The sequence below is a fragment of the Burkholderia sp. AU33423 genome, assembly GCF_002223135.1.
In the GTDB taxonomy this organism is placed as follows: Bacteria; Pseudomonadota; Gammaproteobacteria; order Burkholderiales; family Burkholderiaceae; genus Burkholderia; species Burkholderia lata_D.
In genome coordinates, this window is record NZ_NKFH01000010.1 from 170,686 (window position 1) to 401,371 (window position 230,686).

Here is a 230,686-nt window from a genome sequence, read left to right on the forward strand (position 1 = left end):
CGATCTTCGCGCTGATGGGGCTGATGTGTGCGTTTGCCGGCCTGGTGAACACGGCGCGGCTGGCGGCGGGGTCGCCGTCCGCCGGCACGATGGGCGAACTCGATGCGATCGCCGCGTGCTTCATCGGCGGCACGTCGATGCGCGGCGGGTCGGGCACCGTCTACGGCGCGCTGATCGGTGCGCTCGTAATGGCGAGCCTCGACAACGGCATGTCGATGCTGGACGTCGACGCGTACTGGCAGATGATCGTCAAGGGCGCGGTGCTGGTGCTGGCGGTGTGGATCGACGTGGTGTCGCGGTCCAATCGGCGGTGAGGCGGGGCTCGGCCTGGGCAATCCGCGCGACCGGCGCATCATGGCGGATGCGCTGCGCGCGCTGCTGCGGGAGCGCGCCGAAGCGCTCGCGTTCGCGATGCGGATGGCGGACGAACGCGATCGACCGAGGCCCGATTCGACCTAGAACGAATAGGCCAGCGAAGCAAACAGGCTGCGCGGCGCACCCGGCGTGACCCACAGGCTGTTGTACGAGCTGACGTAGGTGGTGCGGTTGAACAGGTTGTTCAGCACGACCGACGCACGCAGGTGCTTGTTGACCTGAACGTAGCCGTTGAGCTGGACGGTCGCGTAGGCCGGCAGTTCGAACCCGTCCTGCGTGTTGGCCGTGTTGCCGGCGCGGCGCCCGACATAGATCACGCCGGCGCCGGCACCGGCCTTGTCCGCGAACGGAAGGGTCGTCTCGTACATCAGCAGCGCGCTGCCGCTCAGCCGCGGTACGTCGACGAGGCGTGAGCCGGGCGCCAGCACGGTATCGCGCGTGACCTCGGCGTCGACGTACGCGAAGTTCGCGATGCCGCGCAGGCCGTGACCGAGGTCGCCGCTCCATTCGAATTCGACACCGCGGCTGCGCACTTCGCCGGCCGCGCGCGAGAAGCCGGCATTCGCGGGATCGGCGGTGAGCACGTTGCGCTTGGTCACGTAGAACGCCGAGACGGTCGTGAGCGAGCGCGCGCCCGCCCATTTCGCGCCGGCTTCGTAGCCGTGGCCCTTTTCGGGATCGAACGCGTTGCCGCCGACGTCGGCGCCGTTGTTCGGCCGGAACGAGTACGCGGTGTTCGCATACAGCGACCACGCGGGGCTCATTTCATACACGACACCGATACGCGGGCTCACCGCGGTCTGCAACTGGCTCGTCGTCACACCCTTCAGGCGGTTGTCGATCGACTGGTGGAAGCGATCCCAGCGCAGCCCGGCCAGGATTTTCCAGTGCGGCCCGAACGCGAGCGTGTCCTGCGCGTAGACGCCTTGACCGTCGTCGCGTTCGAGCAGGTTGGTCGCGGTGCGCGGCGTCGGCGCGGGCTGGCCGTAGACCGGATCGAAGATGTCGATCGCATAGGGCGCCGCGGCGCTCGGCGTGGAGCGCGTGACGAACTGGTCGTAGTTGAAGCGATACGCATCGACGCCCATCACGAGCGTATGGCCGATGCCGCCCGTGCGGAACGTGCCGGTCGTCTCGAGGCGGCCTTGCAGGTCGTTCGAGTGAAACGCGACTTGCCGGTAGCGGCGCCACATCGTGCGGCCGTCCGGCTGCAATGCGAATGCCTCGGACGAGCGCCCCGACAGGTCGGTGTTGCGTTGCGCGACGCCCGCGTTGATCGACCAGGCTGAATCGATGCGATGTTCGAGCGTGAACTGGTGGCCCGTGTTGCGTACGTCGTAGTCGCCGTCGCGCGGCTCGCCGAGGAAGCGCGACGCGGGGATCACGCCAAGCTGCCCGTTGACCGCCAGCACGCCGCGATCGAGCGGCGCGCGCTGACGGGCGCTCTCGAACTCGTAATGGAGCGTCGTGTCCGCGCCGATGTCCCACGTGAACGACGGCGAGAACAGGTAGCGTTTGCTCGATACCGTGTCGCGGAAGCTGCCGTTGTTCTCGTTCATCGCGACGAAGCGGTACGCGAGCGATTTCGTGACGGGGCCGGTCGAATCGAGTGTCTGACGCAACGCGCCGTAGCTGCCGGCCGACACGCCGATGGTGTTCGCGCGTGCGAACTGCGGCTGCTTCGTCGTATAGCTGATGATCCCGCCCGGATCGCCGCGGCCATACAGCGCGGACGCCGGCCCCTTGAGCACTTCCATGCGCTCGAGGTTGACGGTGTCGCGCGGCACGCTCATCCCGCGATTCCACGAAAAGCCGTTGACCAGGTAGTCGGTGCCGGACGTGCTGCCGTCGCCGGCGAAGCCGCGCACCGCGTAGTTGTCCCACAGGCCGCCGAAGTTGTTCTGGCGCGACACGCCCGCGACCCAGTCGTAAAGATCGTCGCCGCGCGTGGCGGCCACGGTCTGGATCAGCTTCGTATCGACACTGCTGACCGCGAACGGAATGTCCATCACGTCCGCCTCGCTGCGCGTCGCGCTCGTCGAATCGCGCGTGCGAAACGGCGCCGTCGCGCGTTGCGCGGACACCTCGATCGCAGGCAGCGCCGTTTCCTGTGCGTCCGCTGCACCCATGCCGGCCGTGCCGACGACGATGGCCATCGGTGCGGCCGCCCAGTTCCTCCTGCTCATACCTGTCCCTTTTTGTCTCGTTCGCGTTCGGGCACGGCGGGCGGCCTTGCGCCGACATCGGTGTTCCAAACAGTACATTCGCGCGGCAATTTAATGCAAATGAGAGGCATTTGCAATCGTAATTTTGAGATGGGCCCGACAGCCCGTCGGTCGTCCGGTTCGGCGCGGTCGCCATTTGCGATTGCGAGTAGTACGGGCCGACGATCCGCACCTTCGAATGGGTCTCGATGTACTGGCCGCGGCGATCAACTGTCGGAACCGGAGAAGGGCTTGCTCGGCGAGGCGCTGCGGTTGCTCGCCGAGACGCGCGCGTGCGCTGGAATTCCGTGTCGAGGTGAACCGGCGCCACGCCGGATGTCCACGACTTCAACCGGCCGACGATCATCGAGCTGCAGCGACGCTTCGGCACGCGGTCTTGCCCGTCGGGCGAAGCCGGCACGGCGGCGCCCGCCCGTTTCGTGTGAGCGGGGGCCCACGCGAAGGCGCCCCCGAGCGGCCTCGCTGCCAGGATCGATGCCCGGCGCCGGTTACGCCGCCGACAGCGTGACCGACACACCCGTCGCGGTATAAACGGGCGTTGCCTTGAACCCGTCGACCGTCACCGTCGCGAACTTCGCGGCCGCCGCCGCGCCGTCGATCAGCGCGATGGTGTCGCCGGCCTTCGGCGCGTAGCCGTTCACGAATTTCACGTGCAGCGTGCCGCCCGTGACGGTGAGCGGGCCGCCCACGCGCAGGCGTCCGCCGCCGTTGCCGTCGATGTCGAGTTCGAGCGTCGTGTTGTCGAGCTGCGTATAGCGGGTCGCGATCGTCACCGGTGCATTGGCCGCGATCTTCACGCCGCCGCCCGAGCCGACGTACACGTCGCCCTTGCCGAACGCCATTGTCGACGCGGCCGCCAGCGTGCCGCCGCTCACCTGCGTGCCGCCCGTGTAGCTGTTGTTGCCCGCCAGCGTCAGCGTGCCGCTGCCTTGCAACGTCAGCTTGCCGGCGCCCGCGACGTCGTTGCGCCACAGGTCGGCCGCATTGAGCCCGCCCTGCGACGCATCCATCGACACGACCACGTTGCCGTTGAACGCGCCGTAGCCGTCGGCGGCCGCGAACAGGTTCAGGCGCCCCCAGCCTTCCGCATCGTCCATGACCGGATAGCCGGACGGCAGTTCGGTCGTCTTCAGCACGACGCGCCGCTGCTCGGCGCTCAGGTACGGGAAGCGCGTCTGCAGCAGGATCTCCGCGCCCTTCGGCACGACGGGCGGCGCGTCCGTCGATTCGATCGCGCCGAAGCCGAACGTCATGCGGCGCAGGAATGCGGCCTTGTTCGTCGCGTAGTCGGCGAACCGGTCGGTCGTCGCCGTACCGGAGTGCGCGAAGGCGGAGAACGTCGTGGCGCTCGTCCCCGTCAGTTGCTGCAGCGCCTGGTGGGCTTGCGTGTAGGCGGCCTGCGCGTCATTGGCGTACGCGGTCAGGTTCGCCGCGCTGACGGCCAGCGCGAGCATGCGGCCGCCGATCACGTCGAGCGGCGAGTGCATGCCGGCGAGGATCCGGTTCTCGCCGAGCTCGAGGCCGCGGCTGATCATTTCCTGGAAGCGCTCCGGCACGAGCCACGCCATCGTCGTCGCATCGCGCACCGCCTCGGCCGTGTGGCCGCTGATGAAGCCGCCGTCGGTCGCGGGCGTCGTGCTTTCCGCCGGCACGAGCGTCGGCGCGACGACCACGCTCGTGCTCCAGCGGTACGGGCGCGCATATTTGAAGAAGCGCTTCGACGGTTCGGTCGACGCGTTGTTGCCCATTTCGTTGAGCAGGTCGACAACCTTCCCGAAGCTGGCGTTGCCGCTGCTGCTGCCGACGCCGACGTTGTTGCCCGAGTCGTTGTACAGCACCGTCGTCGCGTCGGACGGAATGCTGGTGATGCTGGTCGTCTGCTGGGCCGCGGTGCGCCACGCGGCGGTGAGCGGGCCCATGCCGTCGGTCACGCTGTAAGCCTTGCCGCGCCGGTCGTCGTAGTACGCGGCATCGGCCTGCTGCGGCGTGCGGGCGGTCGTCGCGTTGATCACGTACTGCACGTTGGCCGACAGCACCGCATCGTTCAGGATCGTGCCGCACGATACGCCGCTGTTCGGCAGCCCGGAGCAGGTCGACGGCGAGATGGCCGGGAACGCGCCGAACGCCTGCGCGCTCACGCCTGCGTCGACCAGCATCGTCGCCGGTTGCCAGAGATCGAGGTAGCGGCCCAACATGCGCACCGCGGCGTTGGTCGACAGCGTCGCATAGCGCGCGTCGCCGCGCTGGTTGGTCGCGATGTTGTCGACGAACGCGGGCACGCTCGGGAGCGGTGCGCTGTCGACGAAGCCGGGGTCGGCGGGCGGCGCGGGAACGGCCGCGGCCAGGGTGCTGGTCGACGCGACATCATCGCCGCCGCCGCACGCTGCCAGCACGATCGCACTCGACAAGGCTGCGACGTGCAGCGGGAAACGGCTTCGTGACGCAAACATGCAAGACTCCATCCTGATGGTCGAAGATGGCGAATTGTGGTGATGGATCGTTACGCGGCCGTTACGGATTTGTTTCGCGCCGGATTCAATGCGAGCGAATTCCCACTATCTGGTTAATTTCGGGTGCTGAGCATGTCGGGCGCCGGATTCGATGCGTCCGTCGAGGGCACGCGCGCGGCGGGAGGCTAGGCGCCGGCCGCCCGCGTGTCGAGCCGGAACAGCGATACCGCCTCGGCAAGCCGGCCTCCCTGTTCTTCGAGCGACCTCGATGCGGCGGCTGCCTGTTCGACGAGCGCCGCGTTCTGCTGGGTGACTTCATCCATTTGCGTAATGGCCAGGTTCACCTGCTCGATGCCGCGGCTCTGCTCATTCGACGCGGCGGCGATCTCGCCCATGATGTCGGTCACGCGCGCGATCGCGTGCGTGACCTGGGTCATCGTCTCGCCCGCGTTGTTCGCGATTTGCGAGCCGTCCTGGATTTTCCGGACCGATTGCGAGATCAGCTCGCGAATTTCCTTCGCGGCGCTCGACGAGCGCTGCGCAAGACTTCGGACTTCGCTGGCCACCACGGCAAAGCCGCGGCCCTGTTCGCCGGCGCGGGCGGCCTCCACGGCCGCGTTGAGCGCGAGGATGTTGGTCTGGAATGCGATCCCTTCGATGATCGCGGTGATCTCGGCGATTTTGGCGGAGCCGGCGCTGATGTCCGTCATCGTGTCGACCATCAGGCCGACTGCCGTGCTGCCGCGCTGGGCGACCTCCGATGCGTTGTTGGCCAGCCCGCTCGCCTGCTGCGCATTGTCGGCGTTCAGGCGCACGGTGGAGGTCAGCTGTTCCATGCTCGATGCGGTCTCCTGCAGCGATGCGGCTTGCTGTTCCGTGCGGGAGGAGAGGTCCTGGTTGCCGGACGCGATTTCGCCGGCGCCTGTCGCGACGTTGCCGGATGCGGTCCGGACTTCCGAGATCAGGCGGGTCAGGTTCGCCTGCATGTCCCGCATGGAAGCCAGTACGCTGCCGGCCGGCGCGGCACCGGTCGAGGATTCCATGCCGAGATCGCCGGCGGCGATACGGCGCGCGATGTCGCTGAGCGCGGCAGGCTCCGTGCCGAGCGAGCGCAGCAGGCCGCGAGTGATGAAGACGCCCAGGATTGCGGCGGCGGCTGCCGCCGCGATACACATGACGATCAGCATCAGTCGTTGTGAGGCATAGCGGTCGGCCGATTCCGTCACGAGTTGCGCGCCCAGCGTGCGGGCGTACGTCGCATAGGCGTCGGTGGCGGCGACGAGCCTGGCCAGCAGCGGCCGACACTGTTCGTTGATCATTGTGATGGCCTGATCGCGCCGGTTGTTCGCCGCCGCATCGACGATGGCGCGCGCCACCGGGCCGTACTGCGCTTCGACCACGCCGATTTGCCGGACCAGTTCGCGGGCCTTGTCGGAGGCGCCGCTTCCCTCGCGGACCGCATTCGTCAGTTCGCCGAGCAGCGCGCCGACCTCGCGGTCGGCCTGCAGCGCCGCGTCCTTTTCGAGGTCCGCGTCGCGCGGTGCGGTCGCGAGCACCTGGTTGCGGGCGGCGATCGCACGCCGGTCGACCGCGACGCGAACCTTGTCCGCCAGGAGTGCACGGGCGTTGGTGCCGTTGACGTAATTCTCGAATGCCGCGTTCGCATTGCCGAGCGATACGATGCCGAGAATGGAGACGAGCAGGACCATGCAAGTCAGGAGGCTGAAAGCCAGGGTCAGCTTCGTGCGAACCGTTATTCGTTGATTATTCATGTGAGCCGTCCAGTTTCATTGATTCAAATAGCTTTCCTTATTATCGGATTGGTACATGAACAATTTAGGACCGTTGTCCGAAGCAATCGTTTGCGTACGCTCTGCTGCCGAAAAAAATGCAGACCCGACCCGTGGCGGGTCAAGCCAGGCGAGCGATTGGCTCGGTTTCCGCGCAACACACCCGGTTGCGGCCTTCGCGCTTCGCACGATAAAGCGCCATGTCCGCCTGATGCGACAGCGCATGCACGGACGGGGGGCGCGCGCGATGACCGGTCGCGCAGCCGATGCTGACGGTGAAGGCCGGAACGGTTTCCGCGAACCCGTCGAGCCGGTTGCGTTCGACTTCGCGGCGAATCGCCTCCGCGACCTGCGCGGCACCGCTTTCGTCCGTATCCGGCAGCACCGCGACGAACTCCTCGCCGCCGTAGCGTGCGGCGAGATCGCCGCGCCGTCGCGTGTGGGTGCGGATGCATTCGGCGAGAAAGCGCAGTGCCGTGTCGCCTTCCGCATGCCCGTGCCGGTCGTTGTACTGCTTGAAGTGGTCGGCATCGATGAACAGGATCGACAGGCTGCCGTTGCTGCCCCGCTGCAGCCGTTCCCATTCGTCGGCCAGCGCGATATCGAGGGCGCGGCGGTTGCACAGTCCCGTCAGCGGATCGGTTCGCGTGAGATCCATGAGCAGCGTCTGCTTGCGCAGGTTGTCGCGTAGCGCAAACGCAAGCAGCCAGACCACCGCGCAGAAGAATGCGCTGATCACGAAGGCGGACACCCCCACCGTCCACGACAGGCGCGTGATGCTCGCCAGCACGTCGCCCTCGGCCGGCGCGACGACGGCGATCAGCGGCGTGCCCGGCACCCGCTGGTACGTATACAGCCGCATGACGCCGTCGATGGTCGAACGAGCGGGGTAGAAGCCCGATTCACTGTGCACCATCCGGTCGAACGCTTTCGAGCGACGCAGGTGGTTCATCTGGTTGTCGTTCAACGACGGATTTCGCGCGAGGATCGCGCCGTCCGCGCGCAGGATCGCGCTGACCCCGTTCGGCCCGACATCGAGACCGGACAGGACCTGCTCGAAATAGGCGATGTCGATGGCGACCACCGCGATGCCGTTGAACGTATGATCCGGCCGTTCGATGCGCCGCGACAGCGCGATGGATTCCTTGCCGCCGCGCGAGCGCGCGCGATAGGCCTCGGACACGTAGAGGCCGACGTTGTCGGCGTCGCGATGGACCTTGAAGTAGTCGCGATCGCTGAAATCCCAATGATGGGTCGTGCCGCAGCATCCGTCGATCATCTGGCCGTGCCGGTCGGTCACGCCCATGCCGGTCACGTATTGCGCGGCGGTGCGCTCGAACAGCAGGTCGTGCCGCAGCCCGGCATCCATCCGCCGCACCGCGGGCTTGCCGAGATCGGACGCGAGTGCGACCAGCGCGTTGTTCGACGTTTCGACGGTGCGCGCGATCTGGCTCACCAGGACGGCTGCGACGTTGCGCGACGTCTCGTGAGCGTGTTCGATCACTTCGTTGCGCCCGACCCACAGTGTCGCCGCGCTGATCCCGAGCGCCGCCAGCGACATCAACGTGCCCAATGCCCCGACGACAAGATGGTTGCGTCCGGCCCAGTCGGCAATTTTCTCGATCGAGGTGAATGCGGGCATGCTCGTGCTCGTATGGGAAGCCGGCTGCAACGGCGCCGACGCGGGTCAAATCCGGGTTAACGGCACGGTTAACGGAAAATCGAGTGCGCCAGTGGACGCGTGCGATCGCGCATGGAAGCGCAAACGTGTGCGAGTTCGTCCGGCCGGTCCTGCAAAGTCATGCATCGGGCGCGCGCCGCCGCCCGGAACGATGTGCGGCGACACGCGCCGCCGGCACGTCGATTGATAACCCATCGACATCAATCCTTCCAAAAATTGCACTTATCGTTTGCCCGGCGACGAGCGAACATGCCGGAAAACGACAATCGATCCACCTCCCGCGTATTTCCGGATTTTCAGGAGACACCCCGATGCACCCCTCGTCCAGCCTTCCGAACGAACGTTCGAAGGCCGCTGCAGTTTTCCGCGTCACCGCCGGGAATTTTCTCGAGCAGTTCGACTTCTTCCTGTTCGGCTTCTACGCCACGCAGATCGCCAACGTTTTCTTTCCCGCGCAAAGCGAGTTCGCGTCGCTGATGATGACCTTCGCCGTGTTCGGCGCCGGCTTCCTGATGCGGCCGCTGGGCGCCATCGTGCTGGGCGCGTACATCGACGACGTCGGCCGCCGCAAGGGCCTGATCGTCACGCTGTCCATCATGGCGAGCGGCACCATCCTGATCGCGTTCGTGCCGGGCTACGCGACCATCGGCCTGCTGGCGCCCGCGCTCGTGCTGCTCGGGCGGCTGCTGCAGGGCTTCTCCGCCGGCGCGGAACTGGGCGGCGTATCGGTCTATCTCGCCGAGCTGGCGACGCCCGGCCGCAAGGGGTTCTTCACGAGCTGGCAATCCGCCAGCCAGCAGGTGGCGATCGTCGTCGCGGCGGCCCTGGGCTTTGCACTGAATCAATGGCTGAGCGCGTCGGCCATCGCCGCATGGGGATGGCGCGCGCCGTTCTTCGTCGGCTGCATGATCGTGCCGTTCATCTTCATGCTGCGCCGCAACCTGGAGGAAACCCAGGAATTCAAGGCGCGCAAGCATCGTCCGGGCATGAAGGAAGTGTTCGGTACGCTGGTGCAGAACTGGGGCGTCGTCGTGGCCGGCATGATGCTGGTCGCGATGACCACCACGAGCTTCTATCTGATCACGGTCTACGCACCGACCTTCGGCAAGACGGTGCTGCACCTGAGCACCGCCGACAGCCTGCTCGTGACGCTCTGCGTCGGCGTGTCGAACTTCGTGTGGCTGCCGATCGGCGGCGCGCTGTCCGACAGGATCGGCCGCCGGCCGCTGCTGGTTGGCATGACGGTGCTCACCGTCGTGACCGCCTACCCGGCGCTGTCGTTGCTTGCTCACGCGCCGTCGTTCGTCAACATGCTGCTCGTCCTCCTGTGGCTCTCGTTCATGTACGGGATCTATAACGGTGCGATGGTCGTGGCGCTCACCGAGGTGATGCCGGTGCAGGTGCGCGTCGCAGGCTTCTCGCTCGCGTACAGCCTCGCGACGGCCGTGTTCGGCGGCTTCACGCCGGCGATCTCGACCGCGCTCATCCACATGACGGGCGACAAGGCCGCACCGGGCTACTGGATGAGCTTTGCCGCCGTGTGCGCGCTGCTTGCGACGTTCGCGCTCTATCGTCGCCGCACGGCGACGCTGACGCCTGCGCATTGATGCCAGGTCCATCCGGAAGGCCGACCAACACACACGATTCTGCACGACAACAATCACGATCATGAGAAATCTGTTCCCGAAATTTTGCGCGGCCGCGCTCGTCCTTGCCACGGCAGTCGCTGCCAACGTGCAGGCCGCCGAACTGCACGTGATGAGCTCGGGCGGCTTCACCGCCGCCTACAAGCTGCTCGGCCCCCGGTTTGCTTCCACGACGGGCAATACGCTCGATACCGCGCTCGGCCCGTCGATGGGCAAGTCGCCTGAGGCGATTCCAAACCGGCTCGCGCGCGGCGAGCCCGCCGACGCGGTCATCATGGTCGGCTATGCGCTGGACGACCTGATCAAGCAGGGCAAGGTCATCCCCGGATCGCGGGTCGAACTGGCCGACTCGCGCATCGGCGTGGTCGTGCGCGACGGCTCGGCAAAACCCGACATCGGTTCCCCCGAAGGCCTCAAGCAGGCGCTGCTGCACGCGAAGTCGATCGCCTACTCGGACAGCGCGAGCGGCGTGTATATCGAACGCGAGCTGTTCAGGAAGCTCGGCATCGAAGACCAGGTGAAGTCGAAGGCGAAGATGATTCCGCGGATTCCGGTGGCATCGGTCGTCGCGAACGGCGACTACGAAATCGGCTTCCAGCAGGTGAGCGAGCTGCTGCCGGTCAAGGGGGCGACCTTCGTCGGCAAGATTCCCGAATCGCTGCAGTCGGTCACGCGCTTCGCGGCGGGCATCCCCGTCGGCGCGCAGCATCCGGCGGAAGCGAAGGCGCTGCTCGACTATCTTGCGTCGCCCGACGTGCAGGCCGACGTGAAATCGACCGGGCTGGATTCCGTCCCCGCTCATTGAGCCTGATCGACGGGAAGGTTTGCGTCATACCGCCTTCCCGTCACCGTCGGCATCGGCGGCGGCACGGTCTGCATCGACCCCGTTCGGGGATGCCGGCCCCCCTGCAGCGAGCCGCTGCGCAAGACGCGCACGATCGCACGCCCCTTCCCACATCGACACGAAGATCACCGCGCACGCATTGCTGATCACGCTCGTCAGCGCACGCGCCTCGGACATGAAGCGATCGATGCCGACCAGCAGTGCCACGCCGGCGACGGGCAGGTCGGGTATGACGACGAGCGTGGCGACCAGCGCAACCAGCCCGCTACCGGAAACACCGGCCGCGCCCTTGGACGTGAGCAGCATGACGGCGAGCATCAAGGCGATCTGCGACGCGGAAAGGGGCACGTCGCATGCCTGTGCGATGAACAAGGCAGCGAGCGTCAGATAGATCGCGGTGCCGTCCAGGTTGAACGAATAGCCCGCCGGCAGCACGAGCCCCACGACGCCCTTGTCGCACCCCAGCGATTCCAGCTTGACGATCAGGCGTGGCAGAACGGGCTCCGACGAGGACGTCGCGAGAACGATGAGCAACTCTTCGCGCAGGTAGCGCAACAGCCGCCACAGCGCGAAGCCGTGCAGGCGCGCGAGCGGTGCGAGCACGAGCGCGACGAACAGCGCGCATGCCGCATAGAAGGACACCACCAGCTTCGCGAGCGAGCCGACCGAACCGATCCCGAAGCGGCCCACCGTGAAGGCCATCGCGCCGAACGCGCCGAGCGGTGCGAGCCGCATGATCATCGCGAGCACGCGAAAGACAACCTGGGCGACACCGTCGATCAGCGCAAGCACGGGCTGGCCGGCCTGACGGTGCGCATTCAGCGAGAAGCCGAACAGCAGCGACAGCAGCAGCACCGGCAACACCTCGCCTTGCTCGAACGCGCCGAGCATCGTATCGGGGATCACGCTCAGCCCGAATGCCACGAGCCCGCTTGGTTGCGCTTCCTTCGCGTACTGCGCGAGGATGCTCGAATCGAGATGGTGCACGTCGATGTGCAGGCCGGCGCCGGGGCGCAGCACGAATGCGGTGGCGAGCCCGATCGCGAGTGCAACGGCGGTCAGCAGATAGAAGAGCGCCAGCGACCGAACGATCGTGCGGCCGATGGCCTTCCCGTTCGCGAGTGACGTGATGCCCGAGACGATCGTGCAAAAGACGATCGGCGCGATGGTCATTCGCACGAGGCCGACGAACGCGTCGCTGAGGGGCTTGAGCATCGCGCCTGCGGCCGGCCATACATGACCGACGGTCACGCCGAGCATCATCGCGAGCAGGACCTGCACGTAGAGCGATTTGAGCAGCCTGGCCAACCTCACGGGACGGTCTTCCTTCGTGTCTCTTGTGTCGTTGTCACGCCGATGCATCGCTGCTTGCGATGCCGTCGCGCTTCGCGTCGACGATCATCCGGTGAAACGCTTCGGCGGCCGGCGTGAGCGGTCGCCCGCGCCGCTTGACGATGCCCACGCGTCGTTTGACGACCGGCTCGACGAGCGGCACGCTCGTGAGAATGGGATGGTCGTGCCCGGGCATCGCCATCGAGGGCACCGCGGCGACGCCGAGCCCCGCCTCGATCAATCCGAGCAGGGTCGTCACGTGGCGCGCTTCACACACGCTCGGCCCGCGCGGCGCCACGGCGGCGAGCGCCTGGTCGAGCAACAGGCGGTTCCCGGAAGTCTTGTCCACCGACACGTAATCGTGCTCGTACAGTTCGTTCCAGGTGACGCGTTTCTTGCGCGCGAGCGGATGGTCGCGGCGGCACGCAGCGACGAACCGCTCCTGGAGCAGCATCTTGAACTCGATCTCGGATTCCTGGCTGCCCATGAAGCTCACGCCGAAATCGGCTTCGCCGCTGATGACGGTGCCCAGCACCTCGTTCGCGCTCGCGTCCAGCAGCTTGACCCGGATGCGCGGAAAGCGCTGATGATAGCGCGCGATGATGGCCGGCAGAAAGTAGTAGGCCACCGACGGCACGCACGCGATGGTCACATGGCCCAGGCGGCTCGACGACACGTCGCGAATGCCGAGCAGGGCCGCGTCGAGATCGTCGAGCAACTGTTCGGCGCTCTGCGCGAACACGCGGCCGACCGTGGTGAGCGCCACGCGCCGCGTGGTGCGCTCGAAGAGGCGCACGCCGAGTGCTTCCTCGAGCTTGTCGATCCGGCGACTCAACGCGGGCTGCGAAATGCTGACCGCTTCCGCGGCCTTTCGGAAGCTGCCCGTTTCCACGACCGCGCGAAACGCCTGCAAGTCGTTCAAGTCGAAGTTGATCCCCACGGGCGCGTCTCCGCATCTCAGATGGGGCGTATTTTGCATGATTTCGCCGGTCCGACCGTATCGGTGCGGCACGCATCCGCGCAACGCGTGACCGCAACCGCGTGCGTGAGGGGGCGGTCTTGCCGTCGATCCGCTGCTCGTCGATGCCGATGGGGCGTCGAGGCCCGGGCCTTACGGCGCAAGCAGGCCGCGTGCGGCCAGATTGGCATACAGCGCGCGCACGCCGAAGGTCCACGGCGCGATCTCGGTGCACAGCCGCACGGTGTTGACGAGTGCGCCGAGTGCGGGCGTGGAAATGGTGACGCGGTCGCCCAGGTGATGCGTGAATCCGCCGCCCGGCGCGTCGCGGTCTTGGATCGGCGAGAACATCGTGCCGAGGAACAGCATGAAGCCGTCCGGATACTGGTGATGCGCGCCGCAGGTCTGCGCGACGAGGTCGGCCGGGTCGCGGCTGATCTCGCGCATGTGGCTGATGCCGTCGAGGACGAAGCCGTCGTCCGCGCCTTCGACGCGCAGCGACACGCTGGCCTGCCGTACGTCGTCCAGCGTGAAACCGTCGTCGAACAGCCGCACGAACGGGCCGATCGCGCACGAGCCGTTGTTGTCCTTGCATTTGCCGAGCAGCAGCGCCGAGCGGCCTTCGATGTCGCGCAAGTTGACGTCGTTGCCGAGCGTGGCGCCCACCGGCCTGCCGTCGCTACCGACCGCCAGCACGATCTCCGGTTCCGGGTTGTTCCACACCGACACGGGCAGCAGGCCCACGTCTGCCCCGAAGCCCACGGCGGACATCGGCTGCGACTTCGAGAACACCTCGGCGTCCGGGCCGATTCCGACCTCCATGTATTGCGACCACGCGCCGCGGCGTTCGAGTTCCGCCTTCAGGCGCATCGCGGCTTCCGAACCGGGAACGAGCTTCGACAGGTCGGTGCCGAGGGTCGCGGCCAGCGTTTCGCGCACGTCCCTCGCCTTGGCGGGGTCGCCGCCGGCCTGTTCTTCGATGACGCGTTCGATGAGGCTGACGGCGAAGGTCACGCCGCAGGCCTTGATGGCCTGCACGTCGCATGGTGCGAGCAGGTGCGTGGCGCCGGGCGCGCCATCCAGCGCCGCCTGCAGCAACGGCTCGACGCTGCCGAGCGATTCACCCGGGGCGGTGCGGGCGACAGCGACGGCGTCGGGCCGGTCGAACAGGTCCGCGGTGGTCGCCACGGTACGCGTGATGTCGAACACTTCTCCGCAGCGCACGGCGACGACGCTCGGGCCCGAACGGGCCCCATCGTGGCGCCAGACACGGCCGATCAACAGGGCCCGTGCCAGGTCGTGCGGCAGGCAGTCGGAAACGGAAAGAGTACGCATGGTCGGCTCGGCAAGGGGTGTGGGCGGATGGGTCAGTGCGAATGGCGCGGGTTGCCGCGCTGCTCGATCACCTTCAGGTACAGCGTGGCCGGTTCGAGGCAGCCGCCGGTGGACAACTGGCCCACCAACTGCCGGTAGAGTGCCTGCCAGGGCGTTTGCGCCTGCGGCACGTTGAAGCTTGCCGTCTCGCGGCGGCGTGCGAGTTCGTCGTCATCGACGAGCACGTCGACGCTGCGGCGATTCAGGTCCACGCGAATGCGGTCGTTCGTGCGCAGCAGCGCGAGGCCGCCGCCGACCGCGGCCTCCGGCGACACGTTCAGGATCGACGGGCTGGCCGACGTGCCGCTCTGGCGCCCGTCGCCCAGGCACGGCAGCGACGTCACGCCGCGCTTCACCAGATCGGCAGGCGGCGCCATGTTGACGACTTCGGAGCTGCCCGGATAGCCGACCGTGCCGCAGCCGCGGATCACCAGGATGCAACGCTCGTCGATACCGAGCCCGGGGTCGTTGATGCGGGCGTGGTAGTCCTCCGGGCCGTCGAAGACGATGGCGCGGGCCTCGAACGTGTTCTCCGCGCCCGGCTCGGCAAGGTAGGTCCGGCGGAATGCCTCGCCGACCACCGACATCTTCATGATCGCGCTGTCGAAGAAGTTGCCCGACAGCACCATGAAGCCGGCGCCATGCTTGAGCGGTGCGTCGGGCGTGTGGATCACATCGTGGTCGGCGTCCTGCGCCGTGTCGGCGATCTCGCCGATCGCGCGGCCGGATACGGTGAGGCAGTCGCGCCGCAGCAGGCCGGCCGCATCGAGCTGGCGCAGCACCGCGGGCACACCGCCGGCGCGGTGGAAGCTCTCCCCGAGGTATTCGCCTGCCGGCATGCAGTTGACCAGCAGCGGCACGGATTCACCGAGGCGCTGCCAGTCGTCCAGGCTCAGTTCGACGCCCATGTGGCGCGCAATGGCGATCAGGTGCGGCGGGCAGTTGGTCGATGCGCCGAGCGCGGAGGCGACGACGATGGCATTCTCGAACGCCGCGCGGGTCATGATCCTCGACGGCCGCAGGTCTTCCCGAACGAGTTCGACAGCGCGCTTGCCGGTGGCGTAGGCCATCTGGCCGCGCTCGCGATAGGCGGCGGGAATGCTCGCACACCCCGGCAGCGACATGCCCAGCGCCTCGGCCAGGCTGTTCATCGACAGCGCCGTGCCCATGGTGTTGCAATGGCCGATCGACGGCGACGATGCCGTGGTCAGCTTCATGAAGCCTTCGTAGTCGATCTCGCCGGCCGCCAGCAGGTTGCGGGCATGCCAGATCACGGTGCCCGAGCCGACGCGCTTGCCCTCGTGCCAGCCGTCGAGCATCGGTCCGCCCGACAGCACGATGGCGGGCATGTCCACGGTGGCGGCCGCCATCAGGCAGGCGGGGGTGGTCTTGTCGCAACCGGTCGTCAGGACCACGCCATCCAGCGGGAAGCCATGCAGCACTTCCACCAGCCCGAGGTAGGCCAGGTTGCGGTCGAGCGCGGCGGTGGGCCGGCGGCTTTGTTCGGCCAGCGGATGGACGGGGAATTCCATCGGAATGCCGCCCGCGTCGCGAATGCCCGCCTTGGTCCGCTCGGCCAGTTCGATGTGGTGGCGGTTGCATGGCGCCAGGTCGCTGCCCGTCTGGGCGATGCCGATGACGGGGCGGCCCGATTGCAGTTCATCGCGCGTCAACCCGTAGTTCATGAAACGCTCGACATAAAGCGCGGTCATGTCCGCGTGCGCGGGGTCGTCGAACCACTCCTGGCTGCGCAGACGGCGCGGGGTCTGTGACATGGCGGGCTGTCTCCGAAGGGGCCTCGTTCATTCTTGCGTGCCGGATTGGTACCGGTAACATCGAGCGGATGTTAGCACGGGGTTTTTGCGTGGCGGAACAGAATTTTGTGTGCGGGTGGCGCAGGGGAGGGAGAAAGCGCTGCGCGCGATGCACCGGTTTCGATCCCGTCGAACGGCGCCGTATCGACGCGCATCGGCCGTCAACCCGGCCCTTCCGTCATGCGACGGCGGGGCGGCGTGAGGGCAGGGGGGCAGTTCGCGCGCGCCTCGAGGGCACGCCGGTTCTCGCCGGGCGCGACCGGCCGGCGCGGGCTCGTCACGCGCTTTCCCGCGCGACGATCGTGTAGTCGATACGGATGCTGTGCGAATCGACCGGCTCGCCGCCGTCGCGCGCCTGCAGCGCGGCCAGCAGCGCCTCGCCCGTGCGCAGGCCGATGCCGTATGCGTCGACCGACACGGTCGTGATGGCAGGGTGGCAGCACGTCGCCACTTCGAAGTTGCCGAAGCCGGCCACCGCGATGTCCGCGGGCACGGACAGCCCGCGCCGGTGGCATTCCATGATCGCGCCGAATGCCGACATGTCGCTGACGCACATCACGGCATCGGTGTCCGGCCACTGCGCGAGCAGGGCCGCCATCGCGGGCCCGCCGTGGCTCATGGTGATCGGCGATTCGCCGAGGCGCACGACGCGCGGCTCGCCCAACCGCAGCGCCTTGATTTCCGCCTGGTATCCCTTGAGCCGGTCCAGGCCACGGCGATCCAGTTCGCTGGCGCCGCCGAGAAAGCCGATGCGGCGGTAACCGCGCTCGGCCAGGTGCCGCACCATCGCACGTGCGGCGCGCACGTTCGAGAAGCCCACGGCGGTGTCGATGGGATGCGTGGGCAGGTCCCACATCTCGACCACGGGAATGGCCGAGCGCGCCAGCACCTTGCGGGTCGCATCGGTGTGTTGCGCACCGGTCAGCGCGACGCAGCGCGGCTGGTGACGCAGCATCGAACGGACCAGGCGTTCTTCGCGTTCCAGGTCGTAATCGGTGTCGCCGAGCAACAGTTGCAGGCCATGCGGTTCGAGCGCATCGGTCAGGCCGCGCACGGTGTCGGAGAAGTTGGAGCTCGACAGCGACGGCACCAGCACCGCGACGAATTCCGAGCGCCCCGACGACAACGCACCGGCGGCCGCGTCGGCCACGTAGCCGAGCTGGTCGATGGCCTGGCAGACGCGTGCGCGCGTTTCTGGTGCCACGCTGTGGCCGGCAAGCACGCGCGACACGGTCATCTTCGATACGCCGGCGAGGCGCGCTACGTCGGACATGCGGGGCGGTCCGGCAGGCCGGACGGCGGTGGGGCTGGGCATCGGATCGCGATCGGGAAAAACCTGGAAAGGCTACATCATACCGGTGCGGCGTACGGGGCAGGCCGCCCGCGGCGCGCCCGTCGCAGCGCTGTCCGCACTAGGGAAACCACGCGTTCGGCGACGCTTGAACACGCCTGTCGCGACATGCTACCGTGCTGCTTGTTACCGGTATCAGCATGCCCGTTTCTCCCGTCGCCCCATTGGCGCTTTTTTTGGTCGTGGAATGTTATCGGTAACATCGATGCGTCAGAGAACCCGCCGGTACGAAGAAGACCTACACAATCAGGAGACAGACCGATGCCGTCCATCACGCAGACCGCTGCCGCGCCGGCCGCGGCCGACTCATCCGAAGACGCGCTCTATCGCAAGGTCATGCGGCGCATCCTGCCGTTGCTGCTGCTCTGCTACGTCGTGGCCTACCTGGACCGCGTCAACGTCGGCTTCGCGAAGCTGCAGATGCTCGACGAGCTGAGCTTGAGCGACAGCGTCTATGCGCTCGGCGCCAGCGTCTTCTTCTGGGGCTATTTCCTGTTCGAGATGCCCAGCAACCTGCTGCTGCATCGTTACGGCGCGCGCTTCTGGATCGCGCGGATCATGATCACGTGGGGCATCGTCTCGTCGTCGATGGCGTTCATCGTGCCGCTCGCGCAGTTCTTCCACGTGCAGACGACCACCATGTTCTACACGCTGCGCTTCCTGCTGGGCCTGTGCGAAGCCGGCTTTTTCCCGGGCGTGATCCTGTACATGAACTACTGGTTTCCGGCGCGCCGCCAGAGTGTGGCCATGTCGGGATTCCTGGTGGCGATCCCGCTGAGCCTCACACTCGGCAGCGTGGTGTCCGGCTGGCTGATGGAGCAGACGCACGGCCTGTCGGGCATGAGCGGCTGGCAATGGATGCTGCTGCTCGAAGGGCTGCCGTCGATCGTGGTGGCGTTCATCGTGCTGGCCTGCCTGGGCGACGGACCGAAGTCGGCGAAGTGGCTGTCCGCGGACGAAAAGGCCGTCCTGTCGCGCAATCTCGAATCCGAGGCGACGCACAAGTCGCACAGTATCGGCGCCGCGCTGCGCAGCCCGCGTGTCTGGCTGCTCACCTTCATCCTGCTCACCTTCAATACCGGCTTCTACGGGCTGGCGTTCTGGCTGCCGTCGATCATTCGCGCGTCGGGCGTGCACAGCCCGCTGCATATCGGTGTGCTGACGGCCATTCCATACCTGACGGCCATCTTCGCGATGGTGTGGAACGCGTCGCACTCGCGCAAGACCGGTGAACGCCGCCTGCACGCGGCGATTCCCGCGCTGATCGGTGGCGTCTTCCTGATCCTGAGCGCGGCGTTCGCGCACAACGTGGCGCTGTCGATCGTATTCCTGACCGTCGCTACCTGCGGCATTCTCGCGTTGATGCCGATCTACTGGACTTTTCCGGGGCAGATCCTGTCCGGCACGGCTGCGGCCGCCGGCATTGCGCTGATCAATTCGGTGGGCAACCTGTCCGGTTTCACGGGCTCGATGATCACCGGCATGGCCAAGGAAATGACCGGCAACATCAACAACGGCACCTATGCGCTGGGCGCCTGCCTGCTGGTCAGCTGCGTGCTGATCGCATTGATTCCGCGCGACGTGCTGCAGCCGCCGGCCGGCCGGTGAGGGCTTCGCAGTCCGTTGCACCGCGGGGATTGCGCATCGCGCCGACCCCGCAGCGGACGCGACGGGTAACACTTGGGCGGATCGAAACGTCCGCCGCCATCCCGCCGCTGCGAGACAGTCGACCACGTGGGCGAGTGCATCCCGGGCCGGATCGAACCGATCGATTCCCGTGTCGACGCGTGCATTCCGGCCGGGGACACGGCGGGCCGCCCGCGCGGACGGCAACACCCGCTCAGTCGAGCCCGCCCTGGCACAGATACTTGATCGACAGGTAATCGTCGAGGCCATAGCGTGAACCTTCGCGGCCGTAGCCCGATTCCTTCACGCCGCCGAACGGCGCGGCCTCGCTCGCAAGCGCGCCTTCGTTGATCCCGACGATGCCCGTTTCGAGCCGTGCCGACACGCGTGCGATGCGCCGCACGTCCTGCGTGTAGAAATACGCGGCGAGCCCGAACGGCGTGTCGTTCGCGGCGTCGACGGCTTCGTCCTCGGTATCGAAGCGAAACAGCGCCGCGATCGGGCCGAAGGTTTCCTCGCAGTTCAATTGCATGTCGGCGGTGGCGTCGGCGAGCACCGTCGGCGCGTAATAGTTCGCGCCGAGCTCCGTCAGGCGCTTGCCGCCCGTCAGCACACGCGCGCCGCGTTCAACGGCATCGCCGACGTGACGCGCGATCTTGTCGACCGCACGCGCGTTGATCATCGGGCCGATCTGCGCGGCCGGGTCGGTCGCCGGCGCGACCTTCAACGCGGCGACGCGCGCGGCGAGCTTCTGCGCGAACGCATCGTAAACGCCGGCCTGCACGTACACGCGGTTCGGCGATACACACGTCTGCCCGCCGTTGCGGAACTTCGCGGCCATCAGCCCGTCGACCGCGGCATCGAGCTCGGCGTCGTCGAACACGATGAACGGCGCATTGCCGCCCAACTCCAGCGACAGCTTCTTCAGCGTCGCGGCCGAATCGCGCGCGAGCAGCTTGCCGACGGCCGTCGAGCCGGTGAACGTGATCTTGCGCACGCGGCCGTCGGCGAGCCAGTCGGCCGCGGCTTCGACGCCGCGTTCGCGCGACGCGGTAATCAGGTTCAGCACGCCGGCCGGCACGCCGGCTTCCTGCGCGAGAAACGCGAGCGCGAGCGCGGTCAGCGGCGTGTCCTCCGCCGGCTTCGCGACCACCGTGCAGCCGGCCGCGAGCGCGGGCGCGATCTTGCGCGCGATCATCGCGAGCGGGAAATTCCACGGCGTGATCGCGGCGACGACGCCGATCGGCTCCTTCACCGCGCTGAGCCGCTTGCCGCGCTGCTGCTGCGGAATCAGGTCGCCGTACGTGCGCGTCGCTTCCTCGGCGAACCACAGCACGTACGACGCACCGTACGCGACTTCGCCGCGCGCTTCGGCGAGCGGCTTGCCCTGTTCGCGCGACATCAGCTTCGCGAGATCGTCGGTGTGCGCGACGATCGCCGCATGCCATGCACGCAGGATCGCGGCGCGTTCGCGCGCGGGCGTCGCACGCCACGCGGGCAGCGCGCGGGCTGCCGCGTCGGTCGCCGCGCGTGCGTCGGCGGCGCTGCTGTCGGGTGCGTGGGCAACGGTCTCGAGCGTGGCCGGATCGGTGACGGCGAAGCGGCGGCCGTCGAGCGCATCGCGCCAGGCGCCGTCGATCAGGTTGGCGGTGCGAACGAGTTCGGTTCGGGACAGCGTAAGCGGCATGACAGGTCCTTGAATGAAGCGGTTCGGTGACGCTGGCGGCCCGGCGCGGGCGTGACGCCCCCCGCGCGGACAGCGGGCTGCCGCGTGACGGGGTGACGCACGCCGGGTGTCAGTGACGCTCGCCGAACAGCGATTCGAGCGGGTAGTGCCGTTTGACGAACGGCGACTTGATGATCACGTAACTGAAATACTTCTCGATGCCGATGTTCTGCTCGAGCAGCCCTTCGACGATCGTCTGGTAATGGCTCACGCTGCGCGTGATGAACTTCAGCAGATAGTCGTAGCCGCCGCTCGCGAGGTGGCATTCGACGATCTCGTCGACGTTGCGGATCGCCGCGACGAAGCGGTCGAAATCCTCGCGCCGGTGGTCGGCCAGCGTGACTTCGGTGAACACGACCTGCACGTCGCCGAGTTTCTCGAGCTGGATGTGCGCGCCGTAGCCGCCGATGTAGCCGGCCTTCTCGAGCCGCTTCACGCGGATCAGGCATGGACTGGGCGACAGCCCGACCGCATCGGCCAGCTCGACGTTGGTCATGCGGCCGCGCTTCTGCAACTGGGAGAGGATGCGCAGGTCGATGCGATCCAGCTTGCTGTCCGTCATGTTCACGTGCGTCGGGAATCGGAAAAATGGAATGTCCGGTTACTTTAGAGTCGAACGATGACGGCCACAAGCCCGGCTTTCCCTTGGCCGGTCAGGCCGGCTGCGCGTGCGCGGCGTCGAGCGCGCGCTGCACGCCCGCGTCGGCCAGCACGTCGTCGAGCGTCTTGCGCACGCGTTCGAACAGCAGGTCGAACTCGCCCGCGGTGAAGCTCAGCGCCGGCGCGAAGCCGAGCACGCCGTCGCCGAACGCGCGGAACACCACGCCGTTCGCGTACGCGGCGGCCGCGATCTTGTCCGGCACGTTCAGCGCCGGGTCGAAGCGCGTCTTGTGCGCCTTGTCGGCCACCAGTTCGAGCGCGCCGAGCAGGCCGACCGAGCGCGCGTCGCCGACGAGCGGATGCGCGCGCAGCGCATCGAGCCCCGCGGCGAAGCGCGGCGCCAGCGCCTGGCCGTTCGCGAGCAGCCCGCCTTCGTGATAGAGCTTCAGCACCTCGAGGCCGATCGCCGCGCTGACCGGATGCGCGGAATACGTATGGCCGTGGCCGACCACCGGCGAATCGGCGCGGTCGCCCGCGATCCCTTCGTAGATTTCGTCGGACATCAGCACCGCGCCCATCGGCGCATAGCCGGCCGTCAGGCCCTTCGCGACGGTCATCAGGTCCGGATCGACCTGTTCGGCCTCGCAGGCGAACAGCGGGCCCGTGCGGCCGAAGCCGGTGATCACCTCGTCGGCGACGAACAGGATGCCGAGGCGCCGGCACGCGTCGCGCATCGCCTTCAGCCAGCCGGCCGGCGGCACGATCACGCCGCCCGAGCCTTGCACCGGCTCGCAGAAGAACGCGGCGACGTTGTCCGCGCCGAGTTCGGCGACCTTCGCTTCGAGCGCGGCGACCGACGCGGCGATCAGCGCCTGCGGATCGTCGCCGAGCGGATGGCGGTACGGGTAGGGCGACGGAATATGGTGCTGGTCCGCGCGCGGCAGGTCGAAATGGCGGTGGAACGCGGGCAGCGCGGTGAGCCCGGCGCCGATCGACGACGAGCCGTGATAGCCGCGCTCCAGCGCGATCATCTGCTTTTTCGACGGGCGGCCGGTCGCGTTGAAATAGTGCGTGATGAAACGGATCGCGGAATCGACCGCGTCCGAGCCGCCGAGCGTGAAGTACACACGGTTCAGCGACGGCGGCGCGAGCGCGGCGAGCCGTTCGGCGAGTTCGATCGCCGGCTGCGAGCCGAAATGGAAATAACCGGTCGCGTAGGGCAGCTTCGCCAACTGGTCGGCGGCGGCCTTCACGATGCTCTCGCGGCCGTAGCCGACGTTCACGCACCACAGGCCCGAGAACGCGTCGAGCAGCGTGTGGCCCGCGGCGTCGCGCAGGAACACGCCGTCCGCGGATTCGAGCACGGTGACGCCGCGCGCTTCGTGCGCACGGTAATTGACGACGGGGTGGATCAGGTGTTGACGATCGGCTTCGATCAGCGCGGCTTGGTTCATGGGAAGGCGGGACTCTCGTCAGGTGTCAGCGGTGAGTTCATGCTAACGGGCGAGAAATCCGGATGCGTCTTCAATTTGCGGCCCGAAACGTATGCGCGCGGCGTTTGTGCGGGGCGCTTCGGCATTTTCTGCTGCGCGCCCGGCGGGCCGGGCGCGCGTCAGGTCAGTAGCCGCGCGCGCGATCGACGACGCCGATCATCGGCTGGCCCGCGCGATGGCGCGCGAGGTTCGCGAGCACCGCGTCGACCGCGGTGTCGGGCCGCGTCGCGCTGGCGATATGCGGCGTGAGGCGAATACGCGGATGGATCCAGAACGGATGGCCGGCCGGCAGCGGTTCGGGGTCCGTCACGTCGAGGATCGCGCTGTCGAGCCGGCCGCTCGCGAGCGCGGCGAGCAGCGCGGCTTCATCGAGCTGCGGGCCGCGCCCGACCTGCACCAGCGACGCGCCGGCCGGTAGCGCATCGAACACGCGTGCGCCGAGCAGCCCGCGCGTGCTGTCGGTGAGCGGCAGCAGGCAGATCAGGATGTCGGTGCGGGCGAGGAACGCGTCGAGCGCCGCATCGCCCGCGTAGCACTCGACGCCGTCGAGCGAGCGCGGCGTGCGGCTCCAGCCGGCGCACGGGAAGCCGAAGCGCCGCAGCGTATCGAGCACGGCCTGGCCGAGCGTGCCGAGCCCGAGTACGCCGACGCGCCGCGATGCCGCCGCCCGTACGGGTTTCTCGTGCCATACCTGGTCGCGCTGCTGGGCCGCATAGTCGAACAGGTCGCGATGGATCGTCAGCACGGCCTGCGTCACGTATTCGACCATCCCTTCGACGATGCCCGGCTCGATCATCCGCACGACCGGAAGGTGCGCGGGCACGCGCGACAGGTCGAACTGGTCGATGCCGGCGCCGACGGAGAACACGACTTCGAGATTCGGCAACAGCGCGACCGGATCGTCCGGCGGCTGCCATGCGGCGAGATAGCGAACGGCCGCGGCGTCGCCGAGGTCCGGCCAGATCCGGAACGGCAGATCGGGCGCCTGTTGCGCGAAGCGCGCCGCCCACTGCGCGCCGCGCACCGGGTCGGCCTTGTAGAGAAAGCTCATCGTGTGTCCCGTTCAGCCGAGCGCCTGGCTCACGATCGCGAATGCGCGCAGCGCCGGGTCGCGCGCGGGCGTCGCACCGCGCGCCATCGTGACGACGGTATCGACGCGCGGCAGCCCGAGCCCGTCCAGCCAGTCGGACAGCCCGCTGTCGCTCGGCAGGTCGACCCGCACGAACATCCCTTCGTTCAACGCGAGCCAGTGGCTGATGAGCGCCTGCGCGCGCAGCGCATCCGGCGCGATCACCGGGCCGATCACGTGGCCGGGGCCGAAGCGGCGGAACAGCGCGAAGCCGAGCAGTTCGCCGTCGCGATCGAGCGCGATGCCGTTCGCGACGTCGAGCAGCGCGTCGGTCACCGCGCCGCGTTCGTAGCCGGCCGCGCGCGATGCGAGCGCGGCGAGGCGCGGCCCGTCGTTGGTGCCGAGCGGGCGCAGGCGCTCGCCGGGCGGCAGCGAGATCAGCGGTGGCCGGAACGCCGCGCCCTGATGCTGGTTGATCGTATCGATCGGCTCGAAGCCGAACGCCGCGTACAGCGGCTCGCGTCCCGGCATCGCATGCAGAAAGACGGTTCGTGTGCCGAAGCCGTCGAGCGCGCGGGCGAGCAGCTCGCGCTCGATGCCGCCGCCCGCGCGCTCGGGCGACACGATCACCATGCCGAGCGCCGCGTGCGATTCGCCGAGACGCCAGCCCAGCGCGGTCCCCACGACGCCGGTCTCGTCTTCGGCCACGATGCCGCCGCCGAGCTGGAGCACGAAGCGCCAGTCTTCGAGCCGGTGCGGCCACTTGACCGCCTCCGACAGCCGATGGGCGGCGGGCAGGTCGGTTTCGGCGAACGGGCGATAGATGAGCGTGCGGGAAGGGTTGAGGTCGGACACGCCGGACTCCGGATGGGTGGAAATGACGCATTCACTCTGCCAGCGCGGGTGCGGCGCGGATAGGACGATTCGCCTGTTTTCCGGCGGTGACGGGCGCGCCCGCGAGATCGATGCAAACCCGTTCGATCGACGCGGACGAACGCGCTGATCGTGCCGGCGCGGCCGGTCAATCCCGCCACTCGTGCTGTGGAAACGCCACTACGATTAATGCACGGCGGCGCTGCCGCCTGCCGGAGGGCCGCACCGGCAGGCGAGCCCGCTGCGGCAGCACGGCACCCACCGGCCGGCCCTGCCCCGCCGCGCCCGATCGCACCGCAGATCGTGCTGCATGTGCCGGGCAACTTGCGGCGATTGTGCGTTTTGAGCGGCGCCGAACGATGCGCGAACGACTTTTTGCCCTGATTCAATTTCGTTAAACCCAGCCCATCCCCCGGCCCTGCCGGGGCTTCACACCGACAGGACCTGACCATGATCCAGTTTGAACCGAAGTACATCACCTTCGACTGCTACGGCACGCTGACCCATTTCCGGATGGCCGAGACGGCGCGCGAAATCTATGCGGATCGGTTGTCGCCGGCCACGATGGAGGCCTTCGTGCGCGCGTTCGCCGCCTATCGGCTCGACGAGGTGCTCGGCGCGTGGAAGCCGTACCGTGACGTCGTCGTCAACGCGGTCCGTCGCACCTGCGCGCGGCTCGGCGTGAAGTTCGACGAAGCCGAGGCCGAGCTGTTCTATCACGCGGTGCCGACGTGGGGCCCGCACCCGGACGTGCCAGCCGGGCTGTCGCGGCTGGCGTCGAAGTACAAGCTGGTGATCCTGTCGAACGCGATGGACGACCAGATCATGAGCAACGTCGACAAGCTCGGCGCGCCGTTCCACGCGGTGTTCACCGCGCAGCAGGCGCAATCGTACAAGCCGCGGATGCAGGGCTTCGAATACATGTTCGACAAGCTCGGCTGCAAGCCGGAGGACGTGCTGCACGTGTCGTCGAGCCTGCGCTACGACCTGATGACGGCCGAGGATCTCGGGATCAAGCACAAGGCGTTCGTGAACCGCGGCCACGAGCCGGGCACGCCGTTCTACAACTATTACGAAGTGTCGGGCATCGACCAACTGGCGACGCAGCTTGGCCTGTAAGTCGCCTGCGCCGGCCGATTCATCGATCGGCGCGACGGGACGGGACTCGACCGCGATGCCGTCCGAGCCCGTCGCGTCCCGTCGCGTCCCGTCGCGCGTTCGATCAGCGTACGAAGCGAGGGTAATTACCGATATCGAGTCGTTCAAGGCGGGGCCGCCCGGGCCGATATATGTACCGAACGGTTAATATTTCGAGGCCCCCGCATGAAGTTGTCCACCAAACTGCTGATGCTCGTCGCCGCGGCGCTGCTCGGCGTCGTCCTGCTCGCCGCGTTGTCGCTGCACACGCTGCGCGACGCGCTGATCGACAGCCGCCGCGAAGAGATCGTCATTCTGCTGACCAAGGCCGAGCATCTGGTCGATTCGTATCGCGCGATGCAGACCAGCGGCACGCTCACGCAGGAGCAGGCGCAGCAGCAGGCCAAGGCCGCGCTGGCGGCGCTCAACGCGAATTCGAAGAGCTACTTCTGGGTCACGACGTCCGACGGCGTCAACCTCGTCCACCCGAACGCGAAATTCATCGGTACGCGCGCGAAAGGCAACCGCACGACCAGCGGCCTGACCGACAGCGAGGCGTACCGCGCGGGCATGGCGCAGTCGCATTTCGCGCTCGTCGACGTGCTGATCAAGCGCAGCCCCGACGCGGACCTGGAGCCGAAGCTGCAGGGCGTGGTCGCGATTCCGGACTGGGACTGGTGGATCGGCACGGGATTCTTCTACGACGACATCAATGCCGCCTTTACCCGGCTCGCGATGGTGCTCGGCGCCGTCGCGCTCGTCATCGCCGTGGCGCTCGCGGCCATCGCATGGGGCGTGCTGCGCAGTGTCAGGCGCACGCTGGGCGGCGAGCCCGCGCATGCGACGCAGATCGCCGCCCGCATCGCCGCCGGCGAACTGGACGTGCAGTTCGATACGGCGCACGCGGCGCCCGGCAGCCTGCTCGTCGCGCTGGGCGACATGAAGGCGCGGCTGACCGACACCATCGCCGAGATCCAGACCACGACCCACTCGATCGCCACCGGCACCGGCGAGATCGCGCAAGGCAACCTGGATCTGTCGCAGCGCACGGAGCAGCAGGCCGCGTCGCTGCAGGAAACGGCCGCGAGCATGGAGCAGATCACGTCCACGGTCAAACAGAACGCCGACAACGCGCGCCAGGCGAATGCGCTCGTGGCCCAGGCGAAGGGTGCGACCGAACTCGGCGGCGCCGCCGTGCAGGCGGTCGTCGAAACGATGCGGCAGATTTCGGACGGATCGGTGCGGATCGCCGACATTACCGTCGTCATCGAAAGCATCGCGTTCCAGACCAACATTCTCGCGCTCAACGCCGCGGTGGAAGCCGCGCGGGCCGGCGAGGAGGGGCGCGGGTTCGCCGTCGTCGCGTCGGAAGTCCGCTCGCTCGCGCAACGCAGCGCCGCGGCCGCGAAGGACATCAAGGGATTGATCGACGCGTCGGTCGAGCGGGCCGGCAGCGGCAGCCGGCTCGTCGAGACGGCCGGCGCGCGCATGACGGAGATCGTCCGGTCGATCGACCGGGTGGCCGACATCATGGGCGAGATTTCGGCGGCATCGGCCGAGCAAAGCACCGGCATCGAACAGATCGGGCTGGCGGTCGCGCAAATGGACGAAGTCACCCAGCAGAACGCCGCACTCGTCGAGCAGGCGGCTGCGGCCGCCTCGTCGCTGGACGAGCAGGCGGCGCGCCTGCGGGCCGCCGTATCGGTATTCCGGCTCGCCGCGTGACGGCTTCGCGCCGGCCGCAGGCGGCTGGCGCGTCCTCCTGCCTTCGGTGCGCCGCGCCGGCACACGCCCGGCGTGCGCGCCGACATGCCGGTGAGGGACTCCCAGCCCATCGATTTCCTGCCGCGATAGCGCGGGTAGGGGCGTCGGTGTTGGCTGCGCGACTTCGCATATTGCTCGCACGTCGCGTTGATCGGGCCGCGTCGCCGACTGGCGGCGCGGTTCCTGACGGCTGTACGGGCCCGGTTTCGGGGCAGTCCCGTCATTCTCCCGTCTTCCCTCAAAGCCGTTCCGATCGAGCGGCATTCTTCTGAACTTTCCTGCGCGACGTGCCGTCGCGATCCCCACCGCTGAAGCTCGTGCATGCGGCGATCTGCCGCAACCTGCCGCTCGTTTCGGCCGTCGTCGGCATGCGCGCACGCATTCGACACAAACGTGCGGTTTGCGTGAGCCAAACGCGCGCCGGATGCCGAACGGGCAATTTTGTCGGCGCAATCTGCGGCGGCTGCGGCCTTACGATTTCCTGCATCGACACGGGTTCGGCAGCCGCCGCGACACGCCGCCGGGCACACGGCGACTCGGATGCGCACGCAGCAATTCATGCTGCGCGGGCGGCTCAAAACGGTCGATTCGTATCGTGCGGGCCGCCCGAATCGCGACAAACCGCATTTTGGCGATGCTTAAATGAATTGCATGACGACGTTGCGACCGCCACCAGCACGCGGGCGCGGCGGGATTCGAGAACCACGCTGGACCCAAGACCCCACTTTCCACAGTCAGGAGCAGTTCGGATGAGCGACGATATCGACAATGGCGGCAAGGGCGGCTTCACGCGCCGCGACATGATGAAGGTCATGGCGGCGAGCGGCATGATGGCCGCCGGCGCCGGCGGACTGCTGATGACCCCCGGCTCTGCCTTCGCCGCGCCCGCGCCGAAGCGCGGCGGCAAGATCCGGGTCGCGAACGAAGCCGGCTCGACGGCCGATACGCTCGACCCGGCCAAGGGCTCGACGGGCGCGGACTACACGCGCTTCTTCATGTTCTACAGCGGCCTCACGCAGCTCGATGCGAGCCTGACGCCGCAGATGAACCTCGCCGAGTCGCTGCAGACGACCGATGCGAAGACGTGGATCATCAAGCTGCGCAAGGGCGTCACGTTCCACGACGGCAAGCCGGTCGGCCCGGCCGACGTGGTGTTTTCGCTGATGCGCCACAAGAATCCGGCCACCGCGTCGAAGGTCAAGACGCTTGCCGAACAGTTCACGGATGCGAAGGCGACCGGCCCAGACGAAGTCACGTTGACGCTCGCCAGCGCGAACGCCGATCTGCCGGTGATCCTCGCGACGCCGCAGCTCGTGATCGTCAAGGACGGTACGACCGACTTCTCGACGGGCATCGGCTGCGGCCCGTACAAGCTGAAGTCGTTCAAGCCGGGCGTGTCGACCGTCGGCGTGCGCAACGACAGCTACTTCAAGCCGGGCAAGCCGTATCTCGACGAGATCGAGCTGATCGGCATCAGCGACAGCGCCGCGCGCCTGAACGCGCTGCTGTCGGGCGACGTGCACCTGATCAACGCGATCGATCCGCGCTCGACGCAGCGGGTCTCGTCGACGCCGGGCTACGCGCTGAAGGAAACCAAGTCGGGCCTCTATACCGACCTGATCATGCGCAGCGACAACCCGATCGTCGCGAACCCCGATTTCGTCGAAGGGATGAAGTACCTGTTCGATCGCGAGCAGCTCCGCACGGCGGTGTTCCGCGGCTACTCGGTGATCGGCAACGACCAGCCGATTCCGCCGGGGCATCGCTACTTCAACGCGTCGCTGCCGCAGCGGGCGCACGATCCGGACAAGGCGAAGTTCCTGCTGCAGAAGGCCGGCGCGCTGGGCGCGTCACTGCCGCCGATCTATGCGACGTCCGACGCGAACGGGTCGATCGAAATGGCCGTGCTGCTGCAGCAGGCCGGCCAGAAGATCGGGCTGAACCTGCAGGTCAACCGCGCGTCGCCCGACGGCTACTGGTCGAACCACTGGATGAAGCACCCGCTGACCTTCGGCAACATCAACCCGCGCTCGAGCGCCGACGTGCTGTTCACGCAGTTCTTCAAGTCGGATGCGCCGTGGAACGAGTCGGGCTGGAAGAACGCGAAGTTCGACCAGTTGCTGCTCGCCGCGCGCTCGGAAACCGACGACGCGAAGCGCAAGCAGATGTACGGCGACATGCAGGTGATCGTCGCGCAGCAGGGCCGGGTCGGCATTCCGGCGTTCATCAGCTTCCTCGACGGCTACGACAAGCGGCTCGCGGGCCTCGGCTCGATCCCCACCGGGCCGATGATGGGCTTCACGTTCGCCGAGAACGTGTGGTGGAACGCATGACGTTGTGGCTGGCCGCCGTCGCGCGGCCGGTGCGGACCACCGCGCCGGCCACGCGCGGTTTTTTCTGGAGTGCCGCACCATGAACCGAATTCTCATCGGGCTGATCGGCCGGCGTATCGCGGTCACCGCGCTGACGCTGCTGATCGTGTCCGCGATCATCTTCACGATCACGAACCTGCTGCCGGGCGACGCCGCGCAGGCCGCGCTCGGCCAGTCGGCGACGCCGGAGACGGTCGCCGCGCTGCGCCAGCAGTTCGGCCTCGACATGCCGGCGCACGTGCGTTACGTGCACTGGCTCACCGGCCTGTTGCACGGCGATTTCGGCCGGTCGCTATCCGGCGACATGCCGGTGTCGGAGCTGATCGGCGGGCGCCTGCCGAAGTCGCTCACGCTGGCGGCGATCACGACCGCCGTGTCGGTGCCGATCGCGCTGTTGCTCGGGATCCTCGCGGCGGTCAAGCGCGAGTCGGTGATCGACCGCGTGATCAGCCTCGGCACGCTGTCGCTCGTCGCGACGCCGGAATTCCTGATCGCGACGGTCGCCGTGCTCGTGTTCGCGGTGAAGCTGCGCTGGCTGTCCGCGCTGTCGTACAGCGGCCCGATCGAAAGCCTGCACGATTTCCTGCGTGCGTACGCGATGCCGGTGCTGACGCTGTGCGCGGTCGTGATCGCGCAGATGGCACGCATGACGCGCGCCGCGGTGATCGAGCAATTGAGCGCGTCGTACGTCGAGATGGCCACGTTGAAGGGCGCGAGCCCCGCACGCGTCGTGCTGCGCCATGCGCTGCCGAACGCGATCGGCCCGATCGCCAATGCGATCGCGCTGAGCCTGTCGTATCTGCTCGGCGGCGTGATCGTCGTCGAGACGATCTTCAACTATCCGGGCCTCGCGAGCCTGATGGTCGACGCCGTCAGCAACCGCGATTTCCCGTTGGTCCAGGCGTGCACGCTGATCTTCTGCGTCGCTTACCTGACGCTCGTGCTGTTCGCCGACCTGTGCTCGATCGTGTCGAACCCGCGACTGCGCACCTGAGTGTTTCGTCTTTCTTCCGAGATGTCGCCCATGCAACCGATCGAACCCGTACAACGCAGCAGCGCGCTGCCGCCCTCCGGCGATCCGCCCCTGGGGCGGGGCAGCGTGCCGCCTGCCGCGCCTGCACCCGACCAGCCGCGCAAGCGCCGCGCCGCGCGCATCGCCTTGACGACCGGCGGCCGCGTCGGCGCGTCGATGGTCGGCCTGATGCTGTTCGTCGCCGTGTTTGGGCCGCTGATCGCGCCGCATGACGTCGGCGCGATCGTCACGCCCGACGTGTTCGCGTCGTTCAGCGCGAAGCTGCCGTTCGGCTCCGACTTCCTCGGCCGCGACATGCTGAGCCGGATTCTGTACGGCACGCGGCTGACCGTGCTGCTCGCGCTGGCCGCGGTGCTGCTCGCCGCGGTGACCGGCACGACGCTAGGGCTCCTCGCGACCGTGTCGGGCCGCGCGGTCGACGAGACGATGAGCCGGCTGCTCGACGCGCTCACGTCGATTCCGTCGAAGATGTTCGCGCTGATGCTCGTCGCCGCGTTCGGCTCGTCGCTGCCGCTGCTGGTGCTCACCGCCGCGATCAGCTACATGCCCGGCTCGTACCGGATCGCGCGCGCGCTGGCCGTCAACATCAGCACGCTCGAATTCGTGCAGGTGGCCAAGGCGCGCGGCGAAAGCGCGCTGTACATCGCGTGCGTCGAAATGCTGCCGAACATGATCCACCCGATGCTGGCGGACACCGGGCTGCGCTTCACGTTCGTCGTGCTGCTGCTGAGCGGCCTGAGCTTTCTCGGGCTCGGCGTGCAGCCGCCGTATGCGGACCTCGGCTCGCTCGTGCGCGAGAACATCGCGAGCCTCGGCGACGGCTCGGCCGTCGCGATCATGCCCGCGGTCGCGATCGCGATCCTGACGGTGGGCGTCAACCTGATGATCGACGGCTTGCCGCATCGCGGCCGCCGCAAGGGCGCGGCCGGCGCCGCCGGAGGACACTGATGCGACACGAATCGAACCCGCTCGTCGAGGTGCGCGGGCTGCGCGTGGTCGGCGGCCGGCCGGGCGGCGAGGAAACGACGATCGTCCACGGCGTCGACTTCGAGATCGGGCGCGGCGAGGTGCTCGCGCTGATCGGCGAATCGGGCTCCGGCAAGACGACGATCGCGTTGTCGCTGATGGGCCATGCGCGCGCCGGATGCCGGATCGCCGGCGGCTCGGTGAAGCTCGACGGCACCGACGTGTGCACGCTTTCCGCGGAGGCGCTGACCGCGCTGCGCGGCCGCAAGGTCGCGTATATCGCGCAGAGCGCGGCCGCCGCGTTCAACCCGTCGCGCACGATTCTCGACCAGGTGATCGAGAGCGCGCTGATCCACAAGACGATGACGAAGCGCGACGCGCAGGCGAAGGCGATCGAGCTGTTTCGCGCGCTCGCGCTGCCGGAGCCGGAGACGATCGGCAAGCGCTATCCGCACCAGGTGTCGGGCGGTCAACTGCAGCGGCTGATGGCCGCGATGGCGCTGATCACCGATCCGGAGCTGGTGATCCTCGACGAGCCGACCACCGCGCTCGACGTGACCACGCAGATCGACGTGCTGCAGGCGTTCAAGAACGTGATCCGGCGCTACGGGATGAGTGCGGTGTACGTGTCGCACGACCTGGCCGTGGTCGCGCAGATGGCCGACCGGATCGTCGTGCTGAGCGACGGCGTGATCCGCGAGGCGGGCGACACCGAACAGATCCTGCATGCGCCGACGCATCCATACACGCAGAGCCTGATCGCGGCGGTCACGCCGAACGATGCCGAACGCGACGCGCCGGCGCAGGCACAGGAGCCGGCCGCGCCGGCGCCGCTGCTCGACGTGCGCGGCGCGATCGCCGGTTACGGCGGCCGTACCGCGAAGGGCTGGCCCGCGAAGGTGATCCTGCATGAAGTCGACCTGCGCATCGGGCGCGGGCAGACGGTCGGCGTGATCGGTGAATCGGGTTCCGGCAAGACGACGCTCGCGAAGGTGATCGCGGGCCTCGTGCCGGCGACCGGCGGCGCGATCCTGCTCGACGGCGAGCCGCTCGCGCGCGATATCGCCAAACGGACGAAGGAGCAGCACCGCCGCGTGCAGATCGTGTTCCAGAACGCCGATACCGCGCTCAACCCGGTGCATACCGTCGAGCGCACGCTCGCGCGGCCGCTCGCGTTCTACCACGGGATCAAGGGCGCGCGTGCACGCCAGCGCGTCGCGGAGCTGCTCGAACTCGTGCGGCTGCCGCCGGCGGTCGCGTCGCGGCGTACCGGCGAGCTGTCGGGCGGGCAGAAGCAGCGCGTGAATCTCGCGCGTGCGCTCGCGGCCGAGCCCGACCTGATCCTGTGCGACGAGGTCACGTCGGCGCTCGACACCGTGGTCGGCGCCGCGATCATCGAGCTGCTGCGCGACCTGCAGGCGAAGCTCGGCGTGTCGTACGTGTTCATCACGCACGACATCGCGAAGGTGCGCGCGATCAGCGACGACATCGTCGTGCTGTATGCGGGCCGCCGCGTGGAGACGGGCAGCCGCGACGCGCTGTGCGCGCCGCCTTATCACCCGTATTCGCATCTGCTGGTGTCGTCCGCGCCGGAGTTGCGCGCGGGCTGGCTCGACGATGCGGCCGAGCGTTGCCACCGGCCGCTGGTGCCGATCGGCGAGCGCGAGAACGAGGCCGAGCTGTGTCCGTTCCTGTCGCGCTGCGCGATGCGCGTGGACGGCGTGTGCAACCGGACGGCCCCGTCGCTGCGCACGCTCGGCAACGGCGCGCAGGTGCTGTGCCATCGCAGCGAGGAGGATCTCGCGCGCTTCCAGGCGGAGCCGATTCCCGCGGGTGTCACGCCGGTGCAGCTGTAGTGCGTGGCGCGCGAACCGTTCATCGCGCGGTGCGGTAAACAGGCCGCCGCATAGTCTGCTGCGGCGGTCGCGCAAAACGGCAATTTGTACGCGTGCCGCGCGCGAATACGCGGCAACTGCGGTTTTTGACGGTGATTAAATGATTCTCATTGAACGGTCGCCGATCGTCGTTGCCGGCATGCACAAGAAGGACCCAATGAAACTGGAATCGTACTGGCTGGATACCCGTCCCGCGTTTCACGCCGGAAGCGAAGGGCCGGTCGAAGGGCGCGCGGACGTGGTCGTGATCGGCGGCGGTTTCACCGGCTTGTCGGCGGCGCTCGCGCTCGCGCAGCGCGGCGTCTCGGTGGTCGTGCTCGAAGCCGCGCAGGTCGCCGGCGAAGCGTCCGGCCGCAACGGCGGCCAGTGCAATACGGGCGTCGCGCAGGACTACGCGTCGCTGGCCGCGCGCATCGGCGCCGCGCAGGCGAAACAGTTTTATCGCGCGTACGAAAGCGCGGTGAAGAGCGTCGAGACGATCGTGACCGAACAGGCGATCGACTGCGATTTCCGGCGCGCCGGCAAGCTGAAGCTCGCCGCGAAGCCGCAGCATTTCGCGGGGCTCGAAAAGACCTTCAACGCGTTGCGGCGCGACGTCGATCCCGACATCGAGCTGATCGAGCCGTCGAAAATCCGCGATGAAATCGCATCCGACGGCTTTTACGGTGGGCTCCTGCAGCACAACGGTGCGCAGATGCACATGGGCAAGTTCGGCGTCGGCCTCGCGCAAGCGGCCGTGCGGGCCGGCGCACGTGTGTACGAGCACGCGGCCGTCACACAGCTCGACAAGCTCGACGGCGAGCGCCACCGGATCACCAGTGCCCGCGGCACGATCGTCGCCGACCGCGTGCTGGTCGCGACCGGCGCATCGCAGCACGGGCCGTTCGCGTGGTTCCGGCGACGCATCGCGCCGGTCGGCAGCTTCATCGTCGTGACCGAGCCGCTGCCCGACGCGCAGTTGAACCGGCTGTTTCCGCATCGCCGCGCATACGTGACGTCGCGCCAGATCGGCAACTACTTCCGCGTGACGCCCGACAACCGGCTGCTGTTCGGCGGCCGTGCGCGCTTCGCGATGTCGAGCCCACGCTCCGACGCGAAGAGCGGCGACGTCCTGCGTGCCGGCATGGCCGGCTACTTCCCGGAACTGGCCGGCGTGCGGCTCGACTACTGCTGGGGCGGCCTCGTCGACATCACCGCCGACCGGCTGCCGCGCGCGGGCCAGCACGACGGCCTCTATTACTCGATGGGCTACAGCGGCCACGGCGTGCAGATGTCGGTGCACATGGGCCGCGTGATGGCCGACGTGCTGTATGGCGCGGCCGCGTCGAACCCGTGGCGCGAGCTCGAATGGCCGGCGATACCGGGCCATTTCGGGCACGCGTGGTTCTTGCCGCTCGTCGGCGCGTATTACCGGATGCAGGATTTCCTGCATTGAAGCGAGCGCCGGGAGAAATCGACATGACAGTGCAATTCGTTGGCTCGCCGCGTGTCGCGCGGCCGGTCTCGCCGGCGATCGGCGACGTGCTGCGCACGATCGACGCGTCGTTCGCGCAGCCGCTGAACCTGGACACGCTCGCGGCGGTGGCCGGGTTGAGCGTGTCGCGTTTCACCGCGCGTTTTCGCAGCGAAACCGGGCTGTCGCCGCACCGGTATCTGTGTCTCGTGCGGATACGGCGGGCGCAGGACCTGTTGCGCGCCGGTCTCGCGCCGTCGGTCGTCGCGACCGACGTCGGCTTCTTCGATCAGAGCCACCTGTGCCGGCATTTCCGGCGCGTGCTCGGGATCACGCCGCGCGATTACGTGGTCGCCCGAACAGGCGGCGCGCCGGTGCGAACGCCATCGACGCGCCTGCGCGCCGAACGCCGCGAAGCGTCGTGTCACGCGGCATAAGCGCACGCATGGACGACATGCGCCGCTGAGGGTGTCCGGCAGAAACGCCGGCGAACGACGATTTCCGATATCGCGTGACAGCTTTTGAACGAATCCGTCACGCACTGCACAGGAGCAGAAATGACCGCAGTTTTCGTGTTGCACCGGGCCGACGGCGCACCGTCTTCCACCGCATTCCGCAAGCAGGCGTTCGGCGCGAGCGATCCGTTCGCGTCGCATCGCGAGATTGCGTGGGAAGGCCCCGACGCGATGGCCGCGGGGCGGATCGTTTTCGTCGGCGAACTGGACGTGTCGAGCTTTCCGCACATCGAAACCGTCGTCGTCATCCAGGGCGAGCTGACGCTCGAAGCGGCCGGGGCCGCACCGCTGGTGGTCGGCCCGGGGCAAGGCGCCGTCATCGGCGGCGGCACCGCACTGCACATCGCCGCGCAATCGCCGGTGCTGCTGACGTTCTGCGCGGCAGCGTGCGCGCAACCGACGAAACGCGGCGTCTTCGCGCTGCACGCGGACGCGGACTTCAAGCCGTCCGCCACGCTGCCGGCCGAGGTGCTGCTCGGCCCCGCGCCGCAATGCCGCAGCGACAACGTATTCACCGACGACGGCGCCGGGTACTGCGCGGGTACGTGGGATTCGACGCCGTATCACCGGATCGTCCGGCCGCATCGCGCGAACGAGTTCATGTTCCTGCTGGACGGCGGCGTCCGGTTCGCGGCGCCCGACGGCAGCGTGCAGTCGCTCGGTACCGGCGATGCGCTGTTCGTGCCGCGCGGCGCGTCGATCGGGTGGGAAAGCAGCGAACGCGTGGCGAAGTTCTACGTGATGCAGAACGTCAAACCCTCCACCGAACGAGACTGAGCATGTCCCCTCCGCTGCGCCATATCGAAACCTTGTCCACGCCGCCGGCCGCGGCCGACGTCGTCGTGATCGGCGGCGGCATCATCGGCGTCTTCACTGCCTATTATCTGGCCCGCCGCGGCCTATCGGTCGCGCTCGTCGAGAAGGGGCGCATCGGCGCCGAGCAGTCGAGCCGCAACTGGGGCTGGTGCCGGCAGCAGAACCGCGACGAGCGCGAATTGCCGATGGCAAGCAAGAGCATCGATCTGTGGGAACGATTCGCCGCCGAATCCGGCGAGGACACGGGCTTTCATCGCTGCGGGCTGCTGTATCTCAGCAATGACGAGGCCGAGCTGTCCCGCTGGGCCAGCTGGGGCGAATTCGCGAAGACCGCGGGCGTGACCACGTACATGCTCGACAGCAAGCAGGCCGCCGAACGCGGACGGGCCACCGGGCGGCAGTGGAAGGGCGGCGTGTTCTCGCCGACCGACGGCACGGCCGATCCGGGCAAGGCCGCGCCGGCCGTGGCCGCCGCGCTGATCAAGCTGGGCGGCAGTGTCCACCAGCACTGCGCGGCGCGCGGCATCGAACTCGAAGGCGGCCGCGTCGCGGGCGTCGTCACCGAGGCCGGCGTCATCAAGACCCGAACGGTCGTGATGGCCGGCGGCGCATGGGCGTCGTCGTTCTGCCGCCAGCTCGGCATCCGGTTTCCTCAGGCGTCGATCCGTCAGTCGATCCTGAGCGTGTCGCCCGTCGACACGCCGCTGCCGGATGCGATGTACACGTCCGGCGTGTCCGTCACGCGCCGCAGCGACGGACGCTACGCATTGGCGATCAGCGGCCGCGCGCGCGTGGACCTGACGCCGCAGTTCCTGCGCTTCGCGCCGCAATTCGTGCCGATGTTCGCGAAACGCTGGCGTAACCTGCTGCCGGGCGGCCTCGAAGGCGTGCGCGGCGGCCACGAAACGTTGAAGCGCTGGCGCCTCGACGCGCCGACGCCGATGGAAGCCGTGCGCATTCTCGATCCGAAGCCCGACATGCCGACGGTCGCCGAAACGTACCGCCGCGCGGCCGAACTGTTGCCCGAACTGCGCGACGCGAAGATCACGCACGCGTGGGCCGGGTTCGTCGACAGTACGCCGGACGGCGTGCCGGGCATCGGCGAAGTGCCGGGCGTGCCGGGGCTGATCCTCGCGGCGGGTTTTTCGGGTCACGGCTTCGGGATCGGCCCGGGCGCCGGGCACCTGATCGCCGATCTGGCGTCCGGTGCGCAACCTTTCGTGGACCCGGCGCCGTACCGGCCCGGCCGGTTCAGCGAGTCCGCATGGGGCAAGGTCGCCGATTTCTGATGCAACGCCGTCACATGGATGAGAGGCCGCCTGTATTCGACGCACATCGAGCCGGACCGCCCGCGCGCGGCCGGATCGGTGCGGTGAGCGTTCGCCGGTCCGACAGTGCGATGCGACAGCTTGGGAGTGCCTGATGCGTTTCAGTTCGTACTGGCTCGATACGTCGGAGCCATTCGTGAGCCACTCGCCGGAGTTGCCCGACGGCAGCTGCGACGTGCTGGTGGTGGGCGGCGGGATCACGGGATCGGCCGCCGCGCTGGCGCTGGCCAGGAAGGGCGCGCGCGTGATCGTCTGCGAGGCGGGCACCGTCGGCCAGGCGGCGTCGGGTCGCAACGGCGGCATGTGCAACAACGGCTTCGCGCAGGATTACGCGTCGCTGTCGCAACGCCTCGGCACGGAATTGGCGAACCGGCTCTATCTGGCGTTCGACGCGGGCGTCGACACGGTCGAGCGGCTCGTCAGGGAAGAGTCGATCGATTGCAATTTCGCCCGCACCGGCAAGCTGAAGCTCGCGGCGAAGCCCGAGCACTACGACAAGCTCGCGCGCAGCCAGGCATTGCTCGCGGCGAGCGTGGACCCCGACACGCGCCTCGTGACGAAGGCCGAGCTGCGCGACGAGATCGGCTCGGATCGTTATCACGGCGGGCTGCTGTTCGGCAAGAGCGCGGGGATGCATGTCGGCCGTTACGTACGCGGCCTGGCGCGTGCTGCGCAGGCGCGCGGCGCGCACATCGTCGAGCAGGCGCCGGTGCTGGAATTGAAGCGGGACACGCGCGGCACCTATGCGGCGCGGACCCCGCTCGGCGAGATCCGTGCGCGCCAGGTCCTGCTCGCGAGCGGCATTTCGCACGTCGGGCCGTTCGGCTGGATTCGCCGCAGGGTCGTGCCCGTGGGCGCCTTCATCATCGTCACCGAGCCGTTGCCGCGCGAGCTGCTCGATCGCCTGCTGCCGACGCGCCGGATGGCCACCGACACGAAGAACTTCGTCAACTTCTTCCGGACGACGCCCGATGGCCGTCTGCTGTTCGGCGGCCGCGCGCGGTTCGCGACGTCGAACCCGCGTTCGGACGAAAAGAGCGGCGCGATTCTGCGGCGTCAACTGGCCGCCGTGTTTCCCGAACTGGCCAGCGTGCGCATCGACTATTGCTGGGGCGGAATGGTCGACATGACGGCCAACCGGCTGCCGCGCGCGGGCGAGCGGGACGGCGTTTACTACTCGATGGGCTATAGCGGCCACGGTACGCACATGGCCACGCTGATGGGCACGTTGATGGCCGAGATCATGGACGGACGCGCTGACCTCAACCCGTGGAAAGGTTTCGACTGGCCCGCGATTCCGGGTCACTTCGGCAAACCGTGGTTCCTGCCGTTCGTCGGCGCCTGGTATCGACTCAAGGACAAGCTGCAATGAATTCCCCTGTTGTTCACCTGATGCAAGCCGGCCGGCTCGATCGCTTTTTCATCGACGGCGACTGGGTGCTGCCCGACGGCAGCGACCGGTTCGCGGTCGTCAGCCCGTCGACCGAAGACACGCTGGGCGAGATCCCGCTCGGCAGCGCGCGCGACGCCGACCGCGCGGTGCAGGCCGCGCGCCGCGCGTTCGAGCGCTGGTCCGCGACTTCACCGCAAGAACGCGCCGCGCTGCTCGATCGCATCCATGCGCTGATCCTGGAGCGTGCGGAGCTGTTCGCCACCGCGCTCGCGCTGGAAATGGGCGCACCGATCAGCTATGCGCGCGCCGCGCACGTGCCGCTAGCGGCCGAACATATCCGCGTAGCACGCGACAACCTCGCGCGCTACCCGTTCGTCGAGCGGCGCGGGACGACCGCGGTCGTGCGCGAGCCGATCGGCGTGTGCGCGCTGATCACGCCGTGGAACTGGCCGATCTACCAGATCACCGCGAAGGTCGGGCCGGCGCTCGCGGCAGGCTGCACGGTGGTGCTGAAGCCGAGCGAGCTGTCGCCGCTCAGCGCGCTGCTGTTCGCGGAAGTGATCGCCGATGCGGGCGTGCCTGCCGGCGTATTCAATCTCGTGAGCGGCAGCGGCGAAACGGTGGGCGCCGCGCTGTCGTCGCACCCGGACGTCGACATGGTGTCGATCACCGGATCGACGCGCGCCGGCGTGCTCGTCGCGCAGGCGGCGGCGACGACCGTCAAGCGCGTCGCGCAGGAGCTCGGCGGCAAGTCGCCGAATATCGTGTTGCCGGATGCGGACCTGTCGCGCGCGATCCCGCCGGGCGTCGCCGCCGCGTTCCGCAACATGGGGCAATCTTGCAGCGCGCCGACCCGCATGATCGTGCCGCGCGCCGTGCTCGGCGCGGTCGAGGCGCTGGCCGTCGCGACCGCGCAAACGCTCGTGGTCGGCGATCCGTTCGACGAAGCCACCACGCACGGGCCGTTGGCCAATCGCGCGCAGTTCGGGCGGGTTGCGCAGATGATCGACGTGGGCATCGGCGAACGCGCGAAGCTGATCGCCGGCGGCCCTGGGCGGCCCGCGGGTCTCGACCGGGGCTTCTATGCGCGGCCGACGATTTTCTCCGACGTGCGCACCGACATGGCGATCGCGCAGCAGGAGATCTTCGGCCCGGTGCTCGCGATCCTGCCTTACGACACCGTCGACGAAGCGATCGCGATCGCGAACGACACGGTCTACGGGCTCGGCGCGCACGTGCAGGGCACCGACAAGGAACACGTACGCGCGGTGGCTGCCCGCATCCGGGCGGGGCAGGTGCATCTGAACTACCCGGCATGGGACCCCCAGGCGCCGTTCGGCGGGTACAAGCAATCGGGCAACGGCCGCGAGTACGGGATCGAAGGGATGGAGGAGTATATGGAGATCAAGTCGATCGTCGGCTTTTACGACTGACACGGCGGCCGCGCGCGATCGCGCCGGCAGTACGGCTGAACCCTTTTACTTTCCGCAGGTGCCGAAATTGGAATTGGATAACCCCGTCATCCCCGACCCGTTGCTGCATGCGCATCACGCGCACTGGGCGAAGCTGCGCCGCGACCTGCATGCGCATCCCGAGTTGCGATTCGAAGAGCACCGGACGGCCGACGTCGTCGCGCGCGAGCTCGAAGCGCTCGGCTATGCGGTGTCGCGCGGGCTGGGCGGCACGGGCGTCGTCGCGAGCCTGCCCGGCGCCGATCCGACCCGCGGCATCGTGCTGCGCGCCGATCTGGACGCGCTGCCGATCCACGAAGCCAACGACTTCGCGCATGCATCGTGCACGCACGGGATCATGCACGCGTGCGGCCATGACGGCCATACCGTGATGTTGCTCGGCGCCGCACGCGTGCTGAAGGATCTGCCGCAGTTGCCTGGCACCGTTCACTTCGTGTTTCAGCCGGGCGAAGAGGGCGGCGCGGGCGCGCGCAGGATGATCGACGACGGGCTGTTCGAGCAATACCCGACGGAAGCGGTATTCGGCATGCACAACTGGCCCGGGTTGCCGGCCGGGCATTTCGGGTTGCGCACGGGCCCGATCATGGCCGCGGGCTCGCGCTTCAGGATCACGGTGACGGGCAAGGGTGCGCACGCGGCGCAGCCGCATCTGGGCATCGATCCGGTGCCGCTCGCGTGCTCGATGGTGCTGCAGTGTCAGACCATCGCCGCGCGGCACAAGGATCCGGTGGATCCCGCGGTCATCTCCGTCTGCATGTTCCATGCGGGCACGACGGACAACGTGATTCCCGACACCGCCGAGCTGCGCGGCACGATCCGCACGCTGTCGTCGGCATTGCAGCAGAAGCTGCAGCGCGACGTGCGGCTTGCGTGCGAAGGGCTCGCGGGGGCCTATGGCGCGCAGGTCGACGTGGAATTTTTTCAGTACTACCCGGCGACGGTCAACACGCCGGCCGAGACGGCGCTGTGCGAAGCGGTGATTCGCGACACGTTCGGCGACGCGCGCGTCGACCGCGACGTGCCGCCGAACATGACGTCCGAGGACTTCGGCTTCATGCTGGAGGAGCGGCCGGGCGCGTACGTGCTGATCGGCAATGCGCAGGACGGCGCGAGCGCACCGGCGCTGCACCACCCGAAATACGACTTCAACGACGAGATCATTCCGGCCGGCGTCCGCTATTGGGTCGCGTTGGCGCAGCATTACTTCACGCGATCGCCGTGATGCGCGAAGCCGGCATTGAAGTCGGGCCGTGGCGCACGACGACACTTTTGATTGCTTGATGAAACGGGAAAACGAGATGAACGATTCCAACACGATGCCGGCGCTTCGCTACCGGCGCTTCACCGCCGCGGACGTCCCCGCGGCCCATGCGCTTACCGTCGCGCTTCGCTGGCCGTTCAGGGCGGAAGACTGGCAGTTTTCCGCGGACACTTCGACCGCGTTCGCGGCCGAGGAAAACGGCGTGGTGATCGGCACGGCGATGTGCTGGAAGTACGGTGCCGATCGCGGCGCAATCGGGCATGTCATCGTGTCCGACGCGCATCAGGGGCGAGGCATCGGCCGCAAGCTGATGGAGATGCTCATCGACGAGCTGGGGCCGCGCATCACGTTTCTGCATGCGACGCCGGCCGGCCGGCCGCTGTACGAGAAGCTCGGCTTCAACGTGTGTGGATCGCTGGGCCAATATCAGGGGAACGTGGTGCGGCCGGCCGACGTGGTTCTGCCCGAAGGCGTGCGGCTGCGGGCCGGAACGCCGGCCGACTGGCCGCGCCTCGTCGAGCTGGACGCGCGCGCGTCCGGCCTCCAGCGCGATGCGCTGATGGCCGCGCTGTTCCAGCGCGGTGAAAGCGTCGTGCTCGAACGCGATGGCGAGGTGGTCGGATTTTCGGTGCTGCGGCGTTTCGGGCGCGGCGACGTGATCGGCCCGGTGGCCGCACCGCGCGCGAGCGACGATGCGTATGCGAAGGCGCTCGTCAGCCATTGGCTGACGCAACGGGAAGGCGAATTCGTCCGCATCGACGTGCCGGACGGGACCAGTTTGCCGGACTGGCTGGCCGAACAGGGTTTGGCGCGGGTCGATACGTGTTCGAAGATGGTGCGCAACGCGCCGGCGTCGGCGCACGAAGGGCCGGCCGACCCGGCCTGCGGACAGTACGCGCTCGTCAGCCAGGCGATGCTGTAGGCCGCGGCTATGTCCGCGGGATTGCCTCGCACGCCTGGTGACCTCGGCGCGCCCGGCCCGGTTGCTCGTCGATCGTGCGGGTCAACGGCGACCGGACCACGGGCGTGCAAGCCCGATCGCGCTTTGCCCGGCAGCGCCCCATGCTCGCCGTCAGGATGCCTGCGCGGCGGCCCGGCGTTGCCGGGCCCGGGCGGCGATCGCTTTACTTCACCGGGGTAAGAACCGGCGCGCCCTTGTTCTTGAGCAGAACCACGATGAATTTCGCCGGCTTCGTGCTGCTGGCGTTTCGTCCGACCGTGTGCACGTCGTCCGGTCCTTCATGGTACGTGTCGCCGGCATGGAGCGTGACCGTTTTCCCGCCGTTCAGGCCCATCACGATGCTGCCGTCGAGCACGTAGACGAATGCGTGTGCATCGTGGCGATGCACGGGATCGACGGCGCCGGGCGGATAGTCCACGGCGATCATCTCCACTTCCTTGCCCGGATACTCGGGCAACGGCTCCGTGGACAGTTGCGTCACCGTGGCGTGCGGAGCGGCGGCGGCCGGCTGAACGGGAGCCAGGAGCGACAGCGCGAGCGGTGCAAGCGCGAGCATGAGGCGTTTCATGTCGTTACTCCAGGTTGGCCTTGTCGAGCCCGAACATCTTGTCGAACGAACCGGGCACGACGCGGAACGCGACGTTCAGCCGGTTCCAGCAGTTGATGGCGCCCACGAGGACGGTGAGATCCGACAGCTCCTTCTCGGAATAGTGGCCCCGCACGCGTTCGTAGAGCTCGTCGGGCACGCCGTGCGACGGGATCTGCGTCAGCGCTTCGGTCCATGCGAGCGCGGCGCGCTCGCGCGGCGAGAACAGCGTCGACTCGCGCCAGATCGCGACGTGATGCAGGCGCAGTTCGCGCTCGCCGTGGATCTTTGCCATCTTGGTGTGCATGTCGACGCAGAACGCGCAGCCGTTGAGCTGCGACGCGCGAATCTCGACGAGCTCGCGGATCGGCGTCTCGATCGTCGTCTTCTGAAACAGCCCGTCGAGTTCGACGAGCTTCTTGGTCAGTTCCGGCGATTGCTGGAAGTAGTTGATACGTTGCGTCATGATCTGTTTTCCTTAAATGTGGAATCGCGACTGCCGGCCGTGCATGTGGCGCCCCACGCACGGCCTGCCTGACAACCATCGTAATCGCGGGCCACGCGGGCCAGAAGTGCCCGACAGGTGCGCATTCTGTTGCCGCTTCGGCACCAATCCATGTCGAGGGCGTCGGCGCGTTCGCCGATCTCGACTCGCTGGAACGACCGGACGATCCTGCACGATGCCCGGCTCGCCAGGTGGTCGAACGTGAACGCCCCCGGCTACGCGCAGGCCATCGCGCAACTCCACGAGACGCCCGGCGGCGCGATGGCGAGCGCAGCGGGAAGGCGCGCGGTTCGCTACAGCGCGATGATCGTGTCGCCGCACGGCGCACCCGCGTGTTCCCCGAGCATCGCCCTGAGATCGCGTTCGATCGTGCCGCACAGCGTTGAAATGGGCACGTCGTTCGCGCCGCCCTCGAACGGGTTCTCGGTGCTCTCGCCGACCTGGTCGAGCGAGGTGTACATCCACGACACCGCGACACTGCACGGCACCACCAGCCAGACCATGTAGCCGTGCATGAAACCGCTCACGCCGTCGTTCAGCCGGTTGAATTCGTTCAGCAGACCGAACGGCAAGGACAGGCAAAAGAATCGGACGAACAGCGAGCTGACGGTCGCGTACTGGCGCGGATACGGGAAATTCTTGAAACGCTCCGCGCGCGACTGGAGGTCGGTGAAATCCCCGATCGTCTTGTGCAGGTCCATGTAGAAGCTCGTTTCGAGGCGGCCGGCCGTGTGCAGCATCGTGAGCGTGCGGCGTTGCAGGCCCAGCACGAACGTCGTGATCGACGCGGACGCGCACGCCTGTGCCGCTTCGGACGGCGACAGGTATGCCGGGAGCAGCTCCCGGATGTCCTTTTCCCACTCCGGAACGCGATAGAACCGGCGGTATTCCGCGTTGTAGCGCTTGTTCGTGCTTTCCCAGACGCGCGGGCGGCGCAAGTCGTAGCGCAGCGCGGTGAGCCAGGCGAGGTGGCGATAGACCAGGGTTCGCGCGATCTCTTCGTCGCCGACGAAGTCCTGCACGATTTGGCCCCAGCGACGGCTCTTGCCCAGGATGCCGGTCCAGATGTCCAGCGCGTCCGCGGCGCGGTTGTACGTCTGGACATTCTTGAAGCCGACGATGAACGACGTCGCGGTGCCGAGGAGCGCCACGATCGTCAGCGGGATCGACAAGCACCTGACCGAAAAGAACGTGTACAGGACGACCGGGACGGTCCCGAAAACGAGGAGCTCGTAAACTTTCCAGCGCGTCCAGATCAGGAATTCCGCCAGCTTGTAGGATTTTCCGAGATGCATGTCTTTGGCCTCATCGAGGACTCAGCGTGTCGCGAAACGCGCAGCGGGGGCGGCCAGGCGGCACGAGGCGACGGCGGCGAAGGCAGGGGCGCACCGCGCGGCGGCGCCCGACGCGTGTCGGGTCAGTCGACGACGGTCACGACATTCACGGCGCCTTGCCTGGCCATCTTGGCGTACGGGCACAGGCGCTCCGCGGCGCGAACCCGCTCCTCGGCGATGCTTCGCTCGACGCCGCGCATCCGGACACGAACCTCGAAGATCAACGCATGACCGCCGTCCATCGGATCACGGCCGAACGAAACCCGGACCTCCACGTCGGTCTCGGCCGGCGCCGTGCCGGCGCGTTGCTCGAGCAGGTTCAGCGCGCCGTGAAAGCACGCGGCGTAGCCGGCGGCGAGCAGCTGTTCGGGATTGGTGCCGCCGCCCGGGCCGCCGAGTTCGGCGGGCAAGCGCAGATCGAGGGCGAGGCTGCCGTCGTCGGATCGAACGACGCCCGACGCGCGGCCGTGTCCCGTCTCGCCGCCGGTCACGGTGACGCTCGTCGTATAGAGCGGCTGAAACGCCTCGCCCCGATACCGGTCGAGGAGGGAAAGCGCAGGGGCCTTGAGCTTCTTGTCGTCCATGATGCGTGCTCGAGTTCGGCGCCGCTTCGATTCCCGGTCAGTCGTGCGTCGAAGCTGTTGCGAACGGGGGCGGCGCGGCCCCGGGCAGATATCGTTGCCAGGGACGCGTGGCGCGAACGATCGCACGAGCCATGCGGCGATCTTCCGGTGCGGCACGATCCCTGGCGGGCTTACGGGAAAACGGCTCCATGCTAGAGGAGCACGATCGGCGGCGGTATGGCCGTCCCGGGCGAATCAATGTTTCCCTTCGGGCACCAATCGGGATCGTGACGCGGCGCCCGGCCGTTGCGCGCCGCGCGTCAGCGGTCCAGGCAGGCGCGCAGCGTTCGCGCGTGACGTTGCGCTTCGTCCGCGTCGACGATGTTCGCGAACCCGATGACGAGGCCGCGCGGCGTTTGCCGCGTGTGGCTGTTCGTGTACCAGATCGACAGCGGCAGGACCGCGAGGCCGGCGTCGCGCGCGCGGGCTGCGACGGCGACGTCGTCGACCGGTCCGTCGGGCCCGTCGGTGAACTGCACCGCGAACTGGATGCCGCCCGCCGGCAATTCGACGATCAGCCGCTCGCCGAACGCCTGCCGCAGCGCGTGCACGATCAGCATGCGGCGCTCGACGTACAGCGCGCGCATCCGCTTCAGGTGCCGCGCAAAATGACCCTGTTCGATGAAATCGGCGAGGGCGGCCTGCAGGAGGGGCGGCGAACCGGCGTTCATGCTGCATGCCACGCGCTCGACCCGCTCCACCGCGCGCTCGGGCACGACCGCGTAGGCGAGCCGCAGGCCGGGATACATCGCCTTGCTGAAGGTGCTGCAATAAATCACGTGATCGCGTCGATCGAGGCTCTTCAACGCCGGCAGCGGGCGGCCGAGATAACGAAACTCGCTGTCGTAGTCGTCCTCGATGATCCACCCCGACGTCCTGGCGGCCCAGTCCAGCAGCGCGATGCGGCGGGACAGCGACAGCGTATGCCCGAGCGGGCTCTGATGCGACGGCGTCACCAGGGCGAAGCGGGCTTGCGGGTCCAGTTGCATGCCGCGCGCGACGTCGATCCCTTCGTCGTCCACCGGCACGGGGACGAGTTGCACGCCGGTCTCGGACAGGAAGCCGCGGGCGAGCAGATAGCCGGGATCCTCGAACCACACGCGATCGTTCGCCCGGGCGAGGCTGCGCAGCATGAGTTCCAGCGTGGCGCGGTAGCCGCCGGTGACGAAGACCTGGTCCGGCACGCAGGTGACGCCGCGCGACAGCGTCAGATAGGTGGCGATGTGTTCGCGCAGCGGCCGGTAGCCGGCCGGATTCGGATAGCCGAGCAGCGCGCGTTCGCCACTGCGCGCGCGCAGCGACACGAGCCGGTGCCAGACCTTGCGCGGAAACGCGTCGAGCGCCGGGAGCCCGGGTTGCAGCGGGCTCGGCTCGCCGCTCAGCGCGACGGCGATCGGCTGTGGGCGCCGCGGCGGCAGGATGTCGGCGGGCGGGATCGACGGGGCCGGCGGCGCCGACGCCCGAGGCGGGCCCGCCTGTTCGCCGGGCCGGTTCGTCGGTGCGCCGGTGCGCGGCGGCGACGTGCGGGTCAGCGAGATCGGCAGGGACGGCGAGACGAACGTGCCTGCCGCGCCGCGCATTTGCAGATAGCCCTCGTCGACCAGGATCGTGTACGCCTGTTCGACGGTGCCGCGCGCCGTGTTCAGTTGCGTCGCCAGGCCGCGCAGCGCGGGTACGCGGTCGCCGGGGCGCAGGTGGCCGGCGGCGATCGCGGCCCTGAACCGCTCGCAGATCTGCAGATAGAGCGGCAACTGGTGCTGCCGGTCGATTTCGATGGTCAGCGGAAGGGTGGGCGTGGACATCACGGCCTCTCTGGTAATGAGCGCAGGGACAGGATCGGATCCCGCTTGGACTAGTCCGATCGCCGATTCTTGGCACTGATGGATAGGACATGATTCTTCCACAATTGCGTCACGCGATGCGACGGTCGTGACCGCCTTCTCCCGATCCGGCGCCTGTCATGCCCTGTCGCATTCCAGTCAAATCCATTCGTCAGGAGATTGTGCGATGAAGATCGTTGTCATCGGTGGTTCGGGCCTGATCGGCTCGCGTGTCGTCACGTTGCTCGCCGAAGCGGGTCATCAGGCGCTGGCCGCCTCGCCGCGCACCGGCGTCAATACCGTCACGGGAGAGGGGCTGACCGATGCATTGACGGACGCGGATGTCGTGGTGGACGTGACGAACGCGCCGTCGTGGGAGCCGCAGGCGGTACTGGACTTCTTCCGCACATCGGCACGCAATCTCGGCAAGGCTGAAGTGGCCGCGGGCGTGCGCCATCACGTCGCGCTGTCGATCGTCGGCTGCGACCGGATGCCGGAGAACGGCTATTTCCTGGCCAAGGTCGCGCAGGAACAGGCGATCGAAGCGGCGGGCGTGCCGTACACGATCGTGCGCGCGACGCAATTCATGGAATTCATCGGCGGCATCGCGGACTTCAGCACGCAGGACGGCACGGTCCGCATCGGCGACGGCCTGTTTCAGCCGATCGCCGCGGAAGACGTGTCGGCGCTCGTCGCGCAGATCGCGCTCGCCGTGCCGCAGAACGGCACGGTCGAGATCGCGGGCCCGGATCGCGCGCCGTTCGCGGAGATCGTCGCGCGCTACCTGAAGTCGGTCGGCGATCCGCGCGCGGTGGTGACCGATCGCGAGGCCCGCTACTACGGCGGCCGCGTCGAGGAAACCTCGCTGGTGCCGCTCGGGAATGCGCGACTCGGCCGCATCGGCCTCGACCAGTGGCTGGCACGAGGCTGATTCGCGTTCGCACGTGTGACGGTTCGCGGGCACCCGCGGAGAGCGGGCAATCGGGATGATTGGCATGGGGGCAGCGGGAAATGAATCATTCGGAACCATCGGAGTACAGCGTGCGGCGCGACCTGACCGGTCGTGCCGATGCCCTGTCGGCGAGCTTTGGTGCGAGCTATGCGGGCATCCTGGCATTCGTTGCCGTGGCGAGCGAGGGAAGCTTCACCAAGGCCGCCGAACGGCTCGGCGTCGGGCGGCCGGCCGTGAGCCGGAACGTCCAGAAGCTGGAGGCCCAGCTGAGCACGCGGCTGTTCCAGCGGACCACGCGCACGACCGAGCTGACGTGCGAGGGCCGGCGATTCTTCGAGAACTGCCATCAGGGCGTGGCGCAGATCGTGGAAGCCATGAACGACATGCTCGAGTTGCGGCAGGGGCCGCCGCGCGGCCTCATTCGCATCAGCTCGGCCGTGGGATTCGGCAGGAAGGTCGTGGCGCCGCTGCTGGCAAAATTCGCGGACGCGTACCCGGACATCGTCATCGACCTGCTGCTCGACGACCGGCCGATCGACCTGGTGTCCGAGCGGATCGACGTGTCGTTCCGCAACGGGCGCATCGAGGATTCCAGCATCATCGCCCGCCAGTTGATTCCGATGCAGATGGCGCTCTGCGCGGCGCCGTCGTACGTGGCGAGGCACGGGCTGCCGCAGAGCCTGGAAGACCTCGACCGGCACGCGTGCATCAATTTCAGGTTCGCGAGCGGACGCCTGTTCGAATGGGAGTTCAATGTCGACGGCCGCCCGCGGAAGTACCTGCCGACCTCGCGCCTCACGTTCAACGACACGGACCTGGTATTGCGCGCGGTGCTGAACGGAGCGGGGATCGCGCAGATGGCCGGCTACCAGATTCGCGACCATCTCGCGTCGAACGAACTCGTCGTCGCGCTGGCGAAGCATGTGCCGGATGACCGCGGCCATTACATCTGCTATCTGAGCCGGCAACACCTGCCGACGCGCATCCGCATCTTCGTCGATTTCATGACCGAGCAGATTCGCGCGCTCGACCTGAACTGCATGACGCAGTTCAACCGGGATCTCACGGTTGCTTCATCGACGGGACTGGCTGCTTGACGAATTCGTGAACGAAGACGTCGGCGAATCGGTCGGCATCGCACTCGGGTGATCGAATGACAATCCGGAAGCATTCGGAATGCGAACGGAATGATGACCCCTGGCGAGAGAAATGCGGCGGATGAAGTCAAGGCCAGCCGTGTGATTAGCGCAGGTCCTGTGTAATCGGTCCACGCCCCGTCGCGATATTCGACAACGAGCGCCAAAGGGCAAAACCACCTGCCGAATGATCGCTATCGGATTTTTAAATGAAATGGCGATTTATTCAATATCCGGATTTAAATATGGATAAAAGCAGGTCGGAATGGAAAACGATTCAGGTGTTTGATTAAAATTAAAAAGCTATCCATGCGGGACGTTTATTTTTCCGATTTTTGTGGATAAGGTTCGGTTCGGTGAAAGTGATTTGTCAGAAAGCGTGGCGATGAATCATCGCTTGCCGTGGCTTCATCTGGCTGCCGCTTTTGCCGATCCGTGTGCGCGACGACGCGTCGACAGGCATCCCTGCCCGGGATCTTGCGGCAGGCGCGATGCGCGCATATCCGTTCCGATATCCATGGCATGAGGGCTCATGAACAAGATCATCCGCAGATATGCTGCTTCCGTGATGTCACGCTCGCTGACCGGCGTGGCACTGCTGGTCGCGGCGGCCGGTGCTCACGCGCACGGCCGTTTGACCGAACCGCCTTCGCGCATCGTGCTGTGCACGCAAGGGCAGAATCCGGACTGTCACGTCGACGCGTGGCACGCGAACGCGATGGAGAACGGCAAGTTCTTCCCGGCGACGCAAAGCGGCCTGTCCGATCCGTTCGCGCCGGCCGACGCGAAGAATGCCGCACCGCCGCCGGACGGCGAAATCGCCGGCGCCAGCACGAATGGCCCGCTGCCCGTGCTGAACGAGCAGTCGCCGAGCCGCTGGCAGAAGATCCCGCTGCGGCCGGGCGCGTTGCAGAATTTCAAATGGGAATTCAGCGCCGTGCACAAGACGCGTCGCTGGAACTACTTCATTACACGCGCCGACTGGAACCCGTCGGAAAAGCTGACGCGCGCGCAGTTCGAGCCCACGCCGTTCTGCACGATCCAGAATCCCGGCCAGCCTTACTGGGATCCGAACGCGAACCTGGTGCCGCAGCAGCCGACCATTCATCAATGCCGGTTGCCGATGCGTAGCGGTTACCACGTGATCCTCGCGGTCTGGGAAGTCGCGGATACGGCGATGGCGTTCTATCAGGTCGTCGACGCGACGTTCACCAATGGCGATTCGACACGCAGTCCGTTCTGATACGGCTGCGACATGGCGCGCCCGGCGATGGCCGGGGCGTCATGGAGTGAAGAACGCCTGACACGGACGCGGTTGACGGCACCGGCACGCCAACCTGCTATCCGGCGACCACCCGGTTGCGACCTTGATGCTTCGCGCGGTACAGGCGTTCGTCCGCCTTGCGCAGGATCGCGTCGATCGTCTCGCCGTCCCGGCCGAATTCGGAGGCGCCGACGCTGACGGTGACCTTGACCGGTTCGCCGACGCCGGCTTCGAACGGCGCGTCCGCGATTGCCGCGCGGATGCGCTCGCCGATCGACCGGGCGGTGTCCAGCGCGGCTTGCGGCAGCAACACCATGAATTCCTCTCCGCCCATCCGCGCCACGCCATCGTACGGACGGATCGCATCGGCGCATTTGTCGACGAAGCGTTGCAACACCTGATCGCCCGCCTGATGGCCGTAACTGTCGTTGATCGCCTTGAAGTGGTCGAGATCGAGCGCGAGCAGCGAGAACGGCGCGCCATGGCGCTTTGCGCGGTTGATTTCCGCCTGGACGCTTTCGATGAATTGCCGCCGGTTGGTCGCGCCCGTGAGCGGGTCCGTGGCCGCCAGGTGCTCGAGTTTTTCGTTGGTCCGTTGAAGTGCCTGCAGCGCGTGCTCCGTTCTCGCCATCGCTTCCCTCAACCGGGCAAACAATTCTTCCTGGCTGTAGATCTTCGAAAACGAACGGGTCGTTTGAAAGGCCTGCACCACGCCGAAACTGAGCAGGAAGAAGCCGGCCGCGAAAATCGCATGCGCGAGCCACCACATGTGATTCCACGGCCGCCCGAGGATGAACGCGAGCGAGGAGAGCGCGAACGCGGTGACCGAAATGCCGTAGATCGTCATCAGCGGCGAGCGGATGCGGCGCATGACCAGCGCGATGACGTTCACGGCCGAAAGCAGCAATGCGCCGCCCTCCATCGACAGGCGTACCCACGGGTGGCCGGCCACCGGCGAGTAGGCGATCACGGCGACCGCGACGTCGACGAGCCCGAACAGGGCGAGCCACGGTAACCAGATGCGGGGATTGGCGCGGGTTGTCGCGCTGTCGGCCTTGTGACTGTAGGTAAGCTGCCCGACGAGGATCAGGATCGACATGGTCAGGCGCGACGCCGGTCCGTACAGCAGGAACAGCCAGATATTGTGATGCGCCATGCCGGTGAACGCGCCGTGCAACGCGTAGATGACGGAAAAGCCCAGAAAGCCCAGCGTCAACCAGCGCAGCAACGGCTCGCCCGACAGGCGATAGCAGCGCCAGCAGACATATGTGACGAACGCGCCTTCGAGCGTGGCGGCCGCGATCGCCAGTTCGTGAAAGGCGTGATTCTCGAATCTCAGCGACGGATCCTGGAAGAAAGACAGGTAGGCGATCAGATAGCCAGGCGCCAGCGCGAAGCCGACCAGCAGGAGTCTCGCGTACACCCGGGTGACCAGTTCGGCGGTGCGGGTCGACGCTTGGGTGGCGACATTGACGGTCATGTTCGGCCTCCGGGTTCGGTGGATGAATCAAGGGTGGGAACGGCAACGTCACGTCATCGCGGGTCGGTCGTCAAAACGATGAGGCAAAAGCATGTCATCTGAATTTCGCCGATTCAAACAATCGGCCAAATGGCTGCGAGATATCTGTTTGAATTATCGAATGGCGACAATTGCAATATGGCAATGTGATCGCCTGAATATTTTCGGGTTTCGATATGAATGGAAATAATCGGTTCCAGGGTTGCTGACTGAGAATTATGTAGTATAACAAAACGAAGTGAGGGCGCCGGATTGAAGCTTTACTACATTGGCCACCATGCGGCAGACCCCCCATCTCGGGCCGGCGTGACGATTTAACGATACCGCTTGCATCACGTTGTCGGGGACATCCGGTTCTGAACGAAAGTGGTGGATGACATGCTTCATTAACATCGACCGAAGTCGTGGCGTTTTTCGTCGTTGATATAAAAAGCAGAATCAGTATAGAAATTTTTCATCGAATGGCAATTTGTAAGGTTGATTTCTTTTGAATTCGACCTGGGCGGAGCTTTGTCAATCGAAAAGGGGAAACCATGAACCAAATCGGAATGGAGGGCATGAAAATGAAGAACGACAAAACCGGATTCATGAAGCGATCGACCGTGAGGGGCGCGCTGGCGCTTCTGCTGGCAGGGGCGTCTTTCGGCGCCGGCGCCGCCGCGGCGGCGGGGACGAGCACCGGCACGGCGCCGGCATTCGTCTATAGCCCGTACAAGGACGCGACGATTTCGATGAACTGGAACACGAACGTCATCTCGACGAACGTCACCGGACAGATGAGCCCGGTGCTGTCGGTGCTGCCAACCGGTGTCCGTACGCTGACGCTCGCGTTCGCGACCGGTGAATGCGGCAGCGAGAACTGGGCGGGCGTCGACGGCGGCGCGATGGCGGCCGCCAATGTGCCGCTTTTCACCGCGGCCAATGTGAATTACGTGATTTCCACCGGCGGCGCGGCCGGCATGTTCACGTGCGGGACGGATGCGGGCATGGCGGCCTTCATCGATCGCTATGCATCGAACAACCTGATCGGAATCGATTTCGATATCGAGGGCGGGCAGACGCAACAGGTGATCAACGATCTCGTCCGGCGCGTGGCCGTCGCCCAGCAGAAATATCCCGGCCTGCGTTTCAGCTTCACGCTGGCGACACTGGCCCCTTCCCAGCAGGGCGCGACCACGGCCAGCTCGTGGGGCGCCAGCGCCCCCGACAGCTTCAACGTGTATGGCGACTGGGTCATGCAGGCGATTCAGGCGGCCGGCCTGAAGAACTACACCATCGACCTGATGACGATGGACTACGGGTCGGCCGGGGCGGGGAACTGCGTGGTCGCGAACGGCACCTGCCAGATGGGGCAGTCGGCGATCCAGGCGGCGATGAACCTGCACGATCACTGGGGCGTACCGTACAGCCAGATCGAGCTGACGCCGATGATCGGCGGCAACGATGTGGTCGGCGAGACCTTTACGCCGGCGGATGCGGACACCGTTGCGCAGTTCGTGAATCAGAATGGTCTCGCGGGCGTCCACTTCTGGTCGTTCGACCGTGACGTCGATTGTCCGCCCGGCGCCGCATCGTCGACGTGCAATTCGATCGGCGGTGTCGGTACGCTCGGTTATACGAACCGGTTTGCCAACGGCCTGGCGCCCGGCCGGTGAACGAAGCCGCGCCACGGAGGGGACCATGCGGGCCGTCTGCATCAGCAGCATTGCGATGGCGTTTCCCGTGGTCTCCGATTTCCGCGACCGGCAACCGGACGCCGCTGTCGTCGAGGGCTGGGCCGCCGGCGCGCGACGGATGCGCTCGCCCAGGCGGTGGGTCAGCGTCCGCCCTGGGACGACGCGCCACGCTTGTCGAAGAAGTGCCCCATCAGTTCGAGCAGCGGCCGGCGTCGCTTGGTCACGGCGAATGCCCACTCGTGGGTCTGGCGCGGCGCCTCGGCCGTCGAGACTGCATCGAGAAGCCGTTGTGCGCGAGGCAGGTCGTACCACGGCAACCATGGGTACGCATGATGAGCGACGTGAAGGTTGAAATTCAGGATCACCCAGCGTGACCAGACGGGAACGTTGGCGCAGCTGTGCGACACCACGTCCTGCTCCCAGAGCGGCGGGCGTGCCGCGCCGTCGGCCAGCAGCGGGATCTCGGCGTGATGCGGAAGGTTGAGCAGTTCGACGGCCATCAGCAACACGATCCACAGGATCGTCGAGAACGCGATGAGGCTGCCGAGCACGCCCGCACGATATGCCAGCGCGCCGACCGCCGCATAACCGGCCAGGTAGATCGCGCTGAATGCGATCTCGGTATTCGATTTCGCGCGATGCGCAGGCGTGTCGCGTTGCAGGAACGGTGCGATCCAGTGGCTGAGGAAATGATTGAACGCCATCATCGGGATCCAGTGCCGCCAGATGAATTCGAGCGTACGCGCGCCGCGTTCCGTCATCACGGAAAACTTCTGGATCATCTTGCGATTCTCCGGATCCCGTGTCGGGTGCGCGGTCCACGCGTGATGGCCCAGATGCGTTCTGCGCCGCGGCAGGTACGGCAACCCGATGATCCATCCGCAGAGATGGCCGATGGCCTCGTTGCAGGCGCGCGTACGCGATGCGGCGTTGTGCAGTGCCTCGTGCATGATCAGGTAGAGGTGAATCAGCGCGAGCGTGGCGAGGACGAGCGCGGCGATGCGTCCGGGCCCGCCGGCGAGCCAAAGCACCCACGCAGCGGCAAGCAATGCGACATCGGCGAACCAGAGCGCGAGCGTCAGGTGTCCCGTGGGTCCGTTCGGCAATGTCGCCTTGACCGAGCGCCATTCGTCTTGGGTCATGTGCTACCTCGATTGAGTGGATTGATTGGGGCGCGGCGCGTGGCCGGCGCGGATCTCAGGTGGACAGGATGCGTTGGCCGATCTCGCGGTAGGCTGCATCGAGCACGTCGATGTGTGCGTCGAGTCCGTTCTTGCTCGCGAAGCCGTTGTCTCGCCGGGCGAGCAGCAGGCAGTCGTAGCGCGCGCCGCGGCTCCAGTGCCACGCCGGCAAATAGGCCGTGATCCGGAATCCGGCTTCGAGCATCGCCTTGACCAGGGTCAGCTTGTCGGCGAGCACGATCGCGCCGACATAGGTCGTCGTGCCGCGCCGTTTCAGGAAACGCAGCAGGTCGCCCGTGACGTCGCGCTCGGTCATGAACGGGCCGCCTGCATGCTGGCAGAGATAGATCGCATCGGCCCGCTCGTCGACACGAAACGTGAAGTCATCGGAACACTCGTCCCCATGCCCCCAGAAACAGGTATCGGGATACGGTGCCGGCGTACCGGCGACACCGAGCGGTTCGAGGATCGCGCTGCGCAGGATCTCGGACTCGCGGAAGATCGGGGAGAGCGGCAGGCAATGCCTGAAGCGCGGCGAGCGGAATTTCTCGAGCGCGATGACGTGATGTTCACGCACGCCATGCGCGCTGTCGGGTGACCCGTCGTGTCCGACCACGACGCCATCGAGATGACGCAGCAACGCACGCAGCGCGATATCGGTGCGGGCAATCGCGAATGCCAGGTCGTGATCCGCGGCCGGAATCGTGTCGATCGCGGATTGCATCAGCGCCGACAGGACGCCCAGGTGACGATGGTGCGGGGAAATCATCGCGCGGCCGTATTCCCACGAACGATTCTGCGCGTTGTAGCTGACGCTCATGCAACCGATCGTGGCTTGCGTCTCCTCTTCGGCGACAAACCACAGTTCCGATTTGTTCGAGACGGCGTGCCTCACATAGCCCGCATCGAGACAGGGGTGTGACGAGTCGCCGTATTCCCGTTCGAACAGCGCGCAGATTCCCGACGTGTCCGACACCGTTCCGCGACGTATCCGGAGTTGCCGGTGGCGGGCGCCGTTGGGCTCGACGCTGATCCCGCCCGCGGTGCTGCCGTAAGTTGAATTCATCGCCTTGCTTGCCCTGGTGATGGTGGGTGGTTGCGCGAATCGAGAGGTGACCCGCGCACCGTCGGCGACGACTTTAATTATCCTTGCGTTTGATTGTCAATCAAATTAAATCGATTTATTCATTGTTTATTTCATTTGAATGATGAGGATGATGGTTGTCGAAAATGAGCGTGACGTCATGAAGCGAATGGCTGATATCCTCTTGTGTGGCGGGTCTCGGGGAGGGTGTCTCGTGTCGCCTGAAAATGGATTGAAGAGATGAAGGTGGCATCCACGAATTGCCTTCATGAATTGAATAATTCATTGGAGTGATTGAAATGCTGTAAATAAAGATGTCGTGACATCGGTTCAATTTCTGGTTCTGAAAAACCAAGTTGTTTTATTTTTGCTTTTGATGCGTTAACGGTGTTCAACGTAAAAACTCCGATTTTTCCGGCTGCGGTCGCCGAGCGTCGGCGGTTCTCGATCATCACGAGGTTGACGGCTTGCCGGCGCCCACCACGCCCACAAAATTCGACAAATCGGAACAGATGGGCGCGGCGAACACGCCTACCATCCGCACGTACCTCGCGCATTCCCGTACCACCGCAGCATCGGCTGATCCTTGGCCCGCATCCCGCTGCACGCGTCTTCCTCACCCCTTCGCATCCTGACAAGCCGCCAACAGGCAAAGGATTCGTCATGTCCGCAAGATCGTTCGCTTCATTCGTGCTGATGCTGTTGCTCGCGGCGTGCGGAGGCGACTCCGATTCGTCCGTGCCCGGCAGCGCCGTTGCAGCGGCCTCGGCGCGCGCGTCGCAGGCCGCCGCGTGGAAGCCGCTCGTGCCCGGCACGAGCTGGCAATGGCAGATCGACGGCAACCGGATCAACGAGAGCGTGCTCGACGGCGTGAACAACCCGCGCAAGATGTTCGACGTCGACATGGAGCTGACCGATGCCGGCACGATCCAGCGCCTGAAGGCGAAGGGCGTCTATGTCGTCTGCTACATGGAGGTGGGCGGGCGGGAGGACACCCGTGGCGACGCCGGCAAGTTTCCGGACAGCGTGCTCGGCAATCCCGTCGAAGGATACGAGGATCACGAACGCTGGCTGGACATTCGCCAGACCACGATCCTGATGCCGCTGATGCTGGCGCGGCTCGACCAGGCGAAGAAAAAGGGTTGCGACGGCATCGAGCCGGACCTCGACGACAGCTATCGCCAGGAAACCGGCTTTCCGCTGACGCGTGACGACCAGCTGCGGTACAACACGGCGCTGATCGCCGCCGCGCACGATCGCGGGATGTCGATGGGCCTCAAGAACGGCTCGGGTATCGCTGCCGCCATGGCGAAAGTGGCCGACTGGGCGCTCAACGAGCAATGCAACAGGTTCCACGAGTGCGGCGACTACGCGAGCTTCGTCGCGCTGAACAAGGCCGTGTTCAATGTCGAATACACGCGTCCGGACGGTATGACGCTCGCGGATTTCTGCCCGGCGGACAACCAGGCCAATTTCGACGGCATTCTGAAACTGTCGAGCGACACGCTCGCGGCGCTGCCGCGCGCGGCGTGCCGGTTCGAGTGAACGGCGTGCCGCGATGATCCGGCGTCTCGCGTCCAGGCGCCTGCCGGTTCCGCACGATTTCGAACCGTTGACCTCCGTCAACGCCCGCTTCCGGCGAACGCCGACACAGCCGGACCCATGACGCCGAGCGCGGGGCCGCGCTGGACGGGTTGCGTGCCGGGATGACGTGGGTCGAGATGAGGAAGTCGAACACGTTTACAGTCTGAAGCGGCGGCAGCGGTGATCGCGAGCGTGTCGCACGGGCGCCGGCATTTCGTTCGTCATCCGATGCAATGCACGTCGTATCGCGCATGCAGCGACGTGCCTAGTCGTTCGCCTGATCTCCGTCGGCAGGCGGCGCAGCGGGACGCGAGACCGGTTCGTCGTCGCGCGCCTGTTCGCGTTGCCGCCCGACATGATGCGCGACCGCGTCGGTCACGGTCGGAAAGAAGCAGGCGGGACCGAATACGTCGAACAGCCCGTAGGCGCGCAGGCGGTCCTTTACCGGGCCTTTCATCTCCGCGAAGCCCAGCGCGATCTTCTGCTCCCGGAGTTCCTCGCACAGCGCCACGAGCCGGTCCGCGGCACTGACGTCGATATCGGTGATGGGCTCGGACGCGACGACGATGCGCGTGACCGGGGACGCCGACGCCGACGCCGCAACGGCAGCATGCAGATGCTCGCAGAAGATCTCGACATTCGCGTAGAAGAGCGGCGCATCCCAGCGGAACAGCACGAGCCCCGGCGTCTGTGTCGCGTCGGGATGCCGTGCGATGTCGTGATAGCCGCGCACGCCGGCCAGCCGGCCCAGCACCGCATCGTACGGATGCCACGCGCGCCACACGAACGACAGCAGCGACAGCGCGCTGGCAAGCAGGATGCCGGGCACGACGCCCATGCCGATCACGCCGGCAAAGCAGAGCACCGAAATCAGGCATTCGCCGCGGCGCATCCGGTACAGCCGGACGACGCTGCGGACATCCGCGATGCCGAACGCCGCGTAGATCACGATGGCGGCCAGCGCCGGGCGCGGGACCAGGGTCAGCAGCGCCGGTGCGGCAACGAGCAGGATCGCGATGCACGCCGCCGCGACGAGATTCGTGACCTGGCTTTGCGCGCCCGCGGCAATCGCGACGGGCGTACGGGACGCGCTGCTGCTGACGGCGCAGCCCTGCATCACGCCGGCCAGCAGATTGGCGGCGCCCAGTGCGACCAGTTCCTGGTTGCGGTCCGGCGTATCGCGTGCGCGCGTGGAAAGGGCGCGCGACAGCATGCTGATGTCGGCGAACGACACCAGCGCGACGGCGATTGCGCCGGACGCGAGCGTCGTCAGGTCGGCGAAGGAGACGGCCGGGAGGTGCGCAACGGGCGCGCCGGCCGGCAACAGGCCGACCGTCGCGACGCCGTGCAGCGGCGACACCTGCGCGATCACGGTCGCCGCCAGCACGGCGATCAGTATGCCGGGCGCCCGCGGCATTGCGCGTTTCATCAGGAAAATGGTCGCGAGCACCCCGATGCCCAGCAGGGCCGAAGCGATGGAGAACCGGCGTTCGACGAGGGCATGCGCGATGCGCGGCACACTGCCGAGCACGTCGCCGCCCGATACCGGCATGCCCAGCAGTTCCGGCAACCGGCCGATCGCGAGCGCAACGGCGATGCCGTTCAGGTAACCGTACTGGATCGGACGCGACAGCAGGTCGGTGACGAAGCCGAGGCGGAGCGTGCCGAGCAGGATGCAGATCGTGCCGGCCGACAGCGCCAGCGCGCCGGCCAGCGCGACGGCGCGCTGCGGATCGTGGCCGGCGAGCGGCGCGATCGCGCCGGCAATCAGCGCGGCCAGCGCCGAATCGGGGCCGAGCACGAGGATCCGGCTCGGGCCCAGCAGCGCATACGCGAGCAACGCGGCGATCGATGCATGGAGCCCGGTGATGGCCGGCAAGCCGGCCGCCTGCGCGTAGCTCATGCCGACCGGCACCAGCACGGCGGACAGTGTGAGGCCCGCATAGAGGTCGCGCGGGAGCCATGAACGCCGGTAGTTCATGAGCAGCGCAACACCCGGTAGCAGGTGGGCGACGCGCTCGGACAGGGGCCGGTTCATCGCGGCGTCATCTCCGAGACGACCGGGCGAAAGGCGTGGCAGGCGCCGGCCAGCGCACGGTCACCGGGAGGCGGGCAACCCGGGCGGACGGATGAAGCGGTAGCGGGAGAACGGCCATTGCATCGGATGACGGGGCCGCCGCCGTCGCACCGGATGCCGGCGGGGCGGCACGGCCACGCACTGCGTCAAGCGGCCTTGAGCGCCGACAGTTGCAGCGCCCGCACGAAACGGGCCAGCGTCGCGACCAATCCCGTCACGCTTTCGTAGCGTTCGCGCCCGATCTGTCCGTCGAGGATCACGAGCATGCCGGCATCGCGCGCGAGGGCGACGAGCGCCTGCGTGTCGAGGGCGGCCGCGTCGGACGCATGGTCCGGGGCGGTGCGGGTGTCGGCGTGTGACATGACGTCTCTCCTCGTGCCTGCGATCGGGTGGTCGTGCAACCGTTCTCGGTGATTTCATTATCGTCGTCGGCACGGGGCGATTCAATCAGCGTTGCCTGAAGCTGCGGTTGGAATCGTGCAGATGCCGTCGGCGGATTCCTGCACGGCGCGCCGCTTCGAGCCCGCATCGCAGCGCGCCGGCGCGCGTTCCCGACGCAGCGCATACCCGCTTCCGATGGCCTGCCAGATCTGCGCGGCGGATTCGCAAGAGGTGAACAGCTCGAGGTCGCGGCGGTCGATCATTCCTTCGTCCGCGAGAAACGCCAGGTGTCGACCGCGCGGCGCCAGTATGCTTCGCCGACGAGGATGACCGGAAGCGGCGCGATCTTGCGCGTCTGCAGCTAGCGCGACGATTTGACGTGATGACAGCGCATATCCATGCGGCGAGCCGATGGGCCGACGCGAACTTCCGTCGTGTCGTTCGATGGCAAAATTTGCCAATTCATGCTGTTTTGTGGCTTTTCATCCGGATGTCATCTCGCGTCGCGACAGTGCGGAATCGTGTGCCAGTCCCGGGAATACACGACGCGAGCCGGCCGGTTTGCCTCGCAGGCGGGAATACGTCCATGGGACGCGGCAAGCAGCACCCGATACGCTCGCCCCGCAAGGGCGGCGCGCGTCATCTCGACAGAAGGAACATGCAATCGTGAACGCCATCACAGCGGCAGACTCTTATGACGTGGTCATCGTCGGCGCCGGCATCGTCGGCCTCGCCCATGCCTATACGGCAGCGCTCAAGGGGCTGCGCATCTGCGTGATCGAACGCGATGCCGCATGCGTGGGCGCGTCGATTCGCAATTTCGGCTTCGTCACCGTCACCGGGCAGCACGCCGAACACAGCTGGCGGCGTGCGCGGGCGAGCCGCGAGGTCTGGGCGGACGTCGCGCCGCAAGCCGGCATCGACGTGCTGCACAAGGGCCTCCACCTGATTGCGCGTCGCCCCGAGGCGATGCACCTGATCGATGCCTTCATGCAGACCGGCATGGCCGACGGCTGCCGGGTCATGACCCCCGGTGAAGCGGCGGCCGTAGCGCCGGGGTTGCGGCTCGACGGCGCGCAAGGCGTGCTGCACAGCCCGCATGAACTGCGCATCGAGCCGCGTACCGCGATCGGGTTGCTGGCGTCCTGGCTGGCGGAACGCTTCGGCGTGACGTTTCGTTACGGCGAGATGGTGCACGAGGTGCGCACGCCGACCGTGCGCACGTCGCGCGGCGTGTTGCACGCGGAGCGCGTGATCGTCTGCGGCAATGCGGACAGCCGTCACTTGTACGGCGACTGGTTCGCGCGGCACGCGGTGCGGCTGTGCCAGTTGCAGATGCTGCGCGTGCGGCCGCGCCGCCCGCTGGCGCTGCGCGCCGCGGTGATGAGCGACCTGAGCCTGCTGCGTTACGCGGGTTTCGCGGCGCTGCCCGCCGCCGACGCATTGCGCACGCGCCTGAAGGCGGAGGAGCCCGTGTGCCTCGGTTACGGCATCCACCTGATCGCGGTGCAGAGCGCCGACGGCAGCCTCGTGGTGGGCGATTCGCACGAATACGGCGCCGCACCGCTGCCGTTCGCGACGCAGGAGATCGATGCGCAGATCCTGCGCCTGCTGCACGAGACGCTCGATGTGCCGGAGCTGGACATCGTCGAACGCTGGACCGGCAGCTATCCGTCGGCAGCCGATGCCGATTGCGTGATCGAGGCGCCGGATGACGGTACGCGCGTCGTCGTCGTGACGAGCGGCGCCGGAATGAGCACGGGCTTCGGGATCGCGCAGGACGTGTTTGCCGCGTGGTGATGGCAGGGGCATGCGCGTCGCGCAGTCGCCGGGTTCGCGGGATGCGCGCGAGCGACACGCCTGCCGGCATGACTGCGGGATTCGATCGGCGATTTTAGTGTGTTTAGCGAAACAGTCGAATCAGGAATTTGTCTAGTCATCCTGATCGAAAGATCGGATGAAATGCACCATGTTCGTGCCGCGAATCACCACCGAGAGGCACGTCAGAGCCCCGGAATTAGGGGATTTCCCGCGTTTTCCCGGTTTTTTTTGATCAACGCTTGTCGCTCGTTTTTTCTTCTTGCATGCTTGTATAGACAAATTCCTGAGGCCGCTTGCATGACCGAAGGGATGACGATCTTCAACGCAAGGAGAAAACTCGTGAACGGCAAGCGCATCAAGTGGGCAGTCAGGACGATCGGCATCATCGCAGCGGCAGCGGCCACGCTTTCCGCGCCGGTGCAGGCGAAGGAATGGAAGACGGTGACGGTGGCGCTCGAAGGCGGCTACGCGCCGTGGAACCTCACGCTGCCGGGTGGCAAGCTCGGCGGCTTCGAGCCCGAACTGCTCGCCAACGTGTGCGAGCGCATCAAGGTGCAGTGCAATATGGTCGCGCAGGACTGGGACGGAATGATTCCCGGGCTGCAGGCCGGCAAGTTCGATGTCCTGATGGATGCGATCTCGATTACACCGGAGCGGGAGAAGATCCTGCTGTTCTCGCGCCCGTATGCCGCGACGCCCGCGACGTTCGCCGTCACCGATACGAAGATCCTGCCGAAGGCGGCGCCGGGCGCGCCGATCGTCAAGCTGTCGGGCGACGCGAATGCCGACAAATCGACTGTCGACGGGCTTCGCAAGCAGCTGAAGGGCAAGACGATCGGCATCCAGTCGGGCACCGTCTACACGAAGTTCATCAACGACAGCTTCAAGGACATCGCGTCGATCCGCGTGTACAAGACCTCGCCCGAGCGCGATCTCGACCTCGTCGCCGGCCGCATCGACGCCTCGTTCGACGATGTCACGTACTACGCGGCGAACAACGCGAAGAAGGACAACGCATCGATCGTGCTCGCGGGCCCGAAGCTCGGCGGGCCGATCTGGGGGCCGGGCGAAGGGCTCGCGTTCCGCAAGCAGGATGCCGACCTGAAGACGAAGTTCGATACGGCGATCGGCGCCGCGCTCGCGGACGGCACCGTGAAGAAGCTCGCCGACAAGTGGTTCAAGACCGACGTCACCCCGTAAGCGCACGTCCGGCCGCCGCCGCGCAAGCGGCATGAGCGACGCGCGGCGGCGCGCATCCTGCCGATCCACTCAACGCTTGCCGGGAGGCACGCATGGCGATCCTTGAAATGCTGGGCTTCGGAACCGAAGGCTGGGGCGGCGTGCTGCTGCTCGCCGCGCTGATGACGGTTGCGCTGACGCTGGCCGCGCTCGCGGTCGGTGCCGTGATCGGCGCGGGCATCGCGGCCGCGAAGCTGTCGCGCTATCGCAGCGCCCGCCTGCTCGGCGACCTGTACACGACGGTGTTTCGCGGCGTGCCCGAACTGCTCGTCATCTACCTGTTCTATTTCGGCGGGTCGACGCTCGTCACGGCCGTGGGCCAGTGGTTCGGTGCGGAAGGCTTCATCGGCGTGCCGCCGTTCGTGATCGGCGCGCTCGCGGTGGGGATGATTTCCGGCGCGTACCAGGCCGAGGTGTATCGCGCGGCCGTGCTCGCGGTGTCGAAGGGCGAGCTCGAAGCGGCGCGCTCGATCGGCATGCCGCGCAGCATGGTCCTGCGCCGCATCCTGATTCCGCAGGTCCTGCGCTTCGCGCTGCCCGGCATCGGCAACGTGTGGCAGTTGAGCCTGAAGGATTCGGCGCTGATCTCGGTCACCGGGCTCGCCGAGCTGCTGCGCACGAGCCAGATCGCGGCGAATTCGACCCACCAGTATTTCGTGTTCTTCGTCGCGGGCGGCGCGCTCTACCTGGTCATGACGGGGCTGTCGAACCGCGTGTTCAACCGGGCTGAAGCGATCGTCGGCCGGTCGTTCCGCCGCAACTTCGCACGCAACTGACGGAGCGCGCCCATGTCACTCGATTTCGACTTCCTGTTCGACACGCTGCGCCAGCTGCTCGCGGCGGTACCGACCACGCTCGGCCTGTTCTTCGCGTCGCTCGTGCTCGGCGGCCTGCTGTCGCTCGTGATCGTCACGATGCGCGTGTCGCCGCGCTGGCTGCCGAACCGCTTCGCGCGTGCCTACATCCTGGTATTTCGCGGCTCGCCGCTGCTGATCCAGATGTTTCTCGTGTACTACGGGCTTGGCCAGTTCGGCGTGATCCGCGAGAGCTTCATGTGGCCGCTGCTGCGCGAACCGTACGTATGCGCGGTGCTGTCGCTCGCGCTGTGTACGGCCGGCTACACGGCCGAGATCCTGCGCGGCGGGCTGATGGCCGTGCCGGTCGGGCAGATCGAGGCAGGCTATTCGATCGGCCTGTCGGGCTTCGCGCTGCTGCGCCGCGTGATCGGCCCGATCGCGCTGCGCCAGTGCCTGCCCGCGTATTCGACCGAAGCCGTGCTGCTGGTGAAGTCGACCGCGCTCGCCAGCCTCGTGACCGTGTGGGAGGTGACGGGCGTCGCGCAGCAGATCATCCAGCAAACCTACCGGACGACCGAGGTGTTCGTGTGTGCGGCCCTCATCTACCTGGGCCTGAACTTCATCGTCGTACGCCTGCTCGGCGCGCTCGAATGGCGGCTGTCGGGCCACCTGCGCGCGCCGAAGCCGTCCGGCGCACCCGCGGCCGACGCACGTAATGCGCGGCGTGTCGCATCCTGACCGCGTCCTTCCTTCCAGGAGAAATCGATGAACACCGCTGCTCCCGTCGCCCTGTCGGTCAGGAACATCCACAAGTCGTTCGGCGATCACCACGTGCTGAAGGGCATTTCGCTCGATGCGCACGAAGGCGACGTCATCTCGATCCTCGGTGCGAGCGGATCGGGCAAGAGTACCTTCCTGCGCTGCCTGAACCTGCTCGAAACGCCCGACGACGGCTCGGTCGCGCTCGCCGGCGAGGAACTGAAGATGAAACGCGCGCGCGACGGCAAGCTGCATCCGGGTGACCGGCGCCAGGTCGACCGCATCCGCTCGCAGCTCGGGATGGTGTTCCAGAACTTCAACCTGTGGTCGCACATGACCGTGCTCGACAATCTCGTCGAAGGGCCGCTGCGTGTGCAGAAGCGCAGTCGCGCGGAGGCGGTCGAGGAGGCCGAGGCGCTGCTCGCGCGTGTCGGCCTCGCGGACAAGCGCGGCTACTATCCGGCCCATCTGTCGGGCGGCCAGCAGCAGCGGGTCGCGATCGCGCGGGCGCTCGCGATGCATCCGAAGGTGATGCTGTTCGACGAACCGACGTCGGCGCTCGATCCGGAGCTGGTCGGCGAGGTGCTGCGCGTGATGCGCTCGCTCGCGGAGGAAGGGCGCACGATGCTGGTCGTCACGCACGAAATGGGCTTCGCGCGGCATGTGTCGAATCGCGTGATGTTCCTGCATCAGGGCGAGGTCGATGCGGACGGAACGCCGGGCGAACTGTTCGGCGGCCAGTGCTCCGAACGCTTCCGCCAGTTCGTGTCGAGCCATCATGACCGTGCCGCGAACTGAGGCCGCCATGACCGTATTCCGTTCGGCCCGGCCGCTCGACTGGCGGCAGATCGCGGCGGTGGCGGCCGGCGCGCCGCTCGCGTTGACCGACGACGCGCGCGGACGTGTCGTCGCGGCGCGCGAACTCGTCGACGCAATCGTCGCGCGCGGCATTCGCGCGTATGGCGTCAACACGGGCGTCGGTGCGCTATGCGACGTGATCGTGTCGCCCGCGCAGCAGGGTACGCTGTCGCGCAACATCCTGATGAGCCACGCGGTCGGCGTCGGCGCGCCGCTCGGTGCGGCGGAAACGCGCGCGATCATCGCGGCCGCGATCAACAACTACGCCCACGGGCATTCCGGTGTGCGGGCCGACATCGTCGACCAGCTGGTCGCACTGCTCGAGCACGATTGCCTGCCGGAAGTGCCGGCGCACGGGTCGGTCGGCTACCTGACCCACATGGCGCACGTCGCGCTCGTCTGTATCGGGCACGGCCACGCACGGCACGGCGGCGAACGCATACGTGGCGACGAAGCGCTGCGCCGCATCGGCCGCGAGCCGCTGGCGCTCGGCGCCAAGGAGGGGCTGAGCCTGGTCAACGGCACGCCGTGCGTGACGGGGCTCGCCGCGCTCGCGCTCGCCCGTGCGGAGCGGCTGCTCGACTGGGCCGACTGGATTGCGGCGACGAGCTTCGAGAATCTCGGCGGCCAGCTCGCCGCGTTCGATCCGGCATCGCTGGCGCTGCGCATTTCGCCCGGTATCGGGCACGTCGGTGCGCGCCTGCGCGCGATGCTCGCCGACAGCGCGATGCTCGCCGCGGCGAACGGGCGACATACGCAGGACCCGCTCAGCCTGCGCACGATTCCGCACGTGCACGGCGCGGCGCGCGACGTGCTGGCGGTCACGGCGGAAGTCGTCGACCGCGAGCTCGCGTCCGTGACCGACAATCCGATCGTCGCGGGCACGCGCGACGCGCCGACCGTCCATTCGCAGGCGCATGCGGTCGGCGCGGGCATCGCGCTCGCGATGGACAGCCTCGCGGCCGCGATGGCGCAGGTCGCGGCGATTGCCGAGCGGCGGCTCGACCGGCTCGTCAATCCGCTCGTGAGCGGGCTGCCGGCGTTTCTCGCGGCGCCGGGCGGCACGTGTTCCGGGTTCATGATCGCGCAGTACACCGCGGTCGCGCTGGTTGCGCAGAACCAGCGGCTCGCCGCGCCCGCGAGCCTCGACGGCGGCATCACGTCGGGCCTGCAGGAAGACCACCTGTGCCATGCGACGCCGGCCGCGCTGAAGGCGCTCGACATCATCGAGAACACCACGCGCGTGCTCGCGATCGAGTTGCTGGCCGCCGCGCAGGCGTACGATTTGCAGGAGAACGAAGCGTCGCGGGCGGCGCCGACCGACGCGCTGTGGCGTTACGTGCGCGACCGCGTGCCGGCGTATCACGACGACCGGCCGCTTGCGGACGACATCGCGAGCGCGGCCGCCATCGTCGCGGGCGTGCCGCCGTCGCTGGGGTGACGCAGCGGCGGTGCGACGGTCGGCAGGTCATCCCATCTTCATTCGATCGAGGGCGCATGAACGAAGCGGAACGATATACGGCGGCCCGGCCGGGGGCCGTACCGGGCGACGACGTGCCGGCGCGCGCGCTGCCGGCCTACCAGCAGATCAAGCGCTACGTGGTCGAGCGGATCGCGAACGGGGACTGGAAGCCCGGTGGCGCGATTCCGACCGAGGCCGAACTGGTCAAGGAGTTCGGCGTGGCGCGCATGACCGTGTCGCGTGCGCTGCGCGAGCTGACCGCCGAGCGTGTGCTGACCCGCATCCAGGGGGCGGGCACCTTTGTCGAGCGCCGTCATTACGAATCGACGGTGCTCGAGATCCGCAACATCGCGGACGAGATCGCCGAGCGCGGCCATCGGCACAGCGCGCGCGTGCTGATGATCGAAAGCAGCGACGATCCCGAAGCGATCGAAGCGCTCGGGCTTCGCGCGGGGCCGGTGTTTCATTCGCGCATCGTGCATTGCGAGGAGGGCGAGCCGATCCAGTTCGAGGATCGCTACGTCAATCCGGCGCTGTTTCCCGCCTATCTCGAGCAGGATTTCACGGTCGAGACCCCGAACCACTACATGGTTCGGCTCGCGCCGATCCAGCGTGCGGAGTTCCGCATCTACGCGCAGAAGCCCGATGCGCAGGTGCGCCGGCACCTCGTGATGGAAATCGGCGAACCGTGTCTGCTGCTGCGGCGGCGCACGTGGGTCGGCGGGCAGGTCGCGACGTCGGTGCAGCTGTGGCATCCGGCGTCACGGTTTCATCTGGCGGGGAGGGTGTAGGCAGGGTTGTTCGCTGCCGTCAAGCGTGACGGCGCGCACCGCATTCGCCGCAGAACAGGTCGTCGGCGGCCATCGGCTTGTGGCACTGCGCACAGGCCGTGGCCTCGTCCGCGGCGGGCGATTTTGTATCCGATGCCGGCAGTGAAGCCGTCCCCGCTGCGCCCGCCGTGCCGGCTGCGCGCGAGTCGCGTGCTTTCGCAAGGTGATCGGCGGCGCGTTCGCGTGCCTGTTCGGCGTGGCGTTTCGCGTCCGCGACGTGCTGGCTCAGCTTCTCTTCCGTTGCGGAGAAATCGACGCCGCTGACCGTCTGCAGATAGATGAGGCACGTGCCGTTGACGAACGTCAGGAACGGAATCACGAGACCGATCGCGAACAGCAGGCCGTTGCCGAAGCCGTACGCGCCCAGATAGGCCATGCTGCGGTAGTCGAATCCGCCTCCCGCCGCATCCGCGCCGAGGCCGTAGGCGCTGGCGTGCCGGCCGAGGCCGCCCAGGCCGCCGAGCGTGCCCATCAGGCCACCCAACGGGCTGGTGCCGGTTGCCGCCGAGATCGACGATGCGATCGCGGCGCCCGTACCGAGAATGCCGAACACGATCGCGGACAGGACGCCGACGAGCAGCAGCAGCCCGAACATCCGGACGATCACGCCGAGCAGCTGGCGGCGGCCGATCTGCAGCAGGCGCGCGGCGGTCTGCAGCGTCGAGTTGCCTTGCCAGATGGCGGGCGCGGCGAGCGGATAGCCGACGTACCCCATGCCGGCGAAGATCGCACCCGCGGCGATCGCCGCGACCGGATATGCGATCGCGTACAGCAGCGGCCCGACGCCCGGGATCTTGCAGACCAGGAACACGATCAGCAGCGCGAGCAGCAGCAGGACCCAGCCGACCGCGAGCAGCACGCCGATGCCGACGAGGCGATGGGCGCTGAACGTCGCCTGCAGCAGCGCATCGACGAATCCGACCGACTCACCCTGTGCATCGCGCATCAGCACGATGCCGACCGCGGAATAGCCGATCAGCGAGATCGCGAAGGTCGCGATGATGAACAGCAGGCCGAGCACGGGGCTGTGACCGAGTACCTGGATCGTGAGCATGCCCATCAGCATGCTGGCGACGAGCGCGAACGCGCACATGGCGAGTGCGCGCCAGTTCGTGACGGCCTCGGCGGCGCGCAGCAGGCCGAACTTCCCCGACACGGGGGCTTGATCGAGCGTTGACATCGTTGAATCTCCTTGCAGGTGCGGGCCGGTCAGTGTGCGGCGGGGGCGTCGAGCAGCGCGACGACGGTGACGCCGTCGACCTGCGCGAGCTGGATGCTGGATTGCCGGGTCGAGCCCGGCTTGCCGTTCAGGTAGACCTGGCTTTTCAGCGTGTACGTGCCTTGCGGCGCACCCGACGGCAGTTTCAGCGTGAAGCTGTTGTCGAATTCGCCGCTGCCCGGCGTCGCGTTGACGATCTTCTCGCCGCGCTTGAACTGCTCGCCCGACGGCGCGTAGACGGTCACGACTTCCTTGACTTCCTGGACGGGCTCGTTCGTGCCGGATACCGCGCGAATCTGCGAAGCCAGCTTGATCGGCTCGCCGGTCTTGACGGCGGAGCGGGGCGTCACGACCGTGGTGTAGGCGTCGATCTTCGCGTACGGCGGCAGGTTGTTGCGGTTGTTCGCGCGGTAATCGCGATCGACTTCGGCCGCCGTCTTCGTCTGCCGCGTCGCGACTTCGATCACGGCGCACGCGGCGAGCCCGGCAACCGCGCCGCCGATCGCGCCCTTGGTGCCGCCGATCAGCGCGCCGACCAGCGCGCCGCCGGCGCCGAGCGCGGTACAGCGCAGGACGGATTCGGACGAGATCCCGCCGGCTCCGTTCTGGGTGGCGCAGCCGCTGGCGAGCAAGGTGACCGCGCAGGCCGCGGCGAGGGTTTTCTGGATTGTCATGTCGGTCTTCTCCGGCGCTTCATTCAAGTGTGCTGTTGTTGCGCAGTGCATCCATCTGCCGCGCCTTCGCCTTGTCGATCAGCGTCTTCGCCGGACGATTGCCGGGCTCGATCGCAAGGACGCTTTCCGCTGTCGCGATGGCCTTGTCGTACTGGCCGCGCGACAGGTCGCCCTGCGCGCGTTTCAGCAGGCCGTCGACGGCGGGCGCGGCAGGGTTGGCCGCCGTGGACGGGCGGGCCGGCGGTGTCGGGTGCGGCTTGCTGCGCGAGGTCTCCGCAACGGCGGCGGGGGCGGTCGGCGTGTCGTCCTGCAGTTTCGCGAAGGGCGACGGATGCTGCGCGTTCGCGGATGCGGGCGGTGCGTTCGACGCCGGTGACGTCGCGGGCACCGGAGCCGTCGTGACATTCGTGACGACGGCCGGGCCCGACGCGGGCGCGGTCATGGCTGCGGCGGCCGTATCGGTCGGTGCGGACGCCGGTGCGTCGGGCGGCATCGTTGCAACGACCGCGCCGGCAGTGGAGGAACCCGGTCCCGCGATGTCCGATGCAGCGTTGACCGTGAAGGCAGCAACCGTGGATGCGGCGACCGGTTCGGGCGTTGCAGGTGCGCTCGCCTGGCGGCCGTGCCACCAGAATGCGCCGCCCGCGCAGGCGATCGCGACCGCGACGCCGGCTGCGACGATCTTGAGTCTTGCCGACGTATCGTCGTTCGGCGTCGCGGTCTGCGGTATCGGCCGGGGCACCACACCGGATGCCGGACGCACGGGTTCGGCGGGCGGCGACGCGACATCGGCGTTCAGTACGTGGTGAGGGTTGGCAACTGCATCGACCCCGTCTGTTTCGTCGACGGCGAGTGCCGCTTCGGTATTCACCGATACGCCCGCAGGCGCGGCTTGCACGACCGTGACGACAGGCGAGGCAGCGACCGCATCGCCTCGATGGTCTGCCGCTGCGATGTGCGTGGCAGTCGTTGCGGCGTCGTGCGATTGCAGCGGCGCGTTCGCACGACCCGATACCGGATCGGCGGTGTTCGCGACGTGCGAGATACCGTTCCCTGCAGTGTTCGCCGCTATCGATTCGACGCCGAAGTCAGCTTGCGTATCTTGAACGTCGACGGTGCCGCGTGCAGGTTCGTGAGCAGATTCCACCGCCACGTGTGCGCGTTGCGGTGCTGGCTCGGCCGGCGGCGCGGGCACCTCCACTTCCACCTCGATCGCGTCGGCGCTATCCGCCGATGCGACGGGTGTCCCGCACTTGTTGCAGAAACGCTGGTTCGGCGTCAGAGCGGCGTGGCAGTTCCGACACGGTGCGCTGGCCGCTTCGGTCCGGATGGCCGCAACCGGGGTTCCGCATTGCTTGCAGAACTTGAGACCACCGGGCAGTTCGGTTCCGCAGTGGGTACACGCAGTCATAATTAAGTAATCCTCTTCTTTTGATCGATCGACGTGACGGCGCCGTGCGGGCATGCGCACGTTTGTCCGAATCGCGGGATGGCGGCGTGCCGGCGTGCGCTACGAAGGCGAGCGACGCGGAACGGGCCGTTCAGCGCGGGATATCAGTCGGAATGGGGTCGGCCGCGCGGGACGTGTCGGCGTAGAGAAGAAGAGATCCGGCCGACGTGAACTGGCACGTGCGGCCCAACGGATCCGGATACCCCGGTATTGAATGGCGAGTTCAAGCTTTCCCCGTATCAGTCGCCGGATTGAATCCGGCTGACTGTTTTCATTATTTCGATTGATAATACAAATGGTCTTCTGCAGCGGATATTACACTGAAAATACGCGGTTTTGCCATCCGCAAGGCGCGCTTCGGAGCGCGTTTTCACGTAGGAACCTGAGCGGCCGCACCGCGCGCGTCATCACCGCCTGATGCGTATATCGCCGTGCCGCTGGCTTGCCTTGGGCGCACACGGGTCTCACCAGATCACTCTGTAACCCGAACGCGGTGGAAGCCATGCCACACGCTGCCATTTCTTGAACCATCGTTCCGGCGCTTGCATGGCAATCGCCGCGTTCCCTTCCATGAACTGACTCACCTGTCCATCGAACTGCTGCACGGGTCGGGTAAAGGCCCGCCTGCCTTTCAAAGCAGGCGGCGTCGCCTTCGCGCAGTACGCTGCCGAGCATATCCGCCGGGTTCGCCTTGGCAACACGGGTCCCGGGCGATCGACTTGTCTGACTGTCTCAACCTTGCGCAGCCATCTCCCGAAGAGCCGCCGACAGCCCGTGGAACTACTGAGTTGCCGCGGAAAATGGTTTATGGTCAAATGACCATGTCAAGTGATCTACATGCCTGTTTCATCCCCAATTGGAAGTCACCGCTCGATCGTGGACTTCCTCCCCGTGGGCAACATTTTGCGAAGACTTCCGCGTGGCGGAGCCATTGGCCCACCCCCACTCCCGGAAGTCAGGCGAAATCCTGGGCGATGGAGCAGGCGTTCGCGTATGGATGCCTGGGCGGTTCTTGCCTGTCGGCGCGAAAGCGCCCGGGTGGAAAAACAAGAATTTCTGGAGACGGTGCTCGTGGATGAAATGCACAGCAGGATGAACCAAGCGATCGATCCCTCGGCGCTACGCGCCCAACTGCGAGACGGCGCGTTGCTGGAGACGCGTGCGTGGCTTGCGTCGGGATGGGCGGAGGGTACGGATGGCCGTTCGTTTCCCGTCACGAATCCGGCCACGGGTGACATCCTGGCGCGCGTGGCCAGCCTCGGCGCCGCGGAGGTCGAGCAGGCCATTGCGTCGTCGGCGCTTGCACAACAAGGCTGGCAGAAACGCACCAGCCACGAGCGCGCGAAGATACTGCGCGCCTGGTACGACCTGATCGTGGCGAATGCCGACGATCTCGCGCTGATCATGACGTCGGAGCAGGGCAAGCCGCTGGCGGAGGCTCGCGGCGAAATCATGTATGCGGCTTCTTTCGTGGAGTGGTTCGCCGAAGAAGCGAAGCGTGTCTACGGCGACGTCATTCCGCACCCGCAAGGCGACAAGCGCATTCTCGTCATCCGTCAGCCGATCGGCGTGTGTGCCGCGATCACGCCGTGGAATTTTCCTGCCGCGATGATCACGCGCAAAGTTGCACCAGCACTGGCCGCGGGCTGCTCCATCATCGTGCGCCCCGCGGACCTGACGCCGCTCACGGCGCTTGCGCTTGCCGTCCTGGCCGAGCGGGCGGGCATTCCGGCGGGTGTCCTTCAAGTGGTGTGCGGCCCGTCGCGCGAGATCGGCGCGGTACTCACGGCCAGCCCGGTCGTGCGCAAGCTTTCGTTCACCGGTTCGACCGAAGTCGGCCGCGTGCTCATGAGCCAGTCGTCCGGGACGATCAAGCGACTCTCTCTCGAACTCGGCGGCAACGCACCTTTCATCGTGTTCGACGACGCGGATCTCGACGCCGCGGTTGAAGGTGCGATGGCGTCGAAGTACCGGAATAGCGGCCAGACCTGTGTGTGCGCCAATCGCTTTCTCGTCCAGGCGGGCATTCATGACCGCTTCGTCGACGCGCTCACCCGGCGAGTTCAGGCGCTCAAGGTAGGAAACGGCATCGAACCGGGGGTGCAGCAGGGGCCGCTGATCCAGCAGTCCGCCTGTGACCACCTGAATCAGCTGATCGACGATGCCGTGAGCAAGGGCGCACGAATCGTCACGGGCGGTAAACGCCATCCGCTTGGGGGCACGTTTTTCGAGCCGACCGTCATTGCCGATGCGACGCCGGCCATGCGTCTCGCACGCGAGGAGCTTTTCGGGCCCGTCGGCCCGGTGTTCCGCTTCGAGGATGAAGCAGAAGCGATCGCGATGGCCAACGACACCGAGTACGGGCTCGCGGCCTATCTCTATACACGCGACCACGGCCGCATCTGGCGTGTGGGTGAGGCGCTCGAGTACGGCATGGTCGGCCTGAATACCGGCGTGATTTCCAACGAGGTCGCGCCGTTCGGCGGGGTCAAGCAATCGGGCCTGGGCCGTGAGGGGTCCCGTTACGGCATCGAGGAATACCTGGAAATCAAGTACCTGTGCACCCAGGTCTAACGGCCAACGTCCGCATCAAGGAAACGTCAATGGAAATGTCCCTGCAGTCGATGCTCTTCGAAACTGTTCCGTCCATTCTCCAGGAATGGGGTTGTGCGCGCCGCCTGGGTCAGGTGATGGCGGCATGGACGGAGCGCCGCCGTGTCCTGATCGTGACCGATGCAGGACTGCACAAGGCCGGTGTGCTGGAACCGGCGAAAGCGTCGTTGGCCGCCGAGGGATTCCGCGTGGCGGTTTTCGACGAGGTCGTGGCCGACCCGCCGGAGAAGGTGGTCTTGCGCTGCGTCGAGTTTGCACGCAGTGCCGAGGCGGACATCGTCATTGGCCTGGGCGGCGGCTCGTCGATGGACATCGCAAAACTGGCCGCCGTGCTCACCGTGTCGCGGCAATCGCTCGCGGAAATGTACGGCATCGGCAACATTCAGGGGGCGCGCCTGCCGTTGGTGCAGATCCCGACGACGGCGGGTACCGGGTCGGAAGTCACCAACATCTCCATCGTTTCGGTTGACGAAACAACCAAGATGGGCATCGTCGCACGTCAGCTGTATGCCGACAAAGTGATCCTGGACGCCGAGCTGACGGTCGGTCTGCCACGCAGCCATACCGCTGCGACGGGCATCGACGCGATGGTTCACGCCATCGAGGCCTATACGAGCAAGCACAAGAAGAATGCCATCTCCGACGCGCTCGCGCGTGAGGCGCTGCGACTGCTGGTGAGCAACCTGATCCCGGCTTGCGAAAACGGCGAAGACCGGCGCGCCCGCGAGGCGATGCTGCTGGGCGCCACGCTGGCGGGGCAAGCCTTCGCCAATGCGCCGGTGGCCGCGGTCCATGCACTGGCGTATCCGTTGGGTGGCCATTTCCATATTCCGCACGGCTTGTCCAACGCGTTGATGCTGGCACCCGTGCTGCGTTTCAACGCTGAAGCGGCGGCTTCGCACTATTCGGAACTGGCGGACGTCGTCGGCGCGGGTGGAACGGGCGACGCCACGGCGCGCACGGCGGCGTTCATCGCATTCCTGGAAGACCTGATGGACCGCTCCGGCGCGCCGCGACGCCTGCGCGACGTGGGTGTGACGCAATCGAGCCTGCCGACCCTCGCGGCCGACGCGATGAAGCAGCAGCGCTTGCTGTTGAACAATCCGGTCGTCGTCACGGAGTCGGACGCATTGCGCCTGTACGAACAGGCCTATTGAACCGACGCCGGCAAATCCGCAGTCGCCGTAACGTAAATAGAGAGAGTGCACCGTGAACAATGTAGAAAGGATTGAGCACCACGAGATCGTTATCCTGGGTGCAGGCTTCGGAGGCCTCGGCATGGCCGCTCGCATGAAAATCGCGGGCATCGACGACTTTGTCGTGCTGGAAAAGCGTCCCGATCTCGGCGGCGTCTGGCTGGACAATTCGTATCCCGGCGCGGCATGCGATACCGAATCGCACCTGTACTGCTACAGCTTCCATCCGCATTTGCGCGTGAGCGCGATGTATGCCGGCCGGAACGAGCTGCTGCACTATCTGAAATCGCTTGCCACGCGGTTCGACCTGACGGAACACCTGCGATTCAACATCGAGATTCGGAGTGCAGAATGGGATGCCGGCGCCAGCCTCTGGCGGTTTGCGCTGAGTGACGGCTCCCGGATGACCTCACGATTCTTCGTGCCGGCCTGGGGGCAACTGAACCGCCCGATGATCCCCGCGGTTCGCGGCCTGGCGGATTTCAACGGCGAATATTTCCACTCCGCCGAGTGGCGGCACGACGTGGACCTGAGCGGCAAGCGGGTGGCAAGCATCGGCAACGCGGCCAGCGCCGTGCAGTATGTGCCGCTCATCGCGCCGAAGGTCGATCACCTGACGGTATTCCAGCGAAGCGCGAACTGGATCATGCCGCGCAACCAGATCGTCTTCTCGGCGGAGCAGCTCGATGCCTACGAGCGCGAGCCCCATCTCTTCGAAGAAAGCCGGAAATCGCTGCACGCGTTCCGCGAGTCCGGGTTCGAGCGGACCCGGATGGGTTCCAACGCGCAGCAGGAAGGCAAGAGTCTCGCGTTGGCCCACCTTCATCGCCAGGTGCCCGACCCGGTACTGCGCGAGCAACTGACGCCGGACTATGAATACGCGTGCAAACGGATTCTGCGATCGGACGACTACTATCCGGCGCTCATGCGCGACAACGTCGCGCTGGAGACGGCGGGGGTGGAATCGTTCGTCGACGAGGGCATCGTGACCCGGGACGGGCGTCTGCTTCCGTTCGACGTCGTCGTGTTCGGAACCGGATTCGAGAGTCAGGCTTTCCAGGGCAGTCTGCAGGTGCGTGGAACGGACCGCACGTTGGCGCAGGCATGGGCAGACGGCCCGGAAGCCTATCTGGGCATGACCGTGCCTGGTTTTCCGAACATGTTCATGTTGTATGGGCCGAATACGAACCTGAACCACAACTCCATCGTGTCGATGCTCGAGATCCAGCAGAACTACATCATCGACGCGATCGGCGGCATGGCTTCGGCTGGCGTGAAGGCTGTTGATGTCGATCGGGCCGTGTTTGACGAATACAACGACAAGCTGCAGTCGGCGATGGCCGGCTCGGCGTTTTCGGCAGGCTGCTCGAGCTGGTACAAGAACGCGCAAGGCAAGGTGATCAACAACTGGCCGGGCACGGTGGAAGAGTACCGCGCCGCGACGCAGTGGGATCAAAGCGTGTTCGCTGCGATCTGAGCGGAGAGGCACATGACATCGGTGCACTGGTTGCCGCTGACCGAGGTGGCTGACGATGCTCGGGACGCCGTTCGGGCGTTCCGCGAACTGGGCGGACGACACTACGGCAGCTTTTCCGTCGACCAGTCGCGCGTGAACTTCGTGCGGGCCTGCGAATTGAACGGCCTCACGGGTGACGCGGCCGTTGTCCATGAAGACATCGATGTTCCCGTCGCGGACGGCAGCATTCGGGTACGGCTCTATCGTCCGCCCGCCGGGGCCGGTGCCGACGGCGCCCCGCTGGTCGTCTTCATTCACGGCGGCGGGTGGGTGATCGGCAGCGTGGACACGCATGACGGCATCTGCCGTCATCTCGCACGGCATGGCGGGTGTGCCGTCGCTTCGGTGGAGTACCGGCTGGCGCCGGAGCATCGGTGGCCGGTCCCGCTCGACGATTGCGAGCGGGCATTGGACTACCTGGCGGCCAACGCATCCGCGCTCGCCATCAATGCGTCTCGGGTGATCCTGGCGGGCGACAGCGCCGGCGGCAATATGGCGACCCTCATCGCCAATGCGGCATCGTCGGTGGGACCCGCGATCATCGGGCAGATCCTGTTCTATCCCGTGACGGACCTGACGGCGTCGCTGCCGTCATACCAGCGCATTCAAGGCGGATTTCCGCTGGTCGCCGAGTCGATGCTGTGGTTCCGGGAACACTACGTGCCGGCCGGCACGCCATTCGATCTTCCACGCCTGTCCCCGCTGCTGCATGCGGAAGGCCGGCGGCAGCCGCCGATGTTCATTGCCACGGTGGGGCTGGACCCGCTGTGTGACGAAGGCATTGCCTACGCGTCATGCGCGGCCCGCGCCGGGAGCAAGGTCGAGCATCACCATCTGCCCGGGCATCATCACGGCATCATCACCGCCGCCCGGACGATCCCGGCAGCGACCTGTCTGCTGGATCGCGCCGCTTCCTTTGTCCGGCGGCTTGCCGAAACGGACGGCTTCGAGGTTTGACGCGTCGATCGTCGCGCGGGCAGTTGCATGCAACCGTCGCGACCGATCGAGTAATGGAAACTCCTGATTCAAATTGTCCCTCGACTGCATAGACTGGGAACCGTGGAACTTGGTCAATTGATCATGTTCGGGGTGACCGGTCAAACCGGGATGCGCACCTGAATGACCCGCGTGCAGGTCCGGTCGGGTGCAGAGGGGGCGCTCGTGCTGGGTTGAAGCGTTGTCGCCGGCATGCACGTGCGAGCGTCTTTTTCCTTCGTAGTCACATGACCAAGTCGATTGATCTAGTCGTGCGGCGTTACGGATATTTTCAATAACTGGTCATCGGAGGGATCTCATGACTAAGAATCAAGCAGATTCGGTTTTGCCTGAGCACGTAGAGGTACTAATCATCGGGGCGGGGATCTCGGGGATCGATGCCGCTTGTCATCTTCGCATGAACTTGCCGGACCGCTCGTTCGCCATCCTCGAAGCCATGGATGGATTCGGCGGGACGTGGTGGACCCATCGCTACCCCGGCGCGCGTTCCGACAGCGACCTGTACACGTATGCGTTCGGATTCCGCCCGTGGCAGGGCCGCTCGATCGCCACGGCGGAGGAGATCCACAGCTATCTGGGCGATGTCATCAAGGAATATGACCTCGGCTCGAAGATCCACTACGGGCATCGTGTTCAAACGGTGAGCTGGTCGAGCGAACAGAAGCGCTGGACGGTCGAGGTGTCGCGCAACGATACGGGCGAACACTTCTCGATCACCACCGACTTCCTGTGGCTGGGGGCGGGGTACTACGACCATCGCAAGGGCTTTACGCCGAAGTGGAACGGGTTCGATCGCTTCAAGGGAACGGTCGTTCATCCGCAGCACTGGCCGAAGGACCTCGACTATGCCGGCAAGCGGGTGGTCGTGATCGGTTCGGGCGCGACCGCCGCGACGCTGATTCCGGCGATGGCCGGCACCGCGGCGCATGTGACGATGCTGCAACGGTCGCCGACGTTCTTCACGGCGGTTCCCTGGACCCACCAGCTGGACACGACGCTTCGCGAACTGAACCTGTCCGAGGAGTGGCGCTCCGAGATTCTGCGGCGTGCGCACCTGAAGCAGACGTTCGACCTGATCAACCTGTCCTCAGCGAACCCGGACGCCGTTCGCGACTGGCTGATCAACGAGACCCGCCAACAGCTGCCGGAAGGGTTCGACGTCGACAAGCACTTCAACCCCAGCTATCGCCCGTGGCAGCAGCGCGTGGCGGCGGTGCCGGAGGGCGACCTCTTCACGGCCATCCGGGAGGGTAAAGCCTCCGTCGTGACGGACACCATCGAGTCGTTCGACGAAAGCGGCATTGTGTTGGCGTCGGGCGAGCACCTGCAGGCGGACATCGTCGTGACGGCGACCGGCTTCGACATGAGCGCTTTCGGCCAGATCGCCTTCCACATCGACGGAGATCCGGTCGACATGACCAAGCGGGTCTCGTATCGGGGAATGATGATCGAGGGTATCCCGAACATGGCGTTCATCTACGGCTACTACCGGTCGAGCTGGACGCTGCGCGCCGATCTCGTCTGCGAATTCACCTGCCGCGTCCTCGCGCATATGGACAAGGTGGGGGCGAAGACGGTGGAGCCGCGCCTGCGCGCCGAAGACGCCGACATGCAGCGACTGCCCTGGACGGACCCGAACAACTTCAACGCCGGTTACGTGATGCGCTCGCAACACCAGATGCACTTGCGTGGCGATCGCATGCCGTGGCAGCACCACTTCGAGTACGAGGAGGAGCGCCAGACCATTCCGGAATTGAGCCCGGATGCCGAAGTCCTCGTGTACCGCTGATCTCCGAGCAACGTTCGATTAAAGGTGAAGTTATGGCACTCGATTTGCACCTCGCTGGCTTTCTCGAATCCTTAGCCGGGTCCGGCGCGAAACCGCTGCCGCAGTCAGCCCCGGAAGAGGCCCGCGGATTGATGCAGCATCTGGCTCGCGCCGTTCGCGCACCGGAGGCCGTTGTCGACGTTCACGGCGTGGAAGACCTGACCATTCCCGGCGCGGCCGGGTCGCTGCGGGCGCGGCTGTATCGTCCGACGCAGGAGCGCAATCTGCCGACGGTCGTCTATCTCCATGGCGGCGGGTTCGTCATCGGCGACCTGGATACGCACGACAACATTTGCCGCGAGCTGGCGCGCGGCGCGAACGCGGTCGTCGTCTCGGTGGACTACCGGCTGGCGCCCGAACATCCGTACCCGGCCGCGGCGGACGACGCGATTGCCGCCACCAAATGGGTGATCGCGAACGCGGGTGAGCTGGGCGGAAGCGACGTCGTGGCGGTGGCCGGAGACAGCGCCGGCGGCAATCTTGCCGCGGTCGTGACCCAGCAACTGCACGCCGACGGCATTGCGCTGTCCGCCCAGTTCCTGATCTACCCCGCGGTCGCGCAGGATCGCGCCGGCTTTCCTTCCTTCAAGGAAAACGGCGAAGGCTACTTTCTCGACCTCGAGACGATCGCCTGGTTCGAGCGACATTACGTGCCCGACGGTACCGACAGGGCGGATCCGCGGCTGGCGCCGATCCGTGCGAAGGACCTTGCCGGGTTGCCGCCTGCCGTCATCCTGACCGCCGAATTCGATCCGCTGCGAGACGAGGGCGAGGCCTACGGCCGCTTGCTCCACGCGAGCGGCGTCAAGGTCGACACGATCCGGTGCGACGGCATGATTCACGGGTTCTTCGACATGGGGGCGATTTCCCCGGGCGCGCAGGCGTGGATCGAGAAGGGTATTGCGAGTTTCAGAAAGGTACTCGGCGGCGCGCAGCACCGTTGATACGTTGGCGAAAGCGACTTGATTTCACTTTTCGCCATTTCATGGCCGCATGCGGTTCGATGGATGACCTCCAACGTTGCCGATGCGGCCGCGCAGTGCTGATGCATGACGGAATGACGCCGATTGCGCGCCGGCTCGGTGAGGCCCGCGACGCGAGTGGCGGAATCGATGCATCAGGTAGTTGCTTGTGAAGCGTTCAAGCATCTATCCAGGACACAGACCCGTGAAGAACTCATTCGATTATCTTGTTGTAGGCGGCGGCTCGGCAGGCAGCGTGCTGGCTTCGCGTTTGACCGAAGATCCCGATGTGACGCTGTGCCTCTTCGAAGCCGGCGGCACGGGTGATGGATGGCCCGTCAACGTGCCGGCCGCCCTGGTGCTGATGATCCCGTCCCGGCTGAACAACTGGGCGTTCGAGACGGTGCCCCAGAAGGGGCTGCAGGGGCGGCGCGGCTACCAGCCGCGTGGCAAGGCGCTGGGCGGATCGTCCGCGATCAATGCGATGGTGTACACGCGCGGCCATCATGCCGACTACGACGATTGGGCTGCGCTCGGCAACGAAGGCTGGGGCTGGAACGACGTCTTCCCGTATTTCAAGCGAAGCGAGCATAACGAGCGTCTTGGCAATGAATGGCACGGGCGCGACGGCCCGCTGTGGGTCAGCGACCTGCGGACGGACAATCCGTTCCAGGCGCGTTGGCTGGACGCCGCACGAGAGTGCGGCCTGCCCGTCACGGACGATTTCAACGGTGCGGAGCAGGAAGGCGTCGGCATTTACCAGGTGACGCAGAAGAATGGCGAGCGCTGGAGTGCGGCACGTGCCTATCTTTTTCCGCACATGAAGACGCGCGGCAACCTGACGGTGGAGACGGGCGCGCAGGTCAGGCGCATCGTGTTCGACGGCAAGAGGGCCGTTGGTGTCGAAGTCACGCGTGGGGGCAATGTCGAGACGGTCTGGGCGAAGAAGGAGGTGATCCTTTCCGCGGGCGCGTTTCAATCGCCTCAGTTGCTGATGTTGTCCGGCGTCGGGCCGAAGGACGAACTCGAGCGTCACGGGATCCAGGTCGTCGCCGATCTCCCGGGCGTGGGAGAGAACCTGCAGGATCACCCGGACTTCGTCGTCAGCTACAAGACGAACAGCCTGGATGCGCTCGGCGTATCAGTACGCGGCGCGATCAAGACGCTGGGCGACATCCGGCAATACCGGAACTCGCGGACCGGCACCCTGACCACCAACTTCGCCGAGGGCGGCGCGTTCCTGAAGACGCGTCCCGATCTGGATCGACCGGACGTTCAGATGCACTTCGTCGTCGGGCCCGTCAGCGATCACGGAAGGAAGGTGCATCTCGGCCATGGTCTTTCCTGTCACGTGTGCCTGCTGAGGCCGAAAAGCCGTGGATCGGTCAAGCTGCGAAGCGCCGATCCGCTGGACGCGCCGTTGATCGACCCGGCATTCCTCGAGCATGCAGATGATCTCGAGGTCCTGGTCGAGGGCTACAAGCTGACCCGGCGGTTGATGGCGGCGCCGGCCATGGCCCAGTTCGTGACGGAGGACCTGTTCGCGTCCCGGTCGCGATCGGACGACGACATTCGTGCGCTGCTGCGCGAGCGGACCGACACCGTGTACCACCCGGTCGGAACGTGCCGCATGGGGAACGACGCGCTCGCCGTCGTGGATTCCCAGTTGCGCGTACGGGGAACGGAAGGCTTGCGTGTGGTTGATGCATCGATCATGCCGACGCTGGTGGGCGCAAATACGAACGCGCCAACGATCATGATCGGGGAGAAAGCCTCGGACCTGATTCGGAGGATCTCCCGGTTCCCGTCCGCGATACCGGAAAACGCGGTTTGAGTGGCCTTCTCTCGTGCCGACGTTCGTCGGTGCGAGGGCCTCAATCGGACAGGGACGTCGCGAGCATGATGTGTGCGACGACGTCCACGACCTGAAGGCAAGGGCTCGCCGGCCGGTTGTGGCAAGACTGGACGCTGCCGGGGCATCGCGCGCTATCTGGCATCGAGCGCTCGAGTGGTGAGGTCTGCTGACGCAGCCAACCGCCGATTATGAATACATCCTTGCTCTTTGAAGAGCAACGCGAGCACGAGGAAAGAGAGGCCGCCGCCCGAGGCGCAGATGCCGGGTGGCGGCCTGTGTGCGTCAACAACCGGAGAAAGACCGGTGCCTGCTTCGCTGCGACGAGCCGCAGCCACCGACGAACCCGTCAGCCGATCGACCTTGCTCGGCGTCCGGCCCGGTCCGGGTGAGGGAAATGTTCTTGACCCGCCTCTATCCCGATGGCTTCGGCGTGTTTCATGTCGAACGCCGTCTTCAATTCGACGAGCCATGCCCGTGAACGGGGACCCCTATGCGGCGCCTGAAACTGTCCGGAAGGTGTCCGCGTGCACGAAAGGCAACGACGCGGATATTCAATCATGCACTCGCTCATACTCATCGCGGATGACGCGCCGGAAATGTCGTCAACGCTCGATACCTGCCTGACTCGCAACGGGTTTCGAACATTCCAGACCAACCGCTCCCAGACCGTGCTGGGCACGCAACTGAACCTGAAGCCGGATCTGGTCATTCTCGACGTCCGTGAACTGGGTGCGGACACCCTGGACCTGCTCGCCAGGCTTCGACGACAAAGCGATACCCCCATCGTCGTCATTTCGGCGTGTGACCTGGACAGGGCGCAGTTGCGCGCACTGCACGCCGGCGCCGACGACTACATCGTCAGGCCGTTCAACCCGGACGTGATCGTCGCGCGATTGCGCACGGTTCTTCGCCGCTCCGGTGCGCTCGCGCCTGAACGTCGTCTCCGGGTGGGCGCGCTCGAAGTCGATACGGAAAGCTATATGGCGTGCGTGAGAACGTCCTCCGGCGAAACGCCGGTTTCCGTGACACTCGTCGAATTCCGCCTGCTGGCTCACATGGCCAGGCTGCCGAATCGCGCATTTACGCGCATCGAATTGCTCAATGCGTGCATGGCAGACGTCACCGCATCCACGCGCACCGTCGACAGCCACATGAGCCGGTTACGGAGAAAGCTGGCGGCCGCAGGGGCGTCGGGCATCGTGGAAAGCGTGCACGGCATCGGCTATCGACTTCGAAAATCCGGCTGACGGGGGAGGGCGTCGCTCGCGGTCGGCATCCGCTGTTCGTTGCGTGTGCATGCGGCGCGGACGTGCATGCAGCAGAGATGGGGGCAACGCGGGCAGACTCCATCCGAGGTCAGGCAGGTTTCGACACAGCGGGCCACGATTCACGATCGCGGCCCGCTGCGCGAATCAGACATCCGACAGTTACTGCGCGATGACCCCGTCGCGAGAAAAGATCAGCCACTTGTCGCCAGTCGAGGGGAGCGCCGCGGTGTACGTCGTCCCGGTCTGGGTGCGCAGGCGCTGGAACGTCTTGCCGTCATCGGTGCTTTGAGCCTGGAGCCCGTCGACCCCGACGGCCAGTACCGTGGAGCCTCGGGACGCAAGCGCGGTAATGGAATTCCTGGTGTCGAGCGTCGCGCGTGACCAGGTATGGCCGTTGTCCTCGCTTCGCATCAGCGTGCCGCGCAGCCCGCCGACCAGCAGCACACCGTTGGGCAGCGCCACGCCGCACCAGAACGACCCCTTGTAACCGGTCTCCACGCTTTCCCACGTGTTGCCCTTGTCCCTGGAAATCAGGAGTTGCCCCTTCTCGGCCGTGGCAAAGATCTCGCCGTTACCGTTCGAAAAAAGGCCGAACAGATTCAGGTCCGACTTCTTGCCGTTCGGGAGCACGGCTTCCTTTTTGGTCCAGGTCTTGCCGCCGTCATCGGTGACGAGGATGAGCGACCAGAGTCCGACGGCCACGCCGTGGTCGGCATCGATGAAGTGCACGCCGAACAGCGGGCGATCCTCGCTCGTCACGAGACGTTGAACCTCCCACGTCTCGCCGCCGTCGGTCGTCTTCAGGATCGCGCCCCAGTGGCCGACTGCCCACCCTGTCCTGGCGTCGATGAAACTGACGGACGTCAGCGTCGAGCTCACGGGCACGGACTTGGCCTGACGGTACGTCGCACCGCGGTTGTCGGACAGCAGGATGATGCCGTTCGCGCCGACACTCACGACCCGCTGGCCGGCCCAGGTGGCATCCAGCACGGGGGACTGGGTCGCGATGCTGGACTGGACGGCCGGAACGGCCCGGAGTTCCGATGCGGACACCGCGCCTGGCATGCTGCCCAGCAGCGCGCCAAGGACGACGGCGCCGGCCGACAGGGAGAGAACCTTGCGATACAGGGTCATGGAATCCTCTTTTTCTTCAATGGGCGAGCAGGCCGGGGGCACGGGCGGGCTTGCGCCGCGGGAAGATGCGCTCGAGCCAGACGGCGAAGGCGGGCAGAACCGTCATGGCCATGACCATGTTGACGATGAACATGAACGCCAGGAGCTTGCCCATGTCCGCCTGGAACTTCAGCTCGGAGAACGACCAGGTGGCGACGCCGACCGCGAGCGTGATCGCCGTGAAGATGGTGGCCGTCCCGATCTCGAGGATCGATTGTTCGAGCGCCTTGACGATGCCGACACCGTTGGCGAGATGCAGCTGCAGCCGGTTGTAGATATAGAACGCATAGTCGACGCCGATGCCCACCGCCAGCACCATCACGGGCAACGTGGCGACGGTCAGGCCGATCTGCAGCTCCTTCATGAACCAATACCCGATGAACGTGCCGATCGTCAGCGGCAGGCAGCAGGCGAGGACCGCGCGCAGGTCACGGTACGTGACGAGGACGAGCAGGACGATGGTCGTATAGACGTAAAGCATCATCGGCAATTCGCTGCGCTCGATTTCGTCGTTGACCGCGGCCAGCACGCCGGCATTGCCGGACGCGAGCCGGATCTTCACGCCCGGCAGCTTGTTCGTATCGCGGAAATGCTTCGCGGCGTTGATCACCTGGGTGATCGTGGTCGCCTTGTGGTCGGCCAGATAGATGTTCACCGCGGTCATGCTGCAGTCCTTGCGCATGACGCCGGGCGTGCGGGCCACTTCGCCGGCCAGCGACGAATAGTTGTCGGGGTCGATGGGGATCGCGGACATCTTCGGATTGCCTTCGTTGTATCCCTCGTTGTATTGCCGCAGCAACGAGGAAAACGAAACGACCGACAATACGCCGGGGACGGCACGCATCGACCAGACGAAGCGATCCTGGTAGGCGCCGACCTCCACGTTGTTGCAGGACTGGGGCGGCGCTTCGAAGACGATGGAAATCCAGTCCAGGCCGACGTCGTAGCTCGACGCAATCGAAACCGAATCCTGGTTGAACCGGGCGTCGGCACGCAGCTCGGGCGCGCCGGCCTGCAGCGTGCCGACCACGCGGTCCCGACTTTCCCAGGCCGCCACGCAGAACACCACGACGGCCGCCAGCAGGACGATCGCCGCATTGCGCGGAATGGCGACTTTGGCGAGCACGCGGAGCACGCGGCCGCGACGAACGGCATGCAGTTCCGCATTCTTTGCATAATTGCCGTCGACCTTGAGCAACGACGCGGCGAGCGGCAGCATCACCAGGTTCGTGACGATCTTGTACGCCACGCCGAGCGAAGCGGTGATCGCGAGCTCGCGCACCATCGGGATCGGAATCAGGATCAGCGTGACGAAGGACACGAAAGCGGTCACCAGCGCGAGCGTGCCGGGAATCAGCAGCCCGCTGAAGCTGGATCGGGCGGCTTGCTCCACCGACTTCCCGTGGGAGATCTCGCGCACGATGAAATTGATCTGCTGGACGCCGTGTGACACGCCGATCGCGAACACCAGGAACGGAACCAGCACGCCCAACGGGTCGAGCCCGTAGCCGAGGAGATGCAGCGTGCCGAACTGCCAGACGAGCGAGACGAGCGAGCAGGTCAGCGGCAGGATCGTCAGGCGAACGGAGCGGCAGTACCAGTAGACGGCCAATGCGGTCAGGAGCAGGGCGATCGCGCAGAACTTCAGGACGGACGATGCGCCGTTTGCAATATCACCGATCTGTTTCGCGAAACCGATGATCTGGATTTCATAGTTCGCATCCTCGAACTTGGCGCGCAATTGCGATTCGAGCGCCTTGTCGAATGCCACGTAGTCGACCCGCTCGCCTTTCGCATCCAGCTCGTTGAGATCGGCGGTGACCATTGCGCTGCTCTGGTCGCGCGACACGAGGCTGCCGACGAAGCCGCCCTGCGCGGTCGAGCGCGAAATGGCGCCGACCGTGTTGCCGTCGAGCTGATCGGGCGTCACGGTGCCGGGAATGAGCGGGTCCGCGCGGAATCCGTCTTCGGTGATCTCGTTGACGAATGAATTCGGTGTCCAGAGCGACTGGACGCTGCTGCGGGACACGTTCGGCAGGAAGGTGACCGCCTGGGTGACTTCATACAGGCGCTTCAACGCAGCCGGCGTCCAGATGCTGCCCTTGCGGGCCTTGACGACGACGATCAGGCGGTTGGCGCCGAGCAGGTCACCGCGATACTCGTTGAACGTCTGCGTGTATTCGTGGCCCAACGGAAGCTGCTTCTCGAACCCGGCATCCATGCGCAGCTTGACGGCGAAGCAGGCCATGACGACCGTGAAAAGAACCAGAAGCCCCAGCACGAGACGCCTGTGACCGAACAGCGTATTTTCCAGCGAATGAAGAATTCTTAGCAGCTTGCTGGGTCGGGCTGCGTCGGAAACAGGCGTTTGATTCATATTGACCTCAGAAATTTCGAGATGCGACGATTGCCACGAAGTCTCGGTCACGTAGCGGGTTGGCGAGCGGGTTGGTCGGGCCCATGAAGCGGGTGTAGTTCAAGGCGACCTGCCAGTTCGCCGGGTTCTGTATGAAGTTCACATACAGGTTCATGGCCGTTACGCCGCGCATGAACTGGGCATTCACGTTCGGCGTATTGCCGAAGAGGCCGTATCGGACGAATATCCCCGGATTGACCTGCCACCCGGGAATGACGGTGCCGTCGTAAACCCAGTTGAAATCGACGTCGATACCGCCGGAGTATTTCGTTCCCTGGGCACTACCCGGCGAGTTGAGTGCGCCGCTCGCGAACAGGTCGTTGAATTCGTTCCCCCACAGAAGCGCGCCAGGCGAAATCGGCGACCCGCCGTAGCTCTTGTGAAGCCCCGGATAAGCAATGATCACCGTCTCGGTCGTCAGCGTGGCGGTCTGGGCGCCGAGCAGCTTCAGGAATGCGCCGGAATTGCCGGGCTGCAGCGAGTAGAGGGTCGTCAGGTGCCACTGGAATCGCTTCTCGTCGACCCAGCAGTTCCCCCCTTGCGCGACGCATCCGCTGGCCGGATTCAGGGGAACGGCATCTCGCGGCCGGTACGAGAGCTCGGTGCCGATCGCCCAGTCGCCCACGGGGAAGTTGGCGCTGACACCGATCATGTGGCGGTCTTCCGGAAATCGGAAGACCGTCCCGCCCGTCGAACTCAGCGAGACTTGCGGGAACTTGTCGTGGTACGCGATCGTGTAGAAGCCGAGATTCAGGTCCGTTCCCGCCGGCTGGTAGCGAATGGAAAAACCATACTGCCCGCCGTTCTTCGGATGGATGGTCGAGACGCCGTACGTGTTGTTGCCGGGCCCGACGATCTGATTCGACCAATAGCTGCCCACCGGCGGAAGGTAATTCTGGTTCCAGTTGCTCTGGTAGTACCCTTCGACGTTCACGCCGTGCCCGACGCCGGATGCGACGCTCACGATCGGCGCGGGCAGGATGATCTCCTTGACCTGCGCCCCGGGCTGGGACGCGCGATTCACGTCGATCGCATTCGTCGCATTGATCCCGCCGACTTCCCAGATGCTTTCGCCCCAGCTGACCACCTGGTTACCCACACGGACGCGGGCAATCTGGTCGCCTACGTTGAACTGCTTGCTGACCCACAGGTCGAGCAGGCGTGGCTTGAAGCGGATGTTCTTCTCGGCGTCGGACGGAAGCCCGCCGCTCAGGCTGGGTGCGGGGTTGTAGAACAGGTCCTGTCCGCTGCTTGCGCCTGTCGTGCGGGTACCGGAGTAGTCGTATTGCCAGGTGCCGCGCGCCATGAACGTGAGCCCTTGCGACGGCATCTTCAGGACCAGCTCGTGGTTGCCCTTGAGATAGCTCGTGAACGGATCTCCCTTGCCGTAGTTGATGTCGCCCTGATCGGAGAGGCCGCTCAACTGACCGAGCCGGCCGCCACCGGTCTGCGCACCGGTGGCCACGTTGTAGGTCGGCGAGACGAGATTGCTGCTCGGCGACGCCGTTCGAATGCCGACGCCCGCCGATATCGTCGAATCGAAACTGCCTTCGACGTTCCCGATCGTGAACGTGAACGCGTGCGCGCCGCCGCACCCGACGGCGACGAGCGCCGCGATCGCCGCGCGCACGAACACCACGCTGGAGCGGGGCTGTAATGAGGAGGTGGTAGCCATTTTGTTTCGGCCCCTGTCAACGCTCGCTCAACGCACGGAGATTATCGGCGTTGTAGAAGCTCGGCTTGTAGTGTTGGTCCGCCGACGAGTCGACCGACCACTTCGCGTCCCGTCCGGCCGCGAGCATCGAACCGTCCACGAGGTACCGGCCGTCGACGAGGTTGTATTGAGCGAATGCGAGCGTGTCGCAGCTCCCCGTCTCGTACACCGGAATGATGTAACCCTCGCGGACCTTCGAGATGTTGCCCTGCGCGTCGTAGTCCACCGCGCCGAGGTAGCTCCAGCTGTCTTCGTCGACGTAGAACAGGCGCTTGGGCGCGGTATGGCGCATCCCCTGCTTGACCGTGGCTTCCACGACCCACACGCGATGGAGTTCGTAGCGACGCTTCGCCGGGTTCACGAAGTCGGGGCCGTAGGCATCTTCAAATTTTTCCGAGAAGTCGTACATGCCGAGATCGTTGTACGTCACGACCATTTCCTTCTTGCCGAGCAGCTTCCACGAGAACCGGTCCGTCTGTCCGGAGAAGACCAGCGCTTCATCCATGTTGTACTGGTTGTCGAAGCCGATCTGCGGCGCATCGTATGCATACGACGGCATGCGACGGGTGCGGCGCTGCCCCGGGAAGTAGTAGAAGACTTCCGTCGGCTTGCCGGCGTAGGTCGTAAAGATCGCGGCCTGGCCGGCAATCGCCGCCGGGGACTTGTACGCGTAGTAGGCGTTGCCTTCGACCTGGTTGACCTTCGCGAACGTCGTGCCGGCCTTGTCGCCCCACGGCTGGTAGATCCACGCGTCGGACACGTTCTTGATCCAGTCGGACGCGCCCTTGCGCGGGGAGACGACGGTGATGATGTCGCGCATCTCGACGCCGGCGCCGCGGTAGTGCACCTTCGCGTTCCACATCACTTCCGCGCCGGTCTTGGGCGCAGGGAACGGGTAGCCGGGCAGGTGGGCATCGGCGAGTTCCGATCCGTCGGCGGTCATCTTGGCGAAGCCCGCGTTGTTCTTCGTGTTCTCCGCGACGAAATCGGGGACGCCGCACGTGCGCCGGGACGGATAGACCGGCATCGTGAAGCCCTTCAGGTTCTTCAACAGCGCAATCTGGCCCGGGTTGAGCTTGTCCGCGTACTTGTCGACGTTGCTGGCGTCGATCGTGTACAGGGGCTTGTCGGATTTGTATTTGAAGAAATCCGCGCGGCGCTTGCCGTAACTCCAGCCCGCCCCGACGTTGCCCACGGGAGCCCAGGCGGGAATGCCGCTCGCGGTGCCGGCGACTTCGGCGCCCGATGGCGTATGTGAAGAATCCGTACCTTCCGCAAGCGCACCGGTCAAAGACATCGCGACTGCGGAAGCGATGACGGACAATTTCGCTGCCGATCGGATGAGCGAAGCAGATTTCTTGAAAGCATGAGTCTTGACCACGGCTATCTCCTTGACCTTGACCAGGTGACGTGCGCCCGCCAAAGGGTTGTGCATAGGTGAAAACGGCTGAAGGTACCGATAGTCCTGTCCGTTTGTTAGCTATGCGAAATGAATGAGGGTGCGTTTTGCTTTGTTTTCGTGAATCGGCGAACCCCAGGTCATTGCTGTCACGCTGGCGTTCGTGTTGTCCGGCTGCCTGACGGCGTGCCGGACGGTATGGCTGATGCTTGCAGCTATTGGGCGCCCGCCGAAGCAGGATGCGGCTTGTCAGGCTGGACCTGCTCCGTACGCGCGCCGCTGTTGAGCGACTTCCGGCTTATGCCGGGACCGACGAGAAGTATTCGGCCGGCTGAGCGTGCCATCCTGCCCAGCGCTTCTCCCAGTAGAGGTTGTGAATCTTCTCGGAGATCGGGCCGGGGCCTTTGTGGTTGCCAAGCGGTTGGTCGTCCACTGCGCTGACGGGCATGATCCCGCCTGCCGACGACGAGGTGAATGCTTCGTCGGCCTCGCGCAGCTGGGTCGCGGTGTACTTGCCGATGTTCACCTTGATGCCGAGCTCGGCGGCGATATCGAAGACGCTCTGACGCGTGATGCCCAGCAGGCAGCCTTCAGCGGGGGTGTAGAGCTCCCCGTTCTTGACGAAGAAGACGTTCGCACCGGCTGCCTCGGTGAGGTTGTCGTTTTCGTCGACGAGAACCGCCCAGTCCTTCTCCTGCGTCATGGCTTCGAAGAGCGCGAGCTTCATGTCCATCCAGTGGAAGTTCTTCGCCGTGGGATCGACCGCCTTCGCGGAAATGCGGTTGTACCGCTTGCTGATCAGCAGGTTCGAGCCGCGCGTGCGGACCTCGTCGTCGGCCTGGAAGAAGAACGGCACGGCAAACGCGAACATCGCGTTCTTCATTGCGCTGCGGTCGCGGCGGTCGACGCTCAGCGGGCCGCGGGTGACGCACCACCAGACGTAGGCATCCTTCAACCCGGCGTTACGCACGAGATTGTGGAGAATTTCCTTGACCTGGTCGCGATTGAACGGATTCTCGAGGAAGAACTTCGCCGCCGACTCTTCCATGCGCGTGAGGTGATCGTCGAGCCGGAAGAAGTTGCCTCGCGAGACGGTGACGACATCGTAGGCCGCGTCGGCATGCAGGAACCCCGCGTCGACGAGCGGGACGGTCGCTTCGGTGATGGGGACATAGTTGCCGTCACAGAAGGCACTGCCATCTTCATAGCGGGGTTCATGCGGAGCGCGAGCATGCAGCGGATTCTCGTGCATGATCTGCTGGACTTGAATGATTGCCATGGTGATTACCTTTCGCTCCCGAGGGAGAGTTGTCGTTCGATATTGACGTCAAAACGCGACCGGATCGCGGTGCGCTACTTTGCGGATTGCTTACTGCCTGGCTATCCGGCGTGAAGTCTGCCATATGACTTGATCAAATGACCGTGTAGTAGAAAGTATTGCTCGAAAAATTCCTTGTCGATGAAGGTTAACCCTCTGTGATGCGTGGCTGGATACTCGAGCGGCGAGCAGACCCGTGTTTGCCGGCCGTGATGGTCGAATGTCCGTTCCGGTAGACCAAACCGGTCCGCCTGAAAAAAGTCGCTTCGGCGTGGTGCGCGCTTCGCCGGAAGCCGACTCGTGGTCCCGTCTCCATCGTCATCCGGTCACACCCGCTGCAGATCCTTTGCAGCAGCATGACTGTTCGTTTCCTGAAGCGTCGTCCTTCGGCATGCCGGTGGCAATACTGATTATTACTGAGTCGCGTGACTTGGCCAAATGATCAAAAAAGACGTTAGTATGAATCTTCCCGGGCGATCCAGAAGGCTGAAGACTCGCCCTCGATACCAACTGACATGGAGCGAGCAGATGCCGATTTTCGAAGCAGACCATCTCCGCAGGGCGTTCATTGGCGGCCGCTGGGTGGAGCCGGTGAACGGTGGCATTGAGCACGACATCATCAATCCGGCGACCGGCGAAGTCTCCGGCGTGTTGCTGTTCTCTGATGAAGCCGATGTGAACCTGGCCGCGGAGGCGGCGCGCGACGCCTTCGCGGCATTCTCGAGCACGCCGCTCGTTGAGCGGCTCGCGCTGCTCGAGCGCGTGATCGGCGTATACACCGAGCGGTTGCAGGATATGGCGGACGCCATCACGCTCGAGATGGGTGCGCCGATGGACGCCATTTCTCGCCCGCTTCAGGCGGCGTTGGGGCTCTGGCACCTCCATACGACCCTGGAAGTTGCGAAGCAGTATCCGTTCGAACGAACCCAGGGCACGTCGCGGATCGTGAAGGAGCCGGTGGGGGTGTGCGGGTTGATTACGCCGTGGAACTGGCCCATGAACCAGGTCATGTGCAAGGTGGCGCCGGCGCTGGTGGCGGGTTGCACGATCGTGTTGAAGCCGAGTCAGAATGCGCCGTATTCAGCCATCGTTCTCGCCGAGATCCTCGAGAAGGCCGGCGTCCCTCCGGGCGTATTCAATCTCGTGCAGGGCTCCGGGCAGCGCCTGGGCAGGGCCATTGCGTCCAGCCCGCTCTTCGACATGGTGTCGCTGACGGGTTCGACGAGCGCGGGCGTGGAGGTCGCTCAGGCCGCTGCGACGACGATCAAGCGGGTGACGCTGGAGCTGGGCGGAAAGTCGGCGAACATCATTCTGGACAGCGAAAACTTTCAGCAGGGCGTCACGCATGGCGTGCTCCAGATGATGGCCAACTCCGGCCAGACGTGCACCGCGCCCTCGCGCATGCTGGTGCCGGCGCATCGGCTCGAGGAGGCGGAGCAGATCGCAGTTGCCGCATGCGGGCAGGTCGTCGTCGGCGATCCGCGCGATCCCGGTACGACCATGGGGCCGATGGCGAACCAGCGCCAGCATCGAAAGGTGCAGGAGATGATCCAGACGGGGATCGACGAAGGTGCGGTGCTCGTGTCGGGCGGGCTCGGCAATCCCGCCGGGCTTGAACGAGGCTACTACGTCAAGCCGACGGTCTTCAGCCGCGTGAACAATCGCATGAAGATCGCAACCGAGGAGATTTTCGGTCCCGTCCTGGTGATCATCCCCTATCAGGACGAATCGGACGCTGTCGCCATTGCCAACGACTCGCCGTACGGATTGTCCGGCTACGTCTATGGCGACTCGATCGAACAGTCGGAGCGAGTCGCCAGAAAGTTGCGGACCGGGATGGTGCATCTGAACGGCGCACCCGTCGATATCGCGGCGCCGTTCGGTGGGTACAAGCAGTCCGGCAACGGGCGAGAGTGGGGTTACGCCGGCATCGAGGAGTTCCTGGAGACGAAGTCGATGTTCGGCGCGGCGCCGGGCGCCGCCAGCTAGCGGGAATCGACGACGGGCGCCCGGCGGTCCGCGGACGTCCGTCTACGGAAAGGCGGCAAGATCGAAGCCAGCCATGAGGCGTCGCGCTGACGGGCACTGTCGGGTTGCCGTCGATGGGCGCAATGGCACGCCGCGTCGACGCTCAGGCCTGCACCGTCGAGCTCGAGAGAGAAGTGGCAAACGCCTCCAGCGCTGAACTTGCGCTGTCCAGGTTCGCCCTGAGCTCGCGGATATTCGTGTCCCCTTGCCAACTGTTCAGCAATCCGTCGACCAGGATGATGCTCATTCTGGCGACGGATTCGATCGCGTCATGGTTGACTTGCGGCGCGCACTTGCCGAGGTAAGCGATCGTTCGCTCGATAGTCTGGACATAGGTTTTCAACGCGAACTCGGGGCGATGACGCTCTGCCCACTGGATCAGTTCAGACTGTGCCCGGGCGTACGAGGGATGCTGCACGAGCCATTCGACATTCTTGCGCAGCTGCCATCCGGCGAGTTCGCCGAAAGAATGAAATTCCTTGTCAACGGGGGCATTCGCCGCGAGAAGGTCGAACAGGGATTCGTAAACCGCGTCGAACAGATCGTCCTTGGTATGGAATACATAATGCAGCGACGCCAGGGGGCAACTTGCGGCTTCAGCGATTCGCCGCGTGGTGGCTCCAGCGACGCCGTGCGCGGCGATGACTTCAACGGCAGCGTCAACAAAATCTTGTCGCCGCAACGCAGCGCGAACTCTTGTCATTGGTAAACTCCGGTACCCGAAAATCCTCTTCCGTTCACGTCATACACAGGTGTAGTGTTTATCCGTGATACATGGTCAAGTGACCATAACGCTCGTGAATTATGTCGGCTTCTTGAAAGTTTGTCCATGAATGGGCTGGGCCACGGATGCCCTGGATATTCAGTTCGCTTGTTTCAGCTGAATCCGGAAAATCGGATCGAATGACTTGATCATTTGATCGGTCAACGTTAAGCAGGCAAAGAGGCGCTGTCGATGGAGGTAAACCCGTGAGCGCGCGCACTGTAACGTAAGACCGGGGGTTGCTGCCTGCCGGGAGCGTCGGGTTTCCATGCGAATGGAAACAAGGTGCTTGGCTGCAGCCGGTGTGGATTCTCGGTGGTGCCGGTTACTTCACGTCGCACGTGTCGCGGTCGAACGCGAACGAGGGTTCCTGAAAGCACCTTCGAGCAGAGCGTGTGCGCAGGGCGGCGCATGGTTGAGATTGCAACGTCATGCGCCGCGAGCCGTGCGGTCATTTGAAGCGGCGACGCTGCCGCTGTGAGGGCACCGGGGGGAGCGGTGCCTCCGCGCAGGTGGCAGCGGTTCAGTGCTTCCGTACTGACTTGCGAGGGGGCTTGGCGGCAGGGCGGGCATCCGACAGTGTCGCCGCGTAGGCGGCCAGCATCTTGCAGGCGTGGTCGACATCGACGGCCAGACGCTTCGAATCTTCCTGGGCAAACCACGAGAAGAGCAGGCCGTCGATCAGGACGATGGTCAGCCGCGCGATGGCGTCCAGCGCCTTGGCATCTGCACGGGGCTCGGCGGTGGCCAGGTTGCTGCGGGCACCTTCCTGGGAGATGCGAAGGGCGCCGACGGCCATGTCGGGCTGATGCCTGAGCGCCCATGTGTACAACTCCGACTGGGTCTTCGCGTAGGTCGGGTTGGCTTCGAACCAGGTCATGACGGAGCGCAGGTTGAACTCCGCCAGGTCCGACAGGGTGCCGTGCTCCGGAGCCTCGGGGCTATCCGAGCGGATCAGGTCGATCAGTGACTCGTAGACGGCGAACAACAGCTCGTCCTTTGAGTGAAAGACGTAGTGCAGGGAAGCCAGTGGGCATCCTGCAGCCTCGGCGATGCGGCGGGTCGTGGCACCCTTCACACCGTGCTCGGCAATCACCGCGACAGTCGCCGCCACGAGGTCCTGGCGGCGGACTTCAGCCCGTACTCTCTGCATAGGCCAGCGCTCCGTTTTGTGTCTTCGTCCAAAGGCGCTACCCGTGCAGGGTAGTCGAATCCTCGGATATTAGCATGACGATGGGCGGCATTTCGCCAGCAATGTGAGGCATTGGCCTGCCCGGATGTTGCGCCGCCATGGCGGCGTGAGAAATGCCGTTCGCAGGCACGTGCCGGGCATGGTGATGGCGTCGCTGCGTCGCGACGCCGGACGAACATCACAGCGGCGAGGTGGTTCGGCGGCAGGCTTCGTGAACCTGGAGGCGGACTCGCTCATCGTGGATCGGCCCGGCGCATCAAGTGGTGCGCCGCTCGTCGAGCGGCGCTTGCGGTTCTGCTTCGACGAGGCTGTTTCGCAGATGCGCAGGTACGGTGACCATCGCACGTGCACGGTTAAGCAGCCGTGCGTGTCCTGGAAGGGCGCCACTGCATTGGCTCGTACGGTGCCGTCATGACGAAGCTAATGGAAACTCCGTATTCCCAATGTCCTGTCGAAGCATAAGACTCGTGCCTGTAGATTCGTGGTCATTTGATCAAGTCAACTTGTCTGCACCGCTATCGTGACGCTGAGCATCACTTGGTGCGGCGGATTCCCCGTGCCGGGGCATGCGTATCACCACCGGGCGCGTCAGCCGCACTTCACGGCGGGCGAACCCCCGGATCCGATTGGCATACGGCTTGCTTGATAGTCGTATGACCAAGTCAAATGATTCGAGTGGTTGACTTGAACGAAGGATATTTCTCGGTAGTGTGGTCAACGACAACGATAGGGAATACGAATGAGCAACGTGATTGCTGTCTTGGGCCTGGGGGTGATGGGATCTGCCATTGCCGCTTCCCTGGTTGGCGATGGCGCGGAAGTCGTCGTCTGGAACAGGAAGGCGGAAAAGGCGCAGCGCCTGCGCGAGCTGGGCGCTCGGGTTGCCGAGCATGCCACTGCGGCCTGCGATCAGGCAGACGTCATCGTCGTCGTGACTGCAACGCCGATCGACCTCGCGGCGGATTTTGAGGAACTGGGCGAGCGCCTGAAAGGGAAAACGGTGGTCAATCTGGCTACGGGGCGCCCGTCCGAGGTCCTGAAGCTGGCTCAAATCGTGAGCGGCGCCGGCGCCAAATTCATCAGTGGAACAATCCAGTGCTTCCCGCCGGATATCGGCCGAGAGAGCGCGGTCATCCTTTTCGGTGGCGACGAGAAGATCTGGAACGAAGTTGAGCCTTTGCTTCGAAAGATCGCGCCGCAATCCAGCTACGTCGGCACACGCCCCGATGTGCCGAACGTGCTCGATGCCGGGTTGACGGGCACCTTCGTTTTTGGTGCCGGCGCAGCGTTCCTGGAAGGTCTCAGGTTCGTGGTGAATTCCGGTGTTTCGATCGACGAGATTCGCGATCTGATTCCAACCTATATCGCCGGGCAGACGCACTTCATCGAAGGCCTGTTCGAATCCGTGGCGGCTTCCGACTATCAACCACGAGGCGCAGACCTGGACATCTACGCGCGAGCGACCGGATTGTTCCAGCAGGCGCAGGAAGATATCGGGCAGCCGCCGCGAATTCTGAAGGCGCTGCGCGAGCGCATCCTGTCATCCATTGCAGAAGGCAGTGGTGACCGAGGGTACGCCGCACTCTTCAATCATTGACAACCTGTTAGAGGAATCATCATGTCTTTGCAACGCCTTTCAAGTAATAGTACTCCTGACGATCTTGCCAATGCAGTCAGGCGGGATGGCGGGGCGATCGTCAAAAACTTTCTCGATTCCGATTTGCTTGCGCGAATCCAGCGTACGCTCTTCGACACGCTCGAGTCCGCTCCGAACGGAGTAGACGATTACTTCGCCGGGACACAGACGCGTCGCGTCTCGCGCCTCTTCGCGCGTACCGACTGGATGGCCGAGGTTGCGTTGCATCCGCTCTATCTGGGCGCGGCGCGCAGCATCCTGCAGACGCCGATCAAGATCTGGAGCGGCGAAAACCAGGTCGATGTCGCGCCCGATATTCAGGTGGGGGTGACGCAAGCCATCCAGATTCTGCCGGGTCAGGGCCTTCAGCCGTTGCATCGTGACGATTCCGTATGGCTCTGGCGGCACCCGAACTATGGGCGCGAGGCCCGGTTTCAGGTGATGGTGGCCGTATCGGACTTTACGGCGGAAAACGGCGCCACGCTCGTCATCCCGGGTAGCCACAAGTGGGACGACGAGCGCATGCCCAGGCAGGAGGAAGCCATTCCCGCGACCATGTCGGCTGGCGATGCGCTGTTCTTCATCGGCTCCACCTATCACGGCGGCGGGAAGAACAGCAGCAATGCACCGCGCACCGGCCTGACGATGTCGTATGACCTGGCGATCCTCCGGCAGGAAGAAAACCAGTACCTCACGCTGCCCATTGAACGCGTGAAGCGCTATCCGGAAGAGCTGCAGCGCCTGCTCGGCTGGACGTACGGCACGACTTTTGCCGGCTTCGTCGAGCGTAACGGTCAAATGTCGGACCCGAACGACCTGTTGAAAATGAAGGATTTCCTCGAGGTCGGGCATTTCGATTAACGGTCGGGAGGGGTGGTGGAATCCTGGCCCGGTTTTCACGCGGAGATAGGGCGATTCCATCACCTGAAGGCATCGTAGTCGGTCGACGGGATGCCAGGGGCGGTGAAGCGCGAGCAATTTCGGTATTGCGATTTTTCGGTGGGATGCAGCAGTCTTCGAAACAGTGCCAGTATGAATGCGAGCAAGAGGGCGGTTCGATGCCTCGTCGCGATCTCGTATTCGTGCAAACGACAAGGAGTCGATCGTGAGTTACGAAATCAAGGGAATCCGAAGAATCGCGCTACTTTATACAGGGGCTGTGGTCTGGACTCCCACCTATCTGCTCCCATTCAGCATCGAAGAATCGATGGCCCGGTTCGGGCTGTCCGAAAGCACCGCTGGTTGGCTTGCGTCCGCGGTGCTGCTCTGTCTTTCGCTTTCCATCATCTTTTTCGGTCGTCACACGGCGACGTTGAACAAGAGAACGGGTGCGCTCGCTGCGGCAGCGCTTGCCGTTCTGTCGACGTGCGCGATGTTTTCACATAATTTCCATGTATTCGTCGCGGCGAAGCTGGTTCTCGGCGTCGCCTTGGGCGTCAGCTGTGTGTGCGCGTATGGGGTGATTGCACACGTCAAGCACCCGGAGAAGGTCGCGGCGCAAGTCGCTGTGGCGATGGCCATCATATTTTCCTGCGCGATGTACGTCGTACCGATCCTGAATGTGAAGATGGGCAGTATCGGTGTGGATGCCGTCCAGCTCGCCGTGGTCGTGGCGGCGCTCTTTTTCGGTGCGTTCATGCATCCTGCCGTCAACGCAAGCGAGGAAGAGGTCGCGAAGGACGCCATCAAATCCAATGACGTCCGAGGGATTCTGATCAGCGCATTCTTCATCTACGTCTCGCAGACGGCCCTCATGGGATTTGCCGCCGAAGTCGCTGCAACCCGGGGCGTCGAAGCGGAGCAACTCGGCATGCTGTTCATGCTCAATGCGGCCCTCCAGTTGCCGGTGGGCGTGGCGGTCAACTGGCTGGGCGATCGCTTTGGCCTGTTCAAGCCGATCGCTCTTGGACTCGCGCTGTTGATCGCATGCAGCCTGGGCATGTATTGCGTGGGTGGCAGGTGGGCGTTTCTCGTGGCAACGGCGCTCGTCAGTGCCGGCGCGACGCTGGTTGCCCCTTACATGGTGGGGGCACTTTCGCAAATGGATGCCAGCGGAAGAAGCACCGCGACCTGTGCGTCGGCAATCAATCTTGGCCTGGCCGTGGGCCCAGCGATTGCCGGCACGGTGTTCAGCGTGGCCGGTTTGCGCGCGGTCGGCTGGCTCTCCGTCGGGTTGCTGGTGGTGCCGCTCTTTCTGACCAGCGTGGCGATCCGGCAGTTCAAGGCAAGACACGCCGAAGCCGCTGTCGCCTGACGTGCGCGGCGACGCTGTCAACCGAGCGTGGCCGCACTGACCGCACCGGTACCTGCGCGGCGCCGGCATGCCTGACATGCCGGTGCGGAGCAGACATCTCTCGAAAGAGCCCGCTCGCGTCGACAGGCAGCGCAAAAAACTGCCGTGAACGTGGATGACGAACGTAGCGGCAGACCCATTTCTCGACGATCGCGGAATTTTTTCATGGAACTCAAATTCTATCTTTATTGCCTGGCCGATCTCGCGTTGATCGTGACTTCGTTCATATGTGGCGTGAAGTACTTCGGGAAGCGCAACGGCCTCCTCGGATTCGAGTCGCTGGTCGTGACGTTCTCGGCAACGAATTTGATGATCAATGCCTTGACCGGCAAGGCGATTTTTTTAAGTATCTCGCTTTTCTGCGACGCGTTTTCAAGAGGCTTCGGCGTGCCGATCATCATCGTTGCGGGCATGATGTCGGTTACGCATCGATATAAACCGTCGATTGTCGGCGACGTGTTGTATGCGGTGGGTGCACTGGTGGGGACGGTTATTTTGTGGACCGCGGATTTCATGGTTGGACCCAAGCCGTATTTCTATCTGGTGATGTGGTCTTTGTTCTCGCTTTACCTCATTTACGTCGTCAAGAAATTGGCGAATGCCGGAGAGTATCGTAATGCTGCGGGTGTGATCCTGACACTCGTATCCACGCAGATTATTGCGAGCATCTACGACTTCTATCATATCCCGGGCGACAGCGATCACATGATTTTCTATATATTCGCATTGCTGTCGTGGTCTTATATGTCGGTTTCGTTGTATTACGCCTATTGTGCGCTGGAAAGGGTGCAGGAAAAGGAAGGGAATCTGCCTCGAGGTTATACCCTTGGCCGCCTGGAGCGAAAGCCGCAGTAATTGTCGCGTTCCTTCGGGAATGTATTTATATCTTCATCCGAGAGAACGGATATGGCTACCTTGATCGTGCGTTATCCCACAGTAGAGGGTATGAAATTTGATCGCGAGTACTATCGTGCAACGCATATCTCGCTGGTACGGGCAGCTTGGGGAGAGTTTGGCCTGCAATCGGCGGAGATCCTGTTTCCGGCGCCGGGGCCGCAGCCCGATGCATGCGTAACCGTGTTGCGTTTCAGCGAGCAGGCCGGAATCGACGCCGCGCTGGCCTCGGCCGGAACAGCCGAGGTGGTCGGCGATGTGCCGAACTTCACCAACGTCCAGCCGGCGATCTTCCGCGCCGGCGACTGACCGAGTCGTCGACGACCGAAACCTCGTCTACGAGGGAAAGAAGGTCTGAGACAAAGTGTCCGCGTGGACACATGCGCTCGGGCCTTGACGACGAAGATACAAGACCTTCGAAGCAGAATGCCGATCGGCCGCGGACGAGATGGCCGACTGGAACTTGACGAAGATGCGGTTCGGGAGTGGATCGAGCCTTGCCTGAAGCCGGGCGTATCGATTGCCCGCGCGGCCGCTCAGGGTTTTGACGCGGGGCGAATGCACTCGGCAATACAGCCTTCGGCCGCAGGCCGAAGGCTCATCCAACATCCGGCATCAACGCTGCACGGTATCCAGAATATCCAGGCGGCTCACTGCAACCGCCTTCTGCTTGATCGCGCCAAATGCGACCTCGGTCGCTTCGAGCGTACGCGCGATGTCTTCGTCGGTATGGCTCGCCGTGAAGAACATGTTGTGCCACGGGTGGAGATAGGCACCGTTCTTGATGACTTCCGACGTCCACGCCCGGCCGCGCGACACGAGCTCGTCGTCACCCGCGAACAGCATCTGGGGCATGACGCTCGGCCCGGTCTGCTTGAGTTCGAAGCCATGCCGCTCGGCTTGCTCGGCGATGCCGGCGCGCAGCTTGTCCGCCAATCGCTTGGTGTGTTCGAGGTAGTCCGTTTCTCGTACCAGGCGCAGCGTTTCGATGGCCGCGGCCATCGGCACGGCCGAGAGCCAGTAGGAGCCCGTGACGAAAATGTTCGTCGCAGCCTCTCGTGCCTTGTCCGAACCGAGCACCGCGGCGATCGCATAGCCGCCGCCGATGGCCTTGCCCCAGCAGCTGAGGTCCGGGTGCACACCCCAGTCCGACCACGAGCAATCACGCGACAGGCGCAACCCCGTGCGGACCTCGTCGACGACCAGAAGCGCTTCCTGCTCGTCCGCGAGGCGACGACATTCCTTCGCGTACTCGATCGACGGGAAAAACTGATCGTAGAGCACTTCGTGCCGGAAGGGCGTTGCGTAGATGGCCGCTACGTCACCATCGACGCTCTTGACAGCGGCATTGAGGCTCTCGATATCGTTGTACTCGAAGTAGACGACGTGAGCCCGGTCTTCCTTGGTGATCCCCGTCGTATAGGGCACGTTCCACGGGGACGCACCATGGTATGTGCCGCGCGCAACGAGAATCTTGCGCTTCTCGCGATAGGCGCGCGAGATCACCATGGCCATCGAGGTGGCGTCCGAGCCGTTCTTGCAGAACATCGCCCAATCGGCGTGGCTGACCTGTTGCGTGAGCGCCTCGGCAAGCTGAACCATCACCTCGCTGGGGCCCGTCGCCGTGTCGATCTTCTGCAACTGGAGGGCAGCGGCCTGCTCGATCCGCTCGTTGCCGTAGCCGAACAGGTTCGTGCCGTAGCCACACACGTAGTCGATGTACTTGTTGCCGTCGACGTCCCAGAGATGGGTACCTTTCGCTTTCGCAAAGTACAACGGGAAATCTTCCGTCAGGTACTTGACGCTCTGGTGACCGTACATCCCGCCCGGGATGACCTTTTCGGCTCTTGCGAACCACTCGTTCTTCCTTGCCAGCCTGTCCATGCTCGACTCCTTGTGAAAAATTCGTTCTGGGAACGTCCGACCCGGTATCAAGTCTTTTGACTGAGTCACATGACCAAGTATTCGAACCCCGGAATTTGGAGAATGCTGCTTCCGAAATCTCGCGTCCCGTCGTTGGATCAACGCGCTGTCCGGCCTCGCGTCGCGAATGCAGCGTCGCTGCGTCACCCGCTTGGGCCTCTGCCGTCGCTTTTCTAGACTTGGTCATGTGACCAAGTCTAGTGTCTACAAATGTCATCCAGACGGAAATTGGCGTTTTCCACTAGTCCCGCACGGCGGTGGCTCAACGTCTCGCTCGGCATGCCACGGCAATGGGGGAGGCGAGTCGAGCAGCGGCAATTCGCCGGCGTGCGCTGCGCGACGTCGCTATCTGATCCGCATAAGGACAATCCCCGTTCAACCTTCGAGCAGGGAGGCAGGGCGATCAAGGTGGGGATGCTGACTAGGCGGCGGTGTACTTCCGCCAGAAGGCTTCGCAGCGGGAGAGCGCGGTGCGTACGGGCGTATTCAGGCCCGCGGTGCATGCATGGCAGGGGCAGACTGATCGACGCAGTCGGAAGTATCCGCAGCGCGCGGGCCCGCGCGTCCTCGATGCATGGACCCGCTAACCGTCGGGCCGGTTCGAGACGGAAAGCCGCCGATCGAAGCGCGAGCCATGCGCTACGCGGATCGTGTTCGATACGATCCGCACGCAAGGCAACGCCGGCATGTTCGATCTTTCCAGGTGGGGCTATTGGCTCGAATCGTAGTGCTCGATATGGTAGAGGACCATGAATCCCGGGCTTAATACAAGAAGGAGCCCGGCAACGAGAGAGATTGCGACAAATAAACGCTTCACCATGATCACGCTCCTGAGTTGGATGAGGTGCAATAGAAAGTCGATTCTTGGCGTTGGGCGAACTGGTGAGCGACCTGGTCGTCGGTCACGGTCGCAACGCGATTCGTCAGGTCGATCTTCATGGGGTGTCTCGCGGGTGGCGATGCTGTCGTGGCCCGCGCACGTGCATCAGGGAATCCGGGGGAGGGGATCAACCCTCCCGGACCGATGCGTGCGCCTGTTCGCGGCTCAGAGGCCGAGGTGCGTGGCGATATCGTCGTAGTCGACTTGCCACAGGCCCGGCGTGCCGGCGGGATATTGCGAGCGGAAGCCGATGATTCGCTGGACGCGTTTCGACAGGCGTCGCACGGTGTCCATCTCGACGATGAACGGATACGCTTCCTCCGGCGTCAGGTAGGACGGTTGCATCGGAATCGTGAGCCCGCGTCGGCGCTCGTTCTTCGTCACGTTTGCGCCGCCACCGTGGATCACCTTGCCGCTGAACAGCAACGCGTCGCCGGCGTCCATCTCGGCGGCAATGGTCATGTCGGGCGTGCCCTTGCTGTCGAAGTAGTCCTCGTCCCAGTTCTGGCTCCCCGGAATAATTCGGGTGGCACCGTTTTCCTCGGTGAAGCGCGTCAGGGCAATCATGAGATTGGTGAACACCGTCGGCCCGTTGACTCCGAGCGCACACAGGGGCGGAAAATTGCCGACATCGCGATGCAGCATCTGTGCCGTGTTGCCCGGGCCGATGTCGATGACCTGCGCGGTCGAAAGCCACCAGTCGCCGGACTCTTCACGGTAGAGCACCTCGCCGAGTTCATGAAAGAGATCGTCGTCCAGCACGTCTCCGAAAGTCTTGCTGTGCGTGACCATGTTCGTCAGGCGCTTCGTATAGGTGCCGTGGAATTCCTTGATCAGTTCGTTATCGTGCGACGACCCTTCGCGAAGCCGCTCGAGCGGAGCATCGACCTCACGATTGATGTTCGCGACCTGCTCCTGGGTCAGGTAGTTCTTGATCCGGACTCCACCGTATTGATTCATGAGCGACACGATTTCTTGCGCGCTGGTCTGCTTGGGGACGGTAGGGAGGGAGCCCTGAATGTTCTGAATATTTGCGTTCATGTTTGCCTCAAAGTTGCGTGGACGGGTAAATCAGACGCGGCATCACGTTCTGATTCGGGTGTGATCCAGACATCAAGTCGAGTTTTTGACTGAGTCATTTGACTGCATATACCTTCGCCATCTGCCATACGTTCCTTTCACGCCAGTTGACGGAATGCGCACGTTGTTTCCGACGTTGTCGCGACCTCCAGGTGCTCCGATACCTGTTTCCAGATCGAGAGGCGACAGACATGGCGCCATTCACAAGGGTTTCCGCTGAGCTGCCGTATTCGTGACGAATCAGGTCAATTGACCAAGTCGTATGATCGAGGAAGTTAACATGGCGTTTTTCGACGGTCGATCATGGTTAACCCGTCGCATTTGAATGGTGTAGAAAGTCGCCGGACGCGTGTCACGCCTGTACCGAATTGAACGCGCGTCGTTGGTGATTGGCCCGGACTCGCTGAGCGGGAACGCTAGCGTCAAAAAAATCTGGAACGAGCCGGTTTTGACTCAAGCCGATGGTCGAGCGGCTCAACGCGTGATACTCGATTTTAAAAAGTGGCTTGTACTGTTTTGAGCAGACATGCTCGGAGGCGGCTCATGGTGTTGCTTTGACATCCTCTGCAAAATAGGAGCGACGCGAGCCACGCGATCGGGCACGCAAGTTGCTCGCTCGTCGGAGGCGCCCATGCACGAAGCGAGCCATCCATCCCGTGCCGGTCGGGCGCACACGACCGGACCTCGGCCGATCCGCGGACGATTTTTCAAGCGCTTGTCAATTCTGTCCCGACATCGCGGCGCGTTACGCCTTCTGCAAGACGAAGCGCCGTGAGATGTGCGAACGCCATTGCGCGAAGGCATGCCGGTATTTTCACGGCGGCTCGCATGCTGAGCCAGGCACGGAAATCGCTCCGGTCCGCCAACGAACGCTGCACGACGAATGTCTGTCGTTCAGATCGCCTGCTCGAGAGGCGCTTCACTCAGCGATTTCGCGATCTATTGTCATGAGGGCAACGCCATGCACACATTCACGAACTGGAGCCCATTGGTCTCGCTGATCGCCGGGATTCTCATTCTGGTGGTACCGCGCCTGCTGAACTACATCGTTGCAATCTACCTGATCGTCATTGGACTGCTCGGGCTTTTCGGCGGACATTTCCACTGACGCGCCGCATCGGAGTCTAGATAGGTTCGACGCGTACCTCGACTGAATCCCGGGGCACCGTCAATCGCGTGCGGCCAAGCAGTGCGTCCGCGGGCGCGGTGCCGTCCGGGTTCAACGGCTTCACCTTGTTGAACGTGACGGAAAAGTATTCCGGTGTGACGATGGCCGACGCATAACCCTGCGCGTCGTGGTCGGCGTGGCACAGATCGGGGTTGTTCGCCATCAGGAAGCGGTCGAGTCTGGCCGGGGTCGCCGCGATCGACGCGAGTGGTGTACCGTTCCACGCGGCTTTCAGGTAGGAATAGAAGGACATGCTGCTGATGCCGGCGCAGACGAAATCGACGATGACCGGCACCCCCGTCGCGGGATCGGGATCGTCCCGCACGACGCCGCCCTGAAAGGCATGCAGGTCTCCGCTGATCGCGACGACGTTACGGATCCCGTGCTCCCTCAAGTAAGCGAGCAGTTCGTGCTTGTGCGCGGGATAGCCGTCCCATGCGTCGCAATCCACCACGAGGCGGGCCGCCGGTGTCCCGGGTGCGCCTGGCATCACGAACCACAGACGGTTCAACATCACTTCGTTGCCCCATACCTTCCAGGTTGCCGGCGAGTCCTTCATCAAGGTTTTCCACCATCGTGTCTGTTCCGGACCGAGGATCGACGGCGGGCGGCCGAGCTGCCGGGTGTCGCGCGCCTCGTCACGTTGCAGCATGTCCTGCTTGACGAAGTAGCGCGAGCCGGCCGCGTCGTCACCGTGCACCGGGTCGTGCCCGTGCGCACGTGCGATAGCGGCTTCGCTCACGACGTGGTCGTCGCGATACAGCCGCTCGTCCGTCATCACCAGATGCATCAGCATGCCGAAACGAAAATCGCGATAGATGCGAATGTTCGTGTACGACGGATTGTCCGGCTCGAAGCGCACGTCGTCCCAATCCACCGGCATGTACTCCGCCCACGCGCGACTGGCGCTGCGGCGCCGCCGGGTTTCCTGCCGCTCCTCGTTGGTGTAGACCTGATGGTCCTGCCAGCAGTCGTCGGAAAATTCGTGGTCGTCCCAGATCGCAATCATCGGCAGGCGCTGGTGCAGCGTCTGCAGGCGCGGATCGGTCCGATAGGTGCGATAGAGCGTCCGGTAGTCTTCGAGCGTCTCGGCATACGCGCGGCCGTCCGCGAGCAGCTTGCCGCCGTTCAGGTGCAGCGGAGGATGCGCCGGTTCGGCACGGCCGGGGGGAGAGGTCCCGACCGTTTCATAGATGTAGTCGCCCACGTGCACGACGAAATCGAGGTCGCGCTCGTCGGCCAGCAGCGTCATCGCTTGCCAGTGGTTGACGCTCCAGTCCTGGCAGGTGAGCCACGCGAAGCGAACCTGTTCGTTGGCCTCGTTTGCCGCTGGCGCCGTGCGCGCGACACCCGTCATGCTGACGTCGTCGCCGGCGACGAACCTGTAGTGGTAGGCGGTCTTCGGCGAGAGCGCCGTCACCTTCGCGCGCACGGTGAAGTCGTAGGTGGCCAGCGCCCGCATCGGGACGCTGGCGACGAGCGTCGAGAAATCCGCCAGTGCCGACACTTCGAGTCGCAGCGGTACCGCGCGCGCGGCGCCTTTTCCATCGTGCTGCACGCCGCCGGATACCGGAACGCATCGCGTCCAGAACACGATGGAGCGATCGCGCGGATCACCGCTTGCTACACCTTGCGGGAATCGATGGAGGTTCTTGCGCACCGGGCTGCCCGGCAACGCCGCCGGTGAAACATCGTGCGTGACGGCGACGGTTGCAGCCGCAATGGTAAAAAAAGCCGACGACTTGAGGAAATGGCGACGATCCATTGATCCTCCCGATCGACATCCCACGAATGCGGGAAGCGCTGCAGCAGGCACCCGCTTCTCGCGCCGGACAAGCTTGCCACTGCCCCCGCCGCGCGCGGCAGGGGAGCAGTCGATCCGGAACGTTACTGCGAAGATCGACGCCTGAAAAGTCGTGCGAACCCCATTTTCGAATTCCCGGCACGCCATCCGGCGGAAGGCGCCTGTATTCAGGAACGCGCATTGCTGGATACCGGGCAGCAAACTCGGGGAGTGAGCAATGCACATCGGCCACAGCGTCGGCAAGGCGGCCGCGTGGCTCGTCGTGAGCGTCGCCCTGGCGCTTGCCGCGCTGGTGATCGTCATCGTGACGTTCGACTGGAATCGAGCCCGGCCCTGGATCGACGACAAGGTGTCGGACGCGATCGGACGGCAGTTCGCCATCAACGGCGACCTGCATGTCGGGTGGCGTCGGCCGGCGAGCGAGCACGGCTGGCGCGCATGGGTGCCCTGGCCACGATTCGTCGCACGCAATGTCACGATCGCCAACCCCGACTGGGCGCGCACGCAGTATTTCGTCACGCTGGACGCGATCAGTTTCGAGGTCGAGGCGCTGCCGCTGATAGCACGCCGCATCGTGATTCCGGCAATCGACCTGGTCAATCCGTCCGTCGACCTCGAACGCCTGAAGGACGGGCGAGTCAACTGGACGTTCAAGTTCAAGCAGCCCGCTCAGCCGGGACGATGGACGCTCGACCTGCATGAAATCGCGTTTTCCCAGGGCAATCTCGGCTACTACGACCAGCAGAAGCAATTCGATCTGAGCGCGGTGATCGACACGCTCGGCCAGCCGATTCCGTTCGGCGCGGTGATGAAACAGCAGGAGGCGCTGGCGCACCACGAATCGGCAAAGGCAGTCGGGCCGGCAGGTCAAAAGAAGCTCGCGGCCCAGGCCCACGCCGGTTCGGCGCAACCGGTGGTTCCGGCGTCGGGTGCCGAAGCGGCGTCACGCGCATCGGCGGCGGCTTCGCAAGCGTTGGCCGCTGCTTCGCATGCGGCAGCGACGACATCAGGCACCGCAATCGCCCCGGCTGCATCAGGGCCGGCCGCGGTATCGAACGCCCCCGCAGCTGCCGCACCGGGTGCGGCGGCCTCGGCGGCCTGGGGTGCCTCGGCGGGCGCGGCGCCCGCGGCCTCCACCGGTGTCGACACTTACACGATCGGCTGGACCGTCAAGGGGACCTACAAGAAGGGCAAGGTCGCCGGCACGGGCAAGATCGGCAATTTGCTGGATGTGCGGGGTGCGCAGCGCCCGTTTCCGGTTCAGGCCGATCTGCGCTTTGGCGATACGCACCTGGCGCTCGTCGGCACGCTGACGGACCCGTCTCACCTGGCCGCGGTCGATCTGCGGCTGTGGCTTGCGGGTACCAGCATGGCCAAGCTGTATGACGTCACGGGCATCACGCTGCCCGAAACTTCTCCCTATGCGACCGACGGCCGGCTGGTCGGCCAGTTCCGGGCGTCCGGCAACGTCTTCAAGTACGAGAACTTCACGGGACGCGTCGGCGGCAGCGATCTCGGCGGCACGCTGGTGTACGTGTCGCGCGAACCGAGGCCGTTGTTGTCCGGTACGCTGGAGTCGAGGCTGCTGCAGTTCTCCGACCTTGCGCCGCTCATCGGCGCCGACACGAATGCCAGCAAGGCGCGGCGGGGCGCCGCGCCCACACAGCCCGCGAACAAGGCGTTGCCGGTAGAGACATTTCGCACGGAACGCTGGAAGAAGATCGACGCCGACGTTCGATTCACCGGCCGGCGCATCGTCAAGACCGCGAGCCTGCCGATCACCGACCTGTCGACCCATCTCGTGATGCATGACGGTGTGCTGACGCTCAACCCGCTGAACTTCGGTGTCGCGGGCGGGACGCTTGCGTCGAACATCCACCTGGACGGCAGCGGCGTACCGCTCAAAGGGCGGTTCTCGCTGCAGGCACGGCATCTGAAACTCAAGCAACTGTTCCCGACCTTCCCGGTGATGCAAACGGCGCTCGGCGAGATCAACGGCGATGCCGCGTTATCGGCCACCGGCAATTCGCCGGCGGCGCTCGCCGCGACTTCCAACGGGGAGGTGAAGACACTGGTGACCGACGGTACGGTGAGCCTCTTGCTGATGGAAGCCGCGGGGCTGAACGTCGCCAACGTGGTGTACGAGAAACTGTTCGGCACACGCGACGTCAAGATCAACTGCGGCGTGGCCGACTTCGTGGTCACCAACGGCGTGCTCGACTCGCGCGTATTCGCGCTCGACACCGAGGATGCGGTGATCGTAATGGACGGCAACGTGAACCTGCGGGACGAGACCATGAACCTGACGATCCATCCCCATACCAAGGGATTCCGGGTGATATCGCTACGTTCGCCGCTGTACGTCACCGGATCCTTCAAGCAACCGCACGTCGGGGTGAAGGCGGGCGCACTGATCGCGCGTGGCGGTGCCGCGGTCGGGCTGGGCTTGCTGAATCCGCTCGCCAGTCTGCTCGCGTTGCTGCAGCCGGGCCGCAGCCGTCCGTTGCCGTGCGGGCAGATGCTGGCCGACATGGAGCGACGCCCGGTCGCGCCACCGCCGGGCGTCCGACAGAAGACGAAGGCGGCGCCGGCGTACATGAATGCGCCGTCGGCGGCTTCTGCAGCTTCCGCGCCGGCGGGTACCGAACCCCGGCATGCGAAGTGAGTGAAGGACCGACGCTCATCGGCCAGACCGCCTAGACGGCCCCCGCAAAGGTGCGGCGCAAGCCGACCGCGGCTTCCCATTGCGCGCCGATTGCCGTTTCCAGCGCGTCGCGAGAGCGCAGGTGCGCGTGGCGCGCGGCGAGCACATCGCTCATGTCGGCCTGGCCTGCGTCATACAGTCTGGCCGCATTGCGTGCGGCGACCTTGCCGGCCGCCTCGGCGCGCTGCCACTCCTGCATCGAGCGATCCGATGCGGACCATCGGGCCAGGCTCGTCTCGACGTCGACGAGCGCCGCCAGCATGGCCTTTTCGTATTCGGCCATCGCTTCCTGCGCGCGCGCATCGTGCACCGCGACGTTGGCGCGAATCCGGCCACCGTCGATGATGGGCAGCGTCACCGACACGCCATAGCCGACCGCCACGCGAGGCGCGGCGCCATCGCCGACCGCGGCCAGCCTTTCCTTCGTCCCTGCCCACTCGATCTGGAGCCGCGGATACACCTCTTTCCGGGCGGCGCCGGCACGTGCGAGCGCGGCGTCGAGTGCACGCGCCTGACGCTGCACGTCGGGCCTGCGCTCGAGCAGCGTGGCGGGTAACACCGTCGCGGGCGGCGCGGGCAGCGCGGCCGGCACGGCTTGCGCGCCGAGCTCGGGCGCCTGGGGGCTGCCGACGAGCAGCGCGAGCTGATGCAAGCGCACCCGGTGTTCGCCGTCGAGCTGGGCAAGCGACGCCTGTTCCTGCGCCAGTTCGGCACGCCAGCGTTCGACATCCAGCGCCGTCACCTGGCCCGCGGCGAATTTGCGCGCCGCCACGACCGCCTGCCTTCGCGCAACCTCGAGCGCCTCGCGCTTGAGCGCGGAGCGCCGCTCCAGCGTGCGCAATTCGAAGTAGGCGGTACTGACGTCCGCGGCCAGCGCGATGCGGGCCGCGCGGAGCGCCTCGCGAGCGACATCGCTGTCGGACCGTGCGGCGTCCACCAGCAACGCACCGCGCCCGAACAGATCGACTTCCCACGCGGCACGCAAGCCGACGCCGCTGCGCTCCGCACGCGGCTCGAGGCTGTTTTCGCGCCCGCGCTCGCCGCGGGCCATCGCATCCAGCCGCGGGCGGCGCTCCGCCTCGGCGCTGTCGCCGAGCGCGCGCGCCTGCGCGAGGCGCGCCGCGGCGACCTTCAGGTCGCGATTGGCATCGAGCGCGCTGTCCACCAGGCGATCGAGCACCGGATCGCCAAAATCACGCCACCACGCGTCGCCGACGGTGCCCTGATTCCCGGGCAATGTCTCGGCCCATTGCGAGGGCGCCGCAACGGCGGGCGTCGTGGCGACTTGGCTGGGCGGGGTGGTCGCACAGCCGCCGAATGCGAGTGTCGCGACAAGTGCAAGACAGGTCAGCGCTCGGTGTGCGGGAGCAGGGTGGGAAACAACGGTCGTCATGGATTTACCTTGAGTCTTGACATGGAGTTCGTGAAACTATACTGTACGTATAGTTTAGTTTCAATCCCAAGGAGATGCACCATGTCGACTTCCGAGCGACGAGCCGGCCGCAGCAGTTCACGCGACCGTCTTCTCGATGCCGCGGCCGAGCTCGTGGCCAGCCAGGGTATCCAGAACCTGACCATTGAAGCCGTGGCCGCTGCCGCGAAGGTCACGAAAGCAGGCCTTGTCTACCATTTCAAAACCCGCGACGACTTGCTGGCTGCGCTGATCGAGCGGGTGGTCGGCGAACTGGACATGCTGGACCTGCGGGCGCAGGAGGCACGTGACGCGCGTGAGGCGGACGATTCCGCGAAGCCGTTGAAGTCGTCGATGGCCGAGCTGTCGAAGCTGACCTTCGACATGCCGGAAGACCGCCGCCTGCTGCTGGCCAACCTGCTGGCCGCCACGTCGTTGTATCCGCATCTGGCCGGTCCCGTGCGGGATTTCTACTCGCGCAGCTATGCACGGGTCGCGCAAAGCGGCCCCGATGCGGGGCAGGTGCTCGCGCTGGTCGTCGCCCTCGACGGCATCGCCCTGCTCGAAGTGCTCAACCTGCACCGGTTTACGCCGGAGCAGCGCCAAGTGTTGCGCGACACGCTGGAAAGCGCGATTCGCAAGCTTCCCTGAGCTCCCTCATTCATTTCGAAGGTTTTACGATGCATTCCCGTTCCATGCCTCAAGCGGGCAGGCTGGTACTCTGCGCGCTCGTCTCGGCAACGCTGCTGTCGGCATGTCAGCCATCCGCCGCGCCGGTTGCCGACGTACCGCGGCCCGTCAAGGTCGAAGTGGCCGGTGGTGCCGGCCAGGCGCATGCCGACACTTTCGTCGCGACGCTTCGCGCACGCCAGCGCACCGACCTCGGCTTCGAGTCGTCGGGCCGCGTCGTCGCGATGCTGGTCGACGTGGGCGATCGCGTCCGGGCCGGGCAGGTGCTCGCCCGACTGGACGAGTCGCCGGCACGCTGGCGGCTCGACAAGGCGACGGCCGATCGTGCCGCCGCCGCCGCGACCCTGGCCGAGCGTCGCACCCACCTGCGTCAGCAGGAAGAACTCGCCCGCGACGGGATCATTTCCGCGCCCGCGTTGCAGGCCGCACAGGCGTCGCACCAGCAGGCCGCGAGCCAGCTGGGTGTCGCGGAGGCCGCGGTGGCGAGCGCCCGGCGCGATCTCGCGTTCACGCGCATCACGGCCCCGTTCGACGGCGAAATCGTGGCCCGTCAGGTCCAGCCGTTCGTGGATGTCGCCGCAGGCCAGAGCGTGCTGCAGATGGAAGCCGGCCGCGCGCTGGAAGCCGTCGTGATGCTGCCGGACACGATCGCCGCGACGCTGTCGCCCGGCGCCGAAGCCCACGCGGTCAGCGGCACGGATCGCGTGACGCTGACCATGGAACGGCTGTCCGGCCGGAGCGACAACGGCTCGCTGGTGCAAGCCATCTTCCGGGTCCAGGGCACCCCTTCCGGGCTGCGCAGTGGCGGCGTGCTGTCCGTCGCGCTGCCGCGCGGCGAGGCGCATGACATCACGCTGCCGGCGGCGGCCGTCATGGCCGGCACGGAAGCCGGCCGAGGCAGCGTCTTCGTCATCGACGGCGCCAGCCAGACGCTGAAGCGTCGCGCGATCCGCACGGACGGGCACCTGCTGCCGGGTGGGCGCGTCGCCGTGACGCAAGGCCTGCGCGCCGGCGAGCAGGTGGTGGTCGCGGGGACGGCCGTCCTGAACGAGGGCCAGCCCGTCGTCACGTATCGGGCGCAGACCATTCTGCAGGGAGCGCGCTCGTGAAGCTGACCCAGGCCGCACTCAATTCCAGCCGGCTCACCTTCTTCGTCGCGCTGCTGATTCTCGTGACCGGCGCGTTCACCTTCCTCACGTTCCCGTCCCAGGAAGAGCCTTCCACGACCGTTCGCGACGCGCTGGTATTCGTCGCGAACCCCGGCGTGCCGGCCGAGCGGATGGAGCAGCTCGTCGCCCGGCCGCTGGAAGAGCGCCTGCGTCAATTGAACGAACTGAAGCACGTCACGAGCACCGTGCGTGACGGCAGCGTGATCCTCCAGGTTTCGTTGCGTGAAGACGTGCATGCACTGATGCCGGTGTTGCAGCGCATGCGCGCCAAGGTCGACGAAGCGGTGCCGCTGTTCCCGGCCGGCACGCTGCCTCCCCAGATCGACGACGACTTCGGTCGCGTGGCGATCGCGTCCATCGCGGTGACCGCGCCCGGGTTTTCGATGAGCGAAATGCGGGAACCGCTGAAGCTGCTGCGCGAAGGGCTGTATCGCGTGCCCGGCGTGCAGGGCGTCAGCTTTCATGGCCTGCAGGAGGAGCGCGTCTATATCGAATTCGACCGCGCCAGAATGGCGGGGCTGCATTTGTCCGCCGCGTCGGTCATGCAACAGCTGCAGAAGCAGAACGTCGTGCAGTCCGGCGGCCGGCTCGTGGTGTCGGGCCTGAACAGCGCGGTCGTCAGCTCCGGCGAAATCCGCTCGCTGCAGGCGCTGCAGGATTTCACGCTCACCGTGCCGCCGGCCGGCGCGCGCGCGGAAGCCGCGCCGGGCACCGTGCGCCTGGGCGACATCGCCCAGGTGCAGGTCCGGCCCGTCGACCCGCCCGAGTCCGCGGCGATCTACCGCGGCGACGACGCGGTCGTCCTCGGCATCTCGATGCGCAAAGGCCAGAACGTCAAGGCGGTCGGCCAGGCGCTGCGCGCGCGTCTGGACGAATTGAAGCAGCAGTTGCCCGCCGGTTTTTCGCTCGACTACGTGACCTTCCAGGCGGACGTGGTCGAGCGGGAAATGGGCCGCATGAACCAGGTGATGATCGAGACGATCGTGATCGTGATGATCGTCGTCGTGCTGTTCCTCGGCTGGCGCGCCGGTGTCGTGGTGGGCGGTATCGTGCCACTGACCATCCTGGCCACGCTGCTCGTGATGCGCTCGCTGGGCATCGAACTGCACATCGTGTCGATGGCCGCGATCATCATCGCGCTGGGCTTGCTGGTCGACAACGGCATCGTGATCGCGGAGGACGTCGAGCGCCGCCTCGCCGCGGGCGAGGAGCGCCGTCACGCGTGCATCGAAGCAGGCCGTACGCTCGCGATCCCGCTGCTGACGTCATCGCTGGTCATCATCTTCGCGTTCTCGCCGTTCTTCTTCGGCGACACCGCCACCAACGAATACCTGCGCCCGCTCGTGGTCGTGCTCACGCTGTCGCTGCTCGGGTCGTGGCTGCTCTGTCTGACGGTGACACCGCTGCTTTGCTATTTCTTCCTGAAATCCGGCCATCACGGCGAAGGCCAAGCGCACGAGCACGATGCCGACGCGACGGTCAAGCAAAGCCGCTTCTACGGTGCCTATGCCCGCCTGATTCGCCGCGTCCTCGACCACAAGGGGCGGTTCCTGGTCGTGATGACGGCCTTGCTGGTCGGCGCGCTCGCGATCCTGGCCACGCGTCCGGCCGGGTTCCTGCCGGCTTCCGACCGGCCGCAGTTCCAGGTCGAACTCGAGCTGCAGCCCGGGAGCGATGCACGACTCACGCGCGACGTGGTCCGCGACCTGAGCCGTTGGCTCGACGATCGCAAGCGCAATCCCGAGGTGACGACCAGCATCGGCTATGTCGCCGACGGCGGTCCGCGTGTCGTCCTGGTGCTCAATCCGCCGCTGCCTGCGTCGCATATCGGCTACGTCACGGTCAGCGTCGCGAAGCCGCAGGATCTCGACGCCGTGATCGCACGAACCCAGGCGTGGATGACGCAACACCATCCCGAGGTGCGAACCGATGCGAAGCGCTTCTCGCGCAGCGCCCACGACGCCGGCACGGTGGCTTATCGCGTGTCCGGTCCCGACGAAGCCCTGCTGCGCGAGATCGGCAGCAAGATCCAGGCCGCGCTGCATACGCAGCCGGGCATCGTGCAGATTCACGACGACTGGGGGCCGCGCGTGCCGCGTGTCGATGTCGAGATCGACCAGAACAAGGCACGGCGCCTGGGCGTCAGCAGCGAGGACATCTCCACGGCGCTGGCCACGCGGTATACCGGCGTCAACGTGTCGGTGTTGCGAGACGGCGATACGCTGGTGCCGCTGGTCGTGCGCGGCGCGGAAGCCGAGCGCGCCCGGCCGGAAGATCTCGCCAATACGCTGATCCATCCGGCTGCGGGCGGCGCGCCGGTTCCGCTGTCCGCGGTTGCGACGGTCACGCTGAATACCGAGCCGTCGACGATTCGACGCCGCGACCTGATGCGCACGCTCACCGTGAAGGGCCGTAATACCCACGGCACCGCGCAGCAGGCGGTCGATCAGCTCGCGCCGGCCATTGGCCGGATCGTGTTGCCGCCGGGGTACCGGATCGAGCTGGGCGCCGAAATCGAGGAGTCCGCCGAGGCCAACGTGGCGCTCAGCGAGTATCTGTCGCACGCGGTGGTCGCGATGCTGGTGCTGTTCATCTGGCAGTTCGGCTCGTTCCGCAAGCTGCTGCTGATCGTCGGGATCATTCCGTTCGCGATGATCGGCGTCGGGCCCGCGCTGATCATCGCCCGCGAACCGTTGGGCTTCATGGCGAACTTCGGCCTGCTGTCGCTGGCCGGGATCATCGTCAACAACGCGGTGCTGCTGCTGGAGCGTATCGAGGTCGAGCTGGCGGCCGGCAAATCGCGCCGCGAAGCGGTCGTCGCGGCGGCCGTGGCGCGCCTGCGGCCGATCGTGATGACCAAGCTGACCTGCATCGCCGGCTTGATTCCGCTGCTGCTGTTCGCCGGCACGCTGTGGACCGGCATGGCCGTCACCATCATGGGCGGGCTGCTGCTCGGGACGCTGATCACGCTCGGCATGGTGCCGGTGCTGTACGAACTGCTGTTCAGCGACAGGCTGTCCAACTTGAGCCGGAAGCTCTTCGGTTCCGGCGCCGCCGATGCGCCGGGGAAATGTTGAGACGGGTGGCCAGGCCTTTTGGCGCTCGTCAATGCGGGCGCATTGGAAACCCGGGTGTGACCAACAGGACAAGGTCCTCCCGGCGGTTGGTGGTTGCCGGCCGTTTATGAACGAGGTCGCGAGACCTGCCTCTTTTTTGAATGGAGCTTCACGAATGAACAAGACTCTGATCGCTGCAGCAGTTGCAGCATCGTTCGCTACCGTCGCACACGCGCAAAGCAGCGTCTCGCTGTATGGCGTGCTGGACGCAGGCATCACCTACCAAAGCAATGTCCAGAACGCATCGGGCCAGGGCAAGTCGCGCTTTTCGATGGGTTCGGGCATCGACCAGAGCCGTTTCGGCCTGCGTGGCTCGGAAGATCTCGGCGGTGGCCTGAAGGCAATCTTCACGTTGGAAAGCGGCTTCAGCCTCGGTAACGGCAAGTTTGCGAACGGCAACGGCGGCATGTTCAACCGCCAGGCTTTCGTCGGCCTGTCGAGCCAGTACGGCACGGTCACGCTGGGCAAGCAGTACGACGCGACGCAAGACTACCTGGCGCCGCTGACGGCAACGGGCTCGTGGGGCGGCACGTACTTCGCACACCCATTGAACAATGACCGCCTGAGCACGAACGGCGATGTCGCGCTGAACAATACGATCAAGTACACGAGCGTGAACTATGCCGGACTGCAATTCGGTGGCACGTACTCGCTCTCGAACAGCACGAACTTTGCGAACAACCGCGCATATAGCGGCGGTGTGTCGTACCAGTTTGAAGGCCTGAAGCTGGGTGCGGCTTACTCGCAAGCGAACAACGCGGGTCTGTCCGCGACGGGCGCGGTGAACCCGTCCGTCGATTCGACCAATGGCACTGCATACGGAATCCAGGGCCGCAGCCGCACCTATGGCATCGCGGCAACGTATGCATTTGGCCCGGCACTGGTTGGCGCGGCATGGACGCAATCGCGCGTCGACAACCGGACGAACGGTGCGGGTACACTGCGCGCCGACAACTACGAAGTCAGCGCGAAGTACAACCTGACGGCGGCCCTCGGCCTGGGCGCTGCCTATACGTACACGAATGCAAAACTGAACAGCAGCAGCACGCACTGGAATCAGTTCGGCGTGCAAGCCGACTACTTCCTGTCGAAGCGGACGGATGTCTACGCTCAGGCGGTGTACCAGCGTGGTACGAAGGGCGCCGGTTTGGGTTCGTCGATCTACAACGGCGATATCAATGCGTTCCCGAGCTCGAAGGTCAGCCAGACTGCGGCAACGGTGGGCCTGCGTCACCGCTTCTAAGCGTCACGGCTGTCGTGCTGCATGGGCTGAACAAACGTACGCGATGTGCGTTTTGACGGAAGCCACGAGCAACCTCTACGCACTTCAACACCGATGACCCGTGCTTCGGTTCGAGTATGGCATCGACAAGTCCCGCGTCGCAGCCTCGTGCAACTACCAAGTTGCTGCAAGTTTCCCTGTATGGTCAAATGACCATATCAATTGACCAGTTTGGATGTGGCCCCCTGACTCGGCAGTCGCGTCTCGGGGGGCATGAATTTGCCTGCCAGGCAGGGTGCGATGGAGGCGAAACAAACAGGATGGTGGCAGTCGCCCGCCAGCTGTCTGCCGACAACGTGATCCGCGGCGTCGCTGACTGTCGGTCGACCACGCAGCCATATCGTTGCGACGAGGGATGAATCTCGCTGGTTCGAGGCGTCCCGGCTTGTTCACGCGCGTGATGAGGGGATGTGCGTCGCGCAATTATTCAAACGGGACAGAGGAGATTGGGTATGGAAAGGATCTGGCTTGATGCCTATCCGCCGGGGGTTCCGGCAGAGCTTGATTCAAGCGCGTATCGAAACATCAGTGCGTTGATCGAACAAAGCTTCAGCAGGTTTCACGCGAAGCCGGCATTTGCGTGCGATGGAAAGCAGATCACCTATGGTGAACTCGACAGGATGTCCGGAGCACTGGCCGCGTGGCTGCAGTCACGCGGGCTCGAGCGTGGTGCGCGGGTCGCCATCATGATGCCGAATGTGTTGCAGTACCCGATCTCGATTTGTGCAGTGTTGCGCGCCGGCTATGTTGTCGTCAACGTCAACCCGTTATATACGCCCCGCGAGCTGCAACACCAGCTGAATGACAGCGGCGCGGAGGCGATCGTCATTCTCGACGGCTGCACGGCAACGCTGGATGCCATCATTGCGCACACGCAGGTGAAGCATGCTCTGGTTGTCGCGCAGGGCAACGCTTCCGGCGGGGAACAGAAGCCGAGCCCGTATACGACATTTGACGACGCGATCGAGGAGGGACGTCGGGGCAAATTCGTACCGGCTCCCCAGTCGCCGGACGATGTCGCTTTTCTCCAATATACGGGCGGGACAACCGGGGTGTCGAAAGGCGCGACGCTGTTGCATCGGAACATCGTCGCGAATGTATTGCAGTCGGACGTCTGGCTCAAACCGGCTCGCGATTTGCGCCCTGACGTGACGCAGCTCATCACGGTTGCTGCACTTCCGCTTTATCACATCTTTGCGCTCAATGTTTGCTGCCTGTTGACGATTCACATGGGTGCGCTTTCCATACTGGTGCCGAATCCGCGGGACATCGGGGGGATGATCAAGTCGCTCGCGGGATACAAGGTCACGAATTTTCCGGGCGTCAACACGCTCTTTAACGCGATGCTCCATCATCCTGAATTCTCGCGCCTCGATTTCTCCAATCTGCTGCTGGCCAGCGGTGGCGGGATGGCCACGCAAGAAGCCGTCGCAAGGCGCTGGAAGGAGATGACCGGCGCGGCGATCATCGACGGATACGGGCTGTCCGAGACGTCACCTTGCGTCGCGATCAATCCCGTGACCGGTAGTGAGTTCAACGGCACCATCGGCCTGCCGTTGCCCTCCACGGAAGTGTCGATCCGGGACGACGACGGCAACGAATTGCCGCCCGGCGAAGCCGGAGAGCTGTGCATTCGTGGCCCGCAGGTGATGGCGGGTTACTGGCAGCGGCCGGACGAGACCGCGAAGGTGATGACCGCGGACGGCTTCTTCCGATCGGGTGACATCGCGTCGATCTCCGAGGATGGATTCGTGCGAATCGTCGACCGCAAGAAGGACATGATCCTCGTGTCCGGTTTCAACGTCTACCCGAACGAGATCGAAGAGGTCGTCGCTAACCACCCTGGTGTATTCGAGGTCGCGGCGATCGGCGTACCTGACGAGCATTCCGGAGAAGCCGTCAAGCTGTTCGTGGTCAGGAAAGATCCGGCGCTGACGTTCGAAGACCTGATGGCGTTCTGCAAAGGCCAACTGACGGGTTACAAGCGCCCGAAAAGCATCGAGTTTCGCGACAGCCTGCCGAAGAGCAACGTCGGGAAGATCCTTCGGCGCGAGTTGCGGGTGTCGAACAATTGACGTGATCGACCGAGGTGATGCCGGAAGGTCGAGCGGTCGGCATCACCCGTCTCCGAACCGGCGCGCGAATGGCATCACGGAAAAAGTCCGTCGCTCGCCGCGCGCCTGGTGCGATGGTGCATCAGGCGCGCCGGCGACATAAGGTCCGCTCAAGCATCCCCCGAAAGGTATGCAGGGCCCGCAGGCGCGGGGCTGTCGCCCATTCGTTCTGCGGGTGAAGGCGCGTTGCGTCAGACCACTTCGAACAAGCCGGCCGCCCCCATGCCGCCACCCACGCACATCGATACGACGACGTAGCGCGCGCCGCGTCGTTTGCCTTCGATCAGCGCGTGTCCGACCAGACGGGCGCCCGTCATCCCGTACGGATGGCCGATCGAAATGCTGCCGCCGTTGACGTTGTATCGGGCCGGATCGATTCCCAGCTTGTCGCGGCAGTACAGTACCTGGCAGGCAAATGCCTCGTTGAGCTCCCACAGTCCGATGTCGTCGACTGTCAGGCCATGAAGCTTCAGGAGTTTGGGGATCGCGTAGATGGGACCGATGCCCATCTCCTCGGGCGCATTGCCGACGACGGTCATGCCGCGATAGATGCCGAGGGGCGTTGCGCCGATCTGTTCGGCGGTCTTGCCGTTCATCAGGACGCAGGCGCTTGCACCGTCCGAAAGCTGGCTTGCGTTCCCGGCGGTCACCACGCCACCGTCAACCACCGGTGCGAGGGAGGCAAGCGATTCGAGCGTCGTGCCGGGGCGATTCCCCTCATCCTGCGTGAGCGTGACTTCCTTCCGCCACGTTTCGCCGGTCGCTTTGTCGACGACCAGCATCTGCGTCGTGATCGGGACGATTTCGTTCGAGAAGCGGCCTTCCTTTTGTGCGGCGGCAGTGCGAAGCTGGGAATCGAGCGCGTACTGATCCTGCACGTCGCGAGCGACCCCGTACTTGCGGGAAACGAACTCGGCGGTCTCGAGCATCGGCATGTAGGCGGCGGGTTGCACGGCCAGCACGTTGGGATCCTGGTCGGCGCGCGTCCACTCGAAGTAGCGTGTCTGTACCGCCGAGATGTTTTCCTGGCCACCCGCGACCACGACCTGCATCCCGTCGCACATGATCTGTTTGGCGGCCGTGGCGATCGCCATCAGGCCCGACGCACATTGCCGGTCAAGCGTTTGCGCGCCGACCGAAGCCGGTAGCCCGGCCGCCAGCACACCTTGTCGGGCGACATTGTTGCCGGCGGTTCCCGCGTTGAGTACCGAACCGATGACAGCGTCCTCGATGCGATCCGGTTCGATCCCGGCGCGCAGCACGGCATGCCGGATGGCGTGACCGAGCAGGGTGGGCGAGTGCGTGACGTTGAATGCACCACGATAGGCCTTGCCGATCGGCGTGCGCGCGGTGGAAACGATGACAGCATCAATCATATGACATCCTCATGAATTAAACGACAGCAACGAAATGGAGGTGTCGCGCACGGTCAGAACCAGTGCTCCGGCATCGTCAGAGGGGTGGTTTCCACCGGATTGAGCACGGCCAGCCACGCGGCCACCTTGGGCATTTCCCACCCGAAGAAGTAGTCGCATGCGGCGAGCTTGCCGCGATGGAAGTCGCTTCCGGCGGGGCCGCTCGCGAGCGTGTTGGCCACGATCGCCTGATCGAGCCAAAGCCAGCCGACGACGACATGGCCAAATGCTTCGAGATAGGCCGCCGCGTTCGCCAGCTGGACCTCCGGGTCGTCGAGCCGGTGCAGTTCGTGGGTGACGAGTCGGATGCGCTCCCACGCGCACTCGAGCGTGTCGGCATGGTCCTGGAGCGGGCGGATCGACCGTGCCTTGAATACCGTCGCGGCGATTTTCCGGTCGAGCGCATTCATGGCGGCGCCGCCGTTTGCACGCGTCTTTCGACCCAGCAGGTCGAGCGCCTGGATACCGAATGTGCCTTCGTGTATCGGGTTGAGCCGATTGTCGCGATAGAACTGCTCGACGTTGTATTCGCGCGTGTAGCCGTAGCCGCCATGAACCTGAATGGCGAGATCGTTGGCGACGAGACCCCATTGGGACGACCAGCTCTTGACGACGGGGGTGAGCAGGTCGAGCAGGCCATGCGCCTCTTCGCGGTCGCTGGCGTCTTCTTGCGAATGGATATCGTCGCTCAGTCGAGCCGCATACAGGCACAACGCGAGTGCACCTGACACATAGGCCTTTTGCGCGAGCAGCATGCGCCGGACATCGGCATGACGAATGATGGGGGCCTGTCCCGACGTGGGCGACCGGTCACCGCGTGTCCGGCCCTGCAGGCGCGTCTTCGCATAATCCAGCGAGTGAAGGTAGCCCGTATAGCCAATCGCGGCGGCGCTGAGGCCGACCGAGATACGCGCCTCGTTCATCATGTGGAACATGTAGGCCAGCCCTTTGCCGGGTTCGCCGACGATCTCCCCGATTGCGCCCGCTTCGCCTTCCGGACGGTAGCGGCCTTCGCCAAAGTTCAGCAGGCAATTTACCGTGCCGCGGTATCCCATCTTGTGATTGATACCGGCGAGCACGACATCGTTTCGCTCGCCGGGCAGTCCGTCGGCGCCGATCAGCTTGCGCGGTACGGTGAAGAGCGATATCCCTTGAACGCCCGGAGGAAGTTGGCCGTTTTCATCGGGAATCTTTGCCAATACCAGGTGGACGATGTTCTCGGAAATCTCGTGATCGCCACCGGAGATCCACATCTTGTTGCCGAACAGGCGGTAGCGACCGTCTCGGCCCGGAACCGCGCGCGTGCGGATATCTGCAAGACTTGACCCGGCTTGCGGCTCCGACAGGCACATCGTGCCGAAACATCGCCCTTCCGCCATGGCCTTGACGTAGGGCTCGACCCGGTCGCGCTCGCCGTGGGCCATCAGCAAATTGGCGTTGGCGATCGTGAGAAACGCGTAGCCCGCGGTTCCTGGATTGGCTGCCAGCAAATACGCCATGCCGGCCCGCTCCACGGTGCTCGGCAGGCTCATGCCGTTCCACTCGTTGGGGAACGACGCGCTGATCAGGCCGGCGGCCGAAAATGCACGCAATGCGACACCCACTTCCGGGTTGACGGTGACGCGTTCTCCATCGAATGCCGGTTCGTTGCTGTCGTTTTTCTTGTTATGCGGTTTGAAGAGATCCGTGGCAAGCGATTCGTACACATCCAGCACGGATGTGTAGTCGAATCGGTCCTGCCCGGCAAATCGTTGCCGACGGGTAAGCGATTCGACCTGCAGCCAGTCGAAAAGAATGAACTCCACGTCGCGACGGGAGAGGGTGAGTTCGCTAGTCATGGAATCGAATGAGTGAGTGTCTGGTGTCTTGGCACGAATTCGAATTTGTTCAATAAATTCTGGAATGCGAAATTATTGTTTCGAATCGATCGAGCCGGAAACGTTGAAGGGCATCATGTGTTGATCGGAATCGTCCTCGCTGCCACGAGGGCTGGCTTGTGACGGTTCTCAATTTCCGCCATTGCACCAACGGCCAACGGGATGCGCGTGGTGCCTCGCGCCGTGACCTGTTTCATTGTGAAGCGCCCGCGAACGCGGTCGCCGCGGATCGCGGTCAGGATTGCGTGCCGTCGTGCCGGACGCGTCACGCATCGAAACGTTCCTGCGCATTCGCAGAGGCGATGCGCGCCTTCTTGAGTTCGAGATCGCCCTGGGCAGCACCGGATGAAGGAACCGTCTCGCCGCTTCGGTTTGCCACCTCGTCGAGCCGTCGGGCGAGCTGGTGAACAACCTGGTCGTCGGTGCCGAGATGGATGCCGGGCGTCAAGGTGATATGTGCGGCCTCGAAACTGCCCGCGCCTGCGCACAGGACCATCCGGGTGGGTGCCGCTTCACCGGCAAGCACCGCGACGGCGGGGCTGACGGATGCAGGCGACAGCGTATCGAGGATGTCCGCGGACATGAGACCTTCGAGCATGCGCGTACCGGCCGTGGGCGCCAGGCAATTCACGCGAATGTCGTATCGCTCGCCTTCGATGGCCAGTGTCTGCATCAGGCCGACCAGCGCCATCTTCGCGGCGCCGTAGTTCGCTTGCCCGAAATTGCCGTACAGGCCCGACGACGAGGTCGTCATCACGATGCGGCCGTACTGTCGCTCCCGCATGGGTTCCCACACGGCCTTGGTGCAGTTGACCGCGCCCATCAGGTGGACGTCGATCACCGCCCGAAAGTCGTCGAGCGTCATCTTGCTGAAGCTCTTGTCGCGCAGGATGCCGGCGTTGTTCACGAGGATATCGACGTGGCCCCACCGCTGCAGCGCCTGGTCGACCATGTGCTGAACCTGGTCGAAATCGGTCACCGACGCGCTGTTCGCGACCGCCTCGCCGCCGGCGGCGACGATTTCGTCGACGACCCGCTGTGCAGCCGTGGCGGAGCCGCCTCTGCCGTTCACGTCGCTGCCCAGATCGTTGACCACGACCTTTGCCCCCAGCCGGGCAAGCAGCAGCGCATGCTCGCGCCCGAGGCCGGCACCGGCGCCGGTCACGATTGCAACGCGATTCGTCAGGTCAATCTTCATGGGTTGTCTCGTTGGTGATGATGGGGTGGCCTACGACGAATGAACGCGCATGCGTTCCGCGTTTGTCGCGACATCGGGGTGAGCGATTACACGTATCAGGAGGTGGCGCGCATGGAGCGATTCGCGAGGTTTCCATTGGGAAGGCATGTCCATACCGATGTTGATCAAATGATCAAGTCATATGGCCAATGAAGTTAACATGGTACTCATCGGCGGTCGATCGTGGTTAACCCGTCGCTTTCCGAAGCGTTTCGCAAATGAATGACGTGGGGTCGATTCGACGCGGTTATGCGGCGTGTGATCAACCCCTGGTTCCGGTCGGAACTCGACCGGAACCAGGGGGGAAGCCGCAAGGAGAACAGGGGGCAGGCCGGGATCGAAGCGCTAGTCGCAACCGTTCCGGAAAGCGGTGGCGGAGCAGGTCAAATGTCTGAGCAACCGGAACCGACATGAACCCTGTTACCGTCATGCAAACACGTCGGCAACATATCTGCCATGCTCCCGCTCCATCGTGTCGATCCACGCGCTGGCGCTTTCATCGTTCGCTCCCGTCGCCTCCTGATAAATGCGGCCGAGCGTGGCACGTACGGCAGGCGCCATATTCTTTCCATCCCCGCAGACGAAGACGGTGGCACCTTGCGCAAACAGTGCGGCGATCTTCTCGCGCTCCAGCCAGACTTTGTCTTGAACGAACCGAGCACCTTCCTCCGGACGGTTCGAATAAGCCGGCATCACTTCGACCACACCGCGTCGTGCCCATTCGTCGAGTTCGTCGCGATAAAGAAAGTCGACGTCGGGATCATCGATGCCGAAGAAGAGCAACGACGTGCCGACGTTCTCCCCCTGCTGTTTCTGTAATGCGCGCTCTTGCAGAAAGCCACGGAATGGGGCGATACCGGAACCGGCGCAGATCAGAATCATCGGAAGACCGGTTTCGGCGGGTGGCCGAAAGTGTGCATTCGATGGCCTGACGGCAACGGACAGGCTGTCCCCCGCGTTGAGTCGCGCGAGATACGACGACGCCACGCCTTCATGGCGACCATTGCCGGAGAGCGCGGGTGCATCGACCACGGCTACCGTCAGCGTGACATGGTCTGCTTTCCAAAGCGGAGAAGACGAGATCGAATACTGGCGTGCTTTCAGCGCGGGCAGCATATCGAGGAACTTTTCGAGCGACAGATCGACGGATCCGAAGCGTTCTAGCAGATCCATGACGGTTGTCCGTTTTCCCAGGATCTCGCTTTCGAAATCGTCAGTGCTCAGGCGCTCGAGCTCGACCTTCTCGGGAGGGCAACGCGTGGCAGCGGCCAGGGTGGATACTTGCGATCGGGTTGCGGGCACGGCGAGTTCGACATAGCTCGAAAACAGTTCGCCACAGCCGATTGCCTGGCCGAGCGGAAGGCGTGGATTGCTTGACGTTCCTTCAATCACCACCTGCGTGTCCCAGCTCACGCGAAACCGGCGCAGGACGCGATCGACGTTGTTTTTCGAGTTGCGGGGCAGAACGGCCAGGTAATCTCCCGAGCGATAAGTCATCGCTTCCGGAAGTTTCAGTTCGATATGCTTTTTGGAGCGGCTGCCGGCCACGCTGATATCGACCAGTTCTCTGTTGTCGACGATGGACGCATGTGCCATGTCACCGAAGTTCAGCAATTTTTCACGGGTATTCTCGGCGAAACTGACCTTCAGTGCGGTATCGCCATGTTGCACGGTCGAGACTTCCTTCCCGGCGCTGATTGCAAAGCGACTCCACATTTCGGTGTACCAATGGTCAAATTCACCAAAGAAGTCGCCACCGGAATCGAGTTCGCCCCTGAAGTGCACTCTCGTGGCACCGGCCTTCTCGAGCGCCTCGTCGACGCGCTTGGGAATCGCCTGGTATGTCCGTGCCCATTGTTTGTTGCCGCACCCGAGAACCGAAAAATGGACCCCGTTCAGCGCCCCTTCGTCGAGTGCTTCGACATACGGGACGAATGATCTGGCGTTGTCGGGCGGCTGCCCTTCGTAGGAAGCGGTGACGATCACGATGGCGGGATGTCCGTCGAGTTTTCCCGCGAAATCGTCGAGGGGCGCGCATGTGGCGTGAAATCCATGACGACTCGCGTCCCCTGCAATGCGTCTTGCAAAGGATTCGGCGGAGCCCGTATTTCCCCCGAAGAGGACGAGCATGGTCGACACATCTTCGCCGGCAGGGATCGACTGAACCGGGGCGACGCTCGGGCCTGGAGCGCTCGAGCGGGCGCGAACGGCCGTATCGGGCACTTTGAGCGCACCTCGGGCCCGCGGTTTCACGTTCACCCGGAAACCGGTCGGCTTCAGCGTAAGCGTTTCGGCGACGTCCAGCTCGTAGTCCGGATCGGCGAAAGAGAAATCGAATCGCTGAAGCAGCATGATCAGGACGAGATGGGCTTCCTGCATGGCAAACGGTCGGCCGATACAGGCACGTGCACCATTGCCGAAGGGCTTCCATGAATTGGGCGGGAGTTGCTCCGCATTCTCCGGGGCAAATCGCTCCGGACGAAACGCCTCGACGTCCTCGCCCCAGACGCTCGCATCCCGATGCAACATGGGCGTCAGGATCATGATGATGTCGTCGGGAGAAACGGCATATTTCCCGCCGAACGTGGTGTCGGCGAGCGGTGACACGGCGAATGCCGGCGCTGTCGGCCAGATTCGCAACGTCTCCATGAGGATGTGTTCGATGTAACGCAGTCGTGCGAGATGCTCGATCCGTGGGGTCTCGCTGCCGACAACCTCGTCGACCATGTCCCGTGCTTTTTGCAGGATGTCCGGGTTCTTGAGGAGGAAATAGGTGGCAAAGGACAGGAGCCCGCTGGTCGTTTCATGCCCGGCGATGAGAAAGGTGATCATCTGGAAGACGATGTTCTCATCATCGAGTTTTTCTCCCGTCACCGGATCGATGCCGTTCAGCATTCGGTCCAGCAGGTCCATCGACGCTTCGCTGTCGTGCGGGTGCTTACGCCGGTCTTCGATCATTTTGGTCGCCAGCGACCGCATGACTTCGATGTCCGCGTCGAACTTTCGACTGCGATTGATCATCAGCTTCGAAACGAGTTTGGGTCGCAACTCGCGCTTGCCGGCCTCGCTGAGGGTGTTGACCATGGCATCGACAAACGGATGCTGATCTTCACGATAGAAGCTGTTGAAACGGCAATCAAACGCACACAGGGCAATCGTATCGAGCGTCAGCCGCGTCATGTGATCGGACACATCGACCGGCGTCTCCGGGCCGAACCGCTCCCAATGGAGAAACATCTGGTCGGCGATGTCGACCATCTTGTCGAACATCGACCAGATACTGAGCGGGCCGAACGCCTGCATCAGCACACGATGCGCCTTGCCCCAGTTCGGTTCGTCACCGAATGCCGTAAATAACCCGTCCCCGATCGCGGGTCTGAGTTCGAGCAGCGACTGGTGTACACACTTCTGAAACCGGCTTTCATCACACACTTCATTCACGAGTGTTTGTCCGCTGACAACGTAGTAACCTTGCCCGAACACCTCGAACCAGTAGACCGGCCCGTAAGTGCGCGCGAGATCCATCATCTTGGCAAGTGGAGACGGCCCGAGGACCTCCATCAGATGACCGATGACGGGTTTCAGGGGCGGCTGGGGGACGAGGGGCGAGGATTTCATTTCAATAGCCTTTCAGAGGTATGTCAGCGCATCACATCTCAATCTATTGAACGAATGTAAAATAGACAAAACCACGTGTCCAGAGCTTTTTATGCCACCTGATGTAAGCCCTAATCCCGCCGATCCTCGCTTTCAACGGAGTTACGACGCGCTCGTTCGCGCCGTGACCGAACTGCTCGACGAGGCGCCGCTGAGCACGCTCAGCATTGCTCAGCTGGTGCAGCGCGCGGGCGTCGCGCGTCCGACGTTCTATCAACACTTTCCCGACCTTCAGTCGGCCGCTCAGCGGGCCGCGCTGGTGAGGCTCGACAACGCGTTTGCGTTCGTCGAGGAGCAAGGCAAACGGCTGAACCCGCCGAATGCCACTTACATCAGGTCAATGGAGGTGGAAACCGCGCTGATTCTCGAGCATCTGCATGCGCATCAGCCTTTCTATCTGACCGTATTCAACGACGCGGCGACGTCGGCGTTTTTCGATGAACTGGTGACATTCGTTTCCGGGCGTCTCCTTCCGCCTTATGAAGGCGTCCGTACGGAAGCAGAGCAGGATTGCCTGACGGTGCTCGGCGGGGGATTGGTCTGGACGGCGGTGCACTGGCTTCGCCAGGGCGCCACGCGCGAGGCCCCGGAGGCAATGGCGAAGCGCATGGCCAAGACGGCGGCGACGATCCTCGATGCGTTCGGTCTGACGCTCGGGTTCGCGCAGGCGGATTCGGAGTAGCGAGAGGGGACGCGCGACGCCGCGGTGGACCATGCGGCGTGTCATCGTCATGGTCGTCGAGCGATCAGGTTGAGGTCGCGGGTTTCATGAAATAGACATGGAACGCCTGCAGCGCGGACGCGACCCACTCACGCTCGTCCTCCGACACATCGTCGAACGGCACACCGATCTTGTCCTTCGTGTAGTGATCGCCCAGTGCGCCGCGAATGCGGCGGTTGGCGCCCTCGGCATCGAGCAGGGTACGTTCTATCCGTACTGCCCCTTCTCGTGCGTACAGCGTGAAGCGAAAGCGCAGGCTCGCGACACCGGTCAGGATTCGTTTCAGGTCAAACTGCAACCGATCCGGAAAGACCGTGAAATCGATGAAGTCCTCGCGGTCTTCCGGCGTACCGTAAGCGTTGATCGCGCGTCCTTCGGGCTGACCATGGCGCATCAGGATGGCGCTCAGTAACGTGTAGTCGTGAATGTCCATTGCGTGTTGTAGTTTTCGTGTCGCCCCGTATCACAGCACGACGGCGACAAATTGAAGGGATTTTTCTGCGCCAACGCGCGCACGGCTCGTCGGGCATGACGCACCGAACGGTACCGTGCAGACGCACGATCCGCGAACGCCGTTACTTCGGGAGCCAGCCTTTCAGGCCTTCTCTAAACATGTTCAAGCAATCGGCGCGGGTTTCGCCGGTCTCGATGAAGCTGTAGTCGCTCAACGCTATCCAGATCACGCGTGCGTCCATGCCTTCGCCGTCGAACGCCAACAGTTGATTTTCCTTCACCGTCGGCGTCCAGATCCATGGCTTCATATCGCACTCCGGCGCCGCCAGCAGCGTGCCGTCGGGGCTGTAGAAATGGGGGCGCCCGTCCGCGGTAATCGCCAGCAACTGGCGCCCGTGCAGGAGCTTCGGCGGCTGCTGGTAAGCGTGATGGACGTGTGCGTATTCGCAGGGGATGACCAGTCGTCCGCTCTCGTGCACGACACCCTGCAGGATGCCCGGATTGTCCGGCGAATGCTCGCCGGGCCGACACCACTCGACCACTGCGAGGCGGAGCTTCCGGTGGAACGCGAACACGTTCTTGTAACGCGTGTCGAACAGCGGTTCGCCGGTCGCCGCATCGACAGCGGACACCGTATCGTCCGCATGGAAGAGGCGCACTCGACCGTCGTCGTGGAGCGTCCCGCCGGTCAGGTCGTCGAACAGCGACTCGCCACCGGGCCAACGCAGCAGATCGACGATTCCGCTCGTGCCTTCCGGCAGCGGCGCACGTCGCCCCAGTGCCAGCGTTCGCGTGAGGGGAGACACATTGACGTAGCCGGCGGAAACCGGCACGACCCACCGGCCATTCGGATCCTTGAGGCCGCCCGGCGCGCCGGCATGCCAGTCACCGTGTTGCCTGATGACGATATAGCCTGCCTCGATGTCGATCCATTCCGCTCCTTCGTCGGGGTGCACCAGCCAGCGCCCATATGGCGTGACGAGCCCGGCCGGGGCGCGTGGCCGATCGGCGTCGGCCGAAGGCGATGCGCCGGCAGCACGATCGATTCGCCGCACATAGTACGCCTGCACTTCCTCGATCCATGGTTGCCAGTCCTTTGCCGGCTCGTAGCTTTCCCGCAGATCATCCGGCCATTCCGCATGCGGCTGCGCCTCGATCGTGTAGATGCGCTCGATCACGTTCGGATTCCACCATCCCCATTGCCCCGTTGCGTCGCTCAGCAACGGTAGAAGAACGGGCGGCAGGTCGCCCGAGCCCGGCTCGGGTGCCGGGCCCCATTCGGCGCAGCGTTGTCGCGTCTGCTGCAGGAACGCGTTCATGTCGGGCGTGCCGATGGCCGCATCGCAAAACTGGCAGCAATCGAGGATCAGCCATTCGCGCGACGTCGTGGAGACGGTCGTGTGCATGTGTGCCCATTGCGCCTGAGCATCGGCCGGCAACTGCGGCAGCCGGGGCTGCATGTGCCGATCCAGCGCATGCCAGCGCTCGCGCACCTCGGCCATCGGTGCCATCAGGCAGGCGGGCGACTCGACATCGCTATATATCGCGCACGGTGCGATCCGTGGCAGATGCGCCGCATCGCCGATCAGGTAGAGGAACAGTTGCGGAATCTGTTCGAACCATTCGGCCCAGCCGTCCATCTGGCCGTTGTCGATATCCCACACGCTGTCGGGCGTGGACGGGTGGTCGTGAGCAAACAGGCAAGCATATCGAAGCATTTTCCCGGAATCTCTCTTGTTTATTTGTGTGTGCAACTTCGGTCGTCCACGACGGGCAAGGTCGGATCCGGACGCAGCCGAATGGCGTCACGTCCGGCAAGCCGTCGGCCCGTCATGCCTCTACACAGCAACAGGACCGATCATGTGCGCATCAGCCTGGGGCCGATCACGATCATCCACTCTCCCACGCAGCCGAGGAATATACCCGTGATGCCGGCGCCGAGCCATTCATGGCGTGCATGGTGTCAGTCGTCGGTCAGTTGCCGGCGGGCGCGGATGTCGTGGTGGAGAGGGTTCTTTCAAGGAAGGAGGAACGCGCGGACATCGTCGTTCCTTCAATCCGCACGCGGAGGGCGAAACGGATCGGGTAACCGGAGAGACCGCTGACGTACCAGTATCAACGTGAATTGAGGGACTTCCACGTTTCGGGTGCGAGCCACTTGAAAAATGGATGACGGTCAGCATGGAATACTGCCCATGGCGCTGTTTGACCTTGCCACCCAGTGGTTGTGGTTGGCGAGACGCTTTGGATAGTGATGTGTACAATTTAGAAATTTATACACATCGAGAGGTATGCCATGCGTACCAACATTGAAATCGACGACAAGCTGATGGCCGAGGCGCTTGCCGCAACCGGTATCAAAACCAAGCGCGAAGTGGTCGAGCTCGGTCTGAAGACGATCATCAGGCTCAAGCAGCAAGAGCAGATTCGCCAGTTCCGTGGAAAACTCCACTGGGAAGGTGATCTCGACGCCATGAGGAAGGATCGATGACGCTCGTGGATTCGAGCGTCTGGATCGACTATTTCCGCGGCAAGGTTGCGCCGGAAACCGACAAGCTCGACGCTTTGCTCGGCCACGAGGCGCTGTTGTCCGGCGACCTGATCGTCGCGGAGGTGTTGCAGGGCTTTTCGGCTGAATCCGAATTCAATGTCGCCCGCCAGTTGATGACGGGGCGCATGAATGTCGTGTCGCTGGTCGGAACCGACAACGCTGTTCAGGCCGCACGAAATTATCGTGAGTTGAGAGCGCGAGGCGTGACGATCCGCAAGACCATCGACACGCTGATCGCGACTTATTGTATTGAGAACGGGGTCTCGTTGCTGTATAGCGATCGCGACTTCGATCCATTCGTTCAACATCTGGGTCTTCGATCAGCCCTTCTGGATGATTGAGCGAAGCCAGGCTAGCCTCATCGACCTTCGACCTGAGCGTTTTCCGGGCGACAGGAAATCCAGTTCAAGGGCCGGAGCGCGAAACCTTGCGGGCATCGGCACCGGGCGCAAGCACGATCCAAATCTAAACGATTTGTGATCCCTTCCCGCCGCAAAATTTTGCACAATGGCGGCAGCGCGGCCCATCGCCGCGATTCACCTCCGGAGAACCCGGCCAGCCGGACCGGGGCCGGCCCGAACCGATACCCGACTTCGGCACCGCCGTGCCGCCGCCTGCCGCCATGGACCAACCGAAACGCATCCTGATCGTCGAGGACGACGCCGATATCGCCGACGTACTGAGCCTGCACCTGCGCGACGAGCGCTACGAGGTCGTGCACAGCGCGGACGGCGCCGAAGGGCTGCGCCTGCTCGAACAGGGCGGCTGGGATGCGCTGATCCTCGACCTGATGCTGCCGGGCGTCGACGGCCTCGAAATCTGCCGGCGCGCGCGTGCGATGACGCGCTACACGCCGATCATCATCACGAGTGCGCGTTCGAGCGAGGTGCACCGGATCCTCGGCCTCGAGCTCGGCGCCGACGACTATCTGGCCAAGCCGTTCTCCGTGCTCGAACTCGTCGCGCGCGTGAAGGCGCTGCTGCGGCGGGTCGATGCGCTCGCGCGCGATTCGCGGATCGACGCGGGCACGCTCGACGTCGCGGGGCTGGCGATCGACCCGATCGCGCGCGAGGCGAGCGTGGACGGCGCGCGCATCGACCTCACTCCGCGCGAATTCGACCTGCTGTATTTCTTCGCGCGGCACCCGGGCAAGGTGTTCTCGCGGATGGACCTGCTCAACGCCGTGTGGGGCTACCAGCACGAAGGCTACGAGCACACGGTCAACACCCACATCAACCGGCTGCGCGCGAAGATCGAGGCCGATCCGGCCGAACCCGTGCGGATCCTCACCGTGTGGGGCCGCGGCTACAAGCTTGCCGCACCCGGCCAGCGGGACGCATGATGAAGCTCACCCTTACCCAGCGGCTGTCGCTCGTGTTCTCGGTGCTGCTGCTTGCGTGCTCGGGCGCGTCCGCGTGGCTGCAGATCCGCGCGAACGACATGCGCGAGCAGGAAGTCGTGCAGGGGCTGTCGCGCGACCTGGCCGCCAACATCGTCAACAGCGTGACCCACAGCGCACCGCTGATGGATGCGAACGGGCTGCGCCCGGACGCCGTACGCACGCTGTTCGGCCAGTTGATGGGCGTGAACCCGAGCGTCGAGGTGTACCTGCTCGACAACGCGGGCCGGATCAAGGGCGACGATGCGCCGCCCGGCCACGTGAAGCGCGACCGCGTCGATCTCGCGCCCGTGCAGCGCTTCATCGCGGGCGAGCCGCTGCCGATCCTCGGCGACGACCCGCGCAGCCCCGACGCGCGCAAGGTGTTCAGCGCCGCGCCGCTGCAGCGTGCGGGGCAGCCGCCGTCCGGCTACATCTACGTGGTGCTGCTCGGCGAGGCGCACGACCAGCTGGCCGCGCGCGTCGACGCCGGCAATGTGCTGCGCACGACGCTGTGGTCGATGGCGCTGGTCGCGCTGCTCGGCCTGCTCGCGGGCCTCACCGCGTTCAGCTTCATCACGCGCCCGCTGCGCCGGCTGACGGACGCGATGCGCCGCTTCGACGCGAACGGTACGCCCGACACGCAGCCGCCGGTGCCGCGCTCGCGGCCGGGCCGGCGCGGCGACGACATCGTCGTGCTCGAATCCGCGTTCGCGCAGATGGCCGACCGGATCGGCGACCAGTGGCGCGCGCTGACGCACCAGGATCAGCAGCGGCGCGAACTGATCACGAACATCTCGCACGACCTGCGCACGCCGCTTACGTCGCTGCACGGCTACCTGGAGACGCTGTCGCTGAAGTCGGACGCGCTCGCCGAGAACGAACGGCGGCGCTACCTGTCGATCGCGCTCGCGCAGAGCGCGAAGGTGGGCCGGCTCGCGCAGGCGCTGTTCGAGCTCGCGCGGCTCGAATCGGGCGGCGTGCAGGCCGAGCGCGAGCCGTTCTCGCTCGTCGATCTCGTGCAGGACGTGTTCCAGAAATTCGAGCTGACGGCGCAGGCGCGCGGCGTCACGCTGCGTGCGCGGATTCCGCCGCGGGTGCCGGTCGTGTCGGCCGATCTCGGGATGATCGAGCGCGTGCTGACCAACCTGCTCGACAATGCGCTGCGGCACACGCCCGCGCACGGTGAGGTCGAGGTCGCGCTGGAGCCGCGCGGCGACCGCGTGCTCGTGACCGTGGCCGATACCGGTGAAGGGATTCCGGTGACGCGGCGCGAAGGGCTGTTCCAGCGGCCGCAGCGGCCGATGAGCGGCGGCGCGGTGACGAGCGGGGGGCTCGGGCTGCTGATCGTGCATCGGATGCTGGCGCTCAACGGCAGCAGTATCCGGCTGGTCGACCGGGCCGGGCGCGGGGCGGTGTTCGAGTTCGCGCTGGCAGTGGCCACGCCCGCGGCCGGCGACGGCACGCGCTGACCGCGGACGGCAGGCGCTACTTGCCGCGCTTGTGCCGCACGTCGCTCGGCGTCGTGCCGGTCCAGCGCTTGAACGCGTGACGAAATCCGACCGCGTCGCTGAAGCCGAGCGCCAGTGCGATGTCCTCGGTGCTGAGCGTGGTCGTGCTGAGGTAGTCGATCGCGAGTGCCTTGCGCACGCTCGTCAGCAGTTCGCTGTACGACGTGCCTTCGGCTTCGAGCTTGCGGCGCAGCGTGCGGGAAGTCATGCACAGGCTGTCGGCGATCACGCCGATGTCCGGAAACTGCCCGGGCGTGCGCGTGAGTTCCTGGTACACGCGCCGCGTGACACCGGCGTGGCTGCGCATGTCGTCGAGCAGGCTCGCGCAGTGAGACGACACTTGCGCGGCGGTGATCGGATTCGCGAGCTGCGGCGCGCGTGTGAGCCATGCCGCCGGATAGCTGAGCACATGATGCGGCTGGTCGAACGCGATCGGGCATTCGAGCGCGTCGGCCAGCGATGCCGCGTGTGACGGCTCCGGCTGCGCGAACTGCGCGCGCGCCGGCACGCACCACGCACCCATCACGTCCTTGATGATCGTCACGTGCAGCGCGAACTGCATGTCGATCAGGAAACGGTACAGCGGCTCGTCGAGGCAGGGCAGCGGCAGGGTTTCCCGATCGGGAAACAGCCATGACACCGTGTCGTCCTGCACGACCCAGCGGATCTCGAGCATGCGGTTCGCGAGCTGGTGATATTTGACTGCCGAGTCGAACGCGTGGGCCATCGATTCCGAGCACAGCATCGCGTAGCCGTACATCCCGTAGCTCGATGCGTGTAGCCGGCGCCCGACCCGCACGCCGAGGTCCGGATTGCCATATGCGCGGATCGCGTTGCCCGCGGCGGTCAGGAATTGCTGCGACGACGTCATCGTGAACGGATCGGCGACCGCGGCGGGATCGAGATCGGTTCCCGCCAGCATCTCGCCGGTGTCGAGCCCCAGGTCCGACGCGACCTGCAGCAGGACCGCGAGCTTGGCCGGCGAGAAGCACTTCTCGCGCAGCATGACGGGCAGCACGGCGCCGGGCGACCGATCGCCGGAGCGCCGTGAATCCGCCGGTTTCAACAGCGCATCGCGCAGCATGAGCGAATCCTGAGTCTTGAGTCCGGTTCGATACCGGTTCCGGGTACGCGATTCTGCCTCTGAATGCGCCGGGTCGCCACAGGGTTCACCCTGAGTGCGGCCGCCGCCGGCAGTGGTCCGACCACCTGGCGGGGCCACGCAATCGGGCAACGTGACTGAATCGCCCTCCGGCGATCCGTACGGGCCGATGTCGACTAATTTCCCGCGTGTAAAGGCGCGTTCGTCTCGCCGAGCAACGTCAGAATTTTCTCGGTGACGAGTTCAGCCCATCGACGATATTGATTCGGCCCGGGATGGTACCGATCGATTGCCATCTCGGCGGGATTCGCGGCCCACTCGAGCGACACGTAGCGTCGCGCGGGATGGAGGCCGGCCCAGCGCTGCAAGGCCCGATCGAGTCGAACGGCGTAGCGGCCGAGGTACCACCGCAGCGGATGCGGTGCGGCCGGCAGGATGCGCAATGGCGGCAACCCTGTCACGACGATGCCGGCGGCGCCGGTGTGCAGTCCGAGATGATCCGCGAGCGCGATATAGTCGCGGATGAACTGCCCCGGCTTGCGCTGTGACGTGACGTCGTTCGTGCCGAGCGCCGTGACGAGATAATCGGCCGGCCCGATCTTGCTGCCTGTCAACAGCTTCAACGCCTCATCCGTATTGACGCCGGACTTCGCGATCAGTTGCCATTCGACCCGCCGGCCCGTGGCGCGTGCCAGGAGCCGTGCAACCGGCTGCGCCAGTGCATGCTCCTGCTCGTCCACGCCCACGCCTGCCGCCGACGAATCGCCGACCACCAGAATGCGCAAGGGCGCCGTCGAGCCATCATCCGCGCCCTCGGCCCCCTCGCGGGGACCGTTGGCCTCGGGCAGGCGCAGCGCGGTTCGGCGCAACCAGCTCGCCTGAAGCAGCAGGATCGGACCAAGCGCGTATTTATATAGCGTCAACATAGAGCAATAAGATCGAGGTGATGCGCTTCCGCAGTGAAGAAGCGCGACGAGGCTACGCGAGTTCGTTCAGAAAGGCCAGCGTGGCCGCAATCCCGGTCTTGTCGCGCGAGATCTTCCGGTGGCCCGGTTTCCATGTCGAGAGAAGTCTTGCGTCGATGTGGTTCGAATGGCGTTCCTGCGCCTGTCGGAACGGCACCTCGTCGTCGTCCTCGTCCTCGTCATGAATCGACAGTATCGGCCGATCGAAGCCACGGATCAGTCGCGCCGGCGCTATCTGGTCCCAACGCCACGCATTCCGGTGTCGCCGTTCGAGCCGTACGCGCTTTGCATCGAAAACCCATCGCCAGGATGTGCCACGAACGAAGTGATCGCGATACGCGGCAGGGCGTTGCGCCCTGCGCGGCAAGCGCGCGAGCGCCCCGCATGTCCGTTTCGATCATCTTTGCGGCCGCGCCGATCATTTGCAAAGTACGGCAGCCGGGCGATAGTCAGCGCTCGACTGGCTGCCTTCGCCCGCCCGGGCGACGTGTGCGGCCGCACAAGGATACCTATATGAGCAAGAGACACTGGCTCGGGTCGTATGGCCCGATTCCCGCCGAGATCGATCCCGATCGCCATCCTTCCGTAAGCGCGCTGCTGGACGACGCGATGCGCCGATTCGCCGATCGCCCGGCGTTCCACTCGTATGGCCGTACGCTGACCTATGCCGACGTCGACCGCCTGTCGACCGCGCTGGCCGCCTATCTGCAGCAGGTCGTGGGCGTCCGCAAGGGCGATCGCGTCGCCGTGATGCTGCCCAACGTGCTCGCGTTTCCGGTCGCGTTCGTCGCGGTCGCGAAGATCGGCGCGATCCAGGTCAACGTGAACCCGCTCTACACGGCGCGCGAGCTCGAGCATCAGCTCAACGACGCCGGCGTCGAGGTCGCCGTGGTGTGCGGCGGGTCGATGGGCACGTTCGCCGAAGTGGTCGGCGGCACGCGCGTGCGCACCGTGCTGAGCGTCGGGCGCGGCGATCTCGGTGTCGTCGATGCGCCGGCCGGTACATGCGACGCGCTGCCGCCCGGGTCGATCGCGCTCGCGGACGCCATTGCCGCCGGCGAATCGCTCGCGTTCGAACCGGTTGCGCTGGGCGGCGCGGACCTGCTGCTGCTGCAGTACACGGGCGGCACGACCGGCCTGTCGAAGGGCGCGGCGCTGTCGCACCGCAACCTCGTCGCGAACATCGAGCAGTTCGGGGCGATCGTGCCGGCCGCGCGCGAGCCGGGCGAGGAGGTCGTCGTCACGGCGATCCCGATGTATCACATCTTCGCGCTGACGGTGAACTTCCTGTCCTACTTCGCGATCGGCGCGCAGAACTGGCTGATCGCGAACCCGCGCGACATGGACGGCTTCATCGACGTGTTGAAGGCCGCGCGGCCCACGGTGTTCGTCGGCGTGAACACGCTGTACGCGGGGCTCGCCGGCCATCCGCGCCTGACGGAAGTCGACTGGTCGCGGCTGAAGCTGTCGGCCGGCGGCGGCGCGGCCGTGATCGACGTGATCTCGTCGCGCTGGAAGGCGGTGACGGGCAACTTCATCCGCGAGGGCTATGGGCTGTCGGAAACGTCGCCGGTCGTGTCGTTCAACCCGCAGTCGATCGACTCGTTCACGGGCACCACGGGCCTGCCGCTGCCGTCGACCGACGTGAAGCTGCTCGACGACCAGGACAACGAGGTGGTGATCGGCGGCGCGGGCGAGATCTGCGTGAAGGGGCCGCAGGTGATGGGCGGCTACTGGCAGAAGCCGGACGCGAATGCGGCCGCGTTCACGGTCGACGGCTATTTCCGCACCGGCGACGTCGGCGTGTTCGACGAAGCCGGTTTCCTGCGGATCGTCGACCGCAAGAAGGACATGATCATCGTGTCGGGCTTCAACGTGTACCCGAACGAGGTGGAAGCCGTCGCGACCGCCGTGCCGGGCGTGGCCGAGTGCGCGTGCATCGGCGTGCCGGATGCGCGCACGGGCGAGGCCGTGAAACTGTTCGTGGTGCTGGCGCAGGACGCCGACGTGACGGAGGAGCAACTCGTCGCGCATTGCCGCGAGAGCCTCGCGGCCTACAAGGTGCCGAAGCTGATTCGCTTCGTCGACCGGCTGCCGAAGTCGACCGTCGGCAAGATCCTGCGCCGGGAACTCAGCCGCACCGACTGATGGCGTCGGCGGGCCGCGCGGCGCCCGGCGCGCCGATGGCCAGGAAGGCTCCGCGCGGGCCGCTCAAGTACAATGCGAGCGGTTCGATCGACGGGGACGCGATGACCGGTTCAGATTCACTTTCCGCCCAGCCCGGGCCCGCACCCGGGCGTGCGCTGCCGTCGCCGAGCGCGACGGTGCCGATCTCGCTCGTCAACGGCTTTCTCGCAAGCGCGGGCGTGCAGCGCGACGTGGTCGAGCGCTACCTGGGCGGGGCTGGCATCCCGATCGAGCTGCTCGGCGAACCGCATGCGCGCGTGACGGAGGAACAGTTCTCGACGCTGTACCGCACGCTCGCGATCGAACTCGACGACGAGATGCCCGGCATTTTCTCGCGCCCGCTGCGCGGCGGCACGCTGAAGTACCTGTGCCTGAGCCTGCTCGATGCGCGCAACCTCGAAACGGCGCTGCATCGTTTCGGGCAATTCTTCCATATCCTGCTCGACGATTTCTTCGTCGAATCGAAGCGCGACGGTCTCGTCGCGCAGGTGGTGCTGCGCCCGAACGACGCCATCGGCCCGATCGGCGCGCTTGGCCAGGAACTGATGCTCAAGCTCGTGCACGGCGTGTGCTCCTGGCTGATCGGGCAGAAGATCCCGCTGCTGCAGATCGAGTTCGCGTGCCCGCGGCCGCGCCACGCGGTCGAGCACCTGTACTTCTTCACGGGCGCCGTGCAGTTCGACTGCGAGCGCACGCTGATGCGCTTCAGCGCGGACTACCTCGACGCGCCGATCCGGCAGAGCAAGCGCAACCTGCGCAAGTTCCTCGCGCGCGCACCGGGCGACTGGATCTTCGAATCGTTCAGCGAACAGCTCGTGTGCCATCGCGTGCGGCAGTACCTGTCGGCAGCGTTGCCCGACCTGCCGGTGATCGACCAGGCGGCCGAGCACCTGCATTGCTCGGTGCGCACGCTGAGCCGCCACCTGGCCGCCGAAGGCACGACGTTCCAGGTGCTCAAGGACGAACTGCGGCGCGACATCGCGATCCAGCGGCTGACCGACACGCCCGACACGATCGCGGCGATCGGCGCCGACATCGGCTTCGATGATCCGAGCGCGTTCCATCGCGCGTTCCGGCACTGGACAGGGAGTACGCCGGGCACTTACCGGCGGCGCGCGTAACAGGGCGCGTCAGGCGTCAAGGTAGCCGGTTCCCATAACCGGATACCTTCGCGCGCTCCCATGGACGGCTCCCCAGGCCGGGACGGTTTACGAATCGGCGGGACAGGCAGGACGCCCGTCGCCGAAGCTGCGCACCGTGCTCGCGATCCGCGTGGCGAACTGCTCGATCATGCGCTGTTGCACACGCACCATGTCCGCGTAGCCTCCGGGTGCGGCTTCGCTGAGCCGCGTGCTGCACGAAATGCGCGTGCCCGGCGTGTCCTGCTGCACGGCGACGACCCAATCGGCTTCGAACCGGGCCATGCTCCCGGGCCACGCATCGAAGCGGCGCACCTGCGTGCGGATGCTCATGACGGTCTGGTTCGACGGACGCGGCAGGCCGGTGACGTTGCGCGCGCCCAGCTGCTCGACGAGCGCCGACGAAAGCGCCGCGCGCAGCTCGTCGCCGAGCGGCGCGACCCAGCGTTCGTTGTCGAGTATCAGCGCGGTGCCCGTCCCGCTGCGCACGACCATCTGCTGCTGGTCGAGCTGGGCGGGGATGCCGACCGGCAGCACGTTGATCGCCAGCGGCGCAGCGGCGCGCGCGGTTGTCGCCGGCGCCGTCGTGGATGTGGACGTGCCCGGAGAGACCAGCGTGTAGTAATGCACCGGGTTCGACGCGCAGGCGGTCAGCGCGATGACGGCGCCGGCGCCCAGGGCGATCGTCCTGGCGCGAATCGGGAAGCTCATGGTTGTCGTGGCTCCTGCTGGACAGGGGTGGAAGGGGCGACAGGCGCGATCGGCGCATGATCGGCGCCGGTGCCCCGGAGCAGCGCGTCGGGACGGCGGCCCAGCATGTCGGTGAGCGTGCGCAACGAGCGCGCGGTACGCTGGACTTCGGTCAGCGTGTTCGCCAGGTTTTCCTGAAGCGGGCCGTCCTCGGCGATGCCCTGGCGCAACGCGCCGAACGTCTGGTTCGCCTGGTCGAGCGCGCGCGTCGTCGACGGCAGCAACTGGCCGTTGACCTGCCTGAGCGTCGCGTCCAGGTTGGTCAGGCTCGAATCGACATGCTTGCCGATCGAATCCAGCGGCAACTTGTTGATCTTGTCGACGATGTCGGCGACTTGCTCCGGCAGCTTGTCGAACGTACTCGCCACGGTGGGCAAGGTCAGCGGCGTGGCGTTCGCATCAAACGGCACCTTCGGCGCGTTCTTCACGAAATCGAACGAAATGTAGAGCTGCTCGGTCAGCAGGTTGCCGGTACGCGCCTGCGCACGGAGCCCGTGCTCGACCAGGCCCGCGAGAAACTGGGCCGCGCGCGGATTGCCGTTGCCTTCGGTCTTCTGCAGCTTCTCGATGACGGGGCCGAGCCGATACGGATAGACCTTCACCATCACGATGGACTGGAAGCGCCGGGTCGCACGGTCGAAGTCGAGCTGGGTCGATACCACCTTGCCCATGTTGATGCCGGAGAATTCCACCGGCGCCCCGACTGCGAGCCCGCGCAACGGCTGCTCGAAACGGAGTCGAATGAGTTGGGATGGCCCGTCCGGCGCAGCCATCGCGGAAGCTTCATTGTCGGCGAGCGTAAACAGGTTGCCGGCAGGGGTGGCGGTCGCGCTGCTGTCTTCCGGCGTCGCGAACGCGATGCCGCCGCCCACGATCGTCGCGACCGACTGGGTCTTCAGCTTCAGGCCGTTCGCGTCGAGCGACAGATCCATCCCGCTCGCGTTCCAGAAGCGCGTATCGGTCGTCACCAGACGATCGTACGGCGCATCGATGAACACCTGCAGGTGCATGTCGCGGCTCTGCATGTCGAGCTTGTACGACGCGACATGACCGACCATCAGGTGGCGGTAATAGACCGGCGAGCCGATATCGAGCGAGCCGAGATCGGTGGCGCGCAGCGCGTAGCTCGTCCCCGGCGTGCCGTTGATGACGGTGGGCGGCGTCTCGAGCCCGGTGTAGGCCTTCCGAGACTGGTCCGAGCGGCCCGTGTCCATGCCGATATAGGCGCCGGAGAACAGCGTATCGATGCCCGATACGCCGCTCATGCCGACGCGCGGCCGCACGACCCAGAAGCGCGTGTCGTCGCGAATGAGGTTGCGCGCATTCTTCACGAACGACACGGTCGCGACGACGTGCGAACTGTCGTCGCTCAGCGAGATGGCGGTCACGGTGCCGATCACGACGTCCTTGTACTTGACGGGCGTCTTGCCGGCTTCGAGGCCTTGCGCGGTGTTGAACGTGATCGTGATTTCCGGTCCGACGGACAACCACGCGTGGATCACCATCGACAGGCCGATCAATGCCGCGACGAGCGGCACGAGCCAGACGAGCGAAAGCCGCAGGCGGTTGCGCGTCACGGGCGGGTCGTGGGGTTCGAGGCCTTGCGGGCCGGATGGAGGATTCATGCTTCTTCGGCGTCCCAAATGAGGCGTGGGTCAAAACTCATCGCGGACAGCATCGTGAGAATGACGACCATGCCGAAAAACAAAATGCCGGCGCGCGGCTCGATCTCGGACAGCGGACCGAACTTCACCAGCGCACAGATGATCGCGACGACCAGCACGTCGAGCATCGACCAGTAGCCGACCAGCTCGACCGCGCGATACAGCACGGCCCGCTCGCGCATGGCCGACACGCTGCGCCGGCCCGTTGTGACGAGCAACGCGCCGAGCGCGAGAAACTTCGTGCACGGCACGACGACGCTCGCGATGAAGATCACCGACGCGATGCCGTATGAGCCGGCTTTCCAGAACACCACGACGCCGCTGAGAATCGTCGATTCGCTGTGGCTGCCGAGCAGCGTGGTGCGCATCACCGGCAACAGGTTGGCCGGGATGTAGAAGATCAGGCTGGCGATCAGGAGCGCCCATGCGCGCACGAGGCTGTCCGGGCGACGCGCGTGCAGCGCCGACCCGCACCGCGGGCAGTGTTGCGCGTCGGCGGCATGCGCGTGCGCATCCTGCGCGGAGGAGGCGTGGGTCCGGCAGACGAGACCGCACGCATGGCATCCGACCATGCCCAGCTGGCTGGCGCGCACGGGCAGGCTCACGGGCGGCCTCCGGCGGGTTCCACCGGTACGACCCAGTCCCACAGCTGGCGCGTGTCGTGGCCCGCGATCAGCGGAATCAGCACCATCAGCACGGCCGTGGCCCACAAGCCCGCGCCGGGAATGATCTGCATGATGCTGGACAGCTTGATGATGGCGATCAGGATGCCGAGCAACCCGACCTCGATCATGCTCCACGGTCGCAGCGCGACGAGCAGCCGCATCAGCGGGCCGAACGCGGGTGCGCGATGCCCTGCACGGGCGAAGGCCAGCAACCAGATCAGCGTGGCGATCTGCAGGAACGGCACCACCACGATGGCGAGCGCCGTCGGAATCGCGATCGGCGCGGCGAAGCCCTTGGCCAGCGCGAGCGCGGATTGCCACAGCGTGGCTTCGCTGTGCAGCCCCTGCACGCTGATCCGCATGATCGGGCAGAGGTTGGCGATGGCAAACACCACGCCCGCCGCAAGCGCCAGCGCGAGCCACCGGTCGACGTCGAGCCAGCTCGAGCGAAACAGCACGGCGGAACAGCGCTCGCAACGCGCGACCTCGTGCGGCGCCAGCGCGCGGCGTCGGTAGACGCTGTCGCAATGCTCGCAGGCGATCAGGGCCGGAAACGTGTCCATGGGTTCGTGTTGCTTGCGCATGGGTGCTCGATGAATGGCTTCGCAGTGTGCTTGGCGTCGATGGACGCTTTTGTGCGGTTTGATGGAGAAACGATGGAGCCGGGATTCGCTTGAACGCGTTGCATCTCCATCGATGGCGATCGCCTCACGCCTTGGCGGAAATGGCGCGGAGTTCCTCGAGATCGAGGTCGCGCGTCAGTTCGTGCAGCGTGTGCTCGTCGATGTCGCCGGCGCGGTAGAGGCGCATGAGCTCGGCCCGTCCCGCCGCGATCAATTCCAGCACGGTGTCCGAACGCGCATCGAGGTGGGGCTTGTATTCGTCGGCGTGGCGCGCGTAGCGGGCCATGTCCTCGGCCTTGTGCCGGTGAATGTCCAGGAGCATCGGGTGAACGAGTTCGCCCGCCGCGTTGTAGGCCCGTTTTGCCATCAACTCATACTGCACCTTGGCGATCACGGCCTCCGCCTCGCTCATGCTCAGGCGAGGCTTGTCGCTTTCCGGCGCCGCGAGCCCGGTCCAGCGGATCACGGCACCGAGCGACTGCCCCTGCACCAGCACGGTGGCGAGGATGACGGCGATGGCGGTGACGAGGATGAAATCGCGCCCCGGAAAGCTCTCCGGCAGGCTGGCGGCGAGCGCCAGGGTGATCACCCCTCGCATGCCGGCCCAGCTCAATACCGTGGCGTCGGCCAGCCCGAGCGGATGGAAGCGCGTCACGCCCAACTTCCGTAACAGGATGAGCGCGCCGTCCGACACATACACCCAGGCAAACCGTGCGAGGATGACGGACAGCACGACGATCAGCACCGGTACGCCCATCTCCGCCAGCATCGTGTCGAGCCCGTCGCCCCGCTGGATCAACTCGTGCAGCGAGGATCCGATGATCAGGAAGACGAACGCTTCGAGAATGAAGATCGTGACGGTCCAGAAGCCCGTGCCGTACAGGCGCGCCGACGCGCCGAGTACGCGGTGCTGGAACCAGGCGCAGATGAGGCCCGTCGTCACCGTGGCGATCACCCCCGACACATGGAAGCGCTCGGCCAGCAGATAGGAGCCCCACGCACACAGCGGGCTGGCGGCGATGACCAGGCTGTCTTCGTCGAGATGGCGCATCAGGATCACCCAGGCGCCCCCCACGAAAGCGCCGACCAGTACGCCGCCCAGCGCCAGCAGTGCGAAGCTGCCGAGCGCTTCGGCCGGACTGAACAGGCCCGTCACGCCCGCTGCCACCGCGAAGCGGAACAGCACGAGGCCCGTTGCGTCGTTGAACAGGCTCTCGCCTTCCAGCAGGATCAGGAGGCGGCGCGGCAGTTTCACCTGCTGCAGCGCGGCGCGGGCCGACACCGCATCCGGCGGCGCGACCAGCGCGCCCAGGGCCGCGCAGGCCGCCCAGGGCAGGGCGGGCACGAGCCAGTGGGTGACGAGGGCCACCACGACCGTGGTGAAGAGCACCGCACCGATCGCCAACGCCCCGACGCCCAGCATGTGCCGGCGCAGATGGTCGAGTGAAATGCCAAGGGCGCTGTCCATCAGCAACGGGGGCAGGAAAATCACCAGCACCAGTTCCGGATCGATATGCACCTCGGGCAGGCCGGGCAGAAAGGCGATGAAACCGCCGCCGATGATCAGTGCGACGGCAGGGGGGAGGCCGAGCTTATGCCCGACATAGTGCAAGACAAGGATCGCCAGCAGCAGCGCGATCATCAATTCGAAAATAGCCATGGTGAGGGTTCTGTTGTCAGCGCTTCGGTGGTGCGTTGCCCATGAGCGCTTCAGCCGGACGGAAGGCGCAATGAGCGGCCCGGTTTCCAGGAGCCGGACGGCGTCGGCGCCCGGCTGGGCGTTGGAAGGGCGCCACTGCTATGTCGTGATCAGGGCAAAGTCGATGCAGGCAATGTGAATCGCGAGAATCATCGCGGACGCGTTGGTCGGTCGGCCATGTCGTACGCTCGGCCGAAAAATCTCGTCGCCCGGCGTGATGCGCATCCCGCTCATCGCGCATAACCCTGGCCGCCTGGCAAATCCCTTCTGCCAGTTTTGATAGCCATAATGTCCACCCGTTGAATCCCGCCACGAAAGCACCAGCGTGCTGGACGTCGGTTGATCCAGAATATCGATCGTCGCGCTGCACCGCGATCGATCGCCCGAAGTCATTTTTCTGCGTGAATCAAGTGCGCCATCCTTGCGCTGCCGGTTGATGCGCGCGCCGTCGCTGCATGCGTTGAGTGAGTGCATCATGTGGCGCCAGCGTTCCTCCGGTTCGATTACGCCGATCGGAATCAACGTCGCGCGGCCGATCAGTGAATCGTCGCTGCTTTCCCGTTCGCGAGAATCGCCATCGATCGACGAAGCGACATTGCCCTGATTGCTCATTTCGACCCTCGCTGCGCGCATGCGGTTGATCAGATCTCTGGAAAAGGCGTTGTTCCGATAACGATTCGAAAACAAGGGAATCGCAGCGTGGCCACCGGCGTGCAATGAGCGTCGGCCTGTTGCTATGAACCCGTTGCGCGCGCCAGTCTGACGAGATCGACGATCGTCGCGACCAGCGCGGCCAGCAATACGGCCGCCAGCATCAGATAGCTCGGCGTCTCCTGGATCACCACCGCGATCGGGTTGTCGGTCGCAGGAGACGAAACGGCCAGGATCAGGCCGTAGGCGACGAACCATCCGGTCGCGATCGTCAGCACGACAGAGACCGTCAGGAGTCCGACGATCCTCGCCACGTGCCGCCGCGATCCATGGCGCGCATTCACTGGGTGCTGCGCAGCCGGTAGCCGACCCCGCGCATCACCTCCGGCATCCCGGACGCGCCCGCGCATTCGAGCTTCTTGCGCAGCCGGCTGATGTGGCTGTCGACGGTGCGCTCCAGCGCATCGACGTCGGCGAGGCAGGCGTCGATCAGTTCGCTGCGCGTGAATACGCGGTTCGGCGAGCCGGCCAGGTGCGCGAGCAGCCGGAATTCGGTCAGCGTCAGAGAGACGCCGGTTTCTCCGGTGTCGGTACGGACCGTGGTCAGGTAGCTTTGCGTGTCGATTTCAATGTTGCCGACCTTGAGGAAGCGGCCGGACGTGGCCGTTTCGAAACGACGCAGGATCGCGCGGATGCGCGCGACCACCTCGGCCGGATTGAACGGCTTCGTGATGTAGTCGTCCGCGCCGAAGCGCAGCCCCTGCAAGCGATCGATCTCGCGGTCGAGCGCCGTGATGATGACGATCGGCGTGTCGCTGCGGCGGCGCAGTTCGACCAGGACTTCCCAGCCGTCCTTCTTCGGCATCCTGACGTCGAGCAGGATCAGGTCGGGCTTCAGCACGGGCTGCACGTCGAGCACGGCCTGGCCGTGATCGACGCGGTAGGTGCGAAAGCCGTCGTGCGCGAGGTACGCGTCGAGTATGTCGGCGATCTCCGGATCGTCTTCGGCAATGAGTATCAGAGGGTTCATCGGGTCCACTGGAAGTGAGCGTGACCTTGGGCGGTCCGGCGGCGCGGCACGTGCGCCGCCGGACTTCACCGTGCTTTCAGTCGTCGCGAACGGATGGGCGACGGCCCATTGCTCAGTTTTTTGCCACGCTGTTGGCGGGAGGCACGTCGGTGTCGGTCAGCCCGCCACCGAGCGCCTTGTAGAGCGCGACCGCGTTGCCCAGTTCGGCGTTGCGCAGATCCAGCAACGTCTGGCGCGCGGCATACAGCTGTCGCTGCGAGTCGAGCAGTTCCAGCCGATCCTCGATGCCGGCGCGATAGCGCAGGTTCACGAGATCGGTACGGCGCTCGGCGCTCTTGACGACCTTGGTCTGCGCGTCGATCTGGCGGCTGAAGGTCTCGCGCCCGGCGAGGCCGTCGGCCACTTCGCGGAACGCGGTCTGGATCGAGCGTTCGTACTCGACGACCGCGCTGGACTTGCGCACTTCCGCGAGATTCAGCTCGGAACGCAGCCGGCCGCCCTGGAAGATCGGCAGCGTGACCTGCGGCGCGAAACTCCACACACGCTGGCCGCCATCGAACAGGCTGCCCAGCCCCGGGCTGAGGAAGCCGATCGACGACGTCAGCGACAGGCGCGGGAAGAATGCCGCGCGCGCCGCGCCGATGTCGGCGTTGGCGGCGACGAGATTCTGCTCGGCCTGCTGGATGTCCGGCCGGCGGTACAGCAGTTCCGACGGCAGTCCGGCCGGCAGTTGGGTCATCACCGGCTGGCGTTCCAGCGACAGCGGATCGGGCAGGTTCTTCGGCAGGTCGGTGCCGACCAGCCGCCGCAGCGCGTTGCCCGCCTGCTCGACGGCGCGCGAACGCGCCTCGAGATCGGCGCTGGCGCTCGCGACCTGGCCTTCGGCCTGCGCGATGTCGACGCCGCTCGCCTGGTCGGCGAGCTTGAGGCGGCGCGCGAGGTCGAGCGACTGGCGCCAGTCGTTCAGCGTGCGTTCGGACAGCGCGCGCTGCTCTTGCGCGAGACGCTCGGCGAAATACGCGTTGGCCACGGAGCCGACGAGCGCGATCTGCACCGCCCGGCGGCCGTGATCGGTCGCGAGGTAGCGCGCGAACGCCGCATCCGACAGCGACTTCACGCGGCCGAACAGGTCGATCTCGAATGCGCTGAGGCCGATGTTCACGCCGTACTGGTTCTGCGTGTTTTCGAGCAGCGGCGGGTTCGATTGCGAGTCGGCGGCCGTGCGCTGGCGCGTGAAGCTCGCGCCGGCGCCGATCGACGGCAGGCGCGCGGAGCGCTGGATGCCGTACTGCGCTTCGGCAGCCTGGACGTTCAGCGCGGCCAGGCGCAGGTCGCGGTTGTTCTCGAGCGCGAGCTCGATCAGGCGCTGCAGGCGACGGTCGCCGAACATCGAGCGCCAGCCGAGATCGGCCGCGTTCGCGTGCTGGTCGGCCGCGGCAGCGGTCGTATAGGCGGTCGGCACCGGCATCTCGGGCTTGACCAGCTTCGGCGCCATCGAGCACGCCGACAGCGCGAGCGCGGCGGAAACCGCTGCGGAGAGAATGAGTAATCGCATGGCATCAACCTTCATGTTCGTGGGTCACGGCGGCGGGCTTCTTGCCGGATGCGCGCCATGCCGAGATGCGTTCCTGGATGCTCATCACGAACACGTAGAAAACCGGAACGAAGAAAATGGCCAGCACGGTGGCGGTCACCATGCCGCCGAACACGCCGGTGCCGATCGCGTGCTGCGTTTCGGCGCTGGCGCCGGTCGCGATCATCAGCGGGACGACGCCGAGGCCGAACGCGAGCGAGGTCATCAGGATCGGGCGCAGACGCAGCCTGGATGCCTGCACGGCCGACTCGATCAGCCCCATGCCTTCCTCGCGCAACTGCTTCGCGACTTCCACGATCAGGATCGCGTTCTTCGCCGACAGGCCGATCACGGTGATCATCCCGACCTTGAAGAACACGTCGTTCGGCATCCCGCGCAGCATCACCGCGCCGAGTGCGCCGATCAGGCCGAGCGGCACCACCAGCATCACCGACAGCGGAATCGTCCAGCTCTCGTAGAGCGCCGCGAGCACCAGGAACACGACGACCATCGACAGCGCCATCAGCATCGGCGCCTGAGAAGCCGACTCACGCTCCTGCAGCGACTGGCCGGTCCACGCCACCGTGAAGCCCGGCGGCAACTGCGCGGCCAGATGCTCCATCTCGGCCATGGCCGCACCGCTGGAGTAGCCGGGGGCCGAGCCGCCGGAGATCCGGGCGGACGGGTAACCCTGGAAGCGCACCAGCTGCAGCGGGGTTTCCGACCAGACCGGGCGCACCACTTCGGACAGCGGCACCATGCCGCCGGTCGCGTTGCGCACGTAGAGCTTCATCACGTTCTCGATCTGCATGCGGGCCGGCGCATCCGCCTGGATGATCACCTGCTGCATGCGGCCCGCGTTCGGGAAGTCGTTCACGTAGGTCGAACCCATCGCGGCCGACAGCGTGTCGCTGATGGTCGTGAACGACACGCCGAGCGCTTCGGCCTTCTCGCGGTCGATATCCAGCTTCACGCTCGTGCCGGCCGGCAGGCTGTCCGGATAGACGCCGGTCACCACCTTGCTTTGCGCGGCCAGTTCGAGCAGCTTGGCTTCAGCCGCCTTGAGCGCCGCGTAGCCCTGGTTTGCACGATCCTGCAGGCGCATCGTGAAGCCCGAGCTGGTGCCCAGCCCGTCGATCGCGGGCGGCAACAGGCTCATGACCGTGCCTTCCGTCACGCCGCCCATCGCGGCCTGCGCGCGCATCGCTTCGTCCATCGCGTTTGCCCCTTCACGCTTGTCCCAGTCCTTGAGCACCGCATAGTTCAGTGCCGCGTTGGAGCCGAGGCCCGAGAAGCCGTAGCCGATGATGGAGATGCTCGACTCGATGCCCGGACGCGATGCGAGATGCTTCTCGAGGGTCTTGACCACGTCGCCCGTGCGCTCGACGGTCGAATCCGACGGGAGCAGGAAGCCGGTCATGAAGTAGCCCTGGTCTTCCTCGGGCAGGAACGACGACGGCAGCATGCGGAAGCCGAACACCAGCGCGGTGGAAATCGCGACGAACAGCAGCATCACGCGGCCCGTGCGGCCGACCAGCTTGCCGACGCGCGTTTCGTACCAGCTCGTCATGCGGTCGAAGCGGCGGTTGAACCAGCCGAAGAAGCCGCGCTTCTCGTGGTGGCCATGCTCGATCGGCTTGAGCATCGTCGCGCACAGGGCCGGCGTCAGCGTCAGCGCGAGCAGGGCCGAGAACAGGATCGACACGGCCATCGACATCGTGAACTGCTGATAGATCACGCCGACCGAACCGCTCGACATCGCCATCGGCAGGAACACGGCCGTCAGCACCAGCGTGATGCCGATGATGGCGCCGGTGATTTCCTTCATGGCCTTGATCGTCGCGTCCTTCGGCGACAGGCCTTCTTCCACCATCAGGCGTTCGACGTTCTCCACGACGACGATTGCATCGTCGACGATGATGCCGATCGCGAGCACCATGCCGAACATCGTCAGCACGTTGATCGAGAAGCCTGTCATCAGCATGACCGTGAAGGTGCCGAGCATCGCCACCGGCGCGACGATCGCCGGAATCAGCGTGTAGCGCACGTTCTGCAGGAACAGGTACATCACCAGGAACACGAGCACCATCGCTTCGATCAGCGTGTGAATCACCTTCTCGATCGAGATCTTCACGAACGGCGCGGTGTCGAACGGGATCGAGTAGGTCATGCCGGACGGCATCGTCTTGGCGATCATGTCCAGTTGCTCGCGCACGGCCTCGGCGGTCTTCACCGCGTTGGCGCCCGGCGCCAGCTGCACGCCGGCGAAGGTCGCGGGTTTGCCGTTCTCGCTGTTGACGAAGGTGAACGACTGCGGGCCCAGTTCGACCCGCGCGACGTCGCCGAGCACGACCTTCGAGCCGTTCGCGTTCGCGCGCAGCACGATCTTCGCGAACTGCTCGGGCGACGTGAGCTGGCCTTGCGCGGTGAGCGGCACGGTGACGCGCTGGCCCGGCAGCGCGGGCGCCGCACCGAGGCTGCCCGGGGCGATCTGCACGTTCTGCTGGCTGACGGCGGTCGTCAGGTCGTTCATCGACAGGCCGTAGGTGATCAGCTTCTGCGGATCGACCCAGATGCGCATTGCCTGCTCGGAGCCGAACAGCTGCACCTTGCCGACGCCTTCGACACGGCGCAGGTCCTCGACGACGTTGCGCGCCATGTAGTCGGCCAGCGCGTTTTCGTCGTAGCGGCCGCTGTCCGACTTCAGGCCGACGAACAACAGGAAGCCCGTGGAGGCAGACTCGACGATCACGCCGTTTTGCCGCACGACGGGCGGCAGGCGCGGCTCGACCGACTTGAGCTTGTTCTGCACCTCGACCTGCGCCATCGCCGAATCGGTACCGGGCTTGAAGGTCGCGGTGATCTTCGCCTGGCCGGACGTATCCGACGCCGATTCGAAGTACAGCAGGTTGCGGACGCCGGACAGCTCGCGCTCGATGAGGCTCAGCACGCTGTCGGTCATCGTCTGCGGCGTGGCGCCCGGGTAGGTGGCGGTAATGGTGACGGTCGGCGGCGCGACCGACGGATAGCGCGCAACCGGCAGTTCGGGGATGGCGATCAGGCCCAGCAGGATGATGAAGAGGGCGATCACCCACGCGAAGACCGGGCGCCGGATGAAGAATTGGGACATGACTGGATGCTCCCCGTGACTCAGTGCGACGAAGCGGTCTTGACCGCTTCAGGCGCCTTCCATGCGGTCGCCGTCACGGTCGCGCCGTCGCTCAGGCGCTCCATGCCTTCGACGACGACCTTCTGGCCCGCCTGCAGACCCGACTTGACGCGATAGCTGCGGTTCGTCAGCTCGCCCACTTCGATGGCTTTCAGGTGCGCCTGGCTCTTCGCGTCGAGCACCCAGACCTGCGGCTTGCCGCCCGCGCGGACGATCGCCTGTTGCGGCACGGTCAGTGCGTTCTCGAAGTGCCCACGCGGGATGCGGGCACGCACGTACATGCCCGGCAGCAGCTCGCGCTTCGGGTTGTCGACCAGCACGCGCAGCAGCACGTCGCCGGTGCCCGGGTCGACGTTGACGCCCGAGAACAGCATGCGGCCCTTCACGTCGTAGCGCGAGTCGTCGTCGCGCAGCACGTCGACCGGCAGCCCGTTGCCCGCGGTGTCCGGCTGGGCCGCGAGCGCGCCGCGCAGCGATTCGAGCGATGCGGCCGGCTGGCGCACGTCCACATAGACCTGGTCGATCTGCTGGATGCGTGCCATCGGCTGGCTGTCGCTGCTCGCGACGAGCGCACCCTCGGTCACGAGGGCCTGGTCGATGCGGCCCGTGATCGGCGCCTCGACGGTCGCGAACTTCAGGTCGAGCTGGCGGCGTGCGAGCGTCGCGCGCGCCTGCGCGACGTCGGCGGCCGCCTGGTCGCGTTGCGACACCGAGTCGTCGTAGACCTGGCGGCTGATCGCGTCGGCCTCGACCAGCGGTTTAAGCCGGGTGGTCTGCACCTTGGCCCGCGCGAGCGCGGCTTCCGCGCGTTGCAGGGCCGCCGCGGCCGTGTCCATGTCGGCCTTGAACGGCGCCGGGTTGATCTGGAACAGCGGCTGGCCGGCACGGACTTCCGTGCCCTGCTCGAACAGCCGCCGCTGCACGATGCCGCTGACCTGCGGCCGGATCTCGGCGATCCGGACGGCCGCGACGCGGCCCGGCAGGTCTTCGGTCAGGTCGAGGGGGGCGCCTGCCAGCGTCATCGCCGCAACCGGGGTGGCCGGCGCGGCGGCCTGCTGTTCGGTGGGCCCGCAGCCCGCCAGCATCGCCGCCACCAGCGCGCACACGGCGCCGTAGCAGGCTCGTTTCTGATTTTTCATGTGGACTCCATGGGACGCAGGCACCCAGTGGCCCGCATTTTCGGATCGAAGTGTGCGTGCGCCCGATGGAGTTTTTTGTGCGGAAAGATGGAGGTTTGATGGAGGGGGTGAAAGATTCGCGGAAGGGCGATCCGGACGCGGGACGAGCCGGAAGATGACGGGCGCCGGGGCGGCCTGGCGCTATCCGGAAGCGGGGTGAGCGGCGCGGGCATCCCGGAATGACGCAATCATCTGATGAAATGCCGGTGGCCGTGCGTGCCGTCGGCATGCCCGGGGGAATGCTATTGCGAGGTTCGCTTCGGCGGGGGGCGGCGCGGGCATGGATCAGGGCCGCCGCGCCTCCCGTTCCGCCGCAGCGGCGGCCGGGGGCGCGAGCAGGCGGGGCGGCGGCCCGGCGCACAAGGCGCGTCGACCGCTCGCCGGGAGATTTACCGTGGGTCGGTATCGGCGGTGCGCTGCGTGGTGGACGGCAGGTCCTTCCGGCTCGGCGCGGCCACGCGCACCGATGCGGGGCTGTCGGGCCAGCGCAACGCGAACGACGTGCCGCCGCGCGCGGTTGGGCGACACGATGCCTCTCCGTCGTGCGCCTGCGCAATGGCCGCCACCACGGCCAGCCCCAGGCCGCTGCCGCCCTTCTGGTCGGAATGCGTATCGTCCACGCGCCGGAAGGCATCGAAGATCCGGGCCGCGCAATCGGCGGGGATGCCCGGACCCTCGTCTTCGACCACCAGCTGGCACGCCCCGTTTTCGACCCGTGTGTGAATGCGGATCGCACCGGGCACCGCATAGCGCCGTGCATTTTCCAGCAGGGCGAGCAGCGCCTGGCGCATCCGGAACGCGTCGCAGCGCACGGGCCGCGTATCGAGATCGAGCACCATGTGTTGACCGGCCGCGGCCAGCGAATCCTCGAACATGTCGACGACCGCCTTGACGTGCATCGCCAGGTCGGTCTCCTGGATGCTGACGCTCAGATGCCCGCTTTCGGCGAGGCTGATCACGCGGAGATCCTCGATCAGGCGCGTCAATCCTTCCGCCTGGGTCAACAGGCTTCGGAACAGCGCCTCGCCCGGCTGGAAGACGCCTTCGGCCAGACCCTGCAACCGCCCGCGCAGGACCGTGACCGGCGTACGCAGTTCATGCGCGATCGCGGCGTTCCAGAATGCCTGCTCGTCCGTCATGCGCTGCAGCTGGGCGGCGAGCGCATTGAAGTCGTCCGCGATCAGCGCGGCTTCGCGAATCGATCGATCGCCGGCGACGGCGCGCGCGGTCAGGTCGCCCCTGGCGACGCGACGAATGCTGTCGGCGACCGAGTTGAGCGGCACCAGGATCCGATGCGCGAGCCGGGTCGACACGACAATGGCGAGTATCAGGCCGATCAGGAGCGTGATGCCCAGGCATATCCACTCGGGGGTGGACGGAATCCAGCTTGCCTGGTGGCAGAACTCGCCCCAGTGCCGGAGCATCACGTAGTAGAACACATAGGTCATCAGCACGACGATCAGCATGATGCCGAGCGCCAGCTCCGCCATCGACACCGCAATCTTGCGGCCCAGACCACTGAGTTTCATTTCGTGCTCCCAAGCGTGGCGTTGCGTCGATTCACGACGGGAAGGTTGCGTGGCGTGATTGCCGTGGTGTCGGGGGAGAAGGATGATCGGGGCGGGTGAGCGGCGGGCCGATCAGGGCCGGCCGAAGCGGTGCGGAAGGTCGCGGCGTGCGTCGGTGCGTCGAGGGTTCCGGTGGCACGGATGCCGGAGGTGCCATGTGGCCCAGGACCGGAAAAGGTCCGGCTTGTGTCAACGGGATCGCTCCCGGCCGGCAGAGACTGCGGCCGAACAGCTCGATTAGTGCGGGACAGTATGGATTCTTGAGGCATGGTGTCCGCTTTGGATTCTGCTGGTGCTCCATCGAGTCGCAATGTTACCGCACGAAACGAGCTACCCGATGACACGACGGGTCGGCATGCACCGGAAGGTGTGCGGTGGTGATGTCGTCGCGCGGTACGCGTCGGTATAGGGGGGACGCAGGGTCCGACATCGCCGGAATGGCAATTCGGCTGTTGGTGCTCAACCCGCTTGCGCCGATGCATACAGGCGGAGACGACGCCACGAGGGTTGCCGCCGCCTCGGCATAGGGGCTGTCGCCCACGGTATGCAAAGCGGACGGGAATGGTCGGAAGTCCCGCTGGGGTGCTTCAGGGCGATGGCGGTCGCCCGTCATCCCACAAAGGAATGAATGGCGTGGACGTCTCCTGGAGACGATCGCCGCGCGGTTCTTTGCGGTCGTCTTCGTTCCGGGATTCGTTCAGGAACGCGAAGTCTGGGCGAATGCAAGCGAGACCGCCGTCATCCGCGTGTTGCGGTGGCGGACGATGTGATCGAGTCTGCAATTGCCGGGGCGTACGGGCAAGCGCGTGCAAACGGGCGCGATGGTCGCCGGACAACGGATCGACGGCAACATGGAGGCGCGGCCGGGCATCGATCACGGGCATGCGCGGTATGCACATTGAACCGGCACGAGCCTGTCAGATTTTTAGTGTGCCGAGGTCATGAGACGATAACGGAAATAACGTCCTATGACCGATGTAACAGTGACCAAGAAGAGCAAGAACCCGAAGGCGCCGAAGCTGTTCCCCGATGAGCTAATCGATCAACTGCTTGCCCAGGTACAGAGCAAGGACGCCGAGTCGATCCTGGGCGAATCGGGCCTGGCCGGCCAGCTCAAGAAGCAGCTGGCCGAGCGCATGCTTGCAGCCGAGTTGAGCCACCATCTCGAAGCCGAGGCCGAGCAAGGCAAGGCCGGCAACCACCGCAACGGCACCAGCCCCAAGACGGTCCTGACGCCCAACGGCGAGCTGAAGCTGGATATTCCGCGCGATCGGCAGGCGACGTTCGAGCCGCAATTGGTCGGCAAGTATCAACGCCGGCTGCCTGGCTTCGACGACCACGTCATCAGCATGTATGCGCGCGGCATGAGCGTGCGCGAGATTCAGGGCCATCTGCTGGAACTGTACGGACTGCAGGTGTCGCCCGACCTAATTTCGACAGTCACCGACGAGGTGCTGGCCGACGTCGAGCAATGGCAGCAACGCCCGCTCGAGGCCATGTATCCGATCGTGTACTTTGACGCGCTGCGACTGAAGATACGCGACGAAGGCACGGTCAAGAACAAAGCGGTCTATCTGGCGCTGGGCATCCGCGCCGACGGCCGCAAGGAAGTACTGGGTTTGTGGATCGAGCAAACCGAAGGCGCCAAGTTCTGGCTGAAGGTCTTCAACGAGCTGAAGAACCGCGGTTTGCACGACATCCTGATCGCGGTGGTCGACGGTTTGCGCGGCTTTCCCGAAGCGATCGAGGCGGTCTATCCGGCCGCCCAGATCCAGACCTGCATCGTGCATCTGATCCGCAATTCGCTGAATCTGGCGAGCTGGAAGGACCGCAAGCCATTGGCCGCCGCGATCAAGCCGATCTACCAGGCCGCCACGGCCGAGGCGGCGGCAGCGGCGCTGGATGCCTTTGCGCAAAGCGAGTGGGGCCGCAAATTCCCCACCGTCGCGGCCATGTGGCAGCGCCAATGGGAGCAGGTAATACCCTTCTTCGCCTATCCGCCCGAGGTGCGTCGAATCGTATATACGACCAACGCCATCGAGAGCATGCACATGCAGTTGCGCAAGATCGTAAAGAATCGCGGCCACTTCCCGAGCGACGAAGCCGCCAGCAAACTGCTGTTTCTTGCCTTGCGCAACATCGAAAAGGATTGGAAGATGCCGCCTATCACCTGGCGGCAAGCAGTCAATCAGTTCGCCATTCTGTTCGGCGAGCGATTCACCTCCGCCATCAGCTGAGATTTTTAACCGGCCTCAGCACACGAAATTCCTGACACGTCCACCGGCACCTTGCTCCACGCCGCCCGCTCCCATAACCGACAACCTTTGTGCGGTCCCATGAACGGCTGCCATCGACGATGTCGACAACGGGAGTGGCGCAAGCATGCGACGCGAGGATGTCGACCTGGTCTATCCGGCCTCGACCGAGGCAGCCTCACCCCGCACCTTCGCCGCCCGCAGATACCGATCGCGATCGGCCAGCCAGTCTTTCCGCTCGCCGCGCCAGCCCACCGCGTGAATGCGGTCCATCCGGCGAGCGGCCACGGTGGCCGCGCAGGCCAGGCCGGAAAGCGGGATATCGAGCAGGCGCCAGTGGCCGGCATGCGGCGTATCGACCTCGCGGAATGCCCGCGCGAGCGGCGCCAGCGAATCGAGCGTCGCGCCGTGTCCGTTTCCGCACGCATTCGAGAGGCTGTCCAGCCGAAGCTGGTCGCGCGATACCGGATCGGCGAGCGCGCTGGTCTGCGCCATGCCCAGCCCGATCGGGCCACGCGCGATCGCGATGACGATCCAGATCCCTGCATGACCGACGACGACGTCGAGCCCGTCCAGCAAGTCGCAGCCCGCGACTGCGATATGGTTGGCATCGCGGTCGATCAGCGTCAGCTCGTCGGCCGCGCGGCCGGCCAGCGTCCCCAGGATCGCGCGCAGCGCCGACCGGCCGATCGCGAAGCGGCGGCCGTGCACGCGATTCGGATGCGTGCGGGCACGCCGCAGTTCCGTCTTCGACAGGTAGAGATAGCCGCGCTCGCTGGTGACGAGCTGCCATTCGCCGCGCAGCCGCCACAACAGGATTTCGCCGGGATCGGGGAGCCGCGATGGACATGACGCCAGCGTGTGCGAGCCGGTGATCGTCAGGGTGGGATAGCGCATGCCGGCCCTCGTGTCGGGGGTGAATTCAACGTGGCGTGGCGCACCGGCCGCGTCATGCCGGTTGTCCTGCCTGCCGTGCATCCTTCCCCGAAGGTTGCCGCGTGAGCCGCGCGGCGAGCGAGACGGCTTGCTCGAACGACGCCACCGCATGATGCGGAATCCCGAATGCCTTGACGGCGACTTCACCCTGCGCGGCCACTTCCGCGCGCCGGCCGGGATCGGGTTCGACGCTGACGAGCGCCTTGCAGACGGCGCCCAGCGCCGCCTTGTTCTGCTTGAGCCAGACCGCGCGATGCTTGCGGTCGTCGTGGCTCTCGTCGGTATCGAGTTCGACGTAGACGATCACGAACGGCTCGCCGTGGCGCATCAGCGTGTCGATCTCGCCTTCCCAGCGGAGCGCATAGCCCGGCGTCGCGTGTTCGGCGCGAAACACGCAGACCGGAAAGAGATGGATGTCGTGTAACGCGAAATCATTCGGATTGAGAGCGGGCATCGGGATGTCTCCGGTGGATGAGCGACGCCGAAGCGTCGGGGTAGCCGTGCGGCGTCAATCAATGCGCGTTCGCTGGCGGCGCGCCGGCCTGCGCGACCGGCGGCGCGTCGCGCCAGCCGACGCCGAGCGACTTGTAGAGCGCGATCGCGCCTTGCACCTGCGCGAGCCGGCTGAGTGCGAGCGCATCGCGAGCGCGGTACGTCGCGCGCTGCGCCGTCAGCACCGACAGGTATTCGCCGAGGCCGTTGCGGTACAGCCGCGTCGCGCGCGACTGCGCATCCTGGCTGCTGTCGACGGCCGCGGCGAGCATGGCCTGCTGGTCGCGCGCGGCGCCGATCGCCACCAGCGCGTCCTCGACATCGCGAAACGCGCCGCGGATGCGCTGCTCGTACGCGAGCCGCGCGGCTTCGGCGGCCGCGCGTGCGGCGTCGACGCCGGCTTTCGCGCGGCCGCCGTCATACAGCGTCTGCGTGCCGTCGAGCGCGACCGACCATGCGACGCTCGCGCCCGAGAACAGGTCCTGCACGAGGCTCGCCGTCGTGCCGAGGCTCAACGGAATCGCGAAATGCGGAAACTGCTCGGCGCGCGCGACGCCGATCTGCGCGGTCGCGGCGGCCAGCCGCCGTTCGGCGGCGCGGATGTCGGGGCGCTCGCGGATCACGTCCGACGGCAACGTGACGGGCAGCGCGGGCGCGACCGGCAGCGTCGCGCCGGGCGCGCTCAGCGTGTCGCGCAGCGTTTCCGGAAAACCGCCGACGAGCACGCCGATCGCATGCGCGAGCCGCGCGACGTCCTGATGCAGCGGCGGCAACGTCGCCTGCGCGAGCTGCAACTCGGCCCGCGCCTGCGCGACCGCGAACGACGTGCCGAGGCCGCGCCGGTTCGACTGCTCGGTCAGCCGCAGCGTGGCGTCGAGGCTCGCGACGTTGTCCGTCGCGATCCGCAGCCGCTCCTGGGTCGCGCGCAGTTCCGCGTAATCCGACGCGAGTTCGGCCAGCAGGCTCACGAGGATCGCGTGGCGATCATCGTCGAGCGCATCGATCTGCGCATCGGCCGATTCGACCGCGCGTCGCGTGCCGCCGAACAGGTCGAGTTCCCACGACGCATCGAAGCCGAGCCGGTAGGTGCGCGACTGGCCGATGCCGGGCGGCCAGTCGAGCGCCCGCGACGAACGGATCGCATCGGCGTTCCCGCCCGCCGTCACGGTCGGGCCGAGGCTGCTCGCGATCTGGGCGCGTTCGGCGCGCGCCTGTAGCAACCGCTGGCGCGCGATCGCGAGATCCTGGTTGCGCGCGATCGCTTGTTCGACCAGCGCATCGAGCTGCGCGTCACCGAACGTGCGCCACCAGTCCTGCAACTGCGCGGGATCGGCGGCCACCGTGTCGCGCGACGCGATCCAGCCAGGGGGATGCGTGGGTTGCGGCGCCACGTAATCGGGGCCGACCGTCGTGCATGCGGCCAGCGCACACGTGCAGGCCGCGATGACGGTGCGCGCGTAGCGTGTCGCACGCAGTGGAGGAAGCGGGCATCGCATCGTCGCCCCCTTCACATCCACGCGTGCAGCCACGACGCGAGCCGGCCGCGCGGCGTGCGTTCGCGCCCGCGTTCGCCCACTTCGACGCTGCACGTCATGCCTGCCGCCAGCAGCACGCCGGCGGGCACCCGGTCGATCTCGATGCGCACCGGAATGCGCTGCGCGAGCCGCACCCAGCTGAAGGTCGGATTGACGGCCGGCAGGCCGAGTTCGTCGAGCGTGCCGTTCTCGTCCGCGATGCCGCGGCCGATGCTCGTCACGTGCCCGCTCAGCAGCGGATCGAAGCCCATCAGCCGGATCGTTGCGGGCGCACCCGTCGCGATGCGGCGCAGCTTGGTTTCCTCGAAATAGCCGGTGATCCAGAAGCTGTGCGCGTCGAGCACCGAGATCCCGGGCTTGCCTTCGACCGCGTAGTCGCCATGACGCAGGCGCAGCTGCGTCACGTAGCCGTCGACCGGCGAGCGCAGCGTCGTGCGCTCGAGGTCGAGCTTCGCGACGTCGAGCGCGGCCAGCGCCTTGCGGTGCTCGGCCTGCGCGATCGACACCGCGCGGCTCGAGCGCTGGATGTCCTCGCGCGGCACGAGATCGTCGAGGCCGGTGCGCCGCTGCGCTTCGTCGCGCTTCTGGCGCATCGACTCGGCGGTCGCGGCGACCTGCGCTTCGGCCTGTTCCACCGCCAGCGCGAAGCGTTGCGGATCGATCCGGTACAGCACGTCGCCTTTCGCGACGCGCTGGTTGTCGACCACCGCGACGTCGACGACGGTGCCCGACACTTCGGGCGCGATCCGCACGACGTGCGCGCTGACACGCGCGTCGCGCGTCCACGGCGCGAGGACGTACGCATGCCAGAGCGCGGCGACCAGCACGATCGCGACGGCCACCGTGGCGAGTGTCAGCAGGGTTCGGGTGAGGGGTTTGAGCGACATGACGCGATACGTTCCGACGGAAGGCTAGAAATAGAGGGTCAGCGTGGCGACCAGCACGAGCGAAATCGCGAACTCGAACAGCGCCGGATGCCACACGCGGCGCAGCACGCCGAGCCGGGCGAGCAGCGCGCGCACGGCCATGTAGAGCGGCACGGTTGCGCACGCATAGACGAAAAAGGGCGGCAGGTAGATGCCGGCCAGCGGGAATTCACTGAGCATCGCGGGCGCGCTCCGGAACGGCGGTGAAATAGGCGGCGTAGGTGTGCAGCAGCACGTACACGTCGGCGAACGCGGCCATCACCCACTTCAGTTCGGTGTTGCCCGGCTGCGCGGCGGCGAGGCCGGCGAGCGCGTGCGCGGCGCGCCGTGCATGCCGGGCCGCACGCGCCGGGGCGGTCGCGTGCCGCGCGAGGCCGGCGAGCCCGGCGCGTACGCGGCGCTGCGCGATGTCGGGCAGGCCGTCGCGTGCGATGCCGCGACGAATCCGTAGCAACTCCTTGCCGACGTGCAGCGCCGCGAGTGCCTCGATGCTCGCCTGCGTCATCGCGGCCGGCTGGCCCGCGAGCAGCGCGCCGAGCTGCGCGATGCGGTGCTGCTGGCGCTGCTGCCAGCCCGCCGCCGTGACGCGCTTGCCGGCCATGAGCGCGAGCGTGTCGTCGCGGATCATGCGGTGTAGCCGCGTGGCGTCGGTGGCCAGGTTGCGCGGCAGGATCAACCGGAACGTGAGCAGCGTGAGGAAGGTGGCGAGCACCCACGCGACCGACTGGTTCAGGAACAACGCGACGTCGGGGCGGAACGGATTGGTCGCGCTGGTCAGCGTGTTGAACGCGACGAGATACGCGAGCCCCGCGAGCGCGGTCTTCGGCACGCTCGTCGCATAGATGCCCGGCATCCAGAACAGTGCGAGCGCGACGACGAGCAGCGGAAAGCCTTCGATGCGCGGCAGGATGCCGAACGCGCACACGAACGCGGCCGGCACGGCCAGCACCGTGCCCTTGATGAACGCCTGCGCGCCAGCGGCCGGGTTGCCGGCGGTCGCGAGCAGCGCGCAGTACGGCGCGACGACGAGCAGCATCATGTCGCCCTGGTTCCAGCCGGTGGCGAGCCAGAACGCACCGGAGATCGCGATCGCGCAGGCCGAGCGCACGCCGTTGCGCAGGGCCGCGCCCGTGTCGCGGTAAAAGCGCACTCGTGCGGGCCGGTAGCCCGGGCGCGGGCGCTGCAATTCGACGAGGCCGTCGAGCGCCGCGCAATAGTCGTCGATCTGTTCGATCAGTCGCTCGCCGGCGATCAATAACGCCGCTTCGTCGCGCGGATCGCCTAGCGCGATACCGTCGAGCGCGACACGGAGGCGTTCGCGCGCATCGGCCAGCAGCGCAAGCGCGTGCGCCCCACCGCCGGGGCCTTCACCCAACGCGTCGGCGGCGGCCTGCCACGCGGCCGCGAGACGCGGCTGCAGCGACGCGACCGCTTGCGCGCCGGGGCTGTCGGCCGGCAGCGGCGGCGTGCCGCCCGCGAGCGCGCCGAACAGCGACACCATCCCGTGCCGCACGGCGGCCGCGCGCTGCGCGAGATCCTCCGATTCGGCCTTGCCGAGCGCGAGCAGATCGTCGATGCCGTAGATGCCGGCGAACAGCGCATGTCGCTTGTCGTCGGCGGGCGCCGCCGCGAGGCCGTTGCGCTGCGCGGCGATGACCCGCGCGACGTCGGCCGTGACGCGCGTCACCAGCGCTTCGAGTTTCGCGTGCACGTCGCGCGTGCCGAGCAGCATCGACACGAGGCTCAGGCACAGCACGCCGATCGCGACCGTCGAGCCGCGCCCGATCACGTGCTCGAAGGTCAGCTCGGGATGCTGCATCGCGCCGTAGGTCGCGAGGCCGATCGTGTAGCCGGCCACCACGGTGCCCGACGCGCGGAAGTGTCGCAGCAGCGTCATGCCGGCAACGCAGACGCCGAGCCAGAACGCGAAGCCGAGGATGAACAGCAGCGGCTGCTGTGCGAAGCAGCCCATCAGCACGAACGCGACGACCATCCCCGCGATCGTGCCGACCACGCGCCACACGCCCTTGCCGATCACCGCGCCCTGCACGGGATTGATCACGAGCAGCACCGTCGACGCCGCCGAGTAGGGCGTTTCCAGTTCGAGCAGGTACGCGACGCCGAGCGCGAGCGCGGCGGCGATGACCGAGCGCGCGACATACGCGCCGCGCGGCGTGAAGATGTCGATGCGCGCGATCAGCGCCGCGGCCGCGCGATTCAGGCGGCGGGGCGGCGCCGCGACGGCGCGGGTCTGATCGGCTGCGTCATGCACTGCGCTTGCTCCATGAGAAAGGACGAAGCCAGTCTACGGTCGAGCGATGCATGCGGAACAGTGACGTCTTTGCACTCGACGAGTGCGTACGACGCATGCGTCATGCGTGCGCCGGATGCAGCGCCGGCTGGCCGGTGCACAGCCCGCGCACGACACGCCGCAGCCACTGGTGCGCGGGGTCGCTCTGGAAGCGCGGATGCCACGCCTGCGTGATCAGCACGGTTTCGAGCGGCACCGGCAGTTCGAACGCGCGCACGCCGAGCCCGGCCCGCACCGCGCCGCGCGCGAGATGCTCGGGCAGCGGCAGGATCAGGTCCGACGCCTGCAGCGTGAAGATCGCCGCGTACGGGGTCGGTACGACGAGCAGCACATGCCGCGCGAGGCCGCGAGCGGCGAGCGCGTCGTCGATCGGGCCCGCCGACTTGCCGCGCCGCGAGACGCCGACATGCGGCCAGCGCGCGAAGCGCTCGGGCGTGATGTCGTCGTCGAAGATCGGGTGGTCGTCGCGCGCGAGGCCGACGAAGGTCGTCGTGAACAGCGGTTGCACGCGAATCTCCGGCCCCAGGCGGCGCGACGCACTGATGAACAGGTCGATGCGGCCGCTGCGCAGCGCGTCGTCATCGATGTCGTCTTCCTCGGGCATGAAGCGCAGCATCGCGCGCGGCATCCCGCGCGCCATCTCCTCGAGCAGGCGGCTGCTATGGAGGCCGACGAAGATGTCGTTGGCGCGCACGTTGAACTGCTTGTCGAGCGTGCCGAGATCGATTTCCGCGGACGGGGCGAGCAATTGCGACGCGCGCTCCACGGTTTCGCGGACGACGCCGCGCAGTTCGAGCGCGCGCGGCGTCGGCACCATCTTGCGGCCGGCCTGCACGAAGATCGGATCACCGACCGTTTCGCGGATGCGCGCGAGCGTGCGGCTCATCGCGGGCGGGCTGAGGTTCATGCGGCGTGCGGCGCCGACGACGCTACCCTCTTCGAGCAGCGCGTCGAGTGAAATCAGCAGGTTCAGGTCGGGTGCCATCGGCTTCTCCGTGTCATCGCGTGCATGCGGCGCAATGGTAGTGCGGGATACGCGCGCGCAGCGTGACTGCAGCGCACGCAACGATTGCGCGCGGCATCACGTATGACGCACGCATCGGGGTGTCATTGGCTGGTACCGGCATCGGGCGGCAGCGAGCGGACGGCGGCGAACGCGCCGTTCACGTACATCAGCGGGTTCACGTCGTCGGACATCGCGACGCGCGTGACCCGTCCGACCAGGATCGAATGCGAGCCCACTTCGACCTGTTCGAGCGTGTCGCAGAAGAACGACGTCTGCGCGTTCTCGAGGTAGGGCAGGCCGGTCGCCGCGTCGGTGCGCCACGCGTCGTGCGCGAAACGCGTATCGGAGCCCGTCGTGCTGCACGCGAGGGCGAGCGGCACGTGGCAGCTGCGCAGCGCGTTCACGCAGAAGCGCCGGCGGCCGGTGATCGACGCGTGAATGCTGGCGCGCCGGTTGATGCACACCAGCACGGTCGGCGGATCGAGCGCGACGGAGGTGAACGAGCTGGCGGTCAGCGCGCACGGGGCGGCTGCCACGCCGTCGCCGCCGGTCGTGACGATCGTGACGGTGGCGGCCACGCCGCGCATCGCCTGTTTCAGTTGCTGCGCAATGTCCACGGTGTTCATCATGATGCGGTCCTGTCACGAGGAGCCCCGGTGCCGCGCGGCTAGCGCCACACGGCACCGGGGCGGGCGTCAAAGCTGGTACGCGTCGGCCCAGGTCCAGTGGTAGGACTTGAAGTCGGCGCGGCGCGACTTGAGCTCGGCGTCGCGCGCCTGTTGCTCGGGGCCGTCGGGCAAGTGGAACACGCCGCCGTTGCCGGCCGACGCGAGCTGGATCCGCGCGCTGCGATCGATTCGCAAGCGCTGGTACTCGACCAGCGCGGCGCCGAGGGCTTCCTTCGACGCGAGCCCCGTCACGCACCGGCCGAGCACCACTGCGTCCTCGAGCGCCTGCGCGGCGCCCTGCGACTGGTACGGCAGCATCGGATGGCACGCGTCGCCGAGCAGGCATACGGTGTCCCACACCCAGCGCGTGAGCGGCTGGCGGTCGTGCAGCGACCAGCGGCTCAGGTCCGACGCGCAGCGGATCAGCCCGACGAGGCGCGGGTCCCAGCCGTCGAGCTCGGCCTCAAGCGTCGCGCGGTCGCCCTTGCTGCTCCACGATTCGCGCGTGCTGCCGTCGCCGGGCACGATCACGACGAGGTTCAGCAGCCGTCGATCGCGCACCCAGTAATGGATCGCGTGCCGGCCGGGCCCGAGCCAGATCGTCACCTGCGGCTCCTTGACGATGTCGAACACGGGCGAGTGCGGATCGATCGCGTCGACGTCGATCAGCGCGCGATACGCGTCGTCGCCGCTGTAGTGCGGCGCGTCGTCGCCGAGCAGCGCATGGCGCAGCGTCGAGTGAATGCCGTCGGCCGCGACGACGAGATCCGCGCGCCAGCGCGTGCCCGCCGCATCGACGAGCGTCGCGCCGTCCGGCCCGCACGCGTCGAGCCCGCGCACCGCGATGCCGCCGAGCACGGCGACGGGCGGGCCGGCCGTGTACGGGTCGCGCACGGCGTCGAGCAGCGCGGCATGCAGGTCGGCGCGATGCGCGTTCCAGTACGGTGCGTTGAAGGCGGCCTCGACGTCGTCACCGAGCGGGAAGGAACCGAGCAGGCTGCCGTCCTGCCAGCGGCGGCGGATCGTCGCGGTCGGGGCGACGGCGGCCAGCCGCTGCCGGTCGAGCACGCCGAGCGCACGCAGCGCGCGCGTGGCGTTCGGCACGACCTGCAGCCCCGCGCCGACTTCGCGGAACGCCCGGCTTTGCTCGAGGACGGTGACCCGATGGCCGGCGCGGCGCAGCGCGAGCGCGGCGGCCAGGCCGCCGATGCCGGCGCCGACGACGATCGTGTCGAGTGACAGGGAGGGTGTCATGGGCGAATCCGCCGTGGGTCCGGAAGGGATCGGCATGGCGTCATAGTCCCGGCAGCACGTCGCGGGCGAACACCTCCAGGTTGTTGCTCATCAGCTCGTACGGCTGCGCGCCATAGTCGATGTGCCACAGGATCGCGTCGAGCCCGAGATCGGCTTCCAGTGCGCGAATGCGCTGGCGCACGGTATCGGGCGTGCCGAGCACGGCGGTCGCGTCGAGGTCGGCCGTGTCCATGCCGCCCATCTTGTTCTTCATCGCCTCGTTGTAGCCCTGGTAGGCCGACGACTGCACCTGCTCCCACGACTTCGCGGCTTCCGCGAAATAACGCCAGTGATGACGCAGGCGCGGCTCCGCGAGCGCCAGCGCGTGCGCGTCCGACGTGCCGATCATCAGCGGGATGCTGATCGCGACCTGCGGCCGGCGGCCGGTGTGGCCGTGATGGCGCTCGAACGTCTCGCGATAAAGCGCCACCATGTCCTGCGTCTTCGCGAGCGCGTCCTTGCGCGGCGGCGCGGCCATCAGCAGGTTGAAGCCGCGTTCGCCGATCCACTCGAAGCTGGACGGCGTGAGCAGCGCGGCGACCCAGACCGGCGGGCGTGGCTGCTGCGTCGGGCGCGGCAGCGATTGCACGTCGCGGTAGCGGAAGAACGGCGTGTCCTCGCTGACCGATTCTTCGGCAAGCAGGCGCACCGTCGCGTCGATCGTCTGCTGGAAGCGCGCCTTGCTCGAATCGAGATCGATGCCGAACGCATCGAATTCGTACGGCAGGAAGGCGCGCGCGAAGCCCAGTTCGAGCCGCCCGTTCGAGATCGCGTCGAGCTGTGCGGCCTCGGCCGCGAGCTGGATCGGATGATGGAACGACGCCTGGATGCCGCCCGTCATCAGGCGGATCGATTGCGTCTGCGCGGCCGCGGCCGCGAGGAACATCAGCGGCGACGGGCTGTAGCCGCCATACGACTTCAGGTAGTGCTCGGTCATCTTCACGTACGTGTAGCCGAGCCGGTCCCCCAGCGCGCTGAGCTTCAGCGCGTTCGCATAGTAGTCGGCCGCCGGGCGGTCGGCCGGGCCGGTATCGGGCAAAAAGGACACGCCGAACTTCATAGACACCTCACAGGTTGATGTGCTGCCGTTGTCTGCAAAGGGGGAACCGATGCCGCGTCGAATGCGTCCCCCGGTCGGGAAACAGGTCGCTCGCAATGTACTTGCAAGGATGATCCAATCATAGGATGATTGGGTCTATGCAAGTCTTACACGATGCAAGATTTGCCGCAAGCGTTGCTCGGTTGTTGCTCCAGTTCCGCCCGCAAGCGGGCACCCCGGGGGCAGGCTGAAGTCGCACGGGCCGGCCTCTCCATTTCTGGCGAGGAATCAAGGATGAATGCTCTTCTATCGGTTTCTGGCAAGGCGCTCAGGATGCGGCGGGTGGTGCGTGCCGCGTCGGGCAAGTGTCTGATGGTGCCGCTCGACCATTCGCTCGCGGACGGGCCCATCGCCCATCCGCAGCAGTTGCGGCAACTGGTGGGCGACATCGCCGCGCACGGCGGCGACGCGATCGTCGTGCATCGCGGCCGCGCACGCTTCCTGTCTCCCGACGTGCTGAGCGATCTCGCGCTCGTCGTGCACCTGAACGGCTGCACGCGCTATGCGGAGGACGTGAACGCGAAGACGCTGTTCGCGAGCGTCGAGGATGCGCTGGCGAGCGGCGCGGACGCGGTCAGCGTGCACGTGAATCTCGGCTCGAAGACGGAAAACCAGCAACTGCTCGACCTGAGCCGCATCGCGACCGAGTGCGCGCGCTGGTCGTTGCCGCTGCTCGCGATGATCTATCCGCGCGGCCCGGGCCTCGGCGATCGTCCGCAAACCGAACTGATTGCGCACGCGGCGAACGTCGCGGCGGATCTCGGCGCCGACATCGTCAAGCTGCCCTACAGCGGCGACGCCGCGAGCATGGCCGACATCATCGCCGGCTCGTCGCTGCCGGTGCTGGTCGCGGGCGGCGCGAAGCTGCCGGAAGACGAGTTCGTCGCGTTCACGTCGCGCGTGATGAACGCGGGTGCGCTCGGCATCGCAGCCGGTCGCAACGTGTTCGCCGCGCCGAAGGCCGCACCGCTGATCCGCCGCCTGTCCGATGCCGTGCACGGCGTCGAGCGGCGCGCCGCGCCCCTGGCCGCCTGATCAGGTGCGCCGGGCCGTCGCGCCCGGTTTCTTCCGACCATCGAGGGTTTCCATGCATCGCTATCCGTGGATCGACCTGCGCGCGCTCGGCGCGCAGGCAGGCACCGTCGCGGCCGACGCAGCGAGGGCCGGCGCGTGCCGCTTCGTGGTGGCCGAGGCCGGGCGCGACACGTGTGCGCCTGGCGCGGCGGCGCAACTGTCCGTATCGACGCCGGGCGTCGCCACGCTGGTCGACGACCTGCATGCGCCGCTCGCAGGCGTTCGCGTGAGGATCGACGGCGCGGCCGATTTCGACGCCGCGCGCACCGCGATCGCGCGGCACGCGCTCGTCCTGATCGACTACGCGCTCGCGACCACGGTCCCGCTCGAGCGCCTGCTCGCGGGTGTCCGCGAGGCCGCGTGCCGCATTGTCGTGTCGCTGGCCGATCCGCACGGCGCGGCCTACCTCACGCGCAAGCATGCGCAGTCGCCGGTCGACATTGCGTTCGCACCGCGCGATGCCGCCGCGTTGCGCAGCGTGCTGGCCGTGTGCGGCGAGCTGCGCGCGCGCGAGCCGCTGAAGCTGAAAACATTCGAGGTGCAGCGCGTGGAGCCGCTCGGCGTCGGGCTGCATGCGGTGATCGACGGCTGTTCGCAGCTGGACGGCGAAGAGTGCGTGCTGGCCGGCGCGAGCGCGACCAGCATGCTGCTCGTCGTCGCGGCCGGTGCCGCACACCCGCCGGGCCGGCCGCTCACGTTCGGCATCGACGCGGGCTCGGCCGAATCGTTCGTGTTCTGCGGCGGCGACCGCGCGCGCCAGCTTTCGCTGCTGCGTTCCGGCGAGCGGATCCTGACGGTCGGCGCCGCGGGCGACACGCGTGCGATCGTGGTCGGCCGCGTGCGGATCGAATCCGCGCCGCTCGTCGCGCTGCACGCGCGCAGCGCCTCCGGCGCGAGCACGCGCGTCGTGATGCGCGGCGACCGCGCAATACGGTTCCGGACCGACGACGGCGCGCGCGTCGGTCTCGCCGATGTCGCGCCCGGCGTCCGGCTTGCCGGCTACGAACCGGGCGCCGGCTGGGTGGATTGCCGGATGAGGGCCGCCGCGTCGCGTTCGGTCGTTTCCGTCAGCCGCTAGTTTCATCCTGTCATTCAACCTGCGTTATCCCCTTCGAAGGAGATTGGCCTTGAAGAAGCTTTCCTGGATTGACCTGCGCAACATCGGCGAGCTCGCGGACGAGATCACCGAGGAAGCGCTGCATGTCGGCGTGTCCGCATTCGTCGTGAAGGATGTGGAGCAGGCCGGGCGGCTGCCGCCGAGCGCGTGCAAGGTCGCGGTCGTCGATCGGCAGCCGGCCGATGCCGCGCTACTAGAGCAGGTGCAGATCATCCTCGTGAAGGATGGCCTGCCGGTCGATTTCGCGGTGCCGGACGGCGTCGAACTCGGCGTGTTCATCGAGGTGACGGGCGAGGCGACGCTCGCGCGCGCATGCGAGCTGTCGACCACGACGCCGTGGCTGCTCGTCGAATTCCTGCAGGACCCGAGCAAGATCCCGCTCGAGATCCTGCTGGCCGCTGCCGATCAGGCGACAGGCGAGCTGATCACGGTCGTCGCCGACCTGGAGGATGCGGAGGTGACGCTGAACGTGCTGCAGCGCGGCCCCGAAGGTGTGCTGCTCACGCCGACGCAGGTCGGGCAGGCGACGCAGCTCGTGTCGATCTGCAGCGACACGGTCGAGGATCTGCAGCTCGAGGAAATCGAGATCGTCGGGCTCACGCACCTCGGGCCGGGCGAACGGGTATGCGTCGACACCTGCTCGCGCTTCGAGCAGGACGAGGGCATCCTCGTCGGCTCGTATTCGACCGGCATGATCCTCATCAGCAGTGAGACGCACCCGCTGCCGTACATGCCGACGCGCCCGTTTCGCGTGAACGCGGCCGCGCTCCATTCGTACGTCGTTGCGCCGGACAACCGCACGCGCTATCTCGCCGAGCTCGAATCGGGTGCGGAGATCCTCGCCGTCAACGTGCAGGGCAAGGCGCGCCGCGTCGTGGTCGGGCGCGCGAAGGTCGAGACACGGCCGCTGCTGCTGATCGAGGCGAAGAATGCCGCCAATCGCGCGATCAACATCATCGCGCAGGACGACTGGCACGTGCGCGTGCTGGGGCCGAAAGGCAGCGTGCACAACATCACGGAGCTCAAGCGCGGCGACCGCATCCTCGGCTACACGCTCGATGCGCAGCGCCACGTCGGCTATCCGATCCGGGAATTCCTGCACGAGCAGTGATCCGCATGCTTCATTGACGATGCGATCGCCCGGTGCGTCACGTGCCGGCGCGGTCGGTACATGTTCAGGAGTGCTTTATGGAAAATGCGGCAAAACAGGTGCTGGATACGCTGTTCGGACGGTGGCGCAGCCGGATCCTGTATGCGGGCACGCGGCTCGGCGTGTTCGATGCGGTCACGACCGACGCGCCGGTGTCGTCGGCCGCGCTCGCGGCGAAGCTCGACGTCGACGAGCCGCTGCTGTACCGGCTGCTGCGCGCGCTCGCGTCGCTCGGCCTGCTCGACGAGGATACGCGCCGCGGCTTCCGGGCCACCGCGTCGGGGGCGCTGCTGCATGCGGACACCCCGAGCACGCTGCGCGATTTCGTGCTGCTGCAGGAAGGGCCCGAGCATTACGCGATCTGGGCGCACCTGCCCGACATGGTGCGCGAGGGGCAGCAGAACGGCTTCGTCCGCGAGTTCGGCGCGATGGCATTCGACTATGCCAAGGACCACGAACGCTACCGGACCGATTTCAAGCGCGCGATGTCGAGCTTCTCGACCGTGCAGTCGGAACAGGTGGTCGATGCGCTGCGCGACATCACGTTCGCGCCGGGCACGCATGCGTGCGACATCGGCGGCGGCCAGGGGCACATGCTGTGCAGTCTGCTGCGGCGATTCCCGTCGCTGACCGGCGTCGTGTTCGACCTGCCCGAAGTGATCGACGGCGATGCGGATGACTGGGCGCAGCGGATGGGCGTGAGCGCACGCTGCAGCAAGGCGGGCGGCAACATGTTCGACGCGGTGCCGGCGGCCGATGTCTACCTGCTGAAGCTGATCCTGCACGACTGGAACGACGACGAGTGCGTGGCGATCCTCAAGCGGGCACGCGAAAGCGCCCGGGACGGCGCGCGCGTGTTCGTGATCGAACGGGTCGTGCCGGCGCCGGGCGTCGCGCATTTCTCGAAGCTCTACGACATCCACATGATGTGCTGGGGCAGCGGCCGCGAGCGCACGCGGGACGAATACGATGCGTTGCTCGAAGCCGCCGGCTGGCGGCCCGCCGGCGTCCGCTCCGCGCCGGACGGGCAGATCGACGTGATCGAGGCCGTCGCCGCGTAGCGCACGCCGGGTGCGCCGGGTGCGTCAGGCGGCGGGCGTCTCGCGGGTTTCGAGCCAGGTCATTTGCGGCTTGAGGATCGCGAGCGTCGCGCGAACGGCCTTGTTCTCGTCGCGCTGTTCGATCGCGTCGAGCACCGCCTGGTGCGCCCGCATGTCCGGCTCGGGGATCTCGGCCTCGTCGAGTTCGACGAGGATGTCCTCGACGTTCGCGAGGATCGAGCCCGAGAAGTAGCGATACAGCGCTTCGAGTGCGTGATTGTGTGATGCGGCGGCCACGGCGATGTGAAACGCGCGGTCGCGCTCGACGAACTTCTTCACGTCGCGCGACGCTTCGCGCTCGCCACGCGCCTTCAGCAGCTTGCGCAGCGTCGCGAGATCCTCGTCGGTGCGCCGGCGCGCCGCGTAGCGCGCGCATTCCGTTTCGAGCATGCACTGCAGTTCGAGGTGGTCGCTGCGCGCGGCGCGATCGACGTCGCGCATCGTCTCGGCCGGATCGACATTGCGGCGCACGTAGGTGCCGTCGCCCTGGCGCACTTCGAGCACGCCGGAATACGCGAGCGTGCGAACCGCCTCGCGCACCGTGTTGCGCCCGACTTCGAGCTGCTTCGCGAGATCGAGCTCGGTCGGAATGCGCTGACCGACGCGCCAGATGCCGGAAGTGATATTGGATTTGAGGATATCGATCGCCGAATCGACGAGCGAGTGTCGGATGGCCGGGGGCAGGCTTGACATTGCGGGTTTCGCTTGAAGCTTTAGGGTGTCGCTATCCTATCATCCGATCATTCGTTTGGTCGTTCAGGATAACGATATTCAAACGTGACATTTTGTTAACGTCAGACGAATAAACCTGCGGCCGACCGTTGCGTGCCGTGCACTCGTTGATTGCTTCCGCCGGCATTTACCGGCGTTGCGTCGACGTAAATGATTCCCATTCGCTGTTCAGTCGAGGTCGCCGTTGCACGAGCGGCCCTTCTTCCGACTCGAGGGCGCGGCGTATCCGCCGACGTCCGTCTCCGCTTTCCGGATAACCCGAGATGAATCGATCACACACCGGCCGCCGTGCGCGGCCAGGACTTCCGTTGCCGCGCGCGGCGTGGCGACGCGTGCCGGGCTGGGCGGCCGCACTGGCCTGCACGGTCGCGATGCCGGTTGCCGCTGCGGCGCCCGATACGCCGGACGCGGGCGAGCCCGCGAATGCGCCGATGCTCGCGCCGATCGTCGTCGACGGGCGGCGCGAGACGGGCGTCGGCCCCGTGCAAGGGATCGCGGCCGATGTGTCGCGCGCGGGCACCAAGACCGACACGGCGATCGTCGAGGTGCCGCAGGGCCTGTCGGTCGTCACGCGCGAACAGATGGACCGGCAGGACGTGCACAGCGTCGGCGACAGCCTGCGCTACACGCCGGGCGCCTACGCGGACTCGCGCCCCGGCGGTGTACTCGAGAGCGTGTTCCTGCGCGGCTTCGGCGGCTTCGCGGCGGCGGCGATCAATCCGCAGATGCTCGACGGCCTGCCGCTGCCGAAAGGCGTGAACTGGGCCGCGAGCGTCGTCGATCCGTGGACGCTCGAACGCATCGACGTGCTGCGCGGCCCGGCGTCGGTGCTGTACGGGCAGGCGAGCCCCGGCGGCATCGTCGACATGGTCAGCAAGCGGCCGACGCGCGATGCGCAGCACCTGCTCGCCGTGCAGACCGGCAACCGCGATCGCGGGCAGCTGGCGTTCGACTTCAGCGGACCCGTGACGCAGGACGGCACGTGGCGCTACCGGATCGACGGCCTCGCGCGCCGTGTCGACGAGCAGATCGATTATTCGCGGCAGCAACGGATCGTCGTCGCACCGTCGCTGACGTGGCAGCCGAATGCCGATACGAGTTTCACGCTGCTGGGGTCGTTCCAGCGCGATCCGCACAACAACTTCGCGGGCTGGCTGCCGGCCGTCGGCACGCTTTGGCCGGATTCGGGAAGGCGGATACCGACGCACTTCTATCCGGGGCTGCCCGGTTTCGACACGTACGACCGCACGCAGGCGATGATCGGCTATGCGTTCGAGCATCGTTTCAACTCGACGTGGAAGGTCCGGCAGAACGTGCGCTATACGCATCTCGATGTCGACTTCGCGGGCGCAGCGGTCAATTTCGTCGCGCCTTATCTGGCGCCGGGCGTGCTCAACCGTTCGCTGTCGTGGTCGCGCGAGCACGTGAACCATCTCGCGCTCGACAACCAGGCCGAGATGCGTGTAATGACGGGGCCGGTTGAGCATACGGTGCTGGCCGGGCTGTCGTATGAGCACGCGGTGGCGAATCTCGTCGGCTCGGGCTTCGGCGCGGCACCGCCGCTCGATACGCGTGCGCCCGATTACGGGCAGCCGTTTGCGGTGCCGCCGGTGGCGCAGCAGACGCGGCAGACGCCTGACCGGATCGGCGTCTATCTGCAGGATCAGGTGCGCTGGGATCGGTGGGTGTTCACGCTCGGCGGGCGGGAGGAGTGGTCGCGCACGACGACCGACGACCTGCTGCGATCCGCGAGCGTGCGGCAGAGTACGCGTGCGTTCACCGGGCGCGCGGGGGCGGTCTATCTGTTCGATAGCGGCTTTGCGCCGTACATGAGCTATTCGACTTCATTCGAGCCGGCGCTCGGCACGCGTTTCGACGGTCAGCCGTTCACGCCGACGAAGGCGAAGCAGTTCGAGGTCGGGTTGCGTTATCAGTCGCCGGATCGGCTGCAGAACGCGTCGATCGCGGCGTTTGATATTCGCCAGCGCAATGTCCTGACTGCCGATCCCGAGCATCCGTTCTTCAGTGTGCAGACGGGGGAGGTGCGATCGCGCGGGATCGAGCTGGAAGGGCGTACGCGTGTATGGAAGCAACTGGATGTGATTGCCGCGTACACGTATCTCGATACGACGGTGCAGGCCGATACGGATCCGACCGTGGTCGGCAAGCGCGTGGCGGCGGTGCCGCGCCATCTCGCGTCGCTCTGGCTGGACTATGCGGTGGAGCGGCCGGGGTTGCGCGGGTTGAGGGTCGGTGGCGGTGTGCGTTATGTCGGGCGCAGCGCGGGCGATAACGTCAATACGTTCGATGTGCCGGCTGTCGTGCTGTTTGATCTCGGGCTGTCGTATGACTTGGGTGTCGAGCGGCCTGCATGGAAGGGGTGGCGCGTTGCGGCGCATGTGAACAACCTGTTCGACCGGACTTATGTGTCGTCGTGTTTTTCGGCGGGCGGGTGTTTCTATGGCACGCGGCTGATGGTGACGGGGGATGTCAGTTATCGGTGGTGACGGGGAGACGATCGCGACGCCGGGGCTGCGCGTGAGCGGCTTTCCCGACCGCGCTGCCGCCCGGATACACTGACGCCTTCGCCGTATGCGTCGCGGCAGCGTGGGCCGTCGGCTGCGGATTCGTGGAGAGATCACCCATGAGCGTCGTCGTTCGTCGAAACCGGATCGCCATCCGCTTGTGCCGGGTGCTCATCTCGGGCGCGTTGGTCGCTTCCGTCGTCGGCTGTGCGGCGACGTCGGCTGACGATACGTCCATCGCCCCCGATCTGCATGAAACCGTCGTCAAGGTTCCGGTCGACGAGGGGGCGAGCACGCGGGACATCGTCGCCACTACCTACATGCCGGACGGCCCCGGACCCTTTCCGCTGATCGTGCTGAGCCACGGCAGCCCGCCCGATCCGCGCGACCGGCCGAAGGTGCGCCGCTATCGCGCGTTGCCGCAGATCCGGACGTTCGTAAAGCTCGGCTTCGCGGTCATCGTGCCGATCCGCCGCGGGTACGGGGCGACAGGCGGGGTCGATGCAGAGGATGCGGGTTCGTGCCGGCATCCCGATTACCTCGCTGCCGGCCAGCAGGCCGCGCGCGATGTGCTCGCGGCCGTGCGGTATGCGCAGACGTTGCCGCAGGTGGATCGAAACCGCGTCGTGCTGGTCGGGCAATCGGCGGGTGGTTTTGCTTCGCTGGCGGCGGCGAGCTACGCGCCGCAAGGGGTGGTTGCGGTGGTGAACTTTTCTGGTGGGCGTGGGGGGAACCCGACGACTCATCCCGGCATGCCCTGCGATCCGAAGCAGATGGCGGACACGATCGGGCATTTCGCGAGCACGACGCGGGTGCCGGTGCTGTGGCATTACGTGCAGAACGACAAGTATTTCGCGCCGGAGGTCGTGGCGACCTGGTTTGCCGCGTTTCAGGGGGCGGGTGGGCGCGGGCAGATGGTTGTCGAGCCGGCGTTTGGCAAGAACGGGCACGGGATGTTTGCGGTCAAGGAGGCGATACCGATCTGGTTGCCGCACTTCGAGGCGTTTGTTGGGCCGCTGGTGGCGGTGAAGTAGGGGCACCAACGGACTTTTGCAACGCTCGTTGCCGATCCGTACGAGCCCCCGACTTTCCCGATAACGGGCTACTCGTATCGATCAATTGGCGTTGATCGATTTTAGTTCGAATCTGGACAATTCGTATTCTTCCCAGGATGTCGGGCACAGCGCGACGGCAGTTTCGAAATTTTTCGCTGCGTCATCTGTTTTGCCGCTTGCCAGATTCATCTCACCAATATAGGTTTCGGCTTCACATTGGCGTATTTTGAGTGAATCCGCGTTGCCATTGGCCGTCGCTTGCCTGAGTTGGGCTGCGCTTATTTTCGAGAGGAAAAAATCAATGATCGGACGGGGCCAGGCAGTCTGATCCTGCAATTTCGATGTTTCGCTTTCCAGGCTTTCCCGGTCGTCTATTTTCTGTCGTTGCGATATCAGATGCTTCCAGATGAGTATGTATTCCACGGATTGAGAACTGCTTGATTCCCTGTTGTTCTCCAGCCATCTGTCAACACCACGCGATGCAGTTGCGTAGCGCTTTGTATAGAAATTCAACTTGATGTCGTTTTGCACGGCATCCCAGTTTTGCGAATCGAGTTGCAACGATTTTTCCAGGTAGCGGCGGGCGTCGTCATATTTTCCCATCGACAGGGACACTTGCCCGAGGTTCATATAAGTGGTTGACGAGCTGTTGTCCGCCGCGAGCGACGCATTCAGCTTGTCTATCGCAACTTGGTATAATCCCATGTCCGCAAATGCCATCGCATAACTATCCTTTATCTCAACGCTCTTCGGGTCGAGGTTCATCGCTTTTTCCAGATCTGCGAGGGCATGCTCGAAATCCAGTTTTTGCTTGTAGGCACTCGCTCTGGATTCATAGATTCCAGGATCGGATGGATCCAGTTTAATCGCCTCTGTAAAAGCGATTATCGCATTGTCATATTTTTCCGAGATTTTGTAATTCAGGCCGGCAAGATGATAGAGGTTTGTCGCAAATTTATAGCTGGTGCCGGTATTTTTTATGATTGTTGCTGCGGCGACTGCGTCATCTGCGGATTTTTCTCGCTCGTGAATCGTGCTGTATACAACGTTTCGGCCAAGGAACGCATCAAGAAGCGGGTAGGCGTCCAGTGCGGCGGTGTAATAGTTGATGGCGAGTGGGTAATTTCGATCCTTGAACGCGGCCCGTCCAAGTTGAGCGAGCGTGACGGATGTCCGTTGTGCGTTCGTCGAGTCGACCGACGACGGTGGCGGCACGGTGTCGGGGATCGTCAACTCGGCGGACGGACTGGCCGATGCACCGGTTACGAAGGTGGAAGTCAACAACGTTGCCAGAAGAATGGACAGGAGCGGTCGGTTCATGCGTCGGTTCGCATTTTTGAGCGTGTAGTTTGTATGCAGTGCACGTACGTGTTGCCGGTGGGTTTGTTCCGACCGCTGACGTGAGAAAGATTACCCGTTTAGCCGGCGACGGAGGCGGATATATCGATCGATCACTCTCGGTCACGGATGGCTATGAATTCTGGTTCCGGTTGGTTTCGCCGCGACGCACTCGACGGGCAGACAGTATCCCGAGATCGAGTGTGGCGTTGTCAATGAAAGTCAAAAGAATGACGGCCGTCACGGCGTTGCAGATCGATGATCGGCAATCCAAGGGCGGGTGGCGGAAAGCGGCCAGTGGGTATTCACGGACAACGCGTCCCGGAATCGTCAAAGGCGATAATCCGCGTGATGGAGCCTGTTCACGCGATGAAAATCGAGGTTGTGTTCATCGACGTCGGCGAAACGCGGGTCGATGAAACACGCGACGACTATCTCGGCGTATCCCTATATACGTTTCACGCGTCCCTCATGTCCGTGATCGAGTGGGGCGAGCATCATCGCCGCGTGTTCGACCGCAATGAGAGCCGGTGGCGATTTCGCGGTGTTCCGCCGGGCCGCAATCGCCCGCCAGCGCGGCACACATGCCGCGGAATAAGTGAGCCCGACGCCCGAGGCGCTGCCCAACCTGGCCCCGGACCACCCCGCGCGGCATGGCAATTGCTCGCCCCATTCCCAAAACCACCAAACCTACTTTCCCCCAAACCCCCACCCAGCCAGCCTCTCCCCGCTCAACCCCAAAATCCCGTGGCCGATTTTGTCACCACATGGGCCGGATATGACAATAAGAATCGCCCGCCCTAGGATTACGATGCCTCACGTCGTCGCCCGGGCCTGAGCCGGTTTCCCGCCTCTCGCCCCATCGCGCCCCTCATATATCGTCTGATTGGAACATCGACCATGAGCTATCACGCCCCCGTCAAGGACATGCTGTTCGTGCTGAAGGAACTGGCCGGCATCGACGCCGTTGCGCAGTTGCCGGGCTTCGAGGATGCCGGTTACGACACGGCGCAAGCCGTGCTCGACGAATCCGCGAAATTCTGCGGCGAGGTGCTGGCCCCGCTGAACGTCGAAGGCGACCGCAACCCGAGCAGCTTGAAGGACGGCGTCGTAACCGCGACGCCGGGTTTCGGCGAAGCATTCCGCCAGTTCGTCGAAGGCGGCTGGCAGGGGCTGCAGCATCCGTCCGAATACGACGGCCAGGGGCTGCCGAAGCTGATCGCGACGCCGTGCATCGAGATGCTGAACGCGTCGAACCTGTCGTTCGCGCTCTGTCCGCTGCTCACCGACGGCGCGATCGAAGCGCTGCTGACGGCCGGTACCGATGAACAGAAGCAACGCTACGTGCCGAAGCTGATCTCCGGCGAATGGACCGGCACGATGAACCTGACCGAGCCGCAGGCGGGCTCCGACCTCGCGCTGGTGCGCTCGCGCGCCGAGCCGCAGGGCGACGGCACGTACAAGGTGTTCGGCACGAAGATCTTCATCACGTGGGGCGAGCACGACATGGCGGACAACATCGTCCACCTGGTGCTGGCGCGCACGCCGAACGCGCCGGAAGGCGTGAAGGGCATCTCGCTGTTCATCGTGCCGAAGTTCCTGGTCAACGACGACGGCTCGCTCGGCGCGCGCAACGACGTGCATTGCGTGTCGATCGAGCACAAGCTCGGGATCAAGGCGAGCCCGACGGCGGTGCTGCAGTACGGCGACCACGGCGGCGCGATCGGCTACCTGGTCGGCGAGGAAAACCGCGGCCTCGAATACATGTTCATCATGATGAACGCGGCGCGCTTCGGCGTCGGGATGCAGGGCATCGGCGTGGCCGACCGTGCGTACCAGAAGGCCGCGGAATTCGCGAAGGAACGCGTGCAGAGCCGCCCGGTGGACGGTTCGGCCAAGCAGTCGGTGACGATCATCCATCACCCGGACGTGCGCCGCATGCTCGGCACGATGCGCGCGCTGACCGAAGGCGCGCGGGCATTGGCCTACGTGGCCGCCGCGCACAGCGACATTGCCCACCGCCATTCGGACGAGGCGACGCGGGCCCGTCATCAGGCAATCTACGAGTATCTGGTGCCGGTGGTGAAGGGCTGGAGCACGGAGATGGTGAACGACGTGGCGAGCCTGGGCGTGCAGGTGCACGGCGGGATGGGCTTCATCGAGGAGACGGGCGCGGCGCAGTATTACCGCGATGCACGTATCCTGGCGATCTACGAAGGCACGACGGCGATCCAGGCGAACGACCTGGTGGGCCGCAAGACGATGCGCGACGGCGGCGCGGTGGCGAAGGCGCTGATCGCGGAGATCGGCGACACGGTGGCGGCGCTGGGCAAGCTGGACGGCGCGGCGGCCGCCTCGGTGAAGGCGCAGCTGGAGAAGGGCGCGAAGGCGCTGTCGTCGGTGGTCGATTACGTGGTGGCGAACGTGAAGCAGGACCCGAACGCGGTGTTCGCGGGCAGCGTGCCGTACCTGAAGCTGGCGGGCGTGGTGCTGTGCGGGTGGCAGATGGGCCGCGCGCTGGTGGCGGCGCACGCGAACCGCGCGAGCGACCCGGCGTTCTTCGATGCGAAGATCGCGATCGCGCAATGCTATGCGGAGCACGTGCTGGTGCAGGCGGGCGCATTTGAAGCGTCGATCGTCGGCACGAAGGGCAACGAGGGCGTGCTCGCGTTGACGGAAGATCAGTTCTGACCGACTGACGGTCGGGACGCAGGAGGAGACAGGATTTTGACCACACAGGACTTGCTCGCGCAGTACGGCCCGCGCGAATCGATGGAATACGACGTCGTGATCGTCGGCGGCGGCCCGGCCGGGCTGTCGGCGGCGATCCGGCTCAAGCAGCTGGCCGCCGAGAAAGGCACCGAGATCGGCGTGTGCGTGCTCGAGAAGGGTTCCGAGATCGGCGCGCACATCCTGTCGGGCGCGGTGATGGACCCGCGCGCGATCACCGAACTGTTCCCCGACTGGAAGGAACGCGGCGCGCCGCTCGACGTCGAGGTGACGGAAGACCGCTTCCTGTTTCTTTCCGAGAAGAGCGCGGTCACGACACCGAACTGGGCGCTGCCCGCCAACTTCCAGAACCACGGCAACTACGTGATTTCGCTGGGCAACGTCACGCGCTGGCTTGGGGCACAGGCCGAGGCGCTCGGCGTCGAGATCTTTCCGGGCTTCCCGGCTGCCGAAATCCTGTACAACGACGACGGCTCGGTGAAGGGCGTCGCGACCGGCAACATGGGCGTGGGCAAGGACGGCGAGCCGACCGAGAACTTCCAGCTCGGCATGGAGCTGCACGCGAAGTACACGCTGTTCGCCGAAGGCTGCCGTGGCCATCTCGGCCGCCAGCTGATCTCGAAGTTCAAGCTCGACGCGAACGCCGATCCGCAGGCCTACGGGATCGGCATCAAGGAGCTGTGGGAAATCGATCCGGCGAAGCACAAGCCGGGCCTCGTGATCCACACGGCCGGCTGGCCGCTGAAGTCGGACACCTACGGCGGCTCGTTCCTGTATCACATGGACAACAACCAGGTCGTGGTCGGCTTCGTGGTGGGCCTCGGCTACACGAATCCGTACCTGTCGCCGTTCGAGGAATTCCAGCGTTACAAGACGCACCCGTCGATCCGCGCGTTCCTCGAAGGCGGCAAGCGCGTGTCGTACGGCGCGCGTGCGATCACGGCCGGCGGCCTGCTGTCGCTGCCGAAGACGGTATTCCCGGGCGGCGCGCTGATCGGCGACGACGCGGGCTTCCTGAACGCGTCGCGGATCAAGGGCAGCCACGCGGCGATCAAGACCGGCATGCTGGCAGCCGACGCGGCATTCGACGCGGTGCAGGCCGGCCGCCAGTCGGACGAGCTCAACGCATACCCGGACGCCTTCAAGCAGTCGTGGCTGTACACGGAGCTGTACCGCGCGCGCAACTTCAAGCAGTGGATGGCCAAGGGGCTGTACCTCGGCACGCTGATGGTCGGGCTCGAGCAGAAGGTGATGGGCGGCAACGTACCGTGGACGCTGCATCACAAGCATGCGGACCACGAGATGCTGAAGCCGGCGTCGCAATGCCAGCCGATCGAGTATCCGAAGCCGGACGGCAAGCTGACGTTCGATCGCCTCTCGTCGGTGTTCATCTCGAACACGAACCACGAGGAAAACCAGCCGGCGCACCTGACGTTGAAGGATGCGAACGTGCCGGTGAACGTGAACCTGCGCACGTACGCGGGGCCGGAGGGGCGTTTCTGCCCGGCGGCCGTGTACGAATTCGTGAAGAACGACGACGGCAGCGATCGCCTGGTGATCAACGCGCAGAACTGCGTGCACTGCAAGACCTGCGACATCAAGGACCCGACGCAGAACATCGTGTGGGTCACGCCGGAAGGCGGCGGCGGGCCGAACTACCCGAACATGTAACGCAACGCATCCCCGCGCCTGCGGGCGCGAACGAACCGGAGTGAGACGATGAGCAATGCAGCGAAAGAAGTCGTGGTGGTGAGCGGTGTCCGTACCGCGATCGGTGATTTCGGCGGCAGCCTGAAGGATTTCGCGCCGACCGACCTCGGTGCGAAGGTGGTTGCCGAAGTGCTGTCGCGTGCGAACGTGTCGGGCGACGCAGTCGGGCATGTCGTGTTCGGCCACGTCGTGAACACCGAGCCGAAGGACATGTATCTCGCGCGCGTCGCGGCGATCAACGGCGGCGTGGCGCAGCACACGCCCGCGCTGACCGTGAACCGCCTGTGCGGTTCGGGCCTGCAGGCGATCGTGTCGGCCGCGCAGACGATCATGCTCGGCGATGCCGACATCGCGATCGGCGGCGGCTCGGAAAGCATGAGCCGCGCCCCGTACACCGTGCCGGCCGCGCGCTTCGGCCAGCGCATGGGTGACGGCAAGCTCGTCGACATGATGCTCGGCGCGCTGCACGACCCGTTCCAGACGATCCACATGGGCGTGACGGCCGAGAACGTCGCGGCGAAGTACGGCATCTCGCGCGACGCGCAGGATGCGCTGGCGCTCGAATCGCATCGTCGCGCGGCGCGCGCGATCGCGGAAGGGCGCTTCAAGGATCAGATCCTGCCGATCTCGATCCGCACGAAGAAGGGCGAGGTCGCGTTCGACACCGACGAGCACGTGCGTCACGACGCAAGTGCGGACGATTTCACGAAGCTGCGCCCGGTGTTCGCGAAGGAAAACGGCACCGTGACGGCCGGCAACGCGTCGGGCATCAACGATGCGGCCGCGGCCGTGCTGATGATGAGCGCCGACGCCGCGCGCGCGCAGGGCGTGAAGCCGCTCGCCCGCCTCGTCGCGTATGCGCACGCGGGTGTCGATCCGGCGTACATGGGCATCGGCCCGGTGCCGGCCACGCAGAAGGCGCTCGAACGCGCGGGCCTGAAGATCAGCGATCTCGACGTGATCGAGGCGAACGAGGCATTCGCGGCCCAGGCGTGCGCCGTCACGCAGGAGCTCGGCCTCGATCCGGCGAAGGTCAACCCGAACGGCTCGGGTATCTCGCTCGGTCACCCGATCGGCGCGACCGGCGCGCTGATCACGGTCAAGGCGCTGTACGAACTGAAGCGCATCGGCGGGCGTTACGCGCTCGTGACGATGTGTATCGGCGGCGGCCAGGGGATTGCTGCGATCTTCGAGAACATCTGATAATCGAGCGCTCAGCACCCGAACACACAGGAAATTTCATGGCCATCGAAATTGTCGGCGTCGTGGGCGCCGGAACCATGGGCAACGGCATTGCGCAGACCGCCGCCGTTGCGGGTCTCAACGTCGTGATGATCGACGTCAGCGACGCGGCGCTCGAAAAGGGCATCGCGACGCTGAAGGGCAGCCTCGAGCGGCTCGTGTCGAAGGACAAGCTCGAAGCCGCCACGCGCGATGCGGCGCTGGCACGCATCACGACGTCGACCGACTACGCGAAGCTCGCAGCGGCCGATATCGTGATCGAAGCCGCGACCGAGAACGTCGAGCTGAAGGGCCGCATCCTGAAGCAGATCGAGGCCGTCGCGCGGCCCGAAGCGATCATCGCGACCAACACGTCGTCGATCTCGATCACCGCGCTCGCGGCGCCGCTCGCCGATCCGGCGCGCTTCGTCGGCATGCACTTCTTCAACCCGGTGCCGCTGATGCCGCTCGTCGAGATCATCCGCGGGCTGCAGACGAGCGACGCGACCGCGTCGGCGGTGCGTGAGCTGACCGAGCGTTTCGACAAGTCGCCGATCGGCGTGCGCAATTCGCCGGGCTTCGTCGTGAACCGGATTCTCGTGCCGATGATCAACGAGGCGTTCTTCGTGCTGGCGGAAGGCATCGCGTCGGCCGAGGAGATCGACGCGGGGATGAAGCTCGGCGCGAACCACCCGATCGGGCCGCTCGCGCTGGCCGACCTCGTCGGCCTCGACGTGTGTCTCGCGGTGATGGACGTGTTCGTGAAGGACTTCGGCGATCCGAAGTATCGCGCGTGCCCGCTGCTGCGCGAGATGGTGACGGCTGGCAGGCTCGGGCGGAAGACCGGGCGTGGGGTGTACGACTACAGCAAGTAAGCAGAGGGCTGGAAAAGCTTCAACGCGGGTGGCGAGTCGTGCCGGATGGTGTCGTTCATCCGGTGCGGTTCGCCACCCGCGTTTTTCATTTGTGGAAGTGGCTCGCCGAATCCTGTCCGCAGGGCAGTGACGCATGCGCGTTGTCTCGCGACCGGATATAAGCGGGCCGTGCCGGCCGGTTGAATTGTTTCTCGATTCGATTTTAATTTTAAAATAGTTTAACTAATTAAATACGATATCTTTCCTGTGGATTAAATTGACGTTTCAATATGTAATGTTATATCTTGGTTGCCCAAAAACAACCGAGAGAAAATAAAGTGGCAATAAACGAGGGGTTTCAAAAAAAACGCTGCTGGTCGGTCATCGTCGCGTGTGCGGCATTCGCCGGACTGGCCGGCACCGCATCGGCCAATACCGAGCCGGCGCAGCAGACGCAACCCAGGCAGGCGCGCATGCCTCGCGTGCCGCAGAATCTGCCGGTGTCGCCGGAGCAGGCGCAGTACAACCTGCCGCTCAGCGAGCAGGATCGCGCAGCGCTGACCAGGCCTTCGCCGCTCAAGCAGCCGGCCACGCGCAGCAAGCGCAGCACGTCGGGCGCTGATTGCCGCGACATGTCGGTGATGACCCAGTATCGCGGCGCGGCACTCGCCGATTACATCGCGAATCTTCCCGATTACGAATGCCATTACGGCCTGTTCTCGGTCGATAAAGCGCAGGCCACACAGATCTTCAATGCGGAAAACGTGCACGCTGTCGCGGGTCGTTTCGTGCAGGAAATCTATAAATATGATGCGAGCAATTTGATCCTGGTCAATTTGCTGATTTATCTGCGTGCCGCTTATTACCAATATGATGTATCGGGCATGGCGAACCCGATTCCGAATCTCGCGGTGTCGCTGCGCCCGTATATCAAGCAAAGCCTGGAGGGTGATGCGCTCTATCGCGACAATTCGCGTGCGCCGAGCACCGCGAACGAACTGATGAAGCTCATCACGAACATGCGGGACGAAGCGTACTACCTGCCGACGCTGAAGAACCGCATCGCGTCCTACACCGTGAGCGCGGCGAATCCGCAGGCAGCGGCGCCGCTGCTGCAGCGCAGTGCGGCGGGCGGCTTCACCGGCTTGCTCACGGTGTTCTTCTACGCGCACCAGCGCAGCGGCGCGCAACCGATACTCGACAGCGATGCGACGCTCCCGGAGACGCTCAACCGCTTCGTCACCGCGAACCGCGCGAGCCTGTCGAACACGAGCGCCGCCTATCAGCTGGCTGACGCGGCCCGCGAAACGTTTCGCTTCCTCCGCTATCCGGCGCAGAAGCCGCGCGTGAAGAAAATGATCCAGGACATGCTCGCGTCGACGAGCATGACGGGCGCGGACAGCGACCTCTGGCTCGCGGCGGCGGAAGCGGTCGACTACGGCGATCCGGGCAACTGCGCGGACTACGGCACCTGCGACTACAAGAAGCGGCTGACCGACGCGGTGCTCTCGAATCGCTACGCATGCAATGCGGGCGTGCGCATTCTCGCGCAGGACATGACGATGCCGCAGCTGCAGTCGGTCTGCACGGCGGTCGCACGGCAGGACGACTACTTCCACCGGATGATGAAGACCGGGCGCAAGCCGGTCGCGGACGATCGCAACGACACGATCGAACTCGTCATTTTCGATGACTACGCGAACTATCGAAAATACGCGTCGGTGATCTACGGCATCAGCACCGATAACGGCGGCATGTATCTCGAGGGCGATCCGTCCGCGCCCGGCAATCAGGCGCGCTTCATCGCGCACGAGGCATCGTGGCTGCGGCCCGAGTTCAAGGTGTGGAACCTCGAGCACGAGTTCACGCACTATCTCGACGGCCGCTACGACATGGCGGGCGACTTCTCGGTGAGCACCGCGAAGCCGACCGTGTGGTGGATCGAAGGCGTCGCCGAGTATCTATCGAGAAAGAACGACAACCCGGAGTCGATCGACGCGGTGCGCACGGGCACGTACCGGTTCTCTGACGTGCTCGGCACGCGTTACGCGTCGAGCGACTACGTCGCGCGCGCGTACCGGTGGGGCTACATGGCGACGCGCTTCATGTTCGAGCGCCATCGCGCGGACGTCGATACGATCGTGTCCCGCTTCCGGGTGGGCGATTACGACGGCTACGCGAACTATGTCGCGTACATCGGCAATCGCTACGACACCGAGTTTGCCGACTGGGCGCGCAGCGCGACGACGGCGGGCGAGCCGCCGGTGCCGGCGAAGCGCTGATCGGCACGGGCCGGCGCCGCGTGATCGGGCGTCGGCCGCCGATCGTCACACCCGCTCTGCCCGGGCGCTCCGGTGCCGGCCGGCTCGAACGGTTGCGTTTCCCGGATGTCAGTCACGCACCATCGGCATCGCGCGCGTCTATCGCGCGCTTTTCTTCCATCGTCGGGTTCACGTTCACGCAGCTGGCGGTGCATTTGCCGCTGGTGATTTTCATGCTCTGGGCTCTTGCGAGCACGCTCAGCTACCATCCGCCAGTCATGCCGTGACGAACGTCGGGCCGGTTTGCCTTCGGCGGATCGCGTGTCCGGCAGGCGCGGTGTGAAGTCGGTGCCGGCCGCGGACTTCGTTCGACACGACTACGCGCCCAGCACCGACAGATCTCGCGGCAGCGCACGCTTGAACATCGCGAGCATCTGCTGCGCCGCCTTCGGCGGCAGCGTGATCGCATGGCGCACGGCCGCCGCGATCTGGATCATCATCAGCTCGGCGAATGCGCTCCGTTGCGCATGCGGGGTGTCGGGCGCCACTTCGCCCAGCGCATCCGCGAACAACCCCGCCAGGAATTCCCCGTCTGCCCGGTCGAGTGCCTGCAACGCGCGGTCGGCCTGCGTGGCCCGCCAGATGTCGCGCATCAGCGGCTCGTCGACGAACATCCGGTAGTAGCTGTCCGTGATGCGGGTGAGCGTGGCGTGCAGGTCGTCGAGCGTCTTCATCGTCGCGAGGTCGCGTCGCACGCAGACGTGGCCGGCTTCGTTGTAGCGCTCCGCGAGCGTGCCGATTACGGCCGCCTTGTCCGGAAAATACTGGTACAGCGAACCGAACGAGATGCCCGTGCGTTCGACGATGTCGCTCATCCGGAACGCATCGCAGCCTTTCTCGATCATCACCTCCGACGCGCATGCGAGGATGCGCTCGAACCGCTCGCGGCTGCGCTGCTGCGTCGGCACCAGACGTGCACGTGCCGGCGTATCCGCCGTGTCCGCTGTCGCGGCGGGCCCATCGTTCTGCCCCGATTTTTGTCGGCCCATGCCGCCTCCAGAAAAACTTGACCTTGCTAATGCGAGAGTATATCGTGTTTTTGAAACGCGAGACATTCTCGCATTTTAGTCCAAGGAGACGGTCATGTCGGCACTTCCCACCCTCATCGTCGGCGGTTCGGGCAAGACGGGCGCCCGCGTCGATGCCCGGCTGCGTGCGCGCGGCATCGCGACCCGGCCCGTGTCGCGCACGTCGGCCGTCCGCTTCGACTGGACGGTGCCCGACACGTGGCCGGCCGCGCTCGACGGCGTATCGGCCGCGTACGTGACCTACCAGCCCGACCTGGCCGTCGAAGGCGCTGTGGACGCGATCGCCGCATTCTCACGGCTTGCACTGGAAAGCGGTGTCGAGCGCGTGGTGCTGCTGTCCGGGCGCGGCGAGCCCCGCGCGCAGGCCGCCGAGGCCGCGCTGCAGGCGTCGGGCGTGGATTGGGGCGTGGTGCGCGCGAGCTGGTTCAACCAGAACTTCTCCGAGGGCTACCTGATCGACGGCGTGCTGGCCGGCGAAGTCGCGCTGCCGGCCGGCGCGGTGCGCGAGCCGTTTGTCGACGCGGACGACATCGCGGACGTCGCCGTGGCCGCACTCACCGATGCGCGCTTCGCGAACCGCGTGATCGAGGTCACGGGCCCGTGCGCGCTGACGTTCGCCGAAGCGGTCGGCGAAATCGCACGGGCCGCGGGCCGGCCGGTCGTCTATCGCGAGATTCCGGCCGATGCGTTCGTCGCCGGATTGCGCGCGGTCGGCGTGCCGGAGCCGGTCGTCGCGCTGCTCGACGATCTGTTCAGCGTGGTGCTTGACGGGCGCAACAGCGCGGTGACGCACGGCATCGAAGCGACGCTCGGGCGGCCGGCGCGCGATTTCGCCGACTATGCGCGCGCGACGGTCGCCACCGGCGTGTGGAGCGCACGATCATGATCGCGCTCATGACCGCCGCCTTGCTGGTGGGGCTCGGCCATCGGCTGCGGGCTGATGGCCGGTGTGTATTTCGCGTTCTCGACGTTCGTGATGACGTCCCTCGGACGGATCGCGCCGCAGGCCGGCGTGGCCGCGATGAACGCGATCAACGTCGACATCGTGCGTTCGCCGTTCGTGCCGCTGTTCCTCGTCACGACGCTGATGGCGCTCGCACTGGTCGTGCTCGCGCTGTTCAATCGCGAGCAGCCGGGCGCGATGCTGGCGGTCGCCGGCGGCGTGCTGTACGTGTTCGGGATGTTCGCGGTGACGATGGCCGTCAACGTGCCGCTCAACGAGGCGCTCGCCGCGGCCGATCCGTCGACCGCGCAGGGCGCGGCGCTGTGGACGCGCTACGTGCACGACTGGACGATGTGGAATCACGTGCGCACGGTGGCGTCGGCAGCCGCGTGCGTGTTTTTCATCGCGGGGATCGCGGCGCGGTAGTGGGGGCGAGATATGCGCTACGCATAAAACGCCGACGGCGACACGCCGAAATGTCGCTTGAACATCGCGGAAAACGCGCTCTGGCTGCTGTAGCCGTGATCCATCGCGACGGTCAACACCTTCTCGCCGTGCGCGAGACGCTTGAGCGCGAGCAGCAGCCGCGCCTGTTCGCGCCAGCGGCGGAAGCTGAGCCCCGTCTCGCGCTGGAACGCGCGATGGAGCGTGCGGACCGACAGGCCGAGCAGGTCGCCCCATTCTGCGATCGTGCGCGTGTCGTCGGGCGCGGCGACGAGCGCGTCGCAGATCGTGCGCAGGCGCGGGTCGTGCGGCCACGGCAGGTACAGCGGCAGCAGCGGCGCGACCGTCACCTCGGCGAGCAGCAGGTGCATCAGGTGATCGTGGCGCGAGCCCGGCGCATAGTCGAGCGGCACGTCCACTGCGGCGAGGATCAGCTCGCGCAGCAGCGGATGCACTTCCACGACGCAGCTCCGCGCGGGCAGGTGCTCGACCGCGCCCGGTTCGACGAACACGGTGCGCATCTGCACGTCGCCGCTCATCTGCACCGTGTGGTCGAGACCGGCTTCGAGCCACACGCCGCGCGTCGGCGGCACGACCCACGACGCGCCTTCGGACTGCACGTGCATCACGCCCTCGATTGCATAGAGCAGCTGCGCGCGGCGATGCCGGTGCGGCGCGATCGACGTGCCGTGCGTGTACGTCGCCGCCATCGCCGATACGGGCATCGGCGTCGATTCGAAGCGCAGGTGGGCACCGGGCGGAGTGGACTCGAGTGTCCGATTGGCGACAAGTCGTGACATTTTGGCGTGAGACAGGCAGTTGGGCGGGCGGGCACGATGGCGTTCCCATCCACGCCAGACCCCTGTCAGGATATTAATCCGTCGAATGCGATGAACAAGTCTCCTTTTCTGTTTCCCTTCTGCGCGATCGCGCTGTGGGCCGGCAACGTGGTCGTGTCGAAGCTGTCGGCATCGACGATCGACCCGTCGGCGATCACCTTCTACCGGCTGCTGCTCGCCGTCGCGCTGATGAGCGTGTTCACGCTGCGCTCCGCGTGGCGCAATCGCGCGGTGCTCGTCGCGCACCTGCCGAAGCTCGCGGTGCTCGGCTTTCTCGCGATGGCGCTGTTCCAGAGCCTGTCCTACGAGGCCGCGAAAACGACGAGCGCGACCAACATGGCGATCATCACGGCGCTCGTGCCGCTGATGACGATGCTGCTCAGCGCGCTGCTGATCGGCGATGCGCCGGGCGCGGGCATGGTGGGCGGCGGGGTGCTGTCGCTCGCGGGCGTGGTCTACCTGATCGCCGAGGGGCATCCGACGACGATCGCCGCGCGTGGCGTGCATGCGGGCGACCTGCTGATGCTGGCCGCGTCGGCCGCGTATGCGCTGTACGGTGTTCTGCTCAAGCGCTGGCGTATCGGTGCGCTGCCGGCGTGGCAGTCGACCTACGTGCAGGCGCTCGCCGCGCTCGTCTTCATGGTGCCGATGCTGCTGCGCTTGCCCGCGCAGGCGGCGTGGCCGACGCGTGCGAGCGTGCCGCTGATCCTGTATGCGGGCGTGCTGGCGTCGGTGGTGCTGCCGTATCTGTGGATGCAGGGCGTGCGGCTGCTCGGCCCGAGCCGCTGCGCGATGTTCATGAACCTGTTGCCGGTGATGACGGCCGGCGGCGCGATCGTGCTGCTCGGCGAATCGCTGCGGCTGTATCACCTGATCGGCGGCGGAATCGCGCTCGTCGGCGTCGCGATCGCGCAGCGGTTTCCGTTCCAGGCGAGCACATCGCAAGGGGTGCGGCAATGAGCGGCGACCGCGATTTGCAGAACCTGATGGGCGCGCTGCCGGACGTGCGTGCATCCATGGAGGGCCCGGCGCTCGCGCATCAGCTCGAACGGATTGCCACCGCGCTCGAAGCGCTGGCAGGCACCGGCCAGCCGGCGGCACCCGTCGACTTCGACGCGGCCGTTGCATTCCGTTGGCGCGGGCTCGATGGCGGGCCGCGAGCGGCGCCGCTCGAACCGGTCGCGGCGCCCGCGCTCATCGCGTTCGATGCGCTGCGCAACGTCGAGCGACAGGTGGCGATCGTCGAACGGAACACGCGGCAGTTCGTGCGCGGCTTCGCGGCGAATCACGTGCTGTTGACCGGCGCGCGCGGCACCGGGAAGTCGTCGATCGTGAAGGCGTGCCTGCATGCGTTCGCGCCGCACGGGCTGCGGCTGATCGAGGTCGGCAAGGAGCAGTTGAGCGATCTGCCGGCGATCGTCGAGCTGGTGCGGGCGCGGCCCGAGCGATACATCGTGTTCTGCGATGACCTGTCGTTCGAGGCGGGCGAGACCGGCTACAAGGAACTGAAGACGGTGCTCGACGGCTCGGTCGCGAGCGACCTGTCGAACGTGCTCGTGTACGCGACGTCGAACCGCCGCCACCTGATGCCCGAGCAGGCGAGCGACAACGCGAACGTGTCGCGCGCGGAGAACGGCGAGCTGCATCCGGACGACGCGGTGGAGGAGAAGATTTCGTTGTCCGAGCGATTCGGGATCTGGATGACGTTCTACGGATTCACGCAGGACGCGTATCTGGCTGTTGTCGACAGCCGGCTGAGCGAGGCCGGGTTCGATGCGGAGCAGATTCGTGCGGCGCGCGAACCGGCGCTGCAGTGGGCGCTGGAACGCGGTGCGCGGTCGGGGCGGATCGCCGCGCAGTTCGTGCGGGATTATGCGGGGCGGCTCGCGGACGAGGGCGACGGGGGCGAACCCGCGCACGCGTGGCGCACGAGTTGAGCCGGGCGCTACAACACCCGTTCCGACAATACCTTGAACGCGACATCGGGGACGACGAAGCACATCGGTTCGCCGGTCGCGCCGATGCGCGCGAGGAACTCGCCGCCGCCGACCGGTTCGACCGGCTTCAGCGGCCGGACGGCGTCGATGTCGATCGGCAGGTCGATCGACGCATGGGCGAGGCCGTCGCAGTCCGCGACATGCGCGACGGCCGCGTGCTGCAGCGAGAGGTAAGCGATGGCGTCGCGCCAGCTTTCGAAGAAAGGCGCGAACGCCGCGGGTAGCGTGTAGTCGTCCGACAGGGCCGCCGAGCAGTGGAAATCGGGCGCGCTTCCTCTGCCGCCGGATAGCAGCGTTCGATACCGTCCGTCCTGCGCGGCATGCGTGAAGCGCTCGGCAAGATGCGACGGCAGCGCGTCGCTGAAGAGCCGGCTGCCGAGCGCATAGAGCGGATGGTCGAACACGTTCTTGACGAACAGCACCGTGCGATCGGCCGGCCTGCCGCCCGGCAGCGCATCGACGTAAAGCCGCCAGTTGCTTTGCAGCGGCGACGGGAATACGCGTCGCAGCGGGCCCGCGATACGCGGGCCGAAATGGCGGTGTGCATAGGTGAGGATCGTGAACGGCGTGCGGCCGTCGCGGCTCGCGAGCGTGACGCCGCGCGGCACGAGGTGGGCGACCGCGGCGACATCGACGAGCCACGTGCAGTACACGACGTTCTCGACCTCGCTCGCGAGCTGCAGGAACGGCAGGCGCGACAGCAGCGCGCGGCGTGCGCGCAGCAGCGGGCGGTTCGCGACGAGCCGGTTGGCGAGGCGGCCGATGGGGCCGGCGGAAGGGTAAACAAAGGCGTTGTCTGGGCGCATGAACGGCATTGTGCCGGTGGCGCGAAGCGGGTGGAAGAGGCGTCGCGGCGCCCCTGTCGGAACTGTCAGTGTCTGCCGGTGACGGTCAGAGATCGTGGATGACCTGCGCGACGAGCGCCGTGACGCCCGAGTCGTTGCAGGCAACGAAGTGCCACTGGCCGACGATCGTTACGCGGGTGCCGATTTGCCATCGAAAGCAGAGTGCGTCATGTACTTTCAAAGTGTTGCACTGAAGGCCCTCATCACGTCGGTTCGGGACGAGCACTATGGCGTAGTCGGCGTGCGCAAGGTCTGGCATCCGTTGCTGTGCGACGGCGTGAAGGTCGCGCGGTGCACGGTCGGCCGTTTGATGACAGCGATGGGCGTCGAAAGTGTGCGGCGTGGACGTCGCATCGAGATTGTCCGGCGGTTGACGGGTTGCCGCATTCGATTGCCGCCGGGCCATTTTCTTCCTCCGCGGGCTGCGTCGATTTTTTCGGCTTGACCTCGGGCGTGCTCGCGGCGAATATTTATCCAATTGGATAAATGACGCCGATGAAGGAGAACGGACTTGAGCGAATCGGATCGACCGGTCGCTGGCGCGCGCGCGTGTTGCGCGCCGCGGCGTGAAAATTCATGTGAAGGTGTTACGGCCCCGGTGTCCGAGCCCGAGCGGCTGGTGCATGCGGCGCCGGCGAATGTGCGTGCGTGGGGAGAAAGCGCCGTCTGGTTCGACGGCGGGGCCAGTTGGGTGGGCACCGATGCGCCGGTCATCAAGGCGGACGGCGAGGGGCCGCGTCGGAAGGTGCATCTGAGGTCGTTCGGTATCGATCGGCATGCCGTGACGAACGAGCGATTCGCGGAATTCGTCTCGGCGACCGGATATCAAACGGATGCCGAGCGATTCGGATGGAGCTACGTGTTCGACGCCTTTCTCGAACCGGACTGCGTTGCCGAGGCGCCGGCGCACGTGCCCTGGTGGCGGTCGGTGCCGGGGGCGTACTGGGCCGCACCGGAAGGGCCGTCTTCGTCGCTTGATGGGCGCGGCATGCATCCGGTCATCCATGTTTCCTGGAACGACGCGGCCGCGTTTGCCAGCTGGTGCGGAGGGCGTTTGCCGACTGAGGCCGAATGGGAGCATGCGGCGCGAGGCGGCCCCGGTGCCCGACGTTTTCCCTGGGGAGACGAGGAGCCGGCGGAAGACGCGATCTACTGCAACATCTGGCAAGGCCGCTTTCCCGATCGGTATAGCGGCGGCGACCGCTCCTTTGGAACGGTGCGGGTCGATGCGTTTGCGCCGAATTCGGCGGGCCTCTACAACTGTAGCGGCAACGTCTGGGAGTGGTGCGCGGATCCGTTTCGCGTCAGGTCGTTGTCGAGCGCCGGCAAGGCGAGGGATCGACAGGCGGTATCGGATCGGGAGCACACGCTGAAAGGCGGCTCATACCTGTGCCATCGAAGCTATTGCTATCGCTACCGGATCGCGGCCCGCACAGGGCGGCCCAGGGATACTTCCGCCGGGCACACGGGGTTTCGCGTGGCTTACGATCCGGCGCCGAAGTAAGGCCGAGCCCGACGGCCTGCCGTCGCGCTCGGTGGATGGCCATCAGCGAAAGATGAACGCCAGCACGGCTTCGCAATGGGCTTCGACGGCCTTTTCCCGCATCGCGTTGACGCCGTGCGCGTATTTGATTTCGGCGGTCAGCAGATACGGGATCTGCGCGATCGCGGTGATCATGTACAGGAGCGTGACGGGATCGATCTTTTCGAGCCCCTTCGTTTGCGCGCTCACCTGTTCGATCAGCGGAATGGTGAGGTCGTGGCGTGGGCGAATGAACGTCTGGGCCATCCACTTCAATCGTTCGGAGTCGCGATTGGCTTCCTGCATCATCAGGCGTGCGTGTTCCGGATACTTCGCGCAATACCGGACGTAGTTCCGGATGTATTCCTTCACGGTGTCGACGGAGATCCGCTCCACATCCGCCCCGGGCGGCTTCGCCTGTTCCATGAAGCGGTCGAAGAGGTAGGTCACGCTTTCCCGCCACAGATTTTCCTTGCTACCGAAGTAGTAGCGAATCATCGCGTGATTGACGCCGGCCGTATCAGCGATATCGCGCACGCTCACCGCATCGAAGCCGTGGGTCGAAAACTGCTCGAGCGCAATGCTCAGGATCTCTGCCCGCGTCTGCTCGCTTCGTTCCTGCTGAGCCTGTCTGACCATCTGCATCGCAACGTTTCCTGAGTCGAGTCATCCGGATTGTGCCATTTCGTCCGAATGGTTCGCAACGCCATGGCGGGTCCGCATGCATGGCGGCGTGCGCCGTCAGTCCCGATCGCCAACGCATTCGACGGGCGTCGGGGAAAGCCCTAGGGGCGATGGATATGCATTGCGCTTGACGGCGGCGTGGGCATATCTATAAATTATCCACTTGGATAGTTATTGAATGAAACGACCCCCATGACGCTTATCGATCGTGACGCCGGCATCGAATCCTCGCACGCGTTGCTTCAATCCTCCTTGCCTTCACCCATGGCGGCGATTGCCGATCCTGACGAACGCGCCCGTGAAGTCGAAGCCCGCATGACGGACGACGAACGGTTCTCGATGTTGTACAGCCTGATGGTGCATATCTTCGGCACGAACGCGCGCGAACCGCGTGTGCCGGCGCACGTTCCCGCCATCGCCGGATATGTCCAGGGCGTTCCGCGGCTGGGCATTCCGCCGCTGCTGCTTGCCGATACCAGTCTTGGCGTGCGGGCGACCCATGATGCGAACGACACGGCCACTGCGCTGCCGGCGGGCCTTGCGCTCGGCGCCACGTTCGATCCGGCGCTGGCGCGGGCGGCGGGGTCGCTGATCGGCAAGGAAATGCGCGAGCGCGGCTTCAACGTCGCGCTCGGCGGCGGCATCAACCTGGTGCGCGAGGTGCGCAACGGCAGGAATTTCGAATACGTGTCGGAAGATCCGCTCCTGTCGGGCAAGCTCGGTGCCGGCCTGGTGTCCGGTACGCAGGCCGAAGGGGTCGTCGCGTTGGTGAAGCACGTATCGCTCAATGCGAGCGAAACCAACAAGTTCTTTCTGGATGCGATCATCGATCCGGCCGCGCATCGGGAGAGCGATCTTCTCGCGTTCCAGATCGCGATCGAGGATGGCCAGCCCGGCGCGTTGATGGCTGCATACAATCTCGTCAACGGCGAATATGCGTGCGGTAACAAGCGGCTCCTGCAGGACACCGTCAAGGACGCGATGGGTTTCAAGGGCTGGGTGATGTCCGACTGGCGTGCGGTCAACAGCTGGGATTTCGCGCTCAAGGGCCTGGACCAGCATTCCGGCGCCCAGCTCGACGAATGCGAATGGTTCAATGAACCGTTGTGCCGCGCGTTCGAAGAAGGCCGTGTTCCCCGGGAACGGATCAGCGAGATGGTGCAACGCATGTTGCGTTCGTACTTTGCCGTGGGCATCGACCGGCAATCGGCCGCCGAGCCGATCGATGCGAACGCACATAACGACGTGGCACTGGAGATTGCCCGTAAAGGCATCGTCTTGTTGCAGAACCGTGATGCGATGTTGCCGCTCGCCCGGAACACGAGACGGATCGCGCTGATCGGCGGCTTCGCGCAGGTTGGTGTCCTGTCGGGTTCCGGTTCGAGCCAGGTCCGGCCGCGCGGCGGGTACGCGGCGGAAGTGCCGTTCAGAAGCCATCCGTTGCTCGGGGCGACGTCGATGTGCTTTTCCGGGCCGTCGCCACTTGCCGAGCTGCGTGCGCGCCTGCCCGGAACCACGATCGATTTCGACAGCGGTGCGCATATTGCCGATGCGGTGGCGCTGGCTGCAAAGTCCGAAATCGTGATCGTGAACGCAATCCGGCACGAGGGGGAGCGTTTCGATTGTCCGGACATGACGTTGCCGTACGGCCAGGATGATTTGATCGATGCGGTGGCGCGCGTGAATCCGAATGTCGTCGTCGTGCTGCAGACCGGCAACCCGGTCGCGATGCCGTGGCGAGACAAGGTGCGCGCCATCGTTCAGGCCTGGTTCCCGGGGCAGGCCGGCGCACAGGCGATTGCCGAAGTGTTGACGGGGGAAGTCAACCCTTCGGGGCGTCTGCCCGTCACGTTCCCCGTCAGCGTCGATCAAACGCCGCATCCGCGCTTGCCCGGCGCGGATGTCGAACTCGGCACGCCGATTCAGGTTCGCTATGACGAAGGCGCCGAAGTCGGATACCGCTGGTTCGCGCAGCGAGGCAACCGGCCGATGTTCGCGTTCGGTCACGGGATGAGCTATACGGATTTTGCATACAGCGATTTCGCGGTGAGCGGTGGCGACACGGTAACGGCGAGCTTTACCGTCACCAATACGGGCCCGCGCGACGGCGACGACGTTCCGCAGCTGTATCTGACCCATGCGGCCGAAGGGATGCGCATGCGCCTGCTCGGTTTCGAGCGCGTCTGGCTGCGTGCCGGCGCGTCGGTCAGGGTGAGCATGATCGCGGATCCACGCTTGCTCGGTTGTTTCGACGAAACATCGGGGCGGTGGCGCATCCGGGAAGGGGACTATCGGATTGCGCTCGCCCGTTCAGCGGTGCATCACGTCGTCGATGCGACGGTCCGGCTCGAGCATCGTGAATTCGGCAGGTAAGCAGCAGGCGGATGTGCCGATGGCGCTGGATCTGTTCGCGCTGTTTCGGAGCGGGAAGGGGGTTCACGTACCGGGCATAGGCGGTTGACGTGGCCGCCTTGCCTCAATAATTTATCCGATCGGATGATTTTATCGTGCCCAATCGGATGCAATGGAGACACTATGGACGAACTCGTGCTTGCGGCGGCCGGCAGGCGATCCCGCGGACATCTCGGCATTACGCTGACGCTGGCCTTCGTCGGCGTCTGGCTGGCGTTGATTCCGTATCCGATGATGATCCTGCCGATGCTCGCCGAGCGCATCGCGCCGACGGCCAAGGCGACCGTGCTGGCCCAGGCGATCGCCGTCGGCGCGATTGTCGGATCGATCGCGCAACCGATCTTCGGCGTGCTGAGCGATCACACTCGCGCCCGGTGGGGCATGCGCAAGCCGTGGATCTTCGGAGGCGCGGTGGCGGGCCTGGGCGCCATGGCGATTCTGGCAACGGCTCGGTCGCCGGCGCAGCTTGCGCTGGGATGGGCGCTGATGGCGCTGTCGTTCAATGCGACCCTGAGCGGTCTCAATGCGATTCTTCCGGATCAGGTGCCACCCGAGCGGCTCGGATTTTTTTCGTCGATTGTCGGATTCACGCCGCCGATCGGCATCCTGCTGGGCGTGTGGATCGTGAGACAACTGGCGCCCGATCTCGTGTCCGTCGCCATGCTGCAAGGTGCGCTCGCCTTTACCGCAATAGCGTGTTTTGTCGTATTTGCGAACGACCGGCGACTCGAGGAGGGGCATCTTGAACGGTTGCAATGGAAACGGCTGGTGGCCTGTTTCTGGACGAATCCGGTCAAGCACCCGGATTTTGCCGTCGCGTGGCTGTCGCGTGCGCTGGTGCTGTTCGGCGTGAGCTGCCTGCAACACTACCTGATGTTCTTTTTGCGCGACCGGATCGGCCTGTCGCAACAGGAAACGCCTCATGCCATGTTCATGTGCCTGCTGGTTGCCACGGCGGCCATGACGGTCAGTGCGTTGCTGTTCGGGCGAATGTCGGATCGTTTGCGTCGCCGGAAGATATTCGTCCTCGTGGCGGGGCTGGGGATGGCGCTCGGTCTACTGGGTTTGCTGGCTTGCACGACGCTCGTGCAACTGCTGTACGTGATCGTGTGGATCGGCGTCGCACAGGGCGCGTATCTGGCCGTCGATCTGGCATTGGTGACCGAGGTGCTGCCCGACCCCGATACCGCGGCAAAAGACATGGGCGTCTTCCATCTCGCGAACGTGCTGCCGCAGTTCGTCCTGTCGCTTCTCGTGACATGGCTGACGCTACCCGGAGGTGCGATCCGTTACGACACGTTGTTCGTGACGGCGAGTTGTGCGACGGCGCTCGGTGCGCTCGTCATCATCTTTGTCAAGGCCGTGCGTTGACCTCGAATGTCTCTTCACTATCGGATATGAAATGACCAAGCAGCCCAATTTCATCGTCATTGTCGCGGATCAGCTGCGTGCCGACTGCGTGCATGCGGTGCATCCGTCAACCCCCGTCCTGACGCCGAATCTGGATCGGCTCGCGGCCGACGGGGTGGCCTTTACGCAGGCGTTCGGGCAGCACAGCGTCTGTTCGCCGTCGCGCGTGTCGTTCCTGTCGGGCCTGTATCCGCATGTGGCCGGTCATCGCACACTCGGCCACCTGCTCGGGCCGCATGAACCCAATTTCCTGCGCGTCTTCAAGGAAAACGGCTACCACGTCGCCATGGCCGGCGGCCGTGGCGACTCGTTTGCCGCCGGCGCGACCGAGTTGTCGATGCATGAGCACGGTTTCCTGCCCGAGGAAACGCGGCGCAGCGCGGCGGAATTTCTGCGCAGCAAGACGCAGGGCGATCCGAACGACCCGATGGTGCGCGCCTTCTATCGCGGGCAGCGCTCGCAGGATCAGGCGAATGCCGAATATGACGAAGTGGTGGTCCGCACCGCGGAGCACTGGCTCAAGCATGCGCCGCGAGAACCCTGGGTGCTGTATGTCCCGCTCTTTGCGCCGCACCCTCCGTTCGAAGCCGAGGAGCCGTGGTTCTCGATGTATGACCGCGACGCGGTGCCGGAGCGCGTCGGCGGAACCGGACGCATGCCGGCTTACGTCGACGCGCTGGCGAAAGCGCACGGCTGGGATCGCATGACCGACGCGCAGTGGCGCGAGCTGCGTGCCGTGTATTACGGGATGGTGTCGAGACTCGACCATCACGTCGGGCGAATCATGAATGCGGCCGGGCAGGCGACGGAGCCGGAACGGCTGATCACCACCTTCTTCTCCGATCATGGCGAATATCTCGGCGATTTCGGTCTCGTCGAAAAGTGGCCATCCGGTGTGCACGACTGCCTGCTGAGAAACCCGTTGATCGTGTCGGGCGGATCAACGCGCGGCGTGGCGGGCACGGTTTCAGACGCACTGGTCGAACTGATCGACGTGTTTCCGACCTTGCTGGATCTGGCCGGTCTCCAGGCCACGCACGCGCACTACGGGCGCAGCTTCGCACGGTGCCTTCGCGAGACGGGCGCAGCGCATCGCGAGAAGGTGTTCAGCGAGGGCGGATTTCTCGTCAGCGAAGCCGATCATTTCGAGAATGCCGGCTTCCCGTACGACATCAAGGGCGTGCAGCAAAAGGAACATCCCGAGTCGGTTGGCAAGGTGGCGGTCGTTCGCACGCTTGAATGGACTTACGTGTGGCGATTGTACGAAGCGCCGGAATTGTATCGACGGACGACCGATCCGCACGAGACCACGAATCTGGCCGGCCTGCCGGAATACGCCGAGATCGAAGCCGGCATGCTCGCGTCATTGTTGAGATGGCAAGTCGAGACAGCGGATGTTCTGCCGGCCGGCAAGGGAACCCGATTCCCGGTCGTCGATTTGCCGCGCCCCGGAGAGTGGCGCGAACAGCAGGAGCGTTGACGGCGCCGGGGCGCGGGGTTGTCGAAGCCGACACCCCCGCGCTCCGCTCTTCAGGCCGGTGGCGGCATTGGCCAGGCAGTTTTCCGAGTGAAATTTCATGATAATTATTTAACATAACTAATGATTAAGTGGAGGGGAGTGTGCGGAAACGAGCTGTAGCGGTGATCGCCATGGTGATCTCGGGAGGGGCGTACGCGCAGTCGAGCGTGACGCTGTTCGGAACGATGGGAGGAGGGGTGCGCTGGACCGATGGGGTGAAAGGCGGCCATCAGATCGGGTTCGACAGCAATTCGATTTCGGGCAACTCGTTCGGTATGCGCGGCGCGGAGGACCTGGGCGCGGGATGGCGTGCGATCTTCATGTTGCAGAGCGGATTCGTCAGCGGCACGGGCGGCATGAAATCGTCCAGTACGCTTTTTTCCCAGCGCGCGTATGTCGGGATCGAGGGCGGATTCGGCCGGGTGATGCTGGGTCGCCAACTCAATGCGGCGGAAGACATCGGCGTTCAGCTCGATCCGAACGAGGCCAATGGCCCTTCGCTGGCCACCGTGCCGGGCATTGTCTGGGGCGGCAATTTCTTCACGCTGGACGCGCGGTTCAACAATACGATCAAGTACGTCGGGCGTAGCGGAGGATTCACGTTGCGTGCGAGTTATTCGCCGGGCGGTGTGGCTGGCAGCACGCTCGCCGGAACCAACTTCGCCGTCGGAACCAGCTACCAGTTTCGGACGCTGCTGCTCGCCGCCGCGTATCAGAAGTCATACGACGCCAGTGCCTCGCAGCGGGCGGAGACGGCAATGGGCGGCGCGACATGGCAACTCGGGCCGACCCGGATGTATTTGAGCTATAGCGCGCTGACGGTTTCCGCGGCGGCCGCGACCGGGGCGAAGCGGCGCGATCATATTCCCGCAGTCGGGCTCGTCTATCGGGTAACGCCCACGGTGCAGTTCACAGGCGCGACTTATTACGACATCGCCAGCAATCTGAAAAACGTCGCCGGTGCCGACGGCCGGAAGATGACGACGTATGCCATGGTCGAATACTTTCTGTCGAAGCGCTCCGAACTCTATGTCGAATTCGACCGAAACGGGTTTTCCGGTGCGTACAAGAAAGATCCCGCAAACGTGTCGGCGTTGAATCTTCGTCCGGACGGCCGCGCGGTGACCGGTATTTCGATCGGGATGATCACGCAATTCTAGGCACACATTCGACGTGCGGCCGCGCTCCGAGACGCAGCATGGCCGGCGCATCGATACTTTGGGGAGGATGTATGCAGGTTCGAATGACGATGTGCCGGGCGGTTGCGGCAACGGTGCTGACGCTGGTGGCCGCGACCGCGGCCGCGCAGGAGCAGCAGGCGGAGCCGGCGCCTTCTTCAATGCCCGCGGCGGCGCCGTCCAAGGCGCAGAAGGCGGCGGATCGCCAGTTGAGGAAACGCGTTGCGCGTGTGCTCGGGCGAACGAAGCGGCTCGACGCGAGCCGCTTGCTGATCTTCGTGCGCGGGGGCGTCGTTACGCTCTCCGGCGATGTGATGGACGCGGAACAGGTCGCGCTGGCGATCGGTACGGCGCAACGCGTGCCGGGTGTCGGCGAGGTGCGCAACCAGCTTCGCATCCGTGCACGAAACTGACGCGCCGAGCGTACAAAAAATGAGCGTTAATCCTGGAGCGAAATAAGCGAATCATGAAAGCGATTCTTGTGATGTACGACAGCCTTAATCGGCATATGCTTCCGCCATATGGCAACACATGGGTAAAGGCGCCGAATTTCCAGCGACTCGCCGAGCGGAGTGCGACGTTCGACAACTGCTATGTGGGCAGCATGGCGTGTATCCCTGCCCGCAGGGAATTGCATACCGGGCGCTACAACTTCCTGCATCGAAGCTGGGGGCCGCTCGAACCGTTCGACGATTCGATGCCGGACATGCTTCGACGCAAGGGCATCCATACGCATCTGGCCAGCGATCATCCGCACTACTGGGAAGATGGCGGTGCGACCTATCATACGCGGTACAGCAGCTGGGAATTCTTCCGCGGGCAGGAGGGCGACCCGTGGAAGGGGCAAATCCGGCGGCCGCCGATGCCGGTGCGGCTCAAGGGGGCGCTGAACGAAAAGGCCGCACGGCAGGACTTCATCAACCGCCAGTACTACCCGACCGAAGATCTCCATCCGCAAACGCTGACTTTCGATGCAGGCGAGGCGTTCATCCGGGAAAATCACGATGCCGATTCGTGGTTGCTTCAGATCGAGACTTTCGATCCCCATGAACCCTTCACCAGTTATCCGAAGTATCGTGATCTTTATCCTCGAAAGAATACGGACGCGCATTTCGACTGGCCGCCATACGGTCCCGTGTCCGACAACGAGACCGACGACGACATCCGGGATGCACGAGCCGAATATGCCGCGCTCGTTTCCATGTGCGATCACTCGCTGGGCCGGGTTCTCGACCTGATGGACGAACTGAATCTGTGGCGCGACACCATGCTCATCGTGTGCACGGACCATGGATACATGCTGGGAGAACACGGCTGGTGGGCCAAGACGGCGCAACCCTGGTTCGACGAGCTTGCGCATACGCCGCTGTTCATCTGGGATCCCCGCTCCGGTCGTGCGGGCGTTCGGCGCCAGTCTCTCGTGCAGATGATCGACATCGCACCGACGCTTCTCGATTTCTTCGGCTTGCCGGCGACACCGCGCATGCAGGGCGTGGCGCTCGGGAAAACCATCGACGAGGATCGTCCGGTCCGGGAAGCGGCACTGTTCGGCATGCATGGCGAACATGTCAACGTGACGGACGGGCGTTATGTGTACATGCGCTCCGGGCCCGATCCGGACCGCAATGCACCGCTGTATGAATATACGTTGATGCCCACGCACATGCGCGAGATGTTCCGCGTCGAAGAACTGCAAGATATCGAGCTGGCGGGGCCGTTCCCGTTTTCGCAAGGCGTGAGCATGATGAAGATCGTCAGCCAGCCCATTGGATACTCGTATCGTGCCGGTACGCTGCTATTCGATCTTCTAGCGGATCCTGGGCAGGCGCACCCGCTGTTCGACGACGCCGTTGAGCATCGCATGGCGACGCTTGCACGCGACCTGATGCACGCCAGCCATGCACCGGACGAGCAGTATGAGCGCCTGGGTTTGCCGGCCACGGGCCCGATCGATTGCGATCAACTTCTCGCCCGTGCCCATGCGGATCGGGCGGAGGCGCTGCGTCTGCATCTGGCCGCCCGGGCGCAAGCGATGCGCGCTGAAGTGGAGAACCGGCGCATCAACGCCGAAGCCGTGCCGGACCGGTGAGCGGAGCGGGATGGACGCCCGCCGTTCGTCGATGCTTGCGTGACGATGGGCATCCATTCCGCTTGAGGGGCTTGCAGTCCGTCAGAAAGAGCGAGCCCGTCGGCGATGCACGAAGGCTTCTGGCCTCCGGCTGGCGGTCGACAGCGGGGCCGTTGAAGGCAAAAAAAGCCACGAGGGCTTCACAGCCTTCGCGGGTGGTGTTCTTTCAGGCGGAGGGCGCCGGGTTTCGGCGCCAGCACGGATCGGCAGCCGTCATCGAGCCATCGGCGTGCGAAATCGGACGTGTCCCGGATGAACGTGTTCAGCGTCGAGATGTTCACGCTGCCGTTGTTGCCGGACGTGACGTCGTGCCGGGGTGTGGCGGCTTGAGGCGTCCGTCAATACGCCGCCGCGCTGCCACCCTGATCGGTGACGATCGCCACCCCCGAGCTCGTGCCGAGCCGCGTCGCGCCGGCCTCGATCATCGCCAGCGCGGCCGCGCGGTCGCGCACGCCGCCCGATGCCTTCACGCCGAGCACGGGGCCGACCATGCGGCGCATCAGCGCGACATCCGCGAGCGTCGCGCCGCCGTGGCCGAACCCGGTCGACGTCTTCACGAACGCGACGCCGAGATCGCGGCACATCTCGCACACGCGTACCTTCTCGTCGTCGGTCAGCAGCCCCGTTTCGAGGATCACCTTGAGCGGCACCGCGCCGCACGCCTGGTGCACGGCGTCGATGTCGGCTTTCACGTCGTCGGCGCGGCCGCTCTTCAGCGCGCCGATGTTGATCACCATGTCGATCTCGCCGGCGCCCGCCGCGATCGCGGCGGTGGCTTCAAATGCCTTGGCGGCCGACAGCCCGGCGCCGAGCGGAAAGCCGACCACCGCGCACACGAGCACGCCGGTATCGGCCAGCTCGCGCGCGGCGAGCGGCACGTTCGCCGAATTCACGCAGACCGAGTAAAAGCGATGCTCGGCCGCCTGGCGGCAGAGTTCGCGGATCTGCGCGTCGCTTGCGTCGGGCGCGAGTAGCGTGTGATCGATGGTTTGAGCGAGTTGGGCGTTGGAAAGCGGCATGTTTCAGGACTCCACGGATCGTGCGCCGGAAGGGCACACGTAAAGTTGATGTTTTCACATCGGTTTGTTACAAATACGACATTCCGGCCGGGCCCGCGCGCCCGGCACGACAAGCTACGGACGCGACGGGTACGCAGGATACTGGCATGGAAACGAAGAAAGGCGAACGGATCAAGACACTGATGAACGTGCTGCAAGGGCAGAACGCGATTCATCTGAAGGAAGTCGCCGAGCTGTTCGGCGTATCCGAAATGACGATCCGCCGCGATCTCGCGGACAATCCGCACGGCCTCAGCCTGATCGGCGGCTACGTGACGCGCCACTTCGCCGCGCAGCGCAGCGACATCGGCGAGTACGTGGTCAGCGCCGAGAACAACCGGCAGACCGAGGAGAAGCGCCGCATCGGCAAGCTGGCCGCGCAGTTCGTGACGACCGGCGACACGATCTTCGTCGACTGCGGCTCGACCACGCCGTTCATCGTCGACTTCATTCCGGACGACCTCGAATTCACCGCCGTCTGCAATTCGCTGAACGTGTTCGCGAAGCTGCAGCAGAAGCCGCACTGCAGCGTGATCCTGTGCGGCGGCGCGTACCACCGCAAGAACATGGTGTTCGAATCGGTGGCCGAGACGGGCATCCTCGACACGGTGCGCGTGTCGAAGGCGTTCATCTCCGCGGCCGGCGTGAGCGACCGCTGCGGCGTGACCTGCTTCAACTTCCACGAAGTCGACGCGAAGAAGAAGGTAATGGAACGCGCGCAGAACCGCTTCCTGCTCGTCGACCACACGAAGTTCGACGAAGTGCGCGCGGCCTATTTCGCCGAGCTGACCGACTTCAACTACGTGATCTCGGACGGGCAACTGAGCCGCCGCTACGAAACGGCGATCCGCGAACACGGGATCGCGCTCGTGACCTGACGCCGCGCGGCCGCGCATCGCTTCACGCATGGCGGGCTTCCGCCGCGCTCAGGTAGCCGGTGACGACGTCGAAGCGGCGCGTCGCCCCCGGCGCGAGCGCCGCCACATGGCCCTTGCGGCGTTCGGCTTCATACCCCTCCGGCTCGCAGGTCGACGGCAGCACGAACGCAGCGACCTGCTGGTCCGCGTTGTGCAGGATCCAGCGCGTCGCGTGCGGGAATTGCCCGGGGCGGTACGCGGTGTGGAAGGCGCCGCCATCCGGGTGCTCGAGCAGGAAATGCGCGACGCCGCTTGCATCCGTTGCCACGTCGTTCATGAAGAACACGATCTCCGGGTCGTACAGCGCGGGCGCATCGAGCGTGTGAAGCCGTTCCGGTGCGTGCGCGAGCGTGGCCGTGTAGTCGCGCCACGCGGCGGTCGGCTTGACGTGCGCGGGCACGCTGTCGCGCAGCCGCAATCCGCCTCGAGGCAACGCTTGCACGAAGCGGCCGCCCGGCACGTACGCATAGTTCAGGTGCGCCATGTACATCAGGTCCATCGGCGTGCCGCCGAGATTCGTGACGTCCATCGCGATCGTCATCTGCGCGTCGTGCTCGGCGAGCCGCACCGACGGGCGCGCCACGTAGTGGCTGCCGAATCCCTGCACGTATTCGTATTCGCCGGTCACTTCGACGAACGCGCCGCGCGCATCCGTGCCGACGATCAGGCTCGCGCGATCCATCGGCGCGCACGGCATCTCGCCGTGCAGCGCATGCGTGTCGTCCGGCCCCGGGCAGCCGTTGCGCAGCAGCCCGCTGTGGAACATGAAGCAGCCGTAGGTATCGATGATCGACGCCGCGCGCTTCGGCTGCCGGAACATGTGCTTCATCGTCAGGTCGCGGCCGTCGAACGCGGCGGCCCAGATCATCTGGCCGAGATACGGCAGCACGACAAGGTGGCCGCGGCGGTTCTCGAGCCTTAGCGCCTCGACGCCGGACGGATACGCGAACGCGGTGACGGTGAGCCCGTCGGTGCGGTACAGCGTGCGCGGCGTGTCGCGGAAGTCGTCGCGCCGCAGTTCGATTTCGCCTCGCATGCTCATGCTCCCGACGTGTTGCGCGTGGCGGCGTAGCGCGCGGGCGCGTTGCCGTCGGCGACTGCGTCGGGCGTCGCGGCCGGCAGGTGGCGCAGGCAGTAGAAGCCGTAGTAGACGATCACGACGAAGCACGCGAGCGGCACGACGAACGCGAGCTGCATGTTGCCGCCCGTGTGATCGGAGATCAGCCCCTGGATCAGCGGCACGACCGCGCCGCCGACGATGCTCATCACGAGGATCGAGCCGCCGTATTCGGTGTCCTTGCCGAGCCCGTCGATCGTGAGGCCGTAGATCGTCGGCCAGCACGGGCCGAGGAACACGCTCACTCCCACGGCCGCATAGACGGCCGTGATGTCGTGCACGCTGATCGTGTACGCGAGCAGCGCGATGCACAGGACGCCGTAGACGATCAGCACCTTGGCCGGGCCGACGCGCTTCATCACGAGCGTGGCGATCAGCTTGCCGACGAAGAATGCGAAGAACGTGGCGAGCAGGTAGTGCGACGCGCCGCGCTCGGTGAGGCCGCCGATCTGCATCGCGAGCCGGATCGTGAAGCTCCATACGCCGACCTGCGCGCCGACATACAGGAACTGCGCGACGACACCCGCGACGAAGCGCCGGTTGCCGAACAGGCGTGCGAGCGTGCCGCGCGCGTCGATCCGGTGCGTGGCCACGCTGGAGCCGTTGCCCTTGCAGGCCGGGTAGGGCGTGAGCGCGAACACGATGAACACGGCCACGAGCACGACGATCAGCCACTTGTACGGCTCGAGCGTGGCCTGGATCATCGCGAGCTGGTGCACGTGCGCGTCGGCCGCCGACATCGCGGCGAGCTGCGCATGCGACGCATCGCCTTCCTTGAAGATCAGGAAGCTGCCCATGTAGACGCCGGCCATCGCGCCGAACGGATAGAACGTCTGCGAGATGTTCAGCCGCCGCGTGCTGGTGTCGCGCGGGCCCATCAGCGTCGAATACGAGTTCGACGCGGTTTCGAGGAACGACAGGCCGGCCGCGATCACGAACAGCGCGACGAGGAACATCCCGTACTTCGCCATCGACGCGGCCGGGAAGAACAGCAGGCAGCCGGTCGTGTAGAGCAGCAGGCCGACGAGGATCGTCGTCTTGTAGCTGAACTTCTTCACGACGGTCGCGGCCGGAATCGCGAGGAAGAAGTAGCCGAGATAGAACGCGGACTGCACGAATGCCGATTCGAAATCGGACAGGAAGAACGACTTCTTGAATTGCGCGATCAGCACGTCGTTCAGGTTCGCGGCGGTGCCCCACAGCGCGAACAGGCAGCATAGCAGCGTGAACGCGAAGAGCGGCGTGCGGTTCAGGTAATAGCCGTCGGGGGTGTGTTCGATTGTGGCTCGGCCCATGGGTGTCTCCTTCCCAATTGTCTCGTCGATGAAGGCGCCGGTCAGCAGCCGGCGTCGCGGAGGAAGCGTTCGAACGTCGCGGTGTCGGCGTACGACTTCTGCGTGCCGAGGCCCGTGACCGAATGCGCGGCATACGCGGACGCGTAACGCATCGCGTCGAGTGCGTCGCGGGACGCGGCATAGCAGCGTGCGAAGCAGCCGATGTAGGCATCGCCGGCGCCCGTCGTGTCGCGCGCGTCGACCGGCACGCCCGGCACGTGCTGCACGCCGTCGCGCGATACCAGCAGCGAACCGTTGCTGCCGAGCGTGACGAGCACGTGCTTGAGCCCGCGCGCGACCAGCGCTTCGGCGGCGCGCGCTGCCGTGTCGCGCGAATCGACCGGCATGCCCGACACGATCGCGAGTTCCGTTTCGTTCGGCACGAAGAATTCGACGGTGCGGATCCGCTCGAAATCGAGATCGGCCACCGCGGGCGCGGGGTTCAGCAGCACCGGAATGCCGTGCCGCGCGCCGAATTCGATCGCGTGATAGACGGTGTCGAGCTCGATCTCGAGTTGCAGCACGATCAGCGCGCATTCGGCGAGCTGCGGCGCGGCCGCGTCGATGTCGGCCGGCGTCAGGTGGCGGTTCGCGCCCTTGACGATCAGGATGCTGTTGCTCGAATCGGGTTCGACGAAGATCGGCGCGACGCCGCTCGGCACGCCGGCGACCTTGCGCACGTGCGTGGTGTCGATGCCTTCGCGCGCGAAGTTGCGGATCGTGTTGTCGGCGAAGACGTCGTCGCCGACCTTCGTGACCATTACGACGCGCGCGCCGAGGCGGGCGGCCGCGACGGCCTGGTTCGCCCCCTTGCCGCCGCAGCCGAGCTCGAAGTTCGGTGCCTCGAGCGTTTCGCCCCGGGCGGGCATGCGTGCGACATAGGTCACGAGGTCGACCATGTTGCTGCCGATGACGGCGATTGTCTCCATCTGCGTCTCTTCCTTGGTATGGGTGCGCCGTGCGCGTGGGCGGCTGCGGCGTGCGACATACGATAATAAAATCACATAAAATGTGAGAATGCAATCATATGATGTTCGGAGGGTTACTTTTGGTCGGGGCGCGGCCGTGCCGGCATGGGCTATTGATGCCGCCTGATGCAAGCCCTGATCCGGCCGGGCAGCGCTTTCGGCGCAGTTCCGATGCGATCGCCCGGGCCGGGACGAAACCGCTCGACGAAACGCCGCTCAGCAAGCTAGGTGTTGCTCAATGGGTGCGGCGTGCAGGCATGAAGGCATCCGAACGGAGCGGAAGGGGGGCCTCACCCTGCTGGGCGGCGGCCTGACGTGAACGGCGGTGCACCGGCTTCGGCAGGGCCCGCGCGCGCGAATCCGGACGCGATGGCCACGCGAATGTACGGCACGTCGGCGACGATCCTCGACGCGTTCGATCCGACGCGCGGGTTTGCGCAGGCCGGCTCCCGACAACGGCGGCAGCGGTTCGGGAAGACGCCTTCGACTTCGGTTGCGTACGCGTTCGCGACGCGTGCGACGTGCGGACATCGTCGTCCGTCCGGGGAGTCCTCCGTTCCCGGCCTCCGCACCGCATCCGCATCCGCCGGGCTGCCCGTCTCCGGATTGCCGATCGGCGCCGCCAAGGAGGTTCAGGGGTTCGCAACCGCACGCCACGCTGACCGCCCGATTACCGTTTTGTCATCCACCCCGTTTCCGCTTGCACCGTGCAGTGCGCCGTCGCCGTTTCCCGGTAACATCGCCGCATGTCACCACGACCGCGACGGAACCGCCATGCGCATCCTGATAGTTGAAGACGAGCCGAAGACGGGCGCCTACCTGAAGAAGGGCCTCGAAGAATCGGGGTTCAGCGTCGATCTCGCGAAGGACGGCGCCGAAGGGCTGATGCTCGCGCAGGAAGAGCGCTACGACGTGATCGTGCTCGACGTGATGCTGCCGGTGCTCGACGGCTGGGGCGTGCTGAAGCGGCTGCGCGAGACTCATACGACGCCGGTGCTGTTCCTGACCGCGCGCGACGACGTGCAGGACCGCGTGCACGGCCTCGAGCTCGGCGCCGACGATTACCTGGTGAAGCCGTTCGCGTTCGTCGAGCTGCTCGCCCGCATCCGCACGCTCGCGCGGCGCGGGCCGCCGCGCGAAACCGAGCATCTCGCGGTTGGCGACCTCGAAATCGATGTCGTGCGCCGCCGCGTGAAGCGCGGCGCCACGCGGATCGACCTGACGCCGCGTGAATTCTCGCTGCTGCAGCTGCTCGCACGCCGGCAGGGCGAGGTGCTGAGCCGCACGCAGATCGCGTCCTACGTATGGGACATGAATTTCGACAGCGATACCAACGTCGTCGAAGTCGCGATCCGGCGCCTGCGCGCGAAGATCGACGACGCGTTCCCGGTGAAGCTGATCCACACGGTGCGCGGCGTCGGCTACGTGCTCGAACCGAAGGACGACGCATGACGCGGCCGCGCTCGCTTGCCGCGACGCTCGCACTCGCAATCGCCGCGACCATGCTGGCCGCGTTCGCGCTCGTCGGCGTGTACGTGTACGCGAGCCTCGAGCGGCAGGTCAATACGCAGGACGATCTCGACATCGTGCTCGCCGCGCGCCATACGCGCCGGCTCGCGGGCGAGCTCGAATCGCTCGACGCGGTGCGTGCGCATACGGAGCGGCTCACGAGCCAGGTGCTCGGCAACGAGGCGCTGTCGATGGTCGTCACCGATGCGCGGGGTGACGTGCTGGTGCACCACAACGTCACGCTCGCCGCGCTCGACGACGCGCGGGCGGCCGCGTCGGCGCCGCTGGCCGACGCGCAGCTGTTTGCGCCGAATGCGACGCCGATACCCGCGAACGACCGGATCACGGCCGACCAGCTCGTCACATGGATCGCGGCAGGCGGCACGCCGATGCGCGGCGTCGTGATCGAGGCCATGCTCGGCGACCGCACGCCGATTCACGTCGCGATCGCGCGCAACATGCGCGACCGGGCCGCGCTGCTCGACGGTTACCGCGACCGGCTCAAGCTTGCCGGCGGCCTCGGCGCGTTGTTCGCGTTGCTGCTCGGCTACGGGTTGATCCGCACGGCACTCAAGCCGCTGCGCGAGATCGTCGACAACACCGGCCGGATCACGGTCGACAAGCTCGACACGCGACTCGATGCGTCGCGCGCGCCGCGCGAGCTGCGGGCGCTCGTCGATGCGCAGAATGCGATGCTCGGCCGCCTGCAGCAGGCGTTCTCGCATCTGTCGCAATTCAGCGCCGATCTCGCGCACGACCTGCGGACGCCGCTGAACAACATGCGCGGCGCGACCGAGGTCGCGCTCGCACGGCCTCGGCCGACCGATGAATACCAGGCGCTGCTCGAATCGCATCTCGAGGAATACGATCGGCTTGCGCGGATGATCGACAACGTGCTGTTCCTCGCGCGCGCCGAGCATCCGAGCTTCGTCACGCGGCAGCGGGCGTTCGACGTGCGCGACGAACTCGAACGCATCGCCGGGTATTTCGAGGGGCTCGCCGACGAAGCGGGCTCGACGCTGCGCGTCGACGGGCAGGGGCAGCTGACCGCCGATGTCGAGCTGTTTCGCCGTGCGATCGGCAACCTGCTCGCGAACGCGCTGCGGTATACCCCGGCGGGCGGTGTCATCACGCTCGCCGTCGACGAAACGCCGGACGCGGTGCGCGTCGTCGTCGCGAATCCGGGCGAGCCGATCGATCCCGCGCTGCTGCCGCGGATCTTCGACCGGTTCGTGCGCGGCGACCCGGCGCGCAGCGGCGGTGCGCCGGGCGGCACGGCCGGGCTCGGCCTCGCGATCGTGCGGTCGGTGATGGAGCTGCACGGCGGCTCCGCCGGCGTCGAAAGCGACGCGGCCGGCACGCGTTTCATGCTCACGTTCAGCCGGACGTCGGCAGCGTGACGGCGGGTTCGGGCCGCGCGGCCACCGCGTGTTCCTACGTGCCGGTGTTCATTTCCGCGTCTGCGCTCGCCTGCCAGCCGCCAGCAACCCGGCCAGGCTGGGATGGCGGGCGCGTAGAACGCCACTTCGAAGCCTACCGGTTCGCAAGCGCTGGTCAGGTTCGATACAAAGATCGAGATGCTCCTTCTCGGGCATCACGCAAAACAAGGCTCGCCTCATGGCATGCTCACGCCGTGAACCCGCGACCAGTGCGTCAACGAGCACGCCCGAAACATGACGGCGCGCTCTTGCTCATTCAGCGGGGATGGATCGGCGCAGCGGCGCTGCAGCCGGGGTACGTCGAGCAAGCCGGCGATGCGGTCGGCGTCCGTAGCCAGTATTTCGCGGGTGTGCTGGCGCAATGCCTCGCCGTTGCCTTGATCCTTGGGTAAGGCCGACTTCCTGCGCAGGCGCACGGCTTCCGGCAATGCACCGCGCGACGCTTCACGCAGCATGGCTTTCTCCACGCCATCACGTAGCGCCAGCTCGGCCGGAATGGTGGCAGCCAGGTCCAGAACTTCGGTATCGCTGAAGGGGACGCGCGCTTCCAGTCCATGTGCCATGCCATGGATATCGCCGTTATGCAACAGCCGCTGCAACCAACGATGGCGCACCAGCCATTGCGTGGCGCGCAAACGTGAGGTGGGCGTATGCCAATCGTGTCCGGCTGCGATCGCGAGTTGGCGATAGACCTCGCCGTAGTGTTGCAACGGTTGCTCCAGCAAGCCGGGCCGTAGATAGGGATCGGCGGTCAAGCGTTGCAGGATATGGGTCGGATCGCGGGTGGCGTGCGGGTCGAGCAGAAAGTGATAACCGTAGTGCGTTTCATCGGCGGCATCGCCCACCAATACCGCCTTGAGGCGCGTGCTGGCGGCTCGCGCCAAGTAATGTTGCGCCAGCTCCTGTTCCCACGCAGGCAGTGCATCGTTTTGCGTGGCCAATTGCAGCAGATCCTGGGCGAGTGCGGAGCGCGTCGGTACGACGTCTTCGCGTGGCAGGCCCAATTCATTTGCGGCCTGTTCGGCGAAAGGTTGATCATCGGACGCCACGATCAGTGAACGCGTGTAGTCGTAGCGATGGTGATCTTCAAAGCGAATGGTGAAGCAGGGCGGTGTCGCGCCTGCCGCTCGCGCCAGGCCGCCTATCAGCGTGGAGTCGAGGCCACCGCTGAAAAATAGGCCGACCGGTGTATCGGCGATCAAGCTACGCTGGACAGCTGCGGACAGCCGCTCGCGCAGCGCGTGGGCGAGATCGTCCGCCCTGGCAGCTGGGTTTTCGGCAATCTCCGGCGCCCAGCGCGATAGCTGCAAGCCATCGCGATCCAGGCGCAGCAGATGCCCGGGCGGCAGGTAGGCCATGCCGTCGAACATCGGTTGCGCCACGCCGCTGAAGAACGGCGCCACCAGGTATTCAAGCACGGCGTCGAAATTTGCACGCGGCGGCTGCATCGCAGGCAGCAGTCCTTTGGCCTCCGAGGCAAACAGGAATTCCGCCCCCTGTTGCAGGTAAACGAACGGCTTGACGCCCAGCCGGTCGCGCGCGGCAAAGGCTCGTTGACGATGGGTGTCCCACACCAGGAACGCGAACATGCCGTTGAAGCGTCGAAGACACGCTTCGCCCCATACCGCATACGCGGCGAGCACCACCTCGGTATCGGTGTTCGTGCGGAACGACCAGCGCGCGCTCAGTTCGTGGCGAAGCTCAGCGTAGTTGTAGATCTCGCCGTTGTAGACCAGCACGTAACGATGGTCGGCACTGCACATCGGCTGCGCGCCATGCTCGGCGTCGAGTAAAGCCAAACGGTTGTGAGCAAGCACGGCGTGTTGGTCATGCCACAAGCCGCGGCCATCTGGTCCACGATGCCGTTGTCGCTCGCGCATGGCGAGCACCCGCTCGACCTGTGCGGGCGCTTGGCCGTCATGGCGAATCAGCCCAGCCAAGCCGCACATCAGACGGTCACGCCCAGTTGAACGGGGGCGAGCAACAGCGTGGTCCATCGCTGTTGCCGTTTGGAGTTTCTGCTAACAGTCGCCACAGATACTGCTAATGGGAACACTCGTGGTAGTGCTGTCAGCAAAGGCTGGGAGCGACGTTCTTTTCGTATCTGCACGCGTTGCGCTCATGAAAAAAATGGGGGATGTATGCGCGAAGATTTTGCTGATGCGCCTTCAAGAGCTTGCAATGTCAGATTTGGTTCATGAGCGGCGTAATGAGGAAAGCGACTCGTGACAAGAGCATCGCGCCAACGGCATGCCGTTGTTCAGTAGACTTGCCCCTGTATCTCCGGACACGCGCTAGAACGAACTCGTCAATGTTGCGAATCAGGTGTTCGACAGATGTTCGTAATGACGCCATCTGCGAAGACCTCGCCCTCCCACATCTGGATTTTTTTCCCGACTGCCAGAAGCGGGGCAACCAGGGCGAAGGACAGAAACGTTACGGGTACATCATGTTCGTGACCAGGTTCGAGAACTCGACCGTCTGTCAACCAGCGGCAATCGAAGTATTGGCCTTCGATGACCCGCGGGCAACCGAAGTGCATGCCCGGATTGATGAACACCGGCCCATTTCGGCCTCCTTCGGCCGTGGTTCTGAGACGGAGACGTAGTACCACATCAGGTTGCATCAGATTCCCTCTCGGGCCAAGGTTCGCCTGAACTCACGTAGAGAGCGATACTTCAACGCGCTATGCGGATGCTTCTCGTTGTCATGCTCGAACGCGATAGCGAGATTGCGCGCTGCACTCGCGGTGTCTGGCTTGGGCATGAAACCCACGTAATCGCGCTTCATTGTTTTCACGAGGCTCTCAACCGTACCGTTACTTTGCGGGCTGCACACGGGCGTGGTCAATGGCTTCAGACCGATATCCACGGCAAACCTGCGCGTTTCGTCGGCCGTGTAGCCGGAACCGTTGTCGCTCAACCACTCGATTTCAGCTGGCAACGGCAGAGACGGCCGACATCGAGGTGGCAGCATCGTAAGTGCAGCGCGAAAAGATTTTTGCGGGCGTAGCGCGCGGCACGCGTTCCTTGCAGGTTCAACCGGCCGCCGGCTGAGTGACGCCGGGTTCAGGCCGGACGGCCACCGCGTGTTCCTTCGCGCCGGTGTCTGAATCCGCGTCCGTGTCTGCACTCGCCTGCCAGCTGCCGCCCAACGCCTTCAGCAGCCCGACTTCGGCCTCGATCCGGCGCGCGTCGATCTGATCGGCCGTGCGCCGGTTCGTCAGCGCGATCGTCTGCGCGGTCACCACGTCCAGGTAGCTGACGGCGCCCGCGTTGAACCGGTTCGTCGTCAGCCGCAGCGACAGGTCGGCCGCGTCGGTCGCGCGCTGTTGGCTGCCGGCTTCGGACGCGAGCGCATCGAGCGCCGACAATTGATCCTCGACCTGCTGGAACGCGACGAGCACCGTCTGCCGGTAATCGGCGACCGCGCCGTCGTATTGCGCATGCGCGCCGCGCAGCGATGCGCTGCGGCGACCGCCGTCGAACAGCGTGCCGACGAGTTGCGGGCCGAGCGACCAGAACAGGCTCGGCGCGGTGAGCCACGGCGCGAAGAACGAACTTTCGAGGCCGGCGCTCGCCGACAGCACCAGATCGGGGAAGAACGCGGCGCGCGCCTCGCCGATCTGCGCGTTCGCGGCCGCGACCCGACGCTCGGCCGCCGCGATGTCGGGCCGACGCTCGAGCAGTTGCGACGGCACGCCGGGCGGGATGGCTGGCACGTGGAACGCCTGCACGTGCGGCGGCAGCGCGAACGTCGACGCGCTTTCGCCGACGAGCGTCGCGATCGCGTGCTGCAACTGCGCACGCGACGCGTCGATGTCGGTGTCCTGCGTGCGCGTCGCTTCGAGCTGCGTGTCGGCCTGCGCGACCGCCGACGCGTCGATCGCACCGGCCGCGAGTTGCTGCTTCAGCAGCGTCAGTGCGTCCGCGTACGCATGTACCGTGTCGTCGAGCAACTGCTTTTGCGTGTCGAGCGAGCGCAGCGCGAAATAGTCGGTCGCGAGTTCGGCCGTGACCGACAGCTTCACGGCCTGCAGGTCGGCCGCGCTCGCGGCGGCGTTCGCCTGCGCGCCCGCCACCGCATCGCGCACGCGGCCGAATACGTCGGGCTCCCAGCTCGCGGCCACGCCGGCCTGATAGTCGGGCGTGGTCTTGCCGGCCAGCGACGAGCCGAGCCGGTTCTGCGACACGCGTGCGCGGCTTTGCGCGGCGCCCGCGGTGATCGTCGGCAGGAACCCCGCATGCTGGTAGTCGACCATCGAGCGGGCCTGCTGCAAATCGGCGAGCGCTTTCTTGACGGTCTGGTTCGATACGTCGACGCGCGCTTCGAGCGCGTTCAGGTCGGCGTCGCCGAACACGGTCCACCACGCGCCGCGCGCGGCGGCGTCCGCGGGCATCGCGACGTGCCAGCCGGCTTGCGCAGCCGATGCGGTCGGTGCGCCCGCATAGTGCGCCGGGACGGCGACCGCGGGCGGTGAATACGGCGGCAGCGTCGTGCAGGCGGTCAATGCGGCCAGTGCCGCGGCGGCGCCGAGCGCGACGGCGCGGCGGGCGAAGGGAAGCGGATGAGCGAGGCGCATGGCAGATATCTCGTCAGGGGTCTTCGATAGGTCAGCCGCGTGCGGGCGCCGAGGCCGGCGTCGATGCGGCCGGTGCGGCCGATGCTGTGCCGCTCGCGCGTATCGGCGGCACGCCGCCCGCACCGCTCGCGGGTTGCGCGCTTTGCGTGGACGAAACGGCAACCGGTGCCGCATCGTGCGCAATCGACACGATTTTCACGACTTCGCCGGCCGTGATCGCATCGCCCGGGTTGTCGATCACGCGATCGCCTGCCGCGAGCCCCGAAACGATCTCGACGCGTGTGCCGAAATCGCGCCCGATCTGTACGCGCTTGAGCGCGGTGCGTCCGTTCGCGGCGACGGTCGCCACCGTCACGCCGTCCGGCCGGAACAGCAGCGCGCTGACGGGCAGCTCGAACGCGGGCGCGGCGCTCGCGACGACGAGGTGCGCCTGCGCATACGCGCCGGGCAGCAGCGCACCGTCGGCGTTGTCGACGTCGATTTCGACGCGCAGCGTGCGCGTGACCGGATCGATCGCGCCTGCCGTGCGTGCGACGCGCGCGGCGAAGTGCCGCCCCGGATACTGCTGCGTGGTCAGGTAGACAGGCGTGCCGGTCGATACGTCGGCTGCGCTGTCCTGCGGCACGTCGACGAACACGCGCAGCGTGCCGGTTTGCTCCAGATGGAACAGTTCGCCGGACAGGCCCGGACTGCCCGGCGTGCCGCCCGCGGTGACGAGCGTGCCGACGTCGACGTTGCGGGCGGTGATCACGCCGTCGAACGGCGCGCTGACCGCTTCATACGACACCAGCTCGCTCAGGCGCGCGACGTTCGCCTGCGCGGACGCGAGCATCGCACGCTTCGCGTTCATGTCCGCCACCTTCGTGTCCGTGTCCTGCTGCGACACCGATTGCGACTTCAGCATGTCCTGCCAGCGCTGCGCGGTTGATTTCGCATAGTCGTAGTTCGCCTGCGCGGTTGCCGCGTCGGCGCGCGCCTGGCGCAACTGCGCATCGAGATCGGGCGCGGCGATCTGCGCGAGCGTCTGGCCGGCCTTCACGTGCGTGCCGAGATCCGCGCTCCAGTGCGCGATGTAGCCGCTGGTGCGCGCATAGATCGACGCTTCCGCGAACGGCATCACCGAACCGGGCAGCGTCAGCGTCTGGTCGGCGGGCGCGGTGCCGGGCGCGATCACCGATACCGGCAGCGCTTGCTGCGCGGCCACCTGCGCGCGCTGCGCGGCGCGCGCATCGATGCGCGGCACGATGCCGATCGCGAGCAGCGCGGCGGCGAGCGCGACGGCCGCGAGCGGCACGGCCAGTCGGCGGGCGCCCCGGCGGTGCGGCGCGCCGGGTGCCGCATCGCGGGAGCTGTGTGGTCCGGCCGCGCTTTCGACCGCGCTTCCGGCAGGGTGAGCCGCGTCGGCGGCCGGCGGGGCGAGGGGTTCGATCGAGTCGTTCATGATGGGGGTTCGAGGTTGGACGAATCGGATGAAAGGGCGGCGGCGCGATCAGCCCAGCGCCGGCGTATCGGAGGTGTGCTGCGCGCGCCGTGCGGCCGCGGCCTCGCGACGCCGGTCGAGCCACGCGTGGACGAAGCCGAACACGACCGGCACGAACAGCAGCGTCGACACCGTGCCGAACGCGAGCCCGCCGATCACCGCGCGGCCGAGCGGCGCGTTCTGCTCGCCGCCGTCGCCGAGGCCGAGCGCCATCGGCAGCATCCCGATCAGCATCGCGAGCGCGGTCATCAGCACCGGGCGGAAGCGGCTGAACCCGGCGTCCAGCGCGGCCTGCCACGGCGGCGCGCCGCCGGCGAGCAGTTCGCGCGCCGTGTTCACGACGAGGATGCTGTTCGCGGTCGCGATGCCGATGCACAGGATCGTGCCCGTCAGCGCGGGCACGGACAGCGTCGTGCGCGTGACGAACAGCATCCACGCGATGCCGGCGAGCGATGCGGGCAGGCCGCCGACGATCACGAGCGGGTCGAGCCACGACTGGAAATTGACGACCATCAGCAGGTAGACGAGCGCGATCGCGAGTACGAGGCCGCCGAGCAGTCCGGTGAACGATTCGTGCATCGCCTGCACCTGGCCGCGCAGCACGATCGACGAGCCGGGCGGCAGTTGCGCGCGGGCCGCGTCGACGAGCTTCGTCACGTCGGCGGTGACGCCGCCGAGGTCGCGCCCCTGCACCGACGCGAAGAGGTCGAGCACCGGCTGCACGTTGTAGTGCGACACGACCGCCTGCTGCGTCGTGCGCGAGAAGCTGCCGAGCGTGCCGAGCAGGTTCTGCGCGGGTGCGCCGGCCGCCGGGCCGCCGGCCGGCGTCTGCGGCGCGCGGGCGGTGCCGGCGGGCAGCGGCACGTTCGCGAGCGCCTGCAGCGAATTCACCGTGTACTGCGGCGTCTGCACGAGCACCGGGTAGCTGACGCCGTTGCGCGGATCGAGCCAGAAGTTCGGCGTGGTCTGCGAGCTGCCGGACAGCGCGATCAGCAGGTTCTGCGCGACGTCGCGCTGCTGCAGCCCGGCCAGGATCGCCTTCGTGCGGTCGACGTTCACGTCGATCGCCGGTTCGTCGCCGGGTTGCTGGATGCGCGCGTCGACGAGCCCGCGCACGCCGCGCAGCTTCGCGAGCAGCGCGTTCGCGACCGCGCGGTTCTGGTCGAGCTTGTTGCCGACGATCTGGATGTCGATCGGCGCGGGCAGCCCGAAATTGAGGATCTGGCTGACGATGTCGGCCGGCAGGAACGCGAACGTCACGCCGGGGAACGCCTGCGCGAGCACGATGCGCAGCTTCGCGACGTACGCGGCCGTGGATGCATGGTTCGGCTTCAGCGTGATCAGCACGTCGGCGTCCCCGGTGCCGATCGGATCGGACGAGTCGTACGTGAGGTTGATCCCGCTCACGGGCACCCCGATGTTGTCGAGCACACCTGCGAGCTGGTCCGCCGGGATCACGCCGCGGATCTTCGCTTCCACTTCGTCGGTAAGCCGTGCGGTTTCCTCGATCCGCGTGCCGGTCGGCGCGCGCAGGTGCAGGCGGATCTCGCCGGTATCGACCGATGGAAAGAAGTCCTGGCCGGCGAACGCGAACAGGCCGGTCGATGCGCCGCAGGCGAGCAGGAACGCGGCGGCGAAGCGGCGGCGCCGGGCGATCGCCGCGGCGAGCAGCGCGCGATAGCGCAGCCGGACGGCCTCGAAGCGATGTTCGAACGCGGCCTGGAAGCGCGCGAGGTGGGCGAACACGCCGCGCGGCGGCCGGCCGTGGCCCTTCGCGCGCATCAGCGCCATCGCGAGCGTCGGCACCAGCGTGCGCGAGAAGAAGTACGACGCGATCATCGCGAAGATCACCGCTTCGGCCAGCGGCACGAACAGGTAGCGTGCGACGCCGGTGAGCAGGAACATCGGCACGAACACGATGCAGATCGACAGCGTCGACACGAAGGTCGGTACCGCGATCTCGCCCGCGCCGGTCAGGATCGCGTCCTCGAGCGGCGCGCCCAGTTCAAGATGATGCGTGATGTTCTCGATCGCGACGGTTGCGTCGTCCACCAGGATCCCGACCGCGAGCGCAAGCCCGCCGAGCGTCATGATGTTGATGGTCTGGCCGAGGGCGGCCAGCGCGAGCAGCGACGTGAGCACCGCGAGCGGAATCGATACCGCGATGATCAGCGTCGCGCGCCAGCTGCCGAGGAACAGCAGGATCATCAGCGCGGTCAGGCATGCGGCGATCAGCGCTTCGCGCACGACACCCTGGACCGCCGCCTTCACGAACACCGATTGATCGTCGAGCGGCGAAATATGCAGCGCCTTCGGCAGCCCGGCCGCAATCTTCGGCAGCATCGCCTTCACCTGGTCGATGATCGTCAGCGTCGACGCGCTGCCCGTTTTCTCGACGGTCAGCAGCGCCGCGCGTTTGCCGTCCACCCGCACGATGTTGGTCTGCGGCGCGTAGCCGTCACGCACGTGAGCGACGTCGCGCACATAGACGACATTGCCGCCGATCGTCTTCACCGGCAGGTCGTTCAGCGCGGCCACCGTCTGCGTGCTGCCGTTCATCTGCACGTCGTACTCGTGCGTGCCGATCTTCGCGGTGCCGCCGGGCAGGATCAGATTCTGCGCGTTGATCGCGTTCACCACGTCGATCGGCGCGAGCCCCTTCGCCTGCAGCGCACGCGTGTCGAGATCGACGACGATCTGGCGGATCTTGCCGCCGAACGGCAACGGCACGGCCGCGCCCTGGACGGTCGCGAGCTGCGTGCGGATGAAGCTGTTGCCGAGGTCGTACAGTTGCTGCTCGGCGAGCGTGTTGCTCGACAGCCCGAGCTGCAGGATCGGCACCGTCGATGCGTTGTACGTGATGATGTTCGGCGGCAGCGTGCCGGGCGGCAGGATGCGCAGGATCGACGCGGCATTGCTCGCGGCTTCCGCGATCGCGCGATTGATGTCGGCGCCGGGGTGGAAGAAGATCTTCACGACCGACACGCCGTTCAGCGACTGCGATTCGATGTGCTCGATGTCGTCGACGTCCGACGTGAGCGCGCGTTCGTAGTTCGACGTGATGCGCTTGGCCATGTCTTCGGCGGAGAAGCCGTTGTATGACCACACGATGCTGACGACCGGAATGTCGATGCTCGGGAAGATGTCGGTGGGGGTGCGCAGCAGCGCGAGCGGCCCCGCGATGAAGATCAGCAGCGCGAGTACGACGAACGTGTAGGGCCTGCGTAACGCCAGCCGGACGATCCACATGATGGTGCTCCTCGAAGCAGGGAATGGACGCGCATTCGATGCGATGAGCACGCAGTCTGCCGGCGCGGCGTTGACCCGACCCTGACTCGAAGATTACGAAGCTGTTATCTGTGCGGGCGCGGCGGCATCGGCCGTGCGGCGGGCCGCGCAGTGCGATGCGGGCTGGCCGAGCCGTCGCCGCCGACGGCGGTGCGCCGCTTCGTCCCTATAATGTCCGGCGGCAAACCTTCGCTCATTCGCGTATCTCGCCGATTTCAGGAGCCAGACCGATGTCGTTGCGCACCGATGCAAACTTCTTCCGCCTTCTTGCCGACTCGTATCGCCGGCTCGTGAACCGCCCGCTCGTGCCCGACGGCATGAGCGCATCCGACGGCGCCGCGTGGCTGTACGAGACGGCGCCGTTCGGCATTCTTGCGCACGACACGTCGGCCGATCCGGTGTTCGTGTACGGCAACAGGCGCGCGCAGGCGATTTTCGAATACGACTGGGATGAACTGACGGCGTTGCCGTCCCGTCTGTCGGCGGAGCCGATGGAGCGACACGAGCGCCAGGTGTTTCTCGACAAGGTGATGCGCGATGGCTTCGTGTCCGAATACCGCGGCGTGCGGGTGACGAAGTCCGGCAAGCGGTTCTGGATCGAGCGCGCGACCGTGTGGCAGCTCATGGACGCGGACGGAATCGTGCACGGCCAGGCCGCGATGATTCCGGAAGTACGGCCGCTCGACGCGCCCGCATGAACGCGACGATCGACCGGCATGCGCGTCGCGTTGCGGGCCCGCGCCGTGTCCGGCGAACCGGGGCGGCCCGCCCACGACGGGCGCGGGCGGCCGGATAACAAAACCGTAATCGAAGCCTCACCTTCAGGAAAGCGTGCGAATCGCAGAATGGACTCAACTCTTCATCGCATCGATGCGGAGTGGATGTCCGGCCTGATCTGCGGACGCGAATACGCCAACTTGAGAGGTGAACGTCATGAACAACCTGATTCGTGCAGTCTTGATTTCCTGCGCACTGAGCGCGCCGATCGTCGCATTTGCGCAAACCACCGACCATGCGCTCACACGCGCCGACGTGCGCGCCGATCTCGTCCGCGTCGAAAAGGCCGGTTATCGTTCGGTCGGCAGCGATCCGTACTATCCCGAGGACATCCAGGCCGCCGAGGCGAAGGTCGCCGCGCAGCAAGCGCAATCGGCCGCCGCACCGAGCGTCGCTGCAAAAAGCACCGATGCGCAATCGCTCGCGTCGCTCGACGAGCACCAGCTGTACGACCATCACTGAGCATGGTTGGCGACCGCCGTCCGCGGCCGGACGGCGGATCGCCCAACGGCACGCATGCCGTAGCGAGTCAGTTCTCGCCCTTCTCGAGCACGTTCTGCGTGAGCGCGATCGACGGAATCGTCGGCTTGAGCAACGCACGGCGCGCGCGACGGCTCAGCCACTTCCAGCCGGCCACGAGCAGCAGCGCGACCAGCGGGATCGATGCGATCGTCCATGTCCCGTTCGGGTAGTCGAATGCCATCAACACCAGCACGCCGAGCAGGAACAGCAGCGTGAGCCACGACGTCACGGGCGCGCCAGGCATCCTGAACGATACGTCTTCCACGTCGCCGCGCCTGACCGCGGCGCGGAACTTCATCTGGCACACGACGATGAAGCCCCATGTGCTGATGATGCCGAGCGACGCGATGTTCAGCACGATCTCGAACACGCTCGACGGCACGAGATAGTTGAGCAGCACGCCGACCACATAGATCGCGACCGTCACCAGGATGCCCGCGTACGGGACGGATTGCCCGCTCATCCGCGCGAGGAACGCAGGGGCCGAGCCGCCCATCGACAGCGAACGCAGCACGCGCCCCGTCGAATACAGGCCGGAATTGAGGCTCGACAGCGCGGCCGTCAGCACGACCAGGTTCATCACCGAGCCGATGCCCGGCACGCCGAGCGCGCCGAAGAACGTGACGAACGGGCTCTGGCCGGCCTTGTACGCACTCCACGGCAGCAGGCAGACCAGCAGAACGACCGATGCGACGTAGAAAATCGCGATGCGCCAGATCACGTTGTTGATCGCGCGCGGCAGCACCTTGCGCGCATCCTTGCATTCGCCGGCGGCCGTGCCGACCAGTTCGACGCCCGCGAACGCGAACACCACGCCCTGCACCAGCACCAACGCCGGCATCAGTCCGTGCGGAAAGAACCCGCCGTTGTCGGTGATCAGATGCAGGCCGGTGCCATGGCCGGCGACCGGCATGCCCGTGCCGAGGATCGCCGCGCCGATCACGAGAAACAGCACGATCGCGGCGACCTTGATCAGCGCGAACCAGAACTCCATCTCCGCGAACCATTTCACGCCGATCAGGTTCATCGTCGCGACGATGCACAGCGCGACGAGCGCGAAGATCCACTGCGGCACGGCCGCGAACGGCGCCCAGTAATGCATGTAGAGCGCGACGGCGGTGATGTCGACGATGCCGGTCATCGCCCAGTTCAGGAAGTACATCCAGCCTGCGACGAACGACGCCTTCTCGCCGAGGAATTCGCGTGCGTACGACACGAAGCTGCCGCTGCTCGGGCGATGCATCACGAGCTCGCCGAGCGCGCGCAGGATCAGGAACGAAAACGCGCCGCAGACCAGATAGACGATCGCGAGCGCCGGGCCGGCGGCCTGCAGCCGGGCGCCGGCGCCGAGGAACAGCCCGGTGCCGATGGCTCCACCGATCGCGATCATCTGCACCTGTCGATTGCCGAGGGTCTTGTGATAGCCGGCTTCGTGCGATTCGAGCCAGCTGCGTTTGTCGGTTTCGCCGGTTGTCGACGGGTCGGGAATCGATGCCATGACGGGTTCCTCGCGCACGGATGGGATTGGATTCATCCCGATCGCGGAGGATCGGGACCACCGGTACAGGGGGTGGCGCGCGGAATCGCGCGCGCCCGTCCTGATTGCGATTCGTCGGACGTGACGAAAGGCACGGTACGTCGCGAACGTATTCAGCCGTAATTCCGGTCACAAACGGAATGCAAATTTGGACTGGGCCTGTTCGAATCCATGCATAGGGTTGCGGCGCCGGGTGAACCGGATAGGTAATTTGGTGCGTCGGCGCGCGCTGCGAGGGCAACCGTTACCGACGGCGCCGGTTCATGCACCGAAATGAGGAATCCGGCTTGTCGAAAGGTTCGCCGACATTTCCGTCGCGTGCCCGTGTGGCAAGCATTTCCCGGCGATGGCCCGGTTTTTGCTGGTGTGGTGTCGGCCGCGCAACGGTTGCGCGCTGCCCGACGACATACCAGACAAGGAAGATTCACCGTGAGCCCGACGACCCGACCGTTCCCCCGACGCACCTGGCTGGCTGCGCTGCTCGCCGCCCCCGTGATCGCGCTGTTCGCCGCCGCGCCGGCCCACGCCGATGCGCTCGACACCATCGCGAAAAACGGCACGCTGCGCGTCGCGGTGCCCGAGGACTATCCGCCGTTCGGTTCGGTCGGCACGGACATGCAGCCGCAAGGCTACGACATCGACATGGCAGGACTCCTTGCCAAGTCGCTCGGCGTCAAGCTGAAGCTCGTGCCGGTGAACAGTGCGAACCGGATTCCGTACCTGACGACCAACAAGGTCGACATGGTGATCTCGTCGCTCGGCAAGACCCCGGAGCGCGAGAAGGTCATCGACTTCTCGAGCGCGTACGCGCCGTATTTCCAGGGCGTGTTCGGGCCGTCCGACGTGAAGGTGAGCGCGCCCGCCGACCTCACCGGCAAGACGGTGGGCGCCACGCGCGGCGCGCTCGAGGAGATCGCGCTGTCGCAGCTCGCGCCGAACGCGACGATCAAGCGCTTCGAGGACAACAACGCGACGATCCAGGCGTTCCTGTCGGGGCAGGTACAACTGATCGCGGCCGGCAACATCGTCGCGGCGGCGATTCTCGCGAAGAATCCGCCGCGCCGCCCCGAGGTCAAGTTCGTGATCAAGAATTCGCCGTGCTTCGTCGGCGTCAACAAGAACGAACCGCGCCTGCTCGCGAAGATCGACGATGCGATCGCGCATGCGAAGCAGGACGGCTCGCTGGGCGAGATGTCGCGCAAGTGGCTCGGCCAGCCGTTGCCGGCCGGGCTGTGACGAATCGCCGTGTCGCGTGACACGGCGCCGCGGCCGGGACGCCCGGCGCGGCGCGTGTCGTTGTCCGAACCCGAATTTATCCCCTCCCCATGAGCTACCAGCTTCAATTCGGCGAGCTTGCCGAATACGCCGGCGTGTTCGCGAGCGGCGCGGCGATCACGCTCGCGCTGACCGCGGTCGCGACCGTGCTCGGCGTGGCCGTCGGTGTGCTCGGCGCGGCCGCGTACAGCGCCGACGCGCGCGCGGCCGTGCGGTTGCGCCCGCTGATCGGCGCGTACGTCGAGGCGATTCGCAATACGCCGTTCGTCGTCCAGCTGTTCTTCATCTTCTTTGGCTTGCCGGCGCTCGGCGTGCACATCGACGAATACACGGCCGCGATTCTCGCGATGACGCTCAATCTCGGCGCGTACTCGGTCGAGATCGTGCGCGCGGGCGTGGCCGCCGTGCCGAAAGGGCATCTGGAGGCGGCGTCCGCGCTGGCGATGTCGCGCGCGCAGATGCTGCGCCACGTCGTGCTGCCGCAGGCGCTCGCCAAGGTGTTTCCCGCGCTGTCGAGCCAGATCGTGATCACGATGCTCGGTTCGGCGGTCGTGTCGCAGATCTCGGTGGCCGACCTGACCTATGCGGCCAGCTACATCCAGTCGCGCAACTTCCGCGCGTTCGAGACGTACTTCGTGATCGCGCTCGCGTATCTGGCGATGGCGCTGCTGATGCGCGCCACCCTCGGCGCGATGGGCCGCCGCCTGTTCTCCCGCCGCGTGCGAGGTGCGCGATGACCGATTTCACGTTCGGGCAGATTCTCGCGAACCTGCTGCTGGCCGCGCGCTGGACGATCGTGCTGTCGATCGTGTCGTTCGTATCCGGCGGCCTCGTCGGCCTCGGGCTGCTCGTGATGCGCGTGTCGAATTCGACGGCACTGCGGGGCGTCGCAAAGCTCTATATCGAAGTGTTCCAGGGCACGCCGTTGCTGATGCAACTGTTCATCGTGTTCTTCGGCCTCCCGCTCGTCGGGCTCGACGTTTCGCCGTGGGTCGCGGCCACGGCGGGGCTCACGTTCTTCACCAGCGCCTATCTGGCGGAGATCTGGCGCGGCTGTGTCGAGGCAATGCCGAAAGGGCAGTGGGAGGCGTCGGCCAGCCTGGCGATGAGTTATGTCGAGCAGTTGCGTCACGTGATCCTGCCGCAGGCCGCGCGCATCGCGATCGCGCCGACGGTCGGCTTCGGCGTGCAGGCGGTGAAGGATACGGCGCTCGTGTCGATCATCGGCTTCACGGAGCTGACGAAGGTCGGTATCGCGATCTCGAACGCGACGTTCCGGCCGTTCGTCGTGTATGGCCTCGTCGCGCTGATCTATTTCGCGCTCTGCTATCCGCTTACCCGTTATGCGCGCACGTTGCAAAGGAGATGGCATGCCGCTCGTTGAAACCCGGGGTCTCGAAAAGCACTTCGGCACCCATCATGTGCTCAAGGGCATCGATCTGTCCGTCGAGCGCGGGCAGGTCGTGTCGATCATCGGCCGCAGCGGCTCGGGCAAGAGCACGCTGCTGCGCACGCTCAACGGGCTCGAGAGCATCGACGCGGGCACGATCTCGGTCGACGGCGAACGCGTCGACGCACGGCATGCGGACTTGCGTGCGCTGCGGCTGAAGGTCGGCATGGTGTTCCAGCAGTACAACCTGTTTCCGCACCTGAGCGCCGGACAGAACGTGATGCTCGCGCAGTCGGTGGTGAAGAAGTCGCACCGCCAGCAGGCGCGCGCGATCGCGGAACTGATGCTCGAGCGCGTCGGCCTCGGCGACAAGTTCGACGCGTTTCCGGAGCAGCTATCGGGCGGCCAGCAGCAGCGCGTCGCGATCGCGCGGGCGCTCGCGATGAAGCCGAGCGTGCTGTTGTGCGACGAAATCACGTCCGCGCTCGATCCCGAGCTCGTCGGCGAGGTGCTGGGCGTCGTCGAGCAACTCGCGCGCGAGGACATGACGCTGATCATGGTCACCCACGAGATGAACTTCGCGCGTGCGGTGAGCGACAGGATCGTGTTCATGCACCAGGGGCGCGTGTGGGAGAGCGGGACGGCCGACGAGATCTTCGAGCGTCCGCAGACAGTGGAGTTGACGCGGTTTCTGGGCAGCGTGCGGAACCCGGAAACTGCCATGCGCTGACTGACACGGCCGTGCGGCCGGGCCGCGACCAGATGACAAGACCGTAATCAAAGCCTCACCTTCCGGAAAGCGCGCGAATCGCAGAATGGACTCAACTCTTCATCACATCGATGCGGAGCGGAAGTCCGGCCTGATCTGCGGACGCGAACACGCCATCTTGAGAGGTGAACGTCATGAACAACCTGATTCGTGCAGTCCTGCTTTCCTGCGCACTGAGCGCACCCATCGCCGCATTTGCGCAAACCGCCGACCATGCGCTCACGCGCGCCGACGTGCGTGCCGATCTCGTCCGCGTCGAACAGGCCGGTTATCGGCCGATCAGTAACGATCCGAACTATCCCGAAGACATCCAGGCAGCGGAAGCGAAGGTTGCCGCGCAGCCATCGCAATCGGTCGCGGCACGGCCGGCCGCCGCGTTCGCGCAGGCTTCGGCGTCCGGCCCGACCCGCGCCGACGTGGTCGCCGACCTGATTCAAGCGGAGCGCGACGGCACGCTGCCGACGCCGAACTGGGACTATCCGCCGAGCGCGCAGACGATCGCGCGCAATCGCGAGCTGTATGCGATCGCGCACGGCGAGCCGCGCACCGCGACGGCGAGCGTGCGGACGGGCGCGGCTGTTTCAACGGCGAGCGCGCAATGAAGCCGGCTGCCGTACTGGCGCGCGTGGCGGGCCTGGCGCTCGCCGCGTTGCTCACGGCGCATGGCGCGCCGGCGGCCGCGCGTGGCCAGCCGCAACTGCCCGACGACGATGGCGGGCGCGCCAGCGTGCTGCGCGCGCTCGATCCGTCGAGCGAGACGCTGCGCCGGCCCGCCCACACGCGGCCGGGCCATGTTCAAGCCGCGCCCATCAGGCGGGCGCCCAGCGCGATGCCGCGCGCGGCGATCACCGCGCTCGCGGCGCGCTGACGGGCGTCCCAGCCCGCCAGCGCGGCGTCGAACCCGCGGCCGTGGCCGACTTCGCGCAGCGCTTGCGCGAGGCCGACCGCGTCGTCCGCCGCTTTTGCGACACCGGCCGCCGTGTGCGGGCGAACGAGGCATGCGGCGTCCCCCAGCAGCACCGCACGCCCCACCGCCATCCGTTCGACCGCGAGATCCTGAATCGCCTGCGCGAACGGTGCGGGTGTCGCGTCGACGAGCGCGGCGAGCGTCGGCGCGAGCACCCGGCCACCGGCGTTGACGAGTTCCGCGCGGTCGTCGTCGCGCATCGCGCCGGGCGGCAGCGACCCGTCGCGCTGCGTGCCGTCGCGCGCAACGAACAGCGACCGCAGCTGGTCGGACGCGAGACGCCGGTACCAGACCCAGTTCACGCGCCGCTTGCCCGCCTCGATCGCGCCGTCCGCACCGGGTACCAGATAGGTGAGGAACAGGTGTGCGTCGCCTTGCTGAAACGTGAAGCGCTCGCGCAGCAGAGACAGCACCTGTTCGGGCAGCACCCGCTCGTCGACGAGCCCGCGCCATGCGACATAGCCCGCATACGCCGGCCGCACGTCCGGCATCAACTGTGCACGCACCGCCGAGCGGCCGCCGTCCGCACCGATCAGCAGGTCGGCCGTCTCGGCGTGGCCGCTCGCGAAATGCGCGACGATGCGCTCGCCGTCCTGCTCGAATCGCTCGAACGCGTCGCCCGCATGGACGATGCCGGCCGGCAGCGCGCGCTTCAACGCCGTGTAGATCACGTTCCACGCGGTCTGCGTTTGCGGCATCGTGAAGCGTTGCACGATGCGGTCGTGCGCATCGACGTAGATCCGGTCGATCGAATCGACGGCGGCCTCGCGCGGCAGCGGTACGGCGCCGAATGCGAACGCCCGCTCGATCGGCGGCTGCAGCACGATGCCGCCGCCGCGGCTGTCCAGGTCGTGCGGCGATTGCTCGAATACGCCTACGTCCCAGCCGGCTGCGCGCAGTGCGGTCGCGGCGAACAGCCCGCCGACCGACCCGCCGACGATGACGGCCTTGCGGCCCGATCCGTGTTCCATCCGATATCTCCCGATGATTGCCGAGCATAGGGCAAGCGCCGGGCACAGCGGTTGAATCGTTCTGAAGCGGCCTGAGTGAAAGCGCGATGCTTGCCGCGTGCGCCGCCGCTCAACCTCGGCGGCGTTTGGCGGGGGTGGCGGACGAGCCCGATGTCACGCGTTGCAGCGCGGCCGGCGTGCCGTTCAGGAACGCGTCGACCTGCCGTTCGATTTCGGCGTCGAGATCGTCGGGCACCGGCAATCCGTATACCCACTTGCGCACGCCGAGATAGAAGATGCTCGCGTGCAGGCTCCAGATCAGTTCGATTTCCGCGTTGCGCTGCGCTTCCGACGCCGGCGCCGTGAGGTCGTATGCGTGGCGCAGTTCGCGCAGCACCGGCAGGAACACGCGCTCGCGCAGCCGTGACAGGTAGCGCGTATTGAAACCCTCGCGGCTCAGGCCCGCGAAGATGAACGTGCGGATCCATTCGCGCCGCAGGATCGTCTGCGCATACGACCGGTAGAACGCGACGAGCCGCTGCTGCAGCGGCACCGAGCGATCGGCGATCAGTTTTTCCCAGTCGGGATTCCACGTGTAGACCTCGTCGTACACGCGGTCGATCAGCGCCTCCTTGCTCGGGAAATACCGGTAGAGCAGCGGTTGCGTCACACCGATTTGCCGCGCGAGCTCGCGCGTGCTGCCGGAAAATCCGTGGGTCGCGAAGTGCTCGACCGCCTTTTCGACGATCTGCCGTTCGCGCGCTTCCGGCGTGAGGCGACGTCCCGATGGGCTGGCGGTGGCGTCGACGGTCGTCCCGCGCG

At 65.8% G+C, this 230,686-nt stretch carries 180 protein-coding genes and 5 pseudogenes (2 of these 185 running past the window's edge); 93 read left to right on the forward strand and 92 right to left on the reverse strand.

Annotated features, from left to right (window positions below; translation table 11 throughout):
- Positions 1–314, forward strand: partial view of a sugar ABC transporter permease gene (locus CFB50_RS36160; RefSeq protein WP_089449197.1) — the 3' end only. 898 nt of this gene lie to the left of the window's left edge; 314 of the gene's 1,212 nt are visible here — the last part of the coding sequence; its start codon lies off the left edge, out of view; it ends in the stop codon at positions 312–314.
- A gap of 141 nt (positions 315–455) precedes the next feature.
- Here CFB50_RS36160 and CFB50_RS36165 read toward each other — a convergent pair whose 3' ends face one another.
- The 5 genes and pseudogenes from CFB50_RS36165 to CFB50_RS36185 all read right to left on the reverse strand — a co-directional run bounded on the left by CFB50_RS36165 (position 456) and on the right by CFB50_RS36185 (position 8,482).
- Positions 456–2,561: a TonB-dependent siderophore receptor gene (locus CFB50_RS36165; protein ID WP_089449198.1), complete on the reverse strand. Its 2,106-nt coding sequence runs from the start codon at positions 2,559–2,561 to the stop codon at positions 456–458.
- A 135-nt stretch (positions 2,562–2,696) separates the two neighbouring features.
- A pseudogene (locus tag CFB50_RS40390) lies at positions 2,697–2,796 on the reverse strand (LacI family transcriptional regulator); the annotation flags it as partial.
- Positions 2,797–3,088: 292 nt separating this feature from the next.
- Entirely contained in the window at positions 3,089–5,050 is a 1,962-nt protein-coding gene (locus CFB50_RS36175; RefSeq protein WP_089449199.1) for a phosphatase PAP2 family protein, read from the reverse strand.
- A gap of 185 nt (positions 5,051–5,235) precedes the next feature.
- Positions 5,236–6,822: a methyl-accepting chemotaxis protein gene (locus CFB50_RS36180; protein ID WP_089449200.1), complete on the reverse strand. Its 1,587-nt coding sequence runs from the start codon at positions 6,820–6,822 to the stop codon at positions 5,236–5,238.
- Between the two features lie 139 nt (positions 6,823–6,961).
- Complete coding sequence (locus tag CFB50_RS36185) at positions 6,962–8,482, reverse strand: sensor domain-containing diguanylate cyclase (protein ID WP_089449201.1); 1,521 nt, start codon at positions 8,480–8,482, stop codon at positions 6,962–6,964.
- Positions 8,483–8,832: 350 nt separating this feature from the next.
- On the opposite strand from CFB50_RS36185, the gene CFB50_RS36190 reads away from it, so the two are divergent.
- Positions 8,833–10,128: an MFS transporter gene (locus CFB50_RS36190; RefSeq protein WP_089449202.1), complete on the forward strand. Its 1,296-nt coding sequence runs from the start codon at positions 8,833–8,835 to the stop codon at positions 10,126–10,128.
- A 61-nt stretch (positions 10,129–10,189) separates the two neighbouring features.
- Complete coding sequence (locus CFB50_RS36195) at positions 10,190–10,972, forward strand: substrate-binding domain-containing protein (protein ID WP_089449203.1); 783 nt, start codon at positions 10,190–10,192, stop codon at positions 10,970–10,972.
- 24 nt (positions 10,973–10,996) lie between these two features.
- Here the strand turns inward: CFB50_RS36195 and dctA are convergent, their stop codons facing one another.
- The 5 genes from dctA to CFB50_RS36220 all read right to left on the reverse strand — a co-directional run bounded on the left by dctA (position 10,997) and on the right by CFB50_RS36220 (position 17,804).
- Entirely contained in the window at positions 10,997–12,325 is a 1,329-nt protein-coding gene (dctA, locus tag CFB50_RS36200) for a C4-dicarboxylate transporter DctA (protein WP_089449204.1), read from the reverse strand.
- A 34-nt stretch (positions 12,326–12,359) separates the two neighbouring features.
- Positions 12,360–13,283, reverse strand: coding sequence for a LysR family transcriptional regulator (locus tag CFB50_RS36205; protein ID WP_089449205.1), 924 nt, complete (start codon positions 13,281–13,283; stop codon positions 12,360–12,362).
- Between the two features lie 171 nt (positions 13,284–13,454).
- Positions 13,455–14,636: a fumarylacetoacetate hydrolase family protein gene (locus CFB50_RS36210; protein ID WP_089449206.1), complete on the reverse strand. Its 1,182-nt coding sequence runs from the start codon at positions 14,634–14,636 to the stop codon at positions 13,455–13,457.
- A gap of 32 nt (positions 14,637–14,668) precedes the next feature.
- Positions 14,669–16,450 (reverse strand): IlvD/Edd family dehydratase, encoded by a 1,782-nt coding sequence (locus CFB50_RS36215; RefSeq protein WP_089449207.1) that lies wholly within the window; start codon positions 16,448–16,450, stop codon positions 14,669–14,671.
- A 316-nt stretch (positions 16,451–16,766) separates the two neighbouring features.
- Positions 16,767–17,804 carry a LacI family DNA-binding transcriptional regulator gene (locus CFB50_RS36220; RefSeq protein ID WP_174946598.1) on the reverse strand — a complete coding sequence of 346 codons (1,038 nt, stop codon included), beginning with the start codon at positions 17,802–17,804 and terminating at the stop codon, positions 16,767–16,769.
- A 297-nt stretch (positions 17,805–18,101) separates the two neighbouring features.
- Between CFB50_RS36220 and CFB50_RS36225 the strand changes: the two genes are divergently transcribed.
- Positions 18,102–19,448 carry an MFS transporter gene (locus CFB50_RS36225; RefSeq protein WP_089449209.1) on the forward strand — a complete coding sequence of 449 codons (1,347 nt, stop codon included), beginning with the start codon at positions 18,102–18,104 and terminating at the stop codon, positions 19,446–19,448.
- A 232-nt stretch (positions 19,449–19,680) separates the two neighbouring features.
- On the opposite strand, the gene CFB50_RS36230 is transcribed toward CFB50_RS36225, so the two are convergent.
- The 5 genes from CFB50_RS36230 to CFB50_RS36250 all read right to left on the reverse strand — a co-directional run bounded on the left by CFB50_RS36230 (position 19,681) and on the right by CFB50_RS36250 (position 25,209).
- On the reverse strand, positions 19,681–21,153 hold the full coding sequence (locus CFB50_RS36230; RefSeq protein WP_089449210.1) for an NAD-dependent succinate-semialdehyde dehydrogenase: 1,473 nt from the start codon (positions 21,151–21,153) through the stop codon (positions 19,681–19,683).
- Between the two features lie 109 nt (positions 21,154–21,262).
- Entirely contained in the window at positions 21,263–21,754 is a 492-nt protein-coding gene (locus CFB50_RS36235) for an Lrp/AsnC family transcriptional regulator (RefSeq protein ID WP_006749694.1), read from the reverse strand.
- Between the two features lie 91 nt (positions 21,755–21,845).
- Positions 21,846–23,246, reverse strand: coding sequence for an aspartate aminotransferase family protein (locus CFB50_RS36240; protein ID WP_089449211.1), 1,401 nt, complete (start codon positions 23,244–23,246; stop codon positions 21,846–21,848).
- 163 nt (positions 23,247–23,409) lie between these two features.
- Positions 23,410–24,336 carry a 2-hydroxyacid dehydrogenase gene (locus tag CFB50_RS36245; RefSeq protein WP_089449212.1) on the reverse strand — a complete coding sequence of 309 codons (927 nt, stop codon included), beginning with the start codon at positions 24,334–24,336 and terminating at the stop codon, positions 23,410–23,412.
- A 12-nt stretch (positions 24,337–24,348) separates the two neighbouring features.
- On the reverse strand, positions 24,349–25,209 hold the full coding sequence (locus tag CFB50_RS36250) for a GNAT family N-acetyltransferase (protein WP_089449213.1): 861 nt from the start codon (positions 25,207–25,209) through the stop codon (positions 24,349–24,351).
- 468 nt (positions 25,210–25,677) lie between these two features.
- On the opposite strand from CFB50_RS36250, the gene CFB50_RS36255 reads away from it, so the two are divergent.
- Both CFB50_RS36255 and CFB50_RS36260 read left to right on the forward strand, forming a co-directional pair.
- Positions 25,678–26,346 (forward strand): haloacid dehalogenase type II, encoded by a 669-nt coding sequence (locus CFB50_RS36255; RefSeq protein WP_089449214.1) that lies wholly within the window; start codon positions 25,678–25,680, stop codon positions 26,344–26,346.
- A 204-nt stretch (positions 26,347–26,550) separates the two neighbouring features.
- Positions 26,551–28,089, forward strand: coding sequence for a methyl-accepting chemotaxis protein (locus CFB50_RS36260; protein ID WP_089449215.1), 1,539 nt, complete (start codon positions 26,551–26,553; stop codon positions 28,087–28,089).
- Between the two features lie 65 nt (positions 28,090–28,154).
- On the opposite strand, the pseudogene CFB50_RS40595 reads toward CFB50_RS36260, so the two are convergent.
- Positions 28,155–28,286: pseudogene (locus tag CFB50_RS40595) on the reverse strand (RNA-guided endonuclease InsQ/TnpB family protein); the annotation flags it as partial.
- 591 nt (positions 28,287–28,877) lie between these two features.
- On the opposite strand from CFB50_RS40595, the gene CFB50_RS36270 reads away from it, so the two are divergent.
- The 12 genes from CFB50_RS36270 (at position 28,878) to CFB50_RS36325 (ending at position 43,554) form a co-directional block, all read left to right on the forward strand.
- A complete protein-coding gene (locus CFB50_RS36270) occupies positions 28,878–30,461 on the forward strand; it encodes an ABC transporter substrate-binding protein (RefSeq protein ID WP_089449216.1) in 1,584 nt (527 codons plus the stop codon).
- 79 nt (positions 30,462–30,540) lie between these two features.
- Positions 30,541–31,494, forward strand: a complete 954-nt coding sequence (locus CFB50_RS36275; RefSeq protein WP_069250081.1) for an ABC transporter permease — start codon at positions 30,541–30,543, stop codon at positions 31,492–31,494.
- 30 nt (positions 31,495–31,524) lie between these two features.
- The gene (locus CFB50_RS36280; RefSeq protein WP_069250082.1) at positions 31,525–32,481 is read left to right on the forward strand and encodes an ABC transporter permease; all 957 of its coding nucleotides are present in this window, start codon (positions 31,525–31,527) and stop codon (positions 32,479–32,481) included.
- Positions 32,481–34,355: an ABC transporter ATP-binding protein gene (locus CFB50_RS36285; RefSeq protein WP_089449217.1), complete on the forward strand. Its 1,875-nt coding sequence runs from the start codon at positions 32,481–32,483 to the stop codon at positions 34,353–34,355. The genes CFB50_RS36280 and CFB50_RS36285 overlap by 1 nt, the downstream gene beginning before the upstream one ends.
- 196 nt (positions 34,356–34,551) lie before the next feature.
- Positions 34,552–35,829: an NAD(P)/FAD-dependent oxidoreductase gene (locus CFB50_RS36290; protein WP_441299796.1), complete on the forward strand. Its 1,278-nt coding sequence runs from the start codon at positions 34,552–34,554 to the stop codon at positions 35,827–35,829.
- 23 nt (positions 35,830–35,852) lie between these two features.
- Positions 35,853–36,284, forward strand: coding sequence for a helix-turn-helix domain-containing protein (locus tag CFB50_RS36295; RefSeq protein WP_069250084.1), 432 nt, complete (start codon positions 35,853–35,855; stop codon positions 36,282–36,284).
- Between the two features lie 120 nt (positions 36,285–36,404).
- Positions 36,405–37,139: a cupin domain-containing protein gene (locus CFB50_RS36300; RefSeq protein ID WP_089449219.1), complete on the forward strand. Its 735-nt coding sequence runs from the start codon at positions 36,405–36,407 to the stop codon at positions 37,137–37,139.
- A 2-nt stretch (positions 37,140–37,141) separates the two neighbouring features.
- The gene (locus CFB50_RS36305) at positions 37,142–38,467 is read left to right on the forward strand and encodes an NAD(P)/FAD-dependent oxidoreductase (RefSeq protein ID WP_089449220.1); all 1,326 of its coding nucleotides are present in this window, start codon (positions 37,142–37,144) and stop codon (positions 38,465–38,467) included.
- A 133-nt stretch (positions 38,468–38,600) separates the two neighbouring features.
- Positions 38,601–39,878, forward strand: coding sequence for an NAD(P)/FAD-dependent oxidoreductase (locus CFB50_RS36310; protein ID WP_089449221.1), 1,278 nt, complete (start codon positions 38,601–38,603; stop codon positions 39,876–39,878).
- Positions 39,875–41,332, forward strand: coding sequence for an aldehyde dehydrogenase family protein (locus CFB50_RS36315; RefSeq protein ID WP_089449222.1), 1,458 nt, complete (start codon positions 39,875–39,877; stop codon positions 41,330–41,332). Before CFB50_RS36310 ends, CFB50_RS36315 begins: the two co-directional genes overlap by 4 nt.
- 73 nt (positions 41,333–41,405) lie before the next feature.
- On the forward strand, positions 41,406–42,593 hold the full coding sequence (locus CFB50_RS36320) for a M20 aminoacylase family protein (protein ID WP_089449223.1): 1,188 nt from the start codon (positions 41,406–41,408) through the stop codon (positions 42,591–42,593).
- 58 nt (positions 42,594–42,651) lie between these two features.
- Complete coding sequence (locus CFB50_RS36325; protein WP_089449549.1) at positions 42,652–43,554, forward strand: GNAT family N-acetyltransferase; 903 nt, start codon at positions 42,652–42,654, stop codon at positions 43,552–43,554.
- A gap of 202 nt (positions 43,555–43,756) precedes the next feature.
- Here the strand turns inward: CFB50_RS36325 and CFB50_RS36330 are convergent, their stop codons facing one another.
- The 5 genes from CFB50_RS36330 to pdxR form a co-directional block, all read right to left on the reverse strand.
- Entirely contained in the window at positions 43,757–44,161 is a 405-nt protein-coding gene (locus tag CFB50_RS36330; protein ID WP_089449224.1) for a cupin domain-containing protein, read from the reverse strand.
- Between the two features lie 4 nt (positions 44,162–44,165).
- Positions 44,166–44,645 (reverse strand): carboxymuconolactone decarboxylase family protein, encoded by a 480-nt coding sequence (locus CFB50_RS36335; protein ID WP_069250092.1) that lies wholly within the window; start codon positions 44,643–44,645, stop codon positions 44,166–44,168.
- Positions 44,646–44,977: 332 nt separating this feature from the next.
- Positions 44,978–45,979, reverse strand: a complete 1,002-nt coding sequence (locus CFB50_RS36340; protein ID WP_089449225.1) for a bestrophin family protein — start codon at positions 45,977–45,979, stop codon at positions 44,978–44,980.
- A 122-nt stretch (positions 45,980–46,101) separates the two neighbouring features.
- On the reverse strand, positions 46,102–46,602 hold the full coding sequence (locus tag CFB50_RS36345; protein WP_089449226.1) for an Ohr family peroxiredoxin: 501 nt from the start codon (positions 46,600–46,602) through the stop codon (positions 46,102–46,104).
- Positions 46,603–46,901: 299 nt separating this feature from the next.
- Complete coding sequence (pdxR, locus tag CFB50_RS36350) at positions 46,902–48,443, reverse strand: MocR-like pyridoxine biosynthesis transcription factor PdxR (protein ID WP_069250095.1); 1,542 nt, start codon at positions 48,441–48,443, stop codon at positions 46,902–46,904.
- 205 nt (positions 48,444–48,648) lie between these two features.
- On the opposite strand from pdxR, the gene CFB50_RS36355 reads away from it, so the two are divergent.
- The 3 genes from CFB50_RS36355 to CFB50_RS36365 all read left to right on the forward strand — a co-directional run bounded on the left by CFB50_RS36355 (position 48,649) and on the right by CFB50_RS36365 (position 51,792).
- Positions 48,649–49,392 carry an SDR family oxidoreductase gene (locus CFB50_RS36355; protein WP_089449227.1) on the forward strand — a complete coding sequence of 248 codons (744 nt, stop codon included), beginning with the start codon at positions 48,649–48,651 and terminating at the stop codon, positions 49,390–49,392.
- Between the two features lie 80 nt (positions 49,393–49,472).
- Complete coding sequence (locus CFB50_RS36360) at positions 49,473–50,510, forward strand: LysR family transcriptional regulator (RefSeq protein ID WP_089449228.1); 1,038 nt, start codon at positions 49,473–49,475, stop codon at positions 50,508–50,510.
- A gap of 607 nt (positions 50,511–51,117) precedes the next feature.
- Positions 51,118–51,792: a lytic polysaccharide monooxygenase gene (locus CFB50_RS36365; RefSeq protein ID WP_089449550.1), complete on the forward strand. Its 675-nt coding sequence runs from the start codon at positions 51,118–51,120 to the stop codon at positions 51,790–51,792.
- A gap of 97 nt (positions 51,793–51,889) precedes the next feature.
- Here CFB50_RS36365 and CFB50_RS36370 read toward each other — a convergent pair whose 3' ends face one another.
- Complete coding sequence (locus tag CFB50_RS36370) at positions 51,890–53,293, reverse strand: GGDEF domain-containing protein (protein WP_089449229.1); 1,404 nt, start codon at positions 53,291–53,293, stop codon at positions 51,890–51,892.
- A 602-nt stretch (positions 53,294–53,895) separates the two neighbouring features.
- Here CFB50_RS36370 and CFB50_RS36375 point away from each other — a divergent pair.
- Positions 53,896–54,987 (forward strand): glycosyl hydrolase, encoded by a 1,092-nt coding sequence (locus tag CFB50_RS36375; RefSeq protein ID WP_089449551.1) that lies wholly within the window; start codon positions 53,896–53,898, stop codon positions 54,985–54,987.
- A 161-nt stretch (positions 54,988–55,148) separates the two neighbouring features.
- On the opposite strand, the gene CFB50_RS36380 is transcribed toward CFB50_RS36375, so the two are convergent.
- The 3 genes from CFB50_RS36380 to CFB50_RS39335 all read right to left on the reverse strand — a co-directional run bounded on the left by CFB50_RS36380 (position 55,149) and on the right by CFB50_RS39335 (position 57,938).
- Complete coding sequence (locus CFB50_RS36380; protein ID WP_089449230.1) at positions 55,149–56,150, reverse strand: fatty acid desaturase family protein; 1,002 nt, start codon at positions 56,148–56,150, stop codon at positions 55,149–55,151.
- Between the two features lie 55 nt (positions 56,151–56,205).
- Positions 56,206–57,165, reverse strand: a complete 960-nt coding sequence (locus tag CFB50_RS36385; protein WP_373452995.1) for a GNAT family N-acetyltransferase — start codon at positions 57,163–57,165, stop codon at positions 56,206–56,208.
- Between the two features lie 374 nt (positions 57,166–57,539).
- The gene (locus CFB50_RS39335; RefSeq protein WP_144020755.1) at positions 57,540–57,938 is read right to left on the reverse strand and encodes a hypothetical protein; all 399 of its coding nucleotides are present in this window, start codon (positions 57,936–57,938) and stop codon (positions 57,540–57,542) included.
- Here CFB50_RS39335 and CFB50_RS36390 point away from each other — a divergent pair.
- Entirely contained in the window at positions 57,937–58,818 is an 882-nt protein-coding gene (locus CFB50_RS36390) for an endo alpha-1,4 polygalactosaminidase (RefSeq protein WP_089449232.1), read from the forward strand. The two genes, CFB50_RS39335 and CFB50_RS36390, sit on opposite strands and share 2 nt — an antisense overlap.
- 304 nt (positions 58,819–59,122) lie before the next feature.
- Here CFB50_RS36390 and CFB50_RS36395 read toward each other — a convergent pair whose 3' ends face one another.
- The 3 genes and pseudogenes from CFB50_RS36395 to CFB50_RS40395 all read right to left on the reverse strand — a co-directional run.
- Positions 59,123–60,895 (reverse strand): SulP family inorganic anion transporter, encoded by a 1,773-nt coding sequence (locus tag CFB50_RS36395; RefSeq protein ID WP_089449233.1) that lies wholly within the window; start codon positions 60,893–60,895, stop codon positions 59,123–59,125.
- Positions 60,896–61,080: 185 nt separating this feature from the next.
- The gene (locus CFB50_RS36400) at positions 61,081–61,296 is read right to left on the reverse strand and encodes a hypothetical protein (RefSeq protein WP_089449234.1); all 216 of its coding nucleotides are present in this window, start codon (positions 61,294–61,296) and stop codon (positions 61,081–61,083) included.
- Between the two features lie 141 nt (positions 61,297–61,437).
- Positions 61,438–61,676 (reverse strand): annotated as a pseudogene (locus CFB50_RS40395) (TIGR00730 family Rossman fold protein); the annotation flags it as partial.
- 302 nt (positions 61,677–61,978) lie between these two features.
- On the opposite strand from CFB50_RS40395, the gene CFB50_RS36410 reads away from it, so the two are divergent.
- The 7 genes from CFB50_RS36410 (at position 61,979) to hutC (ending at position 69,042) form a co-directional block, all read left to right on the forward strand.
- Complete coding sequence (locus CFB50_RS36410; protein ID WP_373452996.1) at positions 61,979–63,115, forward strand: TIGR03364 family FAD-dependent oxidoreductase; 1,137 nt, start codon at positions 61,979–61,981, stop codon at positions 63,113–63,115.
- Between the two features lie 360 nt (positions 63,116–63,475).
- Positions 63,476–64,336 carry a transporter substrate-binding domain-containing protein gene (locus CFB50_RS36415; protein ID WP_089449235.1) on the forward strand — a complete coding sequence of 287 codons (861 nt, stop codon included), beginning with the start codon at positions 63,476–63,478 and terminating at the stop codon, positions 64,334–64,336.
- A 92-nt stretch (positions 64,337–64,428) separates the two neighbouring features.
- Positions 64,429–65,151: an ABC transporter permease gene (locus CFB50_RS36420; protein WP_039353368.1), complete on the forward strand. Its 723-nt coding sequence runs from the start codon at positions 64,429–64,431 to the stop codon at positions 65,149–65,151.
- Positions 65,152–65,163: 12 nt separating this feature from the next.
- Complete coding sequence (locus tag CFB50_RS36425) at positions 65,164–65,910, forward strand: ABC transporter permease (RefSeq protein WP_039353366.1); 747 nt, start codon at positions 65,164–65,166, stop codon at positions 65,908–65,910.
- A gap of 27 nt (positions 65,911–65,937) precedes the next feature.
- Positions 65,938–66,729, forward strand: a complete 792-nt coding sequence (locus tag CFB50_RS36430; protein WP_039353363.1) for an ABC transporter ATP-binding protein — start codon at positions 65,938–65,940, stop codon at positions 66,727–66,729.
- A gap of 7 nt (positions 66,730–66,736) precedes the next feature.
- Positions 66,737–68,230 (forward strand): aromatic amino acid ammonia-lyase, encoded by a 1,494-nt coding sequence (locus CFB50_RS36435; protein ID WP_069250103.1) that lies wholly within the window; start codon positions 66,737–66,739, stop codon positions 68,228–68,230.
- Between the two features lie 56 nt (positions 68,231–68,286).
- The gene (hutC, locus tag CFB50_RS36440) at positions 68,287–69,042 is read left to right on the forward strand and encodes a histidine utilization repressor (RefSeq protein WP_089449236.1); all 756 of its coding nucleotides are present in this window, start codon (positions 68,287–68,289) and stop codon (positions 69,040–69,042) included.
- Positions 69,043–69,061: 19 nt separating this feature from the next.
- On the opposite strand, the gene CFB50_RS36445 is transcribed toward hutC, so the two are convergent.
- The 3 genes from CFB50_RS36445 to CFB50_RS36455 are packed head-to-tail and all read right to left on the reverse strand — an operon-like array spanning position 69,062 to position 72,439.
- Positions 69,062–70,261, reverse strand: a complete 1,200-nt coding sequence (locus tag CFB50_RS36445; RefSeq protein ID WP_089449237.1) for a zinc ribbon domain-containing protein — start codon at positions 70,259–70,261, stop codon at positions 69,062–69,064.
- A gap of 29 nt (positions 70,262–70,290) precedes the next feature.
- Complete coding sequence (locus CFB50_RS36450) at positions 70,291–70,974, reverse strand: hypothetical protein (RefSeq protein WP_235986620.1); 684 nt, start codon at positions 70,972–70,974, stop codon at positions 70,291–70,293.
- A 19-nt stretch (positions 70,975–70,993) separates the two neighbouring features.
- Positions 70,994–72,439 (reverse strand): zinc ribbon domain-containing protein, encoded by a 1,446-nt coding sequence (locus tag CFB50_RS36455; RefSeq protein ID WP_089449239.1) that lies wholly within the window; start codon positions 72,437–72,439, stop codon positions 70,994–70,996.
- 1,077 nt (positions 72,440–73,516) lie between these two features.
- Between CFB50_RS36455 and CFB50_RS36460 the strand changes: the two genes are divergently transcribed.
- From CFB50_RS36460 to CFB50_RS36495, 8 genes are all read left to right on the forward strand, one after another.
- A complete protein-coding gene (locus CFB50_RS36460; protein ID WP_089449240.1) occupies positions 73,517–74,998 on the forward strand; it encodes an NAD-dependent succinate-semialdehyde dehydrogenase in 1,482 nt (493 codons plus the stop codon).
- Positions 74,999–75,027: 29 nt separating this feature from the next.
- A complete protein-coding gene (locus tag CFB50_RS36465) occupies positions 75,028–76,194 on the forward strand; it encodes an iron-containing alcohol dehydrogenase (protein ID WP_089449241.1) in 1,167 nt (388 codons plus the stop codon).
- A 52-nt stretch (positions 76,195–76,246) separates the two neighbouring features.
- Positions 76,247–77,710, forward strand: a complete 1,464-nt coding sequence (locus CFB50_RS36470; RefSeq protein ID WP_069250109.1) for a flavin-containing monooxygenase — start codon at positions 76,247–76,249, stop codon at positions 77,708–77,710.
- A gap of 12 nt (positions 77,711–77,722) precedes the next feature.
- The gene (locus CFB50_RS36475; RefSeq protein WP_089449242.1) at positions 77,723–78,706 is read left to right on the forward strand and encodes an alpha/beta hydrolase; all 984 of its coding nucleotides are present in this window, start codon (positions 77,723–77,725) and stop codon (positions 78,704–78,706) included.
- A 337-nt stretch (positions 78,707–79,043) separates the two neighbouring features.
- Entirely contained in the window at positions 79,044–80,534 is a 1,491-nt protein-coding gene (locus tag CFB50_RS36480) for a flavin-containing monooxygenase (protein ID WP_089449243.1), read from the forward strand.
- Positions 80,535–80,566: 32 nt separating this feature from the next.
- Positions 80,567–81,517 carry an alpha/beta hydrolase gene (locus CFB50_RS36485; RefSeq protein WP_089449244.1) on the forward strand — a complete coding sequence of 317 codons (951 nt, stop codon included), beginning with the start codon at positions 80,567–80,569 and terminating at the stop codon, positions 81,515–81,517.
- A gap of 223 nt (positions 81,518–81,740) precedes the next feature.
- Positions 81,741–83,369, forward strand: a complete 1,629-nt coding sequence (locus CFB50_RS36490; protein ID WP_089449245.1) for a GMC family oxidoreductase — start codon at positions 81,741–81,743, stop codon at positions 83,367–83,369.
- A gap of 578 nt (positions 83,370–83,947) precedes the next feature.
- Entirely contained in the window at positions 83,948–84,637 is a 690-nt protein-coding gene (locus CFB50_RS36495; RefSeq protein WP_089449246.1) for a response regulator transcription factor, read from the forward strand.
- 180 nt (positions 84,638–84,817) lie between these two features.
- Here the strand turns inward: CFB50_RS36495 and CFB50_RS36500 are convergent, their stop codons facing one another.
- From CFB50_RS36500 to CFB50_RS36520, 5 genes are all read right to left on the reverse strand, one after another.
- Positions 84,818–85,792: a WD40/YVTN/BNR-like repeat-containing protein gene (locus CFB50_RS36500; protein ID WP_174946606.1), complete on the reverse strand. Its 975-nt coding sequence runs from the start codon at positions 85,790–85,792 to the stop codon at positions 84,818–84,820.
- Positions 85,793–85,808: 16 nt separating this feature from the next.
- The gene (locus CFB50_RS36505; protein ID WP_089449247.1) at positions 85,809–88,208 is read right to left on the reverse strand and encodes an efflux RND transporter permease subunit; all 2,400 of its coding nucleotides are present in this window, start codon (positions 88,206–88,208) and stop codon (positions 85,809–85,811) included.
- 7 nt (positions 88,209–88,215) lie between these two features.
- Complete coding sequence (locus CFB50_RS36510; protein WP_089449248.1) at positions 88,216–89,922, reverse strand: DUF1302 domain-containing protein; 1,707 nt, start codon at positions 89,920–89,922, stop codon at positions 88,216–88,218.
- 16 nt (positions 89,923–89,938) lie between these two features.
- Positions 89,939–91,258 carry a DUF1329 domain-containing protein gene (locus tag CFB50_RS36515; RefSeq protein ID WP_089449554.1) on the reverse strand — a complete coding sequence of 440 codons (1,320 nt, stop codon included), beginning with the start codon at positions 91,256–91,258 and terminating at the stop codon, positions 89,939–89,941.
- A gap of 400 nt (positions 91,259–91,658) precedes the next feature.
- Positions 91,659–92,639, reverse strand: coding sequence for an aminotransferase class IV (locus CFB50_RS36520; RefSeq protein ID WP_089449249.1), 981 nt, complete (start codon positions 92,637–92,639; stop codon positions 91,659–91,661).
- A 567-nt stretch (positions 92,640–93,206) separates the two neighbouring features.
- Between CFB50_RS36520 and CFB50_RS36525 the strand changes: the two genes are divergently transcribed.
- Positions 93,207–94,667 (forward strand): aldehyde dehydrogenase family protein, encoded by a 1,461-nt coding sequence (locus CFB50_RS36525; protein ID WP_089449250.1) that lies wholly within the window; start codon positions 93,207–93,209, stop codon positions 94,665–94,667.
- A gap of 142 nt (positions 94,668–94,809) precedes the next feature.
- Here CFB50_RS36525 and CFB50_RS36530 read toward each other — a convergent pair whose 3' ends face one another.
- A complete protein-coding gene (locus CFB50_RS36530) occupies positions 94,810–95,409 on the reverse strand; it encodes a TetR/AcrR family transcriptional regulator (protein WP_089449251.1) in 600 nt (199 codons plus the stop codon).
- A 583-nt stretch (positions 95,410–95,992) separates the two neighbouring features.
- Entirely contained in the window at positions 95,993–96,622 is a 630-nt protein-coding gene (locus CFB50_RS36535; protein WP_089449252.1) for a TetR/AcrR family transcriptional regulator, read from the reverse strand.
- Between the two features lie 778 nt (positions 96,623–97,400).
- On the opposite strand from CFB50_RS36535, the gene CFB50_RS36540 reads away from it, so the two are divergent.
- The 5 genes from CFB50_RS36540 to CFB50_RS36560 all read left to right on the forward strand — a co-directional run bounded on the left by CFB50_RS36540 (position 97,401) and on the right by CFB50_RS36560 (position 101,793).
- The gene (locus tag CFB50_RS36540; RefSeq protein ID WP_256979412.1) at positions 97,401–98,258 is read left to right on the forward strand and encodes an NAD(P)-dependent oxidoreductase; all 858 of its coding nucleotides are present in this window, start codon (positions 97,401–97,403) and stop codon (positions 98,256–98,258) included.
- Between the two features lie 21 nt (positions 98,259–98,279).
- Entirely contained in the window at positions 98,280–99,158 is an 879-nt protein-coding gene (locus tag CFB50_RS36545; RefSeq protein WP_089449254.1) for a phytanoyl-CoA dioxygenase family protein, read from the forward strand.
- Positions 99,159–99,402: 244 nt separating this feature from the next.
- Entirely contained in the window at positions 99,403–100,551 is a 1,149-nt protein-coding gene (locus CFB50_RS36550) for an MFS transporter (RefSeq protein ID WP_235986622.1), read from the forward strand.
- Between the two features lie 204 nt (positions 100,552–100,755).
- Complete coding sequence (locus tag CFB50_RS36555) at positions 100,756–101,445, forward strand: hypothetical protein (protein WP_069250124.1); 690 nt, start codon at positions 100,756–100,758, stop codon at positions 101,443–101,445.
- A gap of 51 nt (positions 101,446–101,496) precedes the next feature.
- Complete coding sequence (locus CFB50_RS36560; RefSeq protein WP_089449256.1) at positions 101,497–101,793, forward strand: EthD family reductase; 297 nt, start codon at positions 101,497–101,499, stop codon at positions 101,791–101,793.
- 306 nt (positions 101,794–102,099) lie between these two features.
- Here the strand turns inward: CFB50_RS36560 and CFB50_RS36570 are convergent, their stop codons facing one another.
- Together CFB50_RS36570 and CFB50_RS36575 are read right to left on the reverse strand one after the other, a co-directional pair.
- Positions 102,100–103,368, reverse strand: a complete 1,269-nt coding sequence (locus CFB50_RS36570) for an aminotransferase class III-fold pyridoxal phosphate-dependent enzyme (protein WP_069250126.1) — start codon at positions 103,366–103,368, stop codon at positions 102,100–102,102.
- Positions 103,369–104,452: 1,084 nt separating this feature from the next.
- The gene (locus tag CFB50_RS36575; protein WP_089449257.1) at positions 104,453–105,328 is read right to left on the reverse strand and encodes a phytanoyl-CoA dioxygenase family protein; all 876 of its coding nucleotides are present in this window, start codon (positions 105,326–105,328) and stop codon (positions 104,453–104,455) included.
- Positions 105,329–106,328: 1,000 nt separating this feature from the next.
- On the opposite strand from CFB50_RS36575, the gene CFB50_RS36580 reads away from it, so the two are divergent.
- Positions 106,329–106,475 carry a DUF3096 domain-containing protein gene (locus CFB50_RS36580; protein WP_076841491.1) on the forward strand — a complete coding sequence of 49 codons (147 nt, stop codon included), beginning with the start codon at positions 106,329–106,331 and terminating at the stop codon, positions 106,473–106,475.
- Between the two features lie 16 nt (positions 106,476–106,491).
- Here the strand turns inward: CFB50_RS36580 and CFB50_RS36585 are convergent, their stop codons facing one another.
- Complete coding sequence (locus tag CFB50_RS36585) at positions 106,492–108,300, reverse strand: alkaline phosphatase D family protein (protein WP_089449258.1); 1,809 nt, start codon at positions 108,298–108,300, stop codon at positions 106,492–106,494.
- Positions 108,301–108,556: 256 nt separating this feature from the next.
- Here CFB50_RS36585 and CFB50_RS36590 point away from each other — a divergent pair, with 256 nt between their 5' ends.
- A complete protein-coding gene (locus tag CFB50_RS36590; RefSeq protein WP_089449259.1) occupies positions 108,557–111,004 on the forward strand; it encodes an AsmA family protein in 2,448 nt (815 codons plus the stop codon).
- 31 nt (positions 111,005–111,035) lie between these two features.
- Here CFB50_RS36590 and CFB50_RS36595 read toward each other — a convergent pair whose 3' ends face one another.
- Positions 111,036–112,436: an efflux transporter outer membrane subunit gene (locus CFB50_RS36595; RefSeq protein ID WP_089449260.1), complete on the reverse strand. Its 1,401-nt coding sequence runs from the start codon at positions 112,434–112,436 to the stop codon at positions 111,036–111,038.
- Between the two features lie 81 nt (positions 112,437–112,517).
- Here CFB50_RS36595 and CFB50_RS36600 point away from each other — a divergent pair, with 81 nt between their 5' ends.
- The 5 genes from CFB50_RS36600 to CFB50_RS36620 all read left to right on the forward strand — a co-directional run bounded on the left by CFB50_RS36600 (position 112,518) and on the right by CFB50_RS36620 (position 120,786).
- The gene (locus CFB50_RS36600) at positions 112,518–113,105 is read left to right on the forward strand and encodes a TetR/AcrR family transcriptional regulator (protein WP_069250133.1); all 588 of its coding nucleotides are present in this window, start codon (positions 112,518–112,520) and stop codon (positions 113,103–113,105) included.
- A gap of 29 nt (positions 113,106–113,134) precedes the next feature.
- Positions 113,135–114,253: an efflux RND transporter periplasmic adaptor subunit gene (locus tag CFB50_RS36605; RefSeq protein ID WP_089449261.1), complete on the forward strand. Its 1,119-nt coding sequence runs from the start codon at positions 113,135–113,137 to the stop codon at positions 114,251–114,253.
- Positions 114,250–117,390 carry an efflux RND transporter permease subunit gene (locus tag CFB50_RS36610; RefSeq protein ID WP_089449262.1) on the forward strand — a complete coding sequence of 1,047 codons (3,141 nt, stop codon included), beginning with the start codon at positions 114,250–114,252 and terminating at the stop codon, positions 117,388–117,390. Before CFB50_RS36605 ends, CFB50_RS36610 begins: the two co-directional genes overlap by 4 nt.
- Positions 117,391–117,544: 154 nt before the next feature.
- Positions 117,545–118,672 (forward strand): porin, encoded by a 1,128-nt coding sequence (locus tag CFB50_RS36615; RefSeq protein ID WP_089449263.1) that lies wholly within the window; start codon positions 117,545–117,547, stop codon positions 118,670–118,672.
- 491 nt (positions 118,673–119,163) lie between these two features.
- Positions 119,164–120,786 (forward strand): AMP-binding protein, encoded by a 1,623-nt coding sequence (locus CFB50_RS36620; RefSeq protein ID WP_089449264.1) that lies wholly within the window; start codon positions 119,164–119,166, stop codon positions 120,784–120,786.
- A gap of 230 nt (positions 120,787–121,016) precedes the next feature.
- On the opposite strand, the gene CFB50_RS36625 is transcribed toward CFB50_RS36620, so the two are convergent.
- The 4 genes from CFB50_RS36625 to CFB50_RS36640 form a co-directional block, all read right to left on the reverse strand.
- The gene (locus CFB50_RS36625) at positions 121,017–122,201 is read right to left on the reverse strand and encodes an acetyl-CoA C-acyltransferase (RefSeq protein ID WP_089449265.1); all 1,185 of its coding nucleotides are present in this window, start codon (positions 122,199–122,201) and stop codon (positions 121,017–121,019) included.
- Positions 122,202–122,254: 53 nt separating this feature from the next.
- On the reverse strand, positions 122,255–124,078 hold the full coding sequence (locus CFB50_RS36630; protein ID WP_089449266.1) for an acyl-CoA dehydrogenase: 1,824 nt from the start codon (positions 124,076–124,078) through the stop codon (positions 122,255–122,257).
- A gap of 304 nt (positions 124,079–124,382) precedes the next feature.
- Positions 124,383–125,315 carry an SDR family NAD(P)-dependent oxidoreductase gene (locus CFB50_RS36635; RefSeq protein ID WP_089449267.1) on the reverse strand — a complete coding sequence of 311 codons (933 nt, stop codon included), beginning with the start codon at positions 125,313–125,315 and terminating at the stop codon, positions 124,383–124,385.
- A 465-nt stretch (positions 125,316–125,780) separates the two neighbouring features.
- Positions 125,781–128,972: a bifunctional cytochrome P450/NADPH--P450 reductase gene (locus CFB50_RS36640; protein ID WP_089449268.1), complete on the reverse strand. Its 3,192-nt coding sequence runs from the start codon at positions 128,970–128,972 to the stop codon at positions 125,781–125,783.
- A 163-nt stretch (positions 128,973–129,135) separates the two neighbouring features.
- On the opposite strand from CFB50_RS36640, the gene CFB50_RS36645 reads away from it, so the two are divergent.
- Positions 129,136–129,693 (forward strand): TetR/AcrR family transcriptional regulator, encoded by a 558-nt coding sequence (locus CFB50_RS36645; RefSeq protein WP_235986623.1) that lies wholly within the window; start codon positions 129,136–129,138, stop codon positions 129,691–129,693.
- A 64-nt stretch (positions 129,694–129,757) separates the two neighbouring features.
- Here the strand turns inward: CFB50_RS36645 and CFB50_RS36650 are convergent, their stop codons facing one another.
- On the reverse strand, positions 129,758–130,165 hold the full coding sequence (locus CFB50_RS36650) for a hypothetical protein (RefSeq protein ID WP_089449270.1): 408 nt from the start codon (positions 130,163–130,165) through the stop codon (positions 129,758–129,760).
- A gap of 142 nt (positions 130,166–130,307) precedes the next feature.
- Entirely contained in the window at positions 130,308–131,903 is a 1,596-nt protein-coding gene (locus tag CFB50_RS36655; RefSeq protein WP_144020756.1) for a DUF7822 domain-containing protein, read from the reverse strand.
- A 578-nt stretch (positions 131,904–132,481) separates the two neighbouring features.
- On the opposite strand from CFB50_RS36655, the gene CFB50_RS36660 reads away from it, so the two are divergent.
- From CFB50_RS36660 to CFB50_RS36675, 4 genes are all read left to right on the forward strand, one after another.
- On the forward strand, positions 132,482–132,676 hold the full coding sequence (locus tag CFB50_RS36660) for a type II toxin-antitoxin system VapB family antitoxin (RefSeq protein ID WP_089449272.1): 195 nt from the start codon (positions 132,482–132,484) through the stop codon (positions 132,674–132,676).
- Positions 132,673–133,077 carry a type II toxin-antitoxin system VapC family toxin gene (gene vapC, locus CFB50_RS36665; RefSeq protein ID WP_069250144.1) on the forward strand — a complete coding sequence of 135 codons (405 nt, stop codon included), beginning with the start codon at positions 132,673–132,675 and terminating at the stop codon, positions 133,075–133,077. Before CFB50_RS36660 ends, vapC begins: the two co-directional genes overlap by 4 nt.
- 281 nt (positions 133,078–133,358) lie before the next feature.
- The gene (locus CFB50_RS36670; protein WP_039353478.1) at positions 133,359–134,078 is read left to right on the forward strand and encodes a response regulator transcription factor; all 720 of its coding nucleotides are present in this window, start codon (positions 133,359–133,361) and stop codon (positions 134,076–134,078) included.
- Positions 134,078–135,586 (forward strand): HAMP domain-containing sensor histidine kinase, encoded by a 1,509-nt coding sequence (locus CFB50_RS36675; protein ID WP_089449273.1) that lies wholly within the window; start codon positions 134,078–134,080, stop codon positions 135,584–135,586. Before CFB50_RS36670 ends, CFB50_RS36675 begins: the two co-directional genes overlap by 1 nt.
- A gap of 16 nt (positions 135,587–135,602) precedes the next feature.
- On the opposite strand, the gene CFB50_RS36680 is transcribed toward CFB50_RS36675, so the two are convergent.
- The 3 genes from CFB50_RS36680 to CFB50_RS36690 all read right to left on the reverse strand — a co-directional run bounded on the left by CFB50_RS36680 (position 135,603) and on the right by CFB50_RS36690 (position 138,059).
- Positions 135,603–136,709: an AraC family transcriptional regulator gene (locus CFB50_RS36680; protein ID WP_089449274.1), complete on the reverse strand. Its 1,107-nt coding sequence runs from the start codon at positions 136,707–136,709 to the stop codon at positions 135,603–135,605.
- 194 nt (positions 136,710–136,903) lie between these two features.
- On the reverse strand, positions 136,904–137,653 hold the full coding sequence (locus CFB50_RS36685; protein ID WP_174948336.1) for an SGNH/GDSL hydrolase family protein: 750 nt from the start codon (positions 137,651–137,653) through the stop codon (positions 136,904–136,906).
- A 52-nt stretch (positions 137,654–137,705) separates the two neighbouring features.
- Positions 137,706–138,059 carry a hypothetical protein gene (locus CFB50_RS36690; protein WP_089449275.1) on the reverse strand — a complete coding sequence of 118 codons (354 nt, stop codon included), beginning with the start codon at positions 138,057–138,059 and terminating at the stop codon, positions 137,706–137,708.
- A gap of 146 nt (positions 138,060–138,205) precedes the next feature.
- Here CFB50_RS36690 and CFB50_RS36695 point away from each other — a divergent pair, with 146 nt between their 5' ends.
- Both CFB50_RS36695 and CFB50_RS36700 read left to right on the forward strand, forming a co-directional pair.
- The gene (locus tag CFB50_RS36695) at positions 138,206–139,840 is read left to right on the forward strand and encodes an AMP-binding protein (protein ID WP_089449276.1); all 1,635 of its coding nucleotides are present in this window, start codon (positions 138,206–138,208) and stop codon (positions 139,838–139,840) included.
- Entirely contained in the window at positions 139,840–141,000 is a 1,161-nt protein-coding gene (locus tag CFB50_RS36700; RefSeq protein ID WP_089449277.1) for an AraC family transcriptional regulator, read from the forward strand. The genes CFB50_RS36695 and CFB50_RS36700 overlap by 1 nt, the downstream gene beginning before the upstream one ends.
- Positions 141,001–141,087: 87 nt before the next feature.
- On the opposite strand, the gene CFB50_RS36705 is transcribed toward CFB50_RS36700, so the two are convergent.
- From CFB50_RS36705 to CFB50_RS36755, 12 genes are all read right to left on the reverse strand, one after another.
- Positions 141,088–141,729, reverse strand: coding sequence for a PqiC family protein (locus CFB50_RS36705; protein WP_089449278.1), 642 nt, complete (start codon positions 141,727–141,729; stop codon positions 141,088–141,090).
- Positions 141,726–143,393 (reverse strand): PqiB family protein, encoded by a 1,668-nt coding sequence (locus CFB50_RS36710; protein WP_089449279.1) that lies wholly within the window; start codon positions 143,391–143,393, stop codon positions 141,726–141,728. Before CFB50_RS36710 ends, CFB50_RS36705 begins: the two co-directional genes overlap by 4 nt.
- Positions 143,390–144,037 carry a paraquat-inducible protein A gene (locus tag CFB50_RS36715; protein WP_089449280.1) on the reverse strand — a complete coding sequence of 216 codons (648 nt, stop codon included), beginning with the start codon at positions 144,035–144,037 and terminating at the stop codon, positions 143,390–143,392. The genes CFB50_RS36710 and CFB50_RS36715 overlap by 4 nt, the downstream gene beginning before the upstream one ends.
- On the reverse strand, positions 144,034–144,681 hold the full coding sequence (locus CFB50_RS36720; protein ID WP_089449281.1) for a paraquat-inducible protein A: 648 nt from the start codon (positions 144,679–144,681) through the stop codon (positions 144,034–144,036). Before CFB50_RS36720 ends, CFB50_RS36715 begins: the two co-directional genes overlap by 4 nt.
- 124 nt (positions 144,682–144,805) lie before the next feature.
- Entirely contained in the window at positions 144,806–146,380 is a 1,575-nt protein-coding gene (locus CFB50_RS36725) for a Na+/H+ antiporter (protein ID WP_089449282.1), read from the reverse strand.
- Positions 146,381–146,518: 138 nt separating this feature from the next.
- Complete coding sequence (locus CFB50_RS39770) at positions 146,519–147,031, reverse strand: DUF3331 domain-containing protein (RefSeq protein WP_174948333.1); 513 nt, start codon at positions 147,029–147,031, stop codon at positions 146,519–146,521.
- 122 nt (positions 147,032–147,153) lie between these two features.
- Complete coding sequence (locus tag CFB50_RS39775; RefSeq protein WP_174948332.1) at positions 147,154–147,384, reverse strand: hypothetical protein; 231 nt, start codon at positions 147,382–147,384, stop codon at positions 147,154–147,156.
- 26 nt (positions 147,385–147,410) lie between these two features.
- Entirely contained in the window at positions 147,411–148,100 is a 690-nt protein-coding gene (locus CFB50_RS36735) for a response regulator (RefSeq protein ID WP_069250154.1), read from the reverse strand.
- A gap of 112 nt (positions 148,101–148,212) precedes the next feature.
- A complete protein-coding gene (locus tag CFB50_RS36740; RefSeq protein ID WP_089449284.1) occupies positions 148,213–149,655 on the reverse strand; it encodes an efflux transporter outer membrane subunit in 1,443 nt (480 codons plus the stop codon).
- Positions 149,656–149,659: 4 nt separating this feature from the next.
- A complete protein-coding gene (locus CFB50_RS36745) occupies positions 149,660–152,803 on the reverse strand; it encodes a multidrug efflux RND transporter permease subunit (RefSeq protein WP_089449285.1) in 3,144 nt (1,047 codons plus the stop codon).
- A 20-nt stretch (positions 152,804–152,823) separates the two neighbouring features.
- Positions 152,824–153,981, reverse strand: coding sequence for an efflux RND transporter periplasmic adaptor subunit (locus CFB50_RS36750; RefSeq protein WP_089449286.1), 1,158 nt, complete (start codon positions 153,979–153,981; stop codon positions 152,824–152,826).
- Positions 153,982–154,409: 428 nt separating this feature from the next.
- A complete protein-coding gene (locus CFB50_RS36755) occupies positions 154,410–155,549 on the reverse strand; it encodes an ATP-binding protein (RefSeq protein WP_089449287.1) in 1,140 nt (379 codons plus the stop codon).
- A gap of 1,007 nt (positions 155,550–156,556) precedes the next feature.
- Here CFB50_RS36755 and CFB50_RS36760 point away from each other — a divergent pair.
- Entirely contained in the window at positions 156,557–157,825 is a 1,269-nt protein-coding gene (locus tag CFB50_RS36760; RefSeq protein ID WP_089445088.1) for an IS256 family transposase, read from the forward strand.
- Positions 157,826–157,996: 171 nt separating this feature from the next.
- On the opposite strand, the gene CFB50_RS36765 is transcribed toward CFB50_RS36760, so the two are convergent.
- The 10 genes from CFB50_RS36765 to CFB50_RS36810 all read right to left on the reverse strand — a co-directional run bounded on the left by CFB50_RS36765 (position 157,997) and on the right by CFB50_RS36810 (position 168,058).
- Positions 157,997–158,821: a hypothetical protein gene (locus CFB50_RS36765; RefSeq protein ID WP_144020757.1), complete on the reverse strand. Its 825-nt coding sequence runs from the start codon at positions 158,819–158,821 to the stop codon at positions 157,997–157,999.
- Entirely contained in the window at positions 158,793–159,233 is a 441-nt protein-coding gene (locus CFB50_RS36770) for a hypothetical protein (protein WP_089449289.1), read from the reverse strand. The genes CFB50_RS36765 and CFB50_RS36770 overlap by 29 nt, the downstream gene beginning before the upstream one ends.
- A 58-nt stretch (positions 159,234–159,291) precedes the next feature.
- Positions 159,292–160,767: an efflux transporter outer membrane subunit gene (locus tag CFB50_RS36775; protein ID WP_089449556.1), complete on the reverse strand. Its 1,476-nt coding sequence runs from the start codon at positions 160,765–160,767 to the stop codon at positions 159,292–159,294.
- An 11-nt stretch (positions 160,768–160,778) separates the two neighbouring features.
- Positions 160,779–161,693: a biotin/lipoyl-binding protein gene (locus tag CFB50_RS36780; protein ID WP_069250160.1), complete on the reverse strand. Its 915-nt coding sequence runs from the start codon at positions 161,691–161,693 to the stop codon at positions 160,779–160,781.
- A 24-nt stretch (positions 161,694–161,717) separates the two neighbouring features.
- On the reverse strand, positions 161,718–161,912 hold the full coding sequence (locus CFB50_RS36785) for a DUF1656 domain-containing protein (protein WP_089449290.1): 195 nt from the start codon (positions 161,910–161,912) through the stop codon (positions 161,718–161,720).
- Positions 161,902–164,004, reverse strand: a complete 2,103-nt coding sequence (locus CFB50_RS36790; protein WP_089449291.1) for an FUSC family protein — start codon at positions 164,002–164,004, stop codon at positions 161,902–161,904. Before CFB50_RS36790 ends, CFB50_RS36785 begins: the two co-directional genes overlap by 11 nt.
- A gap of 100 nt (positions 164,005–164,104) precedes the next feature.
- The gene (locus tag CFB50_RS36795; protein WP_069250163.1) at positions 164,105–165,028 is read right to left on the reverse strand and encodes a LysR family transcriptional regulator; all 924 of its coding nucleotides are present in this window, start codon (positions 165,026–165,028) and stop codon (positions 164,105–164,107) included.
- Positions 165,029–165,150: 122 nt separating this feature from the next.
- On the reverse strand, positions 165,151–165,678 hold the full coding sequence (locus tag CFB50_RS36800; protein WP_069250164.1) for a flavin reductase family protein: 528 nt from the start codon (positions 165,676–165,678) through the stop codon (positions 165,151–165,153).
- Positions 165,679–165,744: 66 nt separating this feature from the next.
- Positions 165,745–166,971 carry an FAD-dependent monooxygenase gene (locus tag CFB50_RS36805; RefSeq protein ID WP_089449292.1) on the reverse strand — a complete coding sequence of 409 codons (1,227 nt, stop codon included), beginning with the start codon at positions 166,969–166,971 and terminating at the stop codon, positions 165,745–165,747.
- A gap of 40 nt (positions 166,972–167,011) precedes the next feature.
- Positions 167,012–168,058 (reverse strand): LLM class flavin-dependent oxidoreductase, encoded by a 1,047-nt coding sequence (locus tag CFB50_RS36810; protein WP_256979413.1) that lies wholly within the window; start codon positions 168,056–168,058, stop codon positions 167,012–167,014.
- 285 nt (positions 168,059–168,343) lie between these two features.
- On the opposite strand from CFB50_RS36810, the gene CFB50_RS36815 reads away from it, so the two are divergent.
- The 4 genes from CFB50_RS36815 to CFB50_RS36830 all read left to right on the forward strand — a co-directional run bounded on the left by CFB50_RS36815 (position 168,344) and on the right by CFB50_RS36830 (position 172,511).
- Positions 168,344–169,144 (forward strand): 2-amino-3,7-dideoxy-D-threo-hept-6-ulosonate synthase, encoded by an 801-nt coding sequence (locus tag CFB50_RS36815; RefSeq protein ID WP_083266007.1) that lies wholly within the window; start codon positions 168,344–168,346, stop codon positions 169,142–169,144.
- Positions 169,145–169,196: 52 nt separating this feature from the next.
- On the forward strand, positions 169,197–170,261 hold the full coding sequence (locus tag CFB50_RS36820; RefSeq protein ID WP_089449294.1) for a 3-dehydroquinate synthase II family protein: 1,065 nt from the start codon (positions 169,197–169,199) through the stop codon (positions 170,259–170,261).
- A 49-nt stretch (positions 170,262–170,310) separates the two neighbouring features.
- Complete coding sequence (locus CFB50_RS36825) at positions 170,311–171,411, forward strand: 3-dehydroquinate synthase II family protein (protein ID WP_089449295.1); 1,101 nt, start codon at positions 170,311–170,313, stop codon at positions 171,409–171,411.
- 77 nt (positions 171,412–171,488) lie between these two features.
- Complete coding sequence (locus tag CFB50_RS36830) at positions 171,489–172,511, forward strand: methyltransferase (protein ID WP_089449296.1); 1,023 nt, start codon at positions 171,489–171,491, stop codon at positions 172,509–172,511.
- A gap of 24 nt (positions 172,512–172,535) precedes the next feature.
- Here the strand turns inward: CFB50_RS36830 and CFB50_RS36835 are convergent, their stop codons facing one another.
- Positions 172,536–173,243 (reverse strand): FadR/GntR family transcriptional regulator, encoded by a 708-nt coding sequence (locus tag CFB50_RS36835; RefSeq protein WP_069250170.1) that lies wholly within the window; start codon positions 173,241–173,243, stop codon positions 172,536–172,538.
- 302 nt (positions 173,244–173,545) lie between these two features.
- Here CFB50_RS36835 and CFB50_RS36840 point away from each other — a divergent pair, with 302 nt between their 5' ends.
- Together CFB50_RS36840 and CFB50_RS36845 are read left to right on the forward strand one after the other, a co-directional pair.
- A complete protein-coding gene (locus tag CFB50_RS36840; protein ID WP_235986697.1) occupies positions 173,546–175,789 on the forward strand; it encodes a TonB-dependent siderophore receptor in 2,244 nt (747 codons plus the stop codon).
- Between the two features lie 137 nt (positions 175,790–175,926).
- Positions 175,927–176,841 (forward strand): alpha/beta hydrolase family protein, encoded by a 915-nt coding sequence (locus tag CFB50_RS36845; RefSeq protein ID WP_089449298.1) that lies wholly within the window; start codon positions 175,927–175,929, stop codon positions 176,839–176,841.
- 81 nt (positions 176,842–176,922) lie between these two features.
- Here CFB50_RS36845 and CFB50_RS36850 read toward each other — a convergent pair whose 3' ends face one another.
- Positions 176,923–178,182, reverse strand: coding sequence for a tetratricopeptide repeat protein (locus CFB50_RS36850; RefSeq protein WP_089449299.1), 1,260 nt, complete (start codon positions 178,180–178,182; stop codon positions 176,923–176,925).
- A gap of 918 nt (positions 178,183–179,100) precedes the next feature.
- Between CFB50_RS36850 and CFB50_RS36855 the strand changes: the two genes are divergently transcribed.
- The 5 genes from CFB50_RS36855 to CFB50_RS36875 all read left to right on the forward strand — a co-directional run bounded on the left by CFB50_RS36855 (position 179,101) and on the right by CFB50_RS36875 (position 186,997).
- Positions 179,101–180,891 carry an acyl-CoA dehydrogenase gene (locus CFB50_RS36855; RefSeq protein WP_089449300.1) on the forward strand — a complete coding sequence of 597 codons (1,791 nt, stop codon included), beginning with the start codon at positions 179,101–179,103 and terminating at the stop codon, positions 180,889–180,891.
- An 81-nt stretch (positions 180,892–180,972) separates the two neighbouring features.
- Positions 180,973–182,601, forward strand: coding sequence for an electron transfer flavoprotein-ubiquinone oxidoreductase (locus tag CFB50_RS36860; protein WP_373452997.1), 1,629 nt, complete (start codon positions 180,973–180,975; stop codon positions 182,599–182,601).
- Between the two features lie 48 nt (positions 182,602–182,649).
- Positions 182,650–183,843 carry a beta-ketothiolase BktB gene (bktB, locus tag CFB50_RS36865; protein ID WP_089449302.1) on the forward strand — a complete coding sequence of 398 codons (1,194 nt, stop codon included), beginning with the start codon at positions 182,650–182,652 and terminating at the stop codon, positions 183,841–183,843.
- 38 nt (positions 183,844–183,881) lie between these two features.
- A complete protein-coding gene (locus CFB50_RS36870) occupies positions 183,882–184,736 on the forward strand; it encodes a 3-hydroxybutyryl-CoA dehydrogenase (protein WP_089449303.1) in 855 nt (284 codons plus the stop codon).
- 323 nt (positions 184,737–185,059) lie between these two features.
- Complete coding sequence (locus CFB50_RS36875; protein ID WP_089449557.1) at positions 185,060–186,997, forward strand: collagenase; 1,938 nt, start codon at positions 185,060–185,062, stop codon at positions 186,995–186,997.
- Positions 186,998–187,353: 356 nt separating this feature from the next.
- Here CFB50_RS36875 and CFB50_RS36880 read toward each other — a convergent pair whose 3' ends face one another.
- Positions 187,354–188,025: a TetR/AcrR family transcriptional regulator gene (locus CFB50_RS36880; RefSeq protein ID WP_089449304.1), complete on the reverse strand. Its 672-nt coding sequence runs from the start codon at positions 188,023–188,025 to the stop codon at positions 187,354–187,356.
- Positions 188,026–188,119: 94 nt separating this feature from the next.
- Here CFB50_RS36880 and CFB50_RS36885 point away from each other — a divergent pair, with 94 nt between their 5' ends.
- Positions 188,120–188,950: an NmrA family transcriptional regulator gene (locus CFB50_RS36885; RefSeq protein WP_089449305.1), complete on the forward strand. Its 831-nt coding sequence runs from the start codon at positions 188,120–188,122 to the stop codon at positions 188,948–188,950.
- A pseudogene (locus CFB50_RS36890) lies at positions 188,947–189,433 on the forward strand (anthrone oxygenase family protein). The gene CFB50_RS36885 and the pseudogene CFB50_RS36890 overlap by 4 nt, the downstream one beginning before the upstream one ends.
- A 17-nt stretch (positions 189,434–189,450) precedes the next feature.
- Here CFB50_RS36890 and CFB50_RS36895 read toward each other — a convergent pair.
- Positions 189,451–190,251, reverse strand: coding sequence for an AraC family transcriptional regulator (locus CFB50_RS36895; RefSeq protein ID WP_089449307.1), 801 nt, complete (start codon positions 190,249–190,251; stop codon positions 189,451–189,453).
- 90 nt (positions 190,252–190,341) lie between these two features.
- On the opposite strand from CFB50_RS36895, the gene CFB50_RS36900 reads away from it, so the two are divergent.
- Positions 190,342–191,250 carry a DMT family transporter gene (locus CFB50_RS36900; RefSeq protein ID WP_089449308.1) on the forward strand — a complete coding sequence of 303 codons (909 nt, stop codon included), beginning with the start codon at positions 190,342–190,344 and terminating at the stop codon, positions 191,248–191,250.
- Positions 191,251–191,276: 26 nt separating this feature from the next.
- Positions 191,277–192,227, forward strand: a complete 951-nt coding sequence (locus tag CFB50_RS36905; RefSeq protein ID WP_441299798.1) for an ATP-binding protein — start codon at positions 191,277–191,279, stop codon at positions 192,225–192,227.
- An 8-nt stretch (positions 192,228–192,235) separates the two neighbouring features.
- On the opposite strand, the gene CFB50_RS36910 is transcribed toward CFB50_RS36905, so the two are convergent.
- Positions 192,236–193,102, reverse strand: a complete 867-nt coding sequence (locus CFB50_RS36910) for a DUF2071 domain-containing protein (RefSeq protein WP_089449310.1) — start codon at positions 193,100–193,102, stop codon at positions 192,236–192,238.
- A gap of 85 nt (positions 193,103–193,187) precedes the next feature.
- On the opposite strand from CFB50_RS36910, the gene CFB50_RS36915 reads away from it, so the two are divergent.
- Both CFB50_RS36915 and CFB50_RS36920 read left to right on the forward strand, forming a co-directional pair.
- The gene (locus CFB50_RS36915; RefSeq protein WP_144020759.1) at positions 193,188–193,577 is read left to right on the forward strand and encodes an IS3 family transposase; all 390 of its coding nucleotides are present in this window, start codon (positions 193,188–193,190) and stop codon (positions 193,575–193,577) included.
- A 66-nt stretch (positions 193,578–193,643) separates the two neighbouring features.
- A complete protein-coding gene (locus CFB50_RS36920; RefSeq protein WP_089449312.1) occupies positions 193,644–194,636 on the forward strand; it encodes a formylglycine-generating enzyme family protein in 993 nt (330 codons plus the stop codon).
- A gap of 42 nt (positions 194,637–194,678) precedes the next feature.
- Here the strand turns inward: CFB50_RS36920 and CFB50_RS36925 are convergent, their stop codons facing one another.
- Positions 194,679–195,299 carry a TetR/AcrR family transcriptional regulator gene (locus CFB50_RS36925; protein ID WP_089449313.1) on the reverse strand — a complete coding sequence of 207 codons (621 nt, stop codon included), beginning with the start codon at positions 195,297–195,299 and terminating at the stop codon, positions 194,679–194,681.
- A gap of 231 nt (positions 195,300–195,530) precedes the next feature.
- Here CFB50_RS36925 and CFB50_RS36930 point away from each other — a divergent pair, with 231 nt between their 5' ends.
- From CFB50_RS36930 to CFB50_RS36955, 6 genes are all read left to right on the forward strand, one after another.
- Positions 195,531–197,711, forward strand: coding sequence for a beta-glucosidase family protein (locus CFB50_RS36930; protein ID WP_218829181.1), 2,181 nt, complete (start codon positions 195,531–195,533; stop codon positions 197,709–197,711).
- A gap of 162 nt (positions 197,712–197,873) precedes the next feature.
- Positions 197,874–199,121 (forward strand): MFS transporter, encoded by a 1,248-nt coding sequence (locus CFB50_RS36935; RefSeq protein WP_174943853.1) that lies wholly within the window; start codon positions 197,874–197,876, stop codon positions 199,119–199,121.
- Positions 199,069–200,640, forward strand: coding sequence for a sulfatase-like hydrolase/transferase (locus CFB50_RS36940; RefSeq protein WP_256979415.1), 1,572 nt, complete (start codon positions 199,069–199,071; stop codon positions 200,638–200,640). The genes CFB50_RS36935 and CFB50_RS36940 overlap by 53 nt, the downstream gene beginning before the upstream one ends.
- A gap of 161 nt (positions 200,641–200,801) precedes the next feature.
- Positions 200,802–201,839 carry a porin gene (locus CFB50_RS36945; protein ID WP_256979416.1) on the forward strand — a complete coding sequence of 346 codons (1,038 nt, stop codon included), beginning with the start codon at positions 200,802–200,804 and terminating at the stop codon, positions 201,837–201,839.
- A gap of 38 nt (positions 201,840–201,877) precedes the next feature.
- Positions 201,878–202,270, forward strand: a complete 393-nt coding sequence (locus tag CFB50_RS36950; protein WP_235986504.1) for a BON domain-containing protein — start codon at positions 201,878–201,880, stop codon at positions 202,268–202,270.
- Between the two features lie 53 nt (positions 202,271–202,323).
- A complete protein-coding gene (locus CFB50_RS36955; RefSeq protein ID WP_089449317.1) occupies positions 202,324–203,946 on the forward strand; it encodes a sulfatase in 1,623 nt (540 codons plus the stop codon).
- Between the two features lie 377 nt (positions 203,947–204,323).
- Here the strand turns inward: CFB50_RS36955 and deoC are convergent, their stop codons facing one another.
- The gene (gene deoC, locus CFB50_RS36960) at positions 204,324–205,004 is read right to left on the reverse strand and encodes a deoxyribose-phosphate aldolase (RefSeq protein ID WP_089449318.1); all 681 of its coding nucleotides are present in this window, start codon (positions 205,002–205,004) and stop codon (positions 204,324–204,326) included.
- A 146-nt stretch (positions 205,005–205,150) separates the two neighbouring features.
- Here deoC and deoR point away from each other — a divergent pair, with 146 nt between their 5' ends.
- Entirely contained in the window at positions 205,151–205,921 is a 771-nt protein-coding gene (gene deoR / locus CFB50_RS36965) for a DNA-binding transcriptional repressor DeoR (RefSeq protein WP_089449319.1), read from the forward strand.
- 22 nt (positions 205,922–205,943) lie between these two features.
- Here the strand turns inward: deoR and CFB50_RS36970 are convergent, their stop codons facing one another.
- Genes CFB50_RS36970 through rbsK form a run of 3 tightly spaced genes read right to left on the reverse strand, consistent with a single transcriptional unit; the run spans position 205,944 to position 209,340 of the window.
- Positions 205,944–206,996, reverse strand: coding sequence for an aldose 1-epimerase family protein (locus CFB50_RS36970; RefSeq protein ID WP_089449320.1), 1,053 nt, complete (start codon positions 206,994–206,996; stop codon positions 205,944–205,946).
- A 2-nt stretch (positions 206,997–206,998) separates the two neighbouring features.
- Positions 206,999–208,372, reverse strand: a complete 1,374-nt coding sequence (gene fucP / locus CFB50_RS36975; protein WP_089449321.1) for an L-fucose:H+ symporter permease — start codon at positions 208,370–208,372, stop codon at positions 206,999–207,001.
- A gap of 41 nt (positions 208,373–208,413) precedes the next feature.
- Positions 208,414–209,340, reverse strand: coding sequence for a ribokinase (gene rbsK / locus CFB50_RS36980; RefSeq protein WP_089449322.1), 927 nt, complete (start codon positions 209,338–209,340; stop codon positions 208,414–208,416).
- Between the two features lie 813 nt (positions 209,341–210,153).
- Between rbsK and CFB50_RS36985 the strand changes: the two genes are divergently transcribed.
- Complete coding sequence (locus CFB50_RS36985) at positions 210,154–210,831, forward strand: heavy metal response regulator transcription factor (RefSeq protein WP_089437637.1); 678 nt, start codon at positions 210,154–210,156, stop codon at positions 210,829–210,831.
- On the forward strand, positions 210,828–212,288 hold the full coding sequence (locus CFB50_RS36990) for a heavy metal sensor histidine kinase (RefSeq protein ID WP_089449323.1): 1,461 nt from the start codon (positions 210,828–210,830) through the stop codon (positions 212,286–212,288). The genes CFB50_RS36985 and CFB50_RS36990 overlap by 4 nt, the downstream gene beginning before the upstream one ends.
- 215 nt (positions 212,289–212,503) lie before the next feature.
- Here CFB50_RS36990 and asnB read toward each other — a convergent pair whose 3' ends face one another.
- The 6 genes and pseudogenes from asnB to CFB50_RS37020 form a co-directional block, all read right to left on the reverse strand.
- The gene (gene asnB / locus CFB50_RS36995; RefSeq protein WP_256979434.1) at positions 212,504–214,276 is read right to left on the reverse strand and encodes an asparagine synthase (glutamine-hydrolyzing); all 1,773 of its coding nucleotides are present in this window, start codon (positions 214,274–214,276) and stop codon (positions 212,504–212,506) included.
- A gap of 359 nt (positions 214,277–214,635) precedes the next feature.
- Entirely contained in the window at positions 214,636–214,887 is a 252-nt protein-coding gene (locus CFB50_RS39780; protein WP_174943863.1) for a hypothetical protein, read from the reverse strand.
- A 65-nt stretch (positions 214,888–214,952) separates the two neighbouring features.
- A pseudogene (locus CFB50_RS37005) lies at positions 214,953–215,267 on the reverse strand (integrase core domain-containing protein); the annotation flags it as partial.
- Between the two features lie 97 nt (positions 215,268–215,364).
- Positions 215,365–216,909: an efflux transporter outer membrane subunit gene (locus CFB50_RS37010; protein WP_089449326.1), complete on the reverse strand. Its 1,545-nt coding sequence runs from the start codon at positions 216,907–216,909 to the stop codon at positions 215,365–215,367.
- Positions 216,910–216,940: 31 nt separating this feature from the next.
- A complete protein-coding gene (locus CFB50_RS37015; RefSeq protein ID WP_089449327.1) occupies positions 216,941–218,350 on the reverse strand; it encodes an efflux RND transporter periplasmic adaptor subunit in 1,410 nt (469 codons plus the stop codon).
- 48 nt (positions 218,351–218,398) lie between these two features.
- Positions 218,399–221,638 (reverse strand): efflux RND transporter permease subunit, encoded by a 3,240-nt coding sequence (locus CFB50_RS37020; protein WP_089449328.1) that lies wholly within the window; start codon positions 221,636–221,638, stop codon positions 218,399–218,401.
- Positions 221,639–221,907: 269 nt separating this feature from the next.
- On the opposite strand from CFB50_RS37020, the gene CFB50_RS37025 reads away from it, so the two are divergent.
- Both CFB50_RS37025 and CFB50_RS37030 read left to right on the forward strand, forming a co-directional pair.
- Positions 221,908–222,375, forward strand: coding sequence for an MEKHLA domain-containing protein (locus CFB50_RS37025; RefSeq protein ID WP_089449329.1), 468 nt, complete (start codon positions 221,908–221,910; stop codon positions 222,373–222,375).
- A 235-nt stretch (positions 222,376–222,610) separates the two neighbouring features.
- Positions 222,611–222,916, forward strand: coding sequence for a DUF4148 domain-containing protein (locus CFB50_RS37030; RefSeq protein ID WP_089449330.1), 306 nt, complete (start codon positions 222,611–222,613; stop codon positions 222,914–222,916).
- Between the two features lie 67 nt (positions 222,917–222,983).
- Here the strand turns inward: CFB50_RS37030 and ansP are convergent, their stop codons facing one another.
- Positions 222,984–224,474, reverse strand: a complete 1,491-nt coding sequence (gene ansP, locus CFB50_RS37035; RefSeq protein WP_069250219.1) for an L-asparagine permease — start codon at positions 224,472–224,474, stop codon at positions 222,984–222,986.
- A gap of 468 nt (positions 224,475–224,942) precedes the next feature.
- Here ansP and CFB50_RS37040 point away from each other — a divergent pair, with 468 nt between their 5' ends.
- The 6 genes from CFB50_RS37040 to CFB50_RS37065 all read left to right on the forward strand — a co-directional run bounded on the left by CFB50_RS37040 (position 224,943) and on the right by CFB50_RS37065 (position 228,815).
- A complete protein-coding gene (locus CFB50_RS37040; protein WP_077217166.1) occupies positions 224,943–225,749 on the forward strand; it encodes a transporter substrate-binding domain-containing protein in 807 nt (268 codons plus the stop codon).
- Positions 225,750–225,838: 89 nt separating this feature from the next.
- Entirely contained in the window at positions 225,839–226,525 is a 687-nt protein-coding gene (locus tag CFB50_RS37045) for an amino acid ABC transporter permease (protein WP_069250221.1), read from the forward strand.
- Entirely contained in the window at positions 226,522–227,172 is a 651-nt protein-coding gene (locus tag CFB50_RS37050; protein ID WP_089449331.1) for an amino acid ABC transporter permease, read from the forward strand. The genes CFB50_RS37045 and CFB50_RS37050 overlap by 4 nt, the downstream gene beginning before the upstream one ends.
- Positions 227,159–227,908, forward strand: a complete 750-nt coding sequence (locus tag CFB50_RS37055) for an amino acid ABC transporter ATP-binding protein (RefSeq protein WP_089449332.1) — start codon at positions 227,159–227,161, stop codon at positions 227,906–227,908. Before CFB50_RS37050 ends, CFB50_RS37055 begins: the two co-directional genes overlap by 14 nt.
- Before the next feature lie 173 nt (positions 227,909–228,081).
- Positions 228,082–228,549, forward strand: a complete 468-nt coding sequence (locus CFB50_RS37060; protein ID WP_174943875.1) for a DUF4148 domain-containing protein — start codon at positions 228,082–228,084, stop codon at positions 228,547–228,549.
- Positions 228,546–228,815, forward strand: a complete 270-nt coding sequence (locus CFB50_RS37065; protein WP_089449333.1) for a hypothetical protein — start codon at positions 228,546–228,548, stop codon at positions 228,813–228,815. Before CFB50_RS37060 ends, CFB50_RS37065 begins: the two co-directional genes overlap by 4 nt.
- Here the strand turns inward: CFB50_RS37065 and CFB50_RS37070 are convergent.
- Together CFB50_RS37070 and CFB50_RS37075 are read right to left on the reverse strand one after the other, a co-directional pair.
- Positions 228,743–229,885: an FAD binding domain-containing protein gene (locus tag CFB50_RS37070; protein WP_089449334.1), complete on the reverse strand. Its 1,143-nt coding sequence runs from the start codon at positions 229,883–229,885 to the stop codon at positions 228,743–228,745. The two genes, CFB50_RS37065 and CFB50_RS37070, sit on opposite strands and share 73 nt — an antisense overlap.
- 109 nt (positions 229,886–229,994) lie before the next feature.
- On the reverse strand, positions 229,995–230,686 hold the 3' portion of the coding sequence (locus CFB50_RS37075) for a TetR/AcrR family transcriptional regulator (RefSeq protein WP_089449335.1). It continues 34 nt past the right edge of the window; only the last 692 of its 726 coding nucleotides appear in the window; its start codon lies beyond the right edge, outside the window; the stop codon is at positions 229,995–229,997.

What these genes read in the sequence shown, in the direction of transcription:
- CFB50_RS36165 (WP_089449198.1), bottom strand. Translation starts at nt 2,561, where the DNA reads ATGAGCAGGAGGAACTGGGCGGCCGCACCGATGGCCATCGTCGTCGGC.
- CFB50_RS36175 (WP_089449199.1), bottom strand. Translation starts at nt 5,050, where the DNA reads ATGTTTGCGTCACGAAGCCGTTTCCCGCTGCACGTCGCAGCCTTGTCG.
- CFB50_RS36180 (WP_089449200.1), bottom strand. Translation starts at nt 6,822, where the DNA reads ATGAATAATCAACGAATAACGGTTCGCACGAAGCTGACCCTGGCTTTC.
- CFB50_RS36185 (WP_089449201.1), bottom strand. Translation starts at nt 8,482, where the DNA reads ATGCCCGCATTCACCTCGATCGAGAAAATTGCCGACTGGGCCGGACGC.
- CFB50_RS36190 (WP_089449202.1), top strand. Translation starts at nt 8,833, where the DNA reads ATGCACCCCTCGTCCAGCCTTCCGAACGAACGTTCGAAGGCCGCTGCA.
- CFB50_RS36195 (WP_089449203.1), top strand. Translation starts at nt 10,190, where the DNA reads ATGAGAAATCTGTTCCCGAAATTTTGCGCGGCCGCGCTCGTCCTTGCC.
- CFB50_RS36210 (WP_089449206.1), bottom strand. Translation starts at nt 14,636, where the DNA reads ATGCGTACTCTTTCCGTTTCCGACTGCCTGCCGCACGACCTGGCACGG.
- CFB50_RS36215 (WP_089449207.1), bottom strand. Translation starts at nt 16,450, where the DNA reads ATGTCACAGACCCCGCGCCGTCTGCGCAGCCAGGAGTGGTTCGACGAC.
- CFB50_RS36220 (WP_174946598.1), bottom strand. Translation starts at nt 17,804, where the DNA reads ATGCCCAGCCCCACCGCCGTCCGGCCTGCCGGACCGCCCCGCATGTCC.
- CFB50_RS36225 (WP_089449209.1), top strand. Translation starts at nt 18,102, where the DNA reads ATGCCGTCCATCACGCAGACCGCTGCCGCGCCGGCCGCGGCCGACTCA.
- CFB50_RS36230 (WP_089449210.1), bottom strand. Translation starts at nt 21,153, where the DNA reads ATGCCGCTTACGCTGTCCCGAACCGAACTCGTTCGCACCGCCAACCTG.
- CFB50_RS36235 (WP_006749694.1), bottom strand. Translation starts at nt 21,754, where the DNA reads ATGACGGACAGCAAGCTGGATCGCATCGACCTGCGCATCCTCTCCCAG.
- CFB50_RS36240 (WP_089449211.1), bottom strand. Translation starts at nt 23,246, where the DNA reads ATGAACCAAGCCGCGCTGATCGAAGCCGATCGTCAACACCTGATCCAC.
- CFB50_RS36245 (WP_089449212.1), bottom strand. Translation starts at nt 24,336, where the DNA reads ATGAGCTTTCTCTACAAGGCCGACCCGGTGCGCGGCGCGCAGTGGGCG.
- CFB50_RS36255 (WP_089449214.1), top strand. Translation starts at nt 25,678, where the DNA reads ATGATCCAGTTTGAACCGAAGTACATCACCTTCGACTGCTACGGCACG.
- CFB50_RS36260 (WP_089449215.1), top strand. Translation starts at nt 26,551, where the DNA reads ATGAAGTTGTCCACCAAACTGCTGATGCTCGTCGCCGCGGCGCTGCTC.
- CFB50_RS36270 (WP_089449216.1), top strand. Translation starts at nt 28,878, where the DNA reads ATGAGCGACGATATCGACAATGGCGGCAAGGGCGGCTTCACGCGCCGC.
- CFB50_RS36275 (WP_069250081.1), top strand. Translation starts at nt 30,541, where the DNA reads ATGAACCGAATTCTCATCGGGCTGATCGGCCGGCGTATCGCGGTCACC.
- CFB50_RS36280 (WP_069250082.1), top strand. Translation starts at nt 31,525, where the DNA reads ATGCAACCGATCGAACCCGTACAACGCAGCAGCGCGCTGCCGCCCTCC.
- CFB50_RS36285 (WP_089449217.1), top strand. Translation starts at nt 32,481, where the DNA reads ATGCGACACGAATCGAACCCGCTCGTCGAGGTGCGCGGGCTGCGCGTG.
- CFB50_RS36290 (WP_441299796.1), top strand. Translation starts at nt 34,552, where the DNA reads ATGAAACTGGAATCGTACTGGCTGGATACCCGTCCCGCGTTTCACGCC.
- CFB50_RS36295 (WP_069250084.1), top strand. Translation starts at nt 35,853, where the DNA reads ATGACAGTGCAATTCGTTGGCTCGCCGCGTGTCGCGCGGCCGGTCTCG.
- CFB50_RS36300 (WP_089449219.1), top strand. Translation starts at nt 36,405, where the DNA reads ATGACCGCAGTTTTCGTGTTGCACCGGGCCGACGGCGCACCGTCTTCC.
- CFB50_RS36305 (WP_089449220.1), top strand. Translation starts at nt 37,142, where the DNA reads ATGTCCCCTCCGCTGCGCCATATCGAAACCTTGTCCACGCCGCCGGCC.
- CFB50_RS36310 (WP_089449221.1), top strand. Translation starts at nt 38,601, where the DNA reads ATGCGTTTCAGTTCGTACTGGCTCGATACGTCGGAGCCATTCGTGAGC.
- CFB50_RS36315 (WP_089449222.1), top strand. Translation starts at nt 39,875, where the DNA reads ATGAATTCCCCTGTTGTTCACCTGATGCAAGCCGGCCGGCTCGATCGC.
- CFB50_RS36325 (WP_089449549.1), top strand. Translation starts at nt 42,652, where the DNA reads ATGAAACGGGAAAACGAGATGAACGATTCCAACACGATGCCGGCGCTT.
- CFB50_RS36330 (WP_089449224.1), bottom strand. Translation starts at nt 44,161, where the DNA reads ATGAAACGCCTCATGCTCGCGCTTGCACCGCTCGCGCTGTCGCTCCTG.
- CFB50_RS36335 (WP_069250092.1), bottom strand. Translation starts at nt 44,645, where the DNA reads ATGACGCAACGTATCAACTACTTCCAGCAATCGCCGGAACTGACCAAG.
- CFB50_RS36340 (WP_089449225.1), bottom strand. Translation starts at nt 45,979, where the DNA reads ATGCATCTCGGAAAATCCTACAAGCTGGCGGAATTCCTGATCTGGACG.
- CFB50_RS36345 (WP_089449226.1), bottom strand. Translation starts at nt 46,602, where the DNA reads ATGGACGACAAGAAGCTCAAGGCCCCTGCGCTTTCCCTCCTCGACCGG.
- pdxR (WP_069250095.1), bottom strand. Translation starts at nt 48,443, where the DNA reads ATGTCCACGCCCACCCTTCCGCTGACCATCGAAATCGACCGGCAGCAC.
- CFB50_RS36355 (WP_089449227.1), top strand. Translation starts at nt 48,649, where the DNA reads ATGAAGATCGTTGTCATCGGTGGTTCGGGCCTGATCGGCTCGCGTGTC.
- CFB50_RS36360 (WP_089449228.1), top strand. Translation starts at nt 49,473, where the DNA reads ATGAATCATTCGGAACCATCGGAGTACAGCGTGCGGCGCGACCTGACC.
- CFB50_RS36365 (WP_089449550.1), top strand. Translation starts at nt 51,118, where the DNA reads ATGTCACGCTCGCTGACCGGCGTGGCACTGCTGGTCGCGGCGGCCGGT.
- CFB50_RS36370 (WP_089449229.1), bottom strand. Translation starts at nt 53,293, where the DNA reads ATGACCGTCAATGTCGCCACCCAAGCGTCGACCCGCACCGCCGAACTG.
- CFB50_RS36375 (WP_089449551.1), top strand. Translation starts at nt 53,896, where the DNA reads ATGAAGAACGACAAAACCGGATTCATGAAGCGATCGACCGTGAGGGGC.
- CFB50_RS36380 (WP_089449230.1), bottom strand. Translation starts at nt 56,150, where the DNA reads ATGACCCAAGACGAATGGCGCTCGGTCAAGGCGACATTGCCGAACGGA.
- CFB50_RS36390 (WP_089449232.1), top strand. Translation starts at nt 57,937, where the DNA reads ATGTCCGCAAGATCGTTCGCTTCATTCGTGCTGATGCTGTTGCTCGCG.
- CFB50_RS39335 (WP_144020755.1), bottom strand. Translation starts at nt 57,938, where the DNA reads ATGACGAATCCTTTGCCTGTTGGCGGCTTGTCAGGATGCGAAGGGGTG.
- CFB50_RS36395 (WP_089449233.1), bottom strand. Translation starts at nt 60,895, where the DNA reads ATGAACCGGCCCCTGTCCGAGCGCGTCGCCCACCTGCTACCGGGTGTT.
- CFB50_RS36400 (WP_089449234.1), bottom strand. Translation starts at nt 61,296, where the DNA reads ATGTCACACGCCGACACCCGCACCGCCCCGGACCATGCGTCCGACGCG.
- CFB50_RS36420 (WP_039353368.1), top strand. Translation starts at nt 64,429, where the DNA reads ATGGCGATCCTTGAAATGCTGGGCTTCGGAACCGAAGGCTGGGGCGGC.
- CFB50_RS36425 (WP_039353366.1), top strand. Translation starts at nt 65,164, where the DNA reads ATGTCACTCGATTTCGACTTCCTGTTCGACACGCTGCGCCAGCTGCTC.
- CFB50_RS36430 (WP_039353363.1), top strand. Translation starts at nt 65,938, where the DNA reads ATGAACACCGCTGCTCCCGTCGCCCTGTCGGTCAGGAACATCCACAAG.
- CFB50_RS36435 (WP_069250103.1), top strand. Translation starts at nt 66,737, where the DNA reads ATGACCGTATTCCGTTCGGCCCGGCCGCTCGACTGGCGGCAGATCGCG.
- hutC (WP_089449236.1), top strand. Translation starts at nt 68,287, where the DNA reads ATGAACGAAGCGGAACGATATACGGCGGCCCGGCCGGGGGCCGTACCG.
- CFB50_RS36445 (WP_089449237.1), bottom strand. Translation starts at nt 70,261, where the DNA reads ATGTCAACGCTCGATCAAGCCCCCGTGTCGGGGAAGTTCGGCCTGCTG.
- CFB50_RS36450 (WP_235986620.1), bottom strand. Translation starts at nt 70,974, where the DNA reads ATGACAATCCAGAAAACCCTCGCCGCGGCCTGCGCGGTCACCTTGCTC.
- CFB50_RS36455 (WP_089449239.1), bottom strand. Translation starts at nt 72,439, where the DNA reads ATGCCCGCACGGCGCCGTCACGTCGATCGATCAAAAGAAGAGGATTAC.
- CFB50_RS36460 (WP_089449240.1), top strand. Translation starts at nt 73,517, where the DNA reads ATGAACCAAGCGATCGATCCCTCGGCGCTACGCGCCCAACTGCGAGAC.
- CFB50_RS36465 (WP_089449241.1), top strand. Translation starts at nt 75,028, where the DNA reads ATGGAAATGTCCCTGCAGTCGATGCTCTTCGAAACTGTTCCGTCCATT.
- CFB50_RS36475 (WP_089449242.1), top strand. Translation starts at nt 77,723, where the DNA reads ATGACATCGGTGCACTGGTTGCCGCTGACCGAGGTGGCTGACGATGCT.
- CFB50_RS36480 (WP_089449243.1), top strand. Translation starts at nt 79,044, where the DNA reads ATGACTAAGAATCAAGCAGATTCGGTTTTGCCTGAGCACGTAGAGGTA.
- CFB50_RS36485 (WP_089449244.1), top strand. Translation starts at nt 80,567, where the DNA reads ATGGCACTCGATTTGCACCTCGCTGGCTTTCTCGAATCCTTAGCCGGG.
- CFB50_RS36495 (WP_089449246.1), top strand. Translation starts at nt 83,948, where the DNA reads ATGCACTCGCTCATACTCATCGCGGATGACGCGCCGGAAATGTCGTCA.
- CFB50_RS36500 (WP_174946606.1), bottom strand. Translation starts at nt 85,792, where the DNA reads ATGACCCTGTATCGCAAGGTTCTCTCCCTGTCGGCCGGCGCCGTCGTC.
- CFB50_RS36505 (WP_089449247.1), bottom strand. Translation starts at nt 88,208, where the DNA reads ATGAATCAAACGCCTGTTTCCGACGCAGCCCGACCCAGCAAGCTGCTA.
- CFB50_RS36510 (WP_089449248.1), bottom strand. Translation starts at nt 89,922, where the DNA reads ATGGCTACCACCTCCTCATTACAGCCCCGCTCCAGCGTGGTGTTCGTG.
- CFB50_RS36515 (WP_089449554.1), bottom strand. Translation starts at nt 91,258, where the DNA reads ATGTCTTTGACCGGTGCGCTTGCGGAAGGTACGGATTCTTCACATACG.
- CFB50_RS36520 (WP_089449249.1), bottom strand. Translation starts at nt 92,639, where the DNA reads ATGGCAATCATTCAAGTCCAGCAGATCATGCACGAGAATCCGCTGCAT.
- CFB50_RS36525 (WP_089449250.1), top strand. Translation starts at nt 93,207, where the DNA reads ATGCCGATTTTCGAAGCAGACCATCTCCGCAGGGCGTTCATTGGCGGC.
- CFB50_RS36530 (WP_089449251.1), bottom strand. Translation starts at nt 95,409, where the DNA reads ATGACAAGAGTTCGCGCTGCGTTGCGGCGACAAGATTTTGTTGACGCT.
- CFB50_RS36535 (WP_089449252.1), bottom strand. Translation starts at nt 96,622, where the DNA reads ATGCAGAGAGTACGGGCTGAAGTCCGCCGCCAGGACCTCGTGGCGGCG.
- CFB50_RS36540 (WP_256979412.1), top strand. Translation starts at nt 97,401, where the DNA reads ATGAGCAACGTGATTGCTGTCTTGGGCCTGGGGGTGATGGGATCTGCC.
- CFB50_RS36545 (WP_089449254.1), top strand. Translation starts at nt 98,280, where the DNA reads ATGTCTTTGCAACGCCTTTCAAGTAATAGTACTCCTGACGATCTTGCC.
- CFB50_RS36555 (WP_069250124.1), top strand. Translation starts at nt 100,756, where the DNA reads ATGGAACTCAAATTCTATCTTTATTGCCTGGCCGATCTCGCGTTGATC.
- CFB50_RS36560 (WP_089449256.1), top strand. Translation starts at nt 101,497, where the DNA reads ATGGCTACCTTGATCGTGCGTTATCCCACAGTAGAGGGTATGAAATTT.
- CFB50_RS36570 (WP_069250126.1), bottom strand. Translation starts at nt 103,368, where the DNA reads ATGGACAGGCTGGCAAGGAAGAACGAGTGGTTCGCAAGAGCCGAAAAG.
- CFB50_RS36575 (WP_089449257.1), bottom strand. Translation starts at nt 105,328, where the DNA reads ATGAACGCAAATATTCAGAACATTCAGGGCTCCCTCCCTACCGTCCCC.
- CFB50_RS36580 (WP_076841491.1), top strand. Translation starts at nt 106,329, where the DNA reads ATGCACACATTCACGAACTGGAGCCCATTGGTCTCGCTGATCGCCGGG.
- CFB50_RS36585 (WP_089449258.1), bottom strand. Translation starts at nt 108,300, where the DNA reads ATGGATCGTCGCCATTTCCTCAAGTCGTCGGCTTTTTTTACCATTGCG.
- CFB50_RS36590 (WP_089449259.1), top strand. Translation starts at nt 108,557, where the DNA reads ATGCACATCGGCCACAGCGTCGGCAAGGCGGCCGCGTGGCTCGTCGTG.
- CFB50_RS36595 (WP_089449260.1), bottom strand. Translation starts at nt 112,436, where the DNA reads ATGACGACCGTTGTTTCCCACCCTGCTCCCGCACACCGAGCGCTGACC.
- CFB50_RS36600 (WP_069250133.1), top strand. Translation starts at nt 112,518, where the DNA reads ATGTCGACTTCCGAGCGACGAGCCGGCCGCAGCAGTTCACGCGACCGT.
- CFB50_RS36605 (WP_089449261.1), top strand. Translation starts at nt 113,135, where the DNA reads ATGCATTCCCGTTCCATGCCTCAAGCGGGCAGGCTGGTACTCTGCGCG.
- CFB50_RS36615 (WP_089449263.1), top strand. Translation starts at nt 117,545, where the DNA reads ATGAACAAGACTCTGATCGCTGCAGCAGTTGCAGCATCGTTCGCTACC.
- CFB50_RS36620 (WP_089449264.1), top strand. Translation starts at nt 119,164, where the DNA reads ATGGAAAGGATCTGGCTTGATGCCTATCCGCCGGGGGTTCCGGCAGAG.
- CFB50_RS36625 (WP_089449265.1), bottom strand. Translation starts at nt 122,201, where the DNA reads ATGATTGATGCTGTCATCGTTTCCACCGCGCGCACGCCGATCGGCAAG.
- CFB50_RS36630 (WP_089449266.1), bottom strand. Translation starts at nt 124,078, where the DNA reads ATGACTAGCGAACTCACCCTCTCCCGTCGCGACGTGGAGTTCATTCTT.
- CFB50_RS36635 (WP_089449267.1), bottom strand. Translation starts at nt 125,315, where the DNA reads ATGAAGATTGACCTGACGAATCGCGTTGCAATCGTGACCGGCGCCGGT.
- CFB50_RS36640 (WP_089449268.1), bottom strand. Translation starts at nt 128,972, where the DNA reads ATGAAATCCTCGCCCCTCGTCCCCCAGCCGCCCCTGAAACCCGTCATC.
- CFB50_RS36650 (WP_089449270.1), bottom strand. Translation starts at nt 130,165, where the DNA reads ATGGACATTCACGACTACACGTTACTGAGCGCCATCCTGATGCGCCAT.
- CFB50_RS36655 (WP_144020756.1), bottom strand. Translation starts at nt 131,903, where the DNA reads ATGCTTCGATATGCTTGCCTGTTTGCTCACGACCACCCGTCCACGCCC.
- CFB50_RS36660 (WP_089449272.1), top strand. Translation starts at nt 132,482, where the DNA reads ATGCGTACCAACATTGAAATCGACGACAAGCTGATGGCCGAGGCGCTT.
- vapC (WP_069250144.1), top strand. Translation starts at nt 132,673, where the DNA reads ATGACGCTCGTGGATTCGAGCGTCTGGATCGACTATTTCCGCGGCAAG.
- CFB50_RS36670 (WP_039353478.1), top strand. Translation starts at nt 133,359, where the DNA reads ATGGACCAACCGAAACGCATCCTGATCGTCGAGGACGACGCCGATATC.
- CFB50_RS36675 (WP_089449273.1), top strand. Translation starts at nt 134,078, where the DNA reads ATGAAGCTCACCCTTACCCAGCGGCTGTCGCTCGTGTTCTCGGTGCTG.
- CFB50_RS36680 (WP_089449274.1), bottom strand. Translation starts at nt 136,709, where the DNA reads ATGCTGCGCGATGCGCTGTTGAAACCGGCGGATTCACGGCGCTCCGGC.
- CFB50_RS36685 (WP_174948336.1), bottom strand. Translation starts at nt 137,653, where the DNA reads ATGTTGACGCTATATAAATACGCGCTTGGTCCGATCCTGCTGCTTCAG.
- CFB50_RS36695 (WP_089449276.1), top strand. Translation starts at nt 138,206, where the DNA reads ATGAGCAAGAGACACTGGCTCGGGTCGTATGGCCCGATTCCCGCCGAG.
- CFB50_RS36700 (WP_089449277.1), top strand. Translation starts at nt 139,840, where the DNA reads ATGGCGTCGGCGGGCCGCGCGGCGCCCGGCGCGCCGATGGCCAGGAAG.
- CFB50_RS36705 (WP_089449278.1), bottom strand. Translation starts at nt 141,729, where the DNA reads ATGAGCTTCCCGATTCGCGCCAGGACGATCGCCCTGGGCGCCGGCGCC.
- CFB50_RS36710 (WP_089449279.1), bottom strand. Translation starts at nt 143,393, where the DNA reads ATGAATCCTCCATCCGGCCCGCAAGGCCTCGAACCCCACGACCCGCCC.
- CFB50_RS36720 (WP_089449281.1), bottom strand. Translation starts at nt 144,681, where the DNA reads ATGCGCAAGCAACACGAACCCATGGACACGTTTCCGGCCCTGATCGCC.
- CFB50_RS36725 (WP_089449282.1), bottom strand. Translation starts at nt 146,380, where the DNA reads ATGGCTATTTTCGAATTGATGATCGCGCTGCTGCTGGCGATCCTTGTC.
- CFB50_RS39770 (WP_174948333.1), bottom strand. Translation starts at nt 147,031, where the DNA reads ATGAGCAATCAGGGCAATGTCGCTTCGTCGATCGATGGCGATTCTCGC.
- CFB50_RS36735 (WP_069250154.1), bottom strand. Translation starts at nt 148,100, where the DNA reads ATGAACCCTCTGATACTCATTGCCGAAGACGATCCGGAGATCGCCGAC.
- CFB50_RS36740 (WP_089449284.1), bottom strand. Translation starts at nt 149,655, where the DNA reads ATGCGATTACTCATTCTCTCCGCAGCGGTTTCCGCCGCGCTCGCGCTG.
- CFB50_RS36745 (WP_089449285.1), bottom strand. Translation starts at nt 152,803, where the DNA reads ATGTCCCAATTCTTCATCCGGCGCCCGGTCTTCGCGTGGGTGATCGCC.
- CFB50_RS36750 (WP_089449286.1), bottom strand. Translation starts at nt 153,981, where the DNA reads ATGAAAAATCAGAAACGAGCCTGCTACGGCGCCGTGTGCGCGCTGGTG.
- CFB50_RS36755 (WP_089449287.1), bottom strand. Translation starts at nt 155,549, where the DNA reads ATGAAACTCAGTGGTCTGGGCCGCAAGATTGCGGTGTCGATGGCGGAG.
- CFB50_RS36760 (WP_089445088.1), top strand. Translation starts at nt 156,557, where the DNA reads ATGACCGATGTAACAGTGACCAAGAAGAGCAAGAACCCGAAGGCGCCG.
- CFB50_RS36765 (WP_144020757.1), bottom strand. Translation starts at nt 158,821, where the DNA reads ATGCACGGCAGGCAGGACAACCGGCATGACGCGGCCGGTGCGCCACGC.
- CFB50_RS36770 (WP_089449289.1), bottom strand. Translation starts at nt 159,233, where the DNA reads ATGCCCGCTCTCAATCCGAATGATTTCGCGTTACACGACATCCATCTC.
- CFB50_RS36775 (WP_089449556.1), bottom strand. Translation starts at nt 160,767, where the DNA reads ATGCGATGCCCGCTTCCTCCACTGCGTGCGACACGCTACGCGCGCACC.
- CFB50_RS36780 (WP_069250160.1), bottom strand. Translation starts at nt 161,693, where the DNA reads ATGTCGCTCAAACCCCTCACCCGAACCCTGCTGACACTCGCCACGGTG.
- CFB50_RS36785 (WP_089449290.1), bottom strand. Translation starts at nt 161,912, where the DNA reads ATGCTCAGTGAATTCCCGCTGGCCGGCATCTACCTGCCGCCCTTTTTC.
- CFB50_RS36795 (WP_069250163.1), bottom strand. Translation starts at nt 165,028, where the DNA reads ATGGCACCCGACCTGAACCTGCTGATTTCACTCGACGCGCTGCTCGAA.
- CFB50_RS36800 (WP_069250164.1), bottom strand. Translation starts at nt 165,678, where the DNA reads ATGATGAACACCGTGGACATTGCGCAGCAACTGAAACAGGCGATGCGC.
- CFB50_RS36805 (WP_089449292.1), bottom strand. Translation starts at nt 166,971, where the DNA reads ATGACACCCTCCCTGTCACTCGACACGATCGTCGTCGGCGCCGGCATC.
- CFB50_RS36815 (WP_083266007.1), top strand. Translation starts at nt 168,344, where the DNA reads ATGAATGCTCTTCTATCGGTTTCTGGCAAGGCGCTCAGGATGCGGCGG.
- CFB50_RS36820 (WP_089449294.1), top strand. Translation starts at nt 169,197, where the DNA reads ATGCATCGCTATCCGTGGATCGACCTGCGCGCGCTCGGCGCGCAGGCA.
- CFB50_RS36830 (WP_089449296.1), top strand. Translation starts at nt 171,489, where the DNA reads ATGGAAAATGCGGCAAAACAGGTGCTGGATACGCTGTTCGGACGGTGG.
- CFB50_RS36835 (WP_069250170.1), bottom strand. Translation starts at nt 173,243, where the DNA reads ATGTCAAGCCTGCCCCCGGCCATCCGACACTCGCTCGTCGATTCGGCG.
- CFB50_RS36840 (WP_235986697.1), top strand. Translation starts at nt 173,546, where the DNA reads ATGAATCGATCACACACCGGCCGCCGTGCGCGGCCAGGACTTCCGTTG.
- CFB50_RS36845 (WP_089449298.1), top strand. Translation starts at nt 175,927, where the DNA reads ATGAGCGTCGTCGTTCGTCGAAACCGGATCGCCATCCGCTTGTGCCGG.
- CFB50_RS36850 (WP_089449299.1), bottom strand. Translation starts at nt 178,182, where the DNA reads ATGAACCGACCGCTCCTGTCCATTCTTCTGGCAACGTTGTTGACTTCC.
- CFB50_RS36855 (WP_089449300.1), top strand. Translation starts at nt 179,101, where the DNA reads ATGAGCTATCACGCCCCCGTCAAGGACATGCTGTTCGTGCTGAAGGAA.
- CFB50_RS36860 (WP_373452997.1), top strand. Translation starts at nt 180,973, where the DNA reads ATGGAATACGACGTCGTGATCGTCGGCGGCGGCCCGGCCGGGCTGTCG.
- bktB (WP_089449302.1), top strand. Translation starts at nt 182,650, where the DNA reads ATGAGCAATGCAGCGAAAGAAGTCGTGGTGGTGAGCGGTGTCCGTACC.
- CFB50_RS36870 (WP_089449303.1), top strand. Translation starts at nt 183,882, where the DNA reads ATGGCCATCGAAATTGTCGGCGTCGTGGGCGCCGGAACCATGGGCAAC.
- CFB50_RS36880 (WP_089449304.1), bottom strand. Translation starts at nt 188,025, where the DNA reads ATGGGCCGACAAAAATCGGGGCAGAACGATGGGCCCGCCGCGACAGCG.
- CFB50_RS36885 (WP_089449305.1), top strand. Translation starts at nt 188,120, where the DNA reads ATGTCGGCACTTCCCACCCTCATCGTCGGCGGTTCGGGCAAGACGGGC.
- CFB50_RS36895 (WP_089449307.1), bottom strand. Translation starts at nt 190,251, where the DNA reads ATGTCACGACTTGTCGCCAATCGGACACTCGAGTCCACTCCGCCCGGT.
- CFB50_RS36900 (WP_089449308.1), top strand. Translation starts at nt 190,342, where the DNA reads ATGAACAAGTCTCCTTTTCTGTTTCCCTTCTGCGCGATCGCGCTGTGG.
- CFB50_RS36905 (WP_441299798.1), top strand. Translation starts at nt 191,277, where the DNA reads ATGGGCGCGCTGCCGGACGTGCGTGCATCCATGGAGGGCCCGGCGCTC.
- CFB50_RS36910 (WP_089449310.1), bottom strand. Translation starts at nt 193,102, where the DNA reads ATGCCGTTCATGCGCCCAGACAACGCCTTTGTTTACCCTTCCGCCGGC.
- CFB50_RS36925 (WP_089449313.1), bottom strand. Translation starts at nt 195,299, where the DNA reads ATGCAGATGGTCAGACAGGCTCAGCAGGAACGAAGCGAGCAGACGCGG.
- CFB50_RS36930 (WP_218829181.1), top strand. Translation starts at nt 195,531, where the DNA reads ATGACGCTTATCGATCGTGACGCCGGCATCGAATCCTCGCACGCGTTG.
- CFB50_RS36935 (WP_174943853.1), top strand. Translation starts at nt 197,874, where the DNA reads ATGGACGAACTCGTGCTTGCGGCGGCCGGCAGGCGATCCCGCGGACAT.
- CFB50_RS36950 (WP_235986504.1), top strand. Translation starts at nt 201,878, where the DNA reads ATGGCCGGCGCATCGATACTTTGGGGAGGATGTATGCAGGTTCGAATG.
- CFB50_RS36955 (WP_089449317.1), top strand. Translation starts at nt 202,324, where the DNA reads ATGAAAGCGATTCTTGTGATGTACGACAGCCTTAATCGGCATATGCTT.
- deoC (WP_089449318.1), bottom strand. Translation starts at nt 205,004, where the DNA reads ATGCCGCTTTCCAACGCCCAACTCGCTCAAACCATCGATCACACGCTA.
- deoR (WP_089449319.1), top strand. Translation starts at nt 205,151, where the DNA reads ATGGAAACGAAGAAAGGCGAACGGATCAAGACACTGATGAACGTGCTG.
- CFB50_RS36970 (WP_089449320.1), bottom strand. Translation starts at nt 206,996, where the DNA reads ATGCGAGGCGAAATCGAACTGCGGCGCGACGACTTCCGCGACACGCCG.
- fucP (WP_089449321.1), bottom strand. Translation starts at nt 208,372, where the DNA reads ATGGGCCGAGCCACAATCGAACACACCCCCGACGGCTATTACCTGAAC.
- rbsK (WP_089449322.1), bottom strand. Translation starts at nt 209,340, where the DNA reads ATGGAGACAATCGCCGTCATCGGCAGCAACATGGTCGACCTCGTGACC.
- CFB50_RS36985 (WP_089437637.1), top strand. Translation starts at nt 210,154, where the DNA reads ATGCGCATCCTGATAGTTGAAGACGAGCCGAAGACGGGCGCCTACCTG.
- CFB50_RS36990 (WP_089449323.1), top strand. Translation starts at nt 210,828, where the DNA reads ATGACGCGGCCGCGCTCGCTTGCCGCGACGCTCGCACTCGCAATCGCC.
- asnB (WP_256979434.1), bottom strand. Translation starts at nt 214,276, where the DNA reads ATGTGCGGCTTGGCTGGGCTGATTCGCCATGACGGCCAAGCGCCCGCA.
- CFB50_RS37010 (WP_089449326.1), bottom strand. Translation starts at nt 216,909, where the DNA reads ATGCGCCTCGCTCATCCGCTTCCCTTCGCCCGCCGCGCCGTCGCGCTC.
- CFB50_RS37015 (WP_089449327.1), bottom strand. Translation starts at nt 218,350, where the DNA reads ATGAACGACTCGATCGAACCCCTCGCCCCGCCGGCCGCCGACGCGGCT.
- CFB50_RS37020 (WP_089449328.1), bottom strand. Translation starts at nt 221,638, where the DNA reads ATGTGGATCGTCCGGCTGGCGTTACGCAGGCCCTACACGTTCGTCGTA.
- CFB50_RS37025 (WP_089449329.1), top strand. Translation starts at nt 221,908, where the DNA reads ATGTCGTTGCGCACCGATGCAAACTTCTTCCGCCTTCTTGCCGACTCG.
- CFB50_RS37030 (WP_089449330.1), top strand. Translation starts at nt 222,611, where the DNA reads ATGAACAACCTGATTCGTGCAGTCTTGATTTCCTGCGCACTGAGCGCG.
- ansP (WP_069250219.1), bottom strand. Translation starts at nt 224,474, where the DNA reads ATGGCATCGATTCCCGACCCGTCGACAACCGGCGAAACCGACAAACGC.
- CFB50_RS37045 (WP_069250221.1), top strand. Translation starts at nt 225,839, where the DNA reads ATGAGCTACCAGCTTCAATTCGGCGAGCTTGCCGAATACGCCGGCGTG.
- CFB50_RS37050 (WP_089449331.1), top strand. Translation starts at nt 226,522, where the DNA reads ATGACCGATTTCACGTTCGGGCAGATTCTCGCGAACCTGCTGCTGGCC.
- CFB50_RS37055 (WP_089449332.1), top strand. Translation starts at nt 227,159, where the DNA reads ATGCCGCTCGTTGAAACCCGGGGTCTCGAAAAGCACTTCGGCACCCAT.
- CFB50_RS37060 (WP_174943875.1), top strand. Translation starts at nt 228,082, where the DNA reads ATGAACAACCTGATTCGTGCAGTCCTGCTTTCCTGCGCACTGAGCGCA.
- CFB50_RS37065 (WP_089449333.1), top strand. Translation starts at nt 228,546, where the DNA reads ATGAAGCCGGCTGCCGTACTGGCGCGCGTGGCGGGCCTGGCGCTCGCC.
- CFB50_RS37070 (WP_089449334.1), bottom strand. Translation starts at nt 229,885, where the DNA reads ATGGAACACGGATCGGGCCGCAAGGCCGTCATCGTCGGCGGGTCGGTC.